Below are 230,686 nucleotides of genomic sequence, written 5' to 3' on the forward strand. Positions count from 1 at the left end.
GCGACCAGCGCTCGGGCCAGCGAAACGCGTTGTGCCTGACCGCCGGACAACGTCGACGGCCAGACCGTCGACCGGTCGGCCAGGCCGACGTCGGCCAACGCCCGCTCCACCCGTGCCCTCACTTCCGCCCCGCGAAGCTTGGTCCGGTTCAGGCCGTAGGCCACATTGCTGCGCACGTCACGCCATGGAAACAGCCGCGGCTCCTGAAAGGCCATGGCCGGCGACCCCGCCACGGTGCGGCTGCCCGTGTGGTCCTTCGACAGGCCGGCGAGCACCCGCAAGACGGTCGACTTGCCGGAATCGCTGCGCCCGATCAGCGCGACGATCTCGCCCTTGTCGATCGCAAGGGACACATCAGAGAGCACGTGATGTTCGCCGTACCACTTGTTCACGTCGCGCAGTTCGGCTGCCAGGGCGGTCGGCCGGTCGGTGAGTAAGGTCATGTGCGGTACCTCATGGCTCGGTGTTCCAGCGCCCGGACGACGGCGTCGGTGCCGATTCCGAGCAGTGCGTACACGGTCAGGCCGAAGATGATGATGTCGATACGCAGGAAGTCGCGCGCATTGTTGATCATGAATCCGATGCCTTTGTCAGCATTGATCTGCTCGGCCACGATCAGCGTCAACCAGGCGATTGCGAGCGACTGGCGCAAGCCGACAAGGACTTGCGGCGCAGCGCTTCCCACGATGATGATCCGGAACCGTTGCCAGAACGAGAACCCGAGCACCTGAGCGGTTTCGAGGAGCTTCGGGTCGACCTGGCGAATGGCGGAGAACGTGTTCAGGTACAGCGGAAAGCTCACCCCGAGGGCGACAAGCAGAACCTTCGGCAGTTCGCCGATGCCGAACCAGAGGATGAAGAGCGGGATGAGTCCCAGGTGCGGCAACGCACGCACCATCTGCATCGGCGGGTCAACCGTCACCTCGAACCAGCGTGATAAGCCCACTGCGGTACCGAGCGCGACTCCGAGAATCCCGCCGAGCAGCAGTCCCTCGATCACCCGAAGGCCCGAGACCCGCAGCGCGTCGATGAGTTGGCCGTTCTCGACGACTTCGACGCCCGCCTCGAGGATCAACGAGGGGGCAGGCAGAACGTCTTGGGAAATCAGGCCCATCGCGCTACCCAGCTGCCACAGGGCGAGTAGGACCACCGGCGAGGCCCATCGGATGATGGTCCACTTGCGGTCCGTTCGCCGCCCATGGATGGTCGGTGCTGCGGTCAGCTCGAATGGTGTACTCACGGTGGCTCGACGCTATGGGGGGCCAGGCCACCGGTGAAGGGTTGAATTCTGGTTGATGGAAACGAAACGACGGCCCCGCCGGTTGCGCTTCGAAAAGCGCAGTCCGGCAGGGCCATTTGAGCGAACGCTATGCAGTTGTGTTCGGCATCACAACCGGAAGTTGCCGTTCACGACGACCGGCGTGACCTCCGTGCCGTTGATCGTCGACCTCGCCGACTGGTTGGCCAGCTGCGTGATCTGCTCGGCCTGCTGCAGCTGACGCTTGTTGCGCACGCTGTTGCGGAACTGCTGCTCGTTGAGCTGTTGCAACTCGGCTTGTTCGAAGTCGCGGCCGCTGATGCCGCCGTTGAACTGCACGCCGGTCGCGCTGCCGTCCGGACGGACCACCCAGGACGCGCGCACACCGTTGAGCACGGCGGTGTACATGCCGGCGGGCGCAGGGACGGCGGGCGCGCTGAACTTGAAGGCGACGCCGTTCATCGTGAGGTCGCCGACGACGTCCTTGCCGTCGAACTCGGCGCGCAGCGTGTCCTTGAAGCGGGACGTGATGTCGATCTTCCCGTCCTTCTGGTTGCCGAAGAACCACGCTTCGTCGTCGGTGCCGTTACAGGCGTATGCGGCGATCTCGGTGCCGTCGACCGCGATACCGATCACCATCGGCTTGCCGTCGGGCGACTTGGTGTCGGCGATGTACTTCGCCGACTGCGGGAACGGTGATGCGGTGGCAGGAGCGGGCGTGGCGGAAGTTCCGGAGGCCTGGGGGGATTTCGCGGATTCCGTGGTCCCCGAGGTCTCCGTCGCTTCCTTCGTGCCGCTCGAGCAGGCAGACAGGGCGCCGAACGCAAGGAGTGCGATGACACCCAGTAGCAGGATGCGGATGTGATTTTTCATGTGATCAGCATGGATCGCCGACGGCTGCCGCACATGAAGAATGCATGGAGATTGCGTGGAGATCTGCGGGGCAGTGCGCAGCTCACTCGGCCAGAAAGGCCTGCACTTCGTCCAGGAAGACCCGCCACGCGGGTTCGTCGGCCGTGAGCAGGTGGTTGTTGCTGTCGAGTGCGACAAGACGGGAATCGGGGATGAGCGCGGCGAGCTCTTCGGCGGCGCCCAGTGGCTGCCGGTGGTCGTCACGGGAGTGCAGGATCAGCGTCGGGCACGCCACTCGGCCCGCCTCGTCGCGCACGTCGATGCGGCCGAACTCCTGGAGGAACCGCACTGCGTTCTCGGGTGAGGTGGTGCGACGCTGCAGCTGGTCGAAGGCGGCCCAGTCGGCGCGCGTGCCGTCGGGAATGAACTGCGCAGCGAACACCTGCCGGAACGCCGGGTCGTCGCGGCCCCAACCGACGCGGGCCAGCTCGAGGTCGAGTGCCGCGGCGCGCTTCTCCTCCTCGTTGATCGCTCGGGTGCCGCGACCCCGCGCATACGAGCTGCACAGCACCAGCTTGGTGACCCGGTCTGGATGCCTGGCGGCGTACGCGACCGCTACGGCGCCGCCCTGGGACACGCCCAGCAGCGGAAAGCTCTCCAGTCCGAGCGCCTCGACGACCGACTCCAGATCGCTGACCCAGTCGTCGAAGCCGAATTCGTTTGCGCTCCAATCCGATAGCCCGCAGCCGCGTTCGTCGTAGCGGATGAAGGTGTGCCGGAGCGAGAGGTCGCGCACCCAGTGTCGCCACACCGGGCTCTCGATGTCGTAGCCGAGATGGGTCATCCAGTTCGCGGCGCGCACAAGCGGTGGGCCGTCCCCTGCCACCGCGTAGGCCAGCCGCACCCCGTCGGCGGCCCGGCAGAATGCGATGTGCTGTCGCGGCGGCGGCGGTTCCTCCGGTGGTTGCGGCGGGACCGCGGCAGCAGCCGCGTCGTCGACGACCGTCCCGACGAACTGGTATCCGCGGCCGCGCACCGTCCTGATGTAGCGCTGCGATTCGCCGTCGTCGCCCAGTGCCCGCCGCGCCGCCTTTATCCGGCTAGTCAGGGCCGCCTCGCCCACGAACTTTCCGCCCCATACCGCGTCGAACAACTCTTCTTTGGTGACGCAGCGCTCGTGGTGGCTCACCAGTTGGGTCAGGACGTCGAACACCTGCGGCTCGACGCGCACCACCGCATCTCCGTTACGGAGTTCGTAGCGCTGGGTGTCGAGGACGAATTGATCGAAGCGCCACAAGCTGGGGTCCCCTATCGCCAGCCGTCGGCCGCCTTGGCCGCGCGCATCAGAGCGTCGCACAGTTCCCGCAATTCCGTGGCCTCCGCGCCTTCGTCGATCGCCGTTGCGACATCCTCGGCGGCGCACCTGACCTGGTAAACGCGATCGGATAGCTCAGCGGCCTCATCCGCGGTCAGCACCACCGCATCGGGGGCCAACGCCGTGCCCTTGACCTGGGCCCGCTGCTCGTAGGCGCGCTGGCGGCAGGACTGCCTGCAGTACTGCCGCCGCCTGCCCAGACCCGCATCGGCCACTTCACGACCACACCAGCGGCACGATTGGGGACGTCGGCGCGTTCTGGTCAAGGTCTCCACGAAACCCGACTGTAGACCGGACATCACGCATATCCCGGTATCATGAAGGGCTGAGTCGGGAACTCGTAGCAAGTGTGCTGCGTTGTTCGATCCGGACAATATGAGTTTTCGAGGAGTGTTGACGAATGGCTGATCGGGTTTTGAGAGGCAGTCGGCTCGGAGCGGTGAGCTACGAGACCGACCGCAACCACGACCTGGCGCCGCGTCAGGTCGCCCGCTATCGCACCGACAACGGCGAGGAGTTCGACGTCCCGTTCGCCGACGACGCCGAAATCCCTGGCACCTGGCAGTGCCGCAACGGTATGGAGGGCACTCTCATCGAGGGTGACATTCCAGAGCCGAAGAAGGTGAAGCCGCCGCGTACCCACTGGGACATGCTGCTGGAGCGTCGTTCCGTCGAGGAGCTCGAGGAGCTGCTCAAGGAGAGGCTCGACATCATCAAGACCCGCCGCCGCGGCAGCTGACGGGTTTCTAGCGCACCACGCCGCGGGCGCGATCCAGCCGCCCGCGGATACCCCACTCCGCGACCTTGACCATCGCCTCGCGGATATTCGATCCGCTCATCTTCGACACGCCCAACTCGCGTTCGGTGAAGGTGATCGGCACCTCGACGACGGTGAAGCCGTTGTTGATGGCCCGCCACGTCAGGTCGATCTGGAAGCAGTAGCCCTTCGAGTCGACGGCGCCGAGGTCGATCTTCTCCAGCACCTCGCGTCGATAGGCCCGGTAGCCCGCAGTGATGTCGTGCACATCCACGCCGAGTAACACCCTGGCGTAGGTGTTGGCGGTCTTGGAAAGCGCGTACCGGCGACGCGGCCAGTTACGGATGGCGCCGCCGGGCACGTAGCGCGATCCGATCGCCAGATCGGCGCCGCCGTCGATCGCATCGAGCAGCCGGTGCAGCTCCTCGGGTGCGTGACTGCCGTCGGCGTCCATCTCGACCAGAGCCGAGTACTCGCGGCTCAGCCCCCACGCGAAGCCCGCCAGGTAGGCCGCGCCGAGTCCGTCCTTGGTCTTACGGTGCATGACATGCACCCGGTCCGGGTCGGCGAGCGCCAGTTCGGCGGCGAGCTCACCGGTCCCGTCCGGGCTGCCGTCGTCGACGACGAGGATGTGGACGTCGGGCAGGGCGATGTGCACCCGGCCGACGATCAACGGCAGGTTCTCCCGCTCGTTGTAGGTGGGAATGATGACCAGAGTGCGCTGACTCGGGCGTTCCGCTGGCCCAGGGCCGCTCATGAGGTTCCTCTTTCGGTGCCACCCTCGTCGGGCGGTGTGTCGTGACCGACGGCGTCGGTCACCCTTCGACGACCACGCACGAACCGTCCATTGTGCAGTATCGCCGCAATGAGAGCTCCGATGCCGACCGCGACAAGCAGGCCCTGCACCAACGGAGCCCACCGCGTGGCGGGCGTGAGCTGCGTTTTCAGCCGGATCGCCATGTCCAGGTACGCCGGCTCGAAGAATTGGGTGCTAGCGAGCACCCGGCCGTCGGGCGAGATGACGGCGCTGATCCCGGTGGTGCCCGCAACGATGACGAAGCGGTTGTGCTCGACGGCGCGCAGCCTGCCGAACGCCAGCTGCTGGACGCTCATCGACTCGTTGAACGTGGCGTTGTTGGACGGCACCGTCAGGACCTGCGCGCCGTTGAGGACAGACTCGCGTGGCGACCGGTCGAAGATCACCTCCCAGCACGTCGACACGCCGATCGGCACGCCAGCGGCTTCCACGATGCCGTTGCCGCTGCCCGGTTGGAAATAGCCGGCCCGGTCCGCGTAATCCGAGAAGTGGGAGAAGAAGCTGCGCCACGGCAGGTACTCGCCGAAGGGCTGGACGATCTGTTTGTCGTGCCGGTCACCGGGGCCGGTCTCGGGATTCCAGACGACGACCGAGTTCGTCGACACCGGGTTGTCACGCGTGTAGCCCGGCGCCGCGAGGACACCGCCGACCAGGATCGGCGCCTTGCTGGCGTCCACCGCGACCGCGATCTGATCGGCGGCGTCCCGGTTGGCCAGCGGGTCGATATCCGACGAGTTCTCCGGCCAGATGACGAACAGCGGCTGCGGCGCCCGCCCTGCGCGCACATCGTCGGCCAGCCGCATCGTCTCGCGCACGTGGTTGTCGAGCACTTCCCGGCGCTGGGCGTTGAAGTCAAGGCCGAGCCGCGGCACGTTGCCCTGCACGGCGGCCACGTTGACCGACGGCTCGTCGACGGCGCCCGCGCCCGAATGCCGGACCGCGGGTGAAATGGCCGCGATCGCGATCAGCACGAGGCACACGCAGGCGCCGGGTAGCACGACCGCGGGCGGCGCCGACTCCGGCCTGCGGTCGCGGCCGCTTCGCCACCAGTCGAAGATCTCCATCGCCAACGCGGCGAGCCCGAATCCGAGCAGGGTCACGGCGAACGACACCAGCGGCGCCCCACCGATCTGCGCCAGCGACAGCAGCGGGCCGCCGCTTTGACCGAAACCGACAACACCCCAGGGGAATCCGCCGAACGGAATCGTCGACTTGGCCCACTCGAAGACTGCCCATAGGCCGGCGAACCAGATGGGCCAGCCGGTCAACCTGCGCACGGCGACGGCGCAGAGCCCGAACAGTGCGGGAAAAACCGCCTCGACGAGCGAAAGCGCCAGCCATGGCATGACGCCGACCATTTCGCCGGTCCACGGCAGCAGCGGGATGTAGAAGGCGGCCCCGAACAGGAAGCCATAGCCGAGGCCGCCGACGAGCTTGGTGGTGTCGCGGGTCAGCACCCACGCCAGTAGCGAAAACGCGACGACCGCCAGGTACCACCAGCCAAAGGGCGGAAAGCTCAGACACAGCAGCAGCCCGCCCGCGATCGCGGCGCTGATACGAGGCAGACGGGCCACCACCGCATCGCCGGACCGTTTGACCGGCGCGTCGCGTGTGGCCGACGTCTCGGAGGCTGCCGCCGCGGCGTCGTCGCCGCCCGCGTCATCGGCCGCGGTCTCGTCGACCGCGTCCCCGGCGGTCAGGGCTGGAAACGAGTCGGTGTTGTCGTCCCCGCGGCGCCGCCCGCGGTTCGGCATCCGCCTAGCCATGGATGACGGCGCCTCGATGAACGGTGCGGCGGCATCTGGGCAGCGGGTCGCCCGCGCCGAGCCGGGGCAGGGCGGGCACCCGCGAACGCGGGTCGGTGGACCACCGCGCGACGGCGTCCTGGGGCGCGCTGACCTGCAACTCGTCTGTCTCCCACACCGCGTACGAAGCCGGAGCGCCCGGAACGAGCGTCCCCGAGACCCCGTCTCGCATCCCGCCCGCGCGCCAGGCTCCGCGGGTGGCCGCTGCGAACGACGCCCGCATCGATATCGCGCTGCCCGGCGTCTGATGCCGGGCCGCTGCGCGCACGGTCTGCCAGGGATTCATGCTGGTGACCGGCGAATCGGAGCCGAAGGCGAGTGGCACGCCTTGGGATGCTAACAGCGCCAGCGGGTTGAGCCGCAGGCCTCGGTCGCGGCCGAGGCGCTGCGCGTACATCCCGGACCCGCCGCCCCACAGCGCGTCGAAGTTGGGTTGCACGCTCGCGATGACGCCCCACGCGCCGAGCAGGGCCGCCTGCTGCGGGGTGACCATCTCCAGGTGTTCGAGCCGATGCCCGCAGCGAGCGACCGCCTGAGCGCCGAGCAGGTCGACCACCCGCGCGAGCGCATCGACGACCGCGCCGACGGCGGCGTCCCCGATGACGTGGAAGCCGGCCGGGATGCCTGCTTGCGTGCAGGCCTGCACGTGGACCGTGATCGCGTCATGGTCGAGGTAGGCGTTGCCGCAGCAATCCGGCGCGTCGGCGTAGGGCTCGTGCAGCCAGGCGGTCCGGGATCCAAGGGCACCGTCGACGAAGAGATCTCCCGCAAGGCCGCGCGCGCCGGTCAGCGCGATGAGGTCCTCCGCCTCCCTGCGGTCGGTGACGGCCTCGCCCCAGTACCCCACGATCTCGACGCCGTGCCCGATCTCGCGTAGTTCGTGCCAGTCGTCGAGGCCTCCGATGTCGGGACCCGCGCACTCGTGGACTGCGACGATTCCGTTGGCGGCGGCCGTGTCCAGGGCGGTCGCGCGGGCACGGCCACGTTGTTCGACCGTGAGCCGCTGCCTGGCCGCGGCGCGAACGAGGTGATGGGCGTCGGCGGTCAGCGGCCGCTGCGGGTGGTATCCCTTCGCCTCGACGAGGCTTTTCGTGAGCCGTCGCAGCGCCGTCGACGCCACCGCCGAATGGACATCGATGCGCGCGAGGTAGGCGGTTCGGTCGCCGACGATCGTGTCCACAGCCTCGGTAGACGGCGGGTGCCCGTCCGGCCACCCGGACTCGTCCCAACCGTGACCCCAGATCGGCCCGTCCGGGTTGGCCTTCGCGAACTCGGCGACGAGTTGCAGGCAGTGCCGCGCCGAGATGGCCGCGCGCAGATCGAGCCCGGCGAGCATCAAGCCGGTCGAGGTGAGGTGCACGTGGCTGTCGACGAAGGCAGGCGCGACGAAGCCGCCGTCGAGGTCGACGATCTCGGCGTCGGGAAACTGGGCGAGGCCGACCTCGTCGCTGCCCAGCCAGGCGACGGTGCCGTCGCGGACGGCCATCGCGGTGGCGTCGGGCATGGCCGGACTGTGAATCCGGCCGCCCCGGAGAAGGGTGGTCAACTCAGTCGGGCTGGCGCGGCAACGCCGGGCGTTCGACGTCGACGACATCGCTGTCGACGACGTCGATCACTTCGCCGTCGATGTACTCGCCGCGTCCCGCTTGGCGCCGAGTGCTTGCCGCAGCAGAGCCCTCTGGTCCTCCTCGCGTGCGGGACACCACGGTGATCAAAGGCATCCGGCGGGCAGCCAGCGCCGTCAGCACCGGCCGGGCGACGGCGCGGGTGGGCGGCATCAACAGCAGGAGACCGGCAACGGTCGTCACAACTCCCGGCACGAACACCAGCACGGCGCCAAGCGCGACCATCGCGCTGTCGGTGACGGCGCCCTGCGGTGTGGTCAGACCGGACCGCAGCCGCTGGATGTGCCGTTTGATCTGGGAGCCGGCCAGCGCAAACCCCAGCACGGAGGTGCCGAGCAACGCCAGCACCGTCCAGCCGAAGCCGATCGTCGAGACAAGAGCCACGACGACCGCCAGTTCGACCACCAGGTAGAGCAGGAACAGCCGCATCGCCATGTTCCTCCAACGGTTCGGAGCGCCGAGTGGTTCCTACCCGGCTGCCGGCGCGGTGACCTCGATCGCGCTGTGCACCTTGTCTATGCCGCCGCGGACGATCGTGTGCGGCAACCACCACCATGCATGCCACCAGTAGCGCTTGGTGATCTTGTCGTAGACCCGCCGGGTCTCGGACTCGGGCAGGTTGCGCGCCACCGCCTCCACGGGTTCGCCCTTCGCCTTGCCGAAGATGCCCGCCTTCTGAATGGTGACGCGCGGCGTGTTGTTGATCCGCTTGGTCTTCCACGACCCGTCGTCGGTGATGATCAGCAGCTTGTCGCCCTCGGGAGCCCCCCACACCGTCGTCGGCTTCGGTCTTCCGTCCTTGGTGAATGCGGTGAGCAGCAGGTACTTCTCGCCGTAGACGTCGTTGAAAGTCGGGGCCATGGTGTTCAGTTCACCGCTTTCAGCTCGATCGAAACGTTGCTCTTCATCCCGCCCTTGAGCTTGGAGAAGAAGGAGAAGCCCTTGCCGATCAGGCCGTACCGCCTGCCGATGGCGTCGTAAGTGGCGCCGTTGGCGTTCTTGTCGAGGATGGTTGCCACCGCCTCGACCGCCTCCCCCCTCGGTTTGCCCACCCGGTCGCATTCGGCGATCGTCACCCGCGCGGTGTTGCGGATGCGTTTGACCTTCCAGGACGACTCCTGGGTGATGACCACGAGGCCGTCGCCACTCGGCGCCGCCCAGATCGCCGTCGGCTTGGGACGCCCGTCCTTGGTGAACGTGGTCAGCAGGATGTATTCGCTTTTCGCGACGTCGGCAAAGGTGACAGGCACGTAGCCAACCTAGCGGGAATCAACCCCGCGCACGCGAGGAGCAGGTCAGCCCTCGAGGTCGCCTTCGGTTTCCAGCAACACCGTGCGCAGCCCGTCGATGGTGTCGGTCTCAGGCTGCGCCCACATGCCGCGCTCCGCCGCCTCGAGCAGCCGTTCCGCCATGCCGTGCAGCGCCCACGGGTTCGATTCGGCCATGAACTTGCGGTTCTCGTCGTCGAGCACGTAGGCGTGGGTCAGCCGCTCGTACATCCAGTCGGCCATCACGTGCGCGGTGGCGTCGTAGCCGAACAGGTAGTCGACGGTGGCGGCCATCTCGAAGGCGCCCTTGTAGCCGTGTCTGCGCATCGCCGTCATCCATCGCGGGTTCACCACGCGGGCACGGAAAACCCGCGTCGTCTCCTCCGACAGGGTGCGGGTGCGCACGGCCTCGGGCCTCGTGTTGTCGCCGATGTAGGCGGCGGGCGCCTTACCGGTCAGCGCGCGCACGGTCGCCACCATCCCGCCGTGGTACTGGAAGTAGTCGTCGGAGTCGGCGATGTCGTGCTCACGGGTATCGGTGTTCTTGGCGGCCACCGCGATGCGGCGGTACTGCCGGTTCATGTCGTCGGCGGCGGGCGCCCCGTCGAGGCCGCGGCCGTAGGCGAAGCCGCCCCACGCGGTGTAGACCTGTGCCAGGTCGGCGTCGTCGCGCCAGTTGCGGCTGTCGATCAGCTGCAGCAGCCCCGCGCCGTACGTGCCGGGTTTGGAGCCGAAAACCCGGGTGGTGGCACGGCGTCGATCTCCGTGCTCGGCGATGTCGGCTTCGGCATGCGCGCGCACGTAGTTCTGCTCGGCCGGTTCGTCGAGGTCGGCGACCATGGCCACCGCGTCGTCGAGCATGGTGACCACGTGCGGGAAGGCGTCGCGGAAGAAGCCGGAGATGCGCACGGTGACGTCGATGCGCGGCCTGCCCAGCTCGGCCAGTGCGATCGGCTCGAGGTCGACGACGCGACGCGAAGCGTCATCCCACATCGGCCGGACACCCAGCAGCGCAAGCACTTCGGCGATGTCGTCGCCGGACGTTCTCATCGCCGACGTGCCCCACACCGAGAGCCCGACCGAACGGGGCCAGTCGCCGTTGTCCTCGCGGTAGCGGGCCAGAAGCGATTCCGCCATCGCGCTTCCGGTCTCCCACGCCAGTCGCGACGGCACCGCCTTCGGGTCGACAGAGTAGAAGTTGCGCCCGGTGGGCAGGACGTTGACCAGTCCCCGCAGCGGCGAGCCCGACGGTCCCGCCGCGATGAACCGACCGTCCAACGCCCGCAGGATCTCGTCGATCTCCCTCGAGGTGACCGCAAGCCGCGGCACCACCTCAGTCGCCGCGAACCGCAGGATCGCAGCGACGTCGCGGTTGTCGGTGAGCGTGTCCGCGACGGCGGCATCCCAACCCGCGCCCTGCAATTCGGCTATCAGCGCTCGGGCGTGAGCTTCGGCCGCGTCGACGGCGGCGCGGTCGTCGGTGCCGTCCTCGGCGAGGCCGAGCGCCTGTCGCAGGCCCGGCACCGTCTGGTCGCCGCCGAACAACTGTCGCGCACGCAGGATGGCCAGCACCAGATCCAGTTGAGCCTCGTCGGCCGGGGCCTGGCCGAGAATGTGCAACCCGTCGCGGATCTGGACGTCCTTGATCTCGCAGAGCCAGCCGTCGACGTGCAGCAGCATGTCGTCGAACGAGTCGTCCTCCGGCCGTTCGGCCAGGCCCAGGTCGCGATCCATCTCCGCGGCGCGCATCAACGTCCAGATCTGCTGGCGGATCGCCGGCAGCTTGCCGGGATCCAGCGCGGCGATGTTGGCGTGCTCGTCGAGCAGCTGCTCCAAACGTGCGATGTCCCCGTAGCTTTCGGCACGCGCCATCGGCGGGATGAGATGGTCGACGAGGGTGGCGTGGGCGCGCCTTTTGGCCTGTGTGCCCTCCCCGGGATCGTTGACGAGGAACGGATAGATCAGCGGCAGGTCGCCCAACGCGGCGTCGGACCCACAGGCCGCCGACATGCCGAGCGTCTTACCGGGCAGCCATTCCAGGTTGCCGTGCTTGCCGAGGTGCACGACTGCGTCCGCACCGAAACCCGCTGTGCTGCCCTCGCTCCTCGCGTCCGCGGCAAGCCAGTGGTATGCGGCCAGATAGTGGTGGCTCGGCGGCAGGTCTGGGTCGTGATAGATGGCGACCGGGTTTTCGCCGAAGCCGCGCGGGGGCTGCACCATCAGCACGACGTTGCCCGCCTGCATGGCGGCGACGACGATCTCGCCGTCGGCGTCGCGTGTGCGGTCGACGAACAGATTGCCGGGCGCGGTCCCCCAGTGCGCTTCGACCGCCTCGGTCAGCTCGGGGGGAAGGGTGGTGAACCAGTCGCGATATTCCTTCGCGGACAACCGGATCGGATTGCCTGCCAGCTGGACGTCGGTGAGCCAGTCGGGATCCTGGCCGCCGCGCTCGATCAGCGCGTGGATCAACGCGTCGCCGTCCTGCGCTTCGACACCGGGAATGTCACCGATGTCATAGCCGGCGTCACGCATGGCGCGCAGCAGGACGACTGCACTCGCCGGGGTGTCCAGTCCGACCGCGTTGCCGATGCGAGCGTGCTTGGTCGGGTAGGCGGAGAACACCAGCGCCACCCTCTTGTCCTGCGGCGCAACGGCTCGCAGCCGCGCGTGCCGCACGGCGAGACCGGCCACCCGGGCGCATCTCTCGGCGTCTGCGACGTAGGCGATCAACCCTTCGTCGTCGATCTCCTTGAACGAGAACGGGACTGTGATGATGCGGCCGTCGAACTCGGGCACGGCCACCTGCGTCGCGACGTCGAGCGGGCTGAGGCCGTCGTCATTGTCCTGCCACTGCGACCGCGAACTGGTCAGGCACAGCCCCTGCAGTATCGGAATGTCCAGTGCGGCAAGATGCGCCACGTTCCAGGCGTCGTCACTGCCACCGGCCGACACGGCAGCGGGAACCGCCCCACCGGCGGCGAGCACGGTGGTCACCATCGCGTCGGCGGACTTCAGCAGGTCGAGCATGTCCGGTTCGGCGGTGCGCAGCGAGGCGCAGTACACGGGCAACGGCGTGCCCCCCGCGGCCTCGATGGCGGTGCACAGTGCCTCGACGTAGCCGGTGTTGCCCGCCAGCTGCTGGGCTCGATAGAAGAGCACGGCGATGGTCGGGCCGTCACCGGCGGCCTGCGCGCGATCGAGGACACCCCAGTTCGGGATGGATGCCGGTGGCGCGAAGCCGAACCCGGTCATCAGCACGGTGTCGCAGAGGAACGCGTGCAGCTGCCGGAGGTTCTCCATGCCGCCCTGGGCCAGGTAGACGTGTGCCTGCACCGCGACGCCTGCTGGAACCGTGGAATGGCTCATCAGGTCGGCGTCGGGGGCCTGCTCGCCACTGACCACCACGGTCGGCACACCGCTGGCGATGACGGCATCGATGCCGTCCTGCCAGGACCGGTAGCCCCCGAGAATCCGCACCACGGCCAGATCGGCCCCGTCGAGTTGTTCGGCGAGCTCACCGTCGACGAGCCGCGACGGGTTGGCCCACCGGTAGTCCGCCCCGCTCGAACGAGCCGTGATCAGGTCCGTATCGGACGTCGACAGCAATAGGACGGTGGGCTCTGACACCCACCATTCCTATCGCAAGCGTCGGTCAGTCGCCGAAGCGGCCATGCCACGTCTGCGGGTACGGCAGGCCGGTGGCGGCGACGAGCCCGACGAGTACAACGGCAAACACGATCAAGGAGGACATGGTTGGGCCTTCCGCTCGTTATTGCACACACGTGCAACTGCGAGCAATGTACGACGTAACCCGTCGGTAGGGACCGACATGTGCCGGATGGAACTCGCAGGCCAGGGCTGTGACGACGGTCACACTACGTTCTGTTCGCACTGCGCCGAACCCTTGTCCGGCCCGCCTGCCGACACCAACTTGGGCATATGCAGGTTGTGAAACTCGGCGCCGTCATCGGTGCCCGTATCGACGATGTGGACCTCTCCGGCGACCTCGACGCGTCCACCGCGGCGGAGATCAACGCGGCGCTGCTCGAGCACAAGGTGATTTTCTTCCGCGAGCAGGACCGTCTCGACGACGACGGTCAGCTGGCTTTCGCCCGCCTGCTCGGCACACCGACGAGCGCACATCCCACGGTGACGTCGCGCGGAAACCGGCTCCTGCCCATCGACTCGCGCTTCGACAAGGCCAACAGCTGGCACACCGACGTCACCTTCGTCGACCGCATTCCCAAAGCGTCACTGCTGCGGGCGATCACCTTGCCGAGCTATGGCGGCACCACCACATGGGCCTCGACCGAAGCGGCCTACGACCAGCTGCCCGCACCGCTGCGCGCGCTCGCCGAGAACCTCTGGGCCACCCACACCAACCTGTACGACTACGCGTCGCCGCGCGATTTCACCACCGAGGAACGTCAGTACCGCGACGAGTTCGTGTCCGACTACTACGAAACCGAACACCCGGTGGTCCGCATCCACCCCGAAACGGGCAGGCCGGTGCTTCTCCTCGGCCAGTTCGTCAAGCGATTCGTCGGCCTCGGCTCAACCGAGTCCGCAGCACTGTTCAACCTGTTGCAGGCCCGAATCACCAAGTTGGAGAACACGATCAGATGGAACTGGGCGCCGGGCGACGTGGCGATCTGGGACAACCGGGCCACCCAGCACTACGCGGTGTCCGACTACGACGACCAGTTCCGGATGCTGAACCGCGTCACACTGGCCGGCGACATCCCGGTGGGCGTCGACGGGCAGCGCAGCCGGGTGATCGCAGGCGACGCGTCGCAGTACTCGGACGTGGTGCGGCCGGTACCGCTGGCCGGCTAGAGCCGATCCATCTCCCGCGACATCGCAGAGCTGTCCAGATAGGCGAGCCGCTGCGGGTAGTGCCGACGCACGTGCGGCTTCTCGGGTCGCACGAACATCGCGCGGACCGCCGAGGCCAGCTCGTGGGCGACGTGGAGATGCTTGGCAGGCGCAGGCGCGAGCGCCGCCGCCGACGCGAACAGCACCTGCTGTTCGGTGATCAACGCGGCTGTGTCGGTCGACTGCGCGGCCGCCTCGGCCGGTGCACTGTCGGGTTTCGTCGTCGTGGTGTCAGCGCTCGTAGTGCCGACTGTGGTTTCAAGCGTGGTCATTTTCTTCAACTCCAACCCCACAATGTCCCGTGCTCTCGCGCCCCGGGCTTCTGATGGGTCGAAACTAAGTGGGGTGCTCTGGTGACGCACGCGTAGTCCACTACCTCAGTCGGCGTGAGGCCCGCACGCGTACCGTGAGACTGATGCCACGAACCCGTGACCAGGACGCATGCCCGGGCGCACTGCAGTTGTACCGGGCCGCCGACGGCGCACTCGCCAGGGTTCGACTGCCCGGGGGGATGATCGCGCCGCGCCAGCTCGAGGCACTCGCCCATGCCGCGAGCGGGTTCGGCTCACCCGCCATGGAGCTGACCTCGCGAGGGAATATCCAGATCCGCGGAGTCGGCGACGACGGCGCCGACGCGCTCGTCGACGCCGTCGCGGCCGCAGGCCTGCTCCCTTCACCGACGCACGAGCGGGTGCGCAACATCGTCGCCTCGCCGCTGTCGGGCAGGCTCGGCGGACGCGCCGACGTGCGGGAATGGGTCGGCCTGCTGGACGCCTCGATCTGCGCCGAACGTGCCCTCGCCGAGCTGCCCGGCCGGTTCTGGTTCAGCCTCGACGACGGCCGCGGCGACGTCTCCGGCCTGGCCGCCGATGTCGGCGCCCATGCTCTCGGCGACACCGTCGCCCTGTTGCTGGCGGGCCGAGACACCGGGGCGCGGATCGCCCCCTCGGACGTGGTGGCAACCCTGATATCGATCGCGCGACGATTCGCCGATGTCCGCGGAAACTCCTGGCGGATAGCTGAACTCGCCGATGCTTCGGTCTTGATCGACGACCTTCCCCGATCCGCTGAACCTGGCCAGACCTGGCCTGCCGTCAGTCGACCGCCGGTGGGCTGGCTCGTGCAGGACGACGGTCGCATCGCGTTGGGCGCGGCTGTCCCGCTGGGTGTGCTGCAAGCGCGGGTAGCCGAATACCTGGCAGCGATAGACGCCCCGATCGTCGTCACCCCGTGGCGCTCGGTGCTCGTCTTCGACCTCGACGAGGGCGTCGCGGACGCGGCGCTGCGGGTGCTCGCGCCGATGGGTCTGATCTTCGACGACAGCTCGCCGTGGCTCGACGTCAGTGCGTGCACCGGCAGCCCCGGCTGCGAACACTCGGCGGCCGACGTCCGCGCCGACGCGACCCGTGCGGTCGACGAGCCTGCTGCGGTTCACCGGCACTTCGTCGGATGCGAGCGGGCCTGCGGGAGCCCGGCCGACGGCGAGGTGCTGATCGCCACCGCAGACGGATACGTGCTGCGCAGACCGCCCCCGTAGGGTGAGCGGGTGCTCGACTACACCCGCGACGCCACCGAGATCTACCGGCAGTCGTTCGCGACGATTCGCGCGGAGGCCGACCTCTCGGGATTCCCCGACGACATCGCCCGCGTGGTCGTGCGGTTGATCCACACCTGCGGCCAGGTCGACGTCGGCGAGCATGTCGCCTACAGCGATGACGTGGTCGCCGAGACGCACGCCGCGCTCGTCGCGGGCGCGCCGGTGCTGTGCGACTCGTCGATGGTGGCGGCGGGGATCACGCGTTCCCGGCTGCCCGCCGACAACGAGGTGGTGTCGCTGGTAGCGGACGCAAGGGCCGCCGATCTGGCCGCGCGGCTCGGCAGCACCCGGTCGGCCGCCGCGGTGGACCTGTGGGCCGACCGGCTCGCCGGAGCGGTACTGGCGATCGGCAACGCGCCCACCGCATTGTTCCGGCTGCTCGAACTCATCGACGACGGTGCACCGGTGCCTGCCGCCGTGCTCGGCGGCCCCGTCGGCTTCGTCGGATCGGCGCAGTCCAAGCAGGAGCTGATCGAGCGACCGCGCGGCATGTCGTACCTCGTGATCACGGGGCGTCGCGGTGGCAGCGCGATGGCCGCGGCGGCCGTCAACGCGATCGCGAGCAGTGCCGAATGAGTGACCGGGGCACGCTGTGGGGCGTCGGTCTCGGGCCGGGCGATCCTGAACTGGTGACGGTCAAGGCCGCCAGGGTGATCGCGCAGGCCGATGTCGTCGCGTATCACAGCGCACGGCACGGACGCAGCATCGCCCGCGGCATCGCGGAGCCCTACCTGCGTGCGGGCCAGATCGAGGAGCACCTGGTCTATCCGGTCACCACCGAAACCACCGACCACCCCGGCGGCTATGCGGGTGCGATCGAGGACTTCTACCGCGAGGCAGCCGAGCGCATCGCCGTCCATCTGGACGCGGGCCGGGACGTGGCGCTGCTCGCCGAAGGCGATCCGCTGTTCTACAGCTCGTACATGCACATGCACACTCGGCTGACCGAGCGTTTCGACGCGGTGATCGTGCCGGGTGTGACGTCGGTCAGCGCGGCGTCGGCCGCGACCGGCACTCCCCTCGTCCAGGGCGACGAGGTGCTGACCATTCTCCCCGGCACGCTGCCCGTCGACGAACTCAAACGCAGGCTCGCCGACACCGACGCAGCCGTCGTACTGAAGCTCGGACGGTCGTTTCCCGCTGTGCGGGAGGCACTTTCGTCGGCGGGACGGCTCGAGGAGACTTACTACGTCGAGCGGGCCAGCACGCCGCAGCAACGGGTGACGCCCGCAGCCGAGGTCGACGACGGCAAGGTGCCGTACTTCTCGCTCGCCATGCTGCCGGGGACCACCGCCAGACAGGCCAGTGCGGGCACCGTCGCCGTCGTTGGGCTAGGCCCGGGCGGCACCGACTGGATGACCCCGCAGAGCCGCCGCGAACTCGCCGCCGCCACCGACCTGATCGGCTACGGCCCATACCTTCAACGCGTCCGGCCCCGCGACGGACAACGCATGCATCCGAGCGACAACACCGACGAAACCGCCCGCGCCAGGCTGGCGTGCAGCCTCGCCGAGGAAGGCCGCGCCGTCGCCGTGGTGTCGTCGGGCGACCCCGGCGTCTTCGCGATGGCGACGGCCGTGCTCGAGGAGGCCAAGCAGTGGCCCGGCGTCGAGGTCCGCGTCATCCCGGCGATGACCGCGGCGCAGGCCGTCGCGAGCCGGGTCGGCGCACCACTCGGCCACGACTACGCCGTGATCTCGCTGTCCGACCGGCTCAAGCCGTGGGACGTCATCGCCGCCCGCCTCACCGCGGCGGCAGAGGCGGATCTGGTGCTCGCCATCTACAACCCCGCGTCCAAGACCCGCACCTGGCAGGTCGGCGCCATGCGGGATCTGTTGCTGGAGCACCGCGATCCGGGTACCCCGGTCGTGATCGGCCGTGATGTCTCCGGCCCGCGCGAAGAGGTGAAGGTCATCCGACTCGCCGACCTCGATGCCGCCGACGTGGACATGCGCTGCCTGCTGATCGTCGGATCGTCGCAGACCCAGTGGTACGACGATCGGGTGTTCACCCCGCGCAGGTACCCGTCGCTCTGATACTGTCCGGCAGCCATGACCATTCCACGTGGACCCGAGAATGTAACGCCGGAGTGGCTCGGCTCCGTGCTGGGAGCCGACGTCAGCGGCGTCGAGGTCACGCCGATCGGCACCGGGCAGACCGGTGCCACCTACCGGGTGAGCGCGACGTACACGACCGAGCAGCCGGGTGCGCCAACGTCATTCGCGGTCAAACTGAGCGCACAGGACGACGCCGTCCGCGAGCGCGTCGCCCTCGGCTACCGCTCGGAGGTCGAGTTCTACTCGCGTATCGCGGACAAGATGGCCATCCCCGTTCCGCGTAGCTATCACACCGAGATCTCCTCCGACGGCGCAGACGTCGTGCTGCTGCTCGCCGACATGGCTCCCGCGGTGCAGGGCGACCAAATCGCCGGCTGCTCGCCCGCAGAGGCGCAGCTCGCGGTCCAGGCCCTCGCCGGACTGCACGGCCCGAGCTGGTGCGATGCGCAGTGGATGGACCTGCCCGCCATCGTGATGCCGAAGCCGGGCGACGACGACGCCGCCAACGGGCTCGGCGAGATCTCCCGCATGGCGGCCGACATCGTGATCGACCGGCTCGGCGCCCAGATCGCGCCCGAGGACCAGGAAACCCTTGTGGCCGCGATGTCGCTGGTGACCCCGTGGCTGAAGGCCGAGCCGAAGCGGTATGCCCTCATGCACGGCGACTACCGACTGGACAACATGCTGTTCGATCCCGATCGCACGCGGATCACCGTGGTCGACTGGCAGACAGTCGGAATCGGTTTGCCCGGTCGCGATCTCGCGTACTTCACCGGAACAAGCCTCGAACCATCCGTGCGCGCGCGAATCGAACGCGATCTCGTCGAGCGCTATCACCGGTCACTGCTCGAATTCGGCGTCACCGGCTACGATCTCGACACCTGCTGGAGCGACTACCGGCTCGGCGCGGTGCAGGTGCCGTTGCTGGTCGCGCTTGGCACCGCGTTCGCGTCGACGACCGAACGCGGTGACGACATGATGATGGCCATGTTGAGTCGCGGGTGCCGGGCCATCCGCGAGCTGGAGACGCTCGAGCTGATCAAGACCTACGAAGAGAGCTGACCCAGGCGACCGCGTCGTCGACCGTCGACACTGTGGCCACGCCGTCGGGCAAGGGCGGGCGATCGACCATCACCACCGGAATATCAAGCGCCGCAGCGGCATCCAGCTTCGGCCTGGTCATCTCGCCGCCGCTGTTCTTCGTCACCAAGCAGTCGATCCGATGTTCGGTGAGAAGCGCGCGTTCGTCGTCGTAACGGTACGGTCCACGCGACAGTACGATCTCATGGTGACGCGGCAACGTGTGCGGGTCGGGCGCGGTGACGGCGCGGATGAGGAACCACGCGTCGACATCGGAGAACACCTCGACACCCGACCGGCCCGTGGTCAGGAAGACGCGCCGAAAGTCATGGTCCTGAACGGCTTTCGCCGCATCCAGGTCGGAGGTCGCCGGGATGGCTTCGCCCTGGGGCCACGCGGGGCGTACGACGACCAGATGCGGGATCTGCAGCGCGCCGCATGCTTTCGCCGCGTTGGCGGTGATCGTCGCCGCATAGGGGTGGGTGGCGTCGACGACGGCGTCTACCTCGGATTCGATCAGCCAGCGCCGCATGCCGTTGACACCGCCGAAGCCGCCTATTCGGACGTCGCCGACGGGAAGCGCGGGATCGGGCACCCGGCCGGCCAGTGAACTGATCACGGCGACGCCGGGATGCAGGCGCGCGGCGAGCGTTCGGGCCTCCGAGGTGCCGCCGAGCAGCAGCACGCGCATCAGTGCCGGTCCCCGCGTGTTCGGCCGGTCGAATACAGGTAGCTGTCGGCGAAGCCCTCGGCGGCCAGCACGTCGCCGACGACGATCACCGCCGTTCTGGTGATGTCCGCCGCATGTGTCTTGGCGGCGAGATCGGCGAGCGTGCACCGCAGCACGATCTCCTGCGGCCAGCTCGCGAACGCCACGACCGCACAAGGTGTTTCGGGGCGGTAGCCGCCTACCAGCAGCTCCGGGACGACCGCGTCGATCTGAGCGGCGGCCAGATGCAGCACCAGCGTTGCGCCCGGCGCCGACAACGATGCGAGGTCCTCGCCTTCCGGCATCGCTGTCGACAACGTCGCGACTCGCGTCAGGGTTACGGTCTGTGCGACTCCCGGTACGGTGAGCTCCCTGCCCAGCGCCGCCGCCGCCGCCGCGAAAGCCGGTACGCCGGGGACGATCTGGTAGTCGATGCCGAGAACGTCGAGCCGCCTGCACTGCTCGGCGAGGGCGCTGTACAGCGACGGATCGCCCGAATGCAGCCGCGCCACATCGAGACCCGCTTTGTGCGCTTCGGCGATCTCGTGGATGATCGCGTCGAGCGTCAACGGCCCGGTGTCGACGACCTTGGCGTCCGGCGGGCACAGCGCCAGCAGGTCGTCGGGCATGATCGAGCCCGCGTAAAGGCACACCGGACAACTGCTCACCAGCCGCTGCCCCCTGACGGTGATCAGATCGGCTGAGCCGGGCCCGGCGCCGATGAAATAGACGGTCATGCCTTGGTGACCGCCCACTGCATGACGGGCATCGCCGGCCGCCAACCGGTGAACGTGCCGAGCGGTTCCCCGAGGTAATGCTGGAATCGGCGCAGTTCGCCGCCGAGGCGTTGATACCACTGCGTCAGGAGGGCTTCCGATTCGATCGTCACGGCGTTCGCGACCAGTCGACCGCCTGAAGGCAGCCGGTCGAAGCACGCGTCCAGGAGGCCGGTTTGCGTGAGCCCGCCGCCCACGAAGATCGCCGAGGGAACCGGCACGAAGTCGAATGCCTCCGGCGCGTCGGAGTGCACCTCTACGCGCGCGCCGAAAGCCACCGCATTGTCGGTGATTCGCTTGCGGCGCTGCTCGTCTCGCTCGAATGCGACAGCCCGGCAGCCCACTCCGCTGCGGCACCATTCGATCGCGATACTCCCGGAGCCGGCACCGACGTCCCAGAGGTATTCGCCGGGACGTGGTGCGAGTGCGGCCATCGTGACGGCGCGGATCGACTGCTTGGTGATCTGCCCGTCGTTCGCGAACGAGTCGTCGGGCAGCACGCCGAACCGGCGTTCGTCGGGTAGGTATCGCACGGCGATGACGTTCAGGTCGTCGACGTCTGCCGGCGGCCGCCGCACCCACTCGCGCGCCGTGGCCGACCGCCGCCGTTCCTCGGGACCGCCGAGCTGCTCGAGCACGGTGATCTCCGAGTCACCGCGCCCGGTTTCGGTGAGCAGCCGCGCCAGGTCTGTCGGGGTTGTGGCGTCGCGGGACATCACGACGGCCTGCCCGCCGCGGCGCACCGCGGTGTGAGTTTCCGCGGTGACGAGGCTGATGATCTCGGTGTCCTGAACGGTCCAGCCGACTCGTGAGCAGGCCAGCGTCACCGACGACACGTGCGGAAGGACAGCGACCCGGTCGCTGCCGTACATCCGGATGAGGGTGCCGCCGACACCGTGCATCAGCGGGTCCCCGCTGGCGACGACGTGCACGTCCCCGCCGACGCCGTCCAAAAGGGTACGCAGGGCGGGAAGCATCGGCGACGGCCACGGCCGCCTGACCGCTGAGATGCTGTCGTCGAGTAGATCCAGCTGCCGTCGGGACCCGAAAACGACGGTGGCCCGGCGCAATTCGGTCAGCGACGACGGCGCGAGGCCGGCGAGACCGTCGGCGCCTATGCCGACGACGACGATCACCGGATCCCTCGGCTCTTCGCGCGAGCGCTCATCGCGGCATCCTTCGCCACACCCATTGGGGTAACAGTCGCATGCCGACGAAGAACGGTTGCAGAGTCCACGGAATCCACACCGTGCGGCGACCTTTGGCGAGCGCTTTGGCGGTGGCCTCAGCGACCTGCGGGGGCGTGCTCGACATCGGTGCGGGTTTCATCCCCTCGGTCATCCTGCCGATCACGAAGCCCGGTCGGACGAGCAGAAGCCGCACCCTGGAACCGTGCAGCGCGTCGGAAAGGCCGCTGCAGAAGCCGTCCAGCCCTGCCTTCGCCGAACCGTAGACATAGTTGGCGCGACGCACCCGCACCCCGGCAACCGACGAGAACACGACGATCGCGCCTTTCCCCGCCGTCCTCATGACGTCGGCGAGCACGGTGAGCAGATTCGCCTGGGCGACGAAGTCGGTATGCAGGACGGCGGACGCATGAGCGGGGTCCTTCTCTGCGCGGGCCTGGTCGCCGAGTACACCGAACGCGAGTACCGCCGTGCCGATCGATCCATGGTCGGCGACGATCGAGGCCACCAGCGAGGCGTGCGAGGGCAGGTCGTCGGCGTCGAACCGGCGAACGTCGACCTTGGCCGCGCCTGCCTTCTCGACGGCTGCGACCTGCTCGGACAGCCGTTCGGGGCTGCGGGCCGCCAACACCACCGTCGCACCGGGTGCCAGCAATTGCGCGAGCTCGACGCCGATTTCACTCCGGCCACCGAAAATCACCACCGCGCCGCGGCTCGTGTCATCCACGGCTGTGATTATCACCTGCGCTAGTTTGGAACCCGATGGCGAACGCAACTACCCGGCTGACAAACGACGCGCTTGCGTTCCTGACCGAGCGCCATCTCGCGATGCTGACGACATTGCGTTCGGACAACTCGCCGCACGTCGTCGCGGTCGGATTCACCTTCGATCCGAAGACCCACATCGCCAGGGTGATCACCAGCGGCGGCTCGCAGAAGGCGGTCAACGCCGAACATCGCGGCATCGCCGTCCTCAGCCAGGTCGACGGCGCCCGTTGGCTGTCGCTGGAGGGCAGGGCGACTGTCAACACCGACCCCGAGGCCGTCCGGGACGCCGAACTCCGCTACGCGCAGCGCTACCGAACCCCGCGGATCAACCCGCGCCGGGTCGTGATCGAGGTCAGGGTCGAGCGGGTGCTGGGCTCCTCTGAGCTGCTGGATCGCACCGGCGACTAGTCACTGAAATAACTTCCGCCACTTCGGTTTCAGAAGTCACACGAGGCGGACGGAATGTCGGTGGTTCGAACTAGTGTTCGAAGTATGAGTTCGGTCGCCGTGTTGAAGCGCATCGCCGCCATGCGCGCCGAACTCGACGCCGCGATGGCCGAGTCGGTCGACGGATCTGCTGCCGAGCGGACCGCCGCGACAGCTGAGTTCGAGGCGCTGGTTCGCCAGCTGCCTGCCCTGCAGCACCGGCTGGTGAACGGCCTGGGGGAGCTGCCGGTTGAGGAGTTGGGTGAGCCGTCGTTGGCCGCGGCGTTGTCCACGCTGTTACGGATCTCGCGCGAGGAAGCCAGCCGCCGGATCAAGGAAGCCAAGGATCTGGGGCCGCGCGTGGCGCTGACCGGCGAGCCGCTGGATCCGATGCTGTCCAACACCGCGGCTGCGCAGCTGCGCGGCGACATCGGGGTCGAGCACGTGAAGATCATCCGGAAGTTCTTCAAAGACTTGCCTGGTTTCGTCGATCACGACACCCGCGAAGCCGCCGAAACCCAGCTCGCCGAGTTGGCGTGCGGGCTGGGCCCCGACCAATTACGCAAGGCCGCTGACCGGCTGGCGATGATCCTCGACCAAGACGGCGAACTATCAGACGCCGACCGCGTCAAGCGCAGCTACTTCACCAAGGGCAGGCAGCGGGCCGACGGCATGAGCGAGCTTCGCGGCAGTGCCGACCCCGAGCTCACCGCACTGCTCGACGTGGTGTTCGCCAAGTGGGCGGCACCGGGGATGTGCAACCCCGACCACGAAGCCCCCGGTGTGGACGGCGAACCCAGCCCCGAAGCGATCAGAAAAGACCTACGCACCGCCGGGCAGCGCAATCACGACGCCCTCAAAGCCCTCTGCCGAGCCTTGTTGGCCTCCGGGCAACTCGGCAGCCACAAGGGACTGCCGATGACGATGGTCGTCTCCACGACTCTCAAAGAGCTGCAATCCGGTGCAGGTCATGCCGTCACCGGCGGCGGCACCCTGCTGCCGATGCGCGAGGTCATCAAGCAAGCCGCCGCGGCCCACCAGTACCTGTGCGTGTTCGACGACCACACCGCAGAGGCGCTGTATCTGGGCCGGGCGAAACGACTCGCTTCCAAGGCCCAACGCCTCGTGCTCTACGCCCGCGACCGCGGCTGCACGTTCCCCGGCTGCACCGCACCGGCGTATCACAGCGAGGCACACCACCGCAACGGCGACTGGTCCCAGGGCGGACTGACCAACATCGACGACCTCACTCTGGCCTGCGGCACAGACAACCGCCGCGTCAAACCCGGCGGCTGGACAACCCGCACCCGCGCCGACGGCCGCACCGAATGGATTCCACCGCCGAACCTCGACACCGGGCAGCGACGCGTCAACAACTACCACCACCCCGAGCGCTACCTCATCCCCGACGAACACGCCACCGAAAACAGCGAGGGCGACGAAGACGAAAGTACCTGACTAGGAAGCTGATTCAGCGCCTGCGGGCACGACGATCAACTCGTGCGGGCGGCTGTTCACCGCTTCGGCACCGTCGGCGGTGACGATGACGATGTCCTCGATACGGGCTCCCCACTCTCCGGGAAAGTAGATGCCCGGCTCCACTGAGAACGCCATGCCCTCGACGAGTGGCAGGTCGTTGCCCGCCACGATGTAGGGCTCCTCGTGCACCGACAACCCGATGCCGTGGCCAGTGCGATGCACGAACGCATCGGACAAACCCGCTTCGGCAAGCACATCGCGTGCGACGGCGTCCACGTGTTCGGCCGTGATTCCGGGGCGCACCGCCGCCACCGCCGCCTGCTGAGCGCGCTGCAGCACCGAATACCGCTGCGCCACTTCCTCGGTCGGCTCACCGATGCTGTACGTCCTGGTCGAATCCGAGTTGTATCCCGGCTCGTACGGACCCCCGATGTCGACGACGACGATATCGCCGGTACGCAGCTCACGATCGGAGCACTCGTGGTGCGGGTCGGCGCCGTGCGGGCCTGACCCGACGATGATGAACGCCACCTCCGAATGCCCCTCGGCGACAATCGCTTCGGCGATGTCGGCCGCCACGTCGGCTTCGGTTCGGCCCGGCACGAGGAAGTCCGGCACCCGTGCGTGCACCCTGTCGATCGCAGCGCCCGCCTTGCGCAGGGCGTCGATCTCCGCACCGTCCTTGACCATCCGCAGGCGGCGCAACACATCTGTCGCGAGCACCGGCACCACGCCGAGCACCTCCGCCAGCGGCAGCAGATGCAACGCGGGCATCGCATCGGTGACGGCAGTGGCCGCGGGCGCACCGCCGAGCGCGTCGGCCACCACCCGGTACGGATCCTCGCCATCCACCCAGTCGCGCACCGCGATGCCGAGCTCGGTGGCCGCCGATTCCTTCAGCGACGCCAGTTCCAGCCGCGGCACCACGATGGTCGGCTCGCCGGCGGCGGGCAGCACCAGCGCGGTGAGCCGCTCGAAGGTCTGTGCCCGCGAGCCGATCAAGTAGCGCAGGTCGTAGCCGGGAGTGATGACCAGACCGGCAAGCCCCGCGTCGGCGGCCGCCGCCGACGCCGCCCGAAGTCGTTGCGCGTACACATCGTTGCTGAATCGGCCCGCTGTCATGGAAGCCAGGCTAATCGGGGCGCGAATAGCTGGCGACCTCGATCAGGTTGCCGTCCGGATCGCGGCAGTAGTGCGACGTCATGGGCCCGAGCGCATCCGTCTTGGTGACGGGTCCCTCTGTGACCGCCACGCCGCACGCCCGCAGATGCGCCCCGATCCCTTCAGGACTCGTCTCGGTGATGGCGTCGACGTTGCCGGTGTTGAGCACGACGTGGTCGATTCGATTCACTCGCAAGGCCATACCTCACGCTACTGTCGATGACCGTGGCAGCTCCCGTATTACTGCTCGACGGCGCCAGCATGTGGTTTCGCTCCTTCTTCGGGGTGCCCTCGTCGATCACCGCGCCCGACGGCAGGCCCGTCAACGCCTTGCGTGGCTTCCTCGACGCCGTCGCCACCGTCATCACCCGCGAACGCCCCAGCCGGCTGGTGGTGTGCCGCGACGACGACTGGCGACCGCAGTGGCGGGTCGACCTGATCCCCTCCTACAAGGCGCACCGCGTCGCCGAGGAGGAGCCCGCGGGCACCCCCGACATCGAGGAAGTACCCGACGACCTGACCCCCCAGGTCGACATGATCATGGAAATCCTCGACGCGTTCGGCATTTCCACCGCGGGCGCCCCGCAATGCGAAGCCGACGACGTGCTCGGGACGCTGGTCGAGCGCGAACGCAAAGACCCGGTCGTCGTCGTCAGCGGCGATCGCGATCTGCTTCAGCTCGTGCGCGACGACCCGGTGCCGGTACGGGTGCTCTACCTTGGCAGCGGCCTGGCCAAAGCCGTCAAATGGGGGCCCGAGGAAGTTGCGGACAAGTACAACGTCCCGCTCGACCGCGCCGGGCCCGCCTACGCCGAATTGGCGCTGCTGCGCGGCGACCCGTCCGACGGGCTGCCGGGCGTGCCCGGCGTCGGCGAGAAGACGGCGGCAACCCTGCTCGCCCAACACGGTTCGTTGGAGGGCATCCTGGCCGCCGCGCACGATCCGAAATCGAAGATGTCGAAGGCCTACCGGACGAAACTGCTCGCAGCGACCGACTACATCGAGGCTGCCGGGCCAGTGGTCAAGGTGGCAGTCGACGCCGAGGTGAACTTCTCCACGAAGTCCGACGCGCTGCCACTGGCCGCAGAGCACCCGCGCAAAGTGGTCAAGCTCGCCGAAAAGTACGGCGTCACGTCGTCAATCGGCCGCCTGCAGAAGGCACTTGACGCGCTCCCCGGCAACTGACTACTTGGGTCGGCCGACCTCGTAGGTGCCGTCGTTGTCCTGAAAGGTCACTGTCACCTGGCGCTTGGTGCCGTCGATGCTGACCTCGCAATCAAACGTCTCACCCTTCTTCACCGTCGGGCTCTGGCCGTCGTTGCACTTGACGTCCTTGACGTTCTTGGCGCCGTATCCGTTGGACTCGTCGGTGAGGATCTGCTGCACACCCGACTGAGCCGCGTCGACGTCCAGCTTGGTGGTCACAAAGAAGCCGGGCTTCCAAAAGCCGAGCACCGCAACGACGGCGACCACGATCGCGGCGAGCAGGCCGATGATGCCGCCGATCAGCGCCAGCGAGCGCTTGGAACCCCCAGGGGACTCCGTCGAGCCGTACTGCGGGTACTGGCCGTACTGGCCGGGTTGCTGACCGTACTGCCCCGGCTGCTGACCGAACTGGCCCGGCTGACCCGGTTGCTGGCCGTACTGCGGGTACCCCTGCTGCGTGTAGTCCTGGGTCGGCTGCTGGCCGTACTGCTGCTCGGTCGCCGGATACTGCTGCGGCGGCTGGTACTGCGGCTGGCCGGGCTGCTGATACGGGTAGTGCTGGGGCGAATAGGCGGGCGGTTGCTGCTGCCACGCGGGGTCTCCACCGGGGGCCGGCTGCTGCCACGCGGGCGGCTGCTGCTGCGACGGATCGCTCGACGGCTGGTCCTGACCGGACCACGGCTGCGTCTGGTCAGGTCCCTGCGGTCCGCTCATCGTCTCTCCCTGCAATTCCTGGTAATCGCTGATACTGCCGACACCTTACCCTGCATCAACAGCCACGACGCCGCGTCGAACGTCGGCGATGGCGCGTTTCGCGACGGCCCTGAGTTCCGGTGTCGGGGCCGCATTGCGCACTTGATCGGCCAGATCGAGCACCTGCCGGCACCAGCGGACGAAGTCACCTGCCGACATGGGAGAGCCGGTGCGCCCGACGTCCGAAGCGTCCAGCGCGGCCGCCAGATCGCCGGTGGTGGCCCACCGGTAGACCGCGGCGACGAAGCCCTCGTCGGGCTCGCGGCTCGGCCCGATCCGGTGCCGCTGCTCGTCGCTCCGCAACTCGGCGGCGAACCGGCGCGTGTCGGCCAGCGCCCTTCGCAGCTTGCCGGTCGGGACCTCGGCGGCCTGCGGGGTCGCGGCGTCGCCTCGGGATTCGTACAGCACTGCCGACAGCACGCCGGCCAGTTCTGCGGACGACAGCCCCTCCCACACCCCGCCACGCAGACATTCGGCGACCAGCAGGTCGCTTTCGCTGTAGATGCGTGCCAGTACCTTGCCGTCGTCGGTCACCCTTGGGTCGCCGTCGGTATCGCGGATGAAGCCACGCTCGGTGAGCAGCACCACTATTCGGTCGAACGTTCGCGCAAGCGAGTTCGTCGCCGCCGCCACCTTCTGCCGGATCTGTTCGTTGTCGCGCTCGATACGCAGGTACCGCTCGGCGAGCCGGACCTTCTCCTCGCGGTCCGGCAGCCGGTGACCGGGGTGGTGGGACAGCTGTTCGCGCAGCCCCGCGAGTTCGGGGTCGACGTCGTGTTCGCGCGGCGGTCCGCTTCGCCTGCCCTTGGGCATCGACATGCCTTCGGTGGCCGACCGCAACGCCGATGCCAGGTCGCGGCGCACCCGGGGCTGGCGATGCTCCACCCGCTTCGGCAGTGTCATCGAACCCACCTTCGCCGAGGCGCCCGAATAGTCGGCCGAGGAGATTCTTCCCGCCCAACGGTTCTCGGTCAGTACCAGCGGTCGCGGATCCTCGTCGTCGCGGGCCGGTTCGAGGATCACCGCAAGCCCGGCCCGTCGGCCGTTGACGATGTTGACGATGTCACCGCGCCGCAGCGACGACAGCGCTTCGTTGACCGCCCTTCGTCGCTGCAGCCGCGAGGCACGCGACTGCGCCTTCTCGCGCTGAGAGATCTGCGCGCGCAGCCGGGCGTACTCGAGAATCGGTGCCTCTGCCTTCCGCTCTTCCGGCGAGCGCTCATCACCGCGGCCGCCGAGTTCGGCGGCGATGTCGTCGAGCATCTTCTCGCCGCGCTCGACGCCCCGCACCAGCCCAACCACCGAACGGTCCGCCTGGTACTGCGCGAACGACGATTCCAGAAGCTTGTGCGCCTGTGTCGGACCCATCTGGTTCACCAGGTTGATCGTCATGTTGTAGGACGGCGCGAACGAACTCCGCAGCGGGAACGTGCGGGTGGACGCCAGGCCGGCCACTTCGGCCGGGTCCACATCCGGCGTCCACAACACCACCGCATGGCCTTCCACGTCGATGCCGCGGCGGCCCGCGCGGCCGGTGAGCTGCGTGTACTCCCCCGGCGTCAACTGGACATGCTGCTCGCCGTCGAACTTGACGAGCCGCTCCAATACCACGGTGCGAGCCGGCATGTTGATGCCCAAAGCCAGTGTCTCCGTAGCGAATACGGCCTTCACCAGGCCTTCGGTGAACAATTCCTCCACGGTGTGGCGAAACGCAGGCAGCATTCCTGCGTGGTGTGCGGCGAGACCCCGCAGCAACGCGTCGCGCCATTCGTGATAGCCGAGCACGACCAGATCGGAGTCGGAGAGATCGGCGCATCGGCGGTCGACGATTTCGGCGATGCGGGTCCGCTCGGCGTCGGTGGTGAGCCGCAGCGACGAGCGCAGGCACTGTTTGACCGCGGCGTCGCAGCCGGCCCTGGAGAAGATGAACGTGATGGCGGGAAGCAGCTGCTCGGCATCCAGCAGCTCGATGACCTCGGGTCGCGACGGTCCGCGGTGAATGCTCGGCCGCCGCCCACGATGATCGAATCCGCCGCGTCGACGGGGCTGCCAATCGGCCAGCCGGTCGGCTTCGCGGCGGTGTGCGATGTGCCGCAACAGTTCTGGATCCACCAGAAGATCGCGGCCGTTCTTCTTCGTACCGCTTGCCCGGTAGTCGAAGAGGTCGAAGAGGCGTTTGCCGACGAGGACGTGTTGCCACAGCGGCACCGGTCGGTGCTCGTCGACGACGACGGTGGTGTCGCCGCGCACGGTCTGGATCCAGCTGCCGAACTCCTCGGCGTTGCTCACGGTCGCCGACAGGCTGACCAACCGGACGTCTTCGGACAGGTGCAGGATCACCTCTTCCCACACCGCGCCGCGCATCCGGTCGGCGAGGAAGTGCACCTCGTCCATCACGACGTGCGAGAGCCCGTGCAAGGTGCCCGAGTTCGCGTAGAGCATGTTGCGGAGCACTTCGGTGGTCATCACCACGATCGGCGCATCACCGTTGATCGACTGGTCGCCGGTCAGCAGGCCGATGCGGTCCTGGCCGTAGCGGCGAACCAGGTCCGCGTGCTTCTGGTTGCTCAGCGCCTTGATCGGCGTGGTGTAAAAGCACTTTCGGCCCGCAGCAAGCGCCAGATGAACGGCGAACTCACCCACCACCGTCTTGCCTGCACCGGTCGGGGCGCACACCAGCACGCCGTGGCCGCCCTCGAGCGCCAGGCACGCGCGCTCCTGGAAGTCGTCCAGCTTGAACGAAAGCTGCTCGGTGAAGGCGGCGAGTTCGCTGCTAAGTGGCGTCGTCATCGACCACCACCCGCGACGACGTCGGCACGGCGGTCGGCGGCGCGATCGGTTCGACGGCGTCGATCTGCGAGGCCTGATCGTCGGGGACGTGGTCGAGCCCTTCGCGGCGTGCCTTGCGCTTGTCGTGGACACGGGCGACCTGGATCGCGAACTCCAGCAATACGGTCAGCGCGAGCGCGAGCGCGAGCATCGAGAACGGATCCGACCCGGGCGTCGCGAACGCCGCAAAGACGAAGAGACCGAAGATCAGCCCGCGCCGCCACGCCTTGAGGCGCTCATATGTCAGCACACCGACCAGGTTCAACATGATGATCAGCAGCGGGAATTCGAAGCTGATGCCGAACACCAGCAGCAGGTTCAGCAGGAAACCGAAATACTGCTCACCCGACAAGGCGGTGACCTGCACGTCGCTGCCGACGGTCAGCAGGAAGTGCAGCGCCTTGGCCAGCACGACGTAGGCCAGTACCGAGCCGGTCACGAAGAGCGCGGCGCCGACGGTCACGAACGCCATCGCGAAGCGGCGTTCCTTCCTGTAGAGCCCCGGCGTGATGAACGCCCACAGCTGATACAGCCACACGGGGCAGGCCATGACGATGCCCGCGGTCAGCGAGACCTTGAGCCGCAGCATGAACTGGTCGAACGGCGCCGTCGCCAGAAGCCGGCACTCGCCGTCGGGCGCGATGGTGGCTCGCGCCGAGGCGGGAAGCGAACAGTAGGGGCCGCGCAGCCACTCGCCGAGGCTGTGGAAACCGAGGAAGCTGTGGGTGTACCAGAAGAACCCGACGATCGTCGTCAAGACGACCGCGGCCGCCGCGATCAGCAGCCTGTTCCGCAGCTCGGCGAGGTGATCGACGAGCGACATGGTGCCATCGGGATTGACCTTGGCGCGTCGTCGGCGCGGATCCAGCCGCTTGAGGAACCCGGGGGTGTGCACGCAGATCGCCTAGGAAGGTATGGACACGGACAGTCGACGCGGCATCATGCCGCGGTCGGTCGACGCGGGATCAGGCCGGGCGCTTGTCGGTGGGCTCGGATGACGGAGTCGCCTGGCCGGCGACATCGGATCGGGCTTCGGGAGTGTCGGCGCGCTCCGATGCGATCGGGGTCGCCGTCGGAGCCGGCCGGCCGGCGACATTGGACCCAGCTTGGGCCTCCGGCTTGTCCTTCATCTCCTTGACCTCGGACTTGAAAATCCGCATCGACTGGCCCAGCGAACGGGCTGCGTCAGGAAGTTTCTTGGCGCCGAACAGGAGAACGAAGACAGCGATGACGATCACCCAGTGCCAGGGTTGTAAACCGCCCAATTTGGTCACCTCCAGAGGTCTGGGGCGAGTCTACCCGCCCGCCTCTGCGGCGACGCCATACGCACGAAGTGCCGCCGCCGCCGAATCGCGAACCCGTTGCGCCAGCGACTCCGGAGCCAGCACCCGGACCCCCGAGCCGAACCCGAGCACGAAGCGCGCCATCCAGTCGTCCGAGGCGTAGGTCATCGCGGCCTCGCACGCCCCATCGGGCAGCTCGCGGGTCACCCGCAGCGGGTAGTAGTCGAACATCCAGGACGCCGACCGGTCGATGAGCAGCGTTGCTGACGGCAGCGCCGGGTCCGCGTCGAACAGCGAGGTGTCCGGTGGCGCCGCCACGGCGGGCTCCGGCGGCGCGGACGGCTCGTCGAGCACGGATGCGTCGACGATGCGGTCGAACCGGAACAGCCGCACGCCCTCGGCGGACCGGCACCACGCCTCCAGATAGCTGTGTTCGGCGACCAGCACCACGCGGATCGGGTCGACGACCCTGCTGGTCAGCATGTCGTGGGAGGCCGAGTAGTACTCGATCGTCAGGGCCCGGTTGTGGCGAACCGCCTCGCGCACAGCGGCGGCCGCCTGGCTTTCGGCCGGTGCGGGCTCGTCGACGGCCTCGTGCCCATGGGTGACCGTGCCCGCAGCGGACTCGATCTTGGCGATCGCGCTGCGGGCGGCCTCTGGATCGACCATCCCGGGCACGTCGACGAGTGCGCGCAGCGCAACCAGCACACCGGTGGCCTCCGGCGAGGTGAGCCGCAGCGGGTGGTCGATGCCCGCGGAGAACGTGACCTCGATGGTGTCGCCGGAGAACTCGAAATCGATCAGGTCGCCAGGCCCGTAGCCGGGCAGGCCGCACATCCACAGCTGGTTCAGGTCGTCGCGCAGTTGCTTCTCGGTGACGCCGAGATCCGATGCCGCCTCGGCGTAGGTGATCCTCGGGTTGGCCTGGAAGTACGGCACCATGTTCAGCAGCCGGACCAGCCGCTCCGATACGGGGCTCATGCCTCGACTCCCACTCGTCCCCTGCCCTGCGGGCGTGGGCCCACCGGTCCTCGCTTGTTCCTCGCTGCGATCCTCACTCGCGCTCGTCTTCGGGGGCTCATGCCTCGACTCCCGCCTGCGCGCGCAGCCTCTCCAGCACCTCGTCGCGCAGCGCCTGTGGTTCCAGCACAACGGCGTCCGCGCCGTAGCTGGCGATCTCGCGGGCCAAGCGGTCGGACATCCCGATGTCGATGCTGATCTCCTCGCCGCTGCGACCATCGAGCGTTCGTGGGCCCAGCACGAGCGCCAGTCGACGCAGCGCGGTGGCGCGGCCGTCGGCGACCCAGACCTTGGCCTGCGTACCGGTCGGCGTCTCGCCGATCACTTTGTGCACGATCTCGCGCAGGTCGACTCCCTCGGGCGGTGTGACGGCACCTGCCGGGCCGACGGCCTTCACGTCAGCGCCGATGCGCGACAGCCGGAAGGTTCGGGTGGCGTCACGGTCGCGGTCATGGCCGACGAGATACCAGCGCCCCCTGTCGGTGACCACACCCCACGGCTCGACGGTCCGCGTGGTGTACGGCTCGCTGCGGGCGGGGCGGTGCGGGAACTGCACGGCCTGCCCGGAGTTGATGGCGGACAACAGGATTCCGAGCACTTCCTCGGATCCGCGGATGCCGGGCATGCCTGCGGTGGAGGTGATCGCGATGCCCGCGTCGCCCGCGTCGACGTCGACGCCCGCGGCACGCAGCTTGAGCAGCGCGCCCTGGGTCGCGGTGATCAGCTCGGGCGACTCCCACAGCTGGGTGGCGACCGCGACGGCGGCGGCTTCGTCGGCGGTCAGGTCGACGGCGGGCAGCGCGTAGGCGTCGCGGTTGATGCGGTAGCCCTCGGTCGGGTCGAACTGCGAGACGCGACCGGTCTCCAGCGGGATGCCGAGGTCGCGCAGTTCGTTCTTGTCCCGCTCGAACATCCGGGAGAACGCCTCGTCGCTGGCGCTGTCGGAGTAGCCGTAGACGGTCTCTCGGATCCGTTCGGCGCTGATGTACGTGCGGGTGGACAGCAGCGCGATGACGAGGTTCATCAAGCGCTCGACTTTGGAGGTCCCCACGGTTTCACAGCTTAGGGCCATTGATCTTCCCCGAGCGCTCAGCCCGGTACGGGAATTCGCGTCGAAACCGTACACAACTGAGCGCTCACGCGGCCGCGGCCATAGCCAGCGCAACCTCGATGCGACGCACCATCACCTCGGGGTGACGCCGGACATCGTCGCTGACGATCGATAACACCCGCCAGCCGACTTCCTCGAGTGCGGCTGTCTTCTGTCGGTCCCGTCGTAGCGCTTCTGGGGAACTGTGCCAATCGAACCCGTCGTATTCGACGGCCAGTCTGCGATCGGGCCAGGCGAAATCCACTCGCCAGAGGAGCCCGTCTCGGTCGCCTATCTCGTACTGCAGTTGGGGTTCGGGCAGGCCACCGTCGAGCATGACGAGCCTGGCCTCGCTTTCCATCGGAGACTCCGCCTGCGGCCGCGCAATCGCCACGAGTTCTCTCATCATCACGATGCCGCGTCGACCGACCTGCGCTTTCGCTGCTGCCGATAGGCCGTCGCGGGTGCACGTCTGGCTCCGCAGGGCGGCGTCGAGTGTCGCCAGCGCGCGCGGTCGGCGCAGGCTTCGTGCGACCTCGACCGCCGTCCAAGCTGGGGCAGTGAGCGTGCGGCCGCGGTGCCTCACGAGCGGTGCGCCGTCCCGCCGATGGACCACTAGACCGGCGGAGTTGCGCAGCAGATGACCTGCGGGATTGAGGACGTGTAGAGCCTTGACTGTCTCGGTGTCGAAGCCGAATACCGCGGCGGCGGTGCCCAGACAAACGGCTACATGCTCACCGCACCGCAGATCCAATCCGCGCAGGCGCGTCAGCGCATCCGGTGGGCCGAGGCTGTAGATGCCAGGCCATATCCGCACCAAATCGGCGCAGCGGAGTCGGCGCTGCATCGCCCGTCTGCTCAGGTGGTCAAGGATCTGCGCTGAAGTGGCGACGCCGCCCTGCGCCGCGAAGAGCTCGCAGAGTTCCGCTGGCATTCGGGGATTGTGGCCAGCGGCCACGAGATGTCGCCAGTAGGCCCTGTGGACAACTGTCGAGCGCTCAATCTTGTACAGATTTCAGGGCCGAACCCGTACATGGGTGTGCGCTCGCGCTACATCGACGCGATGAGCCGCTTCACCCGCTCGTCGACCGAGCGGAACGGGTCCTTGCACAAGACGGTGCGCTGAGCCTGGTCGTTGAGCTTGAGGTGGACCCAGTCGACGGTGAAATCGCGGCCGGCTTCCTGTGCGGCGCTGATGAACTCGCCGCGCAACTTGGCCCGCGTGGTCTGCGGCGGCGTGTTCACCGCGTCCTCGATCTCCTCGTCGGTGGTCACCCGCGTCGCCAGACCCTTGCGCTGCAGCAGGTCGAAGACTCCCCTGCCGCGTTTGATGTCGTGGTAGGCCAGGTCGAGTTGGCTGATCTTCGGGTCGGACAGCTCCATGTTGTAGCGGTCCTGGTAGCGCTGGAACAGCTTGCGCTTGATCACCCAGTCGATCTCGGTGTCGACCTTCGCGAAGTCCTGGCTCTCGACGGCGTCGAGTTGTCGTCCCCACAGATCGACGACCTGCTCGAGCTGCGGGTTCGGTTCACGGCTCCCGAGGTGCTCGACCGCCCGCGAGTGGTATTCGCGCTGGATGTCCAGGGCGCTGGCCTGCCGTCCGCCCGCCAGCCGGACCGGCCGGCGTCCGGTGAGGTCGTGGCTGACCTCACGGATCGCCCGGATGGGGTTGTCCAGCGAGAAGTCCCGGAACGCGACGCCGGATTCGATCATCTCCAGCACCAGCGACGCCGTGCCGACCTTGAGCATGGTGGTGGTCTCGCTCATGTTGGAGTCGCCGACGATGACGTGCAGGCGCCGGTACTTCTCGGCGTCGGCGTGCGGTTCGTCGCGGGTGTTGATGATGGGGCGGCTGCGGGTGGTCGCCGACGAAACGCCCTCCCAGATGTGCTCGGCACGCTGGCTCAGGCAGAAAGCGGCGGCTTTCGGCGTCTGCAACACCTTGCCCGCACCGCAGATGAGTTGGCGGGTGACCAGGAACGGCAGCAGCACATCGGAGATGCGGGAGAACTCGCCCGCCCGCACGATCAGGTAGTTCTCGTGGCAGCCGTAGCTGTTGCCCGCCGAGTCGGTGTTGTTCTTGAAGAGGTAGATGTCGCCGCCGATGCCCTCGTCGGCCAGCCGCTGCTCGGCGTCGATCAGCAGGTCTTCCAGCACGCGCTCCCCGGCGCGGTCGTGGGTGACCAGCTGTACGAGGCTGTCGCATTCGGCGGTCGCGTATTCGGGGTGGCTTCCGACATCGAGGTACAGCCGCGCACCGTTGCGGAGGAAGACGTTGGAGCTTCGACCCCACGACACCACGCGGCGGAACAGATAGCGGGCGACCTCGTCGGGGCTCAGCCGCCGATGCCCATGAAAGGTGCAGGTCACACCGAATTCAGTCTCGATGCCCATGATCCGTCGCTGCACCTCATCGAGCTTACGGGTTGGTTTGGGATGGCGGCGCATCAGCCGCGCCGATAGGCAGGCTTTCCTGCAGCGTCAGCGATCCAGCCGGCGCGCCGAGAATTCGCTCGACTGCATCGGTGTAGGCGGCGACGACGCTGCCCGCGCGAGACCCGCCGGCGCCGATTGGGTCCGTTCCGTCCTCGTCGATGGCGTCGATGATCGCATCGGCCAGATGCAGCCCCATCCCCGCGATGATGATGGCCGCTTCATGCGGGTGCGTGGTGTCGAACACGCCTTCCTCGCAGCCCTGCGTGATGATCGCCTCGAGCGCAGGGGTGTTGTGGCCTTCGCCCGGGTCATCGGCCCGTCGTCACCGCGGCGACCGTGGTCGTTGCCGTTCGGCTACCCGGTCTCGGCACAGTGGTCGACGACCTGTTCGGCAACGCCGTGCTGCCGTGGATCCTCGGCGCGATGATGCTCGCCTGCGGGCTGATGATCATCGCCTTCCACCAGTACTGGTACAGCGCCTCCGCGGTCGCCATCTCGCTGTTCGGGTGGTTCGTCGCGCTGTGCGGGCTGGCGTTGATGGGCTTTCCGAGCGCGATCGAATCAGGAACCACAGAGACGCTGAGCCGCCCCGTCCTGCTGCTCGGCGCGCGGATCTTCTTCCTCGCGCTCACCGCCGTCGGATTGTGGCTGACCTACGTCGGCTGGGCATCCCGCCGCAACGAGGCCCCTGTGGATAACATCAGCGCCGCGGCACGCTGATCTGTCAGCATGAGGCATGGGGGGAAACACCGAAGTCGACCTGGACGCGCTACGAGCCGTCGCCGACCATGTCACACAGGCCGCAGATGCCATCGCCGAAATACACTGGGCCACAGTACCATCCGCCGAGTTGGCGGGCTCGACGGTGGCCACCGTACCCGCGCCCGATCTGATCGCGGCGAAACTGGCCGACGTCATCGCGAACATGCGCGGTTGGGCGGTGGCCGCACGAATGGCCGCCGATGCCTTCGAGCGCGCCGACAGCCGCAGTGCCGACCGCTTCCCCCGATGAGCAGGCTGACGGTCGCACAGGCCGAGGCGTGGAACCCCGACGCGCTGCGCGACACCGCCGACGAATGGGACGCCGCCGCAACAGATCTACGCACCCGCGTCGACGGTGTCGTACGTGCCATCCAGGGCAGCCGCGACTACTGGACCGGATCGGCCGCCGAGGCGGCTCGCGGTCACGGCGCCACCATCGCCGCCGACGGCGCACTGGCGACGCGGTGCCTGATCACCGCCGCCGTCGCGGCGCGTGACGGCGCGGCTCAAATGGCAACGGCGCGAAGCGCTCTGATCACACTGCTGTCCCAGCGAACGCCACTTCTCGTTCCGCTGACCGGCGGCAGCACGCATGTCGCGGCCGAGGCGCTCGACGGACAGGTCGAGGCCGCCCTCGACCGGCTCGCAGCGGCCGACGCGGACACCGCAGCCGACGTCACCGAGGCGCTGAACCCGAAACATGCACCCAAGGCCTCGACGGCGCCGGCCGGGGCGGGGCCGGTGCCGATGGCCGACGTCGTCGCGGGCTGGTCGGCGATCGAGCAAGACCGCATCGCGAGCCAGATCGAGGCGATGACACCCGAACAGCGTCAACGGCTCATCGACGAATTCCCCAAGCAGGTCGGCAACACCGACGGTGTGCCGTGGAATATGCGAATCGCGGCCAACCGCACCAACATCGCGCAGGCGATCGCCGACGAGCGCCGTAGCGACAGCCCGGACTCGCGGCGCCGTATCGCCCTCTACCAGGATCTGCTCGGCGAGGTCGACGACCCGACCCGCAGCGGCCGCCGGGTGGACAGGCAGATCCTCGCGTTCGACCCGCAGCGGGAATCGCTGATCGAGCTCAACGGAAATGTGAAAGCCGCCACGAGCGTCGCCGTCATGGTGCCCGGGATGAACACGACGATCGAGGATTCGGCGGCGAACACCGCGACGGCGAGGCGCTTCGTCTCGGCCACCCGCGGCGAGGTCGCGGCGATCACCTACCTCGGCGGCGCGTTTCCCCGCGGGGACAACGTCGCCGCGGGCGTCACCCGGGCCGCCGACCCCCGATACGCGCTGGACATGGCGCCACGCCTGGTGGCGTTCAGCGAGGACGTCGACCGCACGGTCGACGCCACCGGCCGCGACATCCCCGTCACCTACATCGGCCACTCGTACGGCGGCTCGATCATGGGCACCGCGGAGGTCTTCGGGCTGACCGCCGACCGCACGCTCTATCTCGCTGCGGCCGGCGCGGGCGTCGGCGTGGACGAACCGTCGGACTGGCACAACCGAAATCCCGACGTGCTGAGGTTCTCGATGACGGCACCCGGTGACCTCATCGAGGTGGTGCAGGGCAATCCGGCCATCCCGCACGGTGCCGACCCAGACGAGATGCCCGTCGTGATCCGTTTGGCTGCAGGTGATTACGACGACGGTCGGCCGATGGCGGGTCCGCGGGCACACACCGACATCGTCAACGCGCCGTCGGACTCCTGGCGCCGCATCCTTGCGGTCATCACCGGCGATTCGGCGACACTGCACAAGGCGGGCTAGCCGGGCGGGATAACGACGTTCTTCACCCGGCGCTGCACCGCCACGATCTCGCGCAGACCGTCGTTGAGCAGACTGCGGTTCAGCGGCGACAACTCGGACACGGTGATCACGTCGCCCGGGGTGTGGCCCGCGGCGATCTGCGCGACCTGATGGGCCATCCGCAGCCGCTGCAGCATGACGAAAACGTCGCACAGGATGTCGGCGTCCTTGTCGCTGATCGCACCGACCTGCGCGGCGGCGCTCAGCCGGGCGGGCGTCGTCGCGGACCCCAGGTCGGCGCTCAACCCGCCCCACCGGGCCAGGTTGACGATCGGTGTGATCGCGTGCTGTTTGAGGTCGAAGGTGCCGCCGCGCCGTGACAGCACATCGCGAAGCGACCTGGTCCTGACCCGAGAGGCCAGCGCCTCGAGCCGCTGCAGCCGCAGCGCATCGGGATGTTCCTCGCGCATCGAACGATAGGCGGCGGGAACCGTGTGCAGCGATGCGTCGCCCCAGACCACCCGCCCGTCGATGAGCAGTGACGACATCATCAGGCCCTGGTCGCGTAGCGGATCGTCGAGCCAGCCCTTCGCCGCTTCGAACCATGCCGACTGCGATCGCGAGAACAGCGGCGCGTAGGCGACCGCGCCGTTGCGGTCATGCGGCAGGCCACAGCCCTCGAGGATCTCGTGGGTGCGCGCGGCGACCGCACGCAACGCCTCACTCGCAGAGGACATGTCGTCACGCCACGACATCGCGCTGTCCACATCCGATGAGGGCACCGCCTCACGGCGGGCGACACTGCCGAGCGTCAGCCATGCGAACCCGTCGATACCGCCGGCCGCGTCGGCCAGCGCCAATTCGAGTGCCCTGCGCACCAGGCTGTCGATGACGACCGAGAGAATCGCACTGGTCGCCGACGCCTTGGTGCCGTTGCGGAACAGGTCACCGGCCACCCCGGTGACGGTTTGCCCGATCTCCTGCAATTCGGTTGCGCCAGCTGCCGATCCGATGGAGCGACGCAGGATGAAGCTCTGCCTGACCGATGCCGCCAGCAGGTCGGCGTCTTCGAGCACACCGACGACCTCACCTCGCGCGCTGACCACCGGCATGTGCTTCATGCCGCACTCGAGCATGTCCATCAGCACGGTTTCCGCGGTCAGGTCAGCGGTGACGCGGCGCGCCGGTGCGCTCATCACCCGCGTGATCGGCTCGTCTATCGAGACGCCCGCGGCCACCACCCGAGTTCGGAGGTCACGGTCGGTGAAGATGCCCAAATCGCCGTCGGGCAGCCGGATCAACGCGTAGGACACGTGGTGCTCGGTCATCCGGCACACCACCTCACGCACCGACGAATCGGGTGCGACGAGCAGCACGTCGCCGTGGACGAGTTCACCGACCGGCCTGCTGTCGGTCGTCGGTGCGATCGTCGGGCGGTCGGTGCGGCTGCCCATGTTCCATGCCGTCGACGCGAGGAACGCAAGGCCCGCCGGCTTGGCGAACTGGGCGCGCACCAGCGCACCGGGAAGCCGGATCAGCGTGCTCGGCTCCGTGGTGCGTGCCACGAACTCCATACCGCCGCCGGTGAGAAGCGGGGTGTAGCCGAAGACCCCGCCCTGCCCGACGGTGTCGATGGTGGCCGCGTCGGTGCTCGCCTGCAGCGTCACAGCTCCGCTGCGCACCATCCACACGTCGTCGGGCACGCGGGTCGAGTAGTCGGCGACGACGGCGCCCGCCGGGAAGTCGACCGACTCCGAGCCGGCAGCCAGATCGGCGAGCTCCTCGTCGGGCACCGCCTGAAAGGGCGTGTGCTCGCCGAGAAACGACGCGAGACTCTCTATCGAATCATCTCCCCCGGATGAGGTCGGCACACTTCTCCGCCATCGTCATCACCGTGATGTTGGGGTTGACCGAGGGCAGCTTCGGCATCGCGGACGCGTCGACCACCCGCAGTCGCTCGGCGCCCTTGACCCGCAGTTGCGGATCGAGGACCGCCATCGGGTCGCCTCCCGACCCCATCCGCGCGGTGGCGGCGGGGTGATACACGGTGTTGTGGCACCGGTGGATGTAGTCGAGCAGTTCGTCGTCGGTCGTCGCATCGGGCCCTGGCGCGAGCTCGCGGCCGACCCATTCGGCCAGCGGCTCCTGCGCGGCGATCGCGCGGGCCAGCTTGACGCCGGTCAGCATGATCCGGTCGTCGTAGCCGTCGGGGTCGGTGAAGTAGCGCGGGTCGACCCGCGGTCGGTCGCGAAAATCTTTGCTGCGCAGGCGAACTGTGCCTCGTGACCGGCCTTGGGTGACGTTGGGAGTCAAGCAGAACCCGTTGTTCGTGGTCGGATAGCCGCGGCGCAGCGTGTTCATGTCGAACGGCACGCTGCCGTAGTGCATCATCAGATCCGGCTGGCCGGCGTCGTCATCAACGGTGGTGAACAAGCCGATCTCCCACCACTGCGTCGACGTGGTCACCATCGGCTTGGCGGCCTCCCAGAACACCAGTCCCTCGACGTGATCGTCGAGGTTCGAGCCGACGCCGGGGGAATCGACCCGGACGTCGATGCCCATCTCGCGCAGGTGCACGCTCGGGCCGATCCCCGAGAGCATCAACAACTTCGGGGTGTCGATCGCCCCCGCGGTGAGCACCACCTCGCGCCGCGCGGAGACCGTGTCATAGCCGGTGAGGTCCGGCCGCTGATACCGGACACCGGTCGCGGTATTGCCCTTGCCGAAAAGGACCTCGGCCACCCAGCAGTCGGTGCGGACCTCGAGGTTGCTCCGCGAGTCCAGGATCGGATGAAGGTACGCGTGGCTGCTGGAGTTGCGGGTGCCGTCTTCGGCGGCGTTGATCTGGAACCAGCCCGCGCCGTTGCGCACCGTCTCGCCGCGATTGAACGCAACGGTCGGCATCCCGACCTTCGCGGCCGCCTCGAGCACCGCGACGCCGCACGGGTCGTCGGGCGGCACGTCACGCAAACCGACGGTGCCGGTCAATCGCTTTACCAGCGGCAGGATCTCGGCGGCGCTCCACCCGTCGGCGCCCATGGTCACCCATTCGTCGAGACACTCCGCCGGCGGCCAGAACGCGATGCACGAGTTGTGTGACGAGCAGCCGCCGAGCACCTTGCCCCGCGCGTGTCGCATGAACGAGTTCCCTCGTTCCTGCGGTTCCACCGGGTAGTCCCAGTCGTATCCGGAGTCAAGCAGATGCATCCACTCGGACAACACCAGGATGTTGTCGTCGCCGACGTCCGACGGGCCCGCCTCCAGTAGACAGACAGTGACGTCCGAATCTTCCGAAAGTCTCGCCGCCAGTGCGCATCCCGCCGTCCCGCCACCGGCGATCACATAGTCGAATGTGCCGGTGACCCGCACGTGAGGAGGACCAACATCCTGAGCCATTTCAGGCCTGCTCGAGAGGCTTCTCGACCTTCGCTTCTGCCACCGTCTCCGCGGCGTGCGACTCCAAAGTCCCGATGTGGTGACGACCCTTGACGAAATACCACAGCAGACCGGCGCCGAGGATCACGCCGATGTAGACGAATGCGCCCCAGGTGTTGTACCAGGGCTCGCCGTAGACCGCGGCGCGCGGCCAGGCCAGGTTGACCGCCATGCCGACGCCCCACACCACGGCGACGATGTTGACCAGCAGGCCCCACCGCCCCATCGTGAAGTAGCCGCCCTCCTTGAGATCCGCTGGCGGCCACTGCCCTTGAAGGCGCTTCTTGAGCAGCGGGCCCGTCACCATCAGGTAGGCAAGATAAATCATGATGATCGCGATCGACGTCAGCACCGTGAAGATCTGTGCGTTGGCGATGTTGAGCACCAAGATGATCACCGAGATGATCCCGATGGTCACCGCGGGAATGATCGGGGTCTGGGTCTTCGGGTTGACCGTTGCGAGCTTCTCGCCGAACGGCAGCGCGTTGTCCCGGGCCATCGCGAACGTGAGGCGGATCGCGGCGGTGTGCACAGCGAGGGTGCAGACGGTCACCGCGATCACGATGCAGATCAGGAAGATCTTGCCCAGCGGTCCCCACATCACCTGCTCGACGATGTACTGCAAGCCTCCGCTGCTCTCACCGAGCTGCGGGTCCTGCAGGTTCGGCGCGGCCATCACCGCGAACACCAGGATGCCGCCGCCGATCACGAACGATGCCAGGATCGCCCGGGCGATGGCCTTCGGCGCGGTGCGCCGCGGCTCGACCGTCTCTTCTCCCAGCGAGCTGGCGGTGTCGAAGCCGTACATCACATAGCCCGACGCCAGCGACGCGATCAGGAAGGCGCCGAGGAAACCCATGCTCTCCCCCTGGCCGTATCCGTTGGTGGAGAAGAAGATGTCGGGGCTGTTCTGAACATTGACCGCCAGCAGGACGACGATCAGGACGGCGGCGATGAGCTCGATGAACACGCCGCTGCTGTTGATCCTGGTCATCAGCTTCACGCCGAGTGCGTTGATCAGCGTGGTGAACGCGATCAACACCGTGCCAAGAATGACCGCATTGGCGGCGTAGTCGTACTCGCCGGTGCCGTCTCCGATAATCTGGAAACCGCTCCACAATCGGGGCAGGTTGAGCTGGTAGGCCAGCGCGACCGCGGAGATGGTCACGATCGACGCGGTCAGCATCAACCAGCCCGACGTCCAGCCGACCAACCTGCTCGCCAGCTTCTTCGACCAGTTGTATACCGAGCCTGCCACCGGATATTTCGCGGCCAGTTCCATGAAGCACAAGGCGACGGCCATCTGCCCGACGAACACTATCGGCCACGACCACAGATAGGCCGGACCCGCTGTGCCGAAGCCGAAGTAGAACAGCTGGAATGTGCCGGTTAGAATCGAGATGTAGCTAACCCCGGCTGCGAAGCTGGCGAACTTGCCGATGCTGCGGTCCAGCGATTCCTTGTACCCGAAGTCCTCCATGCCGCTGTCGGCGTGCGAATCCTTGATCGCCATGGGTGCTCTCTTTCTAGCCCTTGAACCAGCCGGCGGGTTGGGGTGCGGTGTTGTGCCAGATGTGTTTCATTTCTTGGTATTCGGCGAGCCCCGTCGGGCCGAGTTCGCGGCCATTACCCGATTGTCCGAATCCGCCCCACTCCGCCGCCGCTGTGTAGTAGCCGAAGTCGTTGAGCCACACCGTGCCGTGCCGAAGTGCCCGCACCACACGCTCGCCCCGGGCTTGATCCGACGTTCGCACGCCCGCCGCGAGACCGTACTCCGTGTCGTTGCCCAGTGCTATCGCCTCCGCTTCGCCCGCGAACCGCTCCACTGTGAGAATCGGTCCGAACGTCTCCTCCCGCACGATTCGCATCGAGCGGTCGCACTGGTCGAAGATCGTCGGCAGGTAGAAGTAGCCGTTCGCCAGCGCCGGGTCGCTCGGCCGCGCGCCGCCGGTGACCAGTTTGGCTCCCTCCGAAATGCCTTGCTGGACATGCCCCTCGACCTTGGCCCGGTGCTGCTCGGAGACCAGCGGCCCGGTTTCGCTCGCGGAGTCCATCCCGTTGCCAAGCCGGATCTTCTCGGCGCGCTCGGCCAGCGCGGCGACGAAGTCGTCGGCGATGGACTCCTCCACGATCACCCGGGTGCCCGCCGAGCAGACCTGACCGGAGTGCAGGAAGACGCCCGTGAGCACCTGGTCGACGGAGCTCTCCCAGTCGGCGTCGGCGAACACGATATGCGGGTTCTTGCCGCCGAGTTCGACCGCGACCTTGGTTACGTGTTCGGCGGCGACCTTGGAGATGGTCTTGCCGGTGGCCAGTCCCCCGGTGAACGAGATGAAGTCGACGTCGGGAGTGTCGGTCAGCGCGGCGCCCAGCGTTGCGCCGCTGCCCTGCACCAGATTCACCACCGAAGCGGGCACCCCCGCCTCTTCGAGAAGGTGGACGAACGCGATCGTGCTCAGTGGCGTGACCTCGCTCGGCTTGGCGACCATCGTGCAGCCGGCGGCGATCGCAGGAGCCACCTTCCACGACATCTGCAGAAGCGGGTAGTTCCACGGCGCGATCAGCACGCACACGCCGATGGGCTCACGCACCACGCGGCTGACGACGGCGGGGTCGCCGACGTCGACGAGGCGATCGGCTTCGACGCCTGCAAGCCGGGAGTAATACCGGAAAACCGATGTGACGTCGTCGATGTCGATGCGGCTCTCGACAAGCGTCTTGCCGGTGTCCCTGGTTTCCAGCTCGGCGAGCGACTCCTTGTCACGCTCGAGCAGATCGCCGACGCGGTCGAGGAGCGCGGCACGTTGCGTCACGGGTGTCGCAGGCCATTCGCCGTCGTCGAACGCCTTCCGAGCGGCCGCGACGGCATCGCGCGCGTCGTCCGGGGTGGCCTCGTCGACCACCGCGGCGACGCTACCGTCGGCAGGGTTGACGATCTCACGTGTCCCGCCGTCGGATGCATGCCGCCACACTCCGCCGATCAGGAGATCGGGTTGACCGTCCATATCCGCTCACCGCTCATCTCGTCGCGCCGAGATGGGACACTACCCACTCGCGCCACTCGCGGCGTGATCTTCGAGTGGCCTATTCCTTCGAGTTTTCGGGCTCGCCGGAGTCGTCGTCGGGCAGCACGGCCTCCAGAGCCGGTCCGGTGATGCGCCGGAACGCCCGCCGCGGCCTGCTCGCGTCGAGGATGGCCACTTCGAGGGTGTCGGGTCCCAGGCGGCGGCGGGCGTCCGATCCGTTACCGCCCGCCTTCAACGCGTCGACGGCGATCTTCACCGCATCCGAGAGCTTGGTGTTCTCCGCGTACGACTCGTTGAGCTTCTCGATGATCGGCTCGGTCGTTCCGCCCATCACCACGAAGTGCGGTTCGTCGGCGATCGAGCCGTCGTAGGTGATGCGGTACAGCTCAGGCGCCTTGGTCTCGCCGTGGTGGGCGACCTCGGCGACGCACAACTCCACCTCGTAGGGCTTGGCCTGTTCGGTGAAGATCGTGCCGAGCGTCTGCGCGTACACATTGGCCAGCTGGCGACCGGTGACATCGCGGCGGTCGTAAGCGTAGCCCCTGGTGTCGGCGTACTGGATGCCGCCGCGGCGCAGGTTGTCGAATTCGTTGAAGCGGCCGACCGCCGCGAACCCCACCCGGTCGTACAGCTCGCTGACCTTCTGCAGCGACCGCGACGGGTTCTCGGCGACGAACAGCACGCCGGAGTCGTAGGCCAGTACCACCACGCTACGGCCCCTGGCGATGCCCTTGCGCGCGAGCTCCGAACGCTCCCGCATCGCCTGCTCGGGTGAGATGAAATACGGGAAGCTCATGTCGAGTCGCCCCGCGCATCGGTCGACGGACCCGCCGTGTGGCGGAATGTGTCTTCGCGGGAACGGCTTTCGATGACCTCACGGGCCAGCGCGGCGATCCGCTCCTCGGGTACCTCCTCGGCGCCGTCGGCCCCGAGGAGGACAGCGGTCGGGTAGATGCCGCGGACCAGATCCGGTCCGCCCGTGGCAGAGTCGTCGTCGGCGGCGTCATAGAGCCCTTCGATCGCCACCCGCAGGGCCGACTCGGCATCGGTGACTTGTGAATACAGTTTCTTCACCGACGATTTGGCGAAGATCGAGCCCGATCCCACCGACTGGTAGCCCTCTTCCTCGAAGTTCCAGCCGCCCGCCGCGTCGAAGGACACGATGCGTCCCGCCGCCTCCGGGTCCGGATCGTCGAGGTCGTAGCCGGCGAGCAGTGGCAGCGCGACGAAGCCCTGCAGTGCGGCTCCGAGGTTGCCGCGCACCATCGTCGCCAACCGGTTCACCTTGCCGGGGAACGTGAGCGGGACGCCTTCGACCTTCTCATAGTGCTCGAGTTCGACGGCGTAGAGGCGGGCGAACTCGACGGCGATCGCCGCGGTGCCCGCGATGCCCGTCGCGGTGTAGTCGTCGGTGATGTACACCTTCTTCACATCGCGGCTGGCGATCATGTTGCCCTGCGTCGCGCGCCGGTCACCCGCCATCACCACGCCGCCGGGGAACGTCAGCGCGACGATCGTGGTGCCGTGCGGCAGCATTTCCCCCGCACCGACGACTTCATGGCCGGTTCTGTTCACGGGTAGAAGCTCGGGCGCCTGGCGGCGCAGCAGTTCAGAGAAGGACGACAGGTCGACGCGCACGTGAGGAGCATAGGAGTCGTAGCGCACGTGAGGAGCATAGAAGGCTTGAGGCACAGAGGGCGCTCCGGGAAGGGGTGACGGGAAGTGCAGCTGATCGCGGTGCGGCCAGCTCACTGTCCACCCTTCTGGACGTATGCGCGGACGAAGTCTTCGGCGTTCTCCTCGAGCACGTCGTCGATTTCGTCGAGCAGATCGTCGGTCTCCTCGGTCAGCTTCTCGCGACGCTCCTGCCCGGCGGCCGTGCTGCCGGTGAGGTCGTCGTCCTCGCCACCACCACCGCCACGCTTGGTCTGCTCCTGAGCCATCGCTGCCTCCACCTCGTCTAAGCCTGTAGCCGGCGGGCCGTGTCGCCGCCCGCCGTTACTCCACCCTACCGTTCGGCGGCCGGTTTGCCTGGGATAGCGCGGCTAGTTAGTGAGCTGCTCTACCAATTCCGCGGCGCTGTCCACGGAGTCCAGCAGTGCTCCGACGTGCGCTTTACTACCGCGCAGCGGCTCGAGGGTTGGAATCCGCACGAGCGAATCGCCACCGAGATCGAAGATCACGGAGTCCCAGCTGGCGGCCGCGATGTCGGCGCCGAACCGGCGAAGGCATTCCCCGCGGAAGTAGGCCCTGGTATCGATCGGCGGATTGTCCACGGCGTCGCGCACCTGCTGTTCGGTGGTCAGCCGCTTCATCGATCCGCGCGCCACCAGGCGGTTGTAAAGCCCCTTGTCGAGGCGGACGTCGGAGTACTGCAGGTCGACCAGGTGCAGGCGGGGGGCGGACCAGCTCAGGTTCTCCCTGTTGCGGAAGCCTTCGAGCAATCGCAGCTTGGCGGGCCAGTCGAGGATCTCGGCGCACTCCATCGGGTCGCGCTCGAGCAGGTCGAGGACGGTCGCCCAGGTCGCAACGACGTCAGCGGCGCGGGGGTCGGGGTCGCGGCTGTCCACCAGCTTCGCCACCCGATCGAGGTAGATCCGTTGCAGCGCAAGGCCGGTCAACTCACGGCCGTCGGCGAGCGCGACGGTCGCGCGCAGCGACGGGTCGCGGCTGACGACGTGCACGGCGTGCACCGGCCGGGCCAGCGCCAGGTCGGTGAGGTCCATGCCCTCTTCGATCAGGTCGAGCACCAGTGAGGTGGCGCCCAGTTTGAGGTAGGTGGACGTCTCGGCGAGGTTGGCGTCGCCGATGATGACGTGCAGCCTGCGGTACTTGTCGGCGTCGGCGTGCGGCTCGTCGCGGGTGTTGATGATGCCGCGCTTGAGCGTCGTCTCCAGGCCGACCTCGACCTCGATGTAGTCCGACCGCTGCGACAGCTGGAAGCCGGGTTCGTCGCCCGACGGGCCGATGCCGACGCGCCCCGAGCCCGTGATGACCTGGCGCGACACCAGAAACGGGGTGAGCCCGGCGATCACCGCGGAGAACGGCGTCTGTCGCGACATCAAATAGTTCTCGTGCGACCCGTAGGACGCACCCTTGCCGTCCACGTTGTTCTTGTAGAGCTGCAGCTTCGCGGCGCCGGGCACGCTGGCGACATGGCGCGCCGCGGCCTCCATGACACGCTCGCCCGCCTTGTCCCAGATGACGGCGTCAAGCGGGTCGGTGCACTCGGGCGCCGAGTATTCGGGGTGCGCGTGGTCGACGTACAGCCGGGCGCCGTTGGTCAGGATCATGTTGGCCGCACCGACCTCGTCGGCGTCGACGATGGGCGGCGGTCCGGCAGACCGGCTCAGGTCGAAGCCTCGCGCGTCGCGCAGCGGCGACTCCACCTCGTAGTCCCAGCGCGTGCGCTTGGCCCGCTGGATGCCGGCGGCGGCCGCGTACGCAAGCACCGCCTGCGTCGACGTCAGGATCGGATTCGCGGTCGGGTCGGACGGCGACGAGATGCCGTACTCGACCTCGGTCCCGATAATCCGTTGCATATCCGTAAGCCTAGGTGACGGCCCCAAGTAGCCTGCGACCGTGCCTTCCGAGCAGCCCGATCGCAGCGCGACTGCCAGCCGGTTCGCGGCCACGCTCGGCGCCTGGGTTCCTTGCCGATCCACTGGCCGCCGGATGCGGTGAGCAGCATTCAGCACAGCGGTTCGCCGCAGCGGCGGGCCATGCACGACTGATGACGGGAGATGCACCGATGGTTTCTGCGGAGACCGCGCAACGGCGGGCGGCCGACCGGTGGTTCCTCGAGCGAGGCCTGCCCGCGGTCCTCCGGCCAGGAGCTCTCCTACGGAGGCTGTGGCCGCGGTCGGCGCCTGCACTGGCCGCCTATGCGGTGTTCATGGTCAATTCAATCTTGGTGGTGGCGATCAGCGGTAAACACACGATCGACATCAACGGCCATCCCACCCGTAACGAGTGGTTCGTGCTCGGGTTGCTGATACTCGTGGCACCGGTCGCAGCGCTGGTCGGCTGGCGCGTCTCCCGCATCACGAGCGTGAGCACCCGCACGGTCGTCGCAACGGCTTCAGTCCTCGTGGTGACTGTGGGCAGCTTTCTGGGCGGGCCGAGTGAGCGGGTTTTCGCCAACCTCGTGGTCGAGGTGATCGTGATCGTCGCCGCGCTGGTGCTCACCGCCAGCGGTGTCGGATCCATCCTCGGATGGGCTCTGCGCACCGCCGCTGACAACCTCTCGTTCATCGGCGCGCTGTTCGTCCGCGCGCTTCCGGTGGTGCTGCTGACCGTACTGGTGTTCTTCAACACCTATGTGTGGTCGATGGCGTCGACCATAAGCAGGCCCCGGTTGTGGCTTGCGCTCCTGTTCCTCGGCCTGCTCGCCGTCGCATTCATCACGTCGGCCACGATCGACAAGGTAAGAGCGATGTTGGCGGGCTCCCGCCGGTCCGACGACGACGACGGACGGCTCGCGGGCACCCCGTTCGAGTCGATGCCGGATCCTGCGACCGCACAGCCGTTGTCTCCGGGCGAGCGTGTCAATGTGGTTTTCGTCCTTGCCACCTCGCAGGTGCTTCAGGTCGGGCTGGTGGCCATCGTCGCGGGCCTCATCTTCTTCGTGCTCGGCCTGATCCTGCTCAGCCCCGAACTGCTCGCGCTGTGGACGCGCAACGGGTCGGGCGACGGCGACATCCTCGGTATGACGCTGCCCGTACCGCAGGCATTGATTCAGACCAGCATGTTCCTTGCCGCACTGACATTCATGTACATCAGCGCACGTGCGGTCGGCGACGCCGACTACCGTGCCAGGTTCATCGACCCGCTGATCGACGACCTGCGGCTGACGCTCGTCGCGCGGAGCCGCTACCGAGCGGCCGTTTCGCGCACCGCCTCGTAACCGTTTCTTAGCGATTTCACAGCGGCGAATTTTCAGGCTCGCATGCCTGCAGGTCAACGACGAGCTGGCAGTGTGCGCTTCTCATGCCAACAGATAGCGAGTATCGCGCCTGCCGCGGTGAGCGCCACGAACACGACCGTGGCCGCCACAAGGGCCGAGCGCGCGGATATGCCCCAGCTCCACCGATGTCGTCGACGCATCGGCATCAGTCCATCATCAGCACTGGAATTTCGCCATCTCTACCGCACAATGTGTGCCGTGGCGGATATGCGACAGGTTCACCAGTGGTTTCTGCACCGCGGCCTGCCGCTGGTGTTGACCTGTCGGGTGCGTTCGCGCGCGCTGATCGAACGGTCGGCGCCTGCGGTCAGCGGCGTCGGCGCGATCATCGCGTTGACGATGATGCTGGCCGAGCTGACCGGCGGCGATGCCGATTTCGCGAATGTGATCCGGCTGGGAGTGCTGACGCTGGTACTGATCGCCGCTCCGTTCGCGCTGTACCTGCTGCACCAGATGGGCACCAGGCTCGGCAAGGCGGGCAGGCGGTCGGCCGCGCTGTTGGTGATAGCCCTGTTCGTGTTCGGACTTCCCTTCGCCGACAGCGGATTCTCGGGATTCGCCGCCGCGGAGATCTTCGGCTTCGCTGTCGTCGCGCTGCTGGTGATCTGGTTGACGTACCTGGGCTTCGGTGCGATTGCGTTGTGGGCGTTCCGGTATGCCATGGTGCAGGTCGGCGCGCTCGGCACCCTGATGAGCCGGGCGCTGCCGCTGCTGATGCTCACGGTGGTGGTGTATTTCACCGGTGAGCTGTGGCAGCTGGCGGCCCGGATGACCCGCCAACGGCTCTGGCAGACAATCGGATTCCTCGCGGTCGTGGCGATCGTCTTCATGGTCACCACGATTCGCGACGAAGTGCAGGCCCTGCGCGACGACAGGGCCGAGCAGCACGACCCGGCGCGCCTGTTGGCGGCCACCCCGCTGGAGATCGGGGCCGATCGGCATCCGGCTCGCACGCCGCTGTCGCTGGCCGAGCAGGTCAACGTGGTGGCGGTGATGGTGGTGTCGCAGGCGATCCAGGTGGTGTTCTTCACCACCGGACTGTTCGCGTTCTTCCTCGCGCTTGGCTTCATCGCCATCCCCGACGACGTGACCGTGCTGTGGTCTGCCGAGGAGACCTGCCCGGTCGGGGAACCACCCTGTGCCGGAACGTGGTTCGGGGTTCACATTCCGATACCGCAGACGGTGGTACACACGTCGTTGTTCGTCGCGGTGCTGTCGGGGCTGTACTTCACGGTGAGTACCAGCGTCGACCCGTTGTACCGGCAGCGGTTCTTCGACCCGTTGGTGTCCGACGTGGCGACGAGCCTGGCCGGCCGCGACGCCTACCGCGAGATGACGACCGCCTAGTTCTTCCGCCAGCGTGCTACAGGTACTGACCCAGGTTGGACTCGGTGTCGATGGCCCGCGATGCGCTCGACGACTTGCCGGTGACCAGCGTGCGGATGTAGACGATCCGCTCGCCCTTCTTGCCCGAGATCCGTGCCCAGTCATCAGGATTGGTGGTGTTGGGCAGGTCCTCGTTCTCGGCGAACTCGTCGACGATCGAGTCGAGCAGATGCTGGATGCGAAGACCCGGTTGCCCGGTCTCCAGCACAGACTTGATCGCGTTCTTCTTCGCGCGGTCGACCACGTTCTGGATCATCGCCCCGGAGTTGAAGTCCTTGAAGTACATGACTTCCTTGTCACCGTTGGCATAGGTGACCTCGAGGAACCGGTTGTCGTCGATCTCTGCGTACATCCGGTCGACGACCTTCTCGATCATCGCCTTGATGCAGGCCGCCCGGTCACCGCCGAACTCGGCGAGGTCGTCGGCGTGCACCGGAAGACTCTCGGTCAGGTACTTGCTGAAGATGTCCTGAGCCGCTTCGGCATCCGGGCGTTCGATCTTGATCTTGACGTCCAGTCGGCCTGGCCGGAGGATCGCGGGGTCGATCATGTCCTCGCGGTTGGAGGCGCCGATCACGATGACGTTCTCCAGACCCTCGACACCGTCGATCTCCGACAGCAGCTGCGGGACCACCGTCGTCTCCACGTCGGAGCTCACACCTGTGCCGCGGGTGCGGAAGATCGAGTCCATCTCGTCGAAGAACACGATCACCGGGGTGCCCTCGGATGCCTTCTCACGCGCCCGCTGGAAGATCAGCCGGATGTGGCGTTCGGTCTCGCCGACGAATTTGTTCAGCAGCTCGGGACCCTTGATGTTGAGGAAGTACGACTTCGCCTCGCGGGCGTCGTCGCCACGCACCTCAGCCATCTTCTTGGCCAGCGAGTTGGCCACCGCCTTGGCGATCAGCGTCTTACCGCAGCCGGGCGGGCCGTAGAGCAGCACACCCTTGGGCGGACGCAGCGAGTACTCCCGGTACAGCTCCTTGTGCAGGAACGGCAGCTCGACCGCGTCGCGGATCTGCTCGATCTGGCGGGTCAGGCCGCCGATGTCCAGGTAGCTGACATCGGGCACCTCTTCCAGGACGAGGTCCTCGACCTCGGCCTTGGGAATGCGCTCGAACGCGTACCCCGCCTTGGTGTCGACCAGAAGCGAGTCGCCTGGCCGCAGCTTGCGCGGCCGGTCGTCGCCGAGCTCATCGTCATAGCCGTCGGGCAGATCGGCCGCGGCAACGAGCGGCTCAGCGAGCCAGACGATGCGCTCCTCGTCGGCGTGACCGACCACGAGCGCCCGGTGTCCGTCGGAAAGGATTTCGCGCAGGCTGGAGATTTCTCCCACCGATTCGAAGTTTCCGGCCTCGACGACGGTCAGCGCCTCGTTGAGACGGACCGTCTGACCCTGCTTGAGCGACTTCGTGTCGATGTTCGGCGAGCACGTCAGCCGCATCTTGCGGCCCGAGGTGAACACGTCGACGGTGTCGTCGTCGTGCGCGCCAAGCAGCACCCCGTAGCCGCTCGGCGGCTGACCGAGCCGGTCGACCTCTTCGCGCAGCGCGAGCAACTGCTGGCGGGCCTCTTTGAGGGTTTCCATCAGCTTGGAGTTCCTGGCAGCGAGCGAATCGATCCTCGCCTCGAGCTGATGCACATCACGCGCGCTACGAAGACCGCTCTGCGGCCCTACCGCGTTCTCCAGCTGCTCTCGGAGCAGCGCCGCCTCGCGGCGAAGCTGCTCCAGCTCGGCCGCTTCGTCACCGGGATCCGATGCCCCGTAAGGTTCAGAACGCTCTGACTCGCTCATGTTGCGCTCCCTCCCTGCACCGGATGTTGGTGCAGTAACAACATCAACGCTACCGGCGATTCAGCCTTTGTGTGTGGTGTAGCCATTCGACACACCAGCAACACTTGTTAACCTGAAGCTTGACTTGAGCCAATCGGAAGGAAAGCCGTGACCCTGAAATCCCTCGTAACCGGCGTTGCAGCAGTTGCCGCCGTCGGCGGTGCGGCGGTGGGTGTGACGTCCATTGCATCTCCCGCGATCGCCTTCGCTGACCAATGCGTGGATGCGGGCACCTTGCAGGGGGTCGTCGACACCCTGATCGCTCCCGGCGGCGACTTCGCGGGCCCCAAGGGTCAGCTGATCTCGCCCCCGCTGGGCTTCACCACCGGAAAGCTCGCCAACGGCACACTGCGGAACCTGTACGCCAAGGGCACCCTGCCGACGTCGATCAGCATCGCGCAGCCCTCGTGTAGCGGCCCCACTGCGACGTCGCAGATCTCCGCCGCGGGCCAGACCATGCCGATCACTTTCGTGAACGAAGCGGGTACGTGGAAGGTCACCGCCGCCTCGGCGTCTTCGGTGATCAACGCCTTGGGGTGATTCTGACCCCCACTGTTCGAGAGCGGCCAACGGTACTTCCGGTGGTCGCTCTCGCGTTTTGTGGCGTGCTCGGGGTCTCAGCGTGCTCCACCAACACCCCGCCGCCTGCGGAGCCGACGACGACGGCCGCCGCTGCGGCACCGGTCGCGCCACCCGCCTCCTCTCCGCTGCCGGCACCCGGGGCGCTGATCGACGTCCTCAACCGGCTGGCCGACCCGGCCGTTCCGGGTGCCGACAAGATCGGGCTCGTGGAGTTGGCGACGGCCGACGATGCCGCGGCGCTGGACAAGTTCGGCAAGGCTCTGGCCGACAGCGGCGCGCTGCCGCTGACGTTCGCGGCCGTCGACCTGAGGTGGTCGGACGCCGAGGCGGGAAACGTGGTGGCAACGGTCAACGTGACGACAGCCAACAAGCCGCCGGGGAAGTTCAGCTTTCCGATGGAGTTCACGCCCGTGCGCGACGGCTGGCTGCTGAACCGTAAGACCGCGAATCTACTGCTCGATTTCGGCGAAGGAGCGACCGCTCCGTCGCCACCTCCGTGACGATCCCCGCTATGTGGATCGGCTGGCTCGAGTTCGACCTGCTCCTCGGTGACGTGCATTCGCTCAAACAGAAGCGCTCCGCCATCCGCCCCGTGATCGCCGAACTGCACCGTCGGTTCGCCGTCTCCGCCGCCGAGACCGGATCCCAGCATTTGCACAGGCGTGCCGGTATCGGGCTGGCCTTGGTGTCGAGCGACCGCACACACGTGGTGGAGGTGCTCGACGCCGCCGAGCGCCTTGTCGCCGCACGACCGGAGATGGAATTGCTGTCGGTCCGCCGCGGCCTGCGGCGCAGCGACGACGACTAAGTCTGTTTCCTGCGGCGCACAGGCATCGGCGCGACGGCCCCTGGCGCGAGCTTTCGCGCGCTGATCAGGAAAGCCGTGTGGCCGCGCATGCTCTGTTGCGGCCGGACGGCCAGGCCCACCACGTGCCAGCCGCGCTGCATCGTCTCCCAGGCCCGCGGCTCGGTCCAGCACTGCTGCTCGCGCAGGGCCTCGACGACCCGGGACAGTTGGGTCACCGTCGCCACGTAGACGATCAGAACCCCGCCGGCGAGGAGCGCCTCGGCGACCTTGGGAAGCACCTCCCACGGCGCAAGCATGTCCAGCACCACGCGGTCCACCTCGGGTCCGGCGTATTCGGTGATGTCACCGATGACCAGATCCCAGTTGTCGGGCAGGCCGCCGAAGAACGTCTCGACATTGCGTGACGCGTGCACCGCGTGATCGTCGCGAAGGTCGTAGGACACCACCCGGCCCTCGGGGCCGACGGCGCGCAGCAACGAACAGGTCATAGCGCCCGAGCCTGCGCCCGCCTCCAGCACCCGTGCGCCGGGAAAGATGTCCCCCTCGTGCACTATCTGGGCCGCATCCTTGGGGTAGATGACCTGGGCGCCGCGGGGCATCGACATCACGTAATCCACCAGCAGGGGGCGCAGCGCCAGAAACGGGTCGCCGTTGGCCGACTTGACCACACTGCCCTCGGGCAGTCCGATCAGCGCGTCGTGCTCGATCGCACCGCGGTGGGTGTGGAATTCGCCACCGGCGGTCAGCACCACGGTGTAGTGCCTGCCCCGCACGTCGGTGAGTTGCACGCGATCGCCGACGGCGAACGGACCGGTTCTTGGCACAGCCCATCAGCCTGCCAGCAGACGCGCCGACGCGCGTGCCCGGGGTTGTCGCCCCTCGGTCATAAGCTGCCGGTCATGGACCAGCAGGAGGTCCCGTCGCGACCGGCGGAGCGCCGAAAGCCCGCGCTGTCGCCGTCTCGGGCCAGCGACTTCAAACAGTGCCCGTTGCTCTACCGGTTCCGCGCCATCGACCGGCTGCCTGAGCCGCCGTCGACGGCTCAGCTGCGCGGCTCGGTGGTGCATGCCGCGCTCGAACAGCTCTACGCGCTTCCAGCGGCGGACCGCGTCCCGGAGGCCGCGAGGTCGTTGGTCGCCCCCGCGTGGGATCGCATCGTCGCCGAGTCGCCCGACCTCGCCGGCGACATCGATCCGGCTGTCCGGGAGGAGCTGCTCGAAGAGGCCAGGGCGCTGTTGTCGGGGTACTACCGGCTCGAGGATCCGACCCGGTTCGACCCCGAGAGCTGCGAACAGCGCGTCGAGGTCGAACTCGCCGACGGAACGCTGCTGCGCGGATTCGTCGACCGCATCGACGTCGCGCCCACCGGTGAGCTGAGGGTCGTCGACTACAAGACGGGCAAGGCGCCGCCGGAGGCGCGGGCGCTGGCCGAGTTCAAGGCGATGTTCCAGATGAAATTTTATGCCGTCGCGCTGTTGCGGTCGCGCGGCGTGTTGCCCGCACGGCTTCGGCTGCTGTATCTGGCCGACGGTCAGGTGCTCGACTACTCCCCCGACCTCGACGAGCTCGAGCGGTTCGAGAAGACGTTGATCGCGATCTGGGAGGCCATCCAATCCGCGGGAGCGACAGGCGATTTCCGGCCACACCCGTCGCGGATGTGCGACTGGTGTGCACACCACGCGCACTGCCCGGTGTTCGGCGGCACGCCACCGCCCTATCCGGGTTGGCCGGCGCATCCCGCTGAGGGCGGCGAGGACGCGGTGCTGTTTTCCGCTGAGCCCGCTGCGTGACCCCGAAGGCGAGCGTGAGTGAGGATCGCAGCGCAGCGAGGACCGGAGGGAGCGGGAGCCGAGGCATGAGCGACAGTCACTACCGGCGGCTCGGCACCGATGGCGAATTTCAGCTTTTCGAGTCGACGGATCTCACCCGCAGCAACTGGGATCCGCAGATCCAGCACGGTTCGCCGCCGCTGGCGCTGATGACGAAACTGATCGAGGAACTCAGTGCGAACGCGACCTCCCCCGCGATGCGCATCGGCCGGGTGGCGATGAACATTCTCGGTGCGATTCCCGTCGCCCAGGTACGGGTTCGGGCTTGGGTGGAGCGTCGGGGCAGTCGCATCTCGCTGCTGGCGGCCGAGATGGTGGCCGCGCGACCCGGCGGTCGGGACCGGGCGGTCGCGCGCGCATCGGCATGGCTGTTGGCCACCAGTGACACCGCCGAGGTCGCGACCGACCGGTTTCCGCCGGTCGTCGAGGGCGACGCCGACCCCGTGCCGCACAGCTGGGAAGGCGCGGCCGGCTACCTGGAGGCGATCAGCTGGCGCAGGCAACGCGAGCAGGACAACGGGTCTCCCGTGGTGTGGCTCAGCCCGCTCGCACACCTCGTCGACGACGAGGACATGACACCGACGCAACGCCTCGCCCTTGTCGTCGACTGCGCCAACGGCGCAGGCGCGGCCATTGATCCGGCCGACTTCGTGTTCATGAACACCGACACCGCGATGCACGTGCACCGGATCCCCGTCGGCAATGACTTCGCGCTGCGCACGAGAGGCTCCATCGGGCCCGACGGCATCGGGGTGACCACCGCCGAGATCTTCGACCGGCACGGGTTCATCGGAACGTGTGCCCAGACGCTGCTGGTGCAACGGCGAAAATGACCGACGACGTCGTCTGGCAGTTCGACCTCGTGTGGACACTGGCCGAGTTGCACTTGTCCGAGCTGACTGAAAGCGATTTCTTCTGGGAGCCAACGGATTTGACATGGTCGGTGCGTCCCGATGACGCCGATGTCTGGCACCCCGACTGCGCCGAGACCGAACCCGATCCGGTGCCGGTACCGACGATCGACTGGCTGACCTGGCACATCATGTGGTGGTGGTCGACGGCCGTCGCTCACGTCACCGGCGCGACGCCGCCGGATCGCGTCGACGTCACCTGGCCAGGCAACGGTGCGGCGGCGGTGACCCGACTGCGCGACCTGGCTGAGCGGTGGCGTGCGACCCTGACCGAACTGACGGACGATCAACGCACGGAGCCATCGACTTTTCCGTGGGGCGCCGACGCGAACCGCACGATCATCCATACCGCGCTGTGGGTGAACGTCGAACTGACCAAGAACATCGCCGAAATCGGTCAACTGCGCGCCTGATGCGCGCCGCCCGCGCTTGATAAATCGCCGCCCAGCACCACATGCATTGGGTGAGTTAGGTTTGCCGCCAGGCTGGAACAGCTCGACCGGCAGCGAGGACAACCTGAACAGGCTGGGCTTCTTCATCGGCGCAGGCGCGCAGACAGACGTCGACGCGCCGCCCGAGGGCGTGCATGCCACTGATGTCGCGACCTGCCACCACCTCGGGCAGCGTGTGACCACGGTGACCCGGCAGCTCAATCTCGGCCGAGCGGCGTCAGCTCCTGAAGCATCGTCGGCACCAGTTCGCTGACGGTCGGGTGGATGTGCATCGTGCGGGATATCGCGGTGTACGGCAGCTTGGCGGTCATGACGTCGAGAATGTCCTGTATCACCTCGTCGCCACCGACGCCGAGGATCGCGGCGCCGAGAATCTCCTCGGTCTCCGCGTCGACGACGACCTTCATGAAGCCCTGGGTCTCCCCCTTCTCGACGGCGCGGCCGACCCTGGTCATCGGCCGCTTGCCCACCAACGCTTTTCGGCCTGACTCGCTCACCTGATCGGCGGTCAGCCCTGCCCGGCCGAGCGGTGGATCGATGTAGAGCGCATAGGTGGGCACGCGGTCGCTGATCTTGCGCGGGTCGTCGTCGAGCAGGTTGGCGGCCACGATCTCGAAGTCGTTGTACGAGGTGTGGGTGAACGCGCCGCGTCCGTTGCAGTCGCCCATCGCCCAGATGTGTTCGACGTTGGTCCGGCACTCGTCGTCGACGATGATGTTGCCGCGCGAATCCGTTTCCACGCCCGCGTTCTCCAGGCCCAGGTCGTCAGTGTTGGGCCTGCGGCCGATCGCCATCAGCAGGTGGGTGCCCGCGATAGGGTCGGCGCCTTCGCGCGGTGTCACCTCGAAGCCGTTGTCGCGCTTGCGGAACGAGACGGCCGACGCATTGAGTTCGATAGCGATGCCCTCGTTCTCGAGAATCTCCTTGATGGCCGCCGACACGTCCTTGTCCTCGCGGGAGGTCAGCCGCGGACCCTTCTCGATGACGGTGACCTCTGCACCGAACCTGCGGTACATCTGCGCGAATTCGAGTGCGATGTAGCTGCCGCCGATGATCACGAGATGCTCCGGCAGTGTGTCCAGGTCGAGGATGCCGACGTTGGTCAGGTAGTCGACGTCGGAGAGCCCCGGCATATCCGGCGCCACCGCCCTGCCGCCGACGTTGAGGAAGATCTTGTCGGCGGCCAGCACCTGGTCGCCGACGCGCACGGTGTGCGGGTCCTCGAAGCGGGCATGACCACGGATGAGCGTGCAATTGTCCATGCCCTCCAGCCACGACTCGAGGCCTGTGCGATCGCCGGTCATCACCGTGTCCTTGCGGGCCTTGACCTTTGTCATGTTCACGCTGACATCGCCTGTGCCGATACCGTATTCGACGCCGCGGCGAGCGACGTGCGCCGCGTGCGCGCTGGCTACCAGTGTCTTGGTCGGGATGCATCCGTAGTTCACGCACGTGCCGCCGACCAGTTTTCGCTCGATCACCGCGACAGTCCGACCCGCGGCGGTCAGCCGCCCGGCCAATGGCGGTCCGGCCTGCCCTGCGCCGATGACTATCGCATCGAATCTCTGTGGTGCAGTAGCCATTCAGATGACCGACGCCAGCGCGACTACTGCAAATCCGCCGACGATCGCGATGGCGTCCTCGACGAGCGCGACCGGCAGATCGCGTCCTCCGGTGGCTGCGACGAGCTTCTGCCGCGCCTCCGCGCCGCCGAGCGTGCCGATCACGGCGCCGATCAGCGCCGCCCCGATGGCACCGATCACGACCCACGCCGTCGGGTTGAGGACGGCGCCGGTAGCCAGCACGGCACCCGAGAACGCGCCGGTCGCCAGCCTCGCCCCGAACTGCATCGGGACCCGCCTGCTCGGTGTGCTGGGAAGCTGATCGGTGACAAGTTCACCCAGCGCCAGAACGGTCAGTACGGCCACCGTGATCGGATGCGCTACCCATTGGGCCCATGTGCCGTCGAGGCTGATCCAGCCGAGCGCCCCGCCCCAGGCCACCGCCGCGGGCGCGGACAGTGCGCGCAGACCGGCGACCGCACCGATCAGTAGGGCCAACAGCAGCACCAGAAAATACGTCATGCGAACCTCCGGCCAGTGAAAATGTCACCCGGACGCTAACACGCAAACGCCGACTCGACCGGCCGTAGTCAGAAGCGGCAGAACCTGACGTCGGACGCCAGGATCGCCTTGGCGCCGATGGCCGCGATCTTGTCCATGATCGCGTTGACGTCGCGCCGTGGGACCAGCGCTCGCACGGCCACCCACGCCGGATCGGCGAGTGGAGCGATGGTGGGCGACTCCAATCCCGGGGTGACGGCGGTGGCCGCCTCAAGCACGGTGCGCGGGCAGTCGTAATCCAGCATCAGGTACTGCTGGCCGAACACCACACCCTGCACGCGCGCGGCCAACTGGTCACGGGCGGAGGCGTTGTCGTCGCCGGCATCGGTGTTCTCGATCAGCACCGCCTCCGAATCACACAGCGGTTCACCGAAGGCGACGAGATCGTGCAGCCCCAGCGTGCGGCCCGAGCCGACCACGTCGGCGATGGCGTCGGCAACGCCGAGCGCTACCGAGATCTCGACGGCGCCATCGAGGCGAATGACGGTCGCCTCGATGGCGTTGGCTGCCAGGTCTTTCCGCACCAGATTCGGGAACGCGGTGGCGATTCTTTTTCCGGCGAGGTCGCCGACGGTCCAGTCCCGGCCTTTGGGAGCGGCGTAGCGGAACGTCGACGAGCCGAAGCCAAGCGCCAGCCGCTCCCGAACGGGCGCGTCGGACTCCGCGGCCAAATCGCGTCCGGTGATGCCGAAATCGAGCTGCCCCGAGCCGACGTAGATCGCGATGTCCTTGGGCCGCAGGAAGAAGAACTCGACATTGTTGACCGGGTCGATGACGGTCAGGTCCTTGGGATCGGTGCGGCGTCGGTAGCCCGCCTCCGAGAGAATTTCGGCGGCCGGCTCGCTCAACGTGCCCTTGTTCGGGACCGCAACGCGCAGCACGTGCGATGAGTCGCTTGCGCGAAGAGCGTCAGACACTGTCACAGCTTCCGGTAGATGTCGTCGAGGGTGAGGCCGCGCGAGATCATCAGTACCTGCGTCCAGTACAGCAACTGGCTGATCTCCTCGGCGAGGGCATCGTCGCCCTCGTGTTCGGCGGCCAGCCACACCTCGCCGGCCTCCTCGAGGATCTTCTTGCCCAGCCCGTGCACGCCGCCGTCGAGCGCGGCGACCGTGCCGCTGCCGTCGGGCCTGGTGCGCGCTTTCTCGCTGAGCTCGGCGAACAGCTCCTCGAAGGTCTTCACGGCCTGCGATTGTTCCACGCGGCGTCCGCGCGGGTCACGCGGGTTTACGCCGATGGGCGCAAAACTGGCGTCGACCGCACCCACCAGGGGCACTTAAGCTTGACTTACGGGTGATATCGCCGCCGGTCCAGACGGGCTCGCCGTCTTCGCGGGTGGCATCGCCGAACGTGCGCTGGGTGCGAAGATTTCGCGTTTTTCTCGCAGTGAGTGCACGTTGGACGTTTGCGAAGGAGCTGTCGACAGGCGCGCGCGGGTTACGGCGAGCCGGCCTCGGCCTCGGTAGTTACGTGAGCCTCGCGGTGCATGTCCTCGAGGTGTTTGCCCTTGGTTTCCTCCACCCACTTCCAGACGAACAGGAACGACAAGAACGCGCATACCGCATAGAAGCCGTATGCGGCGCCCAGGTGATCGCGCAACCCAGGGAAGGTCACGGTGATCAACCAGTTGGCCACCCACTGACCCGCCGCGGCAAGGCCGAGGGCGGCTGCCCGGATGCGGTTGGGGAACATCTCGCCCAGCAACACCCAGACCATCGGCCCCCACGACATGCCGAACGACACCACGAAGAGGTTGGCGGCGATCAGCGCGACGGGCCCGGCCACGTTGCCGAGTTGCGGCTCGCCGTCGACTATTGGGGCGGTGGCGAAGACAATGGCCATCGTCGCCAGTGTGAGCGCCATACCGGTCGAGCCGACCAGCAACAGCGGCTTTCGGCCCACCTTGTCGACCAGCGCGATCGCGATCAGTGTGGTCGCGATATTGGTCACCGACGTGATCACCGTGATGTTGAACGCCTGGCTTTCGTCGAATCCCACTTTCTCCCAGAGGATGTTGGAGTAGTAAAAGATCACGTTGATGCCGACGAATTGCTGGAACACGGACAGTCCCAACCCCACCCACACGATTCCGTAGATGCCACCGGTCGGCTTGCGCAGGTCGCTCCACGACGGCGGCTTGTCGGCCTTCAGCGATTCCTGGATCCGGGAGATCGTCAGCTCGAGGCTCTTCTCGCCGAGCAGTAGCGACAGCACCTTGCGGGCCTCGGGAATGCGGAACTTGGCGACGAGGTAGCGCGGCGACTCGGGAATGGTGAAGGCCAGCAGGCCGTACACCAGAGCCGGCACCGACATCACGATGAACATCCAGCGCCAGGCCTCCAGCCCCAGCCACAACTCTTCGCCGGAACCACCGGCCAATTCCGCCAGCAGTTTGTCGATCGCGAGCGACAGGAAGATGCCCGTCACGATCGCCAGCTGCTGCAGCGAACCGAGCCGCCCGCGGATCCGCGGCGGCGAGGTCTCCGCGATGTACATCGGCGCGATGACGGAGGCGACGCCGACGCCGACGCCACCGATGATCCGGAACACCACCAGCATCCAGACGCCGCTCGGCAGTCCGAAGTAGTAGTCGTCGTTGGTGCCGACGAAGTTGTAGGACAGGCCGGCGCCGATCGCGCTGATCAGAAACAGCAGAGCGGCGATCTTCATCACGGCTATCCGGCCGATCTTGTCGGCGAGCCTGCCCGCGGTAACGGCGCCCGCGGCCGCTCCGAGCAGCGCCGAGGCCACTGCGAAGCCCAGCTTGAAACCGCCGACGCCGAACTCGTCCTCGATCGCCGAAACGGCCCCATTGATGACGGCGCTGTCGTAGCCGAAGAGCAAGCCGCCGAGTGCCGCGACGGACGCAATTCGGACGACCCGACCGCTGTGTTCGGATTCTTCATAGTCCACGGCTGACGAAGAATCACCGGCGGGTCCGTGAGTCATGTGACACCCTTCCGCAGCTCTGCGTGATGGAGGTCACATTCAATCACAGACCAGAGGTCAAGCGGTGCGTTCTCCGAACTGCGAGATCAGCCGAGAATGGATGTCACGCAGGTCGGCGGGGCCGAGCCCGGCCAGCGAAGGAACATGGTGTCGACTGCCGCCGACGGGCACCTCGACGTCGTTGGGCACCACGAGAACCGGGCACCCGGCACTCTCGGCCGAGGTGGTTCCGGTGACCGAATCCTCAACGGCCAGGCAGTCCTCCGGCGCCAGATCCAGCAACTCGGCTGCAAGCCGGTACGGGTCGGGCGCCGGTTTGCCACGTCGCACCTCGTCGCCGCAGACGGTGGCCGAGAAGTATTCGCGGCCAATCCCATTCAGCGCACGCTCGGTGAGGGCCCGTTCCGTGTTGGTCACCAGGACCATCGGAGTGCAATCCGCGGCCAGCGCATCCAACAACTCCTTCGCGCCGTCGCACCACGGCAGGCCGCGGTCGAACAGCTCGGCGGTGTAGTCGTTCAGCCAGCGGCTCGACTCCGCCATCGCGTCGCGATCGAGAGCGAGACCGAGATCGGTGTAGACGATCTTCATGGTGTTCTCCGCAACGCTGCCGATCATCGAGGCGCGCACGGCAGGCGTCAGCTCACCGCCGAGCTTCTCGTACAGCGCCGCAAGGGAGACGTCCCATACCTTCTCGGAGTCGACAAGCGTGCCGTCCATGTCCCACAGCACCGCCTTCACGACGCGTTCACCGCCGCCGCCAAACCCGCGGCCACAGACTTGGATTCGGTGAGTGCGGCCGTGAGACCCAAGACAGTCTCACGCGCAATGAGGTTTGCATTATCGGCTCGGCAATCCGGCTGCGCTGCCGCGCGGGAAGGTGATCCGAACTCGTTCGCCCGCAGGGTGTTCCGGCTCGGTGAGCATGACGCCGTCACAGCTCAGTCCTCCGGGTTGTAGCCGAGGTTGGGGGCGAGCCAGCGTTCGGCCTCCTTCAGGGTCCAGCCCTTGCGCCTTGCGTAGTCGGCGACCTGGTCCTGCGCAATCCGGCCGACCACGAAGTACTGCGACTGCGGGTGCGAGAAGTACCAGCCGCTGACGGCGGCACCGGGCCACATCGCCATCGACTCGGTCAGCTCGATACCGGTGCGCTCCTTGACGTCCATCAACTCCCAGAGCGTCGCCTTCTCGGTGTGTTCCGGACAGGCCGGGTAGCCGGGGGCAGGGCGGATCCCCCGGTACTTCTCACCGATGAGTGCGTCGTTGTCCAGCTGCTCGTCGGGCTGGTACCCCCAGAACTCCTTACGGACCCGTTGGTGCATCCGTTCGGCGAACGCCTCTGCCAGCCGGTCGGCGAGCGACTCCAGCAGGATCGCGTTGTAGTCGTCGTTGGCCGCCTTGAACTCGGCGATCCTGTCGTGGATGCCGAGCCCCGTGGTGACCGCGAAGGCGCCGACGTAGTCGGCCAGACCGGTGTCCTTGGGCGCGACGAAATCGCCAAGGGACCGGTTCGGGACCCCGTCCCGGTGCTCGCCCTGCTGACGCAGGTTGTGCAACGTGGTCAACACCTCGGTACGGGTCTCGTCGGTGTAGACCTCGATGTCGTCACCGACCGCGTTCGCCGGGAAAAAGCCGATCACGCCGTTGGCGGTCAGCCACTTCTCCTTGATCAGGGTGTCGAGCATCTCCTGGGCGTCGTCATACAGCTTGCGGGCCGTCTCGCCCGACACCGGGTTGTTGAGGATGTCGGGGAACCTGCCCTTCATCTCCCAGGCGTTGAAGAACGGCTGCCAGTCGATGTATTCGCGCAGCTCGGCGAAGTCGTAGTCACTGAACTCCCGCACGCCGAGGCCCTGGGCGGGCACCGGCGGCGTGTAGCCGTCCCATTCGACCGGCGTCCGGTTCGCCCGCGCCTTCTCCAGCGTCAGCATCGGCCGCTCGCTCTTCTGCGCATGCCGTTCGCGAAGCGACGCGTAATCCTTCTCGGTGGCCTCCAAAAGGGCAGGCCGCTGCTTGTCGTCGAGCAGCGCGGCGGCGACCGGCACCGAACGGGAAGCGTCCTTGACCCAGACCACCGGGCCAGAACGACGCGGTGACACCTTCACGGCCGTGTGGGCGCGCGAGGTGGTCGCGCCACCGATCAGCAGAGGGATCTCCAGCCCCTGACGCTCCATCTCGACGGCGAAGTTGACCATCTCGTCCAGGGACGGGGTGATCAGGCCGGACAGCCCGATGATGTCGGCGTCGTGCTCCTTGGCCGCGTCCAGGATCTTCTGGGCTGGCACCATCACGCCGAGGTCGATCACCTCGAAGTTGTTGCACTGCAGGACGACCCCGACGATGTTCTTGCCGATGTCGTGGACGTCACCCTTCACGGTCGCCATGATGATCGTGCCGTTGGTGTCCTTACCGGCAGCCGCGCCGGACTCCGCCTTCTCCGCCTCGATATAGGGCAGCAGGTAGGCAACGGCCTTCTTCATCACCCGGGCCGACTTCACGACCTGCGGCAGGAACATCTTGCCTGCGCCGAAGAGGTCACCGACGACGTTCATGCCGTCCATCAGCGGACCCTCGATCACCTCGATCGGGCGGCCCCCTGCCGCGGCGATCTCCGCCCGCAATTCCTCGGTGTCGGCATCGACGTGGGCGTCGATACCCTTGACCAGGGCGTGCGTGATGCGCTCACGGATCGGGAGGTTGCGCCACTCTTGGACAACCGAGTCACCGGTCGTCTCGTTTTTGTTGAACCGTTCGGCGATCTCCAGGAGCCGTTCGGCCGCGTCTTCGCGACGGTTGAGGACGACGTCCTCGATCCGGTCCCGCAGCTCGGGGTCGATGGAGTCATAGGGCACCAGCGCACCCGCGTTGACGATGCCCATGTCAAGGCCGGCCTTGATGGCGTGGTACAGGAACACCGCGTGGATCGCCTCGCGGACGGGGTTGTTGCCCCGGAACGAGAACGACACGTTCGAGATGCCGCCGGAGATGTGCACTCCGGGCAGGTTCTCCTTGATCCAGGCACAGGCCTCGATGAAATCGATTCCGTACGTCGCGTGCTCCTCGATACCGGTCGCCAGCGCGAAGCAGTTCGGGTCGAAGATGATGTCCTCCGGCGGGAAGCCGACCTCCTCGGTCAGGATCCGGTAGGCGCGCCCGCAGATCTCCTTGCGGCGTTCCAGGTTGTCGGCCTGACCCTGCTCGTCGAAGGCCATCACGACGACGGCGGCGCCGTACTTGCGGCACAGCCGTGCCTCGCGGACGAACTTCTCCTCGCCCTCCTTCATGGAGATCGAGTTGACGATCGGCTTGCCCTGCACGTTCTTCAGGCCGGCCTCGATGACCTCCCACTTCGAGGAGTCGATCATCACAGGGACGCGGCTGATGTCCGGCTCGGCCGCGACCAGCTTGGTGAACCGGTCCATCGCGGCGACGCCGTCGATCATGCCCTCGTCCATGTTGATGTCGATGACCTGCGCGCCGACCTCGACCTGCTGCAGGGCGACCGACAGCGCGGTGTCGTAGTCCTCGGCCTTGATCAGGTTGCGGAACCGGGCGGAGCCGGTGATGTTGGTGCGCTCACCGATGTTCACGAACAGGGAGCCGTCGGTGATGTTGAGCGGCTCCAGGCCCGCGAGCCGGGTGGCCACCGGGATCTCCGGCAGCTCGCGCGGCGGCTTGCCCTCGACGACCTTGGCGATCTCGGCGATATGCGGCGGCGCCGTGCCGCAGCACCCGCCGACCAGGTTGACCAGGCCGGCCTCGGCGAACTCGGCGATGTAACCGGCCTGATGCTCCGGATCCTCGTCGTACTCGCCGAACGCGTTCGGCAGACCGGCGTTCGGGTAGCAGGACACGTAGGTGTCCGCGATACGCGCCATCTCGGCGATGTAGGGCCTCATCTCCGGCGCACCCAGCGCGCAGTTGAGGCCGACCGCGAGCGGCTTCGCGTGCCGGATCGCATTCCAGAACGCTTCGGTGACCTGGCCGGACAGCGTCCGGCCGGAGGCGTCGGTGATGGTGCCCGAGATGATCAGCGGCCAGCGGCGCCCGCGCTCCTCGAACAGCGTCTCGACGGCGAATACCGCCGCCTTGGCGTTCAGCGAATCGAAGATCGTCTCGATGATGAGGAGGTCGGCACCACCGTCGACCAGGCCGTTGGCCGCCTCGAGGTAGGCGGCGACCAGCTGGTCGTAGGAGACGTTGCGGGCTCCGGGGTCGTTGACGTCCGGCGAGATCGACGCGGTCCGTGTGGTGGGCCCGAGGGCGCCTGCGACGAAGCGGGGCTTGTCGGGAGTGCTGAACTCGTCGGCTGCCTTGCGGGCCAGCGCGGCACCGGCGTAGTTCAGCTCGTAGGCGAGCTCGGCCATGTCGTAGTCGGCGAGCGAGATCGCATTCGCGTTGAACGTGTTGGTCTCGAGGATGTCCGCGCCGGCCTCGAGGTATTCGCGATGGATCCCCTCGATGATCTGCGGCTGCGTCAGGTTGAGCAGGTCGTTGTTGCCCTGCAGCGCGGTCGGCCACTCCGTGAACCGGTCGCCGCGGTAGCCGGCCTCGTCGGGCCGGTCCCGCTGGATCGCCGTGCCCATCGCGCCGTCGATCACCACGATTCGCCTGCGCAGCGCCGCCGTCAGTTCGTCGGTGCAGTCGGGGCGGATGTTCGGCTCGAAGGTCTTCGGCTCAACGACAGTCACGTGCACTCCTTCCGTAACGGAAGGCGTCCTTTACTCCGTCGAGCGTGGCGGCTACCGGTAGCGCCCGGAACCGTTGCAACGCCTCTCGACCAGGAAAGTCTACGTCGTCACCCGATCGACGTCTGGACGCCCAGTTCATTGCACCTGAGCGACAGCTCGCGAACCTTATCGGCAGTGTCAGCCGCAATGTCGTGCCCCAGAGGTTAACCAGATTGCAGGCGAACGTATTTCGTAACGACCGCACCCTCGAGGTTGTCGACGTCGCCGAGGGTCGGGTCGTACGGATGGTCGTTCGCGCATGTCACATAGACAGGGTAGTCGGTCAACACGATCGCTCGTGTGTCCATAAGGCTCCCCACGGCCTCTCAAGCCTTACGCTGGCGTAGTGACCCCGTCGGATGTGACCGGCCGCAAGCCGGCCGACCTGCCCGAATTGTCGAACACCATCGTGGTGGCGGCGTTCGAGGGCTGGAACGACGCGGGCGACGCGGCCAGCGACGCGTTGGAGCATCTGGACGCCATCTGGGAAGCCGAGCCGCTCATCGAAATCGACGACGAGGCGTACTACGACTATCAGGTCAATCGGCCGGTGATCCGGCAGATCGACGGCGTGACCCGGGAGCTGGTGTGGCCGTCGATGCACATCTCGCACTGCCGTCCGCCCGGGTCGGACCGCGACATCGTGCTGATGCACGGTGTCGAGCCGAATATGAGATGGCGCACATTCTGCGCCGAACTGCTCGCGATCGCCGACAAGCTCAACGTCGACACCGTCGTCATCCTCGGCGCGCTGCTGGCCGACACGCCCCACACCCGGCCGGTGCCCGTGTCGGGTGCGGCCTACTCCCCCGACTCGGCGAAGTTCTTCGGGCTCGAGGAGACGCGCTACGAGGGGCCGACGGGCATCGCGGGCGTTTTCCAGGACGCGTGCGTCGCGGCCGGCATCCCGGCCGTGACGTTCTGGGCGGCCGTGCCCCACTACGTCTCGCAGCCGCCCAACCCGAAGGCCACGGTGGCACTCCTGCGCCGGGTCGAGGATGTCCTCGACATCGAGGTGCCGCTGGCCGACCTGCCGTCGGCGGCCGAGGAGTGGGAGGAGGCGGTCACCGAGATGACGTCGGAGGACGAGGAGATCGCCGAGTACGTCGCGTCACTGGAAGAGCGCGGCGACGCCGAAGTGGACATGACCGAGGTGCTCGGCAAGATCGACGGCGACGCGCTGGCCGCGGAGTTCGAGCGCTATCTGCGCCGCCGCGGTCCCGGCTTCCGGGGCTAGCTAGCCCCCTCAGCTACCGCGAGCGGCCAGCTAGACCTTCTCGGGCTTGGGCGCCTGCCAGGTTCCGTTCAGCGCGTCGGGCTTCGGCCAATACAGCCGAAGCACCACGACGAACGGCCCCTTCGGCGCGGGCAGCCAGTTGGCCTCCTTGTCGGCACCGGGGGCGGCGTTCTGGATGTAGAACGTGTACCCACCGTCCTTGTCCGGCACCAGGCTCGGCAGCATCGGCGAGTTGATCAGGTACCGGTTGATCGGGTTGGCGACCAGCAGGCTCTGCGGTAGCTCGTACATGGTCAGCGACCAGAACGCGTTGACCGGCGGAAGCTGATCTTTGGCGAACGTGTACGTGTAGTTGTTGGCGCCGGTCAGCGGCTGGCCCGCGGCGTCGGTGGTGGAGCTGGGATAGAGCGCCTCCGCGGCGGTGTTGCCGTAGATGCCGAGGACCGCGCCGGCCATCCGGTAGAGGTAGTTGCCCTTCAGATCATTCGCGGTGCCGAAGAACTGCGCCGACCCGACCTCCCCCGTGTCTATCTTGTCCTTCTTGAACGTGTCGAACTCCGCCCACGCGTCGGCCATTCCGCCCTCGATGGCCGACCGCATCTCGGGGCTGAGCTTGTCGGCGTCGAAGCCTCCGTCGGGGCCGATCCCGATGGTCGCGAAGCGATTGCGCATCTCCCTCTCGTCGGGAAGCGCGGGCGCGTAGCGCATCGCGAAGTCGAGGATCTCGAAGAACTGCGGCGAGGTCTTCTGCTGGTCGGGGGTCAACGGCGGCACGAAGTCGATCGTCGGGGCGGGCGCCGGGGGCGGCTGGTTGAGGAACACCGACAGCGGAGTCACCTGGTAACCCGCCTGGATCTCCTTCACCCTGTCGATGTCGGACGGCCCGAGCAGCTGTGTGCGGTACAGCACGAGCATCAGATCGGTGTCCGACCGGATGACCTCGTCCACACCGTCGGGTTTGTCGCCCTTCCAGGTCGGTCCGGCCAGAAGGTACTTGCCGCCGCCGTTGCCGGTCGTGCGGCTACCGACGTAGGCCTGGTTGTAGGTGTAACCGTCGACGAATTGCAGTGAGTAGTAACGATTCTGCTCGATCGGCGGCACGGTCAGCACCAGCGGCTCGGTACGCAGGTCGGCGCCGACCGCCGAGTACGGCGTATCCGAGTTGGGCGTCTGTATGGTCTTGTCCTCGGGGGTGTAAACCCTTGCGGTGCTGTGGATCTGGTTCCAGCCACCCTTGTACTCGGGGTCCTGCTTGTTGACGAAATACGAGTACATCACCCGATAGTTGTCGACCATAGGGAAGCCGTAGATGTAGGCCTCCTTCGCGATCGCGCGGGCGGCCTCCGGTGTGACGTCCGACGACGTCGGCGGCGGTGCGGGCTTGTCCGCCTCGTCAGCCTCCTTGCTACCGCAGCCTGCGAGAAGCGTCAGGACGGCGACCAGAACGCCGATGCGCCGCACCATCATTTCTCGATCTCCTCGGTGCGGGCGCTCATCGAGCGGCCGAGCGATTCGACCTCGGCGTCCATCTGCGTCAGAAGCTCCGGGACGGACTTCCACGTGGTGGACTCCACGAATCGCGTCGAGAGCAGGGGCTTGAGCCACCGCAGCACCGAAACATAATCGGGACAGTAGATGTAGCGCTTGCGGGCTTCGATGCCTTTGACGAGCGCTGTGGTGCACGCCTGCACCGACGTGGTCTTTCCGAGCGGGCCCGGCAGGTGGTCGAGCATCTTGCGAAAGCTCGGCAGATCGGACTTGGCGTCCTGCACAAGCGGGGTGTCGATCCACAGCATGTGCGCGCACCCGACGTCGACGCCGTGATGGGCCACCTCCAACCGCAGCGCGTTGGCGAATTGCTCGACGCCCGCTTTCGCGGCGTTGTAGGGAGCCAGCCCGGGCGACGCGGCGAAAGCCGCCGCTGACGACACGATCAGCACATAGCCGCGCCTGTCGATCACCGACGGCAGCGTTGCCCGCACGGTGTTGAAGACGCCGACGATGTTGACGTCGACGAGTGTCCGGAATGCCTCCGGGTCGACTTTCAGGACCGACCCGTAGGTCGAGATCCCGGCATTGGCGAGCACGACGTCGATGCCGCCGAAGCGGTCGACCGCTCGCGATGCGACGGCTTGCATGGTCTCGAGGTCGCGCACATCGGCGACCGCGGTCAGCACGCGGTCGGAGTCGAATTCGGCGCCGATGTCATGCAGGGCGCTCTCGTCGACGTCGGTCAGCACCAGGTTGGCGCCCCGCTCGTGCAGGCGGCGGGTCACCTCCGCGCCGACCCCACGCGCGCCGCCGGTGATCAGCACAACCTTTCGGTTGACCGCACCCATTCGCACTCCCCTCTTGTGACTACACGTTCTACAGTTGGATCCCGAGCAGCGCATCGACCGCCGTGGCCACCAGCCGCGGCGATTCGGTGTCGTGGCCGCCGTACTCCAGAGCATCGGTGCTCCAACCATCGAGTGCGGCAAGCGCTTTCGGGGTATCGAGGTCGTCGGCCAGGTACTGGCGCACCCTGGCGATCACGTCGGTGGCATCCGGCGCCGCGGAAAGCGCCGTCGCGTCGCGCCAGCGCTGCAGCCGGGACTTCGCGTCGTCGAGCACCTCGTCACTCCACGACCGGTCCGAGCGGTAGTGGCCGGCCAGCAGCCCGAGCCGGATCGCGGCCGGTTCGACGCCGTCAGCCAGCAGCCGCGACACCAGTACCAGATTCCCCCGGCTCTTGCTCATCTTGTGGCCGTTCCACCCGATCATGCCGGAGTGCACGTAGTGACGAGCGAATCGGCGCTCCCCCGTGACGCTTTCGGCATGCGCGGCGGAAAACTCGTGGTGCGGGAAGATGAGGTCGCTGCCACCGCCTTGGATGTCGAGCCCGGTGCCGATGCGGTTGAGCGCGATGGCCGTGCACTCCACGTGCCAGCCGGGCCTGCCCGGACCGAACGGCGACGGCCAGCTCGGCTCACCGGGCCGCTCGGCCCGCCACAGCAGCGCATCGAGTTCGTCGCTCTTGCCTGCGCGCTCGGGGTCGCCGCCGCGCTCACCGAACAGCGCCAGCATGGTGTCGCGGTCGTAGCCGGACTCGTAACCGAACTGCGCCGTCGCATCGGCGCGGAAGTAGACGTCGGGGTGCTCGCGGTCGTCGACGACGTAGGCCGCACCGGAGGCCAGCATCTTCTCCACCAGCTCGACGACCTCACCGATCGCCTCGGTGGCCGCGATATAGGCGTGCGGTGGCACGACCCGCAGCGCCGACATGTCCGCAGCGAACAGCCCGGTCTCCCGGTCGGCGAGCTCGCGCCAGTCGATGCCGTCGCGGTTGGCCCGCTCGAACAGCGGGTCGTCGACGTCGGTGACGTTCTGCACGTGGTTCACGTCGTGGCCGGCGTCGAGCCAGAGCCGGTGCACCAGGTCGAAGGTCAGGTAGGTGGCGGCGTGCCCGAGATGGGTGGCGTCGTACGGCGTGATGCCGCAGACGTACATCGTTGCGGTGTCACCGGCTGCCACGGGCCGCACCTGCCGGTCGGCGGTGTCGTACAGCCGCAGCTGCGGACCGCCTCCCGGCAGCACCGGAACGCTCGGCCCCTGCCACGACTGCATGCCTTCGACTCTAGGGGGTGGGCCGCCGACCGCCTCTGATGACCGACCTGATCGCGATCGACAGCGTCTCGGCGAGCTCTTGCCTGCACATCAACAGATCCGGCAGGTAGGGATCACGACGGTTGTAAATCAGCGGCGTGCCGTCCAACCGGGACGCGTGCATTCCCGCCGCCCACACCACGCCGGCGGGGGCGGCCGAATCCCACTCCCACTGGCCGCCTGCGTGCAGGTAGGCATCGACGTCGCCGTTGACCACCGCCATCGCCTTGGCGCCGGCCGAACCGATCCGGACCAGCTCGACATCCATCTGGTCGGCGAGCCGCCACAGCACCGCCGGGGGCCGACTCGCGCTGGCGGTGATCCGCAGCGGGCCGTCGGCGCGCGGAGGCGGCGGGCTGACGGTGTCGGTGCGAAACACCTGGCCGAACGCGGGCAGCGACACCGCCGCGTCGGTGATGCCGCCCTGACCGCCGGTTTCGCTCGGGCCAAGAGCCCTTGACCCGCCGGTTCCGAAGCGCTGCCACAGCGCGATGTGCACGGCCCAGTCGTTGCGCCTGGTGGAGAATTCCCACGTGCCGTCAAGCGGGTCGACGATCCAGACCCGGTCGGCGTCGACTCTGACGAGGTCGTCGACGGCTTCCTCCGACAACACCGCGTCATCGGGGCGGGCCCGCGCAAGTCCGTCGAGGATCAGCCTGTTCGCCCTTGTGTCACCGGCGTCACCGAGGTCGTAGGGATCCCAGAACCCCTCCTCCCTGCGGACCTCGAGGAGAAGTTCACCGGCCTCGCGGGCCAGCTCGGCGGCCAGCGCTGCGTCGGTGAGGGTCACAGCAAGCAGTATTGCGCCGATAATGGGGTGGTGATCGCTCGGGGCATCAAGGCCGCGCAGGTCGGACCCCCGACGGTCAAGGTGAAGGACCTCACCGGTCCCGGCAGTTCAGCGGAGCGCTTCGGCGTCGGGGGCACCGATCTCGGCATCGCCGTCGCACTCGCCGACGGACGGACCGGCTTCGTCTTCGGGGACACCTTCGACGAATGCCGCGCGGGCGGGCCCGGCTGGCGCAGCCCGGTGATGCTGCGTTCGAACGACACGTCGCTGCGAAGCCTCAACGGCGGTATCACGTTCCACGACGCGGTCGGCGGCGACTACGCGCGCCAGCTGTGGAACTACCAGCATGACGGGCCGCCGTGGAAGGGCAGCGGGTATTCAACGGTGCTGCCCGCCGACGCCATCACGATCGACGGCAGGCTCCACCTGTTCGCGATGGTCAACCGCGGCCTGCACAACGTGCTGTGGACCGAGATCAGTTACAGCGACGACTGCGGCGACACCTGGCACGACGCAGGCGCGGACGCGAGGCGCCTCGGTTCACACGACGACGGCCATCAGCAGCTCATCACCTGGGAGCTCGATCCCGAATCCGGCTCGGTCTACATCATCGCCAGTTCCTTCACCCGTCGCGAGAACGCCTTTCTCTACCGGGTGCGCGGCGATGACCTACTGGACCGCTCGGCATGGCATCCGTGGACCGGCGGCTGGTTCAACAGCGACCCGAAGCCACTGCTGCCTGCGGGCACCACGGTGGGCGAGATGAGCCTGCGTCGTGTCGAGGATCGTTGGGTGTTCAGCTATTTCGAGGCCAACACCGCAACGATCAGGGTCAAGGTGCTCGATCATCTGACCGACGACTTCGGAAGCGCTCCGACCACGACGGTGCTGCGCAACACCGCATGGCCTGTGCCGCGCTGCAGCCCAGCCGACGGCTGTACCGCGGGCACCCTCAGTCAGTTGTACGGCGGCTATATCGTGCCGGGCTCGACGTTGCGCAACCTGCATCTTGTGGTCAGTCACTGGAACACCGGCGATGGCTCCAACTGGCCTTACCGCGCGATCCAGTACCGGCACAACGCGAAAACGGGGTGGTGACCCTCAGAACGCCGGCCACGGGATCGGGCGGTGCCGGTCGGGTGACGGCATCACCGGATCATCAAGCAGCGCAACGGCTCTGCGCCGGAGCGCGTTGACCTCGTGGCCGGTGAGGTGCTCGCGCAACTGGTCACCGAGCGCGCCGCGCACATCGTCGCGCAGCCGGGCCACCACCTCCAGCGTCTCGTCGTCGACGGGCTTGCCCGCCCAACCCCACAGCACCGTGCGCAGCTTGTCCTCGACGTGCATGCTGACACCGTGGTCGACGCCGTAGACGTGGCCGTCGGTCGCCGACAGAATGTGGCCGCCCTTGCGGTCGGCGTTGTTGATCAGCACGTCGAACACCGCCATACGGCGCAGTGAGACGTTGTCGGCGTGCACGAGCGTCACCTCGTCGCCGGCGTAGTCGTAGGCGCGCAGCACCGGAAGGAACCCGGGCGGAATGTGCCCTGCGGGAAGCAGATCCACCAGATCGGGGCCGGACGCGGCTTGCTCGCCGACCTCGTCGGGCTCGTCGCCCGGTTGATCCACCCACAGCTGCAGCATGCCGCTGCCGGCGGGCCCGTCGCGAATGATGGTGTAGGGCACGATGTCCCAGCCCAACGCCGCGGAGACCAGATAAGCCGACAGCTCGCGGCCGGCCAGCGTGCCGTCGGGGAAGTCCCAAAGCGGGGCTTCACCGGCGACGGGCTTGTACACGCAGTGCACGGTCAGGTCGTCGAGTTGTACCTCGCAGAGAAAAGTGGCGTTGCTCGCGGAACGGATACGTCCGATGACGGTGAGCTCACCGCGCCGCAACGCCTCGCAGTCGTTACTCGTCGGGTTCATCGTCGGGCTCGAGCAGGCTCCGCCGGTACCCGTTGGTGCGCACGCAGATGTGGCCGTCCGGGTCGAGAGGCTCGTCGCATAACGGGCAGGGCGGGCGGCCTGCCGAGATGACGCGGTTGGACCGCGTCGCGAACTGACGCGCGGATTCGGGGGTGAGGAACACGCGCACGGCATCGGGCCCGTCCTCGGCATCGTCGAGCACCACCGAGGCGTCGAACTCCGTTTCCGATACCGCGAGCAGCTCCACCACGACGGTCTGCGCCTCGGAGTCCCAGCCGAGGCCCATCGTGCCGACCCTGAACTCGGCGTCAACGGGCGTGACCAGCGGGCTCAGGTCCTCCACCTCGGTCTCCGGCGGCACGGGCGTGCCGAACCGGCGGTTGATCTCGAGCAGTAGCGCCGCGATCCGCTCGGCCAGGACTGCGACCTGCTGCTTCTCCAGGATCACCGATACGACCCGCTTGTCGTGCACTGCCTGCAGGTAGAAGGTGCGGTTTCCGGGCTGCCCAACGGTCCCGGCCACGAAACGGTCGGGTGTGCGGAAGACGTGGATTGCGCGGGGCATGGCTACTCCAAAATACCGCGCTCAGTCGGTCGAGCCGCCCACCACGGCATCGCTCGACGGTACGTCGTGGGCCTCGCCGTCGGCGGTCTCGGGTGGTTTGGCGGCCAAACCGGAAGCCAGCTGGTCGCCAGTGTGGTTCAGGTGAACCACGAAGGGCCGCAGCGCTGTGTACCGGATCACACTCACCGACGCCGGGTCGGCGGTGATCCGCTGGAAGCTGTCGAGATGGGCGCCAAGCGCATCGGCGACGATCGCCTTGATCACGTCGCCGTGTGTGCACGCCAGCCACAACGCGTCACCGGAGTGCTCCTCGGCGAGACGCCGATCATGCTCGCGCACCGCCTCCACCGCCCGGGCCTGCACATGGGCCAGGCCTTCGCCGTCGGGGAACACCGCGGCACTCGGCTGCTGCTGCACCACGGCCCACAGCGGCTCTTTGACCAGGTCACCTATCTTGCGGCCGGTCCACTGGCCGTAGTCCACCTCTGAGATGCGCTCATCGACGACCGGTTCGATGCCCAGCGCGGCGGCCAACGGCTCGACGGTGCGCTGACACCGCAGCAGCGGCGAGCGCACGATCGCGCGCACCGGTAGCGACCCGATGCGGTCCACGAGGGCCTTCGCCTGCTCGACACCCTTCTCGTCGAGATCGACGCCGTCGGACCGGCCAGCGAGCGTCTGCGCCGTGTTGGAGGTCGAGCGGCCGTGCCGCAGCAGAATCACCGTCATGTCGCCGCCACCACTCCCGTTCCGAGCAGGATCAAGACCACACCGCCGAGGACGACGCGGTAGCCGACGAACCAGTACATGCTGTGCCGCACCAGGAAGCGCAGGAACCAGGCGACCGCCGCGAAGCCGACGACGAACGCGATGACGGTCGCCACCAGAAGCTGAGCGCCGGTCGCGCTCATCCCCTCACCGACGGGATGGAAGGCGTCGGGCAGCGAGAACAGGCCCGAGGCGAACACCGCAGGAATTGCGAGCAGGAAGCCGAATCGGGCGGCGAGCTCGCGGTCGAGCCCGAGGAACAGACCTGCGCTGATCGTCGCGCCGGACCGGGACACCCCGGGTAGCAGCGCGAGACATTGGGCGAGACCGACGATCACGCCGTCGCGCCACGTGAGTTGTTCGACGCCGCGGGTCTGCCGTCCGAAGTACTCCGCCGCCGCAATAACCGCGGAGAAGACCACCAACGCCGTGGCGATCAGCCAGAGATTCCTTGCCCCGGTGCGAATTTCGTCCTTGAGCAGCAGGCCGAGAACTCCGATCGGGATGGTACCGATGATCACATACCAGCCGAGGCGGTAGTCGGCGTCGCGGGCCGCGGCGTTGAAGAGGCCACTGAACCAGGCTTTGACGATGCGCACGATGTCACGGGCGAAATACATCAGCACCGCCATTTCGGTGCCGAGTTGTGTTACCGCAGTGAATGATGCGCCCGCGTCGTCGGCGAAGAAGAGACGCGAGGTGATCGCGAGATGTCCCGACGAGGACACCGGGAGGAATTCGGTGAGTCCCTGCACGACCGACAGCACGGCGACCTGCAACCACGACATCGCCGGGACCTCGATCACGACGACGACCGTACCGTGAGCGTCGGTCAGCGTGCGGTGCGTGGCACCGGTTGGGCGTTGGCCACGGCGTCGCGAACCGCTGCCACCAGGCTTCGCTCGTCGAACAGGTCGATATCGGTGGCCTTGCGGGTGGCGATGGCCACCACGTCCTCCGCCTGGGGAACCGGCCCTGCGAGGCGCGGCCGGTAGACCTCGATGACGAGTTGTTGATGCTCGACGTGAAAGGAGAAACTGCGTCCCCCGCCGAGCTGGCCGAAACCGCTGGCGTGCAGACCAGTCGAAATGTCTTCGATGGAAAACCCTTTGTCGGCCGAATCACGGCTCGGCGCGAGGCTCATGATCGAACCATACCGCTTACGGCGGCGTGCCTACACTTGCTGTTCGATTGCCGTCCACTTCGCACGCACGAGAGCTACCCGTTGTGACACGTATCAAACGCACAGGTCACCTGGCTTATTGTGGTGTGCTCACCATTCTCGCGTGTGCTGTGACGGCGTGCACATCCGATCAATCCGACGCGCCGCCGACGATCGCCCCAGCACAAGCCGCGGTGTCGCCACCCGTCACGGGCTTTCCCGCCGGGGTGGTCCGACCCATGGCGGGCCACGCGGAGGCCGCCGTATTCGATGCGGCGACCTCGTCGCTCGTGGTTCTCAGCCCCGACAAGGCCGATCACGCCGTCGTCACCGTGATGCCGGAGAAGGGTGGCGGCCGTGCGGTGCCGCTGTCTGCCGCCGCCACGGCGATGACCGGCGACGGCAGCGGCCACGTGTACGTGACGACGCGCGGCGGCTACTTCCGGGTCGATATCGCGCAGGGGCGGGCCGCCCGGGTACCGGTCGACGGCCAGGACGGCACGGATTTCACCGCGATCGCCCGCCGCGCCGACGGCAGGCTGGTCCTGGGCAGCGCCGACGGCGCGGTCTACACGTTGAGTTCCGACACCGCGGTCGGCGCGGAGCTGAAGATCTTCGCCCGCGTCGACAGCCTTGTCACACAGGGCAATACGGCCGTTGTGCTGGACCGCGGGCAAACCTCGGTGACCACCGTCGACCCCACCGGGACCGAGGCGGACCATGCGCTGCGCGCCGGAGAGGGAGCAACCACCATGGCCGCCGACACCGCGGGCCGGGTGTTGGTCGCCGACACCAGAGGCGACGGCCTTCTGGTCTTCGGCACAGACCCGCTGATGCTGCGTCAGCGCTCTCCCGTGCGCGCTGCGCCCTACGGGCTCGCCGGGTCGGCACGGCTGGCGTGGGTGTCACAGACCGCCGCGAATTCGGTGATTGGATACGATCTGGCAACCGGAATTCCCGTGGAGAAGGTGCGATATCCGACCGTGCAGCAGCCGAACTCCCTGGCCTTCGACGAGGCGTCTGGCACGCTGTATGTGGTGTCGGGTACCGGAGCAGGGGTGCAGGCGATCAGAAACGCAGAGGGCGTGCGGTGACTGAGGTACAGCGCGGCCGTATGCCGCCGGGCTGGGACGCTGACCTGTCCGACGAGTACGAATGGGTGCCGTTGCGGCTACCACCCGACCTGACCCGCATCAGCGCCTCCACCCGGCTGTCCATCGAGGCCGAGTACCGCGGCTGGGAACTGACCCGAGTCCGGCTCTACACCGACGGCAGCCGACGGGTGTTGTTGCGCCGCAAGAAGTCCGCCGTCAACACCTCTGCCGCCGCCGATCAGCCCGCGATGTGATGTACCAAGCGGTTCGGCGGGCGTTCTTCCTGGTTCCCGCGGAGCGCATCCACACCTGGGTCTTCCACGGTCTGCGCACGGGCACCGCGCCAGGTGCCACGCAGCGCGCGCTGAAGAGATGGCTGGCACCCCATGACCCCGTGCTCGCGAGCACAGTATTCGGCGCCCGATTCCCCGCGCCGATGGGGCTGGCCGCCGGCTTCGACAAGAACGGCGCAGGTCTGACTGCCTGGGGCGCGCTCGGTTTCGGGTACGCCGAGGTCGGCACGGTCACCGCGCAGCCCCAGCCGGGCAATCCCCCACCGCGACTGTTCCGGTTGCCCGACGACCGGGCGCTGCTCAACCGGCTGGGCTTCAACAACGACGGCGCGGGCCGACTCGCACGGCGGCTGGCCGAGCACACGCCCGACGTGCCGATCGGGGTCAATATCGGAAAGACCAAGGTGGTGCCCGCCGAGAAGGCCGTCGACGACTACCGGGAAAGCGCCCGGCTGGTCGGCTCGCTGGCGACATACCTGGTCGTCAATGTCAGCTCGCCGAACACCCCGGGCCTGCGCGACCTGCAGGCCGTCGAATCGTTGCGGCCCATCCTTGTCGCGGTTCGGGAAGAGACCGCCACCCCGGTGCTGGTCAAGATCGCGCCGGATTTGTCCGACTCCGATATCGACGAGATCGCCGATTTGGCGGTCGAATTGGGCCTCGCCGGGATCGTCGCGACCAACACCACGGTGTCCCGCGCGGGTCTGGCGACGCCGGGGGCGGCCGAGCTCGGGCCCGGGGGAATCTCGGGCCCTCCGCTCGCGCGGCGGTCGGCCGAGGTGTTGCGCCGGCTGTACACCCGCGTGGGCGACCGGCTCGTGCTGATCAGCGTCGGCGGCATCGAGACCCCCGACGACGCGTGGGAGCGCATCACCGCCGGCGCCTCCCTGCTGCAGGGCTACACCGGGTTCATCTACGGCGGTGGCCTGTGGGCCAAGCACATTCACGACGGCATCGCGCGCCGTCTGCACGACGGCGGGTTCTCGTCGCTGAGCGAGGCCGTCGGCTCAGCCGCGCGCTAGCTCGAGCGCACATCCTTGTACGGAAATGGCGGCCGAAACCGGCCAACAGTGAGCGCTCGCCAGTGGCTCGCTAGTTCTGCTCATAGGTGCCGTGGATGATCGCCCGTGCGATCGCCTGCTGGAACAGGTTGAAACCCAGGAAGGCGGGGGTCGCCCCCTCGGGCAGATCAAGCTTCTCGGTGCCGACGGCGTGCACCACGACGTAGTAGCGGTGAACTCCGTGTCCCGGCGGCGGCGCGGCTCCGATGAAACGCTTCTGGCCGGCGTCGTTGGCCAAAGTCACTGCGCCGCCGGGCAACTCGCTGCCATCGCCGGCACCTGCGGACAGCTCGGTGACACTCGCCGGCAGGTCGGCAACGGCCCAGTGCCAGAAGCCGGACGCCGTCGGCGCATCGGGGTCGTAGACGGTGACGGCGAAACTCCTCGTCTCCTCGGGAAAGCCCGACCAACTCAACTGCGGCGAGACGTCCTCGCCGCCGGCCCCCATGATGCCGCTGACCTGGTCGTTTCCCCAGGCGCCGCCGTCGGTGAACGACTCGGAGGTCACTGTGAAGGTCGGCAGCTTCGGGAGATGGTCGTAGGTGTTGTACGGAAATGCCATCGGTGGTCCCTTTCGTGTGGTCAGCAGTGCAGCAGAAATTCTTCGAGAACCCGGGCGCCGAATGTCAGCGCATCAACGGGTACCCGCTCGTCGACGCCGTGGAACAGCGCGGCGAAGTCGAGGTCGGGCGGCAGCTTCAGCGGCGCGAACCCGAAGCACCGAATCCCCAGCGTGGCGAAGTGTTTCGCGTCCGTTCCGCCCGAGAGCATGTAGGGCACCGTGCGGGCGTCGGGGTCGGCGGTCAGCAGCGCGTTGTTCATCGCGTCGAGAAGTTCGCCGTCGAAACTCGTTTCGTAGGCGGGCAGGTCGGTGATCCACTCGCGGCTCACGTCGGGGCCGATGATCTCGTCGACCTCGCGTTCGAAGGCGGCCATCCTGCCGGGCAGCACGCGGCAGTCGACCACCGCCTCCGCGGTCGCGGGGATGACATTGGCCTTGTAACCGGCCTTGAGCATCGTCGGGTTGGCGGTGTCGCGCAGTGTCGCACCGACGATCCGGGCGATCGGCCCGAGCTTGACGATGGCACCCTCGATGTCGGGCGATTTCACGTCGAAGGTGTAGCCGGTCTCCTCGGCGACGGCCGACAGGAACTGTTCGACGGAGTCGGTCAACACGATCGGGAACTGATGGCGGCCAAGCCTCGCCGTCGCCTCCGCGACGGCGGTCACGGCGTTGTTGTCGTGGACCATCGAGCCGTGGCCAGCGCGCCCGCGCGCGGTCAGCCGCATCCACTTCATGGCCTTCTCGGCGGTCTCGATCAGGTAGAGGGTGCGCTCCCCGCCCTCGCGCCGCGGGATGGTCAGCGAGAACCCGCCGACCTCGCCGACCGCCTCGGTCACGCCTTCGAACAGGTCGGGCCGGTTGTCGACCAGCCACTTGCACCCGTACTTGCCGCCCGCCTCCTCGTCGGACACGAAGGCGAACACCAGGTCGCGCGGCGGGACGGTGCCCGAGCGCTTGAACGCGCGGGCGACCGCGATCATCATGCCGACCATGTCCTTCATGTCGACGGCGCCGCGGCCCCATACGTAGCCGTCTTCGAGCGCACCGGAGAACGGGTGCACGCTCCAGTCCGACGCCTCGGCGGGCACCACATCGAGATGCCCGTGCAGCATCAGGGCGCCCCGCGAGGAGTCGCCGCCCTTCAGCCGGGTGAAGACGTTGGCCCGACCGGGCGCGCCCGCTTCGATGTACTCGGTCTCGTAGCCGACCTCTTCGAGCTGCTCGACCACCCAGCGGGCGCATTCCGCCTCGCCCTTGGTGGTTTCGAGCTCGCCGGTGTTGGAGGTGTCGAACCTGATCAGCGCGCGGACGAGGTCGACCACCTCGTCGGCTGCGTCGAGGGGTTGGCTCACAGTCACCTTGTCTACCACCTGCCCTGCTGGCGAGTTTGAGCCTGGGCTTGTCGATCCGATAGCCTTAGCTGCCCAGAGCAGGTCCGAGTGGCGGAATGGCAGACGCGCTAGCTTGAGGTGCTAGTGCCCTATTAACGGGCGTGGGGGTTCAAGTCCCCCCTCGGACACACAATTACTTAGCCACATCGAGGCGGTTAAACAACGCTTTTCCTCCGCTTACGGCGGCGGTCCGTAGGTGCTCAGGACACGCTTTGGACGCTATCGGCCGAAATCGTTGCGCCCAGACTGACGACCACCGCATCAAGGTCGCTGCGAACAAGTCCGCATAGATCTACGAGGTGACGCCGGGGTCCTTGTTGCCGAGCATCCGCGACACCGCAATGGCATTCGCGCCCGAGCTGACAGCCAGACTCGCGCATGTGAGCCGAAGATCGCCCGGCGTGATTGTCTGCACCTGAGCGCGCTCGACCGGCCAATCGAACCACCCTGTTGAGTCGTAGCTCGGACGCTTTAGATACCCGCCGCTGCGTGCTGGGAACAACAAATCGCTCGTCGAGCGGTCCTCGCACGGCGCCGCCAGCCGAGACAGCACCGATGCCGCTACCGGCCACCGTCCGACTCTGCTTACCCTTCGTCTGCCCCCTGAAAGTGCCCAACCTGGACAGCGTTGCGGGGCAACGAAATACGGCGCTTCGAAAACTCGATGTCAGCGACTGTCAGGGCGATCGACTCACCCCACCGCAACCCGGTAAACGCAAGGGACTAGCTCGGGGGCCGCATGTTTCGTCTGAAGATCTTTGTTGGTCGCCGGGTTCTTTCTTCCTTTCTGCCCGACGGCCAGAAGAAAAGGAGCGCGGCGCTGCCCGTCCCGTGGGCCGGGCAGCATTTCTGGTCCGCAGCCCGGCCCACGCTCCAGACGGGAATGCGTGGGGCAGAGTCACTAGTCGGACCGGCCCGCCGGTCCTTCACGCACCGGCGGGCCGCCCATTTCAAGATGCCGTGGCTAGGGCTTGTCGGGATTGCCAGGATTAGGGTTTGATTTACCCGGATTCGCTTCGTCGTGAATCTCGTACCCATAGCCCGGTCCCTGGTTATCCCGTGCCTGCTCTCGGACGTACTCGCCACGGCTGACACCACCCGGATAACATGAGGTCAGGTTGCAGAGTTTAACCTCCTGCCCCCAGTTATCGGGCGGTGTGTTCTCATCGGCAGTTGCCGTCGGAGCCGCGAGCAACAGCCCGAAGCCCACAGCAGCGCCGCCCAGAACACCGATGGCCGTTTTCTTGATTTCCATAGTTCCTCCTGATTGATTTGATTCCCCCTGACCTGTGATCCGCGGTACCAATTCGTTTGCATGATCAAACTTCTTAAACGCGCAAATATTTACGGAGGCAACAATTTGGCGGGGCAGGCACTCGCTGGCTACAGCCGCTGTGCTGTGGTTTTGCGGGGTTACACCGTGCCCGGCGTCCGGGTCAAAATCCGCACTTTGCCGGGCCATCGAGGCAAGTGCAGTACGTGTTGAGCGGCGGCCCGTACACCACGGCATCGCAAATTCGGCGATGCCAGAGTGTCGCCAGGAAATCTACAATGTCCTGCTGTCAGGACAACTTCACCATGCTTCCACCAGAAAACGCGGAATCTTCTACCTCAAGGGCTGCAGGCTGCGTTCCGGGCGGCACGTCAAAGGGCACCTTACTGCAAGGCTGAAACCTGGATTTGACTCGATAACCATGGAGCCTTCCGGATTCACGGAAATTGCAGCCATGCTATCGGCGGAGTACTCCCGACCGTTTGTGTCAATCAGCTCCTGATTCTGCACGAAGAACGACTGTGGGCTCGTGCCGGTGCTGGTCACGGTCATGTTCGCGATGACCCACAGGGCCGCGGGGCTGAGGGTTGTAGTAGATCGCGCTGGTTCCTGCTTCGACGCTGCCAATGACAAAGTCCCAACCCGCCATCGGCGACGTGTGCGGTCCCCTGTCCAATCGAAATTCGTCAGGCTGGCGACAATCGCATCACTGGAATGGTTCGATCGCCGCTGCGCTTTTCATGCAACGCGAACACCCCGGCGAGCCGATCCTTCGCCAGTTCGTACAACCGGTCGCGATCCGCCCCGTGGACCTCACGTGCGATGAAACGACCACCGCGCGGTCCGATGTGCAACTCGCACTCAGGATGGGCGCGAACGTTGTGGTACCAGGCGGGGTGCCGCGAACCTCCGTAGTTCGACGCGATCAAAACCACGTCATCCCCGTCGGTGAAGTAGGCGAGCGGAACGTCACGACGTTCGCCACTCCGAGCGCCGACCGATGTCAACACCACCACCGGCAACGTGGGGCTTAGCGTCAATCGACCGCGCGTCACCTTCATCACCGTCGGCTCGAACGGCATCGCCACGCGCCGCAAGATCGCTAGCGCGGGCTTGCTGGCAGCGATCCCACCGCCCATCCACCACTGCAGCCTGCGTCGCCACGGGCCGCGCGTCTGCAGATCCACGCGGCGAATGCCGTTGATCGTGTCGTCGCTGGACATGATGGCCGCAGAGTCCTTACTCCGAAACCACCAATTCGCCGTCGGGCGATACACAGGTCAATACGATCGGCTTCACGTCGACGGTGCCGCTGTAGCAGTCGTAGTTCTCGATGGCCTGGAACTTGGCGCCCTGCCAGTCGTAGACGTCCACCAACCAGGCGTCCCCGCACGCGACGTTCTTCGCGTCGATCCGGTAGCCGCCGTAAATCGGGCACGACTCGAAGCCGGGGATCGCGCTCGCGATCGGCGCGCAGACGATCGCAGGCCCGATGGCCGCCGCCGCGGCGGCAAACAAGATGCGCATGCGCAATAGTGACATGCCCGACGAATGTGCGCTGGTAAAACGTCAATACACGTCGCGCACGTAGCGCTTGTCGGCTACCAGTTCGCGCTTGTAGTGGTGTGCGGCCTCTTCCGACATCCGGCCGTAGGTCTTGATGATCGACGTCAGGACCGCGTCGACGTCACGTGCCATTCGGGCGGCGTCGCCGCACACGTAGAAGTGCGCGCCATCGTTCAGCCAGCGCCAGAGGTCGGCACCGTAGTCGAGCATCTTGTGCTGTACGTAGACCCGGTCGGCCTGGTCCCGAGAGAAGGCGAGATCCAGCCGGTTGAGGAAGCCGTCGCCGACCATGTCCTCGAGATCGTCCCGGTAGTAATAGTTTTCGCTGCGCCGCTGTTCACCGAAGAACAGCCAGTTGCGGCCGGAGTGCCCCAGGGCGCGACGCTCCTGCAGGAACCCGCGAAACGGCGCGATCCCGGTGCCCGGCCCGATCATGATCATCGGGGTGTCGGGGTCGCGCGGGGGACGGAAATGCGGAGACCGTTGCAGGAACACCGGCACCGGCGCTGCCCCCGCGCGGTCGGCGAGATATGTCGAGCACACGCCGCCACGCAGGGCCCCGCGGCGACCGCGGTAGCGCACAACCGACACCGTCAACTGCACCTCGTGCGGGCTGACCAGCGGGCTCGACGAGATCGAGTAGTTCCTCGGCGTCAGCCGCACCAGTACGTTCTGCCACCGCGACGGCTCGGCACGCACACTGAACTCCTCGACGATGTCCAACCCGTTGCGGCCCGCCAGCCACTTCTTGAGCCGGTCCGACGGGGCAAGGAGCGCCTTCGCGGCCCTGCGGTCGGCGCAGTTCTCGGCGACGAATCGCAGCAGATCCGGTGTGACACGGCAGATGTCGTAGCAACCGGTCAACGCGTCACGCAGCGACCGGTGCATGCCGTCGACCTCGACGCTCTCCTCCCCGTGCAGGCCGGTCGCCGCGAGCCATGCGTCGACGACGTCGCGGCCGTTCGTCCCGCACACGCCCAGCGAGTCGCCGACGGAGTAGTCAACGCCGAACTCGGAGATGTCGAATCCGAACTGCCGCACTTCTTTTGCCGCCATCGGCGCGGTCAGCACCGAGTTGCGGCACAGCTTGGCGAGGACCGGATCGGCCCGCGTGAACGGTTCGTCGGCGACGGTGTTCGGCAGCCCGACCACGCCGAGCGCGTCGGCCACATCGTCGGCCCACTTCGACATCGGCCCGTTGTCGTAGGCTTCGCACTCGGCACGGTCCAGCAGTTTGGACGCGCCGAGCGCGGCCAGCCTGCCGTCGATCGATTTCGCGTACCCGCAGAAGTCGGCATACGACCGGTCCCCGATCCCCAGCACGGCATATCGGACACCGTCGAGGGCGGGCGCATCGGGGGCACCGAGTCGGTCCCAGAATCCGGCGCCGTTGTCGGGCGGCCCGCCGTCGCCGAACGTACTGGTGACGATCAGCACGTCACGGGCCGACGCCAGCCGCGACAGCGGCACGTCGTCCATGTTGACCAGGTGCGATTCGCCGAGCCTGCGGGCCAGCCGGGCCGCGAAGTCCTCCGCGGTGCCGGTCTGCGACGCCCACAGCACGAGCGGGCCGGCCCCCTCGTCGACGACGGTGTGCACGGTGCGGACCGGTACCGGGCCGACAGGGCTGACGCGCACCGCGCACGCCTTGAACTCGGGTTGCAGGGAGTCGGGGTCGACGGCGTCGTTGGTGACCGCGTTGACCGTCAGATGCTCGCCGTGCTCGTCGTTCCAGTGGAATGGCGCGAAGCAGTTTCCCGGTCGCACCCGCTCGGTCACCACGGCGGGCAGCACCGCCCGGCCGCGGCGCGACGCCAGCTCGACCTGTTGGCCGTCGGCGATACCCATCGCGGCCGCGTCCGTCGGATGCAGCTCGACGAACGGTCCGTTGTCGAGGCGGGTGAGTTTGGCGACCCGGCCAGTCTTGGTCATGGTGTGCCACTGGTGCTGCAGCCGGCCGGTGTTGAGCAGCAACGGGTAGTCGTCGTCGGGCAGTTCGCGCGGTTCCATGTGGGGCCGCGCGTGAAACACCGCTTTGCGCGAGGGGGTGGGAAACGCCAGCCGCGGCCGGTGCCCGTCAGCGTCGACGAAAAGATCCTGGCTGATTCCGTCGTTGAGGTACCGGATCGGGTGCCGGTCGGCGTCGTCGTCGGGTGGGCACGGCCACTGCAGGGGTGTGCGCCGGAGCCGGGAGTACGTCACGCCGCGCAGGTCGTATCCGGTAACCGGATTGGAGAACCGGCGGATCTCCTCGAAAACCTCTTCGCTGGAGGAGAAGTCGAAGTGCTCGCCGAACCCGAGGTGCTCGGCGACCTGGCAGATCAGCTGCCAGTCCGGCCGCGCCTGCCCGGCAGGCGGGATGGCCGCCTGCAGCAGGGTGAGATTGCGTTCCGAGTTGACCATCACCGCGTCGGTCTCGGCCCACAGCGCGGCGGGCAGCACGATGTCGGCGTAGCGGTTGGTTGCCGTGGCCTCGTACGCGTCCTGGGTGATCACCAGCTCGGCGGCTTGCAGGCCTGTGACGACGGTGCGCCGGTTGGCCACGGTGGCAACGGGATTGGTGCAGATGATCCAGCACGCCTTGATGTCGCCAGCGGCGAGCCGTTCGAACATCGCGACGGTGCCTGGACCGACGTCGTCGCGGATCGTTCCCGCCGGCAGCCCCCACTGCTGCTCGACGAAGCCGCGGTCGGCGGCTGACACCACCGACCGTTGGCCGGGCAGTCCCGGTCCCATGTAACCCATTTCGCGGCCGCCCATCGCGTTGGGCTGGCCCGTCAGCGACATCGGGCCGCTGCCTGGGCGACAGATCGCACCGGTGGCCAGGTGCAGGTTGCAGATGGCGTTGGTGTTCCAGGTGCCGTGTGTGCTCTGGTTCAGTCCCATCGTCCAGCAGCTCAGCCATTCCCCCGCGTCGGCGATCATGCGTGCCGCGGCGCGGATGTCGGCCTCGGGAATGCCCGTGATAGCAGAGACCCGCTGCGGCGGGTAGTCGGCGAGGAATTCGGGCATGTCGGCCCAGCCGTCGGTGTGCTCGGCGATGAAATCCGCGTCCATGTCGCCGTTTTCGACGAGCAGGTGCAGGAGGCCGTTCAACAGGGCGAGGTCGGTGCCGGGCTTGATCTGCAGGTAGAGGTCCGCCCGCCTAGCGGTCTCTGTGCGCCGCGGGTCGACGACGATCAGTTTGGCGCCTGCCTTCATCCGGTCCGCCATCCGCAGGAACAGGATCGGGTGGCAGTCGGCCATGTTGGAGCCGATCACGAAGAACAGGTCGGTGTGCTCGAAGTCGGTGTAGGAACCGGGTGGGCCGTCGGCGCCGAGCGACTGTTTGAAACCGGTGCCCGCGCTGGCCATGCACAGCCGCGAATTCGATTCGATGTGCACGGTGCGCAGAAAGCCCTTGGCCAGCTTGTTGGCCAGATACTGCGCCTCGATGGACATCTGGCCGGACACGTACAGCGCCACGGCGTCGGGACCGTGCTCGTCGACGATCGCGCGCAGCCGCCTGCCCGCCTCGGCGACGGCATCGTCGACCGGAACGGGCACCGGTTCGTCGTCACGCGACGGCCGCAGCAGCGCCGATCTCAGGCGTCCGTCGTCGGCGGCCATCATTTCGGCGTGCGTCGCGCCCTTCGTGCACAGCCTGCCGAAGTTGGCCGGGTGCAGCCTGTCTCCCGACACCTTGGCGATCACGGCGGCGCCGCCCGTCTCGGTCGTGACCTCGATGCCGCAGCCGACGCCACAGTAGGAGCAGGCCGTGCGGGTGACCGTCATCGACTGGTCATCCCGCGGGCGCGGGAACCGGGCCTGCGAGCTCGCCCGCCCCGGTCCTCGCGTGCCGCATCCGAAGGAACACCGCCCATGTCACGACGGCGCAGACGACGTAGAAGGCGAGAAAAATCCAGAACGCATTGGTCGCGGATTTGGCCTCGCCGACGTAGGAGGCGCGCAGCACGACGTTGATGAACACGCCGCCGAGCGCACCGATTGCGCCCGCGAAACCGATCAGCGCACCCGACATGCTGCGCGACCAGACGGCTTTCTCGTCGCGGCTCCATTCGTCCCGGCTCTGTGCCTTCGCCTCGAAGATCGACGGGATCATCTTGTAGGTCGAGCCGTTACCGATGCCCGAAAGTATGAACAGCAGGATGAAGCCGGTCACATAGCCGGTCATCTGACCACCGGTCGGCGCGGACGGCGCACCGTCGTCAACCATTCCGGTGGCGACGAGGATTCCCGCGGCGAAGATCATCGCGATGAAGGTGTACATGGTGACCTTGCCGCCGCCGATCCGGTCGGACAGCTTGCCGCCGTACGGGCGGGCTATCGAGCCGAGCAGCGGCCCGACGAACGCGATCTGCGCGGCGTGCAGCGCTGCCTGCGCCGGGCTGTCGCCGCCTGCGAGGAAGTTGATCTGCAGGACCTGGCCGAATGCGAAGGAGAACCCGATGAACGATCCGAACGTGCCGATGTAGAGGAAGCTCATCACCCAGGAGTCGCGAAACCGCAGGGCCTCCGTCATCGCGCCGAGGTTGGACCGCTGGTTACCCAGGTTGTCCATGAACAGCGCTGCGCAGAGCGCCGCCATCGCGATCGCGACAAGGTAGATGGCGCAGACGATCTCGGCTGCGGTGTTGCTGACGGTCGCGATGACCAGGAGGCCGACCAGCTGGATGACGGGCACGCCGATGTTGCCGCCGCCTGCGTTCAGGCCCAGCGCCCAACCCTTCAGCCGCTGCGGGTAGAACCCGTTGATGTTCGTCATCGACGACGCGAAGTTTCCGCCGCCGACGCCCGCGAACGCGGCCACGATCATGAACGTCGTGTACGACGAGTCGGGCCGCTTCATCACCCACAGCGTCAACAGCGTCGGCACCAGGAGCAGCAGCGCGCTGACGATCGTCCAGTCCCGTCCGCCGAACCTCGCGGGTGCGACGGTGTAGGGGATCCGCATGGCGGCGCCGACAAGCGTGGGCAGCGCCACCAGATAGAACTTTCCGGCCGGGTCGATGTGGTAGGTGGTCTGCGGCATGAACAGAACCATCACCGACCAGATCGACCAGACCGAGAAGCCGACGTGCTCGGCGAAGATCGAGAACACGAGGTTGCGTTTGGCTACTACTTTTCCCGGGGTGGAACCCCGGGTGCCCTCCCAGGCCTCGACGTCCTCGGCGTCCCAGTGCTCGATGTTGTGGTCTCGGCGCAGTGTCTTCACGGGATCCAGGCTCACGCGAAGCCATTCCGCATCGATTGCCCGGTCGTGTCCGCAGCGTCAACACCCGCTCACTTGGCCGATGTGGCCGCATGCGCGCAGGACGAAACGCGACCGAAACAAACGTGACCTAAGCCACGTCAGGCCTCGTGCGGTTTGACCGCGAGCACCGGCTTCGGGCATTCCAACAGCAACTGCTGCGCGACGCTGCCGAGCAGCAGCTTGCCCACCGGGTTGCGGTGGCGGATGCCGATCACCAGCAGGTCGGCGTCACCGCGTTCCATGGTCTTCAGCAACTCGTCGACGGCGTCCACCCCCACAGGCTGGCTGAGCTCGTATTCGACCCCGCAGTTCGCCAGCCGCTCCTCGATGTCGTGCACCTCGGTGGGCTGGGCGAACCTGGCGTCGACGTAGGCGTCACCGGCGGTCGAATTGATCACGCGCAGCGAGGTGCCGCGCAGCTTCGCCTCGGCGATGCCGTGTTCGAGAGCCGCCCGCCCGTACGGGTCCGCGCTGTATCCCACGACGATCATGTCTGCTCCTCACGCAAGCGTTCGTCGGTCATGACTTGGCCGCCTTCTCCTGCATGTCGCGGTCGTCCTCGACGACCAGCAATGTTTCCTCGCTGCGGTGCATCAGCCGTAAAATCAGCGGTAGCAGCAGCAGGATCGCCATCAGCACATAGGTGATGATCGCGACGGGTTCGGTGAACAGCCCGATCCAGTTGCCATCGGCGAGCTGGAGGGACTGCCGCAGCTGGCGTTCGATCCGCGGCCCCAGGATGACACCGATGATCAGCGGCAGCACCGGCAGTCCGAAGCGCCGCATCATCAATCCGAGCAGTCCGAAGACCAGCAGCAGCGCGAGGTCGAGCGGCTGAAGGTTGACCGCGAGCGCGCCGAGCGCGGCGAAGAACAGGATGCCTGCGTACAGGTACGGGCGCGGCGTCTGCAAGAGCTTGGCCCACAGCGGTGCGAGCGGGAGGTTGAGCACCAGCAGCAGGAAGTTGCCGATGAACAGGCTGGCGATCAGCGTCCAGATCAGCAGCGGCTCCTTCTCGAACAGCGTCGGTCCCGGCTGGATGCCGTAGGACACGAACGCGGTCAGCATCACCGCCGCGGTGGCGTTGGTCGGCAGGCCCAGCGACAGCATCGGCACCAAAGTGCCTGCGGCCGAGGCGTTGTTGGCGGCCTCCGGCCCGGCGACGCCTTCGATCGCGCCCTTGCCGAACTCAGCATCGTGTCCGGTGCGCTTGGCGAGTCGCTTCTCGGTTATGTACGACAAGAACGTCGGTAGCTCCGCGCCGCCGGCGGGCAGTGCGCCGAACGGAAAACCGAACGCGGTGCCGCGCAGCCACGGCTTCCATGACCGCTTCCAGTCGGCGCGTGCCATCCAGGGCCTGCCGACGGGGATGACGTCGGCAGGACGGCGGCGCAGATGCGCGGCCACCCAGAGCGCCTCCCCGACCGCGAAGATCGCGACCGCGATCACCACGATGTCGATTCCGTCCGACAACAGTGGCACGCCGAATGTGGCTCGCGGCTGCCCGGTGAGGAAGTCGATGCCGACGACGCCGATGGCCAGACCGAGGAAGAGCGAGATCGCGCCGCGCAGTTTGGAGGCCCCGAGGACGGCGGTGACAGCGACCAGAGCGAACAGCATGATCGCCAGATACGACGGAGCGCCAAGCGTCACAGCGAATCTCGAGATCGGCGGGGCGAAGGCCGCTAACAGCACGGTGCCGATCGCGCCTGCGACGAACGACCCGATCGCCGCCGTCGCCAGCGCCTGCGCGGCCCGGCCCGCCTTGGCCATCTTGTTGCCCTCGATCGCGGTGATGACCGACGACGACTCCCCTGGCGTGTTCAGCAGGATGGAGGTTGTCGACCCGCCGTACATGCCGCCGTAGAAGATCCCGGCGAACATGATGAACGCCGCACTCGGGGGGACGTTGTAGGTGACGGGCAGCAGCAATGCCACGGTCATGGCGGGCCCGATGCCCGGTAGCACACCAACGGCGGTGCCGAGGAGTACCCCGATGACCGCGTAGAGCAGGTTCATCGGTGTCGCGGCCTCGCTGAGGCCCTGAAGAAACCAGTCGAAATTGTTCATTTACAGGATCCCGTCCAGAACGCCTGCGGGCAGCGGGATTCCGAGCCCGGAGTAGAACCCATAGAAGCTGACCAGCGCCAGCACCAGACCGATCGCGATGTTGCGGACGTAGTGCCTGCTGCCGAGAATGGTTGCCGCGGCGGCGAAGAAGAGTGTGCTCGTTATCACCCAGCCGACCGGATTGACGAGCAGTATCAGCGCGACGAACAGCGCGACGAGCAGTCCGACGGTGCGCCAGTCCCCCGGCATGTTCGGGTCGACGTCCTCGCCCGCATCGGCCTCGCCGACCGAACCGCGGGGAATGGCCACGGCGAGGATGACCGCCAGCACGATGAGGATGACGCCGATAACTATCGGGAAGAGTTTCGGCCCAACGGGATCCACCTTGGCGAAGGCCGCCTCGAGCGTCACCGCGTCATAGATGATGAACGCCCCGACCAGGACGAGGACGACACATACCAGGTACTGCGCCTTGTCCACGGTCCTGGTGACCGCGTTCTCCCGCGGCTCTTCTGTCGTTGTCATAGCAGCCCCAATTCGCTGAGCGTCGAGGAGACGCGCTGGTCCTGGTCTTTGAGGAACTGTTCGAACTCTGCACCGGTCACGAATGCATCGGTCCAGCCGTTCTTCACCAGCGCCTCCTTCCACCCCTGCGTGCCGTGCAGTTCCTCGAGGACCTTGACCATCGCCTGCTTGGCATCGTCGGAAATGCCCGGCGGCGCAAGGACTCCGCGCCAGTTGGCGAATGCCAAGTTGATGCCGGCCTCCTTCAAGGTCGGCGCGTCGATGCCCTCGACCCGTTTCTCACTGGACACCGCGAGCACCCGAAGTTGACCGGCTTCGATCTGGTCGGACAACTCACCTGGACTGGACGTGCCGACCGCGATCTTCTTGCCCAGTAGCGCGGTCAACAGATCGCCGCCGCCGTCGTAGGTGACGAAGTTGACGGCCTTGGGGTCGACGCCGACCGCCCTGGCGGTCTCCATCGGGAACAGGTGGTCGGGCCCGCCGGGCGAGGAACCGCCGCCGATCGTCACCTTCGACGGATCGGCCTTCCACGCCTTGACGAAGTCGCCAACCGTTTTGAACGGTGAGTCGGTAGGCACGAAGATGGCGCCGGGATCCTCGATCAGTTTGGCGATGGCCGTCGCATCCGATGCCTTGATCTTCGATCCGTTGGTGTAGGTCGCGCCGACCACGCCCAGCCCCATCGTCATCATCAGGTCGTTGTTGCCCTTTTCGTTCATCAGACGCGCCATGGCAACGGTCCCGCCTGCGCCGATGACGTTGAAGACCTCGACGCGGCCGGTGATGTCGTCGTCCTCCATGATCTTGACCGCGGTGCGGGCGGTGAGGTCGTAGCCGCCGCCCGGGCTGTTCGGCACCATCATGCGCAGCCGGTGGAAGCCCTTCTCCTCACCCCCGCCGGTGACACCGCAGCTGCTGACCAGCAGTGCGGCGATGACAGCGATGACCAACACCGCCGTTTTCCGAGTGCACTTCACGTCGTCCCCAATCACGTCAGGTGTGATGCTCAGCAATACTGGACCCCACCGGTGATCGAAGTCACTGATGAGAACGCAAAGGAAGTATTGGTCATTAAGTACATGACCTGGTCACGCAGCCTGGCCGGCCAGTTCCTAGTGTTTCAGCTGCTTGTGGCCGTCGTAGTGCTAATCGCAATCGCGATCGTCTCGGTCGCGCAGTCGACGAGGGAATTCCGCGAAGTCCGCGGTCAACGGATGATCGCGGTCGCGGAGAACCTGGCATCGACTCCGATCGTCCGCGACCGGTTTGCCGACCCGACGGCCGCGCAGGTGCTCGCACCGGAGACCGACCGCGCCGTCGCACTCTCGGGCGCGGGGATGGCGGAAATCCTCGGACCCGAGGGCACGGTCCGGGTGTCGTCGGAGCCGTCGCGCATCCGCGACAGGATGGATCTCGGCCCGAGCCGGGCCGACGAGGGGCGGGCGTGGTTCGGCGACGACGACATCGACGGAGCACACAGCCTTGTCGGACAGGTGCCGATCCTGTCGGTGAACGGCGACGTGCTCGCTGTCGCATCGGTCAGTGAGCCATATCCGTCGGTGTGGGAACAGCTCAGCGGTGCGGGCAGACGCCTTCTGCTCTACCTCGGCCTCGGCGCTGCTCTCGGACTGCTGGCCTCGTGGCTGCTGTCGCGGCGGATCAAGCGGCACACCCGGGGTCTGGAAGTCGCCGAGATCGCGGGCCTTGCCGACCACCGGGAAGCGCTGCTGCACAGCATCCGCGAGGGTGTGGTGGCGGTGAACAATGACGGTGACGTCACGCTTCTCAACGACAGCGCGCAAGAGCTGCTCGGCGTGGACGGCGCTGCGGTCGGCAATCGCGTGGACAGCATCGGGCTCGACCCTGCCGTCGTCGAATTCCTGCTCTCCGGCGACGACGGCCGCTCCGCCAACGACACCGTGATCGCCACCCGGACAAAGGTGTTGGCGTTGAACAGAAGGTCGGCGACCAGCCAGGGCCAGGTGATCGGCACCGTGACGACGATGCGCGACAGCACCGAACTCGCCGCGCTGCAGGGCCAACTGTCGTCGCACAAGAGCGTGACCGACACGCTGCGGGCCCAGACCCACGAGTTCGCCAACCAGTTGCACACCATCTCGGGACTGGTCCAACTCGGAGAGTACGACTCGGTGCGCGACCTCGTCGGCACGCTCACCCGGCGCCGCGCCGAGATCAACGACGCCGTCACCAGCCGGATCTCCGACCCCGCGGTGGCTGCGCTGCTGATCGCGAAGACCTCGCTCGCCGCGGAGAGCGGTGTGGCGCTCGAGCTAGCGCCGAGCTCTCATCTGTCCGCGCTGACCCCTGCGGTGGCGACCGATGTGATCACGCTACTGGGCAACCTGATCGACAATGCCGTGGACGTGTCGGTGGGAGCAGAACGGGCGCGCGTCACGGTCCATCTCATCGACGGAGACGGTCTGCTGATTTCGGTGGCGGACTCCGGACCCGGTGTGCCGGAGCATCTTCGCGAGGAGATCTTCGCCCGAGGCGTCACGTCGAAACCGGAGGTTGCCGGTGGCCGCGGGATCGGTTTGGCCCTGGTACGGCTGGTCACGGCGCAGCACGGCGGCTCCGTCGAGGTGACCGACGCCCCGGCGGGCGGTGCGCTGTTCGTGGTGCGGCTGCCGGAGACGTCGGCGTCGAGGCAGGCTGCGCATGCGTGAGGTGCTCGTCGTCGACGACGACTTCATGGTGGCCGAGATCCATCGCAGGTTCGTCGAACAGGTCGACGGTTTCCGCGCGGTCGGCGTCGCCCGAACCGGCGCCGAGGCGTTGACGGCGGCACGAACACTGCGCCCGCAGTTGATCCTGCTCGACGTCTACCTGCCGGACATGACGGGACTGGAAGTGCTGCAGCGTTTGCGATCCGGCGGGGACGGCGTCGGCGTCATCATGATCACCGCCGCGCGCGAGCTCGACACGGTGAGCGGTGCGCTCGACGGTGGCGCGGCCGACTACCTGATCAAGCCGTTCGAGTTCGACCAGCTGAAGGCGAAGCTGGAGGCCTTCGCGTCGCGCGCTGATGCCCTGGAGTCGGCGGGCGGCGTCGACCAGTCGCTGATCGACTCGCTCTTCGGCGGCGCAGGCGCCCCGTCACCGATGCTGCCGAAGGGTCTCGGCGTGGAAACCGGCCGGCTGGTGCTCGACGCGGTCAATGACGCCGGTGAAGTGTCAGCAGCGGAATGTGCTGCGCGAGTGGGTATTTCGCGGGTGAGCGCGCGACGCTACCTGGAGCACTATCTGAGCACGGGCACGTTGGGGGTCCGGCTGCAGTACGGCGTCGGCCGTCCTGAGCGGCGCTACCACGCGGCGAAGTGACGCGGCAGTTCATTGAGAGTGCCGCTGCGCAGGGAAACTGCGAGTGAGCGCGTGCGTGGTTGCAGTCTCGTCACTCGTGCCGGGCCGCTTCTTGCGCCAGCGCGACGCGTGAGGTGAGTCCGAGCTTGCCGTACACGTGCGTCAGGTGCGTCTGCACCGTGCGGTGGGATACGAAGAGCCTGGCGGCGATGTCCTTGTTGCCGAGTCCTTCACTCATCAGCCGCACGACATCGAGCTCGGTCGGCGTCAACGAATCCCAGCCAGTCGACGGCCGCTTGCGTTCACCGCGGCCTCGCTGCGCGTACGCGATCGCTTCTTCCAACGACAGCGCCGCACCTTCGGACCACGCGGAGTCGAAGTCGTCGTTACCCAGCGCATCGCGCAGGTTCGCGAAGAGCGACGTGTACTTCGGCTCGTAAAGCGGGTACCGAACCAACCCGCCCATATTCTTCCGGATCGCCGCCGCCGCACCGCCATAGCGCGCCGCCTCACGATGGCGGCCTTCGGCGGTGGACAGCTCGGCGAGGATGTCGAGAGCGTCGGGAACAATGAGGTACGCCTTGACCTCGGTGGCGCAGGAAAGGGCCTCATAGGCGTCGAGTTCCGCCTGCTGCGCGTCGTCCAGCGCGAGGGCGACATGCGCACGGGCGGTCAGCGCCTTACCCCGATGCCAGCCCATCATCGGCGCCACCAGTTGATCGGCCAGCTTCCGCGCTTCGTGGAGATCACCGCGAACGACGGCGAGTTCGACTGTCGGCATGACGTTGGCGATACCCAACTCGGGATGTTCCGACATTCGTTGGGCGACGATGTCGTTGACTTCGACAGCGGCCGTGATGTCGCCCTGCGCGAGAGCCGCCCGAGCCAGCGGCGCCAAGGCCCACATCTCGACGAAGGGCCCGAGGCCCGAGCCGTACTCGACGGCTTCCTCCGCCAGTCTCCTGGACTCGGCCGTCTCGCCGATCTCCATATGTCCGTGGGCGAGTGCGATGCGGGTCAGCAACGAATAGAAGGCATCGTCGGTAGCGTCCGCCTCGGCGAGAAGCTCCCCGAGCACCTCGAATGCCAGGGCCAGCTCACCGCGCTGGAAGCTGGCAATCCCGCGCCCCCAATACCGACACATCCGCGCGATGAATCGGTCGCCGACGGCGTCGGCATACGCCTCGCCTTCCTCGCCCGCGGCGGCCGTCGCGACGGGATCTCCGGCAAGGCATGCCGTGTACGAATGCCAGGCGAGGACCTGGCTCAACCGCCAGCGGTCGCCGAGTTCCCGAGCCACATCGAGCGCCTCGGCGATGTACGGCAGCACCTTGACGACATCGAATGCTGCGGCCGCGATACAGGAGGTGAGCGCGCGGGCGAGCAGGGCGGGATCATCGAGTTCACGCGCGATCGACAGGGCTTCCTCTGCCTTGGCGAATTTCCGGGTATCGACGGTGAGGGCACCCAGCGCCGCGCTGTCGGCGAGCGATCGTGCGCGGACCGCCGCACTCACATCGCTCGCGCCGCTCACGTCGATCGCGTCGAACCACGCCAAACCCTCCAGCGGTCGGCCTTGCAAAAGCCAGACCGGGTACATGGAGCATGCCAGCTGCAGCGCCCGATCCGATTGGCCGTGCTCGACGCTCCAGGCGAACGCCGCACGGAGATTGTCGATTTCGGCTTCTGCGTCGGCGAAAAGAAGCTCGAAGGCAGCCGGTGACGGGACGTCGAATCGTTGGGCTATCGACTCGAAGTACTCCCGATGGGACTCGCGCATCTCGTCGGCCTCGCCCGATTCGCCGAGCTTCTCCATCGCGTACTGCCGGATGGTCTCCAACAGCCGGTATCTGGTACGGCCCCGCTCGGTTTCCGCGATAACCAACGACTTGTCGACGAGCAATGACAACTGATCGAGGATCTGGTGGCGTGGTAGCCCATCGCCACCGCAGACCTCCTGCGCGGCGGCGAAATCGAACCCGCCCATGAATACCGAAAGGCGGCGGAACAGGACGCGTTCGGGCTCGGTCAGCAGCGCATGCGACCAGTCAACCGATGCGCCGAGACTCTGCTGACGCCGCACCGCGCGGCGAGCGCCACCGGTCAGCAGCCGGAAGCGGTCGTGAAGGCTGTCGAGAATCTCGGTGAGCGACAGCGCGCGCACTCGGGCCGCCGCGAGTTCGATGGCCAGCGGCATGCCGTCGAGGCGTTTGCAGATTTCCGTGACGGTGACGGCGTCGTCACCGACGGCGGTGAAGTCGGGCCTCACCCGGCGCGCACGGTCTGTGAAGAGTACGACCGCTTCGTCGGTCAGCGACAGCGACGGCACCCGCCACGTCACTTCCCCGTCGAGCCCGATCGGTTCCCTGCTCGTGGCCAATACCGTCAGACCGGGGCACGCCTCGAGCACGGCCACGATCAGATCGGCGCTGGCATCAAGCAGGTGCTCGCAGTTGTCGAGCACCGCGAGCAGGCTACGATCCCCGATGAAGTGGACCAGGCTGTCGATCGTCGACCGGCCCGGCTGATCGGTAAGGCCGAGCGCGCGTGCCACCGCAACGGGCACCAGGTCCAGATCCGTGATCGGCGCGAGGTCAACATATCCGACGTCATAAGGAGCGTCACCCGCGACATGGATCGCGAGGCGCGTCTTACCCGATCCGCCCGCGCCGGTCAGCGTCACCAGCCGGTTGGCACTCAGGAGTTCGCGCACCTCGGCGATCTGGCGTTCGCGGCCGATGAAGCTCGTCAGTTGGACCGGAAGACGTCTGGCTCTCTCGGGTTCCGGTGTCCGGAGTGCAGGGAAGTCATTGCGGATGTCGGGGTGGCACAGCGCGACGACGCGTTCCGGCCGAGGCAGATCGCGAAGTGGATGCACGCCGAGGTCGTTCAGCCAGGCGTCGTGGGGCAGGTGGTCGAGCACCATCGACTCGGTCGCACTCGACAGCAGGGTCTGGCCGCCGTGGCCGAGGTCGCGGATCCTCGCGGTCCGGTTGATCGTCGGACCGATGTAGTTGCCTTCGTCGCGCAACTGGATCTCGCCCGTGTTCAGCCCGATCCGCAGCCGGATAGGCGCGAGCGGCGCCCGCTGCAGCGCCAGCGCGCACGCGACCGCATCGCTGGCGCGCGCGAACGCGAGGACGAAGCTGTCGCCCTCGCCCTGCTCGACGGGACGCACGCCGTGGTGCGCGGCGACCAGAGCGGTCAATGTGTCATCGAGTCGAGCGATGGCGGCGGTCATCGCGTCGGGCTGGGTCTCCCACAGTCCGGTGGAGCCCTCGACGTCGGCAAGCAGCAGCGTCACCGTGCCTGTCGGTAGCCCGCTCACAGCGGAGGCCATCTTGCTCCTCACGTCCGCGGGTTCGCTCCACTCGAGTTGGCTCATGATAGCCAGCATGTGCCCTGGGCAGGCCGCAAAACATCAGCGCAAGCGCGTATATACCGATGTTCGGCCTCGAGACTGCGGCCATGGCGAAGAATTGCGAGTAGCGGCCTACGTCAAGGCCATCTCGATGACGAGGTGGCCCGATCACCACTCGTCTTTGAGCCGCGCCCGATAGGACCGCCCATCGGGATCGTAGAACGCGCGATACGCCGGTTCGGCCCAGAGCCGGGTCAGCAGGCCGAGGTTCTCCGGCTGGTGCGGCCGAAGCCGGCCAGGAGGTCGAGCGCCCTTGCCGCCGTTGGCATGCCATTCCTCCAGCGCGGTCGCCGAAGCCTCGATCTCCTGCACGACGGTGTCGAGGTCGACGATCCCGTCGTCCTCGCTCCCGTCGACAGCGCGATCGAGGTGTTCACGGATCAACCGCAGCCGCAGGTCACGCGCGAACTCGCCGGTGTCGTCGAGAACCGCGCACGACAGTTCACTGTCGTGCGTCCACGAGCGGCGATTCAGGTTGTCGCTGCCGACCGTCGCCCAGACGTCGTCGATGACGCACACCTTCGCGTGCACGTAGACGGGCGTGCCCTCGTGGTTCTCGACGTCGAAGATGTGCACGCGTTGTGGATCGGCGGCACGGCACGCCTCGATGGCCTGCTGTCGCCCAACGAGGTTGGGCGGCAACGACAGTCGACCGTCGACGTCGGGGTGACGGGGCACCACAGCGATCAGGTGCAGAGCGGGGTTGTCCGTTATCGCGCGGGCGAACAACTTGGCCACCCGCTTCGACCACAGATACTGGTCCTCCAGATAGATGAGTCGCCGTGCGCGACGTACCGCCTTGGAATAGCCACGGGCAATGCTGCGCTCGCCGTGCGGTGCGAAGTCGTATTCGAAGTGCGCGTCGGGATAGGTGCGGAGCACCTGAACGGAGTGCGGCCCGCACGGCGGCGGATCCGCGGGCTGTTCGGGCAATGCATCCGGTTTGAGGTCCGCGCCACGGAACTTGTCCATCAGCCACGCGATGGGCGAAAGCATGTCGAGCGGAGCGGGATCGTTCCACCGCTCCCGGAAGGTGGCGTCCAACGCCCCCACCACCGGGCCCTGCAGCCGGAGCTGAACGTCATGCCACGGCGGATGGTCGCCGTACTGCTTGGACATCTGCTGCGCCTGCCGGTCACCGCGATGGTTCTCGTCGTCACGCCGGGAGTGACACAGGTCGATGCCGCCGGCGAAAGCAACGTCACGCTGGGGATCGCCGGGGCGTCGAATCACCACGAGCTTCTGGTGGTGGGAACCACCGAAGCGCACCCGCTGATCGAGCAGCACCTCGCCGCCCGCAGCCTCGATCGCCTCGCCGAGATGCTGGTTCTCCTCCTCGCTGTAGGCGAACTTGTCCAGATGCGAGCGCCACACCAAACCCTTGACGACGACGCCGCGTTCGGCCGCCTGGCAGAACAGCTCCCGGACGGTCGGTCCGCCATCGCGCATCTTCTCGTCGGGGTCGCCGCGCCAATCGGTGAAGAAGAGATAGTCGCCTTCGCCCAGCGTCTCCACTTCGCTGACCAGGCGGTCGAAGTAGGTCGCGCCGTGAATCAGCGGCTCGGCGCGGTTACCTGCACACCAGATGGGAATCGTGGTGGTCGGGTTTCCTCGCTCGTCCGCGGTGAGGAACCAATCTGCGAGTTCCGACACGCGAACCGGATAACCGAACGCCGACATCGGTAAACGCACCGCTGCACCACCCGCTCTGTCAGGATCGCCGCATGCTCCTCACGCGCCACATCGTCGGCCTGGCCTGCGCGCTCTTACTCCTTGCAGGCTGCGGCCCGACGGGTCCCCCGGCAGGCCAGCCGCCCGCGTCGACGACAGATCCGCCAAGGCCGACGCGGTGATGACGATCGTGCGCGACACGATGGCCGAAGCGCACCTCAATGCGGTCATCGTTCGGGTCACCATCGACGGCAAGGAGGTCGTCACCCGGGCGGTCGGCGACTCGATGGCAGGAGTCCCCGCGACGACGAACATGCACTTCCGCAACGGCGCGGTCGCGATCTCCTACGTCTCGACCCTGCTGCTGATCCTCGTCGACGAAAAACGGGTCGGCCTGGACGACAAGCTGTCGAAATGGCTACCGGACGTGCCGAACGCGGACAGGGTCACCCTCGGCCAGCTGGCCCAGATGACGTCCGGGTACGTCGATTACGTCATCGGCAACACCGAATTCGAAGAGGCGCTGTACAAAGATCCGTTCCGGGCTTGGGAACCCGACCAGCTTCTCGGCTTCGCGACGAGCAAGCCGCTCGTCTACGAGCCGGGCACCAACTGGAACTATGCCCATACCAATTATGTGCTCCTGGGAAGGGCGCTGGAGAAAGCCACCGGACAGCAGATGCCGGAGTTGCTGGGAGACAAGGTTTTGCGGCCGCTCGGGCTCTCCAACACCGCGAACTCGTTCACTCCGCAGATCCCGGCGCCGGTACTGCACGCGTTCACCAGCGAACGGCGACAGGCGCTGAAAGTACCAAGTGGCACACCCTTTTACGAGGAGTCCACGTTCTGGAATCCATCGTGGACCATCACCCACGGCGCAATACAGACGACGAACATCTACGACATGGAGGCCAGCGCAAGCGGGCTGGGCTCCGGCAGGCTTCTGACGAAGGACTCCTACGCCACGTTCGCGTCGACCGACCTGCGCGGCAAGACCAGCGCGCTGCCCGGCTGCACGACCTGCATGGCGAACGACGACAGCTACACCTACGGGATGGGAATCGTGATCTCGGGCAACTGGCTGCTGCAAAATCCGTTGTTCGCGGGCGAAGCCGGAGTGATGGCCTACCTTCCGGCCAAGCGGATCTCAATCGCCGTCGCCGTCACCTACCAACCCGACGCCTTCGACGATCAGGGCAATTACCGCAACGAAGCCGATACCCTCTTCAGCCGCATCGCCAAGGAACTCGCCCCGGACGACGCACCGCCTGCCGCTCCCAAATAGTCTCTCCCCATGGCACCGCAAGTCTTGTTCATCCACAACGAGCACCTCGCCACCGAGGGCCTGCTCGGCGAGGCGTTCACCGAATGCGGCTACGACGTCGCCACATTCGGGGTGGTGCCCGCCGAGCGCGTGGACGACCCGGCTGGCGACGTGCAATTTCCCGATCCGACCCGTTACGACGTCATCGTGCCACTCGGTGCGCGGTGGCCGGTCTACGACGATGCGCTGCAACGTAGCTGGGTCGGCGCCGAGATGCAGATGATGCGCGACGCCGCCGACGCGGGCGTACCGACGCTGGGGGTGTGCTTCGGCGGTCAGCTACTGGCGGCGGCCTTCGGCGGTTCCGTCACCCGATCCACCGAACCGGAGATCGGCTGGTACGACGTGACGAGCGACGACGAGAGCCTGATACCCGGCGGGCGATGGTTCGAATGGCACTTCGACACATGGACGCTTCCGCCTGGCGCCACCGAGATCGCGCGAACGGCGAACGCATCGCAGGCATTCGTGCTCGGCAGGGCGGTCGCGCTGCAGTTCCATCCCGAGGTCGACCACGACATGCTGCAACGTTGGTTCGCCGACGACCGCAACGGCGAGGTTGTGGGCGCGGGCCGCACCCACGCCGAACTACTAGCGGCGACAAGAGAACTCGAGGACAGTGCGGCTCGCAGGATCCGGGCGCTGGTGCGCAGCTTCGTGTCGCGGGTCGCCGGTCAGCCGTGCCCGAGCTGATGGGCCAACGCGTCGGACACAGTCGCGTGCCTGAATCGATGGCCCAGCTGCGTCAGTTTCGTCGGCACCACCCGTTGATCGGCCTGGGCGAGTTCGCGGACGCCCTGCCCGCCCAGCAGAAGCCGCGGCCCGACCGACGGCACCGGTAACAGCGCGGGCCGGTGCAGGACACCAGCAAGCGACTTCGTGTATTCGCTGTTGCGCACGGGCTCGGGCCCGACCGCGTTGACCGGTCCGGTCAGCCGCGCGTCGTAAAGCGCCCGGTAATAGACGTCGAGCAGGTCGTCGATGCCGATCCAGGACAGCCATTGCTCCCCGCTACCCAACCGCCCGCCCAGCCCTGCGAGGAAGAGCGGCCGCAGCAGCCGCAACGTGCCGCCCGCGGCCGCCTGCACCACGCCGGTGCGGACGTTGACCACCCGGATTCCGGCGCCGGCCGCCGGGCCGGTGGCGGCCTCCCAGTCTGCGACCACGTCGGCGAGGAAACCGTCGCCGCGAACGCTGTCCTCGCACAGCAGCGCATCGCCGCGGTCGTAGCCGTAGAAGCCGACCGCCGAGGCGCTGACGAACACCGACGGGCCGTCATCGCTGTCCGCGGCCGCCTGCGCCAGCTTCCGCGTCGGCTCGATACGGGTATCCCGGATCGCGGCTTTGTGTCCCTCGGAGAAGCGTCCCGCGATCGATGCGCCCGCCAGATGGATCACCGCGTCGACACCCGACAGCAGGTCTGCCGCGGGCGCCTCGGGCCGCCACTGGCGCTCGTCCTCGGCGCGTGCGGCAGGACCCCGGACCAGCCGGATCACGCGATGACCGCCGGTGGTCAGGAAGGCCGTCAGCGCGGTGCCCACCAACCCGGATGCGCCGGTGACGGCGACGACCATAGGTTCGGCACCTGCGTCAGCCGCATCCCTGTGGGCGGCGAGGTCGTCGGCCAGCTGGCGATGCCGGTAGACGAACGTCGGCCGCAGGGCCGCACCGGGAACCGTGGTGTCGACCTCGTCGCGCACCCTCGTGCCGCCGCCGGGCTCGGCGGAGAACTCGTGGGTGTGTCGCCACCAGCCGATAACGCGCGCTGGCAGCGACCGCGGCCCCGCCGAGGACAGCGCGTCCACGAACCGGTGCGGCGGGTCGAATCCGTCCCGATCGTGCTGGGCGATCCACCGCAGCCCGCCAGGCAGGCCGAGCACCGCCTTACCGTCAGCCAGCGACTCGGTCTCGGCCACCACCGTCATCGGCTGCCACGGCGGAACCAGCCGCGCCATGGCACCCGGCCTGGTATGCCAGGCGAACACCTCGGCCAACGGATGGTCGACGACGCTCTCGTATTCGATGCCCATGGTTCCTCTCGCGGTGCTGGCCCGGCTCGGCTCGCGCGCGTCCCCTGCCCTGCGGGCGTGGGCCCACCGGTCCTCGCTTCGCTGCGATCCTCACTCACGTTCGCCTTCGCGTGCTGATGCGTGATATTCGGAGTCGCCGCGCAGTTGGATTGCCCGTCGTAGGCTAGATGAGTCCCAGGACGGGGAATCCGCCCAGGAACGGGAACACAACAGTCATGGCCGGTTGGAGTGGGCTCGCGCGCCGCAACGCGAGACGAACCTTCCGGGACCGCTGCGCAGCAGGTCGGGTCCTGGCGCAGGAGCTGGCGGCTTATCACGGCAGAGACGATCTGCTCATCCTCGGGCTGGCGCGCGGCGGCGTCCCGGTCGGCTGGGAGGTGGCCGCAGCGCTGCGGGCACCGCTTGACGTGTTCCTGGTCCGCAAGCTCGGCGTTCCGCAGTGGGAGGAACTCGCGATGGGCGCCCTTGCCAGCGGCGGCGGCCTCGTGGTCAACGACAGCCTGATGAGGAACCTAGGCATCGGCGAGCAGGCACTGCGCGAGGCCATCGACCGGGAGACCGAGGAACTCAACCGCAGAGAGCGCGCGTACCGAGGCGACAGGCCGCCTGCCGATCCGGAGGGCAAAATCGCAATCCTCGTCGACGACGGGATCGCCACCGGCGCCAGCATGCTCGCCGCCGTGCGCGCGGTGCGCACAGCGGAGCCGGCGAGCGTTGTGGTCGCGGTTCCCGTCGGACCGCAGTCGGCGTGTACGCAACTGGGCCGCGAGGCCGACGATGTGGTGTGCGCGACGATGCCCGAGTCGTTCGAGGCCGTTGGACAGGTCTACGCAGACTTCCACCAGGTCTCCGACGACGAAGTGCGCGAGCTGCTGGCTAAGCCGACGCGCTAGCGCGGGTTGCGGTCTTCCTCGACGACCTCTGGGGCGTCGCTGTCGACGGATTCGGCTGGGGCTGCAGCTGTTTCGTCTTCTGCCAGGGCCGGGGTCTCGTCCGGATAGTCCTCGACGTCGTCTTCGTTCGCATCGTGAGCCGAGGCGTCGGACACGGAGTCGTCGTTGGCGTGGGAACGCTCGCGAAGCGCGTCGACGATCAGCAGCACGACGCCGATGACGCTGGCGGCGATACAGACCCAGGCGATCAGCGCATTGCTCGTGACGACCGCAGTCACCAGGGCCGCTAGGCCGATGACAGCGAGCACGAGGGCAACGATCAGCATTGGTCAATCCCTTCGCCGGCGGGCTTGGGAGCTTAGTTGTTGCCGCGGTTGAACTGATTGAAGCCCGCGCCGCCGTCATTGTTGGCGCTCGAGTCGACCGGCGCCGCCGAGCCGCGCTGGCCGAGCTCCTCGAGCTGGGATTCCAGGTAGGTCTTGAGCCTGGTGCGGTATTCGCGCTCGAACGTGCGCAGCTGCTCCAGCCGGCCTTCGAGCACGGTGCGCTGCTGGTTGATGGTGCCCATGATCTCGGAGTGCTTGCGCTCGGCATCCGCCTGCAGCGCATCGGCCTTCTCCTGGGCCTGACGCAGTTGGGTCTCCGAGCGGGTCTGTGCATCGGCGAGCATCGTGTCCGCCCGCTGACGCGCCTCGGCGACGGTGGACTCCGCGGTCGCCCTCGCCTCGCTGACCATCTGGTCGGCCTGCGACCGGGCGTCGGCCAACAGCTTGTCCGACTCGGCCTTGGCGGTCGTGGTCAACCTGTCGGCGGTGTCCTGCGCCAGGCTGAGCACGCGGGCAGCCTTGAGATGCTGGTCCTCACTCGCAGGTGCGGGTGGCGGCTGCGGCGGGGCTTCGTAAACGGGCGCCGGCGCCGGCTCGGGTTCGGGCTCGGGCTGATACAGCGGGATGGCCTGCGTCGGCTGAGACTGGGCTCCACCGCCTGCCCGTGCGCTGCTCAGCTCGGAGTCCAGTTCGGTCACTCGCTGACGAAGGTCGGCGTTCTCCTCGACGAGCCGGGTCAGCTCGTTCTCGACCAGATCGAGGAAGGCATCGACCTCGTCCTCGTTGTAGCCGCGCTTGCCGATGGGTGGCTTGCTGAACGCGACGTTGTGGACGTCGGCTGGAGTGAGCGGCATTGTCTGCCCCCTAGATGGTCTGGACCGTCAATCGATCTCAAAGTGTAGAGCGTCAGTGGAGTAACTGGCGTCCATCCTGTCACACGGGACACGCCGGTTGCAGGTGAGGCCAATAATTAAGAACGAAATTCAATCTTCTTAAGGCCAATTGCCGTGTTCGGCAAACGCCGATCCGGGCGGGTTCACGCCGCCGCGCTGAACGCCAACTGCATCCCGATGAAAGCGATGAGCAGCAGCACCATGATCGACAGGTCGAAGCGGATCGCCCCTATCGTGAGCTGCGGAATAATGCGGCGCAGCAGCTTCACCGGGGGATCTGTGAGCGTCATGATCACCTCGAGCACAACCACGGTGAGGCCCCTCGGCTGCCAGTCGCGGCTGAACGAGCGGATGAATTCGACGACGACCCTGGCGATGAGGAGCAGCCAGAAGACGAACAGCGCGAAACCCAGAATCTCAAAGAACAGGGCCAACTAAGCCGACCTCACTACAGCCGATGTGATGTTCCATACAGACCGCAGACCGATGCCGGCGGCGCGTTGCCGTCAGCCTACCTGGCGACCGACCTACTGATAGGCGTAGAAGCCGGTCTCTGCGATGCGCCTGCGGTCATCGGGGGTGACATCGACGTCGGCGGGCGACAGCAGGAACACCTTGGTCGCAACCTTGTCGAACGAGCCGCGCAGCGCGAACGCGAGACCGGCGGCGAAGTCGACAAGCCGCTTGGCATCGGCGTTGTCCATGGTGACCAGGTCCATGATCACCGGTGTGCCGTCACGGAAGCGCTCGCCGATGGTGCGCGCCTCGCTGTAATCCTTGGGCCGCAGCGTGGTGATCTTCGACAGCGGGCTGCTCTCGTCGAACAGCATCGCCATCCGGCGCGGATCCATGGCAAGCGCGCCGCGGGTCGAACCGCGCAGGGGCGCGAACCTCGGTGCGGCACGATCGAAGTCGCGCGGGTGGAAACGGCCCTCGCCGCGGTAGCCGCCTGGCATCTCCTCGTCGTCGTAACGGTCGTCGTAGCGGCCGTAGCCCTCGTCGGCGAACCGCTCACGGCGCGGATAGGCGCGGGCGGGACGGTCCTCGTCGTCGTAGTACTCGTCGTCGTAGTCGTCCATAGGCGCCATGCCGAAGTACGCCTTGACCTTGTGCAGTGTGCTCATCGCTGGACCCTTCTTGCGTGATGCCTGTGATGAAGATGTGACTGGAGTGACTACTCAGGGTGACGTTAGAGGACGTTGCCCCAATAGCGCGGTACCGACACGCACACACGTCGAACCATGTTCGACTGCCGCCTCGAGGTCGCCGGACATCCCGGCCGAAAGTTCGAGGCGCTGCTGGTACAGGACTTGTACCCGCTGATGCTCGGCGTGCAAACGCGCGAAGGCCTCTTCGGCGTCCGAGCCGAGCGGCGGAACACCCATCAAGCCGACGAACTCCAACCCCTCCGCCGCCTGCGCCTGTGCGCACAGTTCGTCGACGAGGTCGGGCCGGGCGATGTCGACGCCCCCGCGTTCGGGGTCGCCGTCGAGGCTGAGCTGGATGTAGACCCGCAACGGCGCTGCGCGCGCCCCCTCGGCGAGCGCATCGGTCGACGCCCTGTCCAGCGCGGTGATCAGCCTGGCGCTGTCCACCGAGTGCGCGGCGTAGGCCCAGTTGGCAATCGACCGCGCCTTGTTGCGCTGTATCCGCCCGACCATGTGCCAGCGAATCGGCGAGGCGGGTCCGGCAGAATTACATTCGGCCGCTTTGGCGGCCGCTTCTTGCTCGCGCGATTCGCCGAATGCATCGCAGCCCAATTGCGACAGAATTAGCACATCGGTTGCTGGAAAGAATTTCGTAATCGGGAGCAATTCAATTTCGTCACTGTTACGACCCGCGGCTTTGGCAGCGTCGGACAGTCGTTCGCGCACCGCCGTGAGCGCATCGACGAGTTCGGCCTCCCGCGTGGTTGCCATCGGCGGTTACTCGATCCAGACCACGGACGCCAGCCGTCCGGTCGGGGCATCCCGCCGATGGCTGAACAGGTTGGGATCCTCCATCGTGCACCGAGGGTCGGCATCGATGGCGGTGACGCCCAAACCCGTTAATTGCCGGGCGATTCCGGCTCGCAGGTCCAGTCCTGGCGTACCCCGCGAGGTGGTTGTCCTGCTGCCGGGCAGGGCCGCCTCGACCTCGTCGGCCATCGCGGCGGGCACCTCGTAGTTGCGGCCGCTGACCGAAGGGCCGAACAGCACGGAGATGTCTTCAGGGTTCGCACCGGCGTCACACATCGCCTCGACCGCGCGCGCCACCACGCCGATCTGCGCGCCGACCCGGCCTGCGTGGACGGCCGCCACCACCCCGGCACGGGTATCGGCCATGAGAACGGGAACGCAATCGGCCGTTACGACAGCCAATGCCAATCGCGGCGTGGTCGTCACCAATCCGTCGGTGTCATCGACTGTGCCCGCTCCCCCTTCTCGAGGACCGTCAACCCGCACCACGCGGTCGCCGTGCACCTGGTTCATCCAGACCACCGCATCGGTGTCCAACCCGATGGCCGACGCCAGCCGCTTCCTGTTGGTCGCGACGGCCGCCGAGTCGTCGCCAACGTGGTCGCCGAGGTTGAACGTGTCATAGGGCGGCGCCGAGACGCCGCCGGCGCGGGTGGTGGTCACGCGCCGAACCCGAACACTCACGATCCCAGTATCCGCCGGGGCGAGACCGGTCTCAGTGCCGCATGAACGGTGGCACGTCGACGTCGTCGTCATCGTCGCCACCGATGCTGACCGTCGAGCCGTTGGTGTGCACCGGGACGCTGGCGGCATCGGCGGGCTCGAACAGCGACGAGGTCACCTTGCCGGCTGTCGCGGGCGCGATGGCCTGGCCGTTGCCGCCGACCACCGGCTTGCGACTCGGTCCCGCTGCGTCGAAGCCTGCGGCGATCACCGTGACCCGCACCTCGTCGCCGAGTGAATCGTCGATCACTGTGCCGAAGATGATGTTGGCCTCGAGGTGTGCGGCGTCCTGCACCAGCGAAGCGGCCTCGTTGATCTCGAACAGCCCGAGGTCGCTGCCGCCCGCGATGGACATCAGCACGCCCTGGGCACCCTCCATCGACGCCTCGAGCAGCGGCGAGTTGATGGCGATCTCAGCCGCCTTCAGCGCCCGTCCGTCGCCGCGCGCCGAGCCGATGCCCATCAGAGCCGTGCCCGCGCCGGACATGATGCCCTTGACGTCGGCGAAGTCCACGTTGATCAGACCGGGAGTGGTGATCAGGTCGGTGATGCCCTGCACTCCGTTGAGCAGCACCTCGTCGGCGCTGCGGAACGCGTCCATCAGCGACACCGCGGCGTCGCCCATCTGCAGCAGGCGGTCATTGGGGATGACGATCAAGGTGTCGCAGCTCTCGCGCAGCGCGGAGATGCCCGCTTCGGCCTGATTGCTTCGCCGCTTGCCCTCGAATGAGAACGGCCTTGTCACCACGCCGACCGTGAGCGCGCCGAGCTTGCGTGCGATGTTGGCGACGACGGGCGCCCCGCCGGTGCCGGTGCCACCGCCCTCGCCTGCGGTCACGAACACCATGTCCGCGCCGCGCAGGAGCTCCTCGATGTCGTCCTTGGCGTCGTCGGCGGCTTTTCGCCCGACCTCCGGGTCGGCGCCGGCGCCGAGTCCCCTTGTGGAGTCGCGGCCGACGTCGAGCTTGACGTCGGCATCGCTCATCAACAGCGCCTGTGCGTCGGTGTTGATCGCGATGAACTCAACGCCCTTGAGGCCGTGCTCGATCATCCGGTTGACGGCGTTGACGCCGCCGCCGCCGATTCCGACCACCTTGATGACGGCGAGGTAGTTGTGCGGGGGGGTCATCGCGATCGCCTTTCCTACCTGGTTGCATTTCATGCGCGAACCCCTGAGCAAACCCTCGACCTCAACAAGAGGTTTATAGTTATGTCAAGTTGTTCCGCGCAAACAGAACGGTAGGGCGAGGTCAACCACTATCCATGCAGGCGCGCCGACGGAAACGCGGAGAATTTCCGACCAACCGGCCGCGACTCCGTCACTTGACCGTCGGCAAATCGGGGCTCGACACGTCATAGGTGTGGCCCGGCTGGGTCAGCAGCGCGGCAAGCTTCTGCGCCTTCTCCTCCGTGCGGTCGGTGGTGCCCCACACCACTTCCCTGCCGTCGACCAACGTCAGCGTGATCGACGCGACCGACGGCGCCGACACCCGCGCGACCTGTCCGGCCACCTCCGGCCGCAGCGCGGTCATCACCGCGAGTGCCGCCTTGGTCGGCGGATCGCTCGGTCCTGGGTTGTCGACCTCGAGGTAGGGCAGGTTGGGCGGCGGCGGCCCTGTCGCGAAGTCCACCCCGTCACGGTCGAACAGATGCGGTCCGTCCGGAAAATCCTTGACCGCCACGGGCACCCGCTCGACGACCGTGATGCGAAGGGTCGACGGATACTCGCGCTGCACCCGCGCGGTGGCGATCCGGCGGATGGTGGCCACCCGCTCGGCCACGTCGTCGGTGTTGACCTGCAGAAGCGGGGTGCCCTGCTTGACGGCAGCGGCGGCGATGACCTCTTCCTGTGTCACCGTGCCGACTCCGGTGATGACCACGTTGCGCGCCGCCATGATCGGGGTGAAATACAGCAATAGGCCGAGCCCGACGAACAGCACAACCAACAGAACCGTCCACACCACCAGCTTCAGGCCCCGAACTGCGCCCCGTCCAACGGGTTTGGCATCTTCGGTCGCCTTACCCTGTACGCGCCGCTTGGCATCGCGCCGCGCTTGTTCGATCGCGACGGCGCGGGCTTGCGCCTCGCGGCGCGCTTCGCGTTCCCGCCTGGCGCGCCTGCGCGGGCCCTCGAACTCCTCAGCAGGCGGGGGTTCTTCGGCGGGCGTCGGCTCCAGGTCGGGCGCGGCCGTCGCCTCGGCGCCGTCCTCCTCCTGCTCGGTCACTGCGCGCCCGTTTCCGGTTCGTGTTGCGGCGCTGACCTGTTGGCCCGTGCCGCGAGCGCATCGACGATCTCGGGACCGAGCATCGTGACATCGCCCGCCCCCATCGTGATGACCACATCGTCCCTGCGTACCGCCTTGGCGACCTGCTCGGCGACCGCGGAGAAGTCAGGCAGGTAGTGCACCGGCTTGCTCACGTGCTGTGCCACCGAAGCTCCGCTGACACCTGCCATCGGCTGCTCCCGCGCGGCGTACACGTCGAGCACGAAGACCTCGTCGGCGATGTCGAGCGCTTCGCCGAACTCGCGCGCGAATGCTGCCGTGCGCGAATACAAGTGCGGCTGAAACACCACCACCGAACGACCGTGACCGCTCTGCTCGGTGACGGTCCGAACCGCCCCGAGGGTGGCACGAACCTCGGTCGGGTGGTGGGCGTAGTCGTCGAACACCCGCACCCCGTGCGCCGTGCCGACCAACTCGAAGCGGCGCCGCACACCCTCGAAACCGGCGAGCCCGTCGATGACGCGCTCGGCGGGCGCCCCCACTTCGACCGCCGCGAGCAGCGCCGCGAGCGCATTGAGCGCCATATGCCTGCCAGGCACCGACATCCGCATCGCCCGCTGATGGTGTTCGCCTGCCAGTTGAATGTGCGCCACCGCGCCGGTGTTCTGCTGCTCCCAGCTGACCAGCCTGCCCGCCAGGTCGTCCCGGCCGTCGCTGCCGTACCGCAGCACCCGGATGCCCAGCGCCGCCGTGCGTTCGGCCAGCGCGGCCGCGCCCGGATCGTCGGTGCATACGACCACCGCGCCGCCCGGCGCCAACCGCTCGACGAAGTCGTCGAACACAGCGCCGTAAGCCTCTGCGCTGCCGAAGAAGTCGAGGTGGTCTGCTTCGATGTTGGTCACCACGGCGACATTCGGTGTGTACTCCAGCAGCGAGCCATCGCTTTCGTCCGCCTCGGCGACGAAACAGTCGCCGCTGCCGTGGTGGGCGTTCGTCCCGGCCTCACCGAGATCACCGCCGACGGCGAACGAAGGATCGAATCCGCAGTGCTGCAACGCCACGATGAGCATCGACGTCGTCGTGGTCTTGCCGTGTGTACCGGTCACCATCAGGGTGGTGTAACCGTCCATCAGCCGGGCCAGCACCACCGGCCGCAGTATCACCGGGATACCGCGGCGCCGTGCCTCGACGAGCTCGGGGTTGGTCTTGGGGATGGCCGCATGGGTGGTCACCACCGCGGTCGGCCCGCCCGGCAGCAGGCCAAGCGAGGACTCGTCATGGCCGATGCGGATCACCGCACCCCGCGCACGCAGCGCGGCGACCCCGCGCGACTCCTTGGCGTCGGAGCCCGACACCAGCCCACCCCGGTCGAGCAGGATGCGGGCGATCCCCGACATGCCTGCTCCACCGATGCCCACCATGTGCACCCGGTGGAGCTCGTCGGGCAGCGAAATGGTGCTCACCGGCCCGACTTTCGGCTCCAGGCCACCTCCACGGCGATTTCGGCGACCTTCTCCGCGGCGTCGCGGTGGCCCGCCATGGCCGCTGCGGCGGTCATCGCGGCCAGTCGCGGAGTGTCGTTGAGCAGGGCCGCGACCGTGTCGCCGACGAACTCGGGCGTGAGGTCGGCGTCGTCGACCAGAAGGCCGCCGCCTGCGTTCACGACGGGCAGTGCGTTCAGCCGCTGTTCGCCATTGCCGATCGGCAGCGGCACGTACACCGCGGGCAGCCCAACGGCTGACACCTCGGCCACCGTCATCGCGCCGGACCGGCAGATCGCGAGATCGGCTGCGGCGTAAGCGAGATCCATGCGGTCGAGGTAGGGCACCGCGACGTACGGCGGGTCACCATCGGCAGGCTCACGCAGATCGAGGGTGTTCTTCGGCCCGTGCGCGTGCAGCACCGACACACCGGCGGCGGCGAGGTCCTTGGCCGCGGGTGCGACCGCGCGGTTGATCGACTGGGCGCCCTGCGATCCGCCGAACACCAGCAGTACCCGTGCATCGTCGGCGAACCCGAAGTGGGCGCGGGCCTTTGCCCGCTCCGCCATCCGGTCCAGGGAGGTGATCGCCGACCGCACCGGCACACCGACCACCTCGGCGCGCGGCAGACCGCAGTCGGCGACCGCGGACAGCACCCGGCGCGCCGAGCGGGCGCCGAGCTTGTTGGCCCAGCCCGCGCTGGCGTTGGCTTCGTGCACAACGACCGGCAACCGGCGCCTGCGTGCAGCAAGGTAGGCGGGCACCGCGACGTAGCCGCCGAACCCGACGACGACATCGGCGTCGACGTCGTCGAAGACGCGACGGGTCTCCTTGACGGCACGGCGCACCCGCCAGGGCAGCCGCAGCAGGTCGACGCTGGGCTTACGCGGCAGCGGGACAGGCGTGATGAGTTCGAGGTGATAACCCCGCGCCGGTATGAGCCGGGTCTCCAGTCCGCGCTGAGTGCCGAGCGCGGTGATCCGCACGCCCGGTTCCAGCAGGCGCAGCGCATCGGCGACGGCCATGGCGGGTTCGATGTGGCCCGCCGTCCCGCCGCCGGCGATGATTACCGAGATGGGCCCATTCACCCGTGCCGTTGACCTTCCAGTGTGCGAGCCCGTCGGCCCTGGTGGCGCTGTCCAGCGGCACTCCTGCTGACACGCTCTTCGCGTGTGCGGGAGCTCTGCTGACCGCCTCCATGATGCACTGAGCGTCGCACCGGCCGGTCGGCCGTATGGGGTTTGCGTCGGTTGTCCGCGGCCGGTTTTCGCTTCGGCTTGGCGCCAGGCTTGTTACGGCGTGACCGCAGCCGGTCGCGCAGCGCCTCGGTACGGGTCGGCAAGTAGGGCTGCGGCAGCGGCAACCGGAGCAGCCGGTTGACCCGGTCGTCCTGGCCCGCCCGCAGCACGGCCACCGCCTCCGGTTCATGCCTGGCCGCGTTGGCGATCACGCCGATGATCAGAAGTGTTGTCGCCGTTGAGGTCCCGCCCGCCGAGATCAGCGGCAGCTGCAAGCCCGTCACCGGTAGCAGGCCGACGACATAGCCGACGTTGATGAACGCCTGGCCGAGCACCCACATGGTGGCCGTCGCGGTGAGCAGGCGAAGGAACGGGTCGGCCGAGCGGCGCGCGATCCGCATGCCGGTGTAGGCGAACAGACCGAACAGGCACAGCAGGCCCGCAGCGCCGATGAAGCCCAGTTCCTCGCCGATGATCGCGAAGATGAAGTCGTTGTGCGCGTTGGGCAGGTAGTTCCACTTGGCGGTGCCCTGGCCGAGGCCGTCGCCGAAGAAACCGCCGTTGGCCAGGGCGAACCTGGCCTGTTTGGCTTGGTATCCGGAGCCCTGCGAGTCGGCGGTCGGGTTCAGCCACGACATCACCCGGTCGGACCGGTAGCCCTCGGCCATGGCCAGCACCGCAGCCGAAAGGACGACGGCGAACAGTGACGACAGGAACACCCGCAGTGGCAGACCGGCGTACCAGAGCAGCGCCAGCAGGATGATGCCGAGCGATACCGTCTGCCCGAGGTCGGGCTGGGCGACGATGAGCGCAAGCGCGATCACGGCGGCGGGTACCAGCGGGATCAGCATCTCCCGCAGCGAGGCCCGCTCCATGCGGCGCGCCGCCAGCAGGTGCGCGCCCCAGATGGCGAAGGCGATCTTCGCCAGCTCCGAGGGCTGCATGGACAGCCCGGCGACGACGAACCAGCCGCGGGAGCCGTTGGCTTCCTTGCCGATTCCCGGTATCAGCACGAGTACCAGCAGCACGATGGTGACTGCGAAGCCGGTGAACGCGAGGCTGCGCATGGTCTGCACCCGCATCCGCATCGCCGCATAGAACGCAAACAGGCCGACCAGCGTCCAGATCAACTGCTTGCCGAAGATCACCCACGGCGAGCCGTCCTCGTCGTAGGAGTGCACGCCGGACGCGGAGAGCACCATGATCAGACCGAGCGAGGTGAGAAGCGCGGCGACCGCGATGATCAGGTGGAACGAGGTCATCGGTCTGCCGAGCCAGGCGCCGATCGCGGTGCGCGGCTCGCGATTGCCTTCGGCGGTCACCGCGTCCGCAGCACCGGTCCGGCGGAGCTTCAGCCGGCTCAAGATGGTCGACATCGTCGCTACCGCGCCGCGTGCACGGCGGCCGCGAAGGCGTCTCCACGCTCGGCGTACCCGCTGAACTGGTCGAAGGATGCGCCTGCGGGAGCCAGCAGCACTGTGTCGCCCGGGCGCGCCAGCCGACGGGCGGCGGCCACGACCTCAGTCATCAAGCGAGTCACAGAATTCACATCTGACTCATTAGTCTCAAGCACCACAGAATCCTCCCCCGTCACAACCTCCACAACGGGTACATCCGGGGCGTGTCGCGATAACGCGTTGGCGACCAGCGCGCGGTCCCGACCGATCAGCACCGCCCCGACCAGGCGGTTCGCCACCTCGGCGACCAACTCGTCGACCGATGCGCCCTTGAGCAATCCACCGGCGATCCACACCACCCGCGGGTACGCCGCGATGGATGCGTGGGCGGCGTGCGGGTTGGTGGCCTTGGAGTCGTCGACGAAGGTCACGCCGTCGACCTCCGCCACCTTCTCGGCGCGGTGCGGGCCGAGGTGAAACGACGTCAGCGCATCGGCGATCGCCCCGGCGGGCACGTCGACCGCGCGGGCAAGGGCGGCGGCCGCCAGCGCGTTGAGCACACCGACGGGACCGGGCACCGGGATCGACGCGCTGTCGGCGAGCACCAGGCCGTCGGCGAAGGCGCGGTCGACCAGCGCGCCGTCACGAACCCCCAACTCCCCCGCGGCCGGGTCGCCGAGCCTGAACCCGACCCGAAGCTCCGCTGCCGCCCGATCGAGAAGCCCGGCCGCGACCGGATCGTCCAGCCCGGCGACGGCCACCCGGCCGTTCAGCGCCCGCGCCTTGTCGGCGGCGTACGCGTCCATCGAACCGTGCCAGTCGAGATGGTCCTCGGCGACGTTGAGCACCACCCCAGCGTCCGGCCGCAGCGACGGCGCCCAGTGCAGCTGGAAGCTCGACAACTCCACTGCGAGCAGCTCGGCGGGTTCGGCGAGCATGTCGATCACCGGGTTACCGATGTTGCCGCACAGCACGGCATGGCGCCCGCCTGCGACCAGCATCGCGTGCAGCATCGACGTGGTGGTCGTCTTGCCGTTGGTGCCCGTCACCACCAACCAGCGCTTCGGGGTGCCGAACCAGCCGGCCTGATCCAGCCGCCAGGCCAACTCGACGTCACCCCAGATCGGTACATCCGCTGCCGCTGCGGCGGCCAGAACCGGTGTGGTTGGCGCAAATCCGGGGCTGGTGACGACGAGGGCGTAGTCGGCGATGCGGTCGACGGCCTCGGCGGTGGTGACGACGGACGCGGGCGTGACGAGTCGCTGGAGGGCCAGCGGGTCGTCGTCGCAGATGGTCAGCCGCACACCCGTCGACTCGAGTGCGGCGCTCACCGATCGGCCGGTGATGCCAGCACCGGTCACCAGCACGCGGGTGCCGGGCACGAGCGGCGCGACGGCGCGGCGGTTCACGTCAGGCTCCGACTGTGGTGAGCCACTCGCTGTAGAAGAGCGCAACACCGAGGCCGCACGCGATCGCGGTCAACAACCAGAAGCGGATGATCACGGTGGTCTCGGCCCACCCGACGAGTTCGAAGTGGTGATGGAACGGCGCCATCCGGAACACCCGTCGACCCGTCGTGCGGAACGCCAGGATCTGCACCACCACCGATGTCACCTCCGCGACGAACAGCGCGCCGAGCACGACGGCGAGCATTTCGGTGCGGCTCAGCACCGACAGCGCGGCGATGACGCCGCCGAGCGCGAGCGAGCCGGTGTCGCCCATGAAGATCTTCGCGGGCGCGGCGTTCCACCACAAAAACCCGATGCAGGCCCCTGCCGTCGCCGCGGCAATCAGCGCGAGGTCAAGCGGGTCGCGCACGTTGTAACAGCCGACACCCGGCGCCGACGCGCAGGCATTGCGGAACTGCCAGAACGTAATGATCACGTAGGCCGCGCACACCATCGCCATCGCGCCCGCGGCCAACCCGTCGAGCCCGTCGGTGAAGTTCACCGCGTTCGACCAGGCGTAGACGATTAGCACGCAGAACAGCACGAAGATCGCGGGAGCCAATGTGACCGTTGCGATTTCGCGCACGTACGACAGTTCGGCGCTGCCCGGGGTGAGCCCGTCGGCGTTGCGGAACTGCAACGCAAGCACACCGAAGATGACCGCCGCCGCCAGCATGCCGATGGTCTTCGCGGTCTTGTTCAGGCCGAGGTTGCGCGACCGGCGGATCTTGATCAGGTCGTCGACGAAGCCGACGATGCCGAGTGCGGTCGCAAGCGCGAGAGCGAGCAGTCCCGACGCCGACGGTCCCTGCCCGTCGAGTGCCAGCCCCACGAGATGCGTGCCGAGGTAGCCCGCCCAGATGCCCGCCAGGATCGCGACGCCGCCCATCGACGGGGTGCCGCGCTTCTTGGCGTGGCTCGGCGGGCCGTCCTCGCGGATCTCGTGGCCGAAGCCCTGCCGGGTGAAGAGCCCGATCAGCACAGGTGTCAGCAGGATCGACACCGTCAGCGCGATACCGACGGCGATGAGGATCTGCCTCATGAGGCGACCAACGCCTCTGCGAGCTTCCCAAGGCCTGCGGCATTGGACGCCTTGACGAGCACCACGTCCCCCTGGCGCAGCTCGGCTCGAAGCAGCTCGAGCGCGGCGTCAGCGTCGGCGACCATGGTGGCCTCTCCTCCCCACGATCCCTCCATGACCGCCCCGTGGTGCATGGCGCTCATAGATCTCCCGGTTCCCACGACGATGAGTCGACTGACATCTAATCGCACCGCCAGTCGGCCGATGCGGTCGTGTTCGGTTATCGCGTCCTCGCCGAGCTCGGCCATCTCGCCGAGCACCGCCCAGCTGCGCCTGCCTTCTCCGCCCTGACGGGACATCCAGGCCAGCGACTTCAGCCCGGCCAGCATGGAGTCCGGGTTGGCGTTGTAGGCGTCGTCGATGACGGTGACGCCGTCGCCGCGGGTCGTCACATGCATGCGGTGCTGCGACACCGGACCCGCGCCGGAAAGGGCGGCCGCCACCTGGGCGCCGGTCGCACCGCATTCCAGTGCGACCGCCGCGGCGCACAGCGCGTTGGACACCTGGTGGTCGCCGTGCACGGCGAGCGTGATGTCGGTCTCGGTGTCGCCGGCGTGCATGGTGAAGCGCGGGCGTGCGACCTCGTCAAGGGTGACAGGGCCCGCCCACACGTCGGCGCCGGGCGTTCGGGATACCCGCACGACGCGAGCGGCCGTCTGCTCCGCCATGGCGGCGACGGCGTCGTCGTCGGCATTGAGGATGGCCACACCCGAGGCCGGAACAGCCTGGGGCAGTTCTGCCTTCGTGCGCGCGATCGCCTCCCTGGAGCCGAACTCACCCAGATGGGCGGTGCCGACATTGAGCACGACGGCGATGGACGGCGGCGCGATCGACGCCAGCGCCGCGATATTGCCGGGATGGCGTGCCGACATCTCAAGAACCAGGTAGTCGGTGTCCTCGCTTGCCCGCAGTACCGTCCAGGGCATGCCGAGCTCGTTGTTGAACGACCCCGGCGGCGCCACCACCTCGCCCAGCGGCGCGAGCACGGCGGCGACGAGGTCCTTGGTCGACGTCTTACCCGACGAGCCGGTGATGCCGATGATCGTCAGGCCGCGCGCCACGAGCTCCTGAGCCACCGCGGCCGCCAGCCGGGCCAGCGCGGCGAGTACAGCCGCACCAGAACCGTCGACGTCGTGCTCCAGGACGCCGGCCGCCGTGTCGGTTCCCGGCACGGTGCGCGGTTCGACGACGATCGCGGGCACTCCGACCGGCCGTGCGGCCAGCACCCCCGCCGCGCCTGCGGCAACCGCGCCCGCGGCGAAGTCGTGACCGTCCGACCGGGCGCCGGGCAGCGCGATGAAGAGACCACCGGAAGTCACTGCACGAGAGTCGAATTCGACCGAGCCCGTCAATCTTGTCGTCGCGGCGTCGGCGGCCGAGATGTCAGCCAGTTCGCCACCGACGATCTCGGCGATCTGGGCCAGCGTCAGATCGATCACGCGTGTGAGCCCAACGCCTCGATGGCTTCGGCAACCTCGTCGCGGTCGTCGAAGGGCCGGGTCTGCCCGTGGCTGGTCTGGCCGGCCTCATGGCCCTTGCCCGCAATCAACACGATGTCCCCTGCACGCGCCCATGCCACGGCGTGGTCGATGGCCTCGCGCCGGTCGCCGATCTCGACGACCTGCCCTGCGCCGCCCGCCGCGCCTGCGACGATCGCCGAGCGGATCGTGGCGGGATCCTCGTCGCGTGGGTTGTCGTCGGTGACGACGACGAGGTCGGCCAGTTCGGCGGCCACCCGACCCATGGGCTCACGTTTTCCCGGATCGCGGTTCCCGCCCGCGCCGAACACCACCGCCACGCGACCGGTCGCCTGCTCGCGCAACGTCTCGAGCACCGCGCGCAGCGCCCCCGGTTTGTGCGCGTAGTCCACCAGCGCCAAGAAGTCCTGGCCGCGCTCGACGGGTTCCAGCCGGCCGGGCACCCGCGCCTCGCGCAATCCCGGCGCGGCCTGCTCGGGTGACACTCCGACGGCGTCCAGCAGCGCCGCGGCGAGCAGCGCGTTGGCGACGTTGTAGCGACCGGGCAGCGCGATTCGCACGGTGTGGTGAACGCCTGCGGGATCGACGGCCAGGAACTCCTGAGCGCCTCGTTGGACGGTGTGGATGTCCTCGACCCGCCAGTCGGCGTCGACGCCGGTCGCGCTGACCGTAACCGGATTCGGCGCGAGCGCCGCCATCGCACGGCCCGCGTCATCGTCGACACACACTACGGAAAGGCTTGCGGCGGTCGATGATACGGGGTCGAACAGCCGGGCCTTGGTGTTGAAGTAGTCTTCCATCGTCGGGTGAAAATCGAGGTGGTCACGCGACAGGTTCGTGAAGCCGCCGACGGCGAACTCGACGCCGTCGACGCGTCCCAGGCTCAGTGCGTGGCTGGACACCTCCATCACGACGGTGTCGACGCCCTGCTCGAGCATCAGCGCCAGCAGCGCCTGCAGATCGGGCGCCTCGGGGGTAGTCAGCTTGCTCGGCAGGTCCGTACCCGCGATCCGGATGCCGACGGTTCCGACCAGCCCGGCGACGCGTCCGGCGGCCCGCAGCCCCGCCTCGACCAGATAGGTGGTGGTGGTCTTGCCCGACGTTCCCGTCACCCCGATCATCCGGAGGCGGCGCGACGGGTCGCCGTACACGGTCGCGGCAAGGCCTCCGAGCACCGCGCGGGGGTCGGGGCGGACCAGCACGGGCACCGTCGAGTCGGCGCCCATGTGGGCCAGGCCGTCGGAATCGGTGAGCACGGCCACCGCGCCGCGCGCGATGGCGTCAGCCGCGTGGCGCCCGCCGTGCGACGACGCGCCGGGTAGCGCCGCGAACAAGTCGCCCGGCTGCGCGTCCTGGCTGCGCAGAGTGACGCCGGTGACGACGGTTTCCAGCCCGTCGCCCGCAACCGAAATGACCGCGCCCACCGAGTCGGCCAGTGGCCCGAGCGCCTGACCGGCGGGATGGCTGGGACGCAGTTTCATGGCCCTGACACAGTACCGGCCTGCCCGCAGGCGAGCCCCGGGTCAGGTGGCCTGCAGAGTCAGTGGCGGGCCGGGGTCCGGCGACAGCGGGATGTTCTCGCGCTGCAGCAGCCAGCTGGCGATGTTGTGGAACAGCGGCGCCATCGTGGTTCCGGGCTGGCCGTCGGCGGTGCGGTGCGGGTTGTCGGCCATGATGCCGATCACGTAACGCGGGTCGTCGGTGGTGACCATGCCCGCGAAGGTGACCCAGTAGACGTCGCTGTAGTAGCAGCCGCAGGCCGGGTTGATCTTCTGCGCGGTGCCGGTCTTGCCGGACAGCTGGTAGCCCTCGACGGCTCCGGTCGATCCGGTGCCCTGCTGGGTGCCCATCGGGTCGCGCTGCAACGTGGCGCGCAGCATGTTGCGGACGGTGGCCGCGCTCTGCGGGGAAACCACCCGCACGCCGTCGGGGCGAGGCTCTTCGGTTCTGGTGCCGTCTGGCGCGATGGTGGCCTTGACCACCCGCGGCGGAATGCGCAGCCCATCGTTGGCGACCGCCTGGTACATGCCCGTCATCTGCAGCAGTGTCATCGAAAGACCCTGTCCGATGGGGAGGTTCGAGAAGGTGCTGCCCGACCACTGGTCGATCGGGGGAACCAGGCCCTCGCTCTCACCGGGCAGACCGACGTTGGCACGCTGACCAAGGCCGAACTTCTCCAGCATCTCGGCGTAGCGCTCCGGCCCGATCCGCTGCGCCAGCATCAGCGTGCCGACGTTGGAGGACTTGCCGAAGATTCCGGTGGTGGTGTACGGCATCACGCCGTGCTCCCATGCGTCGCCGACGGTGACGCCGCCCATGTCGATCGAGCCGGGCACCTGCAGCACCTCGTCGGGGTTGGACAGCCCGAACTCGATGACCGATGCCGCGGTGACGATCTTGTTCACCGACCCCGGCTCATACGGTGACGAGACGGCGGGGTTGCCCAGTTCGCGGTTCTCCTGGCGGCCGATGTCCTGGCTCGGGTCGAACGTGTTGTCGTTCGACATCGCGAGCACCTCACCGGTTTTCGCGTCGAGCACCACCGCCGACACGTTGCCCGCGCCGGATGCGTCCTTGGCCTGCTGAACCTGTTGCTGCACGTAGTACTGGATGTCGTCGTCGATCGTCAACTGAACGGTCGAGCCGTTGAGCGCGGTGTGCCGGTTGCGGTAGCTGCCGGGGATCACCACCCCGTCGGAGCCGCGGTCGTATGTGACCGACCCGTCGGTGCCCGCCAGGGTGGCGTCCATCGAGTCCTCGAGGCCGAGCAGGCCGTGGCCGTCCCAGTCGATGCCGCCGACTATGTTGGCGGCCAGCGAACCGCCAGGATACTGGCGAAGGTCCTGGCGCTCAGAACCGACCTCCGGGTACTTCTTTGAAATCGCCTCGGCGACAGCCGGATCGACGGCGCGAGCCAGGTAGACGAAGGTCTCTTTGCTCTTCAGCTTCTTCAACACCGTCTTGGCATCGGGCTTGTTGTTCAGCCGCGATGCGACCTCGGCGGCGATGGCACGTAGCCTCGCGTCGGGATCTGGCGCCTCGGTTGTCTTCTGCCTGGCGTCGGCGAGCTGCTTGCGGATCTTGACCGGTTGGAAGGTCAGCGCGCGCGCCTCGATCGTAAATGCCAGCTTGTCGTTGTTACGGTCGACGATGCTGCCGCGCACGGCCTTATCGACGTCGGTGACCTTGAGCTGACCCGCGGCCTCTGCGCGCAGCCCTGCGGCCTTCGGCACCTGGAGGTTGAACAACTGCGCTGCCGCGAGGGCGAGGACCACGAAGATGACGGCGTTGCCCGCACGGTGCCGGAACACGAAAGACGCACTGCGCAAACCGGTGTCGGTGACCGGCGCCCTCGTACGACGGGCGCGGGCTGAGCGGCCCTGCTCCGAACGCGGCTGCGGTGTCTTCCGGCCTCGCCGACCGGCGGGGCGGTTCACGTCGGAGAGCCGGGGACGATGACGGCGAGCGGGCCGAACTGCTCCGCGGGCGCGGCCGGGGCGGGTGCTGCAGGCTGCCCGGCGGCCAACGGGTCGGCCAGCGGCGCCTGGGGCGCTTCAGCGGGCGGCACGGCCGGGCCCGGCGGCTGGCCGCTGACGCCGTGCGGGCTGTCGGGCACCGGCGCCGCGAGCGGTATTCCTGCCGCATCCGGTGCGGGCGGGGGTGCCACGGGTGCCGTTGGTGCCACGGGTGCCGCGGGCACCGCTGGGGCGACGGGTGCCGCGGGTGCCGCCGGTGCCGCTGGCTGGCCCGCTTCGGGCATCCGGACGACCCTCTCGCGAGGCTCCACGACCGGCGGCGCGGGACGGCTCGCGGCGGCTTGGGCGGGCGGCGCCGGATTATCCTCTGGGAGCGGGGTGTTCAGCGGCGGCGGTGGAACTCCCTCGGCCGGTTTGGGAGTGCCGACGACGATCCAGTTGCCTGCCGGATCCTGCACGAGATGGGCGGTGTCGCGGGACGGGATCATGCCCAGTTCGCGCGCGGACTCAGCCAGCGCGGGCGCGGCCTGCGCCTCCAGCACGTCGCGCTCGAGAGCCTCTTTCTGCTGCAGCAGCGCCTGATTGGTCTCCCTGGCACTGCCGAGTTCATAGGACCGCTCGGCGGCGTCGGTCGACAGCCACAGCGTGACGCCGAGGCCGAGGCCGAGTGACCCGATGACCAGCACGACGAACGGCACCCGTGCGACGAGCGTGCGCGGGTTGAGGTCGATCTCCGAGATCCGGGCGAGCAGCCGCTCTCTCAGTGGCGGCCGGACAACCTTGGGCGCCTTGGCCTTCCGCGCCTTCGCGCGCGCCTTGGCCTGGCTGGCGTTTTTCGGTCGGACCGGTTTGATCTGGGGCCGCGTGATCGGCGCGGTGTCGGTCGCGCGCGGACGTCCCCGCCTCGGCGGCGCGTCCGGCGACCGGCGATTTCTTCGCTCCTCGCGTGGGCGGGAACTCTTTCGCTCCTCGCGTGCCCGGGAACTCTTCCGCTCCTCGCGTGCGCCGGTCTGCGCTCTGCGTGCGGGCTGGCGCGGCGTCCGCCTGCGCTCGTCGGTACCGCGCGCGGCGGCGGGTCGCTTGGCCTTCATGAGACCGTCCCTTCTGGCCGTTGTGCAACCTTTTCCAATGCCCGGAGCCGCACCGACGCGCTTCGCGGGTTGAGCTCGATCTCGGCGGAATCCGCGCGCTCGGCACCGCGGGTCAGGCTCACGAAATCCGGTTCGTGTCCCGGCAGTTCGACCGGCAGACCAGGCGGTGTGCGCGACGCCGTCGCCGCGGCGAAGGTGCTCTTGACGATGCGGTCCTCCAAGGACTGGTACGACATCACCGCGATACGTCCGCCGGGACGCAGGGCGGTCATCGCGGTGGGCAGGGCGCCGCGCAACGCGTCCAGCTCGCCGTTGACCGCGACCCGAAGGGCCTGGAAGGTGCGCTTGGCCGGATGCCCGCCGGTGCGGCGGGCGGGCGCGGGGATCGCCTGGTAGAGCAATTCGACGAGCTCGCCGGTGCGGGCGAACGGCCGACGGCTCCTGGTGCGGACGATCTGCTTGGCGATCCGGCCCGCGAACCGTTCCTCGCCGAACTCGCGCAGGATTCGAGCCAGCGACTTCTCGTCGTAGGTGTTGATGACGTCGGCCGCGGTCAGCTCGGCGTCTGAATCCATCCGCATGTCCAGCGGCGCGTCGACCGAGTAGGAGAACCCGCGCTCGGTGCGGTCCAGCTGCATCGACGACACCCCGAGGTCGAACAGCACTCCGTCGATCTCCGGCTGACCCGAACCACTTGTCCAGTAGCCGGATTCAGCGAGCGCAACGTTGATGCCGTCGAACCTGGTTCTCATCAGCTGGACGCGGTCGGCGAACGGGGCGAGCCGCTCCCGGGCGATCCACAATGCGTCCGGATCGCGATCCAGGCCGATCAGCCGCAGCCCCGGAAGTTCGGTGAGGAAGCGCTCGGCATGTCCGCCCGCCCCCAGCGTCGCATCCACCAGCACGGCGCCGGAGCCGTCGGGTTTGCGCCGGGTCAGTGCGGGCCGCAGCAGTTCGACGCAGCGCTCGAGCAGGACCGGGATGTGTCCGTGGTCGGGGCTCGTATCCATGGCCAGCCCTCCGAGGAAAGGGCCCGATGCACCGTGGTCTCTGTCCGAGCGCATGGACCTGGCGTCGGGGAAGTACGCCAGGGCCGGCTCGGACAGAGGCCGCGGTACACGGTCCTCAAAGCCCCAATCAGATGATGTCGCGCAGAGTTTCATCGCTCGCCGCGGAGAAGTTCTCTTCGTGGGTCTCTTGGTAGTCCCGCCACGCCTGGGCGTCCCAGATCTCCAGGTAGTCGACCGCGCCGATCACCACGCAGTCCTTGGACAGGTTGGCGTAACGACGATGGTCGACCGACAACGTGATGCGGCCTTGCGAATCGGGGTGTTGCTCGTCGGTGGCGGCGGCGAGGTTGCGCAGGAACGCGCGGGCTTCCGGGTTGCTCCGCGACGCGCCCGATGCTCGCCGTGCCAGTGCTTCGAACTCGGCGCGCGGGTAGACGGCGAGGCTGTGGTCCTGGCTTTTCGTCACCATCAACCCTCCTGCCAGCGCGTCGCGGAATTTGGCGGGCAGCGTCAGCCGCCCCTTGTCATCGAGCTTTGGCGTGTAGGTGCCGAGGAACATCTCGCCACCTCCCACCGTGAAGGAGCCCCGGTCGCTCCATCGGACGCCACTTTACCCCACAATCCCCCACATTGCGCCAAACACCAGCAAATGTCGCCCGTATTTCCCCACGACCAGGGCCACGCTGACTGTGAACCGCCCCCCGGCGCTCGGGTTGACGGCGCGAAAGCCCAGCTCAGCTGCGGGTGGGGCGAAGTGGGGAGAATTTCAGGCACAAAAAATGGGGTAGCCGTTTTGGCTACCCCACCGTGATTGGCGCGTTATTCGTCGAAGCGGCGACGGAACCGGTCTTCCATCCGGCTGGTGAACGACCCTCCGCCACCCTTGGATTTCTTCTGCCGCGGGCCGCCGGGCTCGGCGCCGGAGCCATCGCGGCGACCGGTCACCCGGGGCCCGGTGATCGCGTAAACGACGCCGCCGAACATCACCAGGAAGCCGAAAACAGAAAGGATCGGGAAGGTTCCGATCATGGTGGCCTTGAACGCCACGCCGCACACCAGCATCGCGAGCCCGATCACGAACAGTGCCGCACCCTGCAGCCTGCGCCGGGCCGAAGGTGCCCTCAGGCCCCCGCCGCGCACGCTCGACGCGAACTTGGGGTCCTCGGCATAGAGCGCGCTCTCGATCTGATCGAGCATGCGCTGCTCATGATCGGAGAGTGGCATGCGTCCCTCCTTGCCGCCCGTCACTTGGCCTTCAACGACATTCACGCCCGCGTTCGCGGACAACTAACAGTCATGATACGAGGTGAATCTGAGCCGTACCACCTAGTTCGCGCCCTGATTGTATGACGTGCACCGCCTTCGCCGGCCACCGGCTCGCCTGGCGATAATGGCACTGGCTCCCCGGGACAACCTCACCACGGCGCGCAGGAAAGGCGGAGAGAGAAGTTGGCGACATTTCTCATCGATCTGTCGCCCGTCGATATGGAGCGCAGGCTCTCGGATGCGCTCGGCGTCTACGTCGACGCCATGCGTTATCCGCGTGGAACCGAGGACCAGCGGGCGTCCATGTGGCTCGAGCACACCCGGCGCACCGGTTGGAAGGCCGTCGCCGCGGTGGAGGCGCCGGATCCGGCCGACACGGAGGCGGCCGGTCCCGAGCTCTCCGCCGCACCGATCGTCGGTGTCGCGTACGGCTACTGCGGGGCCCCCGACCAGTGGTGGCAACAGCAGGTGGTCGCCGGATTGCAGCGGATCGGGGCCGACCGGTCCCGAATCTCGGAGCTGATGACCAGCTACTTCGAGCTCACCGAGCTGCATATCGCGCCACACGCGCAGGGACGCGGCCTCGGTGAGGCGCTGGCCCGCAGGCTGCTCGCGGGCCGCCGCGAGGCTCACGTGCTGCTGTCCACCCCGGAGATCAACGGGGAGGGCAACCGGGCCTGGCGGCTCTACCGCAGGCTGGGCTTCACCGACGTCATCCGCGGCTATCACTTCGCGGGCGACCCACGTCCATTCGCGATTCTTGGGCGGTCACTACCGCTCTGACGGCCCGGATCTGGCACGATGACCTCGTGTCGAACCGCCGCAGAATTCGCCTGCTGGCGATCGTGGGTCTTTTGGTGATCCTGCCCTCGGCCGTCGGCTGCGTACGGGTCAGGGCCAACATCACCGTCTCTCCAGACGACCGGGTGTCAGGGCAGATCGTCGCCGCCGCGAAGCCCCGAGGTGCCGACGACAAGGGCCCGCAGTTGCTCAACAACCTGCCGTTCAGCAACAAGGTGGCCGTCTCGGACTACGACAGGGACGACTACGTCGGCTCGCAGGCGGTGTTCTCCGACCTGACATTCGCCGAGCTACCCCAGCTGGCCAACATGAACCAGGACGCCGCGGGCGTCGACCTGTCCCTGCGCCGGGCAGGCGATGTGGTGATCCTCGACGGGCGCGCCGACCTAACGTCGCTGACCGACCCGGAGGCAGATGTGTCGCTATCGGTGTCGTTCCCCGGTGAGGTGACGTCCACCAACGGCGATCAGGTGGCGGCGGAGGTCGTCGAATGGAAGCTCAAACCCGGCGTGGTGAGCACGATGTCGGCCCAGGCGCGCTACACCGATCCGAGCGCCCGGTCGTTCACCGGCGCCGCGATCTGGCTTGGCCTTGCGGCATTCCTGGTGGCGGGCATCCTCGCCGCGCTGGCGTGGGCGAACCGCGACCAGTCCCCCCGGTTCGCCGATCCTTCGACGACTGAAAGGGGCGGGCGCTGAGCGTGGAGACAGCCACACCGTCAGCCGTCGAGTTGGCAGGCGCGGTCACCGACCAGCTCCGGGAGTACCTGGCCGAGCGCCGAGCGGGCGCCGCTTACATCGGCACCGAGTACGCCGATTTGACCGCCGCGCTCGAGGAGTTCGTGCTGCGCGGCGGCAAGCGGATTCGGCCTGCGTTCGCCTACTGGGGCTGGCGCGCGGTGGCCGAACCGCCCAACGAGCGGGCCGACGCGTCGGTGTGGCGGCTGTTCTCCGCTTTGGAACTGCTGCAGGCGTGCGCCCTGGTGCACGACGACGTCATCGACGATTCGGCCACCCGTCGAGGTCTGCCGACGGTGCACCGGATCTTCGCGCAAAAGCATCACGAACGCGGCTGGACCGGCTCGCCGGAGCAGTTCGGGCTGTCGGCTGCGGTGCTGCTCGGCGACCTCGCGCTGGTGTGGGCCGACGACATCGTCACGACCGCCGACCTGTCGATCGACGCGCGGCGACGGGTGCAGCGGGTCTGGGCCGACATCCGCACCGAGGTGCTCGGCGGCCAGTACCTCGACATCGTCGCCGAATCGAGCGGAGCGACGACGGTCGCGTCGGCTATGAACGTGAACACCTACAAGACCGCCTCCTACACGGTCACCCGGCCGCTGCAGCTGGGAGTGGCCGCGGCCGCCGACCGGCCCGACGTGCAGGCGATCTTCTTCGAGGTGGGCAACGATCTCGGGGTGGCGTTCCAGCTCCGCGACGACGTGCTCGGCGTGTTCGGCGATCCCGCAGTGACCGGTAAACCGTCGGGCGATGACCTCCGGTCGGGCAAGCGCACGGTGCTGCTCGCCGAGGCGATCGAACTCGCCGACAAGTCGGATCCGGAAGCGGCCAAGCTGCTGCGTTCGTCGGTCGGCACCGAGCTCTCCGACGGCCGGGTGCGCGAGCTGTGCGGCGTCATCGACTCGGTCGGCGCGCTGGCCGCCGTCGAGCAGCACATCGACATGCTCACCAGCCGCTCGCTGGATGCCATCGGCGCCGCGCCGATCAACGAGCAGGCGAAGGCGGGACTGTCCACGTTCGCCAGGTTGGCCGCCAACCGGTCCGCCTGAGACCGCGGACGTGAGGAGCAATATGGCTTCGACGACCATGTCGCGGCTGCGCGCGTTCGCCAAGTCACCCGAGGCAAGGCCCGCGCTTTTGGGCTTCCTCGGCGCGGTGATGATCACCGCCGGTGGCGTCGGTGCGGGCAGCACCCGGCTGCACGATCCGCTGCTCGAGTCGATGCACCTGTCGTGGTTGCGGTTCGGGCACGGGCTCGTGCTGTCGTCGGTGCTGCTGTGGGGCGGCGTCGCGGTGATGCTGATCGCCTGGTTACGGTTGGGCCGCACCGTGATCGACGGTTCGGCGCGCGAGTACACGATGGTCGCGACCACCGGCTTCTGGTTGGCCCCGCTGCTGCTGTCCGTGCCGGTGTTCAGCCGCGACACCTACTCCTATCTGGCTCAGGGCGCGCTGCTACGCGACGGCTTCGACCCATATGCCGTGGGTCCGGTCGACAACCCGAACCCGTTGCTGGAGAACGTGAGCCCGATCTGGACGACGACGACGGCGCCGTACGGGCCTGCCTTCATCCTGGTCGCGAAATTCGTCACGATGCTGGTCGGCGACCACGTCATCGCGGGCACGATGGTGCTGCGGCTGTGCATGCTGCCGGGGCTCATCCTGCTGGTCTGGGCCGCGCCCCGACTGGCCCGCCACGTCGGGGGCAACGGCGCCACCGCGCTGTGGATCTGCGCGCTCAACCCATTGGTGATCATCCATCTGATGGGCGGCGTACACAACGAGATGCTGATGGTCGGCCTGATGGGCGCGGGCATCGCGCTGATATTCGGCAGGCACCCGATCGCGGGCAACGCTCTCATCGTCGTCGCTGTTGCCGTGAAAGCCACGGCGGGTCTTGCCCTTCCGTTCATGGTGTGGGTCTGGGCCCGGCAACTGCGGGACAGCCGCGACCTGTCGCCGCTGCGCGCGTTCACAGCCGCGACCGCAGGGTCGATCGCGATCTTCGTCGCCGTGTTCACCGTCCTCTCCGGTCTCGCCGGAGTGGGTCTCGGCTGGCTCACAGCACTGGCCGGCTCGGTGAAGATCATCAACTGGCTGACGGTGCCGACCGCCGTATCCAACCTCGTCAACGCCGTCGGCGGCCTCTTCTTCGGGGTGAACTTCTACGCCGTCCTCGAGGTCGCGCGGATCATCGGCATCGCGATCATCGCGATCTCACTTCCCTTGTTGTGGTGGCGGTTCCGGCACACCGATCGCCAGGTGCTCACCGGAATCGCGTTGGCGATGGTGATCGTGGTGCTGTTCGTTCCCGCTGCATTGCCGTGGTACTACACGTGGCCGCTGGCGATCATCGCCGCGCTGGCCCAGAGCAGACAGGCGATCGCGTTGATCGCCGGCTTCTCCACCTGGATCATGGTGATCTTCAAACCCGATGGCAGCCACGGCATGTACTCATGGATCCATGTGCTGCTGGCCACCTGCTGCGCCGTGGCGGCCTGGTACTCGCTGTACCGGGATCCTGATCAGCACGCCATCGCCTGGGCGCGGCGCACCACCTCGCGAGCCTGATGGGAGTGCAACGCGTCGACCGGACGCGCGTTGTTCTGCCCCGAGGGCGATCCGTCACGCCTGATCGTCAGTGACGGATCGGGCGTGAACAACCAGCGCACGATCTCGGTGTCCTGGTATCCGCCGTCGTGCAGGACGACGAGCAACCCCTGCAGGCTCTTGACGACCTGACCGGTGTCGTCGAAGAAGACCTTCGGCACCACCACTGACCCTTCTCGGCGCACCCCGACGAGATGGCCGTCTCGCAGGTGCTGCTGGACTTTTGTCACCGGAATGCCGAGCAATTGCGCGACATGAGGCAAATCGAGAACGTCCTCGCCTGGGTCGAGCACATCCTCAGCGGCTGGAATCCTGCTCACCGGCCCGAGTCTAGGACGCACGACGCGTCGGTGTACGCGCTCTGCCACCACAGTCACGGGCAAAATGCTCCGTACCATGTTTCCGGTGGAGACGTACCAGCAGTCCGACCCGCTCGTCGGGATCGTGCTGGACGGGCGCTACCGCGTCGACACCTTGATCGCCACCGGCGGCATGTCCGGCGTCTACCGGGGGCTCGACCTCCGGCTGGATCGGCCGGTGGCACTGAAGATCATGGATTCCCGCTATGCCGGTGACACCCAGTTCCTGACGCGGTTCCAGCGCGAGGCCCGCGCCGTCGCAAAGCTGAAGGACCCCGGCCTGGTGGCGGTCTACGACAAGGGCATCGACGGACAGCACCCGTTCCTGGTGATGGAATTGGTTGACGGCGGCACGCTGCGTGAACTGCTTGTCGAGCGCGGCCCGATGCCGCCGCACGCGGTCGCCGCGGTGCTCGGCCCTTTGCTCGGCGGCCTCGCGGTGGCACACCACCAGGGGCTGGTGCACCGCGACGTGAAGCCGGAGAACGTTCTGATCTCCGACAGCGGCGAGGTCAAGATCGCCGACTTCGGCCTCGTCCGCGCGCTCGCGGAGGCCAAGATCACCTCCACCAGTGTCATATTGGGCACGGCGGCCTACCTCTCGCCCGAACAGGTCAGCACCGGCGACGCCGGCCCGCCCAGCGACGTGTACGCCGTCGGCATCCTCACCTACGAGTTGCTCACCGGCTCGACACCGTTCAACGGTGACACCGCGCTCGCCGTGGCCTATCAGCGAATGGACCATGACGTTCCAGCCCCGAGCACGGTGATCGGGGGTATACCAACGCAATTCGACGAGCTGGTGCGCCGCGCGACCGCACGGGATCCGGCCGGACGGTACGTCGACGCCGAGGACATGGCAACCGAACTGGAGGCGATCGTCGACGAGTTGGGGCTACCCGACTTCCGGGTGCCCGCGCCTCGCAACTCGGCGCAACACCTTTCTGCACAGGTACACCGCGGCAGCGTCGGAGAGGATGCCGTCACCGAAAGCGTCAGGCCCGCACCCCGTCAGCACACCCGCCAGCTCACGCGCGGCCCGCAGGACTGGCAGGACGACGAGGCGTCAGACGAGATATACGGCGTTGCAGGGCAATTCGCGGGCATCGACATGGACGAGTTCCACTGGGCCCGGCAACGCGCCAAGCGGGTGCTGTTCTTCTGGGTTGTCGCGGTGCTCGTTCTCACCGGCGCGCTGACCGCCGCCGCATGGACACTCGGCAGCAATCTGTCGGGACTGCTCTAGTCGCGCAGCATCTCGGCGACCAGGAACGCCAACTCCAGCGACTGCTGGGTGTTCATCCGCGGGTCGCAGGCGGTCTCGTAGCGGCCCGCCAGGTCGGAGTCGGAGATGTCCTGCGCGCCGCCGAGACATTCGGTGACGTTCTCACCGGTGATCTCGACGTGTATGCCGCCGGGATGAGTGCCCAGCGCGCGGTGCACCTCGAAGAAGCCCTGCACCTCGTCGACGATGCGGTCGAAGTGGCGGGTCTTGTATCCGGTGGACGACTCGTGGGTGTTGCCGTGCATCGGGTCGCACTGCCAGATCACCTGGTGACCGGTCGCCTGCACCTTCTCGATGATCGGTGGCAACAGGTCGCGAACCTTGTTGTTGCCGAGCCTGCTGACCAGCGTCAGGCGGCCAGGCTCGTTGTTGGGGTCCAGCCGCTCCACGTACTCGACAGCCACCTCTGGCGTCATGGACGGACCGATTTTCACGCCGATCGGGTTGGCGATCACCTCGGCGAACGCGATGTGGGCGCCGTCGAGCTGACGGGTGCGCTCACCGACCCAGACGTAGTGCGCCGAAAGGTCGTAGAGCTTGGCGTCGCCCTCGTCGTCGGTCGACAGCCGCAGCATGGCCCGCTCGTAGTCGAGCACCAAAGCCTCGTGGCTGGCGTAGATCTCGGCAGTCTGCAGGTTGCGGTCGTCGACACCGCAGGCGCTCATGAATGTCAGCCCGCGATCGATCTCACCGGCCAGCGCCTCGTAGCGGGCGCCCGCGGGCGACGTGCGGACGAACTCCCGGTTCCAGTCGTGCACCTTCTGCAGCGATGCCAATCCCGACGACGTCAGGGCACGCACCAGGTTCATCGCGGCGCTCGCGTTGGCGTAGGCGCGGACCAGACGGGACGGATCGTGCTCGCGAACCCCCGCATCGGCCGCGAAACCGTTGATCATGTCTCCGCGGTAGGACTTCAGCCCGAGCGCATCGATGTCGGCCGAGCGCGGCTTGGCATACTGCCCCGCGATGCGGGCGACCTTGACCACCGGCATGCTGGCGCCGTAGGTGAGCACCACCGCCATCTGCAGCAGGGTGCGGATGTTGGCCCGGATGTGGGGTTCCGTGTTGTCGACGAATGTCTCGGCGCAGTCCCCGCCCTGCAGCAGGAAGGCCTTGCCGAGCGCGACGTCGGCCAGCAGGCCCTTGAGCTTCTCGATCTCGGAGGGCACCGTCACGGGCGGCACGCTCTCCAGCACGGTCCTCATCGCCGCTGCCTGGCCCGCGTCCCAGCTGGGTTGCTGCGCGGCCGGCTTGGCCAGCGCGGCGTCCAGACGCTGCCGCAGGTGATCCGGCAGCGGAGGCAGCGACGGTAGCTGCTCGATGGGTACGTCGACGGTCCAGTTCACCTGTACATGGTAACCAGCGCAAACCCGGGAATCGAAACCGCGGCCCGGACGGCAATCGTAGGGAAACACCCCATTTTTTCCCACGCGTCACACAGCTAACGTCCACCCTGACCGCACCGAGGACCCCAGGGAAACGGGAAGCCACCTGATGCCGAACACGAATCATTGCACGAAGTCGACCTTCGCCGCGATCGCAATGGCGGCCGCAGGGTCCTTCGCCGCCGCGGCAGCGCCCGCCGCGGCGGCCCCCGGCGACTGTTCGCAGTGGGCTTTCACCGGTCCGACCAATGTCGCCCTCAGCACGGGGCCGACCGTAACCTTCGACGCTGTTGGACGCAGTTTCAGTGGTGTGCGCGCCACCGACAATCGAGCCGATCAAGGGAATATGGAAGGCGTGGTCACGCCCATCGGCACGGTGACACTGCTCTACCACAGCGAGACGTTCCCCAATGACCCTGTCGTGCACTTCATGGGTTCCGTCGACGATGCCGGCAGGGCACGGGGGCAGTTCGACGCCAAGCTCAAAGGGGACTGGGAGATCACGACTCCCCTGAGATGCGAGACGCCCGCGGCGGGCCAGGCGGGCAACTCGCGCGAAGTCACCGGCGATGTCGACGTCTACGACGCCCCGGGCGGGACGGGCAACGTGATCGGCATGCTGCAGGGTGGCGGGGGGCAACGGGTCGACCTCGGCGCCGGCTGCCGTGACGACAACTGGTGCAACGTCGCTTTCGCGGCGGGCCCCGGCGGCACGGCGTGGGTGTGGGGCGACTTCCTCAAGTGAGCCGCGGGTCAGCCGGCCAAACATAGGGAAACATCCTATTTCTCCCCAAGGCCGGCGGGGGTGTCGCTGCGGTAGTGACGTTCACCGACGACGACGTGGACGATCCCGGCTCGGCTGCGTTTCTCGGCACCGTGGGCCCCGACGGGAAGCTGACCAGCAGCATTCAGGGCGCGGTCATCAGCTGATACCGCAGCAGGTTGTGCTTCGCGTCCACCAACGCATCGTGTGCGTCGCGCGGCCGCGGCGGCATCCTCGGAGAGCCTCGCTCCTCCCAGAACTGTCGCAGTTCCCTGGTGAAGCGAGGAATCGCGGGCGGCAGCGCGGTCATCGGACCCCAGAGTTGGCACAGCACCACGTGGTCGTAGGCGCCGACCCAGGCCCAGAGCTCGATCGGCTCGTCGCCGTCGATGCCGAAGAAGTCCTCGAGGTCCGACCGGATCTGCTTACGCGACCGGTAGAGCTGCGACGACGGTGACGGCAGCTTGGGCAGGACGTGAGTGCGCACCCACCGCCCGGCCCGCTCGGGGTTGAACTCGCTCGATATGCCGTAGTACTCGCGGCCGTCCTCGGCGGCAACGCCTATCGAGATGAGCTCGATGGTGTACCCGTCGTCGATGAACTCGGTGTCGTAGAAGTACTTCACGCCGGGCCTACGCGCTGGCGTTCTCTGCGACGGCGCTGGAATCCGTCGGCGGTGCGGGAGCGGCGTGAATCTCCAGGTCGAGCTGCTGATCGACCTCGGCGTCGTCGGGGAACCGCGGTTCGCCCGCGACGATGTGCTGCAGCCAGAGCTTGGCCTGCACCACCGGCCTGCGCAGCACGCGTTCCCGCACCAGCGCCCGGTGCATCTTGCGTGGCTTGTGGGTGTAGCGCCACCGCGCCCACGGCGCGTGCGGGCGGGACAACCGCAACGCCCCGACGAACAGCAGCGGCGTGATGAACATCCCGATGAGACCCGTCCAGACTTTGCCTTTGAGCAGCACGATCACCGCGAGCGCCAGGGTGACGACCGCCAGTGCGACGACGGCGGCCCGCGCCGCGAAGCTGTGGTCTTCCCGCCATATCCCGATGTCGAAGAACGACAGCGGGTTGAAGCCGAGGATCAACAGCCCGGCCACGGCGATCGCTGTGAACACCGCGTCGACCGACGTGCGCCCATCCTCGGCCCAGTACACGTCCTGCAAATGCAGGATCAATGCGAACTCGTCAAGTACCAGCGCGGCACCGATCCCGAAAATGGTTGCCGCCACCGTGAATTCGGGTACTCCCCCGTTGACGGCCAAAGTCACCATCGCGATTCCGGAAACCATGACCAGGATCACACCGATCACCACGTGATGGATGTGGAGGCCGTCCCCTGCCGAGATATTGCGCGGCTGCCACCACTTGCGCGGTTTGTCGCTGTCGGCGTGGCTGCGGATGTACCGCACGATGGTGCGGGTGACGAAGAAGGTGCCGATGAACGCGATGAGGCAGAACACCAGCGGCATCCGGCCATCCGGTATGTCGAGGCCCCAGTTCAACGTCAGGTGCACGCAGAAAACTTACGCTGCCCGGGCGGCGACGTGCCGGGGATATGGTTCGGCGCGCCGCGCTCGGCCGATAGTCTGGCGTGCGACATGAGTAGGTTGGCGCCGCGCACGCGAGGAGCGCAAACGGCACCGCGCACGCGAGGAGCGCAAACGGCACCGCGCACGCGAGGAGCGCAAACGGAACCACGCACGCGAGGAGCGCAAATAGCACCGCCCGGCGGGACTGGTTGGTGGCCAACCGTCGCGTGGCGGATTTTCCAGTTGCTCACGCTGGCGGCGCTGGTCTGGGCCGGCTGGCGGCTGCTCGGCCACGTCACCTACCGCATCGACATCGACGTCTACCGGATGGGCGGGCGGGCCTGGCTGGACGGAAAATCGCTGTATGCCGACGGTGCGATGTTCGAAACGCGCGCAGGCCTTGAGCTGCCGTTCACGTATCCGCCACTCGCGGCGATCGTCTTCTCCCCGTTCGCCATGCTGCCGCTGTCGGTGGCCAGTGCCGCCATCACCGTCATCACGTTCGTGCTGTTGATCGTGTCCACGGTCATCGTGCTGACCCGCCTGGACGTCTGGCCGGTGTCGTCGATCACCTCGGAGCCGGCATGGCTGCGTCGGGGCTGGGTCGCGGCCGCTCTCGTCACCCCTGCGGTGATCTATTTCGAGCCGATCCGCGCGAACTTCGATTTCGGTCAGATCAACGTGGTGCTGATGACGCTGGTCATCGCCGACTGCGTGCCGCGCAGGACGCCGTGGCCGCGTGGCATCCTCCTCGGCGTCGCGATAGCCCTGAAGCTCACGCCTGCGGTGTTCCTGCTGTACTTCCTGCTGCGGCGGGACACCCGCACGCTGATCGTGACCGCGGTCTCGGGCGTGGTGGCCACGCTGGTCGGCTTCGTCTTCGCCTGGCGCGACTCCTGGGAGTACTGGACCGAGACCGTGCGCAACACCGACCGGATCGGCACCGCGACGCTGAACACCAACCAGAACATCGCCGGGACGCTGGCCCGGCTCGGGCTCAGCGAAGGCGAGAGGTTCATTCTGTGGACGGCGGCCTGCTTCGCCGTGCTCGGATTGACCATCTGGGCGGCGCGTCGCGCGCTGCGGGCGGGGGAACCCGTGCTGGCGCTGATCTGCGTGGCGATGTTCGGCCTCGTGGTGTCACCGGTCTCGTGGTCGCATCACTGGGTGTGGGCGTTGCCCACGGTGATCGCGTGCAGCGTCCTCGCCTGGCGGCATCGGAACGGCTGGCTCGCCGCCGTCACCGCGGCAGGCGTCGCCCTCATGGTGTGGACGCCGATCACGCTGATGCCCGAACACCACGAGACGACGGCGCCGTTGTGGCGTCAGCTGGTGGGTGGTTCGTACCTGTGGTGGGCGCTGGCCGTCATCGTCGTGGCTGGCACGGTGTCGGCGCGCACGACCGATTCGGACCCGGCAGAGGTGAGCGCCGCGCGGGTGCCCGCGACGAACTAACCCGACGAATCAACCGGCTAGGAGCTCGGCAGCCGGTTGTTTTCCCTCCTTGATGTCGGCCGCGTACAGGTCCACGTACTCCTGACCCGACAGGCGCATCAGCTCGTACATGATCTCGTCGACGACCGCGCGCTCGATGAACCGGTTGCCCTCGAGACCCTCGAACCGGCTGAAGTCCATCGGCTTGCCGAACCGGACCGTCACCCGGCCGAACCGCCACATCTTGCTGCCGGGGGGGTTGACCCCGTCAGTGCCGATCATCGCCACCGGGATGACCTTCACGCCGGTGTTCAGCGCGACCCGGGAGAGCCCTGTCTTGCCCTTGTACAGCCGCCCGTCGGGTGACCGGGTGCCCTCCGGATACATGCCGAGCAGCTTGCCCCCGTTCAGGACCCGCGCCGCGGTTACCAGGGCGGCCTGTGCAGCGTCGGCGTCGGCGCGGTCGATGGGCACCTGCCCGGCCGCGGTGAAGAACCAGCGCTTGAACCAGCCCTTGATGCCGGTGCCCGTGAAGTACTCGGATTTGGCCAGATACGTGATCCGGCGCCGAACCACCAGGCACAGGTAGAAGCTGTCCGCGACGGCCAGGTGGTTGCTGGCAAGAATAACCGGGCCCGAGTCCGGAACATATTCCAGCCCTTCGACTTTGGGCCGTCCCAGCAAAGTCAGCAACGGGCCCATGAAGATGTACTTGAACAGCCAATACCACATGGACCCTCCCGGATTGTGCGCACCGGACAGCAGTGCTTGGGGTTTACTCTACCGTCACTCTTCGACGGTCACCGCGATGTGCTGATACCGGCTCGGACCCGACGGCGGTGGTTCGTCGGGCGGCGGCCGATCGGGGGTCGGCGTCGACTCGACGTCGGCGACCATGGCGCGGACGACGCTCAGCAGCGCCACGCTGTGCTCGGCTATGACGGTCAGCAAAGGGTGCTGCTCGCCGCTCACCAGCGCAGCCAGCGCGCACACCGGGCACCACACCTGCTGGCACTTGCCGGGACCGTCCGCGCCCGCGGCCGCAGCGGCCGCCGCCCGCACCGCCGGGTCGATGCGGTCGAGGATGGCTTGCGCCAACGCCTTCAGCTCCGGGCCAAGGTCGGGGTGAGTGTCGCTCACTGCGGCCACACCTCCGGGTCGGGTCGAAATCGCACGGTCAGCTCACTGCCCTTGAGCTGGGCGTCAGTCACTGTGCATCGCCTCAGGACGGACGCCAGCCGGACCCGGCGCCGCAGTCCACCGGCGCCGATGATCAGGTCGTCCTCGACCCGCCCCAGGGTGAGTGCGGTCGAGTCGATTTGTGGCAACTCTAACCGCAACCGATAGACCGAACCCAATCCAGAGCCGGACTCGCGGTCGACGATCGGTCGCAGCGGGCCCGGCGGCGGTGAGCCGTCGCGTCTGCGCGCGCACTCGAGCAGTTCGCCGAGCGCCTTCGCGCCGATGGGTTCCCCAGCGAGGTGCGGCACCAGCACCAGTTGCACATCGCCGATGGTGGCGTCGAGTTCATCCAGCACCGTCTGCTGTTCGGAGATGCGTTCGGAGTACCAGTCGAACGCGGGGTGCTCGGGCAGGTTGCGGTACTCGTACGAATCATCCTGCACCAAGATCTGATTCACGATCAGCTCGTCGACGCGCACGCCCATCAGCGCCAGTGAGCCAAGGGTGCGGGCGGCCTCGGCGGCCACCACCCGCTCCGCGGTGAGCACGAGGTGCGCGCTCAGGCGGTCGCCGTCGGTGAGCAGGCCGGTCAGTGCGCCGTTGCCCGCGTCGATGCGCTCCATCAACTCGACGATCGCCGCCGTGTGCGCATCGTCTGACGCCGTGAGCCTGCGGTGTCGCGGCCAGGCCCGCTCCAGATACAGCCCGAAGGCCGACGGCAGGGTCAGCATCCGCATGGCATCGGCCGTCGACGCGCAGTCGACGACGACGTGATCCCACTCCCCCGACTTCGCCAACTCGCCGACCTCGTGCAGGCCGAGCACCTCCTGGATACCGGGTAGGGCCGAGAGTTCCTCCGGCGCAATGTGTCCCAATTCTGATTCGTCGAACCGCGCGGTCAGCACGCCTGCGACGTCGCACCAGCGTGCCTCGAGGAGGGCCAGCGTGTCGAGCGCAAGGGCATCGAGGAATCCGCCGGTGCCGGCATCCCGCCTGGAATCGAGGTCGGCCAGCACGCGGGTGGGCGCACGCAGCCCGGTGGGTGCGACGGAGGTACCGAGCACATCCCCGATCGAGTGCGCCTGGTCGGTGGAGACCACGAGGACCCGCAGACCGCTTTGCGCATCGCGCACCGCTGTCGCGGTCGCGAGCGTTGACTTACCTACACCGCCCTTGCCAACGAAGAGACTGATCCGGGCGTGCGTAGGCGCAGGGGTGTCACTCAGCCTCGACTCGTTTCTTGAGATCCTTCAAAGCGGTGTCGGTCAGCCGTCGCTCGGCCTTGCGCTTGAGCAGCCCGATCATCGGGATGATCAGGTCGACCGACAATTCGTAGGTGACGTCGGTGCCGGAACCCTTGGGCGACAACCGGTATGCGCCCGCCAAGGACCGCAGCAACGAACTGGAGACCAGCGACCAGGTGACCGATCCGCGATCGGGAGGCCAATCGTATTCCAGGACCATCGTGTCCTTGAGCACCGCGGCGTCGAGCACCAGCCGGGCCCTCTTCGGGTAGCCCTCGTCGTCGGCCTCGAGAACCTCGGTCTCTTTGTACTCGGCGACCCAATCCGGATAGGAGCCGATGTCGGCGATGACATCCATCACCGTCGATGGATCCGCGTCGATGTAGATGGTCTGTGCCGTCTTGTCCGCCACTAGGCCGCTTTCTGTCGTTCGTGTGCCCGCATGCGCCCGATGGAAAAGAAATCTACCCGCCGCCGCCGGCTCTAACCGTGTATCAGGCGGGCGGGGGCATTCCGACCGGACGCGATGCCTCGAGCGTCTGCTTCAGCTCGAACGACATCCTCTTGCCCGCCACCCGGCGCTGATGATTGAGCTTGGCGAGGTTCATATTGGCCAGCTGCCAGGCGGCCGCGGCCGCGGGCTCGGCGTGCAGGAAGTAGTTGAGGATCACGCCGTCGAGCGACGGCTCGAGCCAGACCTCCATGGTGCCGGTCAGCGCGCCGTTGACGGTCCAGCGGTGGCCGAGCCGCCCGCGGTCCTCGATCACCGTCAGGTGCAGATCCGGCCACCAGCGCCGCCAGCTCGCCGGGTCGGCGACGGCCCTGCCGACCTCGACCGGATCAGCCGCCACGAACGTCTGATCGGCGATCTGAATGCTGTTCATCGACATTAGCTTCACATACGGCCCCGCCGGGGCAGGGCCGTGGCCGACTAGGCTGGCCCGGGCAACGCCGCTACCAGCATCGGAGGCGAAGATCGTGCGAGAGTTCAGTGTTCCCGCACCGTTCGAAGTCGGCGAGCACGACACCGTCGTCAGCTCCGTCTACTCGCACGAACGCGACGACCCCGACCACGTCCTCATGCAGCGACTCGTCGACGGGGCGTGGACCGATGTGACGGCCGCCGAAGTGGCCGGACAGATCCGTTCGGTCGCCCTTGGGCTGATCGCCGAAGGGGTGCAGCCGGGCGACCGGGTCGCGGTGTTGTCGGCGACCCGGTACGAGTGGCCCATCATCGATTTCGCGATCTTGTCGGTCGGCGCGCTGACCGTCCCGATCTACGAGACCAGCTCGGCGGAGCAGATCAAGTTTGTGCTCGGCGATTCCGGTGCGGTGCTGGTGTTCGCCGAGACCGACGCGCACGCCGACAAGATCGAGCAGCTCAAGGGCGACCTACCGGATCTGCGCAAGGTGTTCCGCATCGAGAGTTCGGTCGCGGCGCTGGACCAACTGGCCGAGACGGGGGCGTCCACCGACCGCGCCGAGCTGGACGCCCGGCTGGCTGGCATCAAGTCCGCCGGCCCCGCCACCCTGATCTATACCTCGGGCACCACCGGAAGGCCGAAGGGCTGCCAGCTGACCCACGCCAACCTCGTATACGAGATCCGCGGCGCCAAGGCGTCCTTCCCGACGCTGCTGGACAAGGGTGAGCGCCTGCTGGTGTTCCTGCCGCTGGCCCACGTGCTTGCCCGCGCCATCACCATCGCGGCATTCGTGAACAAGGTGACGCTCGGATTCACCAGCGACATCAAGAACCTCGTGCCGATGTTCGGGGTTTTCAAGCCGACGCTGGCGGTCTCGGTGCCGCGAGTGTTCGAGAAGGTCTACAACGCCGCCGAGCAGAACGCCCGCAACGACGGCAAGGGCCGGATATTCGAGATCGCGGCGAACACCGCGATCGAATGGAGTCAGGCGCAGGACTCCGCCGCGGACGCGAGGAGCGGAAAGGCAAAAGGCCCGGGCTTGCTGCTGCGCGCGAAGCACGCCGTGTTCGACCGGCTGGTGTACGGCAAATTGCGTGCCGCGCTCGGCGGTGATTGCCGTGCCGCGATCTCCGGCGGCGCGCCGCTCGGCGCCCGGCTCGGCCACTTCTACCGTGGTGTCGGGCTGACGATCTACGAGGGCTACGGCCTCACCGAGACCAGCGCCGCGATCACGGTGAACCAGGTCGGCGCGCTGAAGATCGGATCGGTTGGGAGACCGGTGCCGGGCAACGAGTTGCGGTTGGCCGATGACGACGAGCTCCTGGTTCGCGGCGGCGTGGTGTTCGCCGGCTACTGGCGCAACGAGGAGGAGACGAAGGCGGTCTTTTCCGCGGACGCGAGGAGCGGAGAGGCTTCAGCTGATTGGTTCCACACCGGCGATCTCGGCGCCATCGACGACGACGGCTTCCTCACCATCATCGGCCGCAAGAAGGAGATCATCGTCACGGCGGGCGGCAAGAACGTCGCCCCGGCCATCCTGGAGGACAGGCTGCGGGCCCACCCGCTGATCAGCCAGGCGATGTGCGTCGGCGACCAGAAACCGTTCATCGCCGCACTCATCACGATCGACCAGGAGGCCTTCCCCGGCTGGAAGGAACGCAACGGCAAGAGCGCCGACGCGTCGGTGGCGGACCTGGCCGACGACCCTGATCTGGTCGCCGAGATCGAACTCGCCGTCAAGGATGCCAACCAGTCCGTCTCCAAGGCGGAGGCGATCCGCAAGTTCCGGGTGCTGCCTGTCGACTTCACCGAGGACACCGGTGAGCTGACGCCGACGATGAAGGTCAAGCGCAAGGTGGTCGCCGAGAAGTTCGCCGGCGACATCGAAGCGCTCTACGACAAGGGCTGAGGCGCGAGCAGTCCGGCAAGCCGCGCCGCCTGGCTGCGCCACTGCCAGTTGTCGACGGCCCAGCGCCTTCCCGCTGCGCCCATCCGGGCGGCCCGGTTCGGGTCGGCGAGTATTTCGCATGTCGCCGTTGCGATCTGGTCGAGATCGGTGCCGTCGACGATGAGACCCGTTTCGCCGTGCCGAACGGTCTCCGGCGCTCCGCCGGAATTCCCCGCCACGACCGGTACGCCGGTCGACGACGCTTCGAGGAAGACAATGCCGAGACCCTCGACGTCCAGCCCCGCTCCGCGGGTCCGGCACGGCATCGCGAACACATCTGCCATCGCATGATGGGCGGGCAGCTCGGCACCGGGCACGCTGCCGGTGAAGACGACGTGTTCCGACATGCCGGTTCCGCCGGCGAGCCGGCGCAGTGTGTCCAGGTAGGGTCCGCCGCCGACGATCACCAGCGCTGCACCGTCGATGCGGTCCCGGATGGCGGGCAGCGCCCGGATGAGCATGTCCTGACCCTTGCGCGGCACCAGCCGGGAGAGGCACACGACGACGGGGCGGTCGCCGAGCCCGTAGCGCGACCGCATGTCGGCCCGCGCGGCCGGATCGGGTGCGAACCGGTCGGTGTCCACCCCCGGCGGCACGTACTCCAGGGCGGCACGGGGGCCGAAGGCCGAGGCGAACCGGCCCCTGGTGTAGCGGCTGACGTAGGTCACCACGTCGGTGCCGTCACCGATGTGGCGCAGTGCGTTGCGGGCCACCGGCAGCATCGACCAGCCGACCTCGTGGCCATGCGTGCTGGCAATGACGCGCCGGGCGCCTGCACTTCGTGCACGCGGCGCCAAGAGCGCCAGCGGCGCCGCAGCGCCGAACCAGACCGTCTCGATGTCGTTGTCGCCGATCAACCGCCGCATCCGGTCGTCGACGCCCGGGCCCGGCAGCATCAGTGTGGTCGGATGGCGTACAACGTCGTAGCCGCTGGTCCTTGCGGCCTCGTCGAACTCCTCGCAACCCTTCCACTTCGGCGCGTACACGGTCAGCGCGTAGTCGCCGCCCGATTGCAGCAGCTGCCCGACGAGTTCGTGCAGATAGGACTGGATCCCGCCCCGGCGGGGCGGAAAATCGTTGGTTACCAGTAGAACCCGGGTCATCGCGGTCTGGTCATCCTTCAAGCCAGGTCCGCCACTGGGCCAGCACCTCGTCGAGGTTCGCACCGAGGGTCTCCGATACCGCTGTCTCGATGTCGGGGTGGCGGTGGCCACAGGCCCGCTCGTACAGGCTGCGCAGCGTCGCGGTGCCGTAGCGGTCGGTGACGAAGCGGGCGAACCACCAGGCGCGGTCATAGGCCAGGGTGCGCGTGGCGCCCTCGGTGTCCAGGTCGGCGTCCGTCGGCAACCGGGCGATGTCGGCCGCCCTCGTCACGCCCGGTCGAGGCGCATCCGGCCTGCCGACGAAGTCGGCCACCCCCTCTGTGAGCCAGCGCGGAGCGTCGGCCGCTGTCCTGGCTCGCGCGGCGTAGTGAAAAAGCTCGTGGCGCAGCACTATTCGCAGTGCCGAGTCACTCAACCCGACAGCTCCAGGAGCGAACACGATGCGCTGGCCGGTAGTCGCGGCGGCGATGTCGGATCCGCCACCCGCCATGGCGCGGAACTGCTCGTCAGATGCGGTGGCGACGACGACGATGCCGCGGGGCCAGTCGGCCCCCCAGAATGCGGTCACCGCGGCGACGGCGTCGCCCATGGCGGCCGACACTCGGTCGAGAAGAGGCCGGGTGGCCGGACCGCCGAGGTTGATCAGCTCGACCGTTCGGCCGTCCGCGGTGGCCGAGGTGCTCGATGCGACCGCTGACGTCGTGGGCGTCGGCACGGGAACCGCGACGGGTGCGGAGGGGGCGGACCTGACGACGAACGCCACCGCCAGGCTCAACTCGAGGATCAGCAGCAGGCCGAGCAGTGGTCGTTCAGTACCGGCGAATGTTGTAGATCGGCGCATTGTTCACCGGCGCCACTCGCACCGGCGTGCCGTAGGTGGACGCGTGCACCATCATTCCGTCGCCGATGTAGATCGCCGTGTGCGAGGCATCGGAGTAGTAGTTGACCACGTCACCGGGCTGGATCTGCGACATGTCCACCGGCTGGCCGCCTCTGGCCAGCGCCTGGCTGGAGTGCGGCAGCGAGACGCCCGCCTGCTGGAAGGCCCACTGGACCAGACCGGAGCAGTCGAACGCGTTGGGCCCGGAGCCGCCCCACGAGTAGGGCGAGCCGATCCGCGTGAGCGCCGCCTGCACGGCCATATTGCCCTCGCCGCCGGCGAAATTGCCCTCGCCGCCGGCGATCGCGCCCTCGGGAGGAGCGACGTCACCCGGCGGGATTCCTCCCGGTGGGGCAGCCACGATGGCGGGATCTCCTGGGGCCGGCGGAGCCGCCTCGGTCAGCGGAGGTGCCGGCGGCGCGGCCGCGAGGGCTTCCCGCTGACCCGGTGTGAGGGCCTCGAACTGTGACTTGACGACAGCCATCTGCACTTGCAGCTGACTTTGCTTGGATTGCAGCTCCGCGCGCACTGCGGCGGCCTGCTCGGCAGCCGTCTTGGCCTCCGACGCCGAGTTGGCGGAGGCCTCCTGCGCCTTGGCGGCCTGATCGTTGACGGAGCGGTAGGTGTTCATCTGCGCCGACATCTCGGTTGCCATCACCCGCTGAACCGAGAGTTGGTCGATGACGCGCTGCGGTGAGTCGGCGGTCAACATGGCATCCATGCCGTTGGTCCTGCCACCCATGTACTGCGCGGCAGCAAACTTGTCGACGGCCGCCTGGAAGGTTGCCAGCTTCGATTTGGCTGTGTCCAACGCGGCCTGATCAGCGGTGTGCTTCGCCTCGGCTTGTTGCTGCGCGGCCAGCTTGTTGTCCAGATCCAGCTGGGCGGAATGCATCGCCTCGGTGGTTCGCTCCGCCTGCCGAGACAGCTCATTGAGCTTTGCCAATGCATCGGCTGCTGGATCAGCCTGCACATTCGCGGAGAGAATTCCGCCGAACAATGTCAGTGCCGATATCGCATATATGACGGGTCGCTTAAGCGCGCGTGTGGTCCGCTGCTGACGGTCGAACGTCAAGATTTTGAGTCCTCAAACTGCCGTTGGCGAGTCGCCCCGAACTGTCTTAGGTCTCAGACAGGTTACGAAACGGCATCGGCCTTGTCCAAACGAGAGACGCAAATTTAACAGCCTCTCAGAGTTTTTCGGACGCGCTCCGTTGCCAGGCGTGTCGTCAGGCGACGAATCCGGAGTCGCCGGGGCGGTGAATCGGCACAAGCCGCAGCCGCGGGGCCATCCCCGCCTCGGCGAGCACCTCCAACGCCGCGCGCTCGTCGGACAGCAGGGTGTCAGGCACCCCCAGCAACACGCTCACGACGCAGTCCTTGCAGCCGTGACCCCGGACCGCACAGTCATCGCAGTCGATGGTCACCGCGCCGGTATCCCTGGTCTCGTCCATCTGACCGTCCTCTCGATCGGGTTGAACGCACGGTAACCGCGACCACCGACATCCCCCGCGTGGCAACTCGGCGCTGTCGGTACCACTGCCTACCTTCAGGCCATGGGCCAGCTCAGCTTCGCCGACGTCGAGGAGGATTCGTTCGGGCTGGCGTCCGAATCTCTGCGGAACATCACCTTCGTCGTCGTCGACCTCGAGACGACGGGCGGACGGGCGAACGGCGACGACGCCAACGTCGACGCGATCACCGAGATCGGCGCCGTCAAGGTGCGCGGTGGTGAGGTGCTCGGCGAGCTGGCCACCCTGATCGACCCCGGCCGCAGCATCCCACCGCAGATCGTTGAACTCACCGGTATCACCTCGGCCATGGTCCGCGACGCCCCGAGAATCGAGTCGGTGCTGCCCGCGTTTCTCGAATTCGCGCGCGGCGCAGTGCTCGTGGCGCACAACGCCGGATTCGACATCGGCTTCCTTCGCGCTGCAGCGGAGCGTTGCGGGATCGCCTGGCCGCGCCCACGGGTGCTGTGCACCGTCCGGTTGGCCCGGCGTGTGCTGACCCGCGACGAGGCGCCCAGCGTGAAACTCTCCGCGCTGGCCCGCTTGTTCGGCGCCGCGACCACCCCGACGCATCGGGCACTCGACGACGCGCGGGCCACCGTCGACGTGCTGCACGCGCTCATCGAGCGTGTCGGCAACCGAGGCGTGCACACCTATACCGACCTACGTTCCTACCTACCCGACGTGTCGCCCGAGCAGCGCCGCAAGCGGGTGCTGGCCGCCAACCTTCCGCGCACTCCGGGTGTTTACCTGTTCCGCGGGCCCGCCGACGAGGTGCTCTACGTCGGCACGGCGGTGGATCTCCGCAGACGCGCGGTCCAGTACTTCAACGGATCCGACTCGCGCCCGCGAATCAAGGAGATGGTCGCCCTGGCCACCGCCGTCGACCACGTCGAGTGCGCAAATGACCTGGAAGCCGGTGTGCGTGAGCTGCGCCTGCTGGCCGCGCATGCGCCGCCCTACAACCGCCGATCCAAGTTCCCTCAGCGGTGGTGGTGGATCGTGCTGACCGACGAGGCGTTCCCGCGGCTGTCGATCGTGCGTAACCCCAAGGGCGACAGTGCCGTCGGCCCGTTCCGGGTGCGTGCCGACGCCGTCGAGACCGCCGATCTGCTTGCCCGGTTCACCGGGCTGCGCACCTGCACCACGAGGATCGCCCGCTCGGCACGGCACGGGCCCGCGTGCCCCGAACGCGAACTGTCGCCGTGTCCGGCTCCCCGCGATGTGCCCGCGGCCGGCTACGCCGGGGCGCCGCGGCGCGCGACGGCGCTGATCGACGGAGTCGAGGACGCCGTGTTGACGGCGGTGTCCGCCCGCATCGGCGAGCTGGCCGCCGCCAACCGCTACGAGACGGCCGCCCGGCTGCGCGACCACGCCGCGGCCGCAATCGATGTGCTGTGGCGCGGTCAGCGGCTACGCGCACTGGCCGCGGTCACCGAGCTCGTCGCGGCGCGTCCCGACGGCAACGGCGGATGGCACCTCGCGGTCATCCGCCGCGGACAGCTCGCCGCCGCGGGCCTCGCGCCCCTAGGCGTTCCGCCGATGCCGGTGGTCGACGCGATAACCGCTGGGGCACAAGCGATCCTGCCCGCCACGGCCCCGCTGGGCGGCGCGCTGGTGGAAGAGGTCGGGCTGATCATGCGCTGGCTCGGCCAGCCCGGCGTGCGCATCGTACGCGCCGAGCCCGGCTGGGCGTCCCCGGTGGGGTGTGCGGGACGCTGGGCGTCGTGGGCCGCGTCGGCGCGCTCGGCCCGGCTGGCCGCAGTTCAGACGCTCGACTCGTCAAGCCTGCTGAGTGAACCGCACCCAACGCGCGAGCAGCTGTTCGGCCGCGCCGGAGTCGATCGCGGTCACGGCGCGATTCAGTCCCGACTCCCACGCCGAGAGCCATTCGGCGCCGCTGGTTAGCCCGGCATGCGCCACCATCGCGCCCGCCGCGTTGAGGATCACCGCGTCGCGCACCGGTCCGGCGGCGCCTGCGAGCACCTCGCGCGCCTCCGCCGCGTTCTTCTCGGCGTCGCCGCCGACCAACTCGGAGATCTCCGCGCGGGCGAACCCGAAACCGGCCGGATCGAACGTCAGCTTCTCCACGGTGCCTGCCTGAACCCGCCAGATGGTGCTCGTTGTGGTCGTGGTGAGTTCGTCGAGCCCGTCGTCGCCGTGCACGACGAGGACGCTGGACCGGCGCGTCGCGAAAACGCCAGCCATCACCTCGGCGAGATCGCCCCATGCGCAGCCGATCAGCCCGGCGCGGGGCGCACCCGGATTCGTCAGGGGCCCAAGAAGATTGAATACCGTCGGCACACCGATCTCGCGGCGCGCCGCGCCCGCATGCTTATAGGACGGGTGGAACGTCTGGGCGAAGCAGAACCCGATGCCGACTTCGGCCACGCTGCGGGCCACCTCGTCGGGCCCCAGGTCGATGCGAACGCCGAGCGCCTCGAGGGTGTCGGCGCCTCCGCTGCGTGACGACGCGGCCCGGTTGCCGTGTTTCACCACAGGAACGCCGGCAGCCGCCACCACGATGGCCGCCATCGTCGACAGGTTCACCGTGTTCGCGCCGTCGCCTCCGGTGCCGACGATGTCGACGGTGTCCGTCCCGATCTCGTCGGTGGGCACCCGAAGGGCGTAGGAGAGCATGGTGCCGGCCAGCTCGGTCACCTCGGCCGACGTCGGCCGCTTCATCTTCATCGACACGCCGAACGCCGCGATCTGCGCCGGCGTGGCCACGCCGGTCATGATCTGGTCCATCGCCCAGGCCGCCTGACCCGCCTCCAACGGCTTACGAGTGGTCAGTCGGCCCAGGATCAGCGGCCACGACGGCTCGCTGTGCGATGAAGTCACCGCCAGATTATGACGAATTGGTCCACCCGGGTGGAGTTGAACAACTACAAAGCGTCATACTTGCGTTGTGACGAGCGCTGTAGGGACCTCGGGAACCGCGATCACGTCGCGCGTGCATTCGCTGAACCGGCCCAATATGGTCAGTGTTGGCACCATCGTCTGGCTTTCCAGCGAGCTGATGTTCTTTGCTGGACTGTTCGCGATGTACTTCACCGCCCGCTCCCAGGCCGGCGGCGATTGGCCGCCCGAGCCGACCGAGCTGAACCTCTTTCAGGCCGTGCCCGTCACGCTGGTGCTGATTGCCTCCTCCTTCACCTGTCAGATGGGCGTCTTCGCCGCCGAACGCGGCGACGTGTTCGGTTTGCGGCGCTGGTATGTGATCACGTTCCTGATGGGTCTGTTCTTCGTGCTTGGACAGGGCTACGAGTACATCCAATTGGTCCACCACGGCACCACGATCTCCAGCAGCGCCTACGGCTCGGTGTTCTACCTGCCCACCGGATTCCACGGCCTGCACGTCATCGGCGGCCTCATCGCGTTCATCTACCTGCTTGCGCGCACCACCATGACCAAGTTCACACCCGCGCAGGCCACCGCCGCGATCGTCGTCTCGTACTACTGGCACTTCGTCGACATCGTGTGGATCGCGCTGTTCGCCACCATCTACTTCGTTCGTTAGCAGGCTGGGGATGAGAAGGGGTTCGATGACCAGGAAGGCCCGCGGAGCCGGAAGGCCGGCGACATTGAACCGCCGCCGTCTTCGTCGCCGACTCTCAGCGGCAGTGCTGCTGCTGATCGGACTCGGCGTCGCGGGTGGCCTTGCCGCCACGCTGACGCCCACGCCGCAGGTGGCCGTCGCCGATGAGTCAGCCTCGGCGATGCTGCGCACAGGAAAGGATCTGTTCAACACCTCCTGCGTCACCTGTCACGGCGTCAACCTGCAGGGTGTGACCGATCGCGGCCCCAGCCTGGTCGGGGTCGGCGAGTCCGCCGTCTACTTCCAGGTGTCGACCGGCCGCATGCCGGCGATGCGCGGCGAGGCGCAGGCACCGCAGAAGCCGCCGCAGTTCGACGAAGCGCAGATCGACGCCCTCGGCGCCTACATCCAGGCCAACGGTGGCGGCCCGGAGGTACCTCGCGACGAGAACGGCCAGATCGCCGGAACCTCATTGATCGGGAACGACGTGGCCCGCGGCGGCGACCTGTTCCGGCTCAATTGCGCTTCCTGCCACAACTTCACGGGTAAGGGCGGCGCGCTGTCGTCGGGCAAGTACGCCCCCGAGCTTTCCGACGCCGAGCCGGCGCAGATTTACACGGCCATGCAGACCGGTCCGCAGAACATGCCGAAGTTCTCCGATCGTCAGCTCTCCCCCGAGGAGAAGCGCGACATCGTCGCCTACGTCCGGATGGCCGCGGAAGCGCCGGACCCCGGCGGTTACGGACTCGGCGGCTTCGGGCCCACGTCAGAGGGTATGGCCGCCTGGATCATCGGCATGGTGGCCGTCATCGCGGCGGCCCTGTGGATCGGAGCCCGAACGTGAGTGACGCCGAGAACACCCCGAAGGGCACCGACGCCCCCGGCCATGCGGGTGTGCCGGGTCAGCCGACCGACGCCGAGCTGGCGTCGATGTCCCGCGAGGAGCTGGTCGAGCTCGGCGGAAAGCTCGACGGCGTAGAGATCGTCTACAAGGAAGATCGCTGGCCCGTCAGCGACACCAAGGCCGAGAAGCGCGCGGCGCGTTCGGTGACCAATTGGCTTCTGCTGGGGGGCCTTTCAGGCCTCGCGCTGTTGCTGGTCTTCCTGTTCTGGCCGTGGGAGTACAAGGGCAAGGAAACCGAGGGCCACTGGTGGTACGACCTGGCCACCCCGCTGTACGGGCTCACGTTCGGACTTTCGATCCTGGCCATCGGCATCGGCGCGGTGCTGTACCAGAAGAAGTTCATCCCTGAGGAGATCAGCATCCAGGAGCGCCACGACGGCGCGTCTCCCGAGATCCAGCGGAAGACCGTGGGGGCGAACCTCTCCGATGCACTCGAGGGCTCGGGAATCAGGCGCCGCAAGATGATCGGGCTTTCGCTCGGCATCGGCCTCGGCGCATTCGGGGCGGGCACGCTGGTCGCGTTCATCGGCGGCCTCATCAAGAATCCGTGGAAACCGGTGATGCCGACCGCCGAGGGTAAGAAGGCCGTGCTCTGGACGTCGGGATGGACTCCCCAGTTCACGGGCGAGACGATCTTCTTGGCGCGCGCCACCGGAAGCGCCGATCACGGAGCGCCTTTCGTCAAGATGCGCCCCGAGGATCTCGACGCCGGCGGCATGGAGACGGTGTTTCCGTGGCGGGAGTCCGACGGCGACGGCACCACCACCGACTCACACCATCGGCTCAACGAGATCCTGATGGGTGTGCGCAACCCGGTGATGCTCATCCGCATCAAGCCAGGCGACATGAAACGGGTGGTCAAGAGGCAGGGGCAGGAGAGCTTCAACTTCGGCGACCTGTTCGCCTATACCAAGGTGTGCTCGCACTTGGGTTGCCCCTCTTCGCTTTACGAGCAGCAGTCCTATCGCATCCTCTGCCCGTGCCACCAGTCGCAGTTCGACGCGTTGCATTTCGCGAAACCCATATTCGGCCCGGCTGCGCGCGCGCTGGCGCAGCTGCCCATCACCATTGACAAGGACGGGTATCTCGTCGCCAACGGCGACTTCATCGAGCCCGTCGGACCGGCATTCTGGGAGCGGACATCATGAGTCCTAAATTGCCAAAACCGCCCAAGCTAGCGGAGATTGCGGCCGGACAGGGAGACGCGATGGACTCGCGTTACCACCCCTCGGCGGCGGTCCGCAGGCAGCTCAACAAGGTCTTCCCCACCCACTGGTCGTTCCTGCTGGGTGAGATCGCTTTGTACAGCTTCATCGTCCTGCTTCTCACCGGCGTGTATCTCACCCTGTTCTTCGACCCGTCGATGGTCGAGGTCACCTACCAGGGTGTGTATCAGCCGCTGCGCGGCGTCGAGATGTCGAAGGCGTTCGCGTCCACCCTCGACATCAGCTTCGAGGTGCGCGGCGGCCTGTTCGTCCGTCAGATTCACCACTGGGCCGCACTGCTTTTCGCGGCCTCGATCATGGTGCACCTGGCGCGCATCTTCTTCACCGGCGCCTTCCGCAGGCCCCGGGAGACCAACTGGGTCATCGGCTCTCTGCTGCTCATCCTGGCGATGTTCGAGGGCTTCTTCGGCTACTCGCTGCCCGACGATCTCCTGTCCGGCACCGGCCTCCGTGCCGCGTTCTCGGGCATCACGATGGGCGTTCCGGTTGTCGGCACCTGGCTGCACTGGGCTTTGTTCGCCGGTGATTTCCCCTGCGGTGGGGCCGGAAACGACTGCACAATCGGCATCATCATCCCGCGTCTGTACGCGCTGCACATCCTGCTGATCCCCGGAATCATCCTGGCGCTCATCGGTGTACACCTCGCGATGGTGTGGTTCCAGAAGCACACCCAGTTCCCGGGACCGGGGCGCACCGAGACCAATGTCGTCGGCGTCCGCGTCATGCCCGTGTTCGCCGTCAAGTCCGGCGCCTTCTTCGCGGTGACGACCGGCATTCTGGGAATCATGGGCGGCCTGCTGCAGATCAACCCGATCTGGCAGCTCGGCCCCTACAAGCCCTCTCAGATCTCGGCGGGTAGCCAGCCGGACTTCTACATGATGTGGACTGACGGCCTCATCCGGCTCTGGCCGGCATGGGAGTTCTACCTGTTCGGGCACACGATCCCCCAGCCCGTGTGGATCGCTGTGCTCATGGGCGTCATCTTCATGCTCCTTCCGGCGTGGCCGTTCCTGGAGCAGAAATTCACCGGCGACAGGGCGCATCACAACCTGTTGCAGCGACCGCGGGACGCTCCGGTGCGCACCGCGATCGGCGCAATGGCGATCTCGTTCTACATCGTGCTCACCTTCGCCTGCATGAACGACATCATCGCGCTGAAATTCCACATCTCGCTGAACGCGACGACGTGGATCGGCCGCATCGGCATGGTGGTGCTGCCTGCGATCGTCTACTACATCACCTACCGCTGGTGCATCGGTCTGCAGCGCAGCGACCGCGGAGTGCTCGAGCACGGCATCGAGACGGGCATCATCAAACGGCTGCCGCACGGTGCCTACATCGAGCTGCACCAGCCGCTGGGACCGGTCGACGAACACGGCCATCCGATCCCACTGGAGTACCAGGGTGCGCCCGTGCCGAAGCGGATGAACAAGCTGGGCTCCGGCGGTTCCCCCGGCATCGGAAGCTTCCTGCGGGCGGATCCGGCCGACCAGCACGACGCGCTCGTCGAGGCGGAGCACGCCGGAGAGCGCAAGGCGCTCACGGCGCTGCGCGAGCATCAGGACCGCAACGGCTCCAACGGGCACGGCGGCGACGGCCAGAGCCCCAACGGGCACGGCTCGACAAACGGACACTGACCCGCTCAGCGGCGATCAGCTGTCAGTGCTTGTCGACGAGTTCGCCCAACTGCCGTAGGTAGATCCACGGAGCGGCGGGCATCGCGAGCGTGACGAGGCCGGCGACGACGTAGGCCGCCCACGCGTAGGTGTCATGGCCCGCCGCCATCAGATAGGTGGCGATGCCGATGGCCAACAGCGCTACGCCCATCGCGATCGCGATGACCACCGCGCAACGCAGCCAGACCCGCTCCACGGCGGGCGGTACTCCGGTGTCGTACATGCTGATTCCCGGCGACGACGACAACGCACTGCGCTGACGGACCCCTGCCGCGGGCGCCTGGGCAGTCCGGAGGTTCTGCGTGCGCGGATCGGGTGTCCGCGCTGCCGCCTGCGTCCGCGCGGGTGCCGGTCGGGCGTCGCCGCCCGGTGCGCCGCGCGGATCCTCGAGCGCCGTGCGCCTGGCCCGGATCAGCAGCGGGATCGCGCCGACGATGACGAGCGCCGAGACCCCGATCACGCCGTACAGCAACCAGGGTGTCCCCGACTCGGTCGACGACTCTTGATGCTTGCTGCCGAGATCGACCAGCGCCACCGCGGCCGCGACCGCCGATCCCAAGACGGCGAGCCAGACGGCCGCACACACCGCGAGCAGAATCCGGTCGGTGTTGTCGGCGTCGTTGCCCGTCGGGTTGAGCCGCGAGCGGGCCGCGGCCCAAGTGTTGTGTGTCATCAGCAGCTTGTCTGTGCGGAGTTGCCGGTATTCGAGGACAATACGGTGCCGTCGCTCGTGGTGATCGAGCAGTTGAGCCTGCTGACCAGAAACAGGCTGGACGCCTGCACCGAGCCCACCTCGGACTGCGAGATCGGTGTCACTGTCAACGACCACGGGATGTAGACGTTGCGCTGCGTGCGGCTGCGCCCGGACGCGTCGATGTAGGTGACGGTGATGATGTCACCCGGCGCCTTCGTGCCGGTCACCGAATACGTCACCTGGCGTGGGCCCGCGCGCGTCGTCGTGGGCGGCGGCGCTGCCGAACTGGGCGGTGCCTCAGGGGGCGGCGGCGCCGGCTCCTCGGGCGCGGGCGCAGGCGCAGGCGCAGGTGCCGGCGGCGGCTCGGTCACCGTCACGGTTTCCGGAGGCGGTGGAGGCGGCTCCTCCGACGGCGGCGGGGGCGGCGGTGGTGGCGGGGTCGTGGTGGTGATCTCGTCCTGCACGGGCGGCGCCGTGGTGGTGCTCGACGTTGGTTCGCCCTGCGCGTTGAGGTTGTCGGACTCCGTACCCATCACCAGCAACGACACGGACACCACAAGGGAGATGGCTGCGATGATGGCGACGACGCCGACGACCCACGGCCAGCGCGGCGGCCTGCCCGTGTCGACCAGTTCGGTCTTGTCGTACTCGTCGTAGTCATAGAGGTCGGGATCGGCGGCGACGTAGGGTCCTGCGGTGAACTGCTCGGACTCGGGCGCCGAGTAGGCACGCGAGTGGATTTCCGTCTCGCCGGTCGCGTCCGCGACGCTAGCTTCCTCGGCGGTCGGCTCGCCCGGTTCCTGATCCGGAGTGTCCGACCCTTCGGAATCCGGTCCTGGGGGATTCGGCCCGCTCATTACGCCTATCCTTCTCCACTACTCATCGGCGCGACAGCAAGCGGCTGACAGCGACGTGTACGGCCTCGGCAAACCCTACCGAAACCGATGAGCGGATCGAATTCGCACAGCGCGGTAGTAATCAACTGACGCCCAGATGTGACCTTGAACGGTCAGTGCTTCTCTGCTCCGGTGTAGTACTCGAACACCAGGCCGGCAGCCGAAGCGAGCACGAACACCACACCGGCCACCATCAGCCACGGCAGCCAGAGCGCGACCCCCACGGCCGTGACCGAGGCGGCAAGGGCGATGATGATCGGCCACCAGCTGTGCGGGCTGTAGAAGCCGAGCTCGCCTGCGCCGTCGCTGATCTCGGCATCCTCGTAGTCCTCGGGCCTGGTATCGAGCCGACGTGCGACGAACCGGAAGAAGGTGCCGGTGATCAGCGTCAGTCCTGCGGTCATGACAAGGGCGGTGACACCCGCCCACTCGACGCCGCCGTACTGGAAGATGTGTGTCAGTGCGCCGTAGACGACGGCCGCGAGGACGAAGAACGCGGTCAGGAACTCGAACAGCCTGGCTTCGATGTGCATGGACGTCCCTACTTACTCGCCTGCGCAGGCGCTCCGGCCTGCTCGCCGCGTCGGGTGTCGAACGGGCGAGTGGTGACCGCAGTCGCCGGTTGGTTGATGGCCTGCAGCGCCTCGGCATTCGTCTTACCCGCGATGCGCTGCTGTAGATAGGCCTTGAAGTCGTTGGGCTCGACCACTCGCAATTCGAAATTCATCATCGAGTGATAGGTGCCGCACAACTCCGTGCACCGGCCGACGAACGCGCCGGTCTTCATGATCTCGGTGACCTGGAAGACGTTGTTGGAATTGTTCGCCTTGGGATCGGGCATCACGTCGCGTTTGAAGAGGAACTCCGGTACCCAGAAGCCGTGAACCACGTCGGCTGAGGCGATCTGGAACTCGATGCGCTTGCCGGACGGCACCACCAGAACGGGGACCTCGTTGCTGGTTCCGAGGGTCTCCACCTTGTCGAAGTGCAGGTACTCCTTGTTGTCGCGCTCCCTGGCGCCGATGGCGTGTTCTTCCCCGCTGGAGCGGAACTCGCCACCTTCTTCGCCCTGAAGCCCTTCGGGCCCCGCCGCGGACATCGTCCGCGCCGGTTCGGCGCCGTCGAAGTCGAACGTGCCGTCGCTGAACGCGACCTTCTGGTAGCCGAACTTCCAGTTCCACTGGAAGGCGGTCACGTCGATGACAACCTCGGGGTTGGACTCCGTGTGCATCAGCTTCTCCTGCACGACCACGGTGAAGTAGAAGAGCACCGAGATGATCAGGAACGGGACGACGGTGAGTACCAGCTCGAGCGGCATGTTGTAGCCGAACTGCCGGGGAAGCTCGGTGTCGCCCTTCTTGTGCCGGTGGAAGGCCGAGCTCCAGAAGATGAGGCCCCAGACGATCACGCCGACCACGAGCGACGCGATCACGGAGCCGATCCACAGCTCACGGTTCAGGTGCGCCTCAGGGGTGATGCCGTTCGGCCAGCCGAGGCCGAGAGCCTCCGACCAGCTACACCCGCTGAGCAGCAGTGCGGTCGCACCGAGGACCAGCGCCAATGCCGCTCTCCGTGCCACCACCCAGCGTCCGCGAGGTGTCACGTTGGAGCCTCCTAGAAGTCAGTTGAACTAGGCGAATACTACGCAGCGTAGACCACCGTGGGTGCAGGTCTCGACACACCTCAACTTATCGGTGGTGCTCCTCTCGTCCGCGACCCCATTCGGCATACTGGCGCCGTGTGCGGACTGCTGGCATTGCTGACCGACCCGTCCGCCGACGTCTCCGATGGTCTGGTCGAGGCGGTGTCGGGCGCCTCGCACCTGATGCGCCACCGCGGCCCCGACGAGCCGGGCACCTGGCACGACGGCGACGTCGTGCTCGGCTTCAACCGGCTGTCGATCATCGACATCGCCCACAGCCACCAACCGCTGCGCTGGGGACCCGCCGAGACTCCCGACCGCTACGTGCTGGTCTTCAACGGCGAGATCTACAACTATCTGGAGCTGCGCGAGGAACTGGCGGACACCAAGGGCGCACAGTTCAAAACCGACGGCGACGGCGAGGCGATCATCGCCGCCTACCACTACTGGGGCACCGACTCGCTCTCCCGGCTGCGCGGCATGTTCGCGTTCGCGTTGTGGGACACCGTCGAACGCGAGTTGTTGTGCGCGCGTGACCCGTTCGGCATCAAACCGCTCTACATGGCCACCGGAAAGGCCGGTACGGCGGTGGGCAGCGAGAAGAAGTGCCTGCTCGATCTGGGCGAGGAGCTCGGCGTGGACCTGGGCATCGACGACCGCGCCGTGCAGCACTACACGGTGCTGCAGTACGTGCCGGAGCCCGAGACGCTTCACCGCGGCGTGCGGCGGCTCGAGTCGGGCAGCTATGCGAGGGTGCGGCCAGGAGGAACTCCCGAGGTCACCCGGTACTTCAGGCCGCGGTTCGCCGCTGTGCCGTTCCGCGCCGGTTCGGACGAGCAGAGCCGCTACGACGAGATCACCGCGGTGCTCGAAGACTCGGTGGCCAAGCACATGCGCGCCGACGTCACCGTCGGTTCCTTCCTGTCCGGCGGCATCGACTCGACTGCGATCGCGGCGCTGGCGATGCGGCACAACCCACGGCTGATCACGTTCACCACCGGGTTCGAGCGGGAGGGCTTCTCGGAGGTCGACGTGGCGGTGGCCTCGGCGGAGGCGATCGGCGCACGGCACGTCACCAAGGTCGTCAGCCAGGCCGAGTTCGTCGCGGCGCTGCCCGAGATCGTCTGGTATCTCGACGAACCCGTCGCCGACCCCGCACTGGTGCCGCTGTTCTTCATCGCACGCGAGGCGCGCAAGTACGTCAAGGTCGTGCTGTCCGGCGAGGGCGCCGACGAGCTCTTCGGCGGATACACTATCTACCGGGAGCCGTTGTCGCTCAAGCCTTTCGACTACCTTCCCCGGCCGCTGCGGCGGTCGATGGCCAAGGTGTCGGCTCCGCTTCCGGAAGGCATGCGGGGAAAGAGCCTGCTGCACAGGGGCAGCCAGACGCTCGAGGAGCGCTACTACGGCAACGCCCGCAGCTTCTCCGACGCGCAGCTGCAGGCCGTGCTGCCGGGATTCCGCGCCGACTGGACCCACACCGACGTCACGGCCCGCGTCTACGCCGAGTCCGAGGGCTGGGATCCGGTCGCGCGCATGCAGCACATCGACCTGTTCACCTGGCTGCGCGGCGACATCCTGGTCAAGGCCGACAAGATGACGATGGCCAACTCGCTCGAGCTGCGGGTGCCCTTCCTGGACCCCGAGGTGTTCGCGGTGGCGTCGCGTCTTCCGCTTGACCAGAAGATCACCAGGGCGACCACCAAGTACGCGCTGCGCCGTGCGTTGAAACCGGTGATTCCACCGCATGTGCTGAACCGGCCGAAGCTGGGTTTCCCCGTTCCGATCCGGCACTGGCTGCGGGCGGGTGAGCTGCTGGACTGGGCGTACGGCCTTGCGGCGTCCTCAGGGGCGGGCGAGTTGGTCAATCTCGCGGCGGTCCGCACCATGCTCGACGAACACCGCACCGGCGCAAGCGATCACAGCAGGAGACTGTGGACAGTGCTGATCTTCATGCTGTGGCACGCCATTTTCGTCGAAGGCAGCGTGACGCCACAGATCAGCGAACCGACGTACCCGGTGCAGCTTTAAGCAAGCGCCTGCGCGATCTCCGCGCCTGCTTCATCGCCGTAGGCGTCGGTCAGCCGCTTGATGCCCGCATCGCGGTCCCAGCTCCACTCCTGCGGTCCGGGTGCCTCGAGCACCAGGGTCGCCACCAGCGAGGCCAGCTGCGCGGCCCGCTCGATGGACAACCCCTTGTCGCGTCCGGTCAAGAAGCCGGCGCGGAACGCGTCACCGATGCCGGTGGGGTCTTCTTTGTGCGTCTCGGGCACCACGTCGACGTGCACGAAGGTGCCGTCGCGGCCGACGATGTCGACGCCCTTCTCCCCCAGCGTGGTGACACGCAGCTGGATCTGGCGCATCACCTCGGCCTCCGACCAGCCGGATTTCTGTAGCAGCAGGTCCCACTCGTAGTCGTTGGTGAACAGGTAGGTGGCGCCGTCGATCAACTGGCGGATCTGGTCCCCGGTCAGCCGGGCCAGCTGCTGCGACGGGTCGGCCGCGAACGCGAGACCGAGCGCGCGGCACTCCTCGGTGTGCAGGAACATCGCGTCTGGGTCATTGGCGCCGACGATCACCAGGTCCGGTGTGCCCCTACGGGACACGACGTCAGCGAGCTTGATGTCGCGGGCCTGCGACATCGCGCCGGGGTAGAACGACGCGATCTGGGCCATGTCGTGGTCGGTGGTGCACACGAACCGGGCCGTGTAGGCGGAGTCGGAGACCAGCACGCTGTCGCAGTCCACGCCGTGGCTGGTGAGCCAGCCGCGGTAGTCGTCGAAGTCGGTGCCGACGGCCCCGACCAGCGTCGGGTCTCCGCCGAGAACGCCGATGGCGTAGGCCATGTTTCCCGCGACGCCGCCGCGGTGGATCACCAGGTCGTCCACCAGGAAGCTCACCGAGATCTTCTGCAGGTGTTCGGGCAGCAATCCTTCGGAGAACTTGCCCGGAAATCGCATGAGATGGTCGGTTGCGATCGATCCGGTTACCGCGATGGTCACGAAGAATCACCCTTCAATTCATTAACCTGTCTAGCTAATCGTAGCGAGCTTCACGGTGCCGTCGGTGTCCGGCCGCTTACGTTAACCTGCGTACGAGACTCGTTCGGGTCACTGTAGACGGCATCCTCTAAGACAATCTCCGGGAGAGCGACTCCATGGCCGGTCCCTATCCGCCCCACTTCGGCGCTGGACCGGTCGGCCCGTTTCCTCCTCATCCCGGTCCGCCCCAGCCGTATCCCGACAATTCCATTGCCGCGCCGATGTACCCGGGCATGCTGCCGCCGCCGGTGCCGTATCCGAAGCGCAGCCCGTGGCGCGCCGTACTGGTCATGCTGGTGGCCCTCGCCGTGGTGGCCGCCGCTGTGGGCGCAACGGTTCTGGTGATGCGCTCCGGCGACGAGTCGGCGCCGCAGAAGCTGACCAACGCCGCGGCGCAGGCCGCGATCCAGGACTATCTGGATGCGCTGCAGCGCGGCGACACGCAGGAGATAGCCCGGCACACCTTGTGCGGGCTGTTCGACGCGGTGAAGGAGAAGCGGTCGGACCTTGCGCTGGCGGATTTGAGCAGCGATGCCTTCAAGAGGCAGTTCGGGAAGGCCGAGGTCACCTCGATCGACAAGATGGTGTTCTCCTCGCCGGCCCAGGCGCAGGTCCTGTTCAGCATGAACGTGACGCCGGCGGGCAGCCGCACTCGTCCGCCACCCGAGGTGGAGGAGCAGGGCGTGGCTCAGCTACTCGTGCAGGACAACCAGGTCCTGGTGTGTTCGTATCTGCTGCGCGCGGCAGGCCAGTACTAGCTCAGACCCGCACCCGCGCCGACGTTAAGCTCAGTTGAACGAGTCCCCGCACGCGCACGAACCCGTGGCGTTGGGGTTGTCGATGGTGAAGCCCTGCTTCTCGATGGTGTCGACGAAGTCGATGGTGGCGCCCTGGATGTAGGGGGCGCTCATCCGGTCGACGGTCAGGTTCACGCCGCCGAACTCGGTGGTCAGATCACCGTCGAGGGTGCGGTCATCGAAGAAGAGGTTGTAGCGCAGGCCAGCGCAACCGCCGGGCTGAACGGCGATTCGCAGCGCCAGGTCGTCACGGCCCTCTTGGTCCAGCAGCGCCTTGGCCTTGCCGGCCGCGGCTTCGGTCAGGACCGCGCCGTGGGTGGCGGTGCTGGTCGCCGACTCGTCCTGAACAGTCATTGCGTCTCCCTGAATGGCTTGTGTTGCGGACCTCTAACAGCCCACATGCTCAACGGTACCTGGTTATGCCGCTATTCCCGAGTTCGTCGGCCGTGACCTGCGCCAAACTTGTGCGGGCTGTCGCCGTAGCAGTCGGGTGCGATGAGCACGCGGAGGCCGTCCGAGCCGGTCATTCCAGCAGATTATGCTGGCGGGCGTGAACCTGCTGGGCCGCAAGAAGGACAACCCGCCACCTGACGACAACACCGCCGCCGTCGAGGCGACCGCGGACAGCGGATCTGCGACCAGGGCGGGTGGCAGAACAGCGCCGAAGGGCAAGCCGACGCCTAAGCGCGACTCTGCGCGTCGTCGCGGGCCCGTCGCACCGGCCCCGATGACCTCTGCGGAGGCCAGGAAGCGGCGCAAGGAAATGCGCGGGGCGAAGCTTTCGCGCGAGGAGCGCCGCGAGGAGAAGGCCACCCGTCGTGCCGCCATGTCCGACCGTCGCGAACGGATGATGGCGGGCGACGACGATTATCTGCTTCCCCGCGACAAGGGCCCGGCGCGCCGGTACGCCCGCGACATCGTGGATTCGCGCCGCATCAGCGCGCTCGGTCTGTTCATGCCCGCGGCGCTCGCCCTGATCTTCGTCATGCTGGCGGTGCCGCAGGTGCAGTACTACATCTCGCCCGCGATGCTGATCCTGATGGGCATCATGCTCGTTGACGGGTTCTTTTTGGGCCGCAAGGTGAATCGGCTCGTCGACGAGAAATATCCCGAGCACACCGAAAGCGGCTGGAAGCTCGGGTTCTACGCCGCAAGCCGCGCGTCTCAGCTGCGGCGGATGCGCGCACCTCGGCCGCAGGTCAACCGCGGCGACAAAGTCACCTGAGCCCCCGGTGCGCGTTCTGGTGCTCGGCGGTATCCGGTCGGGCAAGTCCGAATGGGCCGAGTCGGTCGTCGGGCGAGCCGGGGATCCCGTTCGTTACCTGGCCACCGGGCCCGTCGCCGACGACGACGCCTGGGCGGCGCGGGTCTCATTCCACCGCGCTCGTCGCCCGCAGAACTGGTCGACGGTCGAAACGTGCGATGTCGCAAGCGAATTGCGGTCTGACGATGTCGGCCCCACCCTCGTCGACGATGTGGGCGGCTGGCTCACCGCGGCGCTGGACCGGGCCAGAGCATGGACCGGCGGATCCGCCCGCGCGGACATCGACGATTTTGTCGACGCCGTCGCCGGATACCCGTCGGATCTGGTGCTCGTCAGTCCGGAGGTCGGTCTGACCGTCGTGCCCGAGACGGAGGCGGGCCGCCGCTTCGCCGACGAACTCGGCGCGTTGAACCAGCGACTCGCCGCGGTGTGCGACCGCGTCGTGCTGGTGGTCGCGGGACAGCCGGTAACGGTGAAGGAGCTTGCGTGATCGATATCCCGCCGATCGAGCCACCCGACGAGGACGTCGCGGCGAAGGCCAGAGCCAGGCAGGACACGCTGACCAAGCCGGCAGGCTCGCTGGGGCGACTCGAGGAGCTGTCGGTCTGGGTGGCGGCCTGTCAGGGCGTGTGCCCGCCCAACCAGTTCCAGCGGGCGCGGGTGGTGGTGTTCGCAGGCGATCACGGCGTCACGTCGGCGGGCGTATCGGCGTTCCCTGCAGAGGTTACGGCGCAGATGGTCGCCAACTTCGACGCAGGCGGGGCCGCGATCAACGTGTTGGCCGAGGCGGCGGGCGCGACCGTACGCGTCGCCGATATCGCGGTCGACGTCGACGAACCGCAGTCCGCTTCGATCGGCCTGCACAAGGTCCGAAGGAGCAGCGGCAACATCGCCGTCGAGGACGCGCTGACGGCAGACGAAACCCACGCCGCCGTCGAAGCGGGCCGCCGGATCGCCGACGAGGAGGTCGACGCGGCAGCGGACCTGCTGATCGCAGGCGATATGGGAATCGGAAACACCACGGCTGCAACAGCTTTGATCGCTGCTCTGACGGGGACCGAGCCGGTCGCGATCGTCGGACGCGGCACCGGTATCGACGACGCGGGCTGGTCGCGCAAGGTCGCCGCGGTGCGTGACGCGCTCTATCGTGCTCGCGGCATGACCGCGGACCCGCTGGCGCTTCTTCGGGTGTGCGGCGGCGCGGATCTGGCCGCGATGGCGGGTTTCCTTGCGCAAGCGGCGGTGCGCCGGACCCCCGTGTTGCTCGACGGTGTGGTGGTGGCGTCCGCTGCACTGGTCGCCGAAGTACTCGCCCCAGGCGCGCGGCAGTGGTGGCGTGCGGGCCACCGGTCCACCGAACCGGCGCACGCGCTTGCGTTGGAGAAGTTGGAGCTCCAACCGATCCTCGACCTGTCGATGCGGCTCGGCGAAGGGACGGGAGCGGCGGTCGCGTTGCCCGTGGTACGGGCCGCTGTGGCCACGCTGGGGTCGATGGCGACTTTCGACGAGGCGAGCGTCTCTTCGTGATCCGTTCGGTCACAGGGGCTTTCGCCTTTGCCACCGTCCTGCCGATACGGGCGGGGTCCGGCGTCGGCCGCGGAGTCATGGCGGCTCTGCCGGTTGTCGGCTTCGCGCTCGGGGGACTTGCCGCCGGAGTCGTGTGGGTGGCCTCGCTAGCCTTCGCGCACGGTCATCCGCTGACGGGCGTGCTCGCGGTGGCGACGCTGCTGCTCGCGACAAGGGGGCTGCACATCGACGGCCTGGCCGACACCGTTGACGGTCTCGGCTGTTACGGCCCACCGGAGCGGGCGCTTCAGGTGATGCGCGACGGGACGGCAGGCCCGTTCGGGGTCGCGGCCGTCGCGGTGGTGATCCTGGTGCAGGGTTTGGCCTTCGCCGAGTTGAGCGCGGTCGCGCTGATCGTGGCGGTGACCGCGGGCCGGGTCGCCGCCGTCGCGGCCTGCCGGAAGTCGGTGCCGTCGGCTCGGGGCAGCACGCTGGGGTCGATGGTCGCGGGCAGTCAGCCGTCGGCGGTGGTCGCGGTCTGGGTGGTCGCGGTCGCCGCGCTGGCGTTGGGTGCGGGGCCGCGCCTGTGGCAGGGTCCTGCCGCGGTGCTGGTGGCGCTGGCGTGCACCGCCGTGCTGGTGGCGCATTGCGTACGACGCTTCGGCGGGATCACCGGCGACGTGCTCGGCGCCGTCATCGAGGTGACGACGACGCTGGCCGCGGTCGGCCTGGCGATCGGCTGACCCCACCCCCTTACGCCCAAACCGACATTTGGGCGCAGAAGTGCGAGTAGCGGCCGCCATTTCGTCGATCTCGGCGCAGCGCGTTTCGCGTGCGTTCAGGAAAGTCGCGACATCCAGCCGTGAGTGTCGGCGAACGTGCCGCGCTGAATCCCGGTCAGCGTGTCGCGCAGCGCCATGGTGATCTCACCGGGTTCGCCGTCGGCGATGGTGAATTCGCCCTCGCCGTGCTTGACATGCGAGACCGGCGTGATCACCGCGGCGGTGCCGCACGCGAACACCTCGGTGATCTCACCCGCACCCGCCTTCTTCTGCCACTCGTCGACGTCGATCTTACGTTCTTCGACCGCGAATCCGGCATCAGTTGCCAACTGCAGCAACGAATCCCGAGTGATGCCTGGCAGCAGCGAGCCACTGAGCTCGGGTGTGACAAGGCGAGCCGACCCCCCGCTGCCGAACACGAAGAACAGGTTCATGCCACCCATCTCTTCGACATAGCGGCGTTCGATGGCGTCCAGCCACACCACCTGGTCGCACCCGTTGTCGGCGGCTTCGGCCTGCGCGAGAAGCGATGCGGCGTAGTTGCCGCCGAACTTCGCGGCGCCGGTGCCGCCGGGTGAGGCGCGTACGTACTCGTGTGACAGCCACACGCTGACGGGTTTGATGCCGCGCGGGAAATACGCCCCGGCGGGCGAGCCGATCACCATGTAGCGGTATTCGGATGCGGGCCGCACACCGAGTCCGGGCTCGGAGGCGAAGATGAAGGGCCGCAGGTAAAGCGACTCCTCGCCGCCTGCGGCAGGCACCCACTGCCCGTCGACGGCGATCAGCTGCCGCAGCGAGTCGATGAACACGTCTTCGGGCAACTCCGGGATGGCAAGCCTGCGGGCCGACGAACGCAGCCGCGCGGCGTTGGCCTCGGCGCGGAACGACACGATCGTTCCGTCGGCCCAGCGGTAGGCCTTCAACCCCTCGAACACTTCCTGCGCGTAGTGCAGAACAATCGCCGACGGGTCGAGCTCGATGGGCCCGTACGGGACGACGCGCGCGTTGTGCCAACCCTTGCCGTCCACGTAGTCCACCGAGACCATGTGGTCGGTGTGATAGCGGCCGAACCCCGGATTCGCCAGGATTTCGGCGCGTACCTCGTCGCTCGCCGGGTTCGCGTTGCGATCGACGGTGAACTCGAGGCGGCCAGTCATGGGGCGATTGTATATCCGTCCGCTACCGGGTTTTTGCCTCGATGAACGGTGGTTTGACGACCTCGCATTCGACGGGCCTGCCGCGAACATCGACGGCGACCCGTTGTCCATCGGCGATGTTGCGGTCGGTGTCGAGCAGCGCCAGCGCGATACCGACTTTCAAACTCGGAGAGAAGGTTCCCGACGTCGTCACCCCGATCGGGGTGGAGCCGTCGAGCACCGTCAGATCCGGTCGCAGTACGCCCCTGCCCACGGCGCGGAGGCCGCGCAGAAGTCGTTTCGGCCCGGCCTCCTTCTCGGCGAGCAGCGCCTCGCGGCCCCAGAAGGCGGCCTTCTTCCAGCCGATCGCCCAGCCGCAGCGGGCCTGCAACGGGGAGATCTCGCGCGACAGCTCGTGTCCGTGCAGCGGATAGCCCATTTCGGTGCGCAGCGTGTCACGGGCGCCCAGCCCGGCCAGCTGGCCGCCTGCGGCGGAGACGGCGTCGACGAGCGCGTCGAACACCACCGGCGCGTCGTCCCACGCGGGCAGCAGTTCGTAGCCCTGCTCGCCGGTGTAGCCGGTGCGGCACACCCGCACCTCGGCACCGCTGAAGTCGGCATCGGCGTAGCCCATGTAGTCCATATCGGTCGGCAGCCCCAATGAGCCGACGACGTCGGTCGACTTGGGCCCCTGCACTGCGAGCACCGCGCGCGACCGGTGCTCGTCGGTGATGGTCAACCCGTCAGGAGCCCCGCCTTGCAGCGCGGCGACGACGTCGGCCGTGTTGGCGGCGTTCGGGACCAGAAAGATCTCGTCCTCGGAGACGTAGTACGCAATCAGATCGTCGATCACGCCGCCCGATTCGGTGCAGCACAAAGTGTATTGCGCCTTGCCCGACCCGATCCTGGAGAGGTCGTTGGTGAGGGTGGAGTTGACGTACTCGGCGGCGCCCTGGCCACGGACCGACGCCTTGCCGAGGTGGCTGACATCGAAGAGGCCGACGGTGGATCGGGTTGCCGTGTGCTCGCCGACCGTACCTTGGTAGCAGACCGGCATCAGCCAGCCGGAGAACTCGGCGAAGCTGGCATCGAGCTGACGGTGCCGGTCTTCGAGGGGGCCGTGCTGGATTTCGGTCACGCCGAACCACACTAATGGTGGCGTTCCTGCTGGCAGACTCCGGTGGGTGGCCGATTTCGATGCCCTCGAGACCGCCGGAATCGCCAACGCGCGCGAACGCGCCGCGCTGATCGAATACCTCGACGGCCTGGGCTTCACGGCCGAGGAGATGGTGGCGGCCGAGCGTCGCGGCCGGCTGTTCGGCCTCGCTGGTGATGCCGTCAGAAGTAGCGGACGACCGGTATACAGCCTGCGGACCGCCGCCGAGGTCCTGGGGCAGTCCGTTGAGCAGGTCGAACACTCGTGGGCGCTGCTCGGTCTGACCATCGCAAGTCCCGACCACATCGTGTTGAGCCAACGCGACGTCGATGCCCTGGAGACCTGCGCCCTGATGAGTGAGCGGATGGGCGCCGACAGGGTCGAAGGACTCCTCCGCTTCATGGGTGCCGCGATGAGCCGTTTGGCGGAGGCGGAGACCACCGTGCTCCGCAGTTCCGCGCCCGATTTCTGGATAACTCGCAGCCACGACGAGTTGACGACCGCGCGCACGTGGCGAGCGCTCGCCGAACTGATACCAAGAGCCGGGTCGCTGCTCGACGTCATCCACCGCCACCATCTGACCCGCCCGAATCTCTTCGAGAACGTGACCGACGATCCGTCTTCGAACGTGACATGTGGTGTCGGCTTCGCTGATCTGTCTGGATTCACCGCCCTGACACACGTACTCACACCAGTCGAACTGTCGGCTCTGCTGAACGGCTTCAGCGCCACGGCCACCGACGTGATACGCCGCGAAAAGGGGCGGGTGGTGAAGTTCATCGGCGACGCCGTGATGTGGGTCAGCTCGACGCCACAGCAGCTGGTCGATACCGCAGGCGGCATCATCGGCGACCAACGCACGCTCGACGCCGGGCTGCGGGTTCGGGCTGGGCTGAGTTTCGGCCAGGTCCTCGCCATCAACGGCGACTACTTCGGGGAGGCGGTGAACCTGGCCGCACGGTTGGTCGCGGCCGCGCTGCCAGGGCAGATCCTCGTCGCATCGGAGGTCCGCGAGGCCCTGCCTGATCGCGCTGCCGATCCGCAAGATCCTTTGACGCTCAAGGGTTTCGACGAGCCTGTCTCTGCGTTCGATATGTCCGCCTGCGGCGGTGCATAATGGTCGATTTCGATGCCCTCGAAGCCGCCGGAATCGCCAACGCGCGCGAACGCGCCGCGCTGATCGAATACCTCGACGGCCTGGGCTTCACGGCGGAGGAGATGGTGGCGGCCGAGCGTCACGGCCGGCTGTTCGGCCTCGCCGGTGATGCGCTGCAGAGAACGGGCAAGCCGATCTACACCCTCCGCCGTGCCGCCGACGAGCTGGGCGTCTCCGTCCCCGCACTGGTCCAGGCGTGGTCTGCTCTCGGGCTGAACGTCGCGGATGCCGACCAACCGGTTTTCAGCCAGGTCGACCTCGACGGCTTGGCTGCCTGGGTGGCACTACGGGCGGCCGTCGGCGAGGACGCCACCATGACGTTGCTGAGGGTTCTCGGCGCGTCGATGGCCCGGCTCGCCGAAGCCGGGTCGACGGCGATCCGGCTCGGGCTACCCGACATCCAGATGGAGCACAGCCGAGACGAGCTCAAAACCGCCATCGCCTATCAAGCCGTCGGCGAGTTCATTCCTCGCCTCGCGGTACTCATCGGGGCAGTGTTCCGCCATCACACGATCAGCGCCCGCACCTACTTCGAAGGCGTCGTTCGCGACGCCACCGCGAGCGTCATCTGCGGCGTCGGATTCGCGGATCTGACGGGTTTCACGTCGTTGACGCAGCGGCTCACGCCGACCGAACTGTCTCAGCTCCTCGTGGAGTTCGCGGCCGCGGTCAGCGACGTGGTGCTCGCCGACGGCGGGCGGATCGTCAAGTTCATCGGTGATGAGGTGATGTGGGTAAGTTCGACCCCCGAACAGCTCGCAAAAGTAGCGCTCGACCTCGTCGAACACCCGCAGGCACGCGAGGCCGAGTTGAAGGTTCGGGCCGGCCTCGGGTACGGGCGGGTGCTGGCCATTGCAGGCGATTACTTCGGCACCGCGGTCAACCTCGCCGCCCGCCTGGTCGGCGCTGCCGCGCCGGGGCAGATTCTGGCATCGTCCGACGTACGCGACGAGCTGCCCGGCTGGGCCGCGATTCGACAGGAACCATTGCTGCTCAAGGGGTTCGACACCCCGGTCACGGCCTACGACCTGCACCTGTCCCGTTGACCGATAGGCTCGACGCTCGTGAGCCCCACACATACCGGTTATCAGGCCCCCGCCGTCACCGTCAGCTCGTCGCTTCCCAAGCGCAAAGCCGATAAGGCGGTGCTGATCGTGCCCGTGGTCAGCGGAAGTGACGACGACGCGAAAGCGACCGTCCTCGCCACCCCGTTTTTGGACGCCAAAGCCGTCGGCGAGATCGAGGTGGCCCTCGAGTCGCTGAGCGCCAAGGGCGGCTCCGAGCAGGTGACCAGGGTGGTCGCACCCTCCCTGCCGGTCGGCAGCGTGCTGGCGGTAGGCCTCGGCAAGACCCGCGAAGACTGGCCTTCAGACGTGATCCGGCGCGCCGCGGGCGTGGCTGGCCGCTCGCTGAACGGCACCGAGGCGGTCATCACCACGCTGTCGGACATCGATCTGGAGGCCGCGATCGAGGGGTTGATCCTCGGCGCATACCGGTTCAGCGAATTCCGCAGCGACAAGACCGCGCCGAAGGACAAGGGCCTGCGCGAGATCACCGCTTTGACGGCCGACACCAAGGCCAGAACGAAGACGCAGGCAGCGCGGGCCACCGATATCGCGACGGCCGTGGCCACGGCACGCGATTTCGTCAACACTCCCCCGTCGCATCTCTTCCCCGACGAATTCGCCAAGCGCGCAAGGGCTTTGGGCGAGGCTGCCGGCCTAGATGTCGAGGTGCTCGACGACAAGGCGCTGGCGAAGGCCGGCTACGGCGGCGTGATCGGCGTCGGCAAGGGGTCTTCGCGCCCGCCACGTCTGGTTCGGTTGTCCCACAAGGGCGCCAAGCGTTCGCGCACGCGAGGAGCACGAAAACATTCAGCCAAGCGCGTCGCGCTGGTCGGCAAGGGCATCACATTCGACACCGGCGGCATCTCGATCAAGCCCGCGGCCAACATGCATCACATGACGTCGGACATGGGCGGCGCGGCGGCCGTCATCGCGACGGTGGTGCTGGCCGCAAAGCAGAACCTGCCGATCGACGTGATCGCCACCGTGCCGATGGCGGAGAACATGCCGTCGGCGACAGCCCAGCGACCCGGCGACGTGCTGACCCAGTACGGCGGAATCACCGTCGAGGTGCTCAACACCGACGCCGAGGGCCGGTTGATCCTCGCCGACGCGATCGTGCGGGCATGCGAGGACGATCCCGACTACCTGATCGAGACGTCGACGCTGACCGGCGCGCAGACCGTCGCGCTCGGCGCCCGCACACCTGGCGTGATGGGATCCGACGAGTTCCGTGACCGGGTCGCGAGGCTGTCGCAGGAGGTCGGCGAGAACGGCTGGCCCATGCCACTTCCCGAGGAACTCAAGGACGATTTGAAGTCGACGGTCGCCGATCTGGCCAACGTCAGCGGGTCCCGGTATGCGGGCATGCTCGTCGCGGGCACCTATTTGCGTGAGTTCGTCGCCGACGGAGTGTCCTGGGCTCACATCGACATCGCCGCGCCCGCCTACAACACCGGCGGCCCTTGGGGTTACAACGGCAAGGGCGGCACCGGCGTGCCGACCCGCACAATGTTCGCGGTGCTCGAAGATATAGCCGCGAGCGGCTGATTCAGGCATAGCCGCGAGCGGCTGATCCGGGCATAGCCGCGAGCGGCTAGACGAGCTTCTTACGGGCCGTGCTCCGCATGACCTGCGGAGCGATCCGCGACGTGCCGTAGAGCAGGTACGCCTCAGGGGTGATCGGCCGGATCGGCTTGTTCTTCCTCACCGCGGTGACGATCGCCTTGGCGGCCTTGTCCGGACCGTGGCGCCGCAGCCGGAACGACCTCTGCAACTGTTCTCGTCGTTTCTCGACACTCTCGTCTGACCGGCCGGGCACGTCGAACCGGGTGTTGGTCAGGATGTTGGTGTCGGTGGTGCCCGGACAGATCGTGGTCAGCCCGACGCCCGCGTCGTCGAGTTCCGCGCGCAGACAGTCGGAGAACATGTAGACCGCCGCCTTGGACGTGCAGTAGGCGTTGAGCGTCTTCGACGGCGAGTAGGCGGCCATCGAAGCGACGTTGACGATGTGGCCACCCGTGCCGCGCTCGACGAGGCGCCTGCCGAATGCCCTGCAACCGTTGACGACACCGCCGAGATTGATGTCGAGAACGCGCTCCCACTGGTCGGCTGGCGTGTCGAGGAACTCCCCCGCCTGGCCGACGCCCGCGTTGTTCACGACGATGTCGGGCACGCCGTGTTCGGCGCACACCTGTTCGGCGAACCGCTCGACGGCTTCGGCGTCGGACACATCGAGCACATACGGGTGCGCGATGCCGCCGCGCTCGACGATGTGCGCCGCGGTCTCCTTGGCGGTGGCCTCGTCGATGTCGCTCACGATCAGTTCGGCGCCGTCGCGGGCGAACGCCAGGGCCGTCTCCCTGCCGATGCCGCTGCCGGCTCCGGTGACCGACACCAGCGTGTCGCCGAAGGCCGCGCGCTTGCGGCCGACCTCCGCTCGCAGCAGCGCCCGGCTCGCGGGCCTGCCTTCGAGATGGTCGACCAGTTCGCCGACGGCGGCGGCCAGCACCTGCGGATGCGACATCGGCGACCAGTGGCCGGCGTTGATGTCGCGACGCCACAGCCGCGGCACCCAGCGCGACAGGTCGTCGAACCCATGCGGCCGCACCACCGGGTCCTTCGCCGCGACCACCAACTGCACCGGCACGCTGACGTAGCGGTCGGCGGAGAACGTGGTCGGTGGCGCAACCGCGAGCGAGCGGTAGATCTTCAGGGAGTTGACGAGGTCGACGGCGGCGGTGTCACTGCGGAAGCGCTGTCCTGCGGGGACACGGTCGGTGAGCAGCTTGTTGTCGCGCACGCGCATCAGGCCCCTGAACACCGCGGGCGCGAGCACCGGCGCCGCGAACGGGTACCAGTACGTCAGCCGCAGAAGCCGGTCTATCGCCCGGGCGAACTGGACGGGACGGTATGGCCGCTTGAGGCTGTCGAAGATATAGCCGCCGTAGTGGGAGATGCCGGGACCCGACGCCGAGGTGAACGACGCCACCCGCTCGGCTGCCCCCGGCCTGCTCAGGTATTCCCAGGCCGAGACCGAACCCCAGTCGTGGCCGAGCAGATGAACGGGTTCGCCGGGGCTCGTGGCGGCGATCACCGCGCCGAGATCGTCGGCGAGCTTGGAGATCGTGTACGCCGAAATCGGTTTGGGCACTGACGATTTGCCGACACCGCGATTGTCGTACCGGACGATGCGGAATCGGTCGGCGAGCCGCGGGACCACGCCGTCCCACAGCACGTGCGAGTCGGGCCAGCCGTGCGCCATCACCAGCGTCGGCCCGTCAGGGTTGCCCTGCTCGTACACGGCGATGCGGACACCGTCGGCGCTGTCGACGAATCGTTCGGCGATCGTGTCCCCCACGACCAGTACCCTAACTGTCTTCCAGCTCCCGTCGGGCAGCGCGTTCGCGTTCGATGCGGCGCTTCGCGTCGTAATCGCGCATGCGCTGCGGGTAGCCGACTTTCTGCACGTCGTAGACCGGGATCTTGAGCCGGTCGGCCAGCCGTTTGGCGCCGGCATCGCCGCCCGCGCGCCGCCGCGTCCATTCACCGTCGCCGGCCACCAGCACCGCCGTCACGTCGGTGACGGTGGTCTTCGGCTCGATGAATGCCTCGACTCCGCTGCGTTCGGTGACCCACTGCCGCATGTAGGCCAGATCGGCCGCGGGATCGTTGCCGCTCCCACGCGCTGAGCGGCCGCGCCGAAGCCTGCCCAACAGTCCCAAGTGCGTGCCGCCTTCCGGAGCTCCCGCGCTCCACCTCTTTCGATAGTGCCAGAGCAAAAGCTCGTCAGGTCTGGGGCGAGCGGTCGGGCTCGACATGACAGGATGGGAACCGGCATTGAATCCGTGACGACCAACCGTTCGAGGGAGTCAACAGACATGGCAACTTCCGTCGAGATGCCGGCACTCGGTGAGAGCGTCACCGAGGGGACGGTCACCCGCTGGCTCAAGCAAGAGGGTGACACGGTGGAGATGGATGAGCCGCTGCTCGAGGTGTCCACTGACAAGGTCGACACCGAGATCCCGTCCCCGGCCGCGGGCGTGCTGAAGAAGATCGTCGCCCAGGAGGACGACACGGTCGAGGTCGGCGGCGAGCTGGCGGTGATCGGCGACGCGGACGAAGACTCCGGTGGCGACGACTCCGGTGGCGAAGATTCCGGCGGCGGCGAGGACTCGAAGTCCGAGGAGCCTGCCGAAAAGCCTGCCGAGGAGGAGAAGCCGGCCGAGGAGTCCGACGCGCAGTCCGAGCCGGCCGCGGAGGAGCAAGAGGAACCGGAGCAAGAGGAACCCGAGCCGGAGAAGAAGTCGGAGTCCGAGGAGAAGCCCGCGGCGTCGTCGGGCGGCGGGGAGGGGACCCCGGTGCTGATGCCCGAGCTGGGTGAGTCGGTCACCGAGGGCACGGTCACGCGCTGGCTGAAGAAGGTCGGCGACAGCGTCGAGGTGGACGAGCCGCTGGTTGAGGTGTCCACCGACAAAGTCGATACCGAGATCCCCTCACCGGTGGCCGGCACCTTGGTGAGCATCACCGCCGAGGAGGACGACACCGTCGCCGTCGGTGGCGAGCTCGCCAAGGTCGGCGACGCCGATGCCGCCTCCGCGCAGAAGCCAGAGCCCAAGCCGGAACCCGAAGAAGAGCCCAAAGAGGAGCCGAAGGAAGAGGCCGAGCCGGAACCCGAACCAGAGCCCGAACCGGAGCCGGAGCCGGAACCCGAGCCCAAGAAAGAAGCCAAAGAAGAGCCGAAGGAAGAGGCCAAGCCCGAACCGAAGCCTGAACCGAAACCGGAACCCGAAGCCGAATCGAAGGAGCCGCCGAAAGCCGCTGGCGAACCGTCAGGTGACGGCGCTCCGTATGTGACCCCGCTGGTGCGAAAGTTGGCCAGCGAGAACGACATCGACCTCGGCTCGGTCAAGGGCAGCGGTGTCGGCGGGCGCATTCGAAAGCAGGACGTGCTCGCCGCGGCTGAGGCCAAGAAGGCACCGGCGCAGGAGGCTCCCGCCGAAGCGAAGCCGTCCGCACCGGCGGCGAAAGCCGAACCGGCGGCCGCCTTGGCGCATCTGCGCGGTACCAAGCAGAAGGCCAACCGCATTCGGCAGATCACCGCGAAGAAGACGCGCGAATCTCTGCAGCAGACAGCGCAATTGACGCAGACCCACGAGGTCGACATGACCAAGATCGTGGCGCTGCGCGCGCGGGCTAAGGCCAGCTTCGCCGAACGCGAGGGCGTCAACCTGACGTACCTGCCGTTCATCGCAGTGGCCGTCGTCGACGCGTTGAAGGCCCACCCGAACGTCAACGCCAGCTACAACGAGGAGACCAAGGAGATCACCTACTACGACGCCGAGCATCTCGGCTTCGCGGTGGACACCGAACAGGGACTGCTGTCCCCGGTGATCCACAATGCGGGTGATCTGTCGCTGGCGGGTCTGGCGCGGGCGATCGCCGACATCGCGGCACGGGCCCGGTCGGGCAATCTCAAGCCGGACGAACTGTCCGGTGGCACCTTCACGATCACCAACATCGGGAGCCAGGGTGCGCTGTTCGACACCCCTATCCTGGTGCCGCCGCAGGCGGCGATGCTGGGCACCGGTGCGATCGTCAAGCGCCCCCGTGTGGTCGTCGACGAGAACGGCAACGAGTCGATCGGCGTTCGGTCGGTCAGCTACCTGCCGCTGACCTACGACCACCGACTGGTGGACGGCGCCGACGCGGGCCGCTTCGTGACCACGATCAAGCGGCGACTCGAAGAGGGTGCGTTCGAGGCGGACCTGGGGCTGTAGACACCAGTGGCCACCGTTGCGATCGCGGGGTCGTCGGGACTGATCGGCTCGGCGCTGGTCTATGGGTTGCGGGCGACCGACCATCGGGTAATGCGCATTGTTCGTCGCGCACCGTCGAATTCCGATGAGGTGTTCTGGAATCCGGACACCGGCGAGTTCGATGCGGACGCGCTGCGCGGGGTCGACGCCGCGGTCAACATGTGCGGCGTCAGCGTCGGCGCCAAGCGATGGTCGGGCGCGTTCAAGCAGAGCCTGCGCGACAGCCGGATCGACCCCACCGAGGTGTTGTCGGAGGCCGTGGCCCGGGCCGGCGTCGGTGTGCTCGTCAACGCCAGCGCGGTCGGATACTACGGCGACACCGGCAACCGGATCGCCGACGAGACCGCCCCGCAGGGCCGCGGCTTTCTGGCGCAGTTGTGCAGGGACTGGGAGGCGGCAACGGCTCCCGCCCAGCAGGCCGGTGTTCGGGTCGTGCTGACGCGCACCGGTCTGGTGCTGTCGCCGCACGGCGGGATGCTGAGCCGGCTGCGGCCGCTGTTCTCGCTGGGGCTCGGTGCGCGCCTGGGCAGCGGACGCCAGTACATGCCGTGGATCAGCCTCGAAGACCAGGTCCGCGCCATGCTGTTCGCGATCTTTCACGACGACGTGTCGGGCCCCGTCAACTTCACCGGGCCCGCGCCGGTGACGAACTCCGAGTTCACCAAGGCGATGGGCCGGGTGCTGAACCGGCCGACGCCGATGATGCTGCCGGGGTTCGCGCTGAAGACACTGCTGGGCGAGTTCGCCGAAGAGGGCCTTCTCGGCGGGCAGCGAGCGATCCCGGCGGTGCTCGAACGCGCCGGATACGAGTTCCGCCACAACACGGTTGGCGAGGCGCTGGCCTACACGACGAGTACCGTCGAATCGTGAGCTCGATCCGGTCGGCAACCGCCCCGATCGACGTCCGTCGTCTTGGCACCGTCGACTACTCCGACGCATGGGCGCAGCAGCGCGAACTGGCCGATGCGCGCGTCGCGGGCGGCCCCGACACGCTGCTGCTACTCGAGCACCCTCCGGTGTATACGGCGGGCAGGCGCACACTGCCCAGCGAAAGACCCAGTGCGTCCACCTCCGATATTCCCGTCATCGACACCGACCGCGGCGGCAAGATCACTTGGCACGGCCCCGGCCAGTTGGTCGGCTATCCGATCGTTCGTCTGGCCGAACCGCTCGACGTGGTGAACTTCGTTCGGCGCCTTGAAGAGTCGCTGATCCATGTCTGCGCCGAGCTTGGGCTGGACACCGGTCGTGTGGAGGGCCGTTCGGGGGTGTGGGTCCCCGCGGACGCCACAGGGCCGGCCCGGAAAGTCGGGGCGATCGGGGTCCGGGTGTCGCGGTCGACGACGCTGCACGGTTTCGCGCTGAACTGCGACTGCGAACTGAACGCGTTCTCGTCGATCGTGCCGTGTGGAATCGCCGACGCAGGGGTCACTTCGCTCACGGCGGAACTCGGTCGTCACGTCGGTGTCGACGACGTCATCGACAGGGTGACGACGGCGGTGTGCGACGCGCTCGACGGCCGCCTGCGGGTAGCGTCGACGTCGTGACTGTCGCGCCTGAAGGTAGGAGACTGCTGCGTCTCGAGGTGCGCAACGCCGAGACACCGATCGAGCGCAAGCCGCCGTGGATCAAGACCAGGATGAAGACCGGGCCGGAGTACACGCAGCTGAAGAACCTGGTCCGCCGCGAGGGTCTACACACCGTCTGCGAGGAAGCGGGTTGTCCCAACATCTACGAGTGCTGGGAGGACCGCGAGGCGACGTTTCTGATCGGCGGCGAGCAGTGCACCCGTCGCTGCGACTTCTGCCAGATCGACACCGGCAAGCCGGCTGAGTTGGACCGCGACGAGCCGCGCAGGGTCGCCGAGAGCGTCGCCACCATGGGCCTCCGGTACGCGACCGTAACCGGCGTCGCCCGAGACGACCTGCCCGACGGCGGCGCGTGGCTGTATGCCGAGACGGTGCGCTATATCAAGAAGCTGAACCCGGACACCGGTGTGGAACTGCTGATTCCCGATTTCAACGGTGAACCGGCCTTGCTCGAGCAGGTCTTCGAATCGCGGCCGGAAGTGTTGGCGCACAACGTCGAAACTGTGCCGCGGATCTTCAAGCGGATTCGGCCTGCGTTCCGATACGACCGGAGCTTGGCCGTGATTACCGCCGCGCGGGACTACGGGCTGGTCACCAAGAGCAACTTGATTCTCGGTATGGGCGAGACCACCGACGAGGTGCGCACGGCGCTGACGGATTTGCTCGACGCGGGCTGCGACATCGTCACGATCACCCAGTACCTGCGGCCGTCGGCGCGCCACCATCCGGTCGAGCGGTGGGTTCATCCCGACGAGTTCGTCGAGCATGCGGCGTTCGCGGAGACACTCGGTTTCGCCGGCGTGCTCACCGGACCGCTGGTGCGGTCGTCGTACCGGGCGGGTCGGCTCTACTCCAAGGCAGCGGGCTCGAGGGTTTCGCAGCCACCCGTATCCTGATCTGATGGCGAAGACCCGCAACAAAGCCGAGCAGAAGGCCGCGAAGGCCGAGGCGAAGGCCACTCGTAAAGAGGCATCCAAGCAGCGTCGTGGTCAGCTGTGGCAGGCGTTCAAGATCCAGCGCAAGGAGGACAAGCGCCTTCTGCCGTACATGATCGGCGCGTTCGTGCTGATCGTGGCGGCTTCCGTGGTGGCGGGCGTGTTCGTGGGCGGGTTCACGATGTTCACGCTGATCCCCCTCGGCGTGGTGCTCGGCGCGCTGGTCGCGTTCATCATCTTCGCCCGCAGGGCGCAGAAGTCGGTGTATCGCAAGGCAGAGGGCCAGGCGGGTGCGGCGGCGTGGGCGCTGGAGAATCTGCGAGGAAAGTGGCGGGTGACGCCGGGCGTCGCGGCCACCGGCCATCTGGACGCGGTGCACCGCGTGATCGGTAGGCCGGGGGTGATCTTCGTCGGCGAAGGGTCGGCCGCACGGGTCAAACCGCTACTGGCGCAGGAGAAGAAGCGCACGGCGAGGCTCATCGGCGAGACGCCGATCTATGACTTCGTGATCGGCAACGGCGAGGGCGAGGTCCCGCTGGGCAAGCTGGAACGTCACTTGACGAAGCTGCCTGCGAACATCACCGTCAAGCAGATGGATGCGCTGGAGTCTCGGCTGGCCGCGCTGGGCAGCAAGGTCGGACCGGCGGCAATGCCCAAGGGTCCGATGCCCAACGCAGCGAAGATGCGGGGCATGCAGCGCACGGTGCGCAGGCGCTAGCCTTTCTGCGCCCCTTAACGCCCAAACCGACAATTGGGCGGAAAAGTGCGAGTAACTCGCACCATTTCGTCGATCTCGACGACTAGCGCCGCACCACCGCAGTGTTGGTCAGCCGATCATGGATGCCGCGCAGATCGGTGTCGGTGAACAGCGGCGGCACCACGAGGGCGATCAGCAGCCCACGCGCCAGCGCTCGGCCGAACCCGACGTGCAGACGGTTGTCGACCGGGATGACGATCAGGCCGAGCGCGTACTGACCAGGGGTGAACCCGAACAGCCGGACCGACACCGCGCCGATCACGAGCCAGATGACCAGCACCGCGGTGGACAAGATCTGCAGGCTGATCCACCCGAACGACATGAGCAGGGCGGCCAGCCCGTAAGCGATCAGCCAGTCGACCAAGAGGGCCCCGATGCGCCTGCCCATCCGAGCCAGCGATTTCGGTCCGTCCTGGGGTAGACCCAGGCGCTGACCGGGATAATCATTAGGTCGTTGGTCGGTTGGCCCGGACCCGACGGGCGGCGGACCGGACAGCCAGGAACCGAAGCTGGAGGGCATGGTTTCAGCATAGGTCTGGCGGAATTGCGTAACTTCGGCGCAACATGCGGTTGACTGCCGTGCAACATCGTGTCCATAGCGTCATTCCGCGGGTTAACAAGAAATAAGGAGAGTCTTCAGTGGCAGAAAAGACCGCCGACGACGTCATGAAGCAGATCAAGGACGAGGAAGTCGACTACGTCGACATCCGGTTCTGCGACCTGCCGGGCGTCGTCCAACACTTCTCGATCCCGGCGTCGGCCTTCGACGAGAGCGTGTTCGAGGATGGTTTGGCGTTCGACGGCTCGTCGGTTCGCGGCTTCCAGTCCATCCACGAGTCGGACATGATGCTGCTGCCCGATCCTGTGACGGCGCGCATCGACCCGTTTCGCGAGGCGAAGACGCTCAACCTCAACTTCTTCGTGCACGACCCGTTCACCCGCGAGGCGTACTCGCGCGATCCGCGCAACGTCGCCCGCAAGGCGGAGAACTATCTGGCCAGCACCGGTATCGCCGACACGTGCTTCTTCGGCGCAGAGGCCGAGTTCTACATCTTCGACTCGGTGGCCTTCGACTCGCAGATGAACGGCACGTTCTACGAGATCGACTCTGAGGCCGGCTGGTGGAACACCGGCGAGCCGTTCGAGTCCGACGGCAGCCCGAACCGCGGCTACAAGGTTCGCCCGAAGGGCGGCTACTTCCCCGTCGCGCCGTACGACCACTACGTCGACCTGCGCGACAAGATGTGCACCAACCTGCAGAATGCGGGCTTCACCCTGGAGCGCGGCCACCACGAGGTGGGCACCGCGGGCCAGGCGGAGATCAACTACAAGTTCAATACGCTGCTGCATGCGGCCGACGACCTGGTGCTGTTCAAGTACATCATCAAGAACACCGCGTGGCAGGCGGGCAAGACCGTGACGTTCATGCCCAAGCCACTGTTCGGCGACAACGGCTCGGGCATGCACGCCCACCAGTCGCTTTGGAAGGACGGCAACCCGCTCTTCCACGACGAGTCCGGCTACGCGGGCCTGTCGGACACGGCGCGCCACTACATCGGCGGCATCCTGCACCACGCACCGTCGCTGCTGGCGTTCACCAACCCGACGGTGAACTCCTACAAGCGCCTGGTGCCGGGCTACGAGGCGCCGATCAACCTGGTCTACAGCCAGCGCAACCGATCGGCCTGCGTGCGTATCCCGATCACGGGCAACAACCCGAAGGCCAAACGCCTCGAGTTCCGCTGCCCCGACAGCTCGGGCAACCCGTACCTGGCGTTCGCGGCGATGATGATGGCCGGCCTAGACGGCATCAAGAAGAAGATGGAGCCGCAGGCGCCGGTCGACAAGGACCTCTACGAGCTGCCGCCGGACGAGGCCGCGGGCATTCCGCAGGCGCCGACGTCGCTCTCGGCGGTGATCGACAAGCTCGAAGAGGACCACGAATACCTCACCGAGGGCGGGGTTTTCACCGAGGACCTGATCGAGACCTGGATCTCCTACAAGCGTGAGAACGAGATTCTGCCGATCCAGATCCGACCTCACCCGTACGAGATCGCGCTGTACTACGACGTGTAAGTCCAAGTTCGTCGCTACGAGTCCATCCGCTCGGCAAATCACAGCTCAGACCGCCGAACGGGTGGACTCGTAAGCGTCCGGCCGCAGGTGGCCGTAGGGCGTCGAGAGTCGCTGGCGCAGTGAATCTCCGGCAGCGTGACGACCTTGTCCTGGTCGGCAACGCCGCGCTCGGCCTCGGACCTGCCCACGCCGTTAGCAGTCGGTCAACCCGGGCACACCTCGGACTGGGCCTTGACGTCGATCTGTGCGAGCTGTTGGGGATCTTCCCCGGCCATGAGCTTGCCCATGATGAATTCCTGATATCCCGCCTGGCCGCCGCTGGCGATCGCCGCGCAGATCTCCTCCGGAGTTGTCGCACTGGCCGTCCCGGCACCCAGCAGAGAGCTGATGGTGATGGCGCCGCCCAAGAGGGCGGCTGTGATCGTCTTCTTCACGAGGTGGATCCCCTTCCAGTCGTTTCCTGTCCGCATGTTCTTCGCGGACATGCGCTTAAGCTACACCCCAGCGCATGTGCTAGCTAAGCGTTCGCGAGATTGCTGGGATCGCGCCAATCTTCCCCGCACACCCGATAAGAATCTGACAAAGAGCACGTGTGTAATATGCATCCTTCTTGATTAGAACCCACAGGGCGGCAATCGTATGCTGATTTCACCAACCGGCCAGGCGCGCACTGACAGCACATGGATGTGTTAGCTTGGAGCAGGTGTCGGGAATAGCTGGCATCGGATGGTTGCCCTACGGTTGTCGTGGTCGAGTCGAGACTGCCGAAACCGCAAGTTCATCGCGTTGCAACCACAGCGCAGCGATAATCGAAGCCGCGTCTACTCGCCGATTCGCGTCGCGGTCACCACGTCTTGACCGCTCGCGTCCTTGCCGACGCTAATCTCGAACTTCGTCCCGTCCGGGCCGTTCAGGTAAAGGTGCTGATTGACAGTGAGTGTGTCCCACTCCGTCGAATCGCCGCCGCACGCGGCCAACAGCGACACGGCGAGCACGGCGCCGGTCGCGACGCCGAGCGCGAAGCGCCTCACAGGCAACAGCGCTCGGGTCCGGCGGTGATCCTGTCCCGTCGGCGCGGTTGTCGAATCTCGCTTCTCGGTCATGGCACCGTCCAATCCTGTTCAAGCGGTCATGATCAACTTGAGGTTACGGAGAGCCGGCCATTCGGTTCAGAACTTTTCCTACTCCATCGTCCAAAAACAACCGGGACCTGCCGTATCCATTCGCGGAGCGTCCGCAACGGTGTCGCGTCGTTCGAGCAACGCCAACGGCCGGAACATGATTGAGCTGCAGGTTTATTCAACGCCAACACGGCAAACATCGAGAACGCCGAGGATCCGGTTCGCGTTTACTACTACAACGTTTTGATTTGTTCCGCATTGGGGCGGGCGAGTTCGTTTCGCCCGGCCCTTTTGCACGTTAGGGTCAACTATGACCAACCTGGACACCCGGTTAGCGGGTTATCACTCCCCTGTTTTGAGCGCTTTCCGCATCATTTTTGGTCTTCTCTTTACGCTGCACGGCTCGCAGAAGCTGTTCGGCTGGCCGGTCGCGGCGCCGGGTGGCACGGCCGAGGTGGGCTCATTTCCGTACTGGTGGGCGGGCCTGATCGAGTTCGTCCTTGGCATCCTGATCACGGTCGGGTTCTTCACCCGGATCGCGGCGTTCATCGCGTCGGGCGAGATGGCGTTCGCGTACTTCTATCAGCATTGGCCGCCGCTCAGCGGTGGCGGCGAGACGGCGAGCTTCTGGCCGATCGCCAACGGGGGCGAATTGGCCATCCTGTTCTGTTTCGGGTTTCTGTTGCTCGCGACGACGGGTGCGGGCACATTGTCGGCCGACGCACGTCGGCGCGGCGGCTACGGGCGTACCGCGGATGCTCCGCCACGACGGGTTGAGCGTGTGGCCGATGACCGTTACCGCGACGATGTACCACGCCGACGGGGCGGCCTGTTCGACCGCTTCCGGCGCTAAAGGCTTATCGCCTTCGCGGGCGATTGCTGATCGGAAGCCGCCGTCCGCAGCACATCGAACGGGGTGTTCGCGGCGCCGCCTCGCCAGCGAAAACTAACGCATCTGTATTCAAATCTTGGGATCGATCCCGAGCACCGTACCGCCTGACCGCTTGCCACCATGGTCGGTGGGCCCGCCGGAGGCCCCGCTAAGCAGCCGCTGACCGAGGCAAACAATTTCGTGCCTCTTCTCGTCCTGTCCTGCCCTACGCTTTCAGCCGGACCACACCTCGAAGATGTGGGCCTCTAGCGGAGCCAAAAACGACAACTTGACGCGTTGCGAGCCTTCGACCCGAAGTTAGATGCAACTGATCTGAATCGATTCTTACTGCACCTTTGATCTTGGCTATCCGAGAAACGAGACGAGGAGCCCAGCAAATATGGTTTGCTGATCTTGAGTGTGTTTTGTCTCCAACTGCGTTGAGCACGGCTTTCCCTCGCAGGCGCGACGGTTAGTGGCATCCGGGTAGTTGAAGACGAAAATATGCTGGTTTAGCGAACATGTTGAAGCTATGCCACAGGGATAACCTCCATTACGCTGATAAACAACTGAGATTCCCCTAAGAACCCGCCAGTCTTCTAGGTGTAATCAGCCGGGGGGAGGGGCGACGTGCTCAGCAAAGCTGTGGGGAAATCCAAGACTCGCGCCAAGAGAAGTAAAAGATCTGCTGACCCCGTGTCAGTTGAGGTAGCTCACTACTCACGTGCCGACATGCTCGGCACTCCTACGCTCAATATGCAATTGCCCGCGGCAGTCTCGCCGTCACCGGGCCGAACCTCGAAGGGAACCGTCATGGGTTATGCGAAGTACGTCGGACGAGTCGGTGCGCTTGCGTTCGCACTCGGCCTCGGCGCAACAGTCGCCACTTCGACGCCTGGCATAGCTTTCGCCGAAGAGACCGAGCCGGACCCCAACATCGGGACCAACCAGCCAAACGAAACGCAACCGGATCCCACGCCGAACCCCGATCCGGACCCGACACCTCCACCTGCCGGGGAACAACTGCCCTCGGGCGAGAACAACCAACAGCAGATCAACAACGACAATGTCCAGACGACTCCTTCCGGCACCGAGGTCCGGTCCGCCGAGCCCGGCGCGGTGCTCAACACCGGCGGGTATCAGCAAGAAGAGCAACAGAAAGAGCAAAAGCCGGTCGAGCCGACGGGAACGACGCCGCCTCCGCCGCCTCCCCCGCCGGTCGTGTACGTGCCCCCGACTCCCCCGGTCGTCACGCCCAAGGATCAGGTGAACCAGCAGACGGTAATCGACGAGAAGGGCAAGTCGAAAGACGCTCAGCTGCAGGAGGAATCGGGCAACAAACTGAAGACGACGCCGAGCCCTGAGCTGTCGCAGAATAACGTTGAAGCGGGCAATGGCGCTCAGCTGGGCGTTACGTCCGTGGACGAGAACGCCGACGATCTCAACTCCAACGGCGTGATGACGATGTTCTCGACGTCCGAGGACGACAACGACACCATGCAGACGATGGCGGCTGCAGCGGCCCCGGCGACGCCAACGCCGACACTCACCTCGATATTCACCGGATTCTTGGCGCTCGTCGGTCTCGGCCCGTCGACAGGGGCAGGCACCCCGTCGTTCCCCTTCGTCCCTACGCCGATCTTCGACGCAATATTCGCCTTCGTTCGACGAATTGAGGCCACGTTCTCCAACGAAACCCCAAGCGCCAAACTGACCAATCCCGAGTATCAACAAAACGGCGACATGTCGGGCATCATCGAGGTCGAGGACGACTACGGCGACGGACACACGTACGTCGTTTCGCAGCAAGGCACCAAGGGCGTCGCCACAGTTGATGCCGAAGGCAACGTCACCTATACGCGATACGCGAACGCCCCGGCAGGGGCGGATACCTTTGTCATAACTGTCAGTGACGACACCGGTTTTCACATTCACTCATCGGGAACGCAGCACACCTCGACAGTGACTGTTACGACGACCGCACCGATCCCCGCTCCAAATCCGAGCACCGGGGTGACTAGCGGCCAAATCCCAAACACGACAGGGCAACCGGTCAGCTTCGAAGTCGCCGGTGACGATCCGGACGCGGAAATGTTCGCGGTCAATGAACAGGGCCAGTGGACATTTACCCCGACGCCTGAGTTCCGTCACGAAGCTGCCAACGAAGAAAACCCCATCACAGAGAAGACGTACACGGTCGACGTCCTGGACGCCCAAGGCAACGTGATCGACACCGTCGAGGTGACCGTGCCGGTCAGCAGCACCAACGAAGTGCCGGAGTTCGTGCCTCCAGGTAGCAACGCTCCTCCTCCAGAGATTTCAGATACTGGAGTCATCACAGGCCAGTTCCAGATCACGGACGGCGACTTCGACGAGCTGGACATCGAAGGCGAATCAGAATACGGACTTGTCGAGATAACCGGCCAAGATACTGATGCCGATGGTGTCACCACCGTCTTCTACAAGGTGACGCCCTTTGATCAGGTTCCGCAGACGGCGGGCTTTGCCCCAATGACGATGATGGCCCTCGACGAGCCGGAGTCGGAAGACTTCGGCGCGATGCGGATGATGGCATTTGAGGAGCCGGCGCCAGAAGACTTCGGCGCGATGCAAACAATGGCCTTCGATGAGCCTGAACCTGCCTCGTTCGCGGCTCTGGCGGCACCGCCCATCATCATCAACTTCACCATTCGCGACGGCTACGGCGGCGTTACTCCACTGCAGGTGACTGTGCCAGTCGATGAGAACGGCAACCCTACGGGCACAACGGTATTCACTTCGCCCGACCCGGAAACGGGTGAGATCGAGTTCACCGTCATAGCATCCGATCCCGACGGCGACCCCGTCACCATTGAGGTGAGCGACCCACCCAAGGGCACCCTGACTCGTGTCGGCACCACGAACACTTGGGTGTACGCACCCGATCCCGGTGCGCGCCATGCTGCGGCGGCGCAGGGGGCGACGCTTGCCGAACGGACCGACGGCTTCACGATCACAGTGACCGACGGCGCGGGTGGAAGTGTTTCGGTTCCGGTGACGGTGAGTGTGGCTCCGCCGTTGGATGCCGATTCGGCAAGTGTGGTGCCGGTGAGTGAAACTGGGGCGCACGCCGCCTATGCGATCCATCCGGATGGCACTCGCGTGTATCTGGTGGATTCCGGGGGCTTCGCCGAAACGAACCCTGGCGTGGTGAAGGTGATCGACACCTCTACCAACGAGGTGGTCGACACCATCGATGTGGGCGACAGGCCGATCAATGTCGTTATGAGCAAGGACGGCAGCCGACTGTATGTCGTCAATCAGGGCAGTGGCGACGTCACGGTGATCAACACTGTCGACAACTCCGTTGTCGGGACCGTCGACATCGGTGACAACACCGACCCGTCCGGGTTGGCGCTCAGTCAAGACGGCAAGACGCTCTACGTCGCCCACACCACCACCGACCAAACCGGCAAGCAAGGACACATCGCGGTCGTCGACACCGATCTCGTGGGCACCGCTAGTGACCCTGTGGTGCGTACCATCGACACCGGAAACCACGCGATCCGAGCGTTGTCTCTGCTCGAAAATGAAGACGGTTCCACCCTTTACGGTGCCGGCGTACTGGCCGACAGCCCGGGCACCTTCGACAAGGTCAGCGTTATCGACGTCGAAACCGGCGATATCACCCAGCCCATCACCGACTCCGTCGGGGATGTCATCGGCAGTGGGGTGGTCGTCAGCCCCGACGGCGAGCACGTCTACATCTCCGACGTCTTCCGCGGCGACCTCGTCGTGGTCAACACCGCCAACAACACCGTCGACCGCAGAATCCACGTCGGTGATTTCGCTCTGACGCCGACCCTCAACGAAGACGGCACCCGCGCGCTGGTCCTCACCGGGACAGGCGCCACGGTCGTCAACCTGACCACCGACGACGTCAACCAAATCAACACCGGTGACCTGGCTCTGGCCCGCGCTGACTTCGTCCCCGGCGGGTCAGGCGCCTACGCCCTGGGCGGTACGGGCGTCGGCACAACCTACCTGGCCTATATCGGGGGCAACAACGCCAATACTGCACCCAGCATCCAGGTCACCGAGGTCAGCACCGATTCCACCACCGGCGCGGTCACCTATCAGGTCACCAACGGCGGCACCGCTGACCCCGACGGCGACACCGTCACTTTCACCGGCTTCGCCCCCAGCGGCACCATTGTCGACAATGAGGACGGCACCTTCACCTACACCCCCAACAACGAAGCCATCGAAAACGGCGACACCATCATCTTCTTCGCCAACGACGGCCACGGCGGCATCACCCCTGCACCCAGCATCAACTACCAAGCACCCACACTCAACGAGGCGCCAGTCGTTGATGTCGATTACGACACAGATCCGGATACCGGCGAGGTCACCATCACCGTCAATGGCAGTGACCCCGACGGCGGCGACGTCACTTATGCGGTGACCGCTGATCCGACCAAGGGCACATTGGATCAGACCGGCGCCAACACTTGGGTGTACACCCCCAACGCCGATGCGCGCCACGCCGCCGCGGCCCAAGGCGCCACCGAAGCCCAACGCACCGCCACGCTCAACGTCGCGGTCACCGACGACGAAGGCGCCACGGTCACCGAGCAGATCAACGTCAACGTCGCTCCGCCATTGGATCCTGAGGCGGCCACGGTGGGCCAGATCAGTTCCACCGCACCGCATACCGCGGTGTTAGTCAGTCCGGACAATCGTTTCGTCTATACCGTCGACATGATCAATCAGGACGGGACCCAAAACGGTCATGTGAACGTGATCGACACCACCACCAACCAAGTCGTCGACACCATCGAGGTGGGCAAGGGAGCCAACTCGGCGGTGTTAAGCAAGGACGGCACCCGGCTGTATGTCACCAACGCCACCGATGGCACCGTGTCGGTGATCGACACCAACATCGACACCGCCGACCCCACCGACGGCGCAGTCGTCGACACCATCACCGTTGCCGATCCAGTAGACCCAGCCACCGTGATCACCAACCCATGGGGGATCGCGGTGAGCCCCGACGGCAAGAACGTCTACGTGTCCTACACCGCTGAAAACTCCGCAGGCGATCCGCAGGGATACATCGGTGTCATCGACACCGACCAAGGCGAGCTCGACCGCACTATCGAGCTCGGTAACCGCCAGGTTCGCGGCGGGCTAGCGGTCAGCGCTGACAATTCCACGCTGTATGCCACCGGTGTAGGCCCCGTCGATGACTTCCAGGCGCCGCTCGGGGCGCCTCTGGTCATCGATTTGGCCACCGGCGGTGTCGATGACCAAGCCATCGACATCGACCACGCACTCGGCGTCGCGGTGAGCCCCGACGGCGAACGGCTCTACATCACCAGTTACGACCCCGACGGAGTCAATCCCGCCGAATTGGTCGTGCTCAGCACCGCTGACTATTCCGAGATCCACCGCATGGACGTCGAGGGCGGCGCCCTATTCGCCCCGTCCCTCAACGAAGACGGCACCCGTGCGCTGCTCAACACCAACTCCGGTCTGAAGGTCATCGACACCACCACCTGGGAGACGACACCGGTCAGCGCCCCACCCACTGTGTTCATGCCGATCGCCGTCTTTACCCCTGGGGGGTCGGGCGCCTACGCCATCGCCATCGACTTCACTAATTTCGATATCGAAAAGCCCAGCTACCTGGCCTATATCGGGGGTAACAGCGCCAACACCGCACCCAGCATCGAAGTCGTGGAAGACAGCACTGACCCCGCCACCGGAGCGGTCACCTACCAGGTCACCAACGGCGGCAACCCCGACCCTGACGGCGACACCGTCACCTACACCGGGTACGCGGCCGACGGCACCATTGTCGACAATGAGGACGGCACCTTCACCTACACCCCCAACACCGGCACCACAGAAGACACCATCACCTTCTACGCCAACGACAGCCACGGCGGCATCACCGCCGCCCCCACCATCAACTACCAAGCACCCACACCCGTACCCGCAGACGGTGTCGATGCGACTGGGACAGCAGTCGGTCCCGTGGTGATCAACGCCGGCAAAAACCGGGCATATCAGCTGAGCTACGACGCATATACCGATTCGACTTACGTGACAGTAATCGATACCACCACAGGCGAATCCGTCGGTTCTGATCCGCAGCCGATACCCGGCGACCCCGCCATGTACGGGCCGCTGCAGGTCAGCCCGAACGGCGAATACCTCGTCGTCAGAGCGTACGACAGCGCCAACGCCAAGACTTACGTGGGAATTTTTGATGCCGAGGACGGACATCCGATCAGTGGCGCGACGTTAGACGGCTACGCCGAACGAACCATGACCTACCACGGAGATCGTGCGTACCAACAGGCCAGCTTCGGCTCCTATAGCAACAACAATCAGAAGCAATCCGTCGCAATTTTCGACGCGGAGACAGGCCAGGCCCTCAACACTGTCCAACTCGACGGCGGCCAGCCTCAACTCATATTCGATGACACCAACAGCAAGGCTTACTTCTCCACATCGAATGACACATTCCTGCAGGAGACGACAAGGCTCCTCGTCCTCGACCAAGTAACGGGTACGCCCGTCACCGAGGATCCTCTCGTTTTCGTCGGGCGCCGTCAGGGGATGCTGGTCGATGAGCAGACTGGCGATCTGTATGTGACAACCACGAATCTGTCAGTGAATCCTCGGGCGACCAACGTGAGCACGGTTGATGTCGAGTCAGCTGAAATCATCAGTGAGACGGGCTATTTCACAGGCGAAGCGGTAGGCCCTCTTCTCTTGAGCGCTGACGGGGTGCATGCTTATCAGGCAGTGCAGACCGGATACGGCCCTTACTCCTCCGAGGTCAAAGTCATCGACCTGACAACGGGCGAAGTCGAGGCCACTCCACTGGTTTCCAGTGAAGGCAGGTTTACGCAGTTCGTTCGCGACGAGGATTACCCAATCGCATACTTGACCACGTATGACGACAACACCAAGCAGACCACTATCAAGACCGTCAGCTTGGAAAGCGGAGACGTCCTCGGTACAACCACCATGGATGGCAATCCCTACGGCCAATTGACCCCGACCGCGGCAGGTGGTGGCCTGACGTACCAAGCGACGGTGCAGACGGTCGATAATGGCGACGGTACGTCAACCGAGACAACGAGATACGTGTTCTTTGATCGCGAGTCCGGACTGGCCGTGGGTCCTGCCGTCCCGCTCAACGGCTATAAGCAGTACGAGCAGCGGGTAGGCAACCAAATTTATGTCAGTACTTACAGCTACAGCGAGGACACGTCTCATGTGTATGTGATCGACGCCGACAACGGTCAATTAGTCGGCAGTTCGGCGGTATCTGGCTATGCCCAAGATCCCATTGTTGTGAAGAACGGCCGCGGCTATCTAGTCACCACAGAACAGAATTCGCCGACCGTGCACATTCTTATCGTCGATATGCAGACGGGTCAGGCGTTGGGTTCGAACGGACCGATCACGATCGAACCGCCTTCGCCCGATGCGTCTATCCATGATCGCCCAACTGTGCAATTCCCCGCTGGCGAAGAAGTTGCATACGTGGCGGTCTCCTATGACAACGTCGACGAGACGATTACTACGCACCTCATATCTATCGACACCGAGACCGGTGAGTTGGTAACCGACCAGGTCTTCACGTCCGACGGAATTCTCGTCAACTCGTCCTATGAGCCCCGCAACTATATGATGTATCTGACGCTGACCACCGCTGACCCCGATACGTTCGAGATGACGACGGTGTACTACGAGGTCGACTCGTACTCGGGTGATCTCGTCGCAGCCTCGACGCCTACACCCGGTTACGGCAAGCTCGTCTTCGACGGCGGCGAGCAGGCACTCTATCTTGGCTCTCGCGAATTCCACATCGAGGATTTCGGATACTCCGGGTACACATTGACGCCGCTCCAAGGTCAACCCGGCGGGCCGGTCTTCATTCCGGGCGATGTCGCCTCCGCCACGGTCAACCCGGACAACACGCTGATGTATGTGCTGACAAACACGAACGACGAACAGTCGACCGTCACCGTCATCGACTTGTACAGCGGCGAGGTGGTCGGTGATCCGATCACGATCTCGGGTCAGGCGATTCGAGACGCGCAATTCGACGGCAACGGTGCTGGCGGTGTGGTGTTCGACGACGCTGGCAACGCGTACATCACGACGACGACCGCGGACGGCGGCACGGTGATCACCCGCATCGCCGCTCCGGACGGTTCGGGCTTCAGGATGATGACGCTCGGCGGCGAATCCGCGACACCGCCAAGCAATCTCAACGTCATCTACCCCCAGCCCGAAGACACCAATCCGCTACTAGTCGAGCAGTTCTCGTCGAGCACCGGCGATCCCGCCCAGTTCAACATGAACTCGCTGCTATCGGTCTAGCGCGAGGTCCTTGCGGAAGCGCTTCATCCCGTCGATCTTCTCAGCCAGAGAAGCGTCGGGAGCCGCGTAGAACATCCACGGCATGGTGATGATGCCGCCGATGCCGCCGGCTTCCGCGCGCTCGTAGTGCTCGGGCAAGAACGCGTCGGTCAACGGCGTCAGCACCGTAAAATCGTCCATCGACAGACCTTCCGCAGCCCGCAGCTCACGTATCCGGGCAACGCGGACAAGCGCCTCGTCCATGGAGATCAGATCGCCGATCCAGCCGTCGTTGCGCGCCGCCCGCCGCAAGGCCACATCCGACAGCCCGCCCACATATATCGGGATTCGCGGCGGCGTCGGCTCCATCTCCAACCTCGGCGCCGAGTAGAACTCCCCCGAAAACTCAGTCCACCCCGGCTCCCACAGCTGGCGAAACAACGCAAGCATCTCGTCAGTTCGTTTCCCGCGCCGCGAGAACTCCTGGCCCATCAACTCGAACTCTTCCCGACACCAGCCCACGCCGATGCCCAGTTCGACCCGCCCGTCTGAGATGTACGCCGCCGTGCCGATCGCCTTCGCCGCAGCATAAGGATCCCGCATCGCCGGGATGTACACCGTCGTCACAAATTTGAGCCGCGTCGTCACCTGAGCCATCGCCCCGACCAGCACCCACGGGTCCGGCCAGTCGGTGAACGCCTCCCAGCGGCGCTTCCCGTCCCGCGTATACGGATACGGCGTGGCCAACGTCTCCAGGTTGATCACATGGTCCGGAATACCGACCCCGTCGTAACCCAGATCGTCTGCCGCTCGGGCGATCTCGATCGCCTCCTTGGTCTCCCGGAAAGCGATACTGACGTAGAACTTCATCCGGCGTCTCGCGCCCACGCCGGTTTGATCCAGATGCCCTCTGCCTCAACGGTCTTGCCATCGGCATCGCTCACGTGCCCGCTGACGAACGTCTTGTACCCGTCGATCCGTTCGGTCGCCGCCTCAGCCCTCAGCCGCCCCAACGGTGTACCGCGCAAGTACCGCATCGTGATCGTGCCGGTGAACATCGGTTTCGACAAGCCCTCGCTGGCCACCTCGCCCAGCACCTGGTCGAGTATCAGAGCGAGTATGCCGCCGTGTACCCATCCCGGTGGGCCCTGGTAGGCCTCCCCCAGTTCGAACTCGCTCCACCACAAGCCATCCGGTTCCTCGTGCATAACCAGTGGCGGCGCGATGGGGTTCCGAAAACCCGTCACGGGATTTCCCCACACCACCGGCCGCCCGTCGACCGCCAGTCTCGGCGGTCCCTCCCCGACCGTCGCCTCGAGCTTCTCGGCCACCGCTTCGATCGCCGACTGCGCGTCGCGGATAGCGCCTTCGTCTGCCCCCGTCCGAATACCGGCGTCGATCAAACGCCGCATCGCCTGTGTCAGCGGTCCGTACACCGCATGAAGCCGGTCGTGCTCGGCAGCAGTGATCGACTCGAACGAGAAATCCATGCCTTCACCCACTTGCCTCAGCCACCGAACACCTTTCGTACCACCGTCTTAGCTCGACGGGTCACCCGCAGATAGTTGTCGAGGAATTCCCCGCCGTCGTCGCTGTCCCAACCGGCGGCCACTGCGACCGCGTTGAGCTGCTTACCAGGCCCCGGCAATTGATCATTCGGCTTGCCACGCACCAACACCAGCGCATTGCGCGCCCGTGTCGCCGTCAGCCATGCCTCGCGCAACAGTTCGACATCCGCCTCGGCGATCAACTCCGCTGCGCCGATCGCATCCAACGTCTGCAGCGTCGACGTGTTGTGCAACGCGGGAGTCTCGTGGGCATACCGAAGCTGCAGCAGCTGAACCGTCCACTCGATGTCGGCCAAGCCGCCGCGCCCGAGTTTGGTGTGTGTATTGGGATCCGCGCCGCGAGGCAGCCGCTCGGCGTCTACGCGTGCCTTGATCCGCCGAATCTCCCGCACCGCCTGAGCCGATACCCCGCCCGGCGGATACCGCGTCTTGTCGGCGAGCAACAGGAACCGCTCACCGAGGTCCTCGTCTCCCGCAACGCGGTGTGCCCGCAGCAGCGCCTGGATCTCCCACGGCTGCGCCCACTGCTCGTAGTACGCCGCATAGGACGACAACGTCCGCACCAGTGAGCCGTTGCGTCCCTCGGGCCGCAGTCCGGCATCCACCTCGAGAGGCGGATCGGCCGACGGCGTCCCCAGCAGCGTGCGGACCTGTTCGGCGACGGTGATCGCCCAGCGCACCGCGGCCGATTCGTCTCCTGAGACGGGTTCGCACACGAACATCACGTCGGCGTCGGATCCGTAGCCCAACTCGCCGCCGCCGAGCCTGCCCATCCCGATCACCGCGATGCGTGCCGGCGCCTCACCGTTCGAAGGTGTTTGGGCGCGGATCACCGCTTCCAACGCCGCCTGCAGCACCGCCACCCACACCGACGTCAGCGCCTTGCAGACATCGACGACTCCAAGCATCCCCAGCAGATCCGCCGACGCGACACGGGCCAATTCGCGCCGACGCAGCGTGCGGGCCGCCGCGATGGCACGTACCGGGTCGGCGTGCCGACCAGCCGAGGCCACCAAAGCCCTTGCCACACCGTCAGGTTCGACCTCCAGCAGCTTCGGCCCGGATGGTCCGTCGGCGTACTGCTGGATCACCTCGGGCGCCCGCATCAACAGCTCCGGCACATACGCCGACGTGCCAAGCACGTGCATCAGTCGCTTGGCCACCGCGCCTTCGTCGCGCAGCGTCGACAGGTACCACCGATGGTCGGCCAGTTCGTCGCTGATCCGGCGGTACGACAGCAGCCCCGCATCCGGATCGGGGGTATCCGACAGCCAGTCCAACAGCGTCGGCAACAACACCTGTTGCACGCGCCCGCGGCGGCCGGTCGCTCCGGTCAACGCAGCCAGATGGGTCAAAGCGCCCTTCGGGCCCTCATATCCGAGTGCCGCGAGTTGGCGTTCGGCTGCCTCCGGCGTCAGCATCGCCGGCTGTCCGACGCCTTCCAGCAGCGGCTGATAGAAGAGTTTGGCGTGCAGCCGCGACACCCGGTGGCTCTGCCGTTTCAGTTCCTCGCGCAACACCCCCAGCGAGTCGTGCTGCCCGTCGGGCCTCATGTGCGCCGCGCGGGCCAGCCAGCGCATCGCCTCGTCGTCGTCCTCGTCGGGAAGCATGTGTGTGCGCTTGAGCCGCTGCAGCTGCAGACGATGCTCGAGCAGTCGCAGGAATTCGTAGGACGCGGTGAGGTTGGCAGCGTCGTCGCGCCCGATGTATCCGCCGGCGCCCAACGCGGCAAGAGCGTCGACCGTCGACGCCACGTGCAGCGTCTCGTCGTTGCGGCCGTGCACCAGCTGCAGTAGCTGCACCGCGAACTCGACATCGCGCAGCCCGCCGGTGCCGAGCTTGAGCTCGCGGGTTCTCTCGTCGGCGGGCACCAGCGACTCGACCCGGCGGCGCATCGCCTGCAGCTCGGGCACGAAGTCCTCCCGCTCGCACGCCGTCCACACCATCGGCATCAACGCCGCGACGTACTCCTCGCCGAGCGAGGCATCACCGGCGGCGGGTCGCGCCTTCATCAGCGCCTGGAACTCCCAGGTCTTGGCCCAGCGCTGGTAATAGGCCACGTGCGACTCGAGCGTGCGCACCAACTGCCCGTGCTTCCCTTCGGGCCGCAGCGCCGCGTCCACCTCGAAGAACGCCTCCGACGCGAACCGCATCAGCTCCCCCGCCACCCTGGTGGTGACGGAGTCGGCCTTCTCGGCGACGAAGATGACGTCGACGTCGCTGACGTAGTTCAGCTCGCGGGCGCCGCATTTGCCCATCGCGATCACCGCAAGGCGGGGCTCCTCGCCGTCCTCGCCGCACACCGATCGCGTCGCCACCTTCAACGCGGCGGCCAGCGCAGCGTCGGCCAGATCGGACAGATGCTCGCCGACGACCGGGAACGGCAGCACCGGCTCGTTCTCCACAACCGACGCGACGTCCAGTCCCGCGAGCACCAGCAATCGGTCCCTGTAAAGCGTGCGCAGTACTGGCAGCGCATCGCTTGTGCCACTTGCTGATTGGGCGGCATCGACGAACGTGCGACGTAATTCGTCGACCGAGGGCAATGTCACGGCACCGGCCAACGCGTGCCAGGCGCCCGGGTGCGCGACCAGGTGGTCACCCAGTGCCAGGGACGAACCCAGCACCCCGAACAGCCGGCCGCGCAGCGCCTTGTCGTCGACCAGGGCCCGATTGAGTTGGTCCCACTCCTTGCCAGAGGCCTCGGCCAGTCGCACCATCGTCCGCAGCGCGGCGTCGGCATTCGGGGCCCGCGACAGCGACCACAACAGTTCGACGTGTGCGTCGGTGTTCCAGCCGAGTTGTTCCAGATCAGCAGGGGCCGACGGTTCGACCAGCCCTAGCCGGCCAACGCTGGGCAGCTTCGGTCGCTGCGTCGCAGGTTTGGCCACGTATGTGACCGTATCGCAGGGCCGCTAGAGCGACAGATAGGTCTTCAGCTCGAACGGCGTGACGTGGCTACGGTAGTTCTCCCATTCGGCGCGCTTGTTACGCAGGAAGAAGTCGAAGACGTGCTCCCCCAACGCTTCCGCCACCAGCTCGGAGCCCTCCATCTGCTCCAACGCGGCACCGAGGCTGCCCGGCAGCTCCCGGTAGCCCATCGCGCGGCGCTCCTCGGGGGTCAGGCTCCAGACGTTGTCTTCGGCCTGCGGTCCCAGCACGTAGCCCTTCTCCACCCCGCGCAGGCCCGCCGCAAGCAGCACGGCGAACGTCAGATACGGGTTGCACGCCGAATCGGGGCTGCGCACCTCGATGCGCCGCGACGACGCCTTGCGCGGCGTGTACATCGGCACCCGGACCAACGCCGACCGGTTCGCGAAGCCCCACGACGCGGCAGTCGGGGCCTCGCCGCCGTGCACCAGCCGCTTGTACGAATTCACCCACTGGTTGGTGATCGCGCTGATCTCGGTGGCGTGCTCGAGGATGCCCGCGATGAAGGACTTCGCGGTGTCCGACAGCTGCAGCGGATCATCGGCGCTGTAGAACGCGTTGTTCTCGCCCTCGAACAGGCTCATGTGGGTGTGCATCGCCGAGCCGGGATATTCGGCGAACGGCTTGGGCATGAACGAGGCCTTGACGCCGTCGCCGAGGGCGACCTCCTTGACGACGTAGCGGAACGTCATCACGTTGTCGGCCATCGACAGTGCGTCGGCGTACCGCAGGTCGATCTCCTGCTGGCCGGGCGCGCCCTCGTGGTGGCTGAACTCCACCGAGATACCCATCGACTCCAATGCGTCGATGGCGTGCCGACGGAAATTCGGCGCGGAGTCGTGGACGGCCTGGTCGAAATACCCGCCGTTGTCGGCAGGCACCGGCGGAGCGTCGTCGGGGCCGGGCTGCAGCAGGAAGAACTCGATCTCCGGGTGCACATAGCATGAGAAGCCCAGGTCGCTGGCCTTGGCGAGCTGCCTACGCAGCACGTGCCGCGAGTCCGCCCACGACGGCGAACCGTCAGGCATGGTGATGTCGCAGAACATCCGCGCCGAGTGGTGCTGCCCGGAGCTGCTGGTCCACGGCAGCACCTGGAAAGTCGACGGATCGGGCCGGGCGACGGTGTCCGATTCCGACACACGAGCAAATCCCTCGATCGACGAGCCGTCGAAGCCGATGCCCTCCTCGAACGCTCCCTCGAGCTCCGCGGGCGCGATCGCCACCGATTTGAGGTATCCGAGCACGTCGGTGAACCACAGCCGGACAAACCGGATGTCCCGTTCCTCCAGCGTGCGCAGGACGAATTCCTTCTGGCGATCCATAATCGCAGCGTAGGCACGGGCTGTTAAATCTGTGTTACAGAGTGAATGCGCGCTGGGGCGCAACGCGTCCACGTGACGTGGTTTAGGGCTTCGCAGCCAACGGGTACCCAACAGTCAGGTTGGGGTTCTTCCGAAGCAACGACATCAAGCAGAGAGGAGACCACACATGAATTTCAAGAAAATGGCAGGTACAGCGGCTATCGCAGCGGGTCTCGGCGTCGCCGGACTGGGAATGGGCGCAGGCACGGCTCAGGCCGAGGATTTCTGGCCCCCGGTCCCAGGAATTCCCGGAATTCCGGGTGAGTGGGTTAATGATGTTTGGGTGCCGGGCGATCCGCCTGGGCACAACCCCTTGGGACCGCCCGGACAGGTAAAGAAGGGGAACCCGATAGCAGTGCCCGGCCTCTATGGAGTCCCGCCCGGTCATTGGCCTGGCCCTGAGTGGGTCCCGCCATTGCCGTGGCCCTAAGGGCGCGCACGTTCGATAACTGACGCGATGTCCGCCCTGCTACGGCAGGGCGGCCATCCTCATCTCTAGCAGCGCAGCCCAGCAGGGGGCTGGGCACCGTCGACCAGAAACGCCATCACGGCGGCGTCGACGCAGGTGTCACCGTTGAAGACCACCGTGTGCTGAGTGCCGTCGAACGTGATGAGGCTGGCGTCCATCTGCTTGGCCAAGTCGACGCCGGCTTGGTACGGCGTGGCGGGATCGTGGGTGGTGGATACGACGACGACCTTCCCCGGTCCGGGCGAGACGGCCTCATGTGGTGTCGCCGTCGCCTGAACGGACCACAACGCGCACACGTCGCGCGGAGCCAGACCGGTGAACGACCGGTAGCTCAGGAAAGGCGCGGCCTGTCTGCTTCGCTGGTCGGCGGCGACCCACACGGCAGGATCGGTCGGGAACCGCGAGTTGATGCAACGGATGCCGTAGAACGCGTCCTGCGAGTTCTGGTAGTGGCCCGCGGGGCTGCGGTTCAGGTAATCGTCGGCGAGCAACAGAAGGTCGCCCGGATCGGTCTTGCGCTGCAGCCCGAGCAGCCCGCTTGTGAGGAACTTCCAGTACTGCCGCGAGTAGAGCGCGTTCACGGTTCCGGTGATTGCATCCTGGTAACTCAGGCCGCGTGGGTCCGACGTTGCGGCGGGCCGGCTGACCAACGGGTCGACCAGCTGGTGATAACGGTTGACGAACTGCGTCGGGTCGGTGCCGAGCGGACACCCTGACGACTGCGCGCAATCGGCGGCGTAATCATCGAATGCCGTTTGAAACCCGGCCATTTGACGCAGGTTCTCCTCAATCGGATCCAGCGTCGGATCGATCGCCCCGTCGAGCACCATGGCCCTGACCCGGTCGGGGTACGCCTCGGCGAAGGCCGCGCCGATCTCGGTGCCGTACGAGAAACCGAGATAGTTGACCTGGTTCTCGCCAAGGGCCGCGCGCACGACATCCATGTCATGGGCGGTCGGCGCGGTGCCGACGTTGGCCAGGAACTCCGCGCCGATCCGGTCGACACACTTCTTCGCGAAATCGCGGTACAGAGCTTCGATATGGGCGACGCCCGTTTGGCTGTAGTCGGCGTTGGGCTCCCGACGGTAGGCGTCGAATTCGGCGTCGGTGCGGCAACGCAATTCGGGCGTCGAGTGTCCGACCCCCCGCGGGTCGAAGCCGACGAGGTCGAACCGGCGGCCGATATCGGTGTCGGCGAGTGCCACGCCCATGCCTGCGACAGTGTCGACGGCTGAGGCGCCGGGACCGCCGGGGTTGATCATCAGCACGCCGATCCGGTCACCGCTCGCCGGAATCCGGATGACTGCCAGTTGCGCTTGTGCGCCTTCGGGATTGGCGTAGTCGACGGGCACCGACACCGTGCCGCACTGCGCGGTCGGAATGGTGCTCGTGTCGGCGACCCACTGTTGGCAGCCACCCCAGACCGGCGCCTGCCCGTACGTTTGTGTCGCCGCCCCTTCCGGTGTTGCAGTCGCGGACGGACACGCGACTGCGGCGACAAGGAGGCATGCCAGCAGCGTCGCGCCACTCCGCCCCGCCCGCCGCATGGCGATCATCGTCGCACGCCGGTCATCGGCGGCGCGCAGGCGCAATCGGACGGTGACCGTTGCGAGACCTTGGCGTGTTCAGAAGTCGAGAATCGTTGATCAGCAACGGGTGTCCGCCGGCGGAACCTTCAAGTCGATCAGATACGTGGCGACGATGTCGTCGACGCAGGCGTTCCCTTGGAACGCGACGGTGTGCTGGGTTCCCTCGAAGGTGACCAGTGTGCCGCCGAGTTGCTTGGCCAGGTCGACGCCCGCCTGATACGGCGTAGCGGGATCGTTGGTCGTGGAGATCACCAGCGTGGGCGGCAGCCCCTTGACCGAGATCTCGTGCGGCTGTGTCGTCGTCGGCACCTGCCAGAACGAGCAGGTGTCCCTCGGCGCGTATCCGGTGAATTCGCCATAGTTCATGAACGGCGCGACTTCGCGGACCCGGCGATCCTTCTCGACGAGCTTGTCCTGGTCGGTGACCGCAGGCGAGTCCACGCAGTTGACGGCGACGCGTACGTCCGTCGCGTTGTCGTAGTGCCCGTCGGGATTGCGATGCATGTACAGGTCGGCGAGCCACAACAGCTGGTCACCCCGACCCGCCTTGAGCTCCTTGAGTCCGTTGGTCAGACGAGGCCAGATGCTCGGCGAGTAGAGCGGCAGGATGGTGCCGATGATCGCGTCGCTGTAGGCCAGACCTCGGGGATCCTCTGTTGCGGCGGGCTCATCCACCAGCGGATCAACCATGCTCTTGTAGACATCGGTCGCCTTGGCCGGATCGGTGCCCAGCGGGCAGTCCGGATCCGTCTGCGCGCAATCTGCGGCGTAGTCGTCGAAGGCCTTCTGAAAAGCCGCCGTCTGACGCACGTCCTCCTCGATCGGATCGGCGTTAGGATCGATCGCTCCGTCGAGCACCAGCGCCCGCACGTTCTGCGGAAACTCTTCGGCGTACGCGCCACCGATGCGGGTGCCGTAGGAAAAGCCGAGGTATGACAGCTTGTCGTCGCCGAGCGCCGCCCGGATTTGGTCCAGATCCTTGACCACACTTGCGGTGCCGACGTTGGCCAGGAACTCCTTGGAGGACTTGTCGAAACAGCGCTGTACGAATGCCTCCGTCTCGCTGTCGATGTGCGCGATGCCCTCCGGCGAGTAGTCGACCTGGGGGTCGGCCCGCAGTCGATCGTTGTCGGCGTCGGAGTTGCACACCACCGCGGGCGTCGAACCGGCGACTCCACGCGGATCGAAGCCGACGAGGTCGAACCGCTCGTGTACGGACATCGGCATCGTGGTGACGAGGTTGACGGCCGACTTGACGCCGGACTCGCCGGGTCCGCCGGGATTGATCACCAGTGAGCCGATCTTGTCGCCGGTGGCCTTGAAGCGGATCATCGCCAGCTGAGCCACCTCGCCATCCGGCTTGCTGTAGTCCACCGGCACCGAGAGCTTGCCGCATTCGGCCTCAGGCGGAATCGGCGTCTGCGGGTCGGTCGATTCGCAGGGGCCCCACCGGATAGGCGAGCCGGGCGGCGGCACCGCGACGACGGCGCGACCGTCGACCAGCTTGCTGCAACCCGCCACCAGCAACACAACCAGTGACGCCGCAAGGATCGCCCGCTTCACGCTCATGCGCCACATGCTGCCATGGACAGCCATCAGTACTGGCAGACCGCTTCCTCGGCGGGTCTAGCCTGCGCTTTCCACCAGCTCGCCGAGGGCGACCTCGAAATCGTCTGCGAGTTCCCACAGATCGGGCAGGAGTTCGGGGCAGGACACGATGCCGACGTCGAGCTTCCCGTTCAGCGACATCACGGTGATGTTGAGACCCGACCCGTGGAAGATCGGCCCGAGCGGATACATCGCCTTGACCTCGGACCCGAGGAAGTACAGCGGCACCTGCGGTCCGGGCACATTGGAGACGACCAGGTTGTGCACCGGACGCGCGCCGCTGAGCCCCGTCCTGGCGTACAGCCGCATCGCGACGCCGAACACCGCGGGCGCGGCGAACTGCGACCAGTCCTGCAGCAACGTCGCCCCGATCGCCGAACTGTGTTGCTTGGCAACCGAATTCGCCTCTGCGATCGCCTTCAGTCGCTCACCCGGCGAATCGATGTGGGTCTCCAAACTGGAGAACATCCCCGATACCTGATTGCGGCCGGGACGGTCGGATTTGTCGTGCACCGACACCGGAACCATGGCCACCAAGGTGGCGTCCGGCAGCTCACCACGGTCGTCGAGGAACTTGCGCAGCGTGGTGGACACCAGCGCCATCACCACATCGTTGACCTTCACGCCGAAGTGGTTCTTCACCTTCTTGATGTCCTCGAGGTCCAGCTGCGCGTAGGCGATGTTGCGGTGGCTCGTCACGTTGGCGTTGAACGCCGTCTTCGGCGCTGCGAACGGCGCCTTCATGGCCTGCCCGCCGCGTGCCCGCCGCACGGTGTCGACGACGGAGTTGAGGGTCGTCGGCACGACGTTGACGAGCTTCAACGGGCGGGTGGCGAACTTGATCGCACCGCTGACCGCGATCTCCAGCCCGCTCGCACCGCCGACGCCGTCCACCGGACCGGGTGCCGGTGCGTCGGGTTCGGTGCTGCACAGCTGCGACATCAGGTTGGCGCCCGTCACGCCGTCGACGCCGGCGTGGTGCACCTTCGTCATCACGGCGAGCCGGCCGCCTTCATGTGCATCGGTGCCCGCGATGTTCTCGATGACCCACATCTCCCACAGCGGCCTTGAGCGGTCCAGCGGCAGCGAGGCGATGTGCCCGCAAATCTCGGCGAGCTCCTGACGGCCGCCAGGGGACGGCAGCCCGATTCGATGCAGGTGCCGGTCGACGTCGAACTCGTCGTCGTCCACCCACACCGGGTGGTCCGGATTGAATCGGCTGTCGGCGAGCTTCTCGCGGAACTGCGGCATCGCCTTGACCCGCAGTGCCAGTTCGTCGCGGATCCGGTCGAATGTGTAGCCGCCGGGCATCGTGGACGTGTCCAGCTCCAGAATGGAGCACACATGCAACGGTTGTGCTGCGGTTTCGAGGTAGAGGAAGCTGGCGTCGAGTCCGCTGAGCCGTTGCATTCGTCTGATCGTAATGTGAGGAAATCCACTTAACCGCAAGTTCATCTTCTTGCCAGGTGGTGGCACACTTAAGGGGTCAGACGAACCCGGGGACCCGCAACGGGCCTCGAGGATCGACCTAACAGACAAAGGGACAACGATGTCTGAGCAAACTGTCTATGGTGCTGCCGGATCCAAGCCGCGGACCAAGGTCCGCACTCATCACCTGCAAAAATGGAAGTCAGAGGGCCACAAGTGGGCCATGCTGACCGCCTACGACTACTCCACCGCCCGCGTTTTTGATGACGCGTGCATTCCGGTACTGCTGGTCGGCGACTCCGCCGCCAACGTGGTGTACGGCTACGACACCACCGTGCCGGTGACCATCGACGAGCTGATCCCCCTGGTCCGCGGTGTCGTGCGGGGTGCGCCGCATGCGCTGGTGGTCGCCGACCTGCCGTTCGGCAGCTACGAGGCCGGTCCGCAGCAGGCGCTTCAGACCGCGACCCGCTTCCTCAAGGAGGCCGGTGCGCACGCGGTCAAGCTGGAGGGCGGCGAGCGGGTGGCCGAACAGGTCGCGACGCTGACGCAGGCCGGTATCCCGGTGATCGCCCACATCGGCTTCACACCGCAGAGCGTCAACGGTCTCGGCGGCTTCCGGGTGCAGGGTCGGGGCGACGCCGCCGAGCAGACCGTCCACGACGCCATCGCCGTCCAGGAGGCGGGCGCCGTCGCCGTCGTGCTGGAGATGGTGCCCGCGGAACTGGCCACCCAGATCACCGGCAAGCTGACGATCCCGACCATCGGCATCGGCGCCGGGCCCAACTGCGATGCGCAGGTACTTGTCTGGCAGGACATGGCGGGCATGACGAGCGGCAAGACCGCCAAGTTCGTCAAGCGGTTCGGCGATGTAGGAACCGAATTGCGCGACGCCGCAATTCAATACGCCGACGAGGTGGCCAGCGGCTCCTTCCCCACCGAGGAGCACAGCTTCTAGGCCCTCAGCCTCTGGCCCTCAGGCGAACTCGGGTTTGCGCTTGGCCATGAACGCGTCGACCCCTTCGCGACCGTCCGCGGATTCGGCGCGTCCGGCGATGGCGCGGCTCTCGAACTCCATCTGCTCTTCGAGGCCGCTGGAGAACGTCGACAACATCAACGCCTTGACGGCTCCGTTGGATCCGCCTGCGGTGGCGGCCATTTGATCGGCGAGCTGATCGGCCCGCGCGGCGAGTTCGTCGTCGGGCACCACCTCGGTGACCAGTCCCCACTGTGACGCCTCCTCGGCGGACAGTGTCCTGTTGGTCAGCATCAGTTCCTTGGTCCTGGCGATCCCGATGAGCCGGGGCAGGAAGTACGACGAGCTGCCGTCGGGGCTCAGCCCGACCTTGGTGTAGGCCATCGTGAACGACGCCGACTCGGCCGCCAGCACGAGGTCGCCGGTGACGGCGATGGAGAAACCCGCGCCCGCGGCTGTGCCGTTGACGGCGGTGATCAGCACCGCGTCCATCCGGGTGAAGGTCGAGATCGCACGGTGCAGGCTGTCGGCGACGCCCTTGATGTGCCGACCTCGAGTCGACGCCGTCGCGAACGACTTGAGATCGCCTCCCGCACAGAAGAACCGGCCAGACCCAGTCAGCACCACGACCTTCGTCGCCGGGCTGTCGCAGAGAGCGGCCGCGTCAGCGAGTTCGCGAGTCATCGTGTCGTTCATTCCGTTTGCGGCGTCGGGACGATTCAGGGTGATCCGCGCGATCGGGCCGGACTGCTCGAGCGTGATGGTCTGGTATTCGGTCACCCCTGGACTCTAGCGGGGTCGTTCACCTGGATATGGCACGCTGATCACTCCAAGGGCACGGACTACGAAGGTGAAGATGGCTGCCAGCAGGCCGAAGACGTCGCGGCACACCGAGGTCGAGCGCAAGTTCGACGTCGTCGAGTCGACCGTGTCACCGTCATTTGAGGGGCTTTCAGCGGTGGCACGCGTCGAGCGGTCACCGTCGCAGCATCTGGAGGCCGTCTACTTCGACACCCCCGACCACGATCTGGCCGCCCGCCACATCACGCTGCGCAGGCGTACCGGCGGAACCGACGCCGGTTGGCACCTCAAACTGCCCGCCGGACCGGACACCCGAACCGAGGTCCGGGCCCCGCTGGATGACAGCGTCGACGATGTCGTGCCGGACAGCCTCAAGGACGTTGTGCTGGCCATCGTCCGCGACCGCCCGCTGGGACCGGTGGCGCGGATCTCCACCGAGCGCACAGTCGACGTCCTCTATGACGCCGCGGGCTCGCCGCTAGCCGAGTTCAGCGACGACAGTGTGAACGCGTCAGCCGGTGAGGACGAGAACCAGCAGTGGCGCGAGTGGGAGTTGGAACTGGCCGAGGGCGGGTCGGCGTCCGGCGACCTGCTCGACAGGCTGGCCAATCGCCTGATGGACGCGGGCGCGACACCGGCAGGGCACGGATCAAAGCTGGCCCGGGTGCTCGCGCGCGAGTCGGCCGACGAGAAGACGTCGAAGCGGGCCACCGATCCCATCCACGAGGCGGTCGCCGAACAGGTCCACCAACTCGTCGAGTGGGACCGCGCGGTACGGGCGGACGTCTACGACTCCGTGCACCAGATGCGGGTGACGACGCGGAAGATCCGCAGCCTGTTGCAGTCCGCCGAAGGCGCCTTCGGGATCTCCGACGACGCGTGGGTTCTCGACGAACTGCGTCAGCTCGCAGCCGTGCTCGGCGTCGCACGCGACGCCGAGGTATTGGCGGAGCGTTACGAGAAGGCACTCGTTGAGCTACCCGACGAGCTGGTCCGCGGCCCCATCCGCAAGCGGCTGGTGGACGGCGCCAAACGGCGATACCGGTCGGGTCTGCGGCGGTCGCTGATCGCAATGCGGTCGGATCGCTATTTCCGTCTGCTCGACGCACTCGACGGTCTGGTCGCCGCGGAGCCGCCGACCGCCGCCGCGGGCGACGAATCGGTGACGGTCACGATCGACTCCGCTTACAAGCGCGTGCGCAAAGCCGCGAAGCGCGCCTCCGCTGCCGCCCATGACGACCGTGACGAGGCTCTGCATCGAATCCGCAAGGGCGCCAAACGGATTCGCTACACCGCGGCGGCGACGGGCGCCGACAAGGTGTCCTATCGCGCCAAGAACATTCAGAGCCTGCTCGGTGACCATCAGGACAGCGTCGTCAGCCGCACGCATCTGAGCCAGCAGGCCGAAGCCGCTCATGCGGCCGGTGAGGACACATTCACCTACGGCCTGCTGTACGCGCGCGAGGACGACTTGGCGATCGATGCGCGCCGACAGCTCGACGGTGCACTGAAGAAGCTCGACAAGTCGGTGCGCAAAGCCCGTTAAGGGGGCGAACGAGTTGGCCTATAAGCCGGATTCTGTCTCTCGCCGCCGCGGAGACCACGGCGCCGAGACGGCGACCATCCATCTGGGCACACCGTCACCGGGTGCCTCGAGCGGCCTACCCGCAGGCTCGGGCGAGCAACCCTCGAGCGCCTGCGCAGCCACACCAGGTGCGGCCTTCTCGGCCTTGCTTCGGGTGGGGTTTGCCTAGCCATCCCGGTCACCCGGGATGCTGGTGCGCTCTTACCGCACCGTTTCACCCTTACCACCGAAGGTGGCGGTCTGTTTTCTGTGGCACTTTCCCGCGAGTCACCTCGGATTGCCGTTAGCAATCACCCTGCTCTGTGAAGTCCGGACTTTCCTCGAACAGCCCCTAGGCCGTCCGCGGCCGCCCGGCCAACTCGTTCGCACGTACATAATATTCTCCTATGACGCAGGTTCCTCCGGCCCGTTATCTGCAGCGGGCCAAGGATCTGGTCGATTCGCGCTATGCCGAACCGATCACCGTGGAGGATCTGGCGGCCGCGGCGGGCCTGTCGCGGGCCCATTTCAGCCGGATGTTCACCCGCACGTTCGGGGAGTCGCCGCGGGCCTACCTGCAGACCAGGCGGTTGGAGCGGGCCGCAGCACTGCTTCGCTACACCGACCGCTCGGTGGCCGATATCTGTGTGATGGTCGGCCTGCAGAGCATCGGATCCTTCACGACCAGCTTCGCGCGTGTCTACGGCCAGTCGCCTGCGGCATATCGGGACGCCATGCCGCCCGCGGTGACACATGCGCGGATCCCGAGCTGTGTGCTCGCCCGCGACACCCGACCCCGTGCCGACAGCCGGGTCAAGACAGCACACGGGGAGAAGACGCGGCTCGCCGACGGACCGTAGCGTCTTCAACCATGATGACAATCGGCAGCGCCCACCTGTGGGTCCACGATCAAGAAGAGGCACTGAAGTTCTGGACCGACAAGGTCGGCATGGAGGTGCGTGAAGATGTGTCGTTCCCGGAAGAGATGGGCCCGTTCCGGTGGCTCACGGTCGGGCCGCCCGGACAGGACGACATCAGCCTCGTGTTGATGGCTGTGCCGGGCCAGCCCGTCATGGACGAGGCCACCCGAAAGCAGGTTCTCGACCTGACCGCGAAGGGCTTTGCGGGAACGGTGTTCCTCATCACCGACGACATCGAGAAGGCGTACAAGGAGATGACGGAGCGCGGCGTCGAGTTCAACGAGCCGCCGAACCAGATGCCGTACGGCATCGACTCCGGTTTCCGCGACCCGTCGGGCAACAGCGTGCGACTGACCCAACTGGCGGACGGCTGACCCGATACTGAGGGGGTGCGAACCTCCGCCGCCGCGTTGGGCTCTGCGGCATTCTTCGTCGTCGCGCCGGGAACTTTTGTCGGGCTGGGCCCGTGGCTGATCACCCATTGGGCGATACCCGGGTCCAGCCCGCCGCTTCGGGTGGTCCTCGGCGTCGCGTTCATCGTGCTCGGCCTCATCCCGCCGGTGCACGCCTTCGTTCAGTTCGCGAAGGCAGGCGGAACACCGATGCCACTGGCGCCGACCGAGCATCTGGTGGTCACGGGTTTCAACCGTTTCGTCCGCAACCCGATGTACGTCGGCCTGCTCACCGCAATCCTCGGTCAGGCACTGCTTTTCGACAGCTTGTGGCTTCTCGTCTACGCGGTGATCGGATGGATCGCCACCGCATCGTTCGTCAGGTGGTACGAAGAACCCACTCTGGTGAGGACTTACGGCGAACAGTACGAGGAGTACCGCCGCAACGTACCTGCGTGGACGCCGCGGCTCACCCCCTGGAAGCCGTCGTCTTAGAAGGCGGAATGTCGTGTGGGTTGAGTTCGCGTTCGGCTTGGATTGCTGCGGCGAGGTCGGCGGTGGGGGGGCGTTTTCGGCGCGGCATCATCAGCCCGCGATGCCCGGTGTGGGGTGGTGGTTGGGCGGTTGTTGGTCGGCCTAGCCGCCGACGCCGGTCCAAAACGTTTTCATCAGGCGGTGGCATCGCATGCGCGAAGAACATTTCAGGGGAACGCGCTTACCTGCATAAATGATTGCCGAACAAGTTTACGTTAGCGTCAATTGGGGCATTGCATAGCGAACCGTTTTTTGTCGTGGATGGAGTAACAAATGAACGCCCACAGCACCGTGAATTCACCCCGCAAGATCGCGGGCGTTCTCGTCGCTAGCGCCATGACGAGCGGATTGTTCGCAAGCGCCGGGTTAGGGTTAGCCCCGACGGCGAACGCGACCTGTGCGTCGTTCTTTGGAATCGGCAACAGCCTCGACTGCACCAGCACGTTGTTCAGTGTTGCTTTCGCTGTCGGCGACGGAGCCGTCGCCCACTCCGATGGGTTTCTCGGCGCGTCCTTCGCCGTCGGTACTGGGGCCGCTGCGACCACGAGCGGTGCGTTGACTTTGGCCAGTGCGGTCGGCAATAACGTCACGGCGGGGGCCAACGGCTTACTGGGCCTCGCCTTGAGCGCCGGAGGCGACGACAACGAGGTTACAGCCGGCACATCGGGGTCAATCCTCACTTTGGCCACCAACTTCTTCGGCAGCAACAACACCGTCATGGCCGAAGGAGGCTTCTCGAATCGCGCCGCAAACATCGGCGGCGACAACAACACCGTCACGACAGAAGGCAGCTCGTTCAATTTTGCCCGCAATATTCTGGGCAACGGCAACACCGTCACGACAACGGGCGGCTCCAACAACGGGGCTCAAAACATTCTCGGCGACGGCAACACGGTCACGCAAAATGGCGGAACCTTCAACATCGCCAGAAACTTCCTCGGCAGCGACAACACCGTCACGACAACGGGCGGTTTCGGGAACTTCGCGCGGAATCGGTTCGGTGATGGCAATACCGTCACAACCCTGGGCGGTAGCCAAACCCTCGCGACCAATTTCTTGGGCAGCGGGAACACCGTCGAGGCGCTAGGCGGGTCTTCCAACAGAGCGAGGAACATTGGCGGCAGCAACAATGTCCTGTCCGTGGGCGGCCCCGGCAGCACCTTGAACTTCGTCTACAACTTCGGGGGAGACCGCAACACCATCAGCGCCGGTCCCGGCAACTTGAACGCCGGGATCAACGTCTTCGGCTCCGACAATAAAGTCGCAGCGGGTCCGGGTCCGCTTGCATTTGCCGCTTCCCTCTTCCAAGACGGTCGAACCGTCACGCAGACAACCCCCGGTATCGCGATCAATAACACCTCTGGTGGGGCGGTTGCGACGAGCGGCCAAAGCAGTACCCCTCGCCTGGCGAACGCGACGGCCAACGGCCCCAAGGCCCCGAAGGCCGCTTCCCGGGGTGGGTCGGTAGTCAAGCCGCCCAGCCATCGGATTACCACGTCGGTCAAGAAATTCAAAAATGCTGTCAACGGAGGCACCGGGCGGCCATAAATGGCGGCCGCCAAAGCCGGGGGCGCGGGCAGCAGCATTATGGCGACGGTCACGGCCAAGAGGTGTACGTCGATGTCGTGTTCTGGTCAGAACGGTGGATCGTCGGGTGGCGGTGGCGGTTCGGGGTGGAGGCCGCCAATCCGGTGGCAGCTCTTCGGGTTCCATCGGATCGTGATCCAGGTGCAGAACGGGCTGGTGCTCCGGCCGCATTTGAGGATGAACAACTCTTGCGCAGCTCGTTGCGGTGTTTTCGGTAGGCGATCTCCTCTACCTCAGCACCTCGCGGCCGAGGCCTTTCATGTCCCGCCCCTCATTCGCCGGGGCTGTCACCCAGGCCACCTGACCCCGGCCCCATGTCTTCACGAGCCACCCCGTTTGGGTCGGGCATGTCAGGAGCCCGTTCCACGGGCTCGCACTCGACCGACGCGGAGTCTGGATTTTCAACGACGATGCAGTCACTCGGTTCTTGCGGGTTTGCGCTCGCGGGCGGAAGGGTCACGACGGGCCCCAAGAGGGCAATCGCAACGGTGAAACCACCGGCGAAGATTCGGTTTCCTGCTGTTATGTGGAACGACATTGTTCCCAACTCCCAGATTGAAACTTGAATCGTCGAGTCGGTGCCCGACGTACTCCCTATCTAGAGGGATGTAGACCTATCTAGACGGACGCAGACGGTGATTACCCAATTGTCGCCTGCGTAAGCATTCGAGAACAAAATTGATCGGGGTTCGAGAAGGCCTAATAAGCGGTACCGCGCACATACGGTGACGGTGAACACTCCCAGTCGGTTGGGCCGCACGACGACATGGCCGAAACGCCAAATGGCCCTGAGCAACACGCTGTCACTGGAGAAATACTGATGCTCCGAGGTCGCGACCTTGACTTGTCCCACGACGGCGCGCTGATCAACCACCACGCCCGAGTAGCCAGGCACCGCCGGATCTACGATCACCGGCAGTGACAGCGGCATCGGCACGGCGTCGGTGGTACCCGCGCCCCACCAGTCTTATGTTCTGAGGTGGCGACTGCGACACCTGGCTGGCGGTGGCCGTTTGGCCGTACTTCTCATTGGACAGCCGAACCAACTGCGTCACCTTCGCGGTGTGCACGAGCACCTCGACGAGTACAGGTTCGCCTTCCGGTCTCGTCGCCCTCGGCGGTGAACCGGGCTTGGTCGTCGTCCACGTAGGCGACCCGCATCACGGGCTCGTCACCTTCATCTCACCGGCGACCGTGCTGCACTGAAGAAATAAGGTGTCGGGGACAACGTCGGTCGGCGTGAAGGTGTAGAGGTCGGGCCGGCACGCACCCGCCGAGGTGCTGGTTAATGGGTGTAATCCATTGGAGCACAATCTTTTACCAAGGTACGGCTCAGGGCCTGGCGAATTGGTTGGATTGGCGGATCGGCTCCTTGGCCTTACCGTGCCCGCGCTACGGCGGGGATTGCGCTTGCGGAGTCTGAACCATCCCGGTCGGTTCCGCGCTACAGGGCTAGATACCCCGACTAGTGAGAGGTGGGGAGATTTGACAGTTCCCCCTGAGATCGGATCGTGACGATTCCGTTGGCAACGGGCTGTCACGGGCGAGATACCGTGCCAATCAGTTTCAAAATTGGTCGGTCCCAAATGAGGTGCCGTGCCTTTTGTTAGGAGGGATCGAGAAATGATGGATTCACACTGTCCCTGTTGCCCTGCAATGGCAGCAAGCGGCGTGGAATGCCCTTGCTGCGCTGCACCGCCTCCACCGCCTCCACCGCTTTAACGGGCTTCATCCGCGCAAAGCCACCCTTTTCAGTCCTTGCGCCGAGGTGCGAACGCCTGCGTCCAAGGGGCGACGGGTTGTCGGTGGGGGTGCCGACGCGCCGGATCCGAAACGCCCCCAAGTCGAGCGTGACGCCCCTGCGGCGTGCGGATGCGCCTTGATGACGGCGTCGGCCAGCCTGGCCACAGCGTCGGGACGGTGGATCGTCGGGTGGCGGTGGTGGTTCGGGGTGGAGGCTACCAATCCGGTGGCAGCTCTTCGGGTTCCATCGGATCGTGATCCAGGTGCAGAACGGGCTGATGCTCGGGCCGCCCATGAGGATGAACAACTCTTGCGCATCTCGTTGCGGTGTTTCGGTAGGCGATCTCCTGTCGGAGGGCGTGCTGCAGTCGACGGTGTGCCTCGTGGATGGGGCGGTGAATGCGGTTGCGTTTGCGAATACGCGTGATGCGGCTCGCTCGTTCGCGGGAGTGGTTGCGGCGAACGGTTTTCGGCGCCTGACATGCCGGCGCTGCCATCTGGAGGAAATAGATCGACGTCGCCGGGCACAGGGGTACCAGGCTGTTTTAGCGGCGGGTTTGTGATCGGTTGCGTCAGCGCTCGTCCGCTAGGCGGCCGTGTGTTGAGACCACAGCGCTCTGCTTTCGGTCGCCGGTCATCGCCGGGAAGGCTTTCGATATCAATAGCTGGAAGCGCTCCCCGCATATCCTGAGCTGGATCTTTGTCAATCATGGCATTTGCGCCGCAAATTTGACGTTTGATCGACAGTCAGTTTGGGTATCCACAGCGGCGCGAAGGTGAGGTTTGTCTAGACACCGCCTAAAAGGGGTGAGGACGATGACGAAACGCAGCCCGCGGTCGGCGAGGGTAGCGATACGCAAAACGGTCGAACTAGCCGCCGACTATGTCACCGACATCACGAATTGCCAACCGACACAGGTTACCGCGTTGCAACCCGCCGATGAGGGTGGCTGGATCGTCGAGGTGGAAGTTGTCGCCGAACGACGAATCCCGTCGTCGGCAGACATGCTGGAGCTGTATGAGATCGAGCTCGACGCCGACGGGGAAGTGCTGGCACATAACCGAATTAGTCGTTACGCGCGCTTCGAGCGCCTGCCCAACTCGGATGCGGAACAGAGCGTAAATTAGCAGCCTAACGGCGGTGGACTCGACTACGCCTAGAGTGCCGATTAGGAGTGCTCCTCGGGGGGACGGCGGCGCTGCCAGAACAGCTAGTTACTGCGCCTCTGGCTTAGGGCTGGACAATGAGCGACCCGAGGCTCAGCACCACCGCCCGCCGTCTGTCATAAGCCGCCAGGCCGCACCTGGCCTCGTGTGCCGTCGCAATGAGTTTTGCCCTCCGGTGCAGTCTGATCTGTATGGGCACACTCATCTATGGCTTCACCGTGTCGGTGGACGGGTACATCGCCGACGCACAAGGCAGCATCGACTGGTCCGATCCGAGCGAAGAACTGCACCAGTACTGGAACGACTTCGAGCGGGAAACCGTCCTATCGTTCTACGGGCGGCGGCTCTACGAACTGATGTCCGCGTACTGGCCGACCGCCGACAAGACGCCGGACGCCACGCCTTTGATCGTCGACTTCGCGCACATCTGGCGCGACATGCCCAAGGTCGTTTTCTCGCGCACCCTGGAGTCCGTCGACTGGAACTCCCGCCTGGAACGCGGCGACCCAGTCGAGGTGATAACGAAGCTGAAAGCCGAAACCGACGGCAGGCTGGAGGTGGCCGGCGCGACGCTGGCCGCACCGATCGTGCAGGCCGGGCTGGTGGACGAATACCGCATCGTGGTCGCGCCCACCGCCGTGGGCGGCGGCACCCCGTTCTTCCCGACCCTGCCGTCATGGATCTCGCTGCGACTGTTGGAGAACCGGACCTTCCCGGGCGGCACGGTCCTGCTGCGCTACGAGGCGAAACACGACTGACGAACTGGTAACCGGGAAACTCACAGAACGACCTCCCGAAGCGATCTCACGCGCCGCCCTCCCCCATCGTCTACAGGGTATGAACACTCGACACGCTCTGGTCGACAGCGGGCTCGGCGAACTGACCCTCGTCGCCGACGGCGACGCGCTCGTCGGTTTGTACTTTCACCATCACTGGTACAAGCCGTCCATGAAGACGTTCGGGCCGCAAGTCGACGCCGCAGACGACGCGCTGCTGGCAGAGGCACAGAAGCAACTCGATGACTACCTGGCCGGCTACCGCCCGCACTTCGATCTACCGATCAGAACACACGGTGACGACCTTCAGCGTCGCGTCTGGGACCGGCTGACAGCCATCCCCTACGGCGCGACAATCACCTACGGCGAACTCGCCGACGAGTTGGCCGATCGAACAACCGCTCAGCAGGTCGGTGCCGCCGTCGGCAGCAACCCGCTTTCGATCGTCGTTCCGTGCCACCGCGTGGTCGGAAAGCATGGCAAGCTCACCGGCTATGCGGGCGGGCTCGAACGCAAGAAGTTCCTGCTCGGCCTGGAGGAGCCGCCGACGTCCGTGCGGCACGGTTGTTCTGATGGCTGACCTTTGGGAGAAGCGCGTCGACGCGGCCGCCTGGGACGCCGTCGCCGCTGAGATCAGCGACTTCGGCGGCGCGTTGCTCCCCCAGCTGCTCACGAAGGCGGAGGCGAAGACGCTTCGCGGACTGTATCCCGACGACAATCGGTTCCGGTCGACGATCGAGATGAGCCGCTACCGGTTCGGCGAAGGGCAGTACCGCTACTTCGCCCGGCCCTACCCTGAGCCGATCAACGAGCTGAAACGGGCGCTGTACCCGCGGCTGCTGCCCATCGCCCGGGACTGGTGGCACAAGCTGGGCCGCGACATCCCGTGGCCCGACGACCTCGACGACTGGCTCGATATGTGCCATGCGGCGGGCCAGACCAAGTCGACGGCGATCCTGCTCAGATACAAGAAGGGCGACTGGAACGCTTTGCACCGGGATCTCTACGGCGATCTAGTGTTTCCGCTGCAGGTCGTGATCAACCTGTCCGAGCCGGGTGTCGACCACACCGGCGGCGAGTTCCTTCTGCTGGAGCAGCGCCCGCGGGCGCAATCGCGTGGAACGGCGACGCTGCTGCCGCACGGCCACGGTTTCGTCTTCACCACCCGCGAACGGCCGGTGAAGTCTGCAAGGGGATGGTCGGCAGCGCCTGTCCGGCATGGTGTTTCGGCCGTGCGCTCCGGCCAGCGGTTCACGCTCGGCCTGGTGTTCCACGACGCCGCGTGAAACCCCGGGGCACTACCGTCCATGGCCAGATGTATGCCGGAGGAGTACCGGCGCCTGGAAGGCTAGGCCGATGCCCGCCGACGCACCACGATGACGTTGTCCATCCACGGCCGCTGCTGCCCATCCGGACCGACCGCCTGTCGCTCGACGGAATCCACACGTACACGGTCGAATTCGTCATCGCTCAAGTTCATACCGGCAATCACCTCTTCAGGGCTGGGGAACTCGTGATGATGATCGAGCTTTGATGCCCAAGGCGGCGCCGAACCATGGTCGACGATTACCAGCAGACCGCCCGGCCGCAGCGCCGCTGCGGCGTTGATCAGGATCCGCCGCCGATCCAGGTGAATCTTCGAATGCAGGAACTGTGCCGAGATCAGATCGAAGGTGCCGTCCGGAAAGCCTTCCGACAGGTCGAATTGGCGAAACTCGATTCGGTCGGCGAGGCCGCGGACATCCGCCGCTTCCCTGGCACGGCCCAACGCGGTGTCCGAGATGTCGACCGCGGTGACGTTCCAGCCCCGCTCGGCGAGCCACACCGCGTCGGCTCCCTCTCCGCAACCGAGGTCGAGCGCTCGTCCCGGCGTCAGAGCGCCTGCCACGTCGGCGAATTGGACGTTGACCCGTCCGCTCCAGATCCGGTCGCGTCCGCCGTAGTGCTGCTCCCAGTGCTCCTTGGTCTCATGCGTTGACATGTGATCTCCATTCCGGGCCGATGAGCCCATAATCATCGACCACCAGTGCTCTCCGGCAATCCCATGAATCAGCCATGCCGCCAGCTTGCCGCTGCCCGCTGAATCTGCCAATGTAATTTGCCATGCAGGCAAACGAGACCTCCGAAGACGACGTCGACCTGCGAGTTCGCCGCCGTCTGCGTGATCTGCGCCTCGAGCGCGGCCTGACTTTGGAGGACGTCGCCCGCAGCGCACGCATCGACGTGTCCACGCTCAGCCGGCTCGAATCCGGTAAGCGCCGACTCGCTCTCGACCATCTCCCCCGCCTCGCCGAAGCGCTGTCGGTCAGCACCGACGAACTCCTGCGCGCGCCCGAGGCGGCCGATCCGCGTGTACGGGGCGCATCGCATACCCACAATGACATCACCTACTGGCCGCTGACCCGCCAGTCGGCAGCGGGTGGTCTACATGCCTTCAAGATCCGCATCGCCGCCAAGCGCCGAAAACCGCCCTCGGAGTTACCCGTCCACGAAGGGCAGGACTGGACCTATGTGCTGTCGGGCCGGATGCGGCTCGTTCTCGGCGAGCGAGACTTCGTCATCGAACCCGGCGAAGCCGTCGAATTCAGCACCTGGACACCGCATTGGTTCGGCGTCGCCGACGGGCCCGTCGAGGCGATCATGATCTTCGGTGTGCACGGCGAACGCCTCCATCTGCACGACTGACTACAGGTACGACGTGTCGTTCACCAGCCGAACGGAAGACGCACCGTCGGGATAGAATTCGGCGATCGACAGCGACGCAAGGTCGAGGTGCAGCCGGTAGAGGATCCCCGGTCCCGCGTCCAGCGCGAGCCGCAGCAGCGTCTTGATCGGTGTCACGTGCGACACCACCAGCACCGTCTCACCCGCATGCTCCGAGATGATCCTGCCGCGCACGCGCTGCACCCGCTCGGCCACACTGTCGAAGCTCTCCCCGCCCGGCGGGGTGATGCTGGTGTCGCGCAACCACTTCCGGTGCAACTCGGCATCCTGTTCGGCGGCTTCGGAGAAGGTCAAGCCCTCCCATGTCCCGAAATCAGTTTCAATCAGGTCGGCGTCGACGGTGACGTCGAGGCCCAATGCCTTGGCCGCCTTCGCCGCCGTATCGTAGGCGCGCTGCAGCGGCGACGTGATGACCGCGTCGACCCCGCCTCGCTTGCCGAGGTACTCCGCGGCAGCCTCGGCCTGCGCCTCACCGACCTCGGTCAGCGCAGGATTGCCCCGGCCGGAATACTTTCGCTGCGCCGACAATTGGGTCTGGCCGTGCCGCAACAGCAGGAATCGGGTTGGTTCTCCGCGGGCGCCGGTCCAACCCGGCGATGAGACCGCGGGCTTCTCGGACTCACCTGAATCGGGCTTCTCCAGTTCGGCCGCCGCATCCATCGCCTCGTTGGCCAGTCGGTCGGCATGGGAGTTCTCGGCTCGCGGAATCCACGCGTATTCGATACGGCCGAATTTCGCCGCCACCGACTTCGCCTGCGCCATCAACACCCTCAGGTCCGGATGCTTGACCTGCCAGCGGCCGGACATTTGCTCCACCACCAGCTTCGAGTCCATCCGAACGTCCACCTCGGTGGCACCCACCTTGACGGCTTCCTCCAGGCCCGCGATCAACCCGCGGTATTCGGCGACGTTGTTGGTTGCGAACCCGATCGCCTGCTTGCTCTCCGCCAGCACCGTCTCGTGATCGGCGGTCCACACCACCGAGCCGTACCCGGCAGGCCCCGGATTGCCACGGGAACCACCGTCGGCCTCGACGATGACCTTCACTGGCCACCGTCTTTGACCCGCAGCAGGATCGCTCCGCACTCGGGGCAGCGCAGCACGTCGTCGTCGGCGGCCGCCGAGATGCGCGCCAGTTCTCCCTGGTCGATCTCGATCCGGCATGCTCCGCATCGCCGGCCCTGCAGCCGCCCCGCACCGGGGCCCCCCCGCGAGCGCTGACGCTCATAGAGCGACACCAACTCGGGATCCAGCCCGGCCGTCAGTTCGTCGCGGCGCGACGCGCACTGATGACGGCTTTGTTCGATCACTGACAGCGCGTCATCGCGGGCACGCTGGGCTTCAGCCAATTCGCTTTCCAGCGTGTCGATTCTGCCGAGTTCGTCGGACTGCCGACTCTGTAGTTCCTCGCGGCGCTCCATCACCTCGAGCAACGAATCCTCCAGGCTGGTCTGACGACGTTCCAGCGTCTCGAGTTCATGCTGGAGGTCACCGAGCTGCTTGGCGTTGATGGCGCCCGCCTCGAGCAACGTGCGGTCCCTGTCCTCCCGCTGCCGGACCGCATCGATCTCCGACTCGAACTTGGCGATCTGCGCGTCCAGATCGTCGAGCGCGAGGCGCAGCGACGCCAGCCGGTCGTTGGCGTCGCGGTGCTCGGCCTGGGTCTGCTCCAAGCGCTGCTGCTCTGCGAGATGGCCTGCCCGGTGTTCGACACGGCTCATCTCGGCGTCGAGGTCTGCCAGTTCGAGCAGCGAACGCTGTTGAATCACTTCGGCTTTCATAGATCATTTCTCTCGATGTTCCACGGATCGGTGCGGATGCCGGACACCCGCACCGGTAGCGAGTCGCCGAAGTGGTCGCGAAGCAGCGCGGCCGCCTGATTGCACCACGGGTACTCGCTGGCCCAGTGGGCGACGTCGATGAGCGCTATGTCCGAGCGTCGCCGGTGCTCGTCGGCGGGGTGGTGTCGAAGGTCAGCCGTCACGTAGGCGTCCACGCCTGCGCGCACGACGATGTCCAGCAGCGAGTCGCCTGCGCCGCCGCACACCGCAACTCGCGACACCTCGGCGTCGTCCTGGCCCGACGCCCGTATCCCCCAGGACGTTCCGGGCAGCGCGTCGTGCACCCGAGAGACGAATGCCGCCAACGTCTCCTGCCTCGGCAACGTCCCGATCCGGCCCAGCCCGACGTCTTCGGGGACAGAGGCCAACGCGAGGATGTCGAAAGCCGGTTCCTCGTACGGATGCGCGTTGCGCAGTGCCGCGAGGACATGGCCGCGCAGCCGCGCGGGAGCGATCATCTCGACCCGGTTCTCGGCAACCCGTTCGACTGACCCGACACTGCCGATCGTCGGTGATGCCCCTTCATGGGGCAGGAACTGGCCCGTGCCGGTCACACTCCAACTGCAGTGCGAGTAGTCGCCGATGTGGCCTGCACCCGCGACGAACATCGCGTCGCGGACGGCGTCGGCGTTCTCGACGGGCACGTAGACGACCCACTTGTCGTTGTCGGGGCCGCCTGCGGGGGGAGCCAGCACCTCCTCCACCGTCAACCCCAGAACCTCGGCGAGGGCGTCCGACACGCCGGGCGAGGCCGCGTCGGCGTTGGTGTGGGCGGTGAACAACGCCCGCCCGCTGCGGATCATCCGATGCAGCAGCGCCCCCTTGGCGGTGTCCGCGGCGACGGTGTCGACCCCGCGCAACAGCAGCGGATGGTGGGCGAGAAGCAGCCCGCGGTCGGGTACCTCGTCGACGACGGCTGCGGTGGCGTCGACTGCCACGGTGACCGAGTCGACGTGGTCAGCCGGATCGCCGCAGACCAGGCCGACCGAATCCCAGCTCTGTGCGAGCGCCGGAGGATAAGCCGCTTCCAGGACGTCGATGACGACGGCCAATCTGGCACTCACGGGAGCGTCCCCGCCCGGGTTGGACTTGCCACAGCACGACACTAATGCGCCGTCGGAGACAATGGATGCGTGACGACCCTCGATGACGCCGCCGCGGCGACCCGCGCACGTGAGGAGCTGGAGCGCCGACCCCAATTGGTGATCTTCGACCTCGACGGCACCCTGACCGACTCGGCGCAGGGCATCGTGTCCAGTTTCCGTCACGCGCTGAGCGAAATCGGCGCGGAGATCCCCGACGGCGACCTGGCAGGCCGCATCGTCGGGCCGCCGATGCACCACACGCTGCACGAAATGGGTCTCGACGACCCCGACATTGCCATCGCGGTCTATCGCGCCGACTACTCGACCCGCGGGTGGGCGATCAACAGCCTGTTCGACGGCATCCCTGAGCTGCTGGCCGACCTGCGCGCGGCCGGTGTACGGCTGGCGGTGGCCACCTCGAAGGCCGAGCCGACGGCGCGCCGGATCCTCGAGCACTTCGGGCTCGACGGGCATTTCGACGTCATCGCGGGTGCCAGCCTCGACGGTGTGCGCGCGACCAAGGCCGAGGTGATGGGACATGCGCTGGCCCAGCTCGCGCCGCTGCCCGAACGCGTGGTGATGGTCGGCGACCGCGCCCATGACGTGGAGGGCGCCGCCGCGCACGGCATCGGCACGGTCGTCGTCGATTGGGGTTACGGAGGCGCCGACTTCGCGGGGCCCGTGCCGGTCGCCCCTGCGGCGCAGGTGGCGACGGTGGCTGACCTGCGCGAGGTGCTCGGTGTCTGAAGTGTCCGAACCGTTGCACGTCGCCTTCATCTGCTCAGGCAACATCTGCCGCTCCCCGATGGCGGAGAAGATGTTCGCCCATCAGATCAGCGAACGCGGCCTTGCCGGGATCGTCCGGGTCACCAGCGCGGGTACCGGCGATTGGCATGCCGGCGAGGGCGCCGACAATCGCGCGAACCGCGTACTGCGTGACCACGGCTACCCGACCAAGCATCGGGCGCGGCGAATCGACGAAGACCATCTGTCGGCAGACCTCGTCGTGGCGCTGGGCCGAAACCACGAACGCATCCTGCGTGACATGGGCGTCCCGCCCACCCGGCTGCGGATGCTGCGGTCTTTCGATCCGAGATCGGGTGCACATGCGCTCGACGTCGAAGACCCCTACTACGGCACCCACGACGATTTCGAGGACACCTTCGCCGTCATCGAGGTATGCCTGCGCGGGCTGCACGAGTGGGTCGACGCGCAATTGGCCGGTCGCGGGGTCGCCAGCTGATGAAACGGTGGTCCTTTCTCCTGCGGCCCGGCTGGCTCGCGCTGTTCGTCGTGGTGATCGCCTTCGCGTACCTGTGTTTCACCGTGCTTGCCCCGTGGCAGCTGGGAAAGAACACCAAGACGACGCGGGAGAACTCACAGATCTCCCGGTCGTTGACAGCAGAGCCTGTTGCACTGACGAGCGTTTTGCCGCAGCAGGATTCGTCGGCACCCGACGAGCAGTGGCGACGGGTGACGGCGACCGGACATTACCTGCCCGACCGCCAGGTGCTGGCGCGGCTTCGGGTGATCGAGGGCGATCCCGCCTTCGAGGTGCTGGTGCCGTTCGTCGTCGACGGCGGCCCGACGGTTCTCGTCGACCGCGGATACGTCAAACCCGAGCAGGGTTCGCGTGCGCCTGCCTTCGCGCCCGCGCCGAGCGGCACGGTGACGATCACGGCGCGGCTGCGCGATTCGGAGGTGGCGCCGCAGGGCAAGGCGCCGTTCCGGGCCGACGGTGCCCAGCAGGTGTACGCGATCGACACCGCACAGATCTCCACGCTTCTGGACGTTCCGCTGGCCGGGTCCTACCTGCAGCTGGTCGACGGTCAGCCGGGCGGTCTCGGAGTGATCGGCCTGCCGCACCTGGATGCCGGGCCGTTCCTGTCCTACGGCATCCAGTGGATCGCCTTCGGCATCCTGGCGCCGATCGGGTTGGGCTACTTCATCGTTTCGGAGATCAAGGCGCGCCGACGAGAGAAGGCTGCCGCCCAGAGTCGAACCGCCGCAGCGCCGCTCACCACCGAGGAGAAGCTCGCCGACCGCTACGGCAAGCGGCGCTGACGGTCGCTGTCGTCAACACCGCGGCCGCGAACTGCACCGCCCGCGACAGCCGCACCGCGCGGCGTAGATCGTCGACCCCAGGAGCAGGTCCATCGCCGAGCGTCGGCCTGATCTCCAGCTGATGCGCGTATTGCGTTGGGCCGCCGAGCCCTACGCCCAGCGCGCCGGCGAACGACGCCTCGACGACACCCGCGTTCGGACTCGGATGGCGGGCGGCATCGCGATGCCACGCGCGCAGCGCGGCTGCGGGCGAACCGCCGACCACGGGCGCGCAGGACGCGACAAGAACACCTGCCAGGCGCGCGGCGACCACGTTCAGCGCGTCATCGAGTTTGGCTGCGGCCCAACCGAATCGCTCGTATCGGGGTGAGTGATGGCCGATCATCGCGTCGAGCGTGTTGGCGCCGCGATAGACCAGCAGCGCGGGGACGCCGCCCACCGCGGCCCACAGCAGCGGGGCCACTTGCGCGTCGGAGGTGTTCTCGGCCACCGACTCGACCGAGGCGCGGACCAGTCCGTCGACGTTGAGGGCGGCTGGATCACGTCCGCACAACGAAGGCAGGAGGCGCCGAGCGGCGTCGACGTCGTCACCCGCCAACAGGTCAGCCATTCGGGCACCGGTCCGGGTCAGGGACGTGCCACCGAGCCCGACGAAGGTTGCCACGGCCGTGCTCGTGGCCACCCATGCCCCCCCGCGCCGTCTGGCCGCCTTCTCGCCCGCCATCGCCGCGGCCGCCAGCGCGCCCAACAGCACACCGGTGTGGAAGGCGCCCGTCCGGCGGTCGTCGGAGTAGGTGACCCGCTCTAGGCGGGCGGCGCAGGCACCGAACAGCGCGACGGGATGTCCGTGCCGCGGGTCCCCGAGCGCGACGTCGGCAAGGTAGCCGGCCGCGATGCCAGCCGCCGTGCACAGACACATCGGTGCAAACACGCTGCGAGCGTCTCACAAAGTGATGTACTCCAATGATGAGGCTGGGCCCACCGCGGCGGCCGACCCGCGTGGTCGATCTGATCAACCCTGCGGCGGTGCTCGCTCCCGCGGCGAACGTCATCATGCAGTTGTCGTTGCCCGGCGTCGGCTATGGCGTGCTGGAAAGCCCGGTGGACAGCGGCAACGTCTACAAGCGTCCGTTCAAGCGGGCGCGCACCACGGGCACCTATCTGGCCGCAGCCACACTGGGCACGGATGCCGACCGAGCGCTCATCCGCAAGGAAGTCGACAGGGTCCACGCACTGGTGCGCTCCACGGAGTCAAGTCCCTTGTCCTACAACGCGTTCGATCCACGGCTTCAGCTGTGGGTGGCCGCCTGCCTGTATCGCTACTTCATCGATCAGCACGAGTTCCTGTACGGGCCGCTGGACGACGAAGCAGCCGACGCGGTCTATCGAGATGCACGAAAGCTCGGCACCACATTGCAAGTCCGCGAAGACATGTGGCCCGCCGACCGCATCGCGTTCGACGAGTTCTGGAAGCGAACGCTCGACGAACTGAGGATCGACGCGCCCGTGCGCGACCACCTGCACGGCGTGGCCGCGATGGCATTTCTGCCCGCACCTCTGCGGATGCTGGCCGGCCGCTTCAACCTCTTCGCCACCAAGGGCTTCCTGCCCGCGGAGTTCCGGGCGCACATGAACATGTCGTGGTCCACGGCGCAACAGCGCCGTTTCGAACGGCTGCTGACGGCGCTGCGAGTCGCCGACCGAGTCATCCCGCGCGACATCTGGATTCTGGGCTATCGAACGTATCTGTGGGATATGCGTGCGCGCGCCCGCCGGGGAAAGCGCGTGGTGTGAGGCAGAAGTGAACCCGCAGTGTCTCGAGATCGTGCATTGAAGTATTCGGGACAACAGAAGTGAGGAACCAATGGCGGCACTCAATCACGTCGCGGTGACCGTTCGTGACGTCGACGCAAGCGGACCCTGGTACGAGGCGCTGCTCGGCGCTGCCCCGGTGCTCGACGAGCACACCGACAACGGCTACCACCACAAAGTATGGGCGCTCGACAACGGCACGCTGTTCGGTATCCACCAGCACGACCGGTCGCTGGAAGGTGGACGATTCAGCGAGTTCCAGGCCGGCCTCGACCATGTCGGCTTCGGCTGCGCGGACCGTGCGGAGCTCGAGACGTGGCAGGCCAAGCTGAATGAACTCGGCGTCGAACACGGCGGCATCGTCGACGCCCACTACGGCTCCGGGCTGAGCTTCCGCGACCCCGACGGCATCGCGCTCGAGTTCTTCGCACCGCCTGCGGGTTAGGTGGTGGCTGTCCCTTGGATGGACTCGAGCAGATTGTTGATGAACCTGTCGGGATCCGCACCGCCTCCTGGGTGATCCGCTGATGTGTCGACGAAAAGGGGTTCACCGGCTCCTAAGTCCGCGGTGAGAATCCGATACCCCACAGCGGAGTCAGCAGGCTTGGCGAACCTTGTCTCGAGTTGAACTGCGCCGATGTTCGAGATTGAAGCGACGACACCCGTGATCTTCGGGCTGGCGTCATCGCCCCTCTCGGTCAGATGCCCGACCAGGTTGCGATAGATCCAAGAGAACGAGCGGATGCGGCCGTTCTCTGCACTCACGGTGTAAACGGTCATTTGCCAACTGCGCGTCCACGTTCGCAACGCGTAGCCGAATTCGTTACTAATGACCTTGCCGCTGCTGGTGAGGGCGTCGAGAATTTCGTCAGTATCGGACATGGATGGAAACCTACCGAGAAACTAGTGGGCGCGGACGGTATCGAACCGCCGACCGCTGGTGTGTAAAACCAGAGCTCTACCACTGAGCTACGCGCCCGTCGCTGGGAGGCTACCGGGTGGATCGGCGAACCTGGAAATCTGACTGTTGGCCGCGGCCTATGGGGTCAACGCCGCCAGCGCATCAGTCCAGACCGCCTGATCGCGCGCCTCCCCTGGCTGCTTCATCTCGGCGAACCGGATGATCCCGGATCGGTCGATGACGAATGTGCCGCGGTTGGCGAAACCGGCGTCGCAGTTGAACACACCGTAGGCCTGCGCCACCGCCCCGTGCGGCCAGAAGTCGGCGAGCACGGGAAACGTGAAGCCGCTCTGGGTGGCCCAAACCTTGTGTGTCGACGGCGGTCCCACTGAAACCGCCAACGTGGCCGTGTCGTCGTTCTCGTAGCGGGGCAGATTATCGCGGATCTCGTCCAACTCCCCCTGGCAAATCCCGGTGAACGCGAGCGGGAAGAAGACAAGCAATACGTTCTTTTCGCCGCGGAACCCGCTGAGGCTGACCGCTTGCCCGTTCTGGTCCTTCAGCGTGAAATCGGGCGCCTCGGCGCCGGGTTCGAGCACTAGTGCCGCCCCGCCGCCTTGGATTTCGGCTGAACCAGACGGCTGGCACTCCAGTCGCCGAGGTTCGCCGAAGACGTCTGCATCAACCCTGCCGTGGGCGCCGATTCGGCGATTTCGGCGGGCATCACATGCCCCGGCTTACCCGTCTTGGGCGTCAACACCCAGATCAAGCCGTCATCGGCCAGCGGCGTGATGGCGTCCATGAGCCTGTCGACAAGGTCGCCGTCGTCGTTGCGCCACCACAGCAGCACCACGTCGACGACCTCATCGGCATCCTCGTCGAGCAGCTCACCGCCGCACGCGTCTTCGACATCGGCCCGGATGTCGTCGTCGACGTCGTCGTCCCAGCCCAGTTCCTGCACAACCTGATCTTTTTGGATGCCCAGTCGTTGGGCGTAGTTCGGGGCGTCCTCCGCCGCGACCACCGTCGGTCCTCCTTCACGCTGCTCGTTAATTCGTCCTATCGTCGCACGACCCGGACTGTCGGTGACGCTGGGCGCTGAAAGGTTCATCGAAAAGCCGCGTCGCACAGCCCCAGGGCGGTCGTGTTGACGTCGTTCAACGTCGACACCGCCGGGTTGAACTCGTCGGGTCCGGAGTTGCCCGCTATCGCGTTGGCGACACCCCGGGCGGCGTCAACCCACCTGTTCAGCGCGTCGCGCAGCTCCGGCGTCAGCGGATCGCTGACGCTCGCGGCGACCATGTCGGCGCTGCGGTTGAGCGATTCGACGGCGGGCCCGGCCTTGGACGGCGCATCTGGGGCACTTGCGTTGAACGCTGCGACGAAGTCGTTGACGGCAGCGATCGAATCCACGCTGCTGGAGGCCAACGCCTCACACGCGGCGTGGACGGCCTCGACGGTCATCGACTCGCGGCGCTTGGACTCCTTTGCGCGCGACGAGGCGGCCGACTCCTCCGCCGACGCCGACACCGATGCCCGGTACACGGGCGCCTCGCCGGCGTTCACCCTGGCTGAGCCTCCGGTGACCGATGTGCACCCGACGATGATCATGGCGATACCGGCGAGGCTGCCCACCACCGGCGCCACGATCCGCAACTGCGGTGACCTGGTCAGCCCTCCCATCGGCACAGTCTTCAGACGGTACCGGTTCGGGGGCCGCCGGACGGTTCATTCCACTAGCCACCACCGGCGGTGCATGTGGGGCACGATGGGAGGACGATAGAGGTTGTCTCAAGGCCTGTACCTCCTACCGAGGAGTCGAAGTTGACCACCGAGTTCGCGCGCCAGGACCTGGCCCAAAACTCTGGCACCGCAGCCGAACCCGACCGGGTACGCGTGATCCGCGACGGCGTTGCCTCCTACCTGCCCGATATCGATCCCGAAGAGACCACGGAGTGGCTCGAGTCCTTCGATCAGTTGCTGGAACGGCAGGGTCCCGCGCGTGCGCGCTACCTGATGCTGCGGCTGCTCGAGCGCGCCGGCGAACAACGGGTGGCCATCCCGTCGCTCACCTCGACCGACTACGTCAACACGATCCCGACCGAGCTGGAGCCGTGGTTTCCCGGCGACGAGGAGATCGAGCGCCGCTACCGCGCCTGGATCCGGTGGAACGCCGCGATCATGGTGCACCGCGCGCAGCGCCCCGGAGTCGGTGTCGGCGGCCATATTTCGACATATGCCTCGTCGGCGGCGTTGTATGAGGTCGGCTTCAACCACTTCTTCCGCGGCAAATCCCATCCCGGCGGTGGCGACCAGGTCTACATCCAGGGCCACGCCTCGCCCGGAATCTATGCCCGTGCATTCCTCGAGGGCCGGCTAACCGCGGACCAGCTGGATGGCTTCCGCCAGGAGCACAGCCACCCCGGTGGCGGCCTGCCGTCGTACCCGCATCCGCGCCTCATGCCGGATTTCTGGGAGTTTCCGACCGTGTCGATGGGCCTGGGCCCGATGAACGCCATCTTCCAGGCCAGGTTCAACCACTACCTGCACGACCGCGGTATCACCGACACCTCCGACCAGCATGTGTGGGCGTTCCTCGGCGACGGCGAAATGGACGAGCCGGAGAGCCGCGGCCTGATCCAGGTGGCCGCCAACGAGGCGCTGGACAACCTGACCTTCGTGATCAACTGCAACCTGCAGCGCCTGGACGGCCCCGTTCGCGGCAATGGCAAGATCATCCAGGAGCTCGAGTCGTTCTTCCGCGGCGCCGGCTGGAACGTCATCAAGGTGGTGTGGGGCCGCGAGTGGGATGCGCTGCTGCACGCCGACCGCGACGGCGCGCTGGTCAACCTGATGAACACCACACCTGACGGCGACTACCAGACCTACAAGGCCAACGACGGCGCCTACGTTCGCGACCACTTCTTCGGCCGCGACCCCCGCACAAAGGCGCTGGTGGACAAGATGAGCGACACCGAGATCTGGAACCTCAAGCGCGGCGGCCACGACTACCGCAAGGTGTATGCCGCCTACCGCGCGGCCACCGAGCACAAGGGCCAGCCGACGGTGATCCTGGCCAAGACCATCAAGGGCTACTCGCTGGGCGCCCACTTCCAGGGCCGCAACGCAACGCACCAAATGAAAAAGCTTGCGCTGGAAGACCTCAAGCAGTTCCGCGACGCAATCCGCATCCCGATCACTGACGAGGAGATCGAGAAGAACCCGTACCTGCCGCCCTACTACCACCCCGGTCCCGATGCGCCCGAGATCCGTTACATGCTCGATCGCCGGCGGACGCTGGGCGGCTTCGTCCCGGAACGCCGGACGAAGAGCAAGGCCCTGACGCTGCCGAGCCGCGACGTCTACAAGGCGCTGAGGAAAGGTTCTGGCAACCAGGAGGTGGCCACCACGATGGCCATGGTGCGCACCTTCAAGGAACTGTTGCGCGACAAGGAGATCGGCCCCCGCATCGTGCCGATCATCCCCGACGAGGCCCGCACGTTCGGCATGGATTCGTGGTTTCCCAGCCTGAAGATCTACAACCGCAACGGGCAGCTCTACACGGCGGTGGACGCCGAATTGATGTTGGCGTACAAGGAAAGCGAAATCGGCCAGATCCTGCACGAGGGAATCAACGAGGCCGGGTCGACGGCGACGTTCACCGCGGCGGGCACCTCCTATGCCACCCACAACGAGCCGATGATTCCGCTCTACATCTTCTATTCGATGTTCGGTTTCCAGCGCACCGGCGACGGGTTGTGGGCGGCCGCCGACCAAATGGCGCGCGGCTTCGTGCTCGGCGCCACGGCCGGCCGCACCACCCTGGTCGGCGAGGGACTGCAACACGCCGACGGCCATTCGCTGTTGCTGGCGGCCACCAATCCCGCTGTGGTGGCTTATGACCCGGCGTTCGCCTACGAGATCGCCTACATCGTCGAGAGCGGGCTGGCCCGCATGTTCGGCGAGGACCCGGAGAACGTCTACTTCTACATCACCATCTACAACGAGCCCTACAAGCAGCCCGCCGAACCCGAGGGGGTGGACGTCGAGGGCCTGTTGCGCGGCATGTACCGCTACCGGAAGGCACCCGAGCAGAAGGCCAAGCAGGCGCACATCCTCGTGTCGGGAGTGGCGATGCCGGAGGCGCTGCGCGCCGCCGACCTGTTGGCCGAGGAGTGGGACGTGGCGGCGGACGTGTGGTCGGTGACCAGCTGGGGTGAACTCAACCGCGAGGGCGTGGAGATCGAGAAGGAGAAACTTCGTCACCCGGACCGCCCCGCCCGGGTGCCCTACCTGAGCCAGGTCCTGGCCGATACCCGCGGACCCGTGGTGGCGGTGTCGGACTGGATGCGCGCGGTGCCCGAGCAGATCCGGCCGTGGGTGCCCAACACCTACCTGACGCTGGGCACCGACGGGTTCGGGTTCTCCGACACCCGGCCCGCGGCGAGGCGTTACTACAACACCGACGCCGAATCGGTCGTCGTCGGTGTCCTGGAGGCGTTGGCCGCCGACGGTGAAATCGACCAGGCGGTCGCCATCGACGCGGCCAACAAGTACGAGATCGACGACGTGCTCGCGGCGCCGGAGCAGACCTCGGACCCGGGCGTGGCCTAGCGATCGGCGCCTTTGGAGAGTTCTGCCAGAAATATGGCGTAGCTTTTAGGGGTGCCCGACAACCGATTTGTTCCGCCCGCCTCCACGCTGGAGGTGCTCGACACCGTGCCCGAATCGGTGTTGCGCAGGTTGAGCCAGTATTCGGGGCGGCTGGCGACCCAGGCCGTGCACGCCCTCGAGGAGCGGCTGCCGTTCTTCGCCGAGCTCGAGGCCTCGCAGCGGTCCAGTGTCCAGCTGGTGGTGCAGACCGCGGTGGTCAACTTCGTGGAATGGATGCGCAACCCGAACGGCGACGTCGGATACACCGCGCAGGCCTTCGAGGTGGTGCCGCACGACCTGCGCAGGCGTATCGCGCTGCGCCAGTCGGTGGAGATGGTGCGGGTCACCATGGAGTTCTTCGAGGAAGTGGTGCCGCTTCTGGCCCGCTCCGAGGAACAGTTGACGGCGTTGACGGCCGGCATCCTGCGATACAGCCGCGACCTTGCGTTCGCCGCCGCGACCGCCTACGCCGACCAGGCCGAGGCCCGCGGCGCCTGGGACACCCGGATGGAGGCCAACCTCGTCGACGCCGTGGTGCGCGGCGACACCGGGCCGGAGCTGCAGTCCCAGGCGGCCGCGCTGAACTGGGACGCCACCGCGCCCGCGACCGTCATCGTGGGGATCCCGCAGTCCGCTCGAATCGACCTGGCCAGCGATGATGTGCATGACGTAGCCAGCAGGAACGGCCGCGCGGCGCTATCCGACGTGCACGGCACCTGGTTGGTGACGATCGTGTCGGGCCCCCTCAGCCTGACCGATCGGTTCCTGGCCGAATTGTTGACCGTCTTCGCCGATGCTCCGGTGATCATCGGGCCGACCGCACCGACGCTGTCGTCAGCGCATTGGAGCGCCACGGAGGCGATCGCCGGTATGAACGCCGTCGCAGGCTGGACCGGTGCGCCGCGGCCCGTTGCCGCACGTGAACTTCTGCCCGAGCGTGCGCTGCTCGGCGATGTGTCGGCGATTGCGGCGCTGGAGACCGAGGTCATGCGACCGCTGGCGGACGCGGGGCCGGCGTTGACCGAGACGTTGGACGCCTATCTGGACTCCGGAGGCGCGATCGAGGCCTGTGCGCGCAAACTGTTCGTTCATCCAAACACCGTGCGCTATCGCTTGAAGCGCATCGCCGACTTCACCGGCCGGGACGCAACCACCCCTCGTGACGCTTATGTCCTGCGGGTGGCGTCGACGGTTGGGCGGTTGACGCGCCAAGCACAGCATTCGAGCACGTCGAACATGTCCGCAGCACCCATAGCGAAGCTCCCGGGGGCGGCCGCGGGGCGGAACCGGGCAGGGTAACAGATTGCAGCTCCATATCGATGGAGTCGCATCACATGCTGTTTTGTTGGGTCTCCACAAAAAGATAAGACGAGGTTCATATTCTCTTACACCGCGCGGAGACGTTCCCTCAGTGTTTCCTTAAACAGTGCTCGCATTGCTTGCTCCCGGACAGGGATCGCAGACTCCCGGCATGCTCGCCTCATGGCTTGAGTTGCCGGGCGCGGCTGACCGCATCTCCACCTGGTCGCAGGCCAGCGGCCTTGACCTCGCACGCCTCGGCACCACCGCGACGGCTGAGGAGATCACCGATACCTCGGTGACACAGCCCCTCGTCGTTGCGGCAACCCTGCTGGCGTGGGAGGAACTGACCAAGCGTGGTCTGCTCGCTGGACGCGACTTCATCGCAGCAGGCCACTCAGTCGGTGAGATCGCCGCGTACGCCATCGCGGGCGTCATCTCCAGCGACGACGCGGTAGCGCTCGCGGCTACCCGCGGCGCCGAGATGGCCAAGGCCTGTGCAACCGAGCCCACCGGCATGTCCGCTGTGCTCGGCGGCGACGAGGCCGACGTGCTCAGCCGCCTCGAAGCCCTGGACCTGGTGCCGGCGAACCGCAACGCGGCCGGCCAAATCGTGGCGGCGGGCAGCCTGGCCGCGCTGAGCAAGCTGGCCGAAGATCCGCCCGCCAAGGCGCGCGTGCGGCCCCTTGCCACCGCGGGCGCGTTCCACACGCATTACATGGCTTCGGCCACTGACGGCTACGCCGCCGCGGTTTCAAAGGTCGCCACCGCTGAGCCGGCCGCCACCTTGCTGTCCAACGCCGACGGCAAGCCGGTCACCTCGTCCGCCGACGCCATGACCAAACTGGTCGCCCAGCTGACCCGGCCGGTGCGCTGGGATCTCTGCACGGAGACGCTCCGGCAATCCAACGTGACCGCGATCGTCGAGTTCCCGCCCGCAGGGACGCTCGCCGGGATCGCCAAGCGCGAACTCAAAGGGGTACCGACGCACGCCGTCAAAGCCCCCGCCGACCTGGACGGGCTATCCGAGCTCTAGAGGTATGACCATCGGCGCCGCCGAGGTCTGTACAACCGCATAACACGTAAATCGCAGTACACAACGAATAGAAGGAGCCATTGTGCCCGCCACTCAGGAAGAAATCATCGCCGGTCTCGCCGAGATCATCGAAGAAGTCACCGGTATCGAGCCGTCGGAGGTCACCCCGGAGAAGTCGTTCGTCGACGACCTGGACATCGACTCGCTGTCGATGGTGGAGATCGCCGTGCAGACCGAGGACAAGTACGGCGTGAAGATCCCCGACGAGGACCTCGCCGGTCTGCGCACCGTCGGTGACGTCGTCTCCTACATCCAGAAGCTCGAGGAAGAGAACCCCGAGGCCGCCGCCGCGCTGCGCCAGCAGATCGAAGCGGATCGCGCGTGACCAGGCCTTCCACTGCTAACGGCGGGTTCCCCAGTGTTGTGGTAACCGCCGTCACGGCGACGACGTCGATCGCGCCTGACATCGAGAGCACGTGGAAGGGCTTGTTGGCAGGCGAGAGCGGCATCCGCGTCCTCGAGGACGAATTCGTTACCAAATGGGACCTTCCCGTGCGGATCGGCGGCCACCTCAAGGAGGCCGTCGACGACCACATGGGTCGACTGGACCTGCGACGCATGTCGTACGTCCAGCGGATGGCCAAGCTCATCGGTGGTCAGGTCTGGGATGCCGCGGGTAACCCTGAGGTGGATCCGGACCGGTTCGCGGTCGTGGTCGGCACCGGTCTGGGTGGCGGCGAGAAGATCGTCGAAACCTATGACCTGATGAACGAGGGCGGCCCCCGCAAGGTGTCGCCACTCGCCGTCCAGATGATCATGCCGAACGGTGCCGCAGCGGTCATCGGCTTGCAGCTCGGTGCCCGTGCCGGCGTCATGACCCCCGTCTCGGCGTGTTCGTCGGGCTCGGAGGCCATCGCGCACGCGTGGCGGCAGATCGTGATGGGTGACGCCGACATCGCCGTCTGCGGCGGTGTCGAGGGCGGCATCGAGGCGCTGCCGATCGCAGCGTTCTCGATGATGCGTGCCATGTCGACTCGTAACGAGGATCCGGAAGCGGCTTCTCGCCCGTTCGACAAGGATCGCGACGGGTTCGTGTTCGGTGAAGCGGGTGCGCTCATGGTCATCGAGACCGAGGAGCACGCCAAGGCGCGCGGCG

211 protein-coding genes, 2 tRNA genes, 1 other RNA gene and 5 pseudogenes (2 of these 219 only partly in view) are annotated in these 230,686 nt (G+C 66.9%); 84 read left to right on the forward strand and 135 right to left on the reverse strand.

Annotation, left to right across the window (positions count from 1 at the left end; all coding sequences use genetic code 11):
• The 5 genes from C6A82_RS15415 to C6A82_RS15435 all read right to left on the reverse strand — a co-directional run.
• Nucleotides 1–443, reverse strand: the 5' portion of a protein-coding gene (locus tag C6A82_RS15415) for an ABC transporter ATP-binding protein (protein ID WP_105344173.1). The gene continues 295 nt to the left of window position 1, outside the view; only the first 443 of its 738 coding nucleotides appear in the window; the start codon lies at nt 441–443; its stop codon lies beyond the left edge, outside the window.
• Nucleotides 440–1,240: an ABC transporter permease gene (locus tag C6A82_RS15420; protein ID WP_233216874.1), complete on the reverse strand. Its 801-nt coding sequence runs from the start codon at nt 1,238–1,240 to the stop codon at nt 440–442. The genes C6A82_RS15415 and C6A82_RS15420 overlap by 4 nt, the downstream gene beginning before the upstream one ends.
• Nucleotides 1,241–1,387: 147 nt before the next feature.
• Entirely contained in the window at nt 1,388–2,131 is a 744-nt protein-coding gene (locus C6A82_RS15425; protein WP_105344175.1) for a hypothetical protein, read from the reverse strand.
• 82 nt (nt 2,132–2,213) lie between these two features.
• Nucleotides 2,214–3,407, reverse strand: coding sequence for an alpha/beta fold hydrolase (locus C6A82_RS15430; RefSeq protein ID WP_105344177.1), 1,194 nt, complete (start codon nt 3,405–3,407; stop codon nt 2,214–2,216).
• 11 nt (nt 3,408–3,418) lie between these two features.
• Complete coding sequence (locus C6A82_RS15435) at nt 3,419–3,784, reverse strand: hypothetical protein (protein WP_105344179.1); 366 nt, start codon at nt 3,782–3,784, stop codon at nt 3,419–3,421.
• A 101-nt stretch (nt 3,785–3,885) separates the two neighbouring features.
• Between C6A82_RS15435 and C6A82_RS15440 the strand changes: the two genes are divergently transcribed.
• Nucleotides 3,886–4,224, forward strand: coding sequence for an RNA polymerase-binding protein RbpA (locus C6A82_RS15440; protein WP_105344181.1), 339 nt, complete (start codon nt 3,886–3,888; stop codon nt 4,222–4,224).
• 7 nt (nt 4,225–4,231) lie between these two features.
• Here C6A82_RS15440 and C6A82_RS15445 read toward each other — a convergent pair whose 3' ends face one another.
• Genes C6A82_RS15445 through cobN form a run of 7 tightly spaced genes read right to left on the reverse strand, consistent with a single transcriptional unit; the run spans nt 4,232 to nt 13,384 of the window.
• The gene (locus C6A82_RS15445) at nt 4,232–4,999 is read right to left on the reverse strand and encodes a polyprenol monophosphomannose synthase (RefSeq protein WP_105344182.1); all 768 of its coding nucleotides are present in this window, start codon (nt 4,997–4,999) and stop codon (nt 4,232–4,234) included.
• Nucleotides 4,996–6,825, reverse strand: coding sequence for an apolipoprotein N-acyltransferase (gene lnt / locus C6A82_RS15450; RefSeq protein ID WP_311101367.1), 1,830 nt, complete (start codon nt 6,823–6,825; stop codon nt 4,996–4,998). Before lnt ends, C6A82_RS15445 begins: the two co-directional genes overlap by 4 nt.
• Complete coding sequence (locus C6A82_RS15455) at nt 6,818–8,410, reverse strand: amidohydrolase (RefSeq protein WP_105344186.1); 1,593 nt, start codon at nt 8,408–8,410, stop codon at nt 6,818–6,820. Before C6A82_RS15455 ends, lnt begins: the two co-directional genes overlap by 8 nt.
• A gap of 1 nt (nt 8,411) precedes the next feature.
• Nucleotides 8,412–8,924, reverse strand: a complete 513-nt coding sequence (locus C6A82_RS15460; protein WP_311101368.1) for an FxsA family protein — start codon at nt 8,922–8,924, stop codon at nt 8,412–8,414.
• Between the two features lie 33 nt (nt 8,925–8,957).
• Nucleotides 8,958–9,350, reverse strand: a complete 393-nt coding sequence (locus tag C6A82_RS15465) for a PPOX class F420-dependent oxidoreductase (RefSeq protein WP_105341384.1) — start codon at nt 9,348–9,350, stop codon at nt 8,958–8,960.
• 5 nt (nt 9,351–9,355) lie between these two features.
• On the reverse strand, nt 9,356–9,739 hold the full coding sequence (locus C6A82_RS15470; RefSeq protein WP_105341382.1) for a PPOX class F420-dependent oxidoreductase: 384 nt from the start codon (nt 9,737–9,739) through the stop codon (nt 9,356–9,358).
• Between the two features lie 45 nt (nt 9,740–9,784).
• Entirely contained in the window at nt 9,785–13,384 is a 3,600-nt protein-coding gene (gene cobN, locus C6A82_RS15475) for a cobaltochelatase subunit CobN (RefSeq protein ID WP_311101369.1), read from the reverse strand.
• A 312-nt stretch (nt 13,385–13,696) separates the two neighbouring features.
• Between cobN and C6A82_RS15480 the strand changes: the two genes are divergently transcribed.
• Complete coding sequence (locus C6A82_RS15480) at nt 13,697–14,593, forward strand: TauD/TfdA family dioxygenase (RefSeq protein WP_105342166.1); 897 nt, start codon at nt 13,697–13,699, stop codon at nt 14,591–14,593.
• Here C6A82_RS15480 and C6A82_RS15485 read toward each other — a convergent pair.
• Nucleotides 14,590–14,904: a hypothetical protein gene (locus C6A82_RS15485; RefSeq protein ID WP_105342167.1), complete on the reverse strand. Its 315-nt coding sequence runs from the start codon at nt 14,902–14,904 to the stop codon at nt 14,590–14,592. The two genes, C6A82_RS15480 and C6A82_RS15485, sit on opposite strands and share 4 nt — an antisense overlap.
• A gap of 143 nt (nt 14,905–15,047) precedes the next feature.
• Between C6A82_RS15485 and cobG the strand changes: the two genes are divergently transcribed.
• Genes cobG through C6A82_RS15505 form a run of 4 tightly spaced genes read left to right on the forward strand, consistent with a single transcriptional unit; the run spans nt 15,048 to nt 19,348 of the window.
• Complete coding sequence (cobG, locus tag C6A82_RS15490; RefSeq protein ID WP_199193607.1) at nt 15,048–16,169, forward strand: precorrin-3B synthase; 1,122 nt, start codon at nt 15,048–15,050, stop codon at nt 16,167–16,169.
• A gap of 9 nt (nt 16,170–16,178) precedes the next feature.
• Nucleotides 16,179–16,805: a precorrin-8X methylmutase gene (locus C6A82_RS15495; protein ID WP_105342180.1), complete on the forward strand. Its 627-nt coding sequence runs from the start codon at nt 16,179–16,181 to the stop codon at nt 16,803–16,805.
• The gene (locus tag C6A82_RS15500; protein ID WP_105342182.1) at nt 16,802–18,265 is read left to right on the forward strand and encodes a precorrin-2 C(20)-methyltransferase; all 1,464 of its coding nucleotides are present in this window, start codon (nt 16,802–16,804) and stop codon (nt 18,263–18,265) included. Before C6A82_RS15495 ends, C6A82_RS15500 begins: the two co-directional genes overlap by 4 nt.
• Before the next feature lie 15 nt (nt 18,266–18,280).
• On the forward strand, nt 18,281–19,348 hold the full coding sequence (locus C6A82_RS15505) for an aminoglycoside phosphotransferase family protein (protein ID WP_311101370.1): 1,068 nt from the start codon (nt 18,281–18,283) through the stop codon (nt 19,346–19,348).
• Here the strand turns inward: C6A82_RS15505 and C6A82_RS15510 are convergent.
• From C6A82_RS15510 to C6A82_RS15525, 4 genes are read right to left on the reverse strand one after another with little or no spacing between them, the layout of a single operon-like run.
• Nucleotides 19,326–20,057, reverse strand: a complete 732-nt coding sequence (locus tag C6A82_RS15510) for a cobalt-precorrin-6A reductase (RefSeq protein ID WP_105341925.1) — start codon at nt 20,055–20,057, stop codon at nt 19,326–19,328. The two genes, C6A82_RS15505 and C6A82_RS15510, sit on opposite strands and share 23 nt — an antisense overlap.
• Nucleotides 20,057–20,812, reverse strand: a complete 756-nt coding sequence (gene cobM / locus C6A82_RS15515; protein ID WP_105341932.1) for a precorrin-4 C(11)-methyltransferase — start codon at nt 20,810–20,812, stop codon at nt 20,057–20,059. Before cobM ends, C6A82_RS15510 begins: the two co-directional genes overlap by 1 nt.
• On the reverse strand, nt 20,809–21,987 hold the full coding sequence (cbiE, locus tag C6A82_RS15520; RefSeq protein ID WP_105341927.1) for a precorrin-6y C5,15-methyltransferase (decarboxylating) subunit CbiE: 1,179 nt from the start codon (nt 21,985–21,987) through the stop codon (nt 20,809–20,811). The genes cobM and cbiE overlap by 4 nt, the downstream gene beginning before the upstream one ends.
• Nucleotides 21,988–22,015: 28 nt before the next feature.
• Nucleotides 22,016–22,765 carry an SDR family NAD(P)-dependent oxidoreductase gene (locus C6A82_RS15525; RefSeq protein WP_105341929.1) on the reverse strand — a complete coding sequence of 250 codons (750 nt, stop codon included), beginning with the start codon at nt 22,763–22,765 and terminating at the stop codon, nt 22,016–22,018.
• A gap of 35 nt (nt 22,766–22,800) precedes the next feature.
• Here C6A82_RS15525 and C6A82_RS15530 point away from each other — a divergent pair, with 35 nt between their 5' ends.
• Both C6A82_RS15530 and C6A82_RS15535 read left to right on the forward strand, forming a co-directional pair.
• On the forward strand, nt 22,801–23,214 hold the full coding sequence (locus C6A82_RS15530; protein ID WP_105341930.1) for a F420-dependent biliverdin reductase: 414 nt from the start codon (nt 22,801–22,803) through the stop codon (nt 23,212–23,214).
• An 84-nt stretch (nt 23,215–23,298) separates the two neighbouring features.
• Nucleotides 23,299–24,690, forward strand: a complete 1,392-nt coding sequence (locus tag C6A82_RS15535) for an HNH endonuclease signature motif containing protein (protein ID WP_311101371.1) — start codon at nt 23,299–23,301, stop codon at nt 24,688–24,690.
• Here the strand turns inward: C6A82_RS15535 and C6A82_RS15540 are convergent, their stop codons facing one another.
• Nucleotides 24,691–25,833: a Xaa-Pro peptidase family protein gene (locus C6A82_RS15540; protein ID WP_105342354.1), complete on the reverse strand. Its 1,143-nt coding sequence runs from the start codon at nt 25,831–25,833 to the stop codon at nt 24,691–24,693. It lies immediately after the preceding gene.
• 10 nt (nt 25,834–25,843) lie between these two features.
• Nucleotides 25,844–26,014 (reverse strand): annotated as a pseudogene (locus C6A82_RS15545) (VOC family protein); the annotation flags it as partial.
• A gap of 77 nt (nt 26,015–26,091) precedes the next feature.
• Between C6A82_RS15545 and C6A82_RS15550 the strand changes: the two are divergent.
• Nucleotides 26,092–27,057 (forward strand): 5'-3' exonuclease, encoded by a 966-nt coding sequence (locus C6A82_RS15550; RefSeq protein ID WP_105342357.1) that lies wholly within the window; start codon nt 26,092–26,094, stop codon nt 27,055–27,057.
• Here the strand turns inward: C6A82_RS15550 and C6A82_RS15555 are convergent, their stop codons facing one another.
• From C6A82_RS15555 to C6A82_RS15595, 9 genes are all read right to left on the reverse strand, one after another.
• Nucleotides 27,058–27,792: a DUF4333 domain-containing protein gene (locus C6A82_RS15555; protein ID WP_105342359.1), complete on the reverse strand. Its 735-nt coding sequence runs from the start codon at nt 27,790–27,792 to the stop codon at nt 27,058–27,060.
• Nucleotides 27,793–27,837: 45 nt separating this feature from the next.
• Nucleotides 27,838–30,621, reverse strand: coding sequence for an RNA helicase (locus C6A82_RS15560; protein WP_105342361.1), 2,784 nt, complete (start codon nt 30,619–30,621; stop codon nt 27,838–27,840).
• Entirely contained in the window at nt 30,605–31,555 is a 951-nt protein-coding gene (gene tatC, locus C6A82_RS15565) for a twin-arginine translocase subunit TatC (protein WP_105342363.1), read from the reverse strand. The genes C6A82_RS15560 and tatC overlap by 17 nt, the downstream gene beginning before the upstream one ends.
• A gap of 70 nt (nt 31,556–31,625) precedes the next feature.
• Nucleotides 31,626–31,925, reverse strand: a complete 300-nt coding sequence (gene tatA / locus C6A82_RS15570; protein WP_311101372.1) for a Sec-independent protein translocase subunit TatA — start codon at nt 31,923–31,925, stop codon at nt 31,626–31,628.
• A 30-nt stretch (nt 31,926–31,955) separates the two neighbouring features.
• Nucleotides 31,956–32,924, reverse strand: a complete 969-nt coding sequence (locus C6A82_RS15575) for a YafY family protein (protein WP_311101373.1) — start codon at nt 32,922–32,924, stop codon at nt 31,956–31,958.
• Between the two features lie 97 nt (nt 32,925–33,021).
• On the reverse strand, nt 33,022–34,014 hold the full coding sequence (locus C6A82_RS15580) for a YafY family protein (RefSeq protein ID WP_311101374.1): 993 nt from the start codon (nt 34,012–34,014) through the stop codon (nt 33,022–33,024).
• 85 nt (nt 34,015–34,099) lie between these two features.
• Nucleotides 34,100–34,987: a DUF559 domain-containing protein gene (locus C6A82_RS15585; protein WP_311101375.1), complete on the reverse strand. Its 888-nt coding sequence runs from the start codon at nt 34,985–34,987 to the stop codon at nt 34,100–34,102.
• 116 nt (nt 34,988–35,103) lie between these two features.
• On the reverse strand, nt 35,104–36,462 hold the full coding sequence (pafA, locus tag C6A82_RS15590; RefSeq protein WP_105347620.1) for a Pup--protein ligase: 1,359 nt from the start codon (nt 36,460–36,462) through the stop codon (nt 35,104–35,106).
• A gap of 10 nt (nt 36,463–36,472) precedes the next feature.
• The gene (locus tag C6A82_RS15595) at nt 36,473–36,733 is read right to left on the reverse strand and encodes a hypothetical protein (RefSeq protein WP_105347621.1); all 261 of its coding nucleotides are present in this window, start codon (nt 36,731–36,733) and stop codon (nt 36,473–36,475) included.
• A 92-nt stretch (nt 36,734–36,825) separates the two neighbouring features.
• Between C6A82_RS15595 and C6A82_RS15600 the strand changes: the two genes are divergently transcribed.
• The 3 genes from C6A82_RS15600 to C6A82_RS15610 are packed head-to-tail and all read left to right on the forward strand — an operon-like array spanning nt 36,826 to nt 39,033.
• The gene (locus C6A82_RS15600) at nt 36,826–37,209 is read left to right on the forward strand and encodes a hypothetical protein (protein ID WP_233217089.1); all 384 of its coding nucleotides are present in this window, start codon (nt 36,826–36,828) and stop codon (nt 37,207–37,209) included.
• A 16-nt stretch (nt 37,210–37,225) separates the two neighbouring features.
• Nucleotides 37,226–37,501 (forward strand): hypothetical protein, encoded by a 276-nt coding sequence (locus C6A82_RS15605; RefSeq protein WP_105347623.1) that lies wholly within the window; start codon nt 37,226–37,228, stop codon nt 37,499–37,501.
• On the forward strand, nt 37,498–39,033 hold the full coding sequence (locus tag C6A82_RS15610; RefSeq protein WP_105347624.1) for an alpha/beta hydrolase: 1,536 nt from the start codon (nt 37,498–37,500) through the stop codon (nt 39,031–39,033). The genes C6A82_RS15605 and C6A82_RS15610 overlap by 4 nt, the downstream gene beginning before the upstream one ends.
• On the opposite strand, the gene C6A82_RS15615 is transcribed toward C6A82_RS15610, so the two are convergent.
• From C6A82_RS15615 to dop, 8 genes are all read right to left on the reverse strand, one after another.
• On the reverse strand, nt 39,030–40,883 hold the full coding sequence (locus tag C6A82_RS15615; protein ID WP_105347626.1) for a putative nucleotidyltransferase substrate binding domain-containing protein: 1,854 nt from the start codon (nt 40,881–40,883) through the stop codon (nt 39,030–39,032). The genes C6A82_RS15610 and C6A82_RS15615 overlap by 4 nt on opposite strands.
• Nucleotides 40,858–42,408 (reverse strand): GMC family oxidoreductase, encoded by a 1,551-nt coding sequence (locus C6A82_RS15620; RefSeq protein WP_105347627.1) that lies wholly within the window; start codon nt 42,406–42,408, stop codon nt 40,858–40,860. The genes C6A82_RS15615 and C6A82_RS15620 overlap by 26 nt, the downstream gene beginning before the upstream one ends.
• 1 nt (nt 42,409) lies before the next feature.
• Nucleotides 42,410–43,960 (reverse strand): APC family permease, encoded by a 1,551-nt coding sequence (locus C6A82_RS15625; protein ID WP_105347629.1) that lies wholly within the window; start codon nt 43,958–43,960, stop codon nt 42,410–42,412.
• Between the two features lie 13 nt (nt 43,961–43,973).
• Nucleotides 43,974–45,452 (reverse strand): aldehyde dehydrogenase family protein, encoded by a 1,479-nt coding sequence (locus C6A82_RS15630; protein ID WP_105347630.1) that lies wholly within the window; start codon nt 45,450–45,452, stop codon nt 43,974–43,976.
• A 79-nt stretch (nt 45,453–45,531) separates the two neighbouring features.
• Nucleotides 45,532–46,269, reverse strand: a complete 738-nt coding sequence (gene prcA / locus C6A82_RS15635) for a proteasome subunit alpha (protein ID WP_105347632.1) — start codon at nt 46,267–46,269, stop codon at nt 45,532–45,534.
• The gene (gene prcB / locus C6A82_RS15640; RefSeq protein WP_105347633.1) at nt 46,266–47,225 is read right to left on the reverse strand and encodes a proteasome subunit beta; all 960 of its coding nucleotides are present in this window, start codon (nt 47,223–47,225) and stop codon (nt 46,266–46,268) included. The genes prcA and prcB overlap by 4 nt, the downstream gene beginning before the upstream one ends.
• Nucleotides 47,222–47,416 (reverse strand): ubiquitin-like protein Pup, encoded by a 195-nt coding sequence (locus tag C6A82_RS15645; RefSeq protein WP_046365221.1) that lies wholly within the window; start codon nt 47,414–47,416, stop codon nt 47,222–47,224. Before C6A82_RS15645 ends, prcB begins: the two co-directional genes overlap by 4 nt.
• A gap of 102 nt (nt 47,417–47,518) precedes the next feature.
• Nucleotides 47,519–49,015: a pup deamidase/depupylase gene (gene dop, locus C6A82_RS15650; protein ID WP_105347635.1), complete on the reverse strand. Its 1,497-nt coding sequence runs from the start codon at nt 49,013–49,015 to the stop codon at nt 47,519–47,521.
• A 209-nt stretch (nt 49,016–49,224) separates the two neighbouring features.
• On the opposite strand from dop, the gene C6A82_RS15655 reads away from it, so the two are divergent.
• Nucleotides 49,225–50,379 carry a hypothetical protein gene (locus tag C6A82_RS15655; RefSeq protein WP_105347665.1) on the forward strand — a complete coding sequence of 385 codons (1,155 nt, stop codon included), beginning with the start codon at nt 49,225–49,227 and terminating at the stop codon, nt 50,377–50,379.
• Between the two features lie 249 nt (nt 50,380–50,628).
• Nucleotides 50,629–51,786 (forward strand): hypothetical protein, encoded by a 1,158-nt coding sequence (locus tag C6A82_RS15660; RefSeq protein ID WP_105347637.1) that lies wholly within the window; start codon nt 50,629–50,631, stop codon nt 51,784–51,786.
• Between the two features lie 16 nt (nt 51,787–51,802).
• Here the strand turns inward: C6A82_RS15660 and arc are convergent, their stop codons facing one another.
• The gene (gene arc / locus C6A82_RS15665) at nt 51,803–53,620 is read right to left on the reverse strand and encodes a proteasome ATPase (protein ID WP_105347639.1); all 1,818 of its coding nucleotides are present in this window, start codon (nt 53,618–53,620) and stop codon (nt 51,803–51,805) included.
• A 147-nt stretch (nt 53,621–53,767) separates the two neighbouring features.
• Between arc and C6A82_RS15670 the strand changes: the two genes are divergently transcribed.
• Genes C6A82_RS15670 through C6A82_RS15680 form a run of 3 tightly spaced genes read left to right on the forward strand, consistent with a single transcriptional unit; the run spans nt 53,768 to nt 55,049 of the window.
• Nucleotides 53,768–54,199, forward strand: coding sequence for a hypothetical protein (locus C6A82_RS15670; RefSeq protein ID WP_105347641.1), 432 nt, complete (start codon nt 53,768–53,770; stop codon nt 54,197–54,199).
• Nucleotides 54,200–54,240: 41 nt separating this feature from the next.
• Nucleotides 54,241–54,741 carry a hypothetical protein gene (locus tag C6A82_RS15675; RefSeq protein WP_199193905.1) on the forward strand — a complete coding sequence of 167 codons (501 nt, stop codon included), beginning with the start codon at nt 54,241–54,243 and terminating at the stop codon, nt 54,739–54,741.
• A gap of 11 nt (nt 54,742–54,752) precedes the next feature.
• A complete protein-coding gene (locus tag C6A82_RS15680; RefSeq protein WP_105347642.1) occupies nt 54,753–55,049 on the forward strand; it encodes a DUF503 domain-containing protein in 297 nt (98 codons plus the stop codon).
• On the opposite strand, the gene C6A82_RS15685 is transcribed toward C6A82_RS15680, so the two are convergent.
• Nucleotides 55,046–55,873: a tRNA (adenine-N1)-methyltransferase gene (locus tag C6A82_RS15685; protein ID WP_105347644.1), complete on the reverse strand. Its 828-nt coding sequence runs from the start codon at nt 55,871–55,873 to the stop codon at nt 55,046–55,048. The two genes, C6A82_RS15680 and C6A82_RS15685, sit on opposite strands and share 4 nt — an antisense overlap.
• Nucleotides 55,874–55,948: 75 nt before the next feature.
• Between C6A82_RS15685 and C6A82_RS15690 the strand changes: the two genes are divergently transcribed.
• The 4 genes and pseudogenes from C6A82_RS15690 to C6A82_RS15705 form a co-directional block, all read left to right on the forward strand.
• Complete coding sequence (locus C6A82_RS15690) at nt 55,949–56,839, forward strand: RecB family exonuclease (RefSeq protein ID WP_105347646.1); 891 nt, start codon at nt 55,949–55,951, stop codon at nt 56,837–56,839.
• 65 nt (nt 56,840–56,904) lie between these two features.
• Entirely contained in the window at nt 56,905–57,711 is an 807-nt protein-coding gene (locus tag C6A82_RS15695) for a thioesterase family protein (protein WP_105347647.1), read from the forward strand.
• Nucleotides 57,708–58,202 carry a DinB family protein gene (locus tag C6A82_RS15700; RefSeq protein WP_105347649.1) on the forward strand — a complete coding sequence of 165 codons (495 nt, stop codon included), beginning with the start codon at nt 57,708–57,710 and terminating at the stop codon, nt 58,200–58,202. The genes C6A82_RS15695 and C6A82_RS15700 overlap by 4 nt, the downstream gene beginning before the upstream one ends.
• Before the next feature lie 26 nt (nt 58,203–58,228).
• Nucleotides 58,229–58,494: pseudogene (locus tag C6A82_RS15705) on the forward strand (NADPH-dependent FMN reductase); the annotation flags it as partial.
• On the opposite strand, the gene C6A82_RS15710 reads toward C6A82_RS15705, so the two are convergent.
• The 7 genes from C6A82_RS15710 to metH form a co-directional block, all read right to left on the reverse strand.
• Entirely contained in the window at nt 58,439–59,824 is a 1,386-nt protein-coding gene (locus C6A82_RS15710; protein ID WP_105347651.1) for an FAD-containing oxidoreductase, read from the reverse strand. The pseudogene C6A82_RS15705 and the gene C6A82_RS15710 overlap by 56 nt on opposite strands.
• Nucleotides 59,825–60,325, reverse strand: a complete 501-nt coding sequence (locus C6A82_RS15715; protein WP_105347653.1) for a DUF4126 family protein — start codon at nt 60,323–60,325, stop codon at nt 59,825–59,827. It abuts the gene before it with no gap.
• 68 nt (nt 60,326–60,393) lie between these two features.
• A complete protein-coding gene (gene hisG, locus C6A82_RS15720; RefSeq protein WP_105347655.1) occupies nt 60,394–61,245 on the reverse strand; it encodes an ATP phosphoribosyltransferase in 852 nt (283 codons plus the stop codon).
• Between the two features lie 38 nt (nt 61,246–61,283).
• Nucleotides 61,284–61,565, reverse strand: coding sequence for a phosphoribosyl-ATP diphosphatase (locus C6A82_RS15725; RefSeq protein WP_105347657.1), 282 nt, complete (start codon nt 61,563–61,565; stop codon nt 61,284–61,286).
• A gap of 236 nt (nt 61,566–61,801) precedes the next feature.
• Nucleotides 61,802–63,313 (reverse strand): sugar porter family MFS transporter, encoded by a 1,512-nt coding sequence (locus C6A82_RS15730; protein WP_105347659.1) that lies wholly within the window; start codon nt 63,311–63,313, stop codon nt 61,802–61,804.
• A 57-nt stretch (nt 63,314–63,370) separates the two neighbouring features.
• Nucleotides 63,371–64,054 carry an HAD family phosphatase gene (locus tag C6A82_RS15735; protein ID WP_105347661.1) on the reverse strand — a complete coding sequence of 228 codons (684 nt, stop codon included), beginning with the start codon at nt 64,052–64,054 and terminating at the stop codon, nt 63,371–63,373.
• A gap of 200 nt (nt 64,055–64,254) precedes the next feature.
• On the reverse strand, nt 64,255–68,010 hold the full coding sequence (gene metH, locus C6A82_RS15740; protein WP_396836134.1) for a methionine synthase: 3,756 nt from the start codon (nt 68,008–68,010) through the stop codon (nt 64,255–64,257).
• A gap of 394 nt (nt 68,011–68,404) precedes the next feature.
• Here metH and C6A82_RS15745 point away from each other — a divergent pair, with 394 nt between their 5' ends.
• Complete coding sequence (locus C6A82_RS15745; RefSeq protein ID WP_396836816.1) at nt 68,405–69,280, forward strand: PAC2 family protein; 876 nt, start codon at nt 68,405–68,407, stop codon at nt 69,278–69,280.
• Nucleotides 69,281–69,310: 30 nt separating this feature from the next.
• On the opposite strand, the gene C6A82_RS15750 is transcribed toward C6A82_RS15745, so the two are convergent.
• The 4 genes from C6A82_RS15750 to C6A82_RS15765 are packed head-to-tail and all read right to left on the reverse strand — an operon-like array spanning nt 69,311 to nt 73,715.
• On the reverse strand, nt 69,311–70,744 hold the full coding sequence (locus C6A82_RS15750; protein WP_105345491.1) for a DUF1254 domain-containing protein: 1,434 nt from the start codon (nt 70,742–70,744) through the stop codon (nt 69,311–69,313).
• A complete protein-coding gene (locus C6A82_RS15755) occupies nt 70,744–71,619 on the reverse strand; it encodes an SDR family oxidoreductase (protein WP_105345485.1) in 876 nt (291 codons plus the stop codon). Before C6A82_RS15755 ends, C6A82_RS15750 begins: the two co-directional genes overlap by 1 nt.
• A 28-nt stretch (nt 71,620–71,647) precedes the next feature.
• On the reverse strand, nt 71,648–72,886 hold the full coding sequence (mshC, locus tag C6A82_RS15760; RefSeq protein WP_105345483.1) for a cysteine--1-D-myo-inosityl 2-amino-2-deoxy-alpha-D-glucopyranoside ligase: 1,239 nt from the start codon (nt 72,884–72,886) through the stop codon (nt 71,648–71,650).
• A 10-nt stretch (nt 72,887–72,896) separates the two neighbouring features.
• Nucleotides 72,897–73,715: a 3'(2'),5'-bisphosphate nucleotidase CysQ gene (locus tag C6A82_RS15765; RefSeq protein ID WP_105345482.1), complete on the reverse strand. Its 819-nt coding sequence runs from the start codon at nt 73,713–73,715 to the stop codon at nt 72,897–72,899.
• A 30-nt stretch (nt 73,716–73,745) separates the two neighbouring features.
• Here C6A82_RS15765 and C6A82_RS15770 point away from each other — a divergent pair, with 30 nt between their 5' ends.
• Nucleotides 73,746–74,813, forward strand: a complete 1,068-nt coding sequence (locus tag C6A82_RS15770) for a DUF4185 domain-containing protein (RefSeq protein WP_158261638.1) — start codon at nt 73,746–73,748, stop codon at nt 74,811–74,813.
• A gap of 3 nt (nt 74,814–74,816) precedes the next feature.
• Here the strand turns inward: C6A82_RS15770 and C6A82_RS15775 are convergent, their stop codons facing one another.
• Genes C6A82_RS15775 through C6A82_RS15795 form a run of 5 tightly spaced genes read right to left on the reverse strand, consistent with a single transcriptional unit; the run spans nt 74,817 to nt 78,118 of the window.
• The gene (locus C6A82_RS15775) at nt 74,817–75,641 is read right to left on the reverse strand and encodes an SCO1664 family protein (protein WP_105345478.1); all 825 of its coding nucleotides are present in this window, start codon (nt 75,639–75,641) and stop codon (nt 74,817–74,819) included.
• Nucleotides 75,625–76,206, reverse strand: coding sequence for a DUF3090 domain-containing protein (locus tag C6A82_RS15780; RefSeq protein WP_105345477.1), 582 nt, complete (start codon nt 76,204–76,206; stop codon nt 75,625–75,627). The genes C6A82_RS15775 and C6A82_RS15780 overlap by 17 nt, the downstream gene beginning before the upstream one ends.
• 21 nt (nt 76,207–76,227) lie before the next feature.
• The gene (locus C6A82_RS15785; protein ID WP_105345475.1) at nt 76,228–76,935 is read right to left on the reverse strand and encodes a histidine phosphatase family protein; all 708 of its coding nucleotides are present in this window, start codon (nt 76,933–76,935) and stop codon (nt 76,228–76,230) included.
• Nucleotides 76,932–77,762, reverse strand: a complete 831-nt coding sequence (locus tag C6A82_RS15790) for an undecaprenyl-diphosphate phosphatase (protein ID WP_105345490.1) — start codon at nt 77,760–77,762, stop codon at nt 76,932–76,934. The genes C6A82_RS15785 and C6A82_RS15790 overlap by 4 nt, the downstream gene beginning before the upstream one ends.
• Before the next feature lie 44 nt (nt 77,763–77,806).
• On the reverse strand, nt 77,807–78,118 hold the full coding sequence (locus tag C6A82_RS15795; protein ID WP_105345474.1) for a hypothetical protein: 312 nt from the start codon (nt 78,116–78,118) through the stop codon (nt 77,807–77,809).
• Nucleotides 78,119–78,243: 125 nt separating this feature from the next.
• On the opposite strand from C6A82_RS15795, the gene C6A82_RS15800 reads away from it, so the two are divergent.
• The 3 genes from C6A82_RS15800 to C6A82_RS15810 are packed head-to-tail and all read left to right on the forward strand — an operon-like array spanning nt 78,244 to nt 80,545.
• On the forward strand, nt 78,244–79,230 hold the full coding sequence (locus tag C6A82_RS15800) for a YncE family protein (protein WP_396836138.1): 987 nt from the start codon (nt 78,244–78,246) through the stop codon (nt 79,228–79,230).
• Nucleotides 79,227–79,484, forward strand: coding sequence for a DUF5703 family protein (locus C6A82_RS15805; RefSeq protein ID WP_105345472.1), 258 nt, complete (start codon nt 79,227–79,229; stop codon nt 79,482–79,484). The genes C6A82_RS15800 and C6A82_RS15805 overlap by 4 nt, the downstream gene beginning before the upstream one ends.
• Entirely contained in the window at nt 79,484–80,545 is a 1,062-nt protein-coding gene (locus C6A82_RS15810; protein ID WP_199193784.1) for a quinone-dependent dihydroorotate dehydrogenase, read from the forward strand. Before C6A82_RS15805 ends, C6A82_RS15810 begins: the two co-directional genes overlap by 1 nt.
• Before the next feature lie 70 nt (nt 80,546–80,615).
• On the opposite strand, the gene C6A82_RS15815 is transcribed toward C6A82_RS15810, so the two are convergent.
• Both C6A82_RS15815 and C6A82_RS15820 read right to left on the reverse strand, forming a co-directional pair.
• The gene (locus tag C6A82_RS15815; protein WP_105345469.1) at nt 80,616–81,146 is read right to left on the reverse strand and encodes a YbhB/YbcL family Raf kinase inhibitor-like protein; all 531 of its coding nucleotides are present in this window, start codon (nt 81,144–81,146) and stop codon (nt 80,616–80,618) included.
• A gap of 20 nt (nt 81,147–81,166) precedes the next feature.
• On the reverse strand, nt 81,167–82,507 hold the full coding sequence (locus C6A82_RS15820; protein WP_233216937.1) for a M20/M25/M40 family metallo-hydrolase: 1,341 nt from the start codon (nt 82,505–82,507) through the stop codon (nt 81,167–81,169).
• A 75-nt stretch (nt 82,508–82,582) separates the two neighbouring features.
• On the opposite strand from C6A82_RS15820, the gene C6A82_RS15825 reads away from it, so the two are divergent.
• Nucleotides 82,583–82,668: transfer RNA gene (locus C6A82_RS15825), tRNA-Leu, on the forward strand.
• An 836-nt stretch (nt 82,669–83,504) separates the two neighbouring features.
• Here C6A82_RS15825 and C6A82_RS15830 read toward each other — a convergent pair.
• The 9 genes from C6A82_RS15830 to C6A82_RS15870 all read right to left on the reverse strand — a co-directional run bounded on the left by C6A82_RS15830 (nt 83,505) and on the right by C6A82_RS15870 (nt 94,184).
• The gene (locus C6A82_RS15830; protein ID WP_233216936.1) at nt 83,505–84,002 is read right to left on the reverse strand and encodes a hypothetical protein; all 498 of its coding nucleotides are present in this window, start codon (nt 84,000–84,002) and stop codon (nt 83,505–83,507) included.
• A 497-nt stretch (nt 84,003–84,499) separates the two neighbouring features.
• On the reverse strand, nt 84,500–85,036 hold the full coding sequence (locus C6A82_RS15835; protein WP_105345464.1) for a nitroreductase/quinone reductase family protein: 537 nt from the start codon (nt 85,034–85,036) through the stop codon (nt 84,500–84,502).
• Nucleotides 85,037–85,052: 16 nt separating this feature from the next.
• The gene (locus tag C6A82_RS15840) at nt 85,053–85,340 is read right to left on the reverse strand and encodes a hypothetical protein (RefSeq protein WP_142405963.1); all 288 of its coding nucleotides are present in this window, start codon (nt 85,338–85,340) and stop codon (nt 85,053–85,055) included.
• A 42-nt stretch (nt 85,341–85,382) separates the two neighbouring features.
• Entirely contained in the window at nt 85,383–89,153 is a 3,771-nt protein-coding gene (locus tag C6A82_RS15845; protein ID WP_105345460.1) for a bifunctional nitrate reductase/sulfite reductase flavoprotein subunit alpha, read from the reverse strand.
• 7 nt (nt 89,154–89,160) lie between these two features.
• Nucleotides 89,161–90,594, reverse strand: coding sequence for a nitrate/nitrite transporter (locus C6A82_RS15850; protein WP_311101377.1), 1,434 nt, complete (start codon nt 90,592–90,594; stop codon nt 89,161–89,163).
• A 137-nt stretch (nt 90,595–90,731) separates the two neighbouring features.
• Nucleotides 90,732–91,124, reverse strand: coding sequence for a universal stress protein (locus tag C6A82_RS15855; protein ID WP_105343858.1), 393 nt, complete (start codon nt 91,122–91,124; stop codon nt 90,732–90,734).
• A 28-nt stretch (nt 91,125–91,152) separates the two neighbouring features.
• Complete coding sequence (locus C6A82_RS15860; protein WP_105343859.1) at nt 91,153–92,703, reverse strand: tripartite tricarboxylate transporter permease; 1,551 nt, start codon at nt 92,701–92,703, stop codon at nt 91,153–91,155.
• A complete protein-coding gene (locus C6A82_RS15865; protein ID WP_105343861.1) occupies nt 92,704–93,228 on the reverse strand; it encodes a tripartite tricarboxylate transporter TctB family protein in 525 nt (174 codons plus the stop codon).
• Nucleotides 93,225–94,184, reverse strand: coding sequence for a tripartite tricarboxylate transporter substrate binding protein (locus tag C6A82_RS15870; RefSeq protein ID WP_233216856.1), 960 nt, complete (start codon nt 94,182–94,184; stop codon nt 93,225–93,227). The genes C6A82_RS15865 and C6A82_RS15870 overlap by 4 nt, the downstream gene beginning before the upstream one ends.
• Nucleotides 94,185–94,310: 126 nt before the next feature.
• Here C6A82_RS15870 and C6A82_RS15875 point away from each other — a divergent pair, with 126 nt between their 5' ends.
• Nucleotides 94,311–95,918, forward strand: a complete 1,608-nt coding sequence (locus C6A82_RS15875) for an ATP-binding protein (RefSeq protein WP_105343869.1) — start codon at nt 94,311–94,313, stop codon at nt 95,916–95,918.
• Nucleotides 95,911–96,573 carry a response regulator gene (locus tag C6A82_RS15880; RefSeq protein ID WP_105343862.1) on the forward strand — a complete coding sequence of 221 codons (663 nt, stop codon included), beginning with the start codon at nt 95,911–95,913 and terminating at the stop codon, nt 96,571–96,573. Before C6A82_RS15875 ends, C6A82_RS15880 begins: the two co-directional genes overlap by 8 nt.
• A 70-nt stretch (nt 96,574–96,643) precedes the next feature.
• On the opposite strand, the gene C6A82_RS15885 is transcribed toward C6A82_RS15880, so the two are convergent.
• A complete protein-coding gene (locus tag C6A82_RS15885; RefSeq protein WP_396836145.1) occupies nt 96,644–99,937 on the reverse strand; it encodes a LuxR C-terminal-related transcriptional regulator in 3,294 nt (1,097 codons plus the stop codon).
• Nucleotides 99,938–100,081: 144 nt separating this feature from the next.
• Nucleotides 100,082–101,626 carry a phospholipase D-like domain-containing protein gene (locus C6A82_RS15890; RefSeq protein WP_199193684.1) on the reverse strand — a complete coding sequence of 515 codons (1,545 nt, stop codon included), beginning with the start codon at nt 101,624–101,626 and terminating at the stop codon, nt 100,082–100,084.
• Between the two features lie 71 nt (nt 101,627–101,697).
• On the opposite strand from C6A82_RS15890, the pseudogene C6A82_RS15895 reads away from it, so the two are divergent.
• Nucleotides 101,698–102,929: pseudogene (locus tag C6A82_RS15895) on the forward strand (serine hydrolase domain-containing protein).
• A gap of 9 nt (nt 102,930–102,938) precedes the next feature.
• The gene (locus C6A82_RS15900; protein WP_105347262.1) at nt 102,939–103,661 is read left to right on the forward strand and encodes a type 1 glutamine amidotransferase; all 723 of its coding nucleotides are present in this window, start codon (nt 102,939–102,941) and stop codon (nt 103,659–103,661) included.
• Here C6A82_RS15900 and C6A82_RS15905 read toward each other — a convergent pair.
• Entirely contained in the window at nt 103,643–104,998 is a 1,356-nt protein-coding gene (locus C6A82_RS15905; protein ID WP_105347263.1) for a TIGR01777 family oxidoreductase, read from the reverse strand. The two genes, C6A82_RS15900 and C6A82_RS15905, sit on opposite strands and share 19 nt — an antisense overlap.
• Nucleotides 104,999–105,213: 215 nt before the next feature.
• Between C6A82_RS15905 and C6A82_RS15910 the strand changes: the two genes are divergently transcribed.
• Nucleotides 105,214–105,891, forward strand: a complete 678-nt coding sequence (locus C6A82_RS15910) for a phosphoribosyltransferase (RefSeq protein ID WP_105347265.1) — start codon at nt 105,214–105,216, stop codon at nt 105,889–105,891.
• On the opposite strand, the gene C6A82_RS15915 is transcribed toward C6A82_RS15910, so the two are convergent.
• From C6A82_RS15915 to C6A82_RS16010, 20 genes and pseudogenes are all read right to left on the reverse strand, one after another.
• Nucleotides 105,888–106,217: a hypothetical protein gene (locus tag C6A82_RS15915; RefSeq protein ID WP_105347267.1), complete on the reverse strand. Its 330-nt coding sequence runs from the start codon at nt 106,215–106,217 to the stop codon at nt 105,888–105,890. The genes C6A82_RS15910 and C6A82_RS15915 overlap by 4 nt on opposite strands.
• Before the next feature lie 32 nt (nt 106,218–106,249).
• Entirely contained in the window at nt 106,250–107,071 is an 822-nt protein-coding gene (locus C6A82_RS15920) for a DivIVA domain-containing protein (RefSeq protein ID WP_105347269.1), read from the reverse strand.
• A 182-nt stretch (nt 107,072–107,253) separates the two neighbouring features.
• The gene (locus tag C6A82_RS15925; protein ID WP_105347270.1) at nt 107,254–107,544 is read right to left on the reverse strand and encodes a YggT family protein; all 291 of its coding nucleotides are present in this window, start codon (nt 107,542–107,544) and stop codon (nt 107,254–107,256) included.
• A gap of 93 nt (nt 107,545–107,637) precedes the next feature.
• Nucleotides 107,638–108,234, reverse strand: coding sequence for a cell division protein SepF (locus C6A82_RS15930; RefSeq protein WP_105347272.1), 597 nt, complete (start codon nt 108,232–108,234; stop codon nt 107,638–107,640).
• 54 nt (nt 108,235–108,288) lie between these two features.
• A complete protein-coding gene (locus C6A82_RS15935; protein ID WP_105347274.1) occupies nt 108,289–109,029 on the reverse strand; it encodes a YggS family pyridoxal phosphate-dependent enzyme in 741 nt (246 codons plus the stop codon).
• A gap of 6 nt (nt 109,030–109,035) precedes the next feature.
• A complete protein-coding gene (gene pgeF, locus C6A82_RS15940) occupies nt 109,036–109,752 on the reverse strand; it encodes a peptidoglycan editing factor PgeF (RefSeq protein ID WP_199193888.1) in 717 nt (238 codons plus the stop codon).
• A gap of 31 nt (nt 109,753–109,783) precedes the next feature.
• Nucleotides 109,784–110,920, reverse strand: coding sequence for a cell division protein FtsZ (gene ftsZ, locus C6A82_RS15945; RefSeq protein ID WP_105347277.1), 1,137 nt, complete (start codon nt 110,918–110,920; stop codon nt 109,784–109,786).
• A 190-nt stretch (nt 110,921–111,110) separates the two neighbouring features.
• Complete coding sequence (locus C6A82_RS15950; RefSeq protein WP_233217063.1) at nt 111,111–111,968, reverse strand: cell division protein FtsQ/DivIB; 858 nt, start codon at nt 111,966–111,968, stop codon at nt 111,111–111,113.
• Nucleotides 111,969–112,012: 44 nt separating this feature from the next.
• Entirely contained in the window at nt 112,013–113,479 is a 1,467-nt protein-coding gene (gene murC, locus C6A82_RS15955; RefSeq protein WP_105347280.1) for a UDP-N-acetylmuramate--L-alanine ligase, read from the reverse strand.
• On the reverse strand, nt 113,476–114,585 hold the full coding sequence (gene murG, locus C6A82_RS15960) for an undecaprenyldiphospho-muramoylpentapeptide beta-N-acetylglucosaminyltransferase (protein ID WP_396836151.1): 1,110 nt from the start codon (nt 114,583–114,585) through the stop codon (nt 113,476–113,478). The genes murC and murG overlap by 4 nt, the downstream gene beginning before the upstream one ends.
• Nucleotides 114,582–116,157, reverse strand: a pseudogene (ftsW, locus tag C6A82_RS15965) (putative lipid II flippase FtsW). The gene murG and the pseudogene ftsW overlap by 4 nt, the downstream one beginning before the upstream one ends.
• Nucleotides 116,117–117,541 carry a UDP-N-acetylmuramoyl-L-alanine--D-glutamate ligase gene (murD, locus tag C6A82_RS15970; protein ID WP_105347283.1) on the reverse strand — a complete coding sequence of 475 codons (1,425 nt, stop codon included), beginning with the start codon at nt 117,539–117,541 and terminating at the stop codon, nt 116,117–116,119. Before murD ends, ftsW begins: the two are co-directional and overlap by 41 nt.
• Nucleotide 117,542: 1 nt before the next feature.
• Nucleotides 117,543–118,622, reverse strand: a complete 1,080-nt coding sequence (mraY, locus tag C6A82_RS15975) for a phospho-N-acetylmuramoyl-pentapeptide-transferase (protein WP_105347285.1) — start codon at nt 118,620–118,622, stop codon at nt 117,543–117,545.
• The gene (gene murF / locus C6A82_RS15980) at nt 118,619–120,100 is read right to left on the reverse strand and encodes a UDP-N-acetylmuramoyl-tripeptide--D-alanyl-D-alanine ligase (RefSeq protein WP_105347287.1); all 1,482 of its coding nucleotides are present in this window, start codon (nt 120,098–120,100) and stop codon (nt 118,619–118,621) included. Before murF ends, mraY begins: the two co-directional genes overlap by 4 nt.
• Nucleotides 120,097–121,620 carry a UDP-N-acetylmuramoyl-L-alanyl-D-glutamate--2,6-diaminopimelate ligase gene (locus tag C6A82_RS15985; protein ID WP_105347288.1) on the reverse strand — a complete coding sequence of 508 codons (1,524 nt, stop codon included), beginning with the start codon at nt 121,618–121,620 and terminating at the stop codon, nt 120,097–120,099. Before C6A82_RS15985 ends, murF begins: the two co-directional genes overlap by 4 nt.
• A 42-nt stretch (nt 121,621–121,662) precedes the next feature.
• On the reverse strand, nt 121,663–123,576 hold the full coding sequence (locus C6A82_RS15990) for a penicillin-binding protein 2 (protein WP_105347290.1): 1,914 nt from the start codon (nt 123,574–123,576) through the stop codon (nt 121,663–121,665).
• On the reverse strand, nt 123,573–124,706 hold the full coding sequence (locus tag C6A82_RS15995) for a hypothetical protein (RefSeq protein ID WP_105347292.1): 1,134 nt from the start codon (nt 124,704–124,706) through the stop codon (nt 123,573–123,575). Before C6A82_RS15995 ends, C6A82_RS15990 begins: the two co-directional genes overlap by 4 nt.
• Complete coding sequence (gene rsmH, locus C6A82_RS16000; RefSeq protein ID WP_199193889.1) at nt 124,703–125,869, reverse strand: 16S rRNA (cytosine(1402)-N(4))-methyltransferase RsmH; 1,167 nt, start codon at nt 125,867–125,869, stop codon at nt 124,703–124,705. The genes C6A82_RS15995 and rsmH overlap by 4 nt, the downstream gene beginning before the upstream one ends.
• Entirely contained in the window at nt 125,844–126,275 is a 432-nt protein-coding gene (gene mraZ / locus C6A82_RS16005) for a division/cell wall cluster transcriptional repressor MraZ (RefSeq protein ID WP_105347302.1), read from the reverse strand. The genes rsmH and mraZ overlap by 26 nt, the downstream gene beginning before the upstream one ends.
• 260 nt (nt 126,276–126,535) lie before the next feature.
• Nucleotides 126,536–126,940 carry a DUF3040 domain-containing protein gene (locus C6A82_RS16010; protein ID WP_105347303.1) on the reverse strand — a complete coding sequence of 135 codons (405 nt, stop codon included), beginning with the start codon at nt 126,938–126,940 and terminating at the stop codon, nt 126,536–126,538.
• A 225-nt stretch (nt 126,941–127,165) separates the two neighbouring features.
• Here C6A82_RS16010 and C6A82_RS16015 point away from each other — a divergent pair, with 225 nt between their 5' ends.
• From C6A82_RS16015 to C6A82_RS16030, 4 genes are read left to right on the forward strand one after another with little or no spacing between them, the layout of a single operon-like run.
• Entirely contained in the window at nt 127,166–127,765 is a 600-nt protein-coding gene (locus C6A82_RS16015; protein WP_199193890.1) for an N-acetyltransferase, read from the forward strand.
• 26 nt (nt 127,766–127,791) lie between these two features.
• The gene (locus C6A82_RS16020) at nt 127,792–128,481 is read left to right on the forward strand and encodes an LppM family (lipo)protein (RefSeq protein ID WP_199193891.1); all 690 of its coding nucleotides are present in this window, start codon (nt 127,792–127,794) and stop codon (nt 128,479–128,481) included.
• Nucleotides 128,482–128,483: 2 nt separating this feature from the next.
• Nucleotides 128,484–129,572, forward strand: coding sequence for a bifunctional (2E,6E)-farnesyl/geranyl diphosphate synthase (idsA2, locus tag C6A82_RS16025; RefSeq protein WP_105347299.1), 1,089 nt, complete (start codon nt 128,484–128,486; stop codon nt 129,570–129,572).
• Nucleotides 129,573–129,594: 22 nt separating this feature from the next.
• A complete protein-coding gene (locus tag C6A82_RS16030) occupies nt 129,595–131,094 on the forward strand; it encodes an alpha-(1->6)-mannopyranosyltransferase A (protein ID WP_311101378.1) in 1,500 nt (499 codons plus the stop codon).
• Here the strand turns inward: C6A82_RS16030 and C6A82_RS16035 are convergent.
• Complete coding sequence (locus C6A82_RS16035; RefSeq protein WP_311101379.1) at nt 131,049–131,453, reverse strand: Rv2175c family DNA-binding protein; 405 nt, start codon at nt 131,451–131,453, stop codon at nt 131,049–131,051. The genes C6A82_RS16030 and C6A82_RS16035 overlap by 46 nt on opposite strands.
• 76 nt (nt 131,454–131,529) lie before the next feature.
• Between C6A82_RS16035 and C6A82_RS16040 the strand changes: the two genes are divergently transcribed.
• Entirely contained in the window at nt 131,530–132,738 is a 1,209-nt protein-coding gene (locus C6A82_RS16040; protein WP_105342398.1) for a protein kinase domain-containing protein, read from the forward strand.
• Here the strand turns inward: C6A82_RS16040 and C6A82_RS16045 are convergent.
• Together C6A82_RS16045 and C6A82_RS16050 are read right to left on the reverse strand one after the other, a co-directional pair.
• A complete protein-coding gene (locus tag C6A82_RS16045) occupies nt 132,735–134,123 on the reverse strand; it encodes a class II 3-deoxy-7-phosphoheptulonate synthase (protein WP_105342390.1) in 1,389 nt (462 codons plus the stop codon). The two genes, C6A82_RS16040 and C6A82_RS16045, sit on opposite strands and share 4 nt — an antisense overlap.
• Before the next feature lie 162 nt (nt 134,124–134,285).
• Nucleotides 134,286–134,426 (reverse strand): hypothetical protein, encoded by a 141-nt coding sequence (locus C6A82_RS16050; RefSeq protein ID WP_158261592.1) that lies wholly within the window; start codon nt 134,424–134,426, stop codon nt 134,286–134,288.
• A 91-nt stretch (nt 134,427–134,517) separates the two neighbouring features.
• Between C6A82_RS16050 and C6A82_RS16055 the strand changes: the two genes are divergently transcribed.
• Nucleotides 134,518–134,907 (forward strand): hypothetical protein, encoded by a 390-nt coding sequence (locus C6A82_RS16055; RefSeq protein ID WP_158261591.1) that lies wholly within the window; start codon nt 134,518–134,520, stop codon nt 134,905–134,907.
• Between the two features lie 163 nt (nt 134,908–135,070).
• Here C6A82_RS16055 and C6A82_RS16060 read toward each other — a convergent pair whose 3' ends face one another.
• Together C6A82_RS16060 and C6A82_RS16065 are read right to left on the reverse strand one after the other, a co-directional pair.
• Complete coding sequence (locus tag C6A82_RS16060; RefSeq protein ID WP_105342386.1) at nt 135,071–135,550, reverse strand: polyadenylate-specific 3'-exoribonuclease AS; 480 nt, start codon at nt 135,548–135,550, stop codon at nt 135,071–135,073.
• Nucleotides 135,551–135,557: 7 nt separating this feature from the next.
• A complete protein-coding gene (locus tag C6A82_RS16065) occupies nt 135,558–136,397 on the reverse strand; it encodes a hypothetical protein (protein ID WP_105342396.1) in 840 nt (279 codons plus the stop codon).
• 246 nt (nt 136,398–136,643) lie between these two features.
• On the opposite strand from C6A82_RS16065, the gene C6A82_RS16070 reads away from it, so the two are divergent.
• Entirely contained in the window at nt 136,644–137,912 is a 1,269-nt protein-coding gene (locus tag C6A82_RS16070; RefSeq protein ID WP_105342394.1) for a glycosyltransferase 87 family protein, read from the forward strand.
• A gap of 9 nt (nt 137,913–137,921) precedes the next feature.
• Here the strand turns inward: C6A82_RS16070 and C6A82_RS16075 are convergent, their stop codons facing one another.
• The 5 genes from C6A82_RS16075 to C6A82_RS16095 all read right to left on the reverse strand — a co-directional run bounded on the left by C6A82_RS16075 (nt 137,922) and on the right by C6A82_RS16095 (nt 141,201).
• Nucleotides 137,922–138,623, reverse strand: a complete 702-nt coding sequence (locus C6A82_RS16075) for a 1-acyl-sn-glycerol-3-phosphate acyltransferase (RefSeq protein ID WP_105342384.1) — start codon at nt 138,621–138,623, stop codon at nt 137,922–137,924.
• A 54-nt stretch (nt 138,624–138,677) separates the two neighbouring features.
• Nucleotides 138,678–139,031, reverse strand: coding sequence for a hypothetical protein (locus C6A82_RS16080; RefSeq protein WP_311101380.1), 354 nt, complete (start codon nt 139,029–139,031; stop codon nt 138,678–138,680).
• Nucleotides 139,028–140,299 (reverse strand): ArsA family ATPase, encoded by a 1,272-nt coding sequence (locus C6A82_RS16085; protein WP_105341373.1) that lies wholly within the window; start codon nt 140,297–140,299, stop codon nt 139,028–139,030. Before C6A82_RS16085 ends, C6A82_RS16080 begins: the two co-directional genes overlap by 4 nt.
• On the reverse strand, nt 140,292–140,729 hold the full coding sequence (locus C6A82_RS16090; protein ID WP_105341371.1) for an SRPBCC family protein: 438 nt from the start codon (nt 140,727–140,729) through the stop codon (nt 140,292–140,294). The genes C6A82_RS16085 and C6A82_RS16090 overlap by 8 nt, the downstream gene beginning before the upstream one ends.
• Nucleotides 140,730–140,811: 82 nt before the next feature.
• On the reverse strand, nt 140,812–141,201 hold the full coding sequence (locus C6A82_RS16095) for a polyketide cyclase / dehydrase and lipid transport (protein WP_105341374.1): 390 nt from the start codon (nt 141,199–141,201) through the stop codon (nt 140,812–140,814).
• Between the two features lie 94 nt (nt 141,202–141,295).
• Here C6A82_RS16095 and C6A82_RS16100 point away from each other — a divergent pair, with 94 nt between their 5' ends.
• The gene (locus C6A82_RS16100) at nt 141,296–143,149 is read left to right on the forward strand and encodes a long-chain fatty acid--CoA ligase (protein ID WP_311101381.1); all 1,854 of its coding nucleotides are present in this window, start codon (nt 141,296–141,298) and stop codon (nt 143,147–143,149) included.
• Here C6A82_RS16100 and C6A82_RS16105 read toward each other — a convergent pair.
• The 4 genes from C6A82_RS16105 to C6A82_RS16120 all read right to left on the reverse strand — a co-directional run bounded on the left by C6A82_RS16105 (nt 143,134) and on the right by C6A82_RS16120 (nt 146,625).
• On the reverse strand, nt 143,134–144,291 hold the full coding sequence (locus C6A82_RS16105; protein WP_105344207.1) for a glycosyltransferase family 4 protein: 1,158 nt from the start codon (nt 144,289–144,291) through the stop codon (nt 143,134–143,136). The genes C6A82_RS16100 and C6A82_RS16105 overlap by 16 nt on opposite strands.
• 10 nt (nt 144,292–144,301) lie before the next feature.
• Nucleotides 144,302–145,132, reverse strand: coding sequence for a DUF4157 domain-containing protein (locus C6A82_RS16110; RefSeq protein WP_105344202.1), 831 nt, complete (start codon nt 145,130–145,132; stop codon nt 144,302–144,304).
• The gene (gene ripC / locus C6A82_RS16115) at nt 145,101–146,246 is read right to left on the reverse strand and encodes a peptidoglycan hydrolase RipC (protein WP_105344201.1); all 1,146 of its coding nucleotides are present in this window, start codon (nt 146,244–146,246) and stop codon (nt 145,101–145,103) included. Before ripC ends, C6A82_RS16110 begins: the two co-directional genes overlap by 32 nt.
• A 154-nt stretch (nt 146,247–146,400) precedes the next feature.
• Nucleotides 146,401–146,625, reverse strand: coding sequence for a hypothetical protein (locus C6A82_RS16120; RefSeq protein WP_105344199.1), 225 nt, complete (start codon nt 146,623–146,625; stop codon nt 146,401–146,403).
• Nucleotides 146,626–146,727: 102 nt separating this feature from the next.
• Between C6A82_RS16120 and C6A82_RS16125 the strand changes: the two are divergent.
• Nucleotides 146,728–148,527, forward strand: a pseudogene (locus tag C6A82_RS16125) (DEDD exonuclease domain-containing protein); the annotation flags it as partial.
• Here the strand turns inward: C6A82_RS16125 and trpD are convergent.
• On the reverse strand, nt 148,465–149,526 hold the full coding sequence (gene trpD / locus C6A82_RS16130; protein ID WP_396836162.1) for an anthranilate phosphoribosyltransferase: 1,062 nt from the start codon (nt 149,524–149,526) through the stop codon (nt 148,465–148,467). The pseudogene C6A82_RS16125 and the gene trpD sit on opposite strands and share 63 nt — an antisense overlap.
• A gap of 67 nt (nt 149,527–149,593) precedes the next feature.
• On the opposite strand from trpD, the gene C6A82_RS16135 reads away from it, so the two are divergent.
• From C6A82_RS16135 to C6A82_RS16150, 4 genes are read left to right on the forward strand one after another with little or no spacing between them, the layout of a single operon-like run.
• Nucleotides 149,594–150,205, forward strand: coding sequence for a heme-copper oxidase subunit III (locus C6A82_RS16135; protein ID WP_105344195.1), 612 nt, complete (start codon nt 149,594–149,596; stop codon nt 150,203–150,205).
• Between the two features lie 25 nt (nt 150,206–150,230).
• Nucleotides 150,231–151,067, forward strand: coding sequence for a c-type cytochrome (locus C6A82_RS16140; protein ID WP_105344193.1), 837 nt, complete (start codon nt 150,231–150,233; stop codon nt 151,065–151,067).
• On the forward strand, nt 151,064–152,275 hold the full coding sequence (locus tag C6A82_RS16145; RefSeq protein WP_105344206.1) for a ubiquinol-cytochrome c reductase iron-sulfur subunit: 1,212 nt from the start codon (nt 151,064–151,066) through the stop codon (nt 152,273–152,275). Before C6A82_RS16140 ends, C6A82_RS16145 begins: the two co-directional genes overlap by 4 nt.
• Nucleotides 152,272–153,990, forward strand: a complete 1,719-nt coding sequence (locus C6A82_RS16150) for a cytochrome bc complex cytochrome b subunit (RefSeq protein WP_105344191.1) — start codon at nt 152,272–152,274, stop codon at nt 153,988–153,990. The genes C6A82_RS16145 and C6A82_RS16150 overlap by 4 nt, the downstream gene beginning before the upstream one ends.
• Before the next feature lie 22 nt (nt 153,991–154,012).
• Here C6A82_RS16150 and C6A82_RS16155 read toward each other — a convergent pair whose 3' ends face one another.
• The 4 genes from C6A82_RS16155 to C6A82_RS16170 all read right to left on the reverse strand — a co-directional run bounded on the left by C6A82_RS16155 (nt 154,013) and on the right by C6A82_RS16170 (nt 157,222).
• Nucleotides 154,013–154,702 (reverse strand): DUF2561 family protein, encoded by a 690-nt coding sequence (locus tag C6A82_RS16155; RefSeq protein WP_105344189.1) that lies wholly within the window; start codon nt 154,700–154,702, stop codon nt 154,013–154,015.
• Nucleotides 154,702–155,580, reverse strand: a complete 879-nt coding sequence (locus C6A82_RS16160; RefSeq protein WP_311101382.1) for an MmpS family transport accessory protein — start codon at nt 155,578–155,580, stop codon at nt 154,702–154,704. Before C6A82_RS16160 ends, C6A82_RS16155 begins: the two co-directional genes overlap by 1 nt.
• A 152-nt stretch (nt 155,581–155,732) precedes the next feature.
• Complete coding sequence (locus C6A82_RS16165; protein WP_105345227.1) at nt 155,733–156,152, reverse strand: cytochrome c oxidase subunit 4; 420 nt, start codon at nt 156,150–156,152, stop codon at nt 155,733–155,735.
• Between the two features lie 8 nt (nt 156,153–156,160).
• Nucleotides 156,161–157,222 carry a cytochrome c oxidase subunit II gene (locus C6A82_RS16170; protein ID WP_105345229.1) on the reverse strand — a complete coding sequence of 354 codons (1,062 nt, stop codon included), beginning with the start codon at nt 157,220–157,222 and terminating at the stop codon, nt 156,161–156,163.
• A gap of 135 nt (nt 157,223–157,357) precedes the next feature.
• Between C6A82_RS16170 and asnB the strand changes: the two genes are divergently transcribed.
• A complete protein-coding gene (asnB, locus tag C6A82_RS16175; protein ID WP_105345231.1) occupies nt 157,358–159,292 on the forward strand; it encodes an asparagine synthase (glutamine-hydrolyzing) in 1,935 nt (644 codons plus the stop codon).
• Here the strand turns inward: asnB and C6A82_RS16180 are convergent.
• Nucleotides 159,289–160,263, reverse strand: coding sequence for a carbohydrate kinase family protein (locus C6A82_RS16180; RefSeq protein ID WP_105345232.1), 975 nt, complete (start codon nt 160,261–160,263; stop codon nt 159,289–159,291). The genes asnB and C6A82_RS16180 overlap by 4 nt on opposite strands.
• A 155-nt stretch (nt 160,264–160,418) precedes the next feature.
• Here C6A82_RS16180 and C6A82_RS16185 point away from each other — a divergent pair, with 155 nt between their 5' ends.
• Nucleotides 160,419–161,060, forward strand: coding sequence for a hypothetical protein (locus C6A82_RS16185; protein WP_105345234.1), 642 nt, complete (start codon nt 160,419–160,421; stop codon nt 161,058–161,060).
• Nucleotides 161,061–161,090: 30 nt separating this feature from the next.
• On the opposite strand, the gene C6A82_RS16190 is transcribed toward C6A82_RS16185, so the two are convergent.
• Nucleotides 161,091–161,453 (reverse strand): iron-sulfur cluster assembly accessory protein, encoded by a 363-nt coding sequence (locus C6A82_RS16190; RefSeq protein WP_105345236.1) that lies wholly within the window; start codon nt 161,451–161,453, stop codon nt 161,091–161,093.
• 196 nt (nt 161,454–161,649) lie between these two features.
• Between C6A82_RS16190 and C6A82_RS16195 the strand changes: the two genes are divergently transcribed.
• The 4 genes from C6A82_RS16195 to C6A82_RS16210 are packed head-to-tail and all read left to right on the forward strand — an operon-like array spanning nt 161,650 to nt 164,612.
• Nucleotides 161,650–162,324 (forward strand): DUF3043 domain-containing protein, encoded by a 675-nt coding sequence (locus C6A82_RS16195; RefSeq protein ID WP_105345254.1) that lies wholly within the window; start codon nt 161,650–161,652, stop codon nt 162,322–162,324.
• Nucleotides 162,325–162,331: 7 nt separating this feature from the next.
• Nucleotides 162,332–162,853 carry a bifunctional adenosylcobinamide kinase/adenosylcobinamide-phosphate guanylyltransferase gene (locus C6A82_RS16200; protein ID WP_105345237.1) on the forward strand — a complete coding sequence of 174 codons (522 nt, stop codon included), beginning with the start codon at nt 162,332–162,334 and terminating at the stop codon, nt 162,851–162,853.
• Complete coding sequence (gene cobT / locus C6A82_RS16205) at nt 162,850–163,890, forward strand: nicotinate-nucleotide--dimethylbenzimidazole phosphoribosyltransferase (RefSeq protein WP_105345239.1); 1,041 nt, start codon at nt 162,850–162,852, stop codon at nt 163,888–163,890. The genes C6A82_RS16200 and cobT overlap by 4 nt, the downstream gene beginning before the upstream one ends.
• Nucleotides 163,887–164,612 (forward strand): adenosylcobinamide-GDP ribazoletransferase, encoded by a 726-nt coding sequence (locus C6A82_RS16210; protein ID WP_105345241.1) that lies wholly within the window; start codon nt 163,887–163,889, stop codon nt 164,610–164,612. Before cobT ends, C6A82_RS16210 begins: the two co-directional genes overlap by 4 nt.
• Before the next feature lie 95 nt (nt 164,613–164,707).
• Here the strand turns inward: C6A82_RS16210 and C6A82_RS16215 are convergent, their stop codons facing one another.
• Entirely contained in the window at nt 164,708–165,811 is a 1,104-nt protein-coding gene (locus C6A82_RS16215; RefSeq protein WP_105345243.1) for a branched-chain amino acid aminotransferase, read from the reverse strand.
• Between the two features lie 22 nt (nt 165,812–165,833).
• On the reverse strand, nt 165,834–166,928 hold the full coding sequence (gcvT, locus tag C6A82_RS16220) for a glycine cleavage system aminomethyltransferase GcvT (protein ID WP_105345256.1): 1,095 nt from the start codon (nt 166,926–166,928) through the stop codon (nt 165,834–165,836).
• A 46-nt stretch (nt 166,929–166,974) separates the two neighbouring features.
• On the opposite strand from gcvT, the gene C6A82_RS16225 reads away from it, so the two are divergent.
• The 3 genes from C6A82_RS16225 to C6A82_RS16235 are packed head-to-tail and all read left to right on the forward strand — an operon-like array spanning nt 166,975 to nt 170,717.
• Nucleotides 166,975–168,063, forward strand: a complete 1,089-nt coding sequence (locus C6A82_RS16225; protein ID WP_105345244.1) for an adenylate/guanylate cyclase domain-containing protein — start codon at nt 166,975–166,977, stop codon at nt 168,061–168,063.
• A complete protein-coding gene (locus tag C6A82_RS16230; protein ID WP_105345246.1) occupies nt 168,063–169,148 on the forward strand; it encodes an adenylate/guanylate cyclase domain-containing protein in 1,086 nt (361 codons plus the stop codon). Before C6A82_RS16225 ends, C6A82_RS16230 begins: the two co-directional genes overlap by 1 nt.
• 18 nt (nt 169,149–169,166) lie before the next feature.
• Nucleotides 169,167–170,717 (forward strand): leucyl aminopeptidase, encoded by a 1,551-nt coding sequence (locus C6A82_RS16235; protein ID WP_105345248.1) that lies wholly within the window; start codon nt 169,167–169,169, stop codon nt 170,715–170,717.
• Nucleotides 170,718–170,763: 46 nt separating this feature from the next.
• Here the strand turns inward: C6A82_RS16235 and C6A82_RS16240 are convergent, their stop codons facing one another.
• Together C6A82_RS16240 and C6A82_RS16245 are read right to left on the reverse strand one after the other, a co-directional pair.
• Nucleotides 170,764–172,527 (reverse strand): SDR family oxidoreductase, encoded by a 1,764-nt coding sequence (locus C6A82_RS16240; protein WP_105345250.1) that lies wholly within the window; start codon nt 172,525–172,527, stop codon nt 170,764–170,766.
• A 10-nt stretch (nt 172,528–172,537) separates the two neighbouring features.
• Nucleotides 172,538–172,891, reverse strand: coding sequence for an oxidoreductase (locus C6A82_RS16245; RefSeq protein ID WP_105345257.1), 354 nt, complete (start codon nt 172,889–172,891; stop codon nt 172,538–172,540).
• Nucleotides 172,892–173,047: 156 nt separating this feature from the next.
• Here C6A82_RS16245 and sucB point away from each other — a divergent pair, with 156 nt between their 5' ends.
• Genes sucB through C6A82_RS16270 form a run of 5 tightly spaced genes read left to right on the forward strand, consistent with a single transcriptional unit; the run spans nt 173,048 to nt 178,227 of the window.
• Complete coding sequence (gene sucB, locus C6A82_RS16250; RefSeq protein WP_311101383.1) at nt 173,048–174,946, forward strand: 2-oxoglutarate dehydrogenase, E2 component, dihydrolipoamide succinyltransferase; 1,899 nt, start codon at nt 173,048–173,050, stop codon at nt 174,944–174,946.
• Between the two features lie 6 nt (nt 174,947–174,952).
• The gene (locus tag C6A82_RS16255; RefSeq protein WP_105346330.1) at nt 174,953–175,855 is read left to right on the forward strand and encodes a TIGR01777 family oxidoreductase; all 903 of its coding nucleotides are present in this window, start codon (nt 174,953–174,955) and stop codon (nt 175,853–175,855) included.
• Entirely contained in the window at nt 175,849–176,532 is a 684-nt protein-coding gene (gene lipB / locus C6A82_RS16260; protein ID WP_199193822.1) for a lipoyl(octanoyl) transferase LipB, read from the forward strand. The genes C6A82_RS16255 and lipB overlap by 7 nt, the downstream gene beginning before the upstream one ends.
• Nucleotides 176,529–177,470 carry a lipoyl synthase gene (gene lipA / locus C6A82_RS16265; RefSeq protein ID WP_105346335.1) on the forward strand — a complete coding sequence of 314 codons (942 nt, stop codon included), beginning with the start codon at nt 176,529–176,531 and terminating at the stop codon, nt 177,468–177,470. The genes lipB and lipA overlap by 4 nt, the downstream gene beginning before the upstream one ends.
• A 4-nt stretch (nt 177,471–177,474) precedes the next feature.
• Nucleotides 177,475–178,227 carry a DUF4191 domain-containing protein gene (locus C6A82_RS16270; protein ID WP_105346336.1) on the forward strand — a complete coding sequence of 251 codons (753 nt, stop codon included), beginning with the start codon at nt 177,475–177,477 and terminating at the stop codon, nt 178,225–178,227.
• An 82-nt stretch (nt 178,228–178,309) separates the two neighbouring features.
• Here the strand turns inward: C6A82_RS16270 and C6A82_RS16275 are convergent, their stop codons facing one another.
• A complete protein-coding gene (locus C6A82_RS16275) occupies nt 178,310–178,786 on the reverse strand; it encodes an RDD family protein (protein ID WP_105346338.1) in 477 nt (158 codons plus the stop codon).
• Between the two features lie 119 nt (nt 178,787–178,905).
• On the opposite strand from C6A82_RS16275, the gene glnA reads away from it, so the two are divergent.
• Complete coding sequence (gene glnA / locus C6A82_RS16280) at nt 178,906–180,342, forward strand: type I glutamate--ammonia ligase (RefSeq protein WP_105346340.1); 1,437 nt, start codon at nt 178,906–178,908, stop codon at nt 180,340–180,342.
• 203 nt (nt 180,343–180,545) lie between these two features.
• On the opposite strand, the gene C6A82_RS16285 is transcribed toward glnA, so the two are convergent.
• Both C6A82_RS16285 and C6A82_RS16290 read right to left on the reverse strand, forming a co-directional pair.
• Entirely contained in the window at nt 180,546–180,827 is a 282-nt protein-coding gene (locus tag C6A82_RS16285; RefSeq protein WP_105346341.1) for a hypothetical protein, read from the reverse strand.
• 336 nt (nt 180,828–181,163) lie between these two features.
• Entirely contained in the window at nt 181,164–181,445 is a 282-nt protein-coding gene (locus C6A82_RS16290) for a hypothetical protein (protein ID WP_105346343.1), read from the reverse strand.
• Nucleotides 181,446–181,773: 328 nt separating this feature from the next.
• Here C6A82_RS16290 and C6A82_RS16295 point away from each other — a divergent pair, with 328 nt between their 5' ends.
• Nucleotides 181,774–182,316: a DoxX family protein gene (locus C6A82_RS16295; RefSeq protein ID WP_105346345.1), complete on the forward strand. Its 543-nt coding sequence runs from the start codon at nt 181,774–181,776 to the stop codon at nt 182,314–182,316.
• Nucleotides 182,317–183,147: 831 nt separating this feature from the next.
• Complete coding sequence (locus C6A82_RS16300; protein ID WP_158261648.1) at nt 183,148–190,722, forward strand: Ig-like domain-containing protein; 7,575 nt, start codon at nt 183,148–183,150, stop codon at nt 190,720–190,722.
• Here the strand turns inward: C6A82_RS16300 and C6A82_RS16305 are convergent.
• From C6A82_RS16305 to C6A82_RS16335, 7 genes are all read right to left on the reverse strand, one after another.
• The gene (locus C6A82_RS16305) at nt 190,711–191,571 is read right to left on the reverse strand and encodes a TIGR03619 family F420-dependent LLM class oxidoreductase (protein ID WP_105346348.1); all 861 of its coding nucleotides are present in this window, start codon (nt 191,569–191,571) and stop codon (nt 190,711–190,713) included. The two genes, C6A82_RS16300 and C6A82_RS16305, sit on opposite strands and share 12 nt — an antisense overlap.
• Complete coding sequence (locus C6A82_RS16310; RefSeq protein WP_105346350.1) at nt 191,568–192,191, reverse strand: PaaI family thioesterase; 624 nt, start codon at nt 192,189–192,191, stop codon at nt 191,568–191,570. Before C6A82_RS16310 ends, C6A82_RS16305 begins: the two co-directional genes overlap by 4 nt.
• Before the next feature lie 17 nt (nt 192,192–192,208).
• The gene (locus C6A82_RS16315) at nt 192,209–195,160 is read right to left on the reverse strand and encodes a bifunctional [glutamine synthetase] adenylyltransferase/[glutamine synthetase]-adenylyl-L-tyrosine phosphorylase (protein ID WP_105346351.1); all 2,952 of its coding nucleotides are present in this window, start codon (nt 195,158–195,160) and stop codon (nt 192,209–192,211) included.
• Between the two features lie 24 nt (nt 195,161–195,184).
• Nucleotides 195,185–196,522, reverse strand: coding sequence for a glutamine synthetase family protein (locus tag C6A82_RS16320; protein WP_105346353.1), 1,338 nt, complete (start codon nt 196,520–196,522; stop codon nt 195,185–195,187).
• 534 nt (nt 196,523–197,056) lie between these two features.
• Nucleotides 197,057–198,586 (reverse strand): alpha/beta hydrolase, encoded by a 1,530-nt coding sequence (locus C6A82_RS16325; protein WP_105346355.1) that lies wholly within the window; start codon nt 198,584–198,586, stop codon nt 197,057–197,059.
• A 90-nt stretch (nt 198,587–198,676) separates the two neighbouring features.
• Nucleotides 198,677–200,188 (reverse strand): alpha/beta hydrolase, encoded by a 1,512-nt coding sequence (locus tag C6A82_RS16330; protein WP_311101384.1) that lies wholly within the window; start codon nt 200,186–200,188, stop codon nt 198,677–198,679.
• A gap of 57 nt (nt 200,189–200,245) precedes the next feature.
• Nucleotides 200,246–201,682 carry a wax ester/triacylglycerol synthase family O-acyltransferase gene (locus C6A82_RS16335; RefSeq protein WP_396836817.1) on the reverse strand — a complete coding sequence of 479 codons (1,437 nt, stop codon included), beginning with the start codon at nt 201,680–201,682 and terminating at the stop codon, nt 200,246–200,248.
• Nucleotides 201,683–201,776: 94 nt separating this feature from the next.
• On the opposite strand from C6A82_RS16335, the gene panB reads away from it, so the two are divergent.
• Nucleotides 201,777–202,613, forward strand: a complete 837-nt coding sequence (gene panB, locus C6A82_RS16340) for a 3-methyl-2-oxobutanoate hydroxymethyltransferase (RefSeq protein ID WP_105344921.1) — start codon at nt 201,777–201,779, stop codon at nt 202,611–202,613.
• A gap of 18 nt (nt 202,614–202,631) precedes the next feature.
• Here panB and C6A82_RS16345 read toward each other — a convergent pair whose 3' ends face one another.
• Nucleotides 202,632–203,411 carry an enoyl-CoA hydratase/isomerase family protein gene (locus C6A82_RS16345; protein ID WP_105344919.1) on the reverse strand — a complete coding sequence of 260 codons (780 nt, stop codon included), beginning with the start codon at nt 203,409–203,411 and terminating at the stop codon, nt 202,632–202,634.
• Between the two features lie 76 nt (nt 203,412–203,487).
• Here C6A82_RS16345 and C6A82_RS16350 point away from each other — a divergent pair, with 76 nt between their 5' ends.
• A complete protein-coding gene (locus C6A82_RS16350; protein ID WP_105344924.1) occupies nt 203,488–204,978 on the forward strand; it encodes a CYTH and CHAD domain-containing protein in 1,491 nt (496 codons plus the stop codon).
• Between the two features lie 5 nt (nt 204,979–204,983).
• Here the strand turns inward: C6A82_RS16350 and rnpB are convergent.
• Nucleotides 204,984–205,379: RNase P RNA component class A (gene rnpB / locus C6A82_RS16355), an RNA gene on the reverse strand.
• Between the two features lie 24 nt (nt 205,380–205,403).
• On the opposite strand from rnpB, the gene C6A82_RS16360 reads away from it, so the two are divergent.
• The 9 genes from C6A82_RS16360 to C6A82_RS16400 all read left to right on the forward strand — a co-directional run bounded on the left by C6A82_RS16360 (nt 205,404) and on the right by C6A82_RS16400 (nt 213,401).
• Nucleotides 205,404–205,856 carry a helix-turn-helix transcriptional regulator gene (locus C6A82_RS16360; RefSeq protein ID WP_105344918.1) on the forward strand — a complete coding sequence of 151 codons (453 nt, stop codon included), beginning with the start codon at nt 205,404–205,406 and terminating at the stop codon, nt 205,854–205,856.
• An 11-nt stretch (nt 205,857–205,867) separates the two neighbouring features.
• The gene (locus C6A82_RS16365; protein WP_105344916.1) at nt 205,868–206,290 is read left to right on the forward strand and encodes a VOC family protein; all 423 of its coding nucleotides are present in this window, start codon (nt 205,868–205,870) and stop codon (nt 206,288–206,290) included.
• A gap of 15 nt (nt 206,291–206,305) precedes the next feature.
• Entirely contained in the window at nt 206,306–206,803 is a 498-nt protein-coding gene (locus C6A82_RS16370) for an isoprenylcysteine carboxylmethyltransferase family protein (protein ID WP_105344914.1), read from the forward strand.
• A 312-nt stretch (nt 206,804–207,115) separates the two neighbouring features.
• Entirely contained in the window at nt 207,116–208,390 is a 1,275-nt protein-coding gene (locus C6A82_RS16375; RefSeq protein WP_105344913.1) for a hypothetical protein, read from the forward strand.
• Between the two features lie 1,044 nt (nt 208,391–209,434).
• Complete coding sequence (locus tag C6A82_RS16380) at nt 209,435–209,635, forward strand: hypothetical protein (protein WP_158261629.1); 201 nt, start codon at nt 209,435–209,437, stop codon at nt 209,633–209,635.
• 1,353 nt (nt 209,636–210,988) lie between these two features.
• Nucleotides 210,989–211,300, forward strand: a complete 312-nt coding sequence (gene gvpO / locus C6A82_RS16385) for a gas vesicle protein GvpO (protein WP_105344911.1) — start codon at nt 210,989–210,991, stop codon at nt 211,298–211,300.
• Nucleotides 211,301–211,530: 230 nt separating this feature from the next.
• Nucleotides 211,531–212,097 carry a dihydrofolate reductase family protein gene (locus C6A82_RS16390; protein ID WP_105344910.1) on the forward strand — a complete coding sequence of 189 codons (567 nt, stop codon included), beginning with the start codon at nt 211,531–211,533 and terminating at the stop codon, nt 212,095–212,097.
• Nucleotides 212,098–212,176: 79 nt separating this feature from the next.
• A complete protein-coding gene (locus tag C6A82_RS16395) occupies nt 212,177–212,695 on the forward strand; it encodes a methylated-DNA--[protein]-cysteine S-methyltransferase (protein ID WP_105344908.1) in 519 nt (172 codons plus the stop codon).
• Nucleotides 212,688–213,401, forward strand: coding sequence for a 2OG-Fe(II) oxygenase (locus C6A82_RS16400; protein WP_105344906.1), 714 nt, complete (start codon nt 212,688–212,690; stop codon nt 213,399–213,401). The genes C6A82_RS16395 and C6A82_RS16400 overlap by 8 nt, the downstream gene beginning before the upstream one ends.
• A 62-nt stretch (nt 213,402–213,463) precedes the next feature.
• Here C6A82_RS16400 and C6A82_RS16405 read toward each other — a convergent pair whose 3' ends face one another.
• Nucleotides 213,464–214,096, reverse strand: coding sequence for a bifunctional 2-polyprenyl-6-hydroxyphenol methylase/3-demethylubiquinol 3-O-methyltransferase UbiG (locus C6A82_RS16405; protein ID WP_105344904.1), 633 nt, complete (start codon nt 214,094–214,096; stop codon nt 213,464–213,466).
• 122 nt (nt 214,097–214,218) lie between these two features.
• Between C6A82_RS16405 and C6A82_RS16410 the strand changes: the two genes are divergently transcribed.
• Nucleotides 214,219–214,800 (forward strand): helix-turn-helix domain-containing protein, encoded by a 582-nt coding sequence (locus tag C6A82_RS16410; protein ID WP_105344902.1) that lies wholly within the window; start codon nt 214,219–214,221, stop codon nt 214,798–214,800.
• Here the strand turns inward: C6A82_RS16410 and C6A82_RS16415 are convergent, their stop codons facing one another.
• From C6A82_RS16415 to C6A82_RS16425, 3 genes are read right to left on the reverse strand one after another with little or no spacing between them, the layout of a single operon-like run.
• On the reverse strand, nt 214,801–215,886 hold the full coding sequence (locus tag C6A82_RS16415; RefSeq protein WP_105344901.1) for a bifunctional RNase H/acid phosphatase: 1,086 nt from the start codon (nt 215,884–215,886) through the stop codon (nt 214,801–214,803).
• Nucleotides 215,883–216,620, reverse strand: a complete 738-nt coding sequence (locus C6A82_RS16420) for a zinc ribbon domain-containing protein (RefSeq protein ID WP_311101385.1) — start codon at nt 216,618–216,620, stop codon at nt 215,883–215,885. The genes C6A82_RS16415 and C6A82_RS16420 overlap by 4 nt, the downstream gene beginning before the upstream one ends.
• Nucleotides 216,617–217,744 carry a Nif3-like dinuclear metal center hexameric protein gene (locus C6A82_RS16425; protein WP_105341416.1) on the reverse strand — a complete coding sequence of 376 codons (1,128 nt, stop codon included), beginning with the start codon at nt 217,742–217,744 and terminating at the stop codon, nt 216,617–216,619. Before C6A82_RS16425 ends, C6A82_RS16420 begins: the two co-directional genes overlap by 4 nt.
• A gap of 69 nt (nt 217,745–217,813) precedes the next feature.
• On the opposite strand from C6A82_RS16425, the gene C6A82_RS16430 reads away from it, so the two are divergent.
• From C6A82_RS16430 to C6A82_RS16440, 3 genes are read left to right on the forward strand one after another with little or no spacing between them, the layout of a single operon-like run.
• Nucleotides 217,814–218,512: an HAD hydrolase-like protein gene (locus tag C6A82_RS16430; RefSeq protein WP_233216702.1), complete on the forward strand. Its 699-nt coding sequence runs from the start codon at nt 217,814–217,816 to the stop codon at nt 218,510–218,512.
• Nucleotide 218,513: 1 nt separating this feature from the next.
• On the forward strand, nt 218,514–219,008 hold the full coding sequence (locus C6A82_RS16435) for a low molecular weight protein-tyrosine-phosphatase (RefSeq protein ID WP_105341414.1): 495 nt from the start codon (nt 218,514–218,516) through the stop codon (nt 219,006–219,008).
• Nucleotides 219,008–219,829: an SURF1 family protein gene (locus tag C6A82_RS16440; protein ID WP_311101386.1), complete on the forward strand. Its 822-nt coding sequence runs from the start codon at nt 219,008–219,010 to the stop codon at nt 219,827–219,829. The genes C6A82_RS16435 and C6A82_RS16440 overlap by 1 nt, the downstream gene beginning before the upstream one ends.
• Here the strand turns inward: C6A82_RS16440 and C6A82_RS16445 are convergent.
• Nucleotides 219,783–220,748 (reverse strand): cobalamin biosynthesis protein, encoded by a 966-nt coding sequence (locus C6A82_RS16445; protein WP_105341252.1) that lies wholly within the window; start codon nt 220,746–220,748, stop codon nt 219,783–219,785. The two genes, C6A82_RS16440 and C6A82_RS16445, sit on opposite strands and share 47 nt — an antisense overlap.
• Nucleotides 220,749–220,795: 47 nt before the next feature.
• On the opposite strand from C6A82_RS16445, the gene C6A82_RS16450 reads away from it, so the two are divergent.
• Both C6A82_RS16450 and C6A82_RS16455 read left to right on the forward strand, forming a co-directional pair.
• A complete protein-coding gene (locus tag C6A82_RS16450; RefSeq protein ID WP_311101387.1) occupies nt 220,796–221,623 on the forward strand; it encodes an oxygenase MpaB family protein in 828 nt (275 codons plus the stop codon).
• 70 nt (nt 221,624–221,693) lie between these two features.
• Nucleotides 221,694–222,086, forward strand: coding sequence for a VOC family protein (locus C6A82_RS16455; protein WP_105344873.1), 393 nt, complete (start codon nt 221,694–221,696; stop codon nt 222,084–222,086).
• On the opposite strand, the gene C6A82_RS16460 is transcribed toward C6A82_RS16455, so the two are convergent.
• From C6A82_RS16460 to C6A82_RS16480, 5 genes are all read right to left on the reverse strand, one after another.
• Complete coding sequence (locus C6A82_RS16460; protein WP_105344874.1) at nt 222,083–222,523, reverse strand: hypothetical protein; 441 nt, start codon at nt 222,521–222,523, stop codon at nt 222,083–222,085. The genes C6A82_RS16455 and C6A82_RS16460 overlap by 4 nt on opposite strands.
• Before the next feature lie 25 nt (nt 222,524–222,548).
• Nucleotides 222,549–222,620 (reverse strand) — tRNA-Val (locus tag C6A82_RS16465).
• Nucleotides 222,621–222,679: 59 nt separating this feature from the next.
• Complete coding sequence (locus tag C6A82_RS16470; RefSeq protein WP_105344876.1) at nt 222,680–223,141, reverse strand: peroxiredoxin; 462 nt, start codon at nt 223,139–223,141, stop codon at nt 222,680–222,682.
• Nucleotides 223,141–223,566, reverse strand: a complete 426-nt coding sequence (locus tag C6A82_RS16475) for a DUF3052 domain-containing protein (RefSeq protein ID WP_105344878.1) — start codon at nt 223,564–223,566, stop codon at nt 223,141–223,143. Before C6A82_RS16475 ends, C6A82_RS16470 begins: the two co-directional genes overlap by 1 nt.
• An 83-nt stretch (nt 223,567–223,649) precedes the next feature.
• On the reverse strand, nt 223,650–224,225 hold the full coding sequence (locus C6A82_RS16480) for a hypothetical protein (RefSeq protein WP_199193759.1): 576 nt from the start codon (nt 224,223–224,225) through the stop codon (nt 223,650–223,652).
• A gap of 141 nt (nt 224,226–224,366) precedes the next feature.
• On the opposite strand from C6A82_RS16480, the gene aceE reads away from it, so the two are divergent.
• The 5 genes from aceE to kasA all read left to right on the forward strand — a co-directional run.
• Entirely contained in the window at nt 224,367–227,156 is a 2,790-nt protein-coding gene (aceE, locus tag C6A82_RS16485) for a pyruvate dehydrogenase (acetyl-transferring), homodimeric type (protein WP_105344879.1), read from the forward strand.
• A gap of 51 nt (nt 227,157–227,207) precedes the next feature.
• Complete coding sequence (locus C6A82_RS16490; protein ID WP_105344881.1) at nt 227,208–228,494, forward strand: CdaR family transcriptional regulator; 1,287 nt, start codon at nt 227,208–227,210, stop codon at nt 228,492–228,494.
• Between the two features lie 127 nt (nt 228,495–228,621).
• Nucleotides 228,622–229,530: an ACP S-malonyltransferase gene (locus C6A82_RS16495; RefSeq protein WP_105344883.1), complete on the forward strand. Its 909-nt coding sequence runs from the start codon at nt 228,622–228,624 to the stop codon at nt 229,528–229,530.
• An 82-nt stretch (nt 229,531–229,612) separates the two neighbouring features.
• A complete protein-coding gene (acpM, locus tag C6A82_RS16500) occupies nt 229,613–229,915 on the forward strand; it encodes a meromycolate extension acyl carrier protein AcpM (RefSeq protein WP_105344884.1) in 303 nt (100 codons plus the stop codon).
• Nucleotides 229,912–230,686: the 5' portion of a 3-oxoacyl-ACP synthase KasA gene (gene kasA / locus C6A82_RS16505; protein ID WP_105344886.1), read on the forward strand. The gene runs 476 nt beyond the window's last position; 775 of the gene's 1,251 nt are visible here — the first part of the coding sequence; it begins with the start codon at nt 229,912–229,914; its stop codon lies beyond the right edge, outside the window. Before acpM ends, kasA begins: the two co-directional genes overlap by 4 nt.

Source organism: Mycobacterium sp. ITM-2016-00318 (assembly GCF_002968285.2).
In the GTDB taxonomy this organism is placed as follows: domain Bacteria; phylum Actinomycetota; class Actinomycetes; order Mycobacteriales; family Mycobacteriaceae; genus Mycobacterium.

What these genes read in the sequence shown, in the direction of transcription:
- C6A82_RS15900 (WP_105347262.1), top strand. Translation starts at nt 102,939, where the DNA reads ATGGCACCGCAAGTCTTGTTCATCCACAACGAGCACCTCGCCACCGAG.
- C6A82_RS15730 (WP_105347659.1), bottom strand. Translation starts at nt 63,313, where the DNA reads ATGACTCACGGACCCGCCGGTGATTCTTCGTCAGCCGTGGACTATGAA.
- cobG (WP_199193607.1), top strand. Translation starts at nt 15,048, where the DNA reads ATGCCACGAACCCGTGACCAGGACGCATGCCCGGGCGCACTGCAGTTG.
- C6A82_RS15610 (WP_105347624.1), top strand. Translation starts at nt 37,498, where the DNA reads ATGAGCAGGCTGACGGTCGCACAGGCCGAGGCGTGGAACCCCGACGCG.
- C6A82_RS15785 (WP_105345475.1), bottom strand. Translation starts at nt 76,935, where the DNA reads ATGACGGTGATTCTGCTGCGGCACGGCCGCTCGACCTCCAACACGGCG.
- C6A82_RS16155 (WP_105344189.1), bottom strand. Translation starts at nt 154,702, where the DNA reads ATGACACACAACACTTGGGCCGCGGCCCGCTCGCGGCTCAACCCGACG.
- mshC (WP_105345483.1), bottom strand. Translation starts at nt 72,886, where the DNA reads ATGCAGTCGTGGCAGGGGCCGAGCGTTCCGGTGCTGCCGGGAGGCGGT.
- C6A82_RS16460 (WP_105344874.1), bottom strand. Translation starts at nt 222,523, where the DNA reads ATGTCCGATACTGACGAAATTCTCGACGCCCTCACCAGCAGCGGCAAG.
- C6A82_RS16165 (WP_105345227.1), bottom strand. Translation starts at nt 156,152, where the DNA reads ATGCACATCGAAGCCAGGCTGTTCGAGTTCCTGACCGCGTTCTTCGTC.
- C6A82_RS15920 (WP_105347269.1), bottom strand. Translation starts at nt 107,071, where the DNA reads ATGCCGCTCACTCCAGCCGACGTCCACAACGTCGCGTTCAGCAAGCCA.
- C6A82_RS15885 (WP_396836145.1), bottom strand. Translation starts at nt 99,937, where the DNA reads ATGAGCCAACTCGAGTGGAGCGAACCCGCGGACGTGAGGAGCAAGATG.
- C6A82_RS15815 (WP_105345469.1), bottom strand. Translation starts at nt 81,146, where the DNA reads ATGGCATTTCCGTACAACACCTACGACCATCTCCCGAAGCTGCCGACC.
- C6A82_RS16040 (WP_105342398.1), top strand. Translation starts at nt 131,530, where the DNA reads ATGTTTCCGGTGGAGACGTACCAGCAGTCCGACCCGCTCGTCGGGATC.
- C6A82_RS15750 (WP_105345491.1), bottom strand. Translation starts at nt 70,744, where the DNA reads ATGGTGCGGCGCATCGGCGTTCTGGTCGCCGTCCTGACGCTTCTCGCA.
- arc (WP_105347639.1), bottom strand. Translation starts at nt 53,620, where the DNA reads ATGAGCGAGTCAGAGCGTTCTGAACCTTACGGGGCATCGGATCCCGGT.
- C6A82_RS15880 (WP_105343862.1), top strand. Translation starts at nt 95,911, where the DNA reads ATGCGTGAGGTGCTCGTCGTCGACGACGACTTCATGGTGGCCGAGATC.
- dop (WP_105347635.1), bottom strand. Translation starts at nt 49,015, where the DNA reads ATGCAACGGATTATCGGGACCGAGGTCGAGTACGGCATCTCGTCGCCG.
- mraZ (WP_105347302.1), bottom strand. Translation starts at nt 126,275, where the DNA reads ATGTTCCTCGGCACCTACACGCCAAAGCTCGATGACAAGGGGCGGCTG.
- C6A82_RS16325 (WP_105346355.1), bottom strand. Translation starts at nt 198,586, where the DNA reads ATGATCGCCATGCGGCGGGCGGGGCGGAGTGGCGCGACGCTGCTGGCA.
- C6A82_RS16140 (WP_105344193.1), top strand. Translation starts at nt 150,231, where the DNA reads ATGACCAGGAAGGCCCGCGGAGCCGGAAGGCCGGCGACATTGAACCGC.
- C6A82_RS15995 (WP_105347292.1), bottom strand. Translation starts at nt 124,706, where the DNA reads ATGAAGGCCAAGCGACCCGCCGCCGCGCGCGGTACCGACGAGCGCAGG.
- C6A82_RS16480 (WP_199193759.1), bottom strand. Translation starts at nt 224,225, where the DNA reads ATGGGAGGGCTGACCAGGTCACCGCAGTTGCGGATCGTGGCGCCGGTG.
- C6A82_RS16075 (WP_105342384.1), bottom strand. Translation starts at nt 138,623, where the DNA reads ATGTGGTATTGGCTGTTCAAGTACATCTTCATGGGCCCGTTGCTGACT.
- C6A82_RS15500 (WP_105342182.1), top strand. Translation starts at nt 16,802, where the DNA reads ATGAGTGACCGGGGCACGCTGTGGGGCGTCGGTCTCGGGCCGGGCGAT.
- C6A82_RS15560 (WP_105342361.1), bottom strand. Translation starts at nt 30,621, where the DNA reads ATGACGACGCCACTTAGCAGCGAACTCGCCGCCTTCACCGAGCAGCTT.
- C6A82_RS16110 (WP_105344202.1), bottom strand. Translation starts at nt 145,132, where the DNA reads ATGCGCCGATCTACAACATTCGCCGGTACTGAACGACCACTGCTCGGC.
- C6A82_RS15465 (WP_105341384.1), bottom strand. Translation starts at nt 9,350, where the DNA reads ATGGCCCCGACTTTCAACGACGTCTACGGCGAGAAGTACCTGCTGCTC.
- C6A82_RS16270 (WP_105346336.1), top strand. Translation starts at nt 177,475, where the DNA reads ATGGCGAAGACCCGCAACAAAGCCGAGCAGAAGGCCGCGAAGGCCGAG.
- C6A82_RS15985 (WP_105347288.1), bottom strand. Translation starts at nt 121,620, where the DNA reads ATGAAACTGCGTCCCAGCCATCCCGCCGGTCAGGCGCTCGGGCCACTG.
- cobM (WP_105341932.1), bottom strand. Translation starts at nt 20,812, where the DNA reads ATGACCGTCTATTTCATCGGCGCCGGGCCCGGCTCAGCCGATCTGATC.
- ftsZ (WP_105347277.1), bottom strand. Translation starts at nt 110,920, where the DNA reads ATGACCCCCCCGCACAACTACCTCGCCGTCATCAAGGTGGTCGGAATC.
- prcA (WP_105347632.1), bottom strand. Translation starts at nt 46,269, where the DNA reads ATGAGCTTCCCGTATTTCATCTCACCCGAGCAGGCGATGCGGGAGCGT.
- C6A82_RS15840 (WP_142405963.1), bottom strand. Translation starts at nt 85,340, where the DNA reads ATGCGCATCTTGTTTGCCGCCGCGGCGGCGGCCATCGGGCCTGCGATC.
- C6A82_RS16230 (WP_105345246.1), top strand. Translation starts at nt 168,063, where the DNA reads ATGGTCGATTTCGATGCCCTCGAAGCCGCCGGAATCGCCAACGCGCGC.
- gvpO (WP_105344911.1), top strand. Translation starts at nt 210,989, where the DNA reads ATGACGAAACGCAGCCCGCGGTCGGCGAGGGTAGCGATACGCAAAACG.
- C6A82_RS15775 (WP_105345478.1), bottom strand. Translation starts at nt 75,641, where the DNA reads ATGAACCCGACGAGTAACGACTGCGAGGCGTTGCGGCGCGGTGAGCTC.
- C6A82_RS16455 (WP_105344873.1), top strand. Translation starts at nt 221,694, where the DNA reads ATGGCGGCACTCAATCACGTCGCGGTGACCGTTCGTGACGTCGACGCA.
- C6A82_RS15910 (WP_105347265.1), top strand. Translation starts at nt 105,214, where the DNA reads ATGGCCGGTTGGAGTGGGCTCGCGCGCCGCAACGCGAGACGAACCTTC.
- C6A82_RS16105 (WP_105344207.1), bottom strand. Translation starts at nt 144,291, where the DNA reads ATGACCCGGGTTCTACTGGTAACCAACGATTTTCCGCCCCGCCGGGGC.
- C6A82_RS16445 (WP_105341252.1), bottom strand. Translation starts at nt 220,748, where the DNA reads ATGTGTCTGTGCACGGCGGCTGGCATCGCGGCCGGCTACCTTGCCGAC.
- C6A82_RS15780 (WP_105345477.1), bottom strand. Translation starts at nt 76,206, where the DNA reads ATGCCCCGCGCAATCCACGTCTTCCGCACACCCGACCGTTTCGTGGCC.
- C6A82_RS15535 (WP_311101371.1), top strand. Translation starts at nt 23,299, where the DNA reads ATGAGTTCGGTCGCCGTGTTGAAGCGCATCGCCGCCATGCGCGCCGAA.
- C6A82_RS16275 (WP_105346338.1), bottom strand. Translation starts at nt 178,786, where the DNA reads ATGCCCTCCAGCTTCGGTTCCTGGCTGTCCGGTCCGCCGCCCGTCGGG.
- C6A82_RS15860 (WP_105343859.1), bottom strand. Translation starts at nt 92,703, where the DNA reads ATGAACAATTTCGACTGGTTTCTTCAGGGCCTCAGCGAGGCCGCGACA.
- C6A82_RS15620 (WP_105347627.1), bottom strand. Translation starts at nt 42,408, where the DNA reads ATGGCTCAGGATGTTGGTCCTCCTCACGTGCGGGTCACCGGCACATTC.
- C6A82_RS15540 (WP_105342354.1), bottom strand. Translation starts at nt 25,833, where the DNA reads ATGACAGCGGGCCGATTCAGCAACGATGTGTACGCGCAACGACTTCGG.
- C6A82_RS15530 (WP_105341930.1), top strand. Translation starts at nt 22,801, where the DNA reads ATGGCGAACGCAACTACCCGGCTGACAAACGACGCGCTTGCGTTCCTG.
- C6A82_RS15810 (WP_199193784.1), top strand. Translation starts at nt 79,484, where the DNA reads ATGTACCAAGCGGTTCGGCGGGCGTTCTTCCTGGTTCCCGCGGAGCGC.
- C6A82_RS16335 (WP_396836817.1), bottom strand. Translation starts at nt 201,682, where the DNA reads ATGAACTTGCGGTTAAGTGGATTTCCTCACATTACGATCAGACGAATG.
- C6A82_RS16160 (WP_311101382.1), bottom strand. Translation starts at nt 155,580, where the DNA reads ATGAGCGGGCCGAATCCCCCAGGACCGGATTCCGAAGGGTCGGACACT.
- C6A82_RS16185 (WP_105345234.1), top strand. Translation starts at nt 160,419, where the DNA reads ATGGCCGGTCCCTATCCGCCCCACTTCGGCGCTGGACCGGTCGGCCCG.
- C6A82_RS16310 (WP_105346350.1), bottom strand. Translation starts at nt 192,191, where the DNA reads ATGGATTTCTCGTTCGAGTCGATCACTGCTGCCGAGCACGACCGGCTT.
- C6A82_RS15550 (WP_105342357.1), top strand. Translation starts at nt 26,092, where the DNA reads ATGACCGTGGCAGCTCCCGTATTACTGCTCGACGGCGCCAGCATGTGG.
- C6A82_RS16330 (WP_311101384.1), bottom strand. Translation starts at nt 200,188, where the DNA reads ATGAGCGTGAAGCGGGCGATCCTTGCGGCGTCACTGGTTGTGTTGCTG.
- C6A82_RS16375 (WP_105344913.1), top strand. Translation starts at nt 207,116, where the DNA reads ATGAACGCCCACAGCACCGTGAATTCACCCCGCAAGATCGCGGGCGTT.
- C6A82_RS15695 (WP_105347647.1), top strand. Translation starts at nt 56,905, where the DNA reads ATGAGCGACAGTCACTACCGGCGGCTCGGCACCGATGGCGAATTTCAG.
- C6A82_RS15905 (WP_105347263.1), bottom strand. Translation starts at nt 104,998, where the DNA reads ATGGGCATCGAATACGAGAGCGTCGTCGACCATCCGTTGGCCGAGGTG.
- C6A82_RS15460 (WP_311101368.1), bottom strand. Translation starts at nt 8,924, where the DNA reads ATGGCGATGCGGCTGTTCCTGCTCTACCTGGTGGTCGAACTGGCGGTC.
- C6A82_RS15480 (WP_105342166.1), top strand. Translation starts at nt 13,697, where the DNA reads ATGCAGGTTGTGAAACTCGGCGCCGTCATCGGTGCCCGTATCGACGAT.
- C6A82_RS15755 (WP_105345485.1), bottom strand. Translation starts at nt 71,619, where the DNA reads ATGGGTGCGGTCAACCGAAAGGTTGTGCTGATCACCGGCGGCGCGCGT.
- C6A82_RS16405 (WP_105344904.1), bottom strand. Translation starts at nt 214,096, where the DNA reads ATGTCAACGCATGAGACCAAGGAGCACTGGGAGCAGCACTACGGCGGA.
- C6A82_RS15660 (WP_105347637.1), top strand. Translation starts at nt 50,629, where the DNA reads ATGTGTGCCGTGGCGGATATGCGACAGGTTCACCAGTGGTTTCTGCAC.
- C6A82_RS15690 (WP_105347646.1), top strand. Translation starts at nt 55,949, where the DNA reads ATGGACCAGCAGGAGGTCCCGTCGCGACCGGCGGAGCGCCGAAAGCCC.
- C6A82_RS16450 (WP_311101387.1), top strand. Translation starts at nt 220,796, where the DNA reads ATGAGGCTGGGCCCACCGCGGCGGCCGACCCGCGTGGTCGATCTGATC.
- C6A82_RS15855 (WP_105343858.1), bottom strand. Translation starts at nt 91,124, where the DNA reads ATGATCGTCGTGGGATACAGCGCGGACCCGTACGGGCGGGCGGCTCTC.
- C6A82_RS15575 (WP_311101373.1), bottom strand. Translation starts at nt 32,924, where the DNA reads ATGAGCCCCGTATCGGAGCGGCTGGTCCGGCTGCTGAACATGGTGCCG.
- C6A82_RS16365 (WP_105344916.1), top strand. Translation starts at nt 205,868, where the DNA reads ATGATGACAATCGGCAGCGCCCACCTGTGGGTCCACGATCAAGAAGAG.
- mraY (WP_105347285.1), bottom strand. Translation starts at nt 118,622, where the DNA reads ATGAGGCAGATCCTCATCGCCGTCGGTATCGCGCTGACGGTGTCGATC.
- C6A82_RS16410 (WP_105344902.1), top strand. Translation starts at nt 214,219, where the DNA reads ATGCAGGCAAACGAGACCTCCGAAGACGACGTCGACCTGCGAGTTCGC.
- C6A82_RS15505 (WP_311101370.1), top strand. Translation starts at nt 18,281, where the DNA reads ATGACCATTCCACGTGGACCCGAGAATGTAACGCCGGAGTGGCTCGGC.
- C6A82_RS15605 (WP_105347623.1), top strand. Translation starts at nt 37,226, where the DNA reads ATGGGGGGAAACACCGAAGTCGACCTGGACGCGCTACGAGCCGTCGCC.
- C6A82_RS15715 (WP_105347653.1), bottom strand. Translation starts at nt 60,325, where the DNA reads ATGACGTATTTTCTGGTGCTGCTGTTGGCCCTACTGATCGGTGCGGTC.
- C6A82_RS15645 (WP_046365221.1), bottom strand. Translation starts at nt 47,416, where the DNA reads ATGGCTCAGGAGCAGACCAAGCGTGGCGGTGGTGGTGGCGAGGACGAC.
- C6A82_RS16400 (WP_105344906.1), top strand. Translation starts at nt 212,688, where the DNA reads ATGGCTGACCTTTGGGAGAAGCGCGTCGACGCGGCCGCCTGGGACGCC.
- rsmH (WP_199193889.1), bottom strand. Translation starts at nt 125,869, where the DNA reads ATGAAACTCTGCGCGACATCATCTGATTGGGGCTTTGAGGACCGTGTA.
- C6A82_RS16150 (WP_105344191.1), top strand. Translation starts at nt 152,272, where the DNA reads ATGAGTCCTAAATTGCCAAAACCGCCCAAGCTAGCGGAGATTGCGGCC.
- C6A82_RS15875 (WP_105343869.1), top strand. Translation starts at nt 94,311, where the DNA reads ATGACCTGGTCACGCAGCCTGGCCGGCCAGTTCCTAGTGTTTCAGCTG.
- C6A82_RS16360 (WP_105344918.1), top strand. Translation starts at nt 205,404, where the DNA reads ATGACGCAGGTTCCTCCGGCCCGTTATCTGCAGCGGGCCAAGGATCTG.
- C6A82_RS16010 (WP_105347303.1), bottom strand. Translation starts at nt 126,940, where the DNA reads ATGCCACTCTCCGATCATGAGCAGCGCATGCTCGATCAGATCGAGAGC.
- C6A82_RS15830 (WP_233216936.1), bottom strand. Translation starts at nt 84,002, where the DNA reads ATGGCCCGGCAAAGTGCGGATTTTGACCCGGACGCCGGGCACGGTGTA.
- C6A82_RS15445 (WP_105344182.1), bottom strand. Translation starts at nt 4,999, where the DNA reads ATGAGCGGCCCTGGGCCAGCGGAACGCCCGAGTCAGCGCACTCTGGTC.
- C6A82_RS16320 (WP_105346353.1), bottom strand. Translation starts at nt 196,522, where the DNA reads ATGGATCGCCAGAAGGAATTCGTCCTGCGCACGCTGGAGGAACGGGAC.
- C6A82_RS15510 (WP_105341925.1), bottom strand. Translation starts at nt 20,057, where the DNA reads ATGCGCGTGCTGCTGCTCGGCGGCACCTCGGAGGCCCGAACGCTCGCC.
- C6A82_RS15555 (WP_105342359.1), bottom strand. Translation starts at nt 27,792, where the DNA reads ATGAGCGGACCGCAGGGACCTGACCAGACGCAGCCGTGGTCCGGTCAG.
- C6A82_RS16305 (WP_105346348.1), bottom strand. Translation starts at nt 191,571, where the DNA reads ATGAAGTTCTACGTCAGTATCGCTTTCCGGGAGACCAAGGAGGCGATC.
- C6A82_RS16420 (WP_311101385.1), bottom strand. Translation starts at nt 216,620, where the DNA reads ATGAAAGCCGAAGTGATTCAACAGCGTTCGCTGCTCGAACTGGCAGAC.
- C6A82_RS15915 (WP_105347267.1), bottom strand. Translation starts at nt 106,217, where the DNA reads ATGCTGATCGTTGCCCTCGTGCTCGCTGTCATCGGCCTAGCGGCCCTG.
- C6A82_RS15790 (WP_105345490.1), bottom strand. Translation starts at nt 77,762, where the DNA reads ATGTCGTGGTTGCAGGTCGCCGTGCTGTCGGTCGTGCAGGGACTCACC.
- C6A82_RS15710 (WP_105347651.1), bottom strand. Translation starts at nt 59,824, where the DNA reads ATGGCTACTGCACCACAGAGATTCGATGCGATAGTCATCGGCGCAGGG.
- C6A82_RS16295 (WP_105346345.1), top strand. Translation starts at nt 181,774, where the DNA reads ATGACCAACCTGGACACCCGGTTAGCGGGTTATCACTCCCCTGTTTTG.
- C6A82_RS15835 (WP_105345464.1), bottom strand. Translation starts at nt 85,036, where the DNA reads ATGTCCAGCGACGACACGATCAACGGCATTCGCCGCGTGGATCTGCAG.
- C6A82_RS15845 (WP_105345460.1), bottom strand. Translation starts at nt 89,153, where the DNA reads ATGACGGTCACCCGCACGGCCTGCTCCTACTGTGGCGTCGGCTGCGGC.
- C6A82_RS16390 (WP_105344910.1), top strand. Translation starts at nt 211,531, where the DNA reads ATGGGCACACTCATCTATGGCTTCACCGTGTCGGTGGACGGGTACATC.
- C6A82_RS15440 (WP_105344181.1), top strand. Translation starts at nt 3,886, where the DNA reads ATGGCTGATCGGGTTTTGAGAGGCAGTCGGCTCGGAGCGGTGAGCTAC.
- C6A82_RS16290 (WP_105346343.1), bottom strand. Translation starts at nt 181,445, where the DNA reads ATGACCGAGAAGCGAGATTCGACAACCGCGCCGACGGGACAGGATCAC.
- C6A82_RS15795 (WP_105345474.1), bottom strand. Translation starts at nt 78,118, where the DNA reads ATGAGCCTCGCGCCGAGCCGTGATTCGGCCGACAAAGGGTTTTCCATC.
- C6A82_RS16190 (WP_105345236.1), bottom strand. Translation starts at nt 161,453, where the DNA reads ATGACTGTTCAGGACGAGTCGGCGACCAGCACCGCCACCCACGGCGCG.
- C6A82_RS16030 (WP_311101378.1), top strand. Translation starts at nt 129,595, where the DNA reads ATGGCTTCGACGACCATGTCGCGGCTGCGCGCGTTCGCCAAGTCACCC.
- C6A82_RS16120 (WP_105344199.1), bottom strand. Translation starts at nt 146,625, where the DNA reads ATGGACGAGACCAGGGATACCGGCGCGGTGACCATCGACTGCGATGAC.
- C6A82_RS16095 (WP_105341374.1), bottom strand. Translation starts at nt 141,201, where the DNA reads ATGAACAGCATTCAGATCGCCGATCAGACGTTCGTGGCGGCTGATCCG.
- lnt (WP_311101367.1), bottom strand. Translation starts at nt 6,825, where the DNA reads ATGGCTAGGCGGATGCCGAACCGCGGGCGGCGCCGCGGGGACGACAAC.
- C6A82_RS15630 (WP_105347630.1), bottom strand. Translation starts at nt 45,452, where the DNA reads ATGGACGGTCAACCCGATCTCCTGATCGGCGGAGTGTGGCGGCATGCA.
- C6A82_RS15655 (WP_105347665.1), top strand. Translation starts at nt 49,225, where the DNA reads ATGGTTTCTGCGGAGACCGCGCAACGGCGGGCGGCCGACCGGTGGTTC.
- C6A82_RS16440 (WP_311101386.1), top strand. Translation starts at nt 219,008, where the DNA reads ATGAAACGGTGGTCCTTTCTCCTGCGGCCCGGCTGGCTCGCGCTGTTC.
- C6A82_RS16285 (WP_105346341.1), bottom strand. Translation starts at nt 180,827, where the DNA reads ATGTCCGCGAAGAACATGCGGACAGGAAACGACTGGAAGGGGATCCAC.
- C6A82_RS16395 (WP_105344908.1), top strand. Translation starts at nt 212,177, where the DNA reads ATGAACACTCGACACGCTCTGGTCGACAGCGGGCTCGGCGAACTGACC.
- C6A82_RS15700 (WP_105347649.1), top strand. Translation starts at nt 57,708, where the DNA reads ATGACCGACGACGTCGTCTGGCAGTTCGACCTCGTGTGGACACTGGCC.
- C6A82_RS15585 (WP_311101375.1), bottom strand. Translation starts at nt 34,987, where the DNA reads ATGCCAGCGGAACTCTGCGAGCTCTTCGCGGCGCAGGGCGGCGTCGCC.
- C6A82_RS15625 (WP_105347629.1), bottom strand. Translation starts at nt 43,960, where the DNA reads ATGGCGATCAAGGATTCGCACGCCGACAGCGGCATGGAGGACTTCGGG.
- C6A82_RS16215 (WP_105345243.1), bottom strand. Translation starts at nt 165,811, where the DNA reads ATGACTGGCCGCCTCGAGTTCACCGTCGATCGCAACGCGAACCCGGCG.
- C6A82_RS15435 (WP_105344179.1), bottom strand. Translation starts at nt 3,784, where the DNA reads ATGTCCGGTCTACAGTCGGGTTTCGTGGAGACCTTGACCAGAACGCGC.
- C6A82_RS15680 (WP_105347642.1), top strand. Translation starts at nt 54,753, where the DNA reads ATGTGGATCGGCTGGCTCGAGTTCGACCTGCTCCTCGGTGACGTGCAT.
- C6A82_RS16350 (WP_105344924.1), top strand. Translation starts at nt 203,488, where the DNA reads ATGGCTGCCAGCAGGCCGAAGACGTCGCGGCACACCGAGGTCGAGCGC.
- C6A82_RS15935 (WP_105347274.1), bottom strand. Translation starts at nt 109,029, where the DNA reads ATGGCAACCACGCGGGAGGCCGAACTCGTCGATGCGCTCACGGCGGTG.
- C6A82_RS16065 (WP_105342396.1), bottom strand. Translation starts at nt 136,397, where the DNA reads ATGCCGCTGGTGTTCTGCCTCATCGCGTTCATCGGCACCTTCTTCGTC.
- sucB (WP_311101383.1), top strand. Translation starts at nt 173,048, where the DNA reads ATGGCAACTTCCGTCGAGATGCCGGCACTCGGTGAGAGCGTCACCGAG.
- C6A82_RS15485 (WP_105342167.1), bottom strand. Translation starts at nt 14,904, where the DNA reads ATGACCACGCTTGAAACCACAGTCGGCACTACGAGCGCTGACACCACG.
- C6A82_RS16300 (WP_158261648.1), top strand. Translation starts at nt 183,148, where the DNA reads ATGGGTTATGCGAAGTACGTCGGACGAGTCGGTGCGCTTGCGTTCGCA.
- C6A82_RS15865 (WP_105343861.1), bottom strand. Translation starts at nt 93,228, where the DNA reads ATGACAACGACAGAAGAGCCGCGGGAGAACGCGGTCACCAGGACCGTG.
- C6A82_RS15930 (WP_105347272.1), bottom strand. Translation starts at nt 108,234, where the DNA reads ATGAGCACACTGCACAAGGTCAAGGCGTACTTCGGCATGGCGCCTATG.
- panB (WP_105344921.1), top strand. Translation starts at nt 201,777, where the DNA reads ATGTCTGAGCAAACTGTCTATGGTGCTGCCGGATCCAAGCCGCGGACC.
- C6A82_RS15425 (WP_105344175.1), bottom strand. Translation starts at nt 2,131, where the DNA reads ATGAAAAATCACATCCGCATCCTGCTACTGGGTGTCATCGCACTCCTT.